We start from the raw sequence: 230,686 nt of genomic DNA, 5'->3' as shown, positions 1-230,686 counted from the left end.
GCAGTCAATTCAAAACGCTTGTCGTTTGTCATTGTTATCGAGAGCCTGACGATAGGATTCGTATTATTTCAGCGCGAAAAGCTGAAAAGCACGAGCGTAAACAATATAAGGGGTTCCGATATGCGTGAACAATATGATTTTTCAGAATCCGTATCTAATCCGTACGCGAAGAAACTTAAAAAACAAATTACTATCCGTTTAGATCAGGATGTTATTGAATACTTCAAGCAACTATCTGAGCAAAATGGTATTCCTTATCAAAATTTGATTAACCTTTATTTAAAAGACTGCGCAAATAGCCATAAAGAGTTAAAACTTGATTGGAAGTAATGTTGTAACTCTAATGAGTTAAGTCTTTAAATATTAAAAGCTCCCTATTTATCAGTAAATAGGGAGCTTTTTTGTATCAATGAAAAAATCTAACCTTTTCCTAATACGCGCCTTTCGCCATTAATACCGCTGGTACTGTTAAAAACAGTAGCTTGATGTCAAGCCATGGGCTTTGCTTGGCAATGTATTGGGTGTCTAACTCAACTTGTTGTTCAAAGTCGATATCGGCGCGGCCTGATACTTGCCATAAGCCGGTTAATCCCGGTTTTGCATGTAAACGAGCTTGTTGCTGGTGGCTGTATTGCTCGACTTCGCTGGTGAGTGCTGGTCTTGGGCCTACTAGGGCCATATCTCCATTTAACACGTTAAATAACTGTGGCAATTCGTCGATTGAGTATTTGCGAATAAACCAGCCGATACAGGTGATGCGCGGGTCTTTTTTAAATTTCTGACATAGGCCCTGACGATTGCTTTTTGCAGGATCTGGTGCTTTGAATCGCGGATCCGTTGGCAAGTACATTGAGCGTAGCTTATACATGGTGAAGCGGCGGCCGTTTTCACCAACACGCAGTTGGGAGAAGAACACTGGGCCACGGCTCTCCAAGCGAATGAGCAAGGCAATAGTCAATAACAGCGGGCTTAGTAACAGTAACATCACTAATGCTAACATCTGACCAATGACGAGTGGTAAACCGCGATGTCCGCATTTCTTCTGCTGCGCTCTTATAGTCGCAAGCGTTTTTGTCATACGTTTTTGCATCAAGGCCATGCGAAGCACGTGAGTCAATGAGTGTTTGTTGGTGCGATCTATTAGTTGAATAGCCATGATTAAGCTCCTTTCTTAGCTAAGCCAAGAACGTAAGTGCGAAATAGAAATAGGGGATTGCCAACGACGTAGCGTTTGAATTTAACGCGGGGCTCTTGCATTAAACGCCACAACCATTCGCCACCTAGGCTGCGTAGCCATAACGGTGCGCGTGGAATGTTGCCGCTGAAAAAGTCGAATAAACCGCCGACAGCTAACACTGTGCGGCATTGCAGTTTATCTTTGTGCTGGTTGATCCAGCGCTCTTGCAGCGGTGAACCCATAGCCACGAGCAACACATCACAATGGCTATCGTTAATTGCGTTAATGACTTGCTGATTATCGCTATCGTTAATGAAACCGTGCTGATAGCCCGCGATGCTAAGTTTGGGAAAATCGCGAATGAGGTTATCACGCATCTCACGTGCCACACCCGGCGCTGCGCCAAGTAGATAAATAGAGCGCTTGTGATTGATACACTGTTGACACAACAGTGGCAGCACGTCTGTGCCATTAACGTTATCTTGCAGCTGATAGTTAGTATGACGTGCTGCCATGCGCATGCCGCTACCATCTGCAAACAGGGCATCGGCTTGGTTTAGCTGGTGATTAAATTCGGCATGTTCAACCGCGAGATTTATGGAATGGGCATTAACGAAAAAGCCAACTTTGGGGCCAAGTGGATTGGCTTTAGTCGTCATCCAATTAACCGCCTGCGTTTTACTGACGTTGCGAATATCAAGTCCAAATAGCTTGACGATATAAGGCGCATTATTCACGCGCGGCTTATTGTGGTTAGCTGGTTTAATTGCTGTAACGCGTTGCCATAAATTTAATAGTGAATTTGTGGCTGACGGTGATTTATTTACGCTTGCAGTTTTCATAAATACACTCCTTGTTAAAGGTTGGTATTGCTGTTTTTGTTTGTTCTATACTGCTGGTTGCTTAGGTTGTGCCAATATTTTAATTTTTATTAAGTTATTGAAATTACGTTGTTTTATGGTTTGTGTTGAGTTTTTAAATAATTAATTTACTCGCAGAATAAAAATCCATTTTCATTTTGCGAGGCGCGAATTAAGTGGTGAATTGGCGGTTTGCGGCGACTCATTAATAGCGCGATGACAAAAGTTGGGAAAGTTGTGTAATGTTTTCTGGGTTTGCTCAAGCAGCAAATCATCGCGGCGAGACTTTTTACGCTGTTTGGTAAACAAGCGTTGTAGTCTAGCTATCTTATTGGCCAACACAAACATCAGGTAATGTGTTGCTCGCTCTATTGAGCCACTGCGCAGTGGGCCGTAGTTGTGGTGTCTAATGAAATCCGTTAGGTAATAGCTGCTCGTGTTATTCCATTCTTGAGGGATTTCTTTAATAAATCGACACCCTTCGCTGTGGCTGATGACATGACTATTTTCCCCCCAACCAACATCGTATTGCGGCTCTACCTTTTCATGGCGGTGGGTAATAATGCGTTTCAACCAACTTCGCGCCTGCGGACAATTGCGAATAATCATTACGCCTGAATTAAATCGATGTGAGTAACCCTTAGCCATGTAAATGGATTTCGCTGGCACAAAAACGGTATTTAGCGGCGGGCAGTTGTCATTAATATAGGCATCGGCATCGACGAACATCACCTGTTGATAGCCGGCGCGCAGTGCGGTGTACATTAAGGTGAGTTTGAGCCAGCAGCACTCGATACCCATTGGCGAGTAAAATGGTTTGGTGACAACTTCGTAGTGATAGTCGTGCCTTTCTGCATAGGCGCGATGTGATGCAAGGTGTTTAAAGTAACGCCATTGATATCCATTTAAGGCAATGCTAAATACCAGCGTGGTATGGCGCGATGTTTTCGCTTCTGCTTGAAAGGGTGCTTCCATCATAGGGCCTCCAGTCAGTTAAAATTAACGTCCTTAAGGCTGATAGCAATTAGTATTCCTGTTCACTATTTTTTGTTAATCCATTGAATTATATTGATTTTCAATTTTGGTCGGAGGTTGTGGTGCTGTGTTGTTTTGCAAAATACGAGCACTAATTAGTGCTACGCATTGCAAGATGCAAAATAATGCGATTTTAAATGTGCAAATTTATCACTTTGTTATTTATAAACAATGGCTTGCTGTAGTGGCACGGATGTCGCTATGTCTTGTTACACCATAAATTGATTTGATATTTGATTCGCTACATTTAGCAAGGACAAAGGTGACTATCATGAACGGTTTAGCTAATAAAACAGTAAAGAAAGCAGTGATCCCAGTTGCGGGTTTAGGTACGAGAATGTTACCTGCGACCAAGGCTATTCCCAAAGAAATGCTGCCGATTGTCGATAAGCCGATGATTCAATACATCGTCAATGAATGTATCGCCGCAGGCATTAAAGAAATTGTGTTGGTGACACATTCATCGAAAAACGCGGTAGAAAACCATTTTGATAAATCTTTTGAGTTGGAAAGCACGTTAGAGCAGCGTTTTAAGCGTCAACTGCTCGATGAAATTCATTCGATTTGTCCTGAAGACGTGACACTTATTCAGGTGCGCCAAGGGGAAGCAAAGGGCTTAGGTCACGCGGTATTAAAAGCACGTCCTATTGTTGGTGATGAGCCATTTGCCGTTGTGCTACCGGATGTGATTTTAGATGACGCTTCGGCGGATCTAAAAACACAAAACTTAGCGGCAATGCTTAATCGCTTCAACGACAATCACATTAGTCAAATTATGGTAGAGCCAGTGCCTGAGGAGTTAGTGAGTCAATATGGCGTAGCTGATTGCAATGGTTGTGTGTTATCTGAAGGGCGCTCAAAACCAATGATTCGCGTCGTTGAAAAACCTGCTATCGATGAAGCGCCATCGAACATGGCGGTGGTTGGCCGTTATGTATTATCAAGCGCCATTTGGGACTTATTAGAGCAGACACCACCCGGCGCTGGCGATGAGATTCAATTGACCGATGCAATTGAGCAGTTGATTCAACTTGAAATGGTCGAAGCCTTTCATATGTCGGGACGCTCTCACGATTGCGGCAGTAAATTAGGCTATATGCGGGCGTTTGTTGAATATGGTTTAAGAGATAATAATTTAGGCGATGCTTTTAAAGCTGAGCTACAGGAGATTCTCGCTTAATAGAATTTTGCCTTTCGTCATTTGCAATTGAAAGCGACAGCCTAGGCTGTCGTTTTTTTAAAGTTTTGTTTTTAGTCACCTTTTAATACATAATCAAAACATACTGCGATTGTTATTTGTATAGCTAGATTTTATTAGAAATGCATGGAGTAGCGCGTTGTTAATAAATTGGTGCAAATAAACCCTACGCAGAGCCCGTTCAAGAGGTGAGATTATGGAAAATATAAACCGTCCCCGTGTTCTTTTTGTCGATGATGAGCCTGATGTTTTGCGCTCGTTATCTCGTATTGCTCGCAAATTAGATGCTGAAATTCTAACGGCCAATGGTGGCCATGAAGCATTAGAAATTATTGAGCAATCTCCCGTTGATGTGTTGGTTACCGACATGCGAATGCCGCAAATGGATGGTAATGAACTCTTGGCGCAGGTGGCCAAGAAAGCGCCGGAAACCGTGCGCATTGTCTTAACTGGTTATGCCGATATGGATATGGTGTTGGGCGCAATTAATAGCGGTCATATTTGGGGTTATTTGCAAAAGCCGTGGGACAACATGGAGTTGATTGTTAAGCTCAAACAAGCGCTGCAACTGCAACAAGTGTTGGCAGAGCGCACCTTGATGCGCCGCACTATCGAGCAATATCAGTATTATCGCAAGGAGCATTTTGAAGGCTTCATTGGTGATTCGGTGGCGATGCAATTTGTGTATTCATCAATTGAGCAATGCGCGCCAAGTCAGGCGTCGGTGTTTATTACCGGCCCAAGTGGATCGGGTAAAGAAGTAGCAGCTGCGGCGATTCACCAGCTGAGTAAGCGCAGCGATAAACCTTTTGTGGCGCTTAATTGTGCGGCGATCCCCAGCGAATTAATGGAATCTGAAATCTTTGGCCATGTAAAAGGTGCGTTCTCTGGTGCGGTGTCTAATCGTGATGGCGCTGCGAGTTTGGCTAACGGCGGTACCTTGTTTCTCGATGAAATAGGCGAGATGGATATCAATTTACAGGCTAAGTTACTGCGTTTTATTCAAGACGGAAAATTTCAAAAGGTCGGTAGCGGTAAAGAAGAGCACGCAGATATTCGATTTGTGTGCGCCACCAATCGCGATCCGCAGCAAGCCATCAAAGAAAATAAACTCAGAGAAGATTTATTTTATCGCTTAAATGTTATTTCGTTATTTATGCCGCCACTTAATCAGCGTGATCGCGATAGTTTGAAGTTAGCAGAACATTTCTTGCAGCATTACAGTGAACTTGAAGATAAAGCGTTTGCGGGATTTGCTAGTGATGCCCAACAACTGATTTTAGATTATGAATGGCCAGGTAACGTGCGGCAGCTGCAAAACGTTATTCACAGTTGTGTGGTCATGTCGCAAGGGCCTATGGTGTCGAGAAAAATTGTCGAAAGTCAGTTAGGACAAGCACAGCAAAGCGTTAGCCGTTCAAGCTCAATTAAAGCGACGCTTAATCAGCCGATTCAGAGTCAGTCAGTGGCCGATGATAGTTCGTCAGCTGATGCGGTTACTATGTCGTTAGCACAAATTGAGCGCCAAGCGATTACGCAAACTATTAAACGTTATGGCGGTAATGTGGTTAAAGCCGCTAATGAATTAGAAGTAAGTCCATCGACCTTGTATCGTAAAATTCAGCAGTGGCAAGATGAAAGTAGTGAGCAAATAAGTTCGTAAATTGATTTAATTGCTCCTTTCCAAATTGCGAAAAAGCCCTATCTACGCGTTGCATTGTGCAATGTCGAGATAGGGCTTTTTATTTTTGCGTTATAAAATCATTACAAATCAATCAATTAAAAACTAAGGCAGAGTGGAACATAAGTTGAAGAGCATAAGTTGAAATTAGCTGAAGAAAGCTGATACCCCATACAAGGATATCGCGTCATGACGACTTATTTGAAACAACTGCTGCGGCCTATGTCGCTGTTATTTTCCAACGCTGCTTGGCTCTTTGGTGCCGAAATTCTCGCTAAGTTATCTCGCATCGTGACCATTATTGTACTGGCGTTTATGCTCGCGCCTGTTTCTTATGGCACGGCGATGTTGGCGCTGGCTTGTCATGACTTATTTTCCTTATTGCTAAAAGCGGGTGCCGGGCCGCAGATTATTCGCTGTAGTGAACAGCAACTGGTGCAATATGTTCAAAATGGCATTGTCATCCAATGGGGGATTTGTGCGCTGCTTATTTTGTTGCAAATGTCGCTTGCAGGCGCAGTGGCCAGTTGGTATGACAATCCTGATATTGCGCAATTACTGTGGGTGATGGCGCTGACTTATCTGTTGTATCCGTGGGTGAGTATTCGTATTTTTCTATTGCAGCGTGACAATAACATGCGCGCTTTTGGTATTCGCCATGGCATTTGTGTGACGGCTGAGAATTTATCGATTGCGCTATTCGCTTGGTATGGCGCAGATATTATGGCGGTTGCTTATGGCAAGCTAGTGTTTTCAACATTGTGGCTCGTGTTATTCATTCATTTACCGTCACCACGATTTGAGTGGCGGGTAGATTGGACTGTGCTAAAAGAATTAGTGACTCGTTCGGGGCAGGTGTTTAGTAGCGAGCTATTGAAAAGCTTGCGTCTGAATCTCGATACTTTTATCGCCGCTAAGGTGATGACGCCAGAACTATTTGGTTTCTATAGTTTTGCTAAAAATGCGGGCATTGGCTTAAGTCAGTCGCTTGGCAACGTCTTTAATGCCGCGCTTTATCCGTTTTTATGCAAACTTCACCGCCAACAAACATTAAGCAATCATCTGCTGCTAATTTACGGCATAAGTGGCGCCGTCGCACTCATTTTTGCGTTGCAAGCTGTGGCTGTTCCGATTTATCTACCGTTGTTATTCGATGCTAAATGGCAATCAGTGACCACTGTTGTGTCTGTAATGTGCTTAGTGGCGATGCCGTCATTACTGATAGATGCACGCTGCACGTTAGCGCGTGCCCAAGCACACTTTCATCAAGAAATCGTTATTCGATTTGCCTGCCTAGTGATCAGCGCGAGTTGTTTGCTGATTGCCAATCCATTGCAACCGTTAGTCTTTGCTCAAACGCTACTAGTCGCAGGCGTTCTCTGCTGTATCACCATTTTCATTGCCCCTGTCATAACTTCTTATGGCACGCGATTATTAAGGAGAGTTAACAATGAATATTAATAATGTCCCAATTGTTTCTGTCGTGGTGCCGATGTATAACGTCGATGCCTACATCGCAACCTGTATTAATTCGGTGCTGGCGCAATCATTTAAGCAATTTGAGCTTATTTTGGTTGATGATGGCTGTAGTGATAATACCGTCGCCATTGCTAAAGGTTATGACGATTGTCGTATTAGAGTGGTGTCGCAGCGTAATCGCGGCTTGTCTGGCGCGCGCAACACGGGGATTGATGTGGCCCGAGGAATGTATATTGCCTTGCTCGATGCCGATGATTATTGGGCGGAAGATAAGCTAAAGCTGCACGTTAAACATCTTAACGCTAATCCACAGGTGGGAATTAGCTATAGTCCGTCATTACTTGTCAATGAGGACGGAGAAAATTTAGGTATTGGTCAGTATCCTAGATTACGTGATATTACGCAGCAACACGTGTTGTGTCGCAATCCGGTAGGCAATGGTTCAAGCCCAGTGATACGCCGCTCTGCGCTAGAAGATATTGCGTTTTATGGCAGTGGCGAAAATAAATATCGCAAAATGTATTTTATTGAGTCGCTCAAGCAATCGGAAGACATTGAATTGTGGGTACGTCTTGCCATTTCAACCTGTTGGCAATTCGAAGGCATTGAGCAACCATTGACGTTTTATCGAGTTAATCAAGGTGGTTTATCCGCCAATATCGAGGCTCAATTTAGTGCCTGGAAGACGGCTATGGCGCTTAATAAAGCCGCTGCGCCTATGCTGTTTAACGGTTATTATCGCTTGGCCAAAGCCTATCAGCTGCGCTATATGGCGCGTCGTGCTATTCAAAGTGATAATAAACTGCTTGGACTTAAACTGGTCGTTAAGGCGCTAATATGTGATGTTAGGATCTTGTCGCAAGAGCCAAAGCGCACAATGATCACTACTGCTGGCGCTTTGGTTAAGCTACTGCCCGCAAAGCTTTACGCCAAACTAGAGCAGGTGGCGATGCAGTATTTTGGCGCCAAGCAGATAAGTTAACTTTGTTCGCTGATAGGCAGATAAATAGTAAAGCTGCTGCCTTCGCCGACTGTTGATTCAACTTCGATACGGCCCCCGTGTTGTTCCATGATGCTGTGGCTTATCGCTAAACCAAGCCCTGTACCTTGACCTGCGGGTTTGGAGGTGTAAAACGGATTAAAGATCTCGCTAAGCTTGTCTGGCGCGATACCTTCGCCAGTATCGGTAATTTGTACAAATATTTCGTTATCTTTAACATCACTAACGATAGTAATGATGCCTTTGTCTTTAATCGCTTGTCCTGCATTGTGTAACAAGTTCATCAATACTTGGTTGATTTTGCTAGGGAACATCAATGTAGGTGGCACATCACCTAATTGAGTCTTTATTTCACAATGATATTTGAGTTCATTTTGCGCCATGACCAAGGTGGCTCTGAGTCCTTCGTTAATATCGCTAAGCACCATTTCTGGCGAATCATTGCGGGCAAAAGTTTTTAGACCTTTAACTATTTCGGTGACGCGGGCGATACCGTCGTTGGTACTGTCGATTAGCGGATTAATATCGTCAATAATAAATTGAGCATCGTGACGCTCAAAGAGTTCATCGAATTGTTGCTGCAGCGTTTCGTCAGTCATTGTCGATTTTAGCTCGTCGATCAGCGCTAAAATATCACTCCAATAGCCTTGTAGCGTATCGATATTACTTTTAACAAAACCGATGGGGTTATTGATTTCGTGGGCGACACCAGCCACTAATATCCCTAGACTTGCCATTTTCTCATTCTGAATACGTTGTGATTCACTTTCTTTGAGATCTTTATGACTTTGTAATAGCTCTTTTTGGCTGGTGAGCAGTGCTTGCTCGCGCTGATAAATGGTGCGGCTCATGCGGTTAAAGCTTTTGGTGAGCCGCGATAGCTCTTTGATTTTTATATCACTGGTGAGTTCAGATAGCTCTTTGCCGTCTTCGAGTGAGGTGGTTGCTAGCGCGAGTTTTTCAACGGGATCGACTAAATAGCGGCGGCCGAAGTAATAAGCGAGGCAGGATATAATCAAGATGGCGATAATAATTAGCACGGTGAGCTGAATAATTAGCTCACTCATTGCCTGATTGATTAGGGTGTCATCATAGATAAATTGTAGTGATAAGCCTGCAATCGGCCAATCGATATCGCGTGTAATGCCTTGGTTAATGTCACCCAACTGAGCTATAAGAGTGCTGCTTTGCATAAACTTAATAGTTAAGCCTGCTGGCGCGCCAATTTTTTTAAGAATGTCTTCAAAGGCAATAGTTGCAGTTATAACACCTTCGATTTCACCTTGATAATCGATGGCTTGGGCGAGTACCCAATAGTAGTTTTCTCCGATTTTTTTCACGCTAATGTGCGAGGGAATGTCACCTGCTAATAGTGGCGGAAGCCACGGCGCGTCGTGATGATAAAAGCCTTCGAGATCATTAGTGGCGTAAATAAACTGCCCTTCAAAATCGAGTAAGCTGAGTTGGTATTTATCACCTAAAAAACGCAGGTGCTGAAAGTATTCGGCGATTTTTAGGCGATTAACCGTTGATTGCATCATCGACTGCACAATGAGCGGGTGCTGGCTTTGTTCCTGTAAAATCAATTGTCGGTTGGTTAGAAACTGACGCAAGCTTTTACTTAAGGTATCCGTCTCTAATTTTACGAACGCTTGTTGTTGTTCGTTCACTGATTTAGCAGCTTGGCTCACCACCACAAAGGTGGTGAGTAGCGCTAGAGCTAAATAGCTGACAAAAATAAATTTAGCGGTAGCAAACGAAATTGAGACTTTATTCATGCAACTGACTACTCATTAGATAGATTGATTAGGCGAACAGCGTTGTTGTTATCATAGAAGCCCATACGATAATCGTCGATAGAGAGCGCCTCGTGCGCATTTGGACTATCGGCTGAATAGCTAGAAAAGGGGTTATTGTAGGATTTTATTAATCCTTGCTGTGGTGTAGTTAGGTTTTCTAGCGCTTGGTGAATGGCAAGCATATCTTTGTTTTTATCACCGCTGAGTGGCACGCTTTTGATTGCACTAATCAATAGTTTAGTTAAATCATATGCGTGAATAAATCCCGTAGCGGCTGGCAATTCTTCAGGTGATTTAATGTTTGAAAGCGAGGTTAAGCGGTTAAATACCTGTTTGCTAAACGCTGTATTGTTTTTCGATAAAAACGAGAAATTGGTTTGGATAAACTGTAAATCTATCGCGCTTCTTTCTGCCATGGTGACTTGATTAGCAAAATCACCGCCAGTAATCCCCCAATGGCTGCGCATTGCAATGCCGCTGTTTAGTGCGGCCAGTTGTTTTGCGAAAATAATACCTTCTGGCGCGTTGCCGACAAACAAGATAACGTCGGGTTTGGCATTAATAACGTCGTGTAAAATAAGTCGTGCTTGGCTGTCATTAATTCCCCAATTAAAGCGCTGTACGCCAATGTGTTTGACACCTTTATCAGTGATGGCTTGCGACATCTTATTGAGGTTTGACTCTCCCCAACCAGTGTTTTCCAACAATAGGTAAGGACGTTTAAAACCTTGGTTTAATGCTCGGCTAACAATGAATTTTCCAGCATTACTGTCATCGATTGACAGTCTAAATATCCAGTTCTCGTCACTATTACTGCGAGTAATCGGGCCCGCAGCAGCCCAAGGTACAAGCGTTAAGATACGATTTTTGTTAATAAAGGATTTGTTGGCCAGTAATGGTGGAGAATGTAAGCCACCAAAAACCGCGATAGCGCTTGGATCTTTTAAGAATGCTTTAAGATGTTTCGCACTGCGCCTTGAGTTGCCGCGATGGTTTTTTCGCACAACAGAGAGCCTGTAGCCTTGTAATTGATGGCTCTCTTCACTTAGCGCTGTATTGATACCTAACTCAATGGCATGGGCTGCTTGCTTTAGCGTTGAAAAATCGGCATCGAGATAGAGTTTTAGTTCTTTGGGAGGTGCTGAATAGGCAAATGAGTTAGCGCAGATAAACAGGCCAGAACAGAGTAATCCAATTAGTATTTTTCTCATTATTTTCAGCTCCTTGCTTCGTATCAATCTCCATCTAATCATACTTTCTACATAAATAAAACCTACACCACCGATATGGTGGTGTAGGGCGACTTACTCATTAGATTTATTGGCTAGGCATGGCTAGCCTGTAATAACCCCAGCAGATAGTTGGTTTGTTGCTGCATTAATGCAACGTCGCCACGGCTTTCGACATTAAGTTTTAATGGTCCGTTTGGCGAAGACTGAAATAGATTGAAACGCCAGTTATTGAAGCTCATTGATAGACCGTCGGTGTGTTTAATTTCTGTGGCGCTGCTGGCTAGTTGATGCTCGATATCATCCAATACAGCGGCGCTATTTTTAATCTTGCTGTCGATTTCTCCTGAGGTTGGAAATGCTAGCATTTGTTGATTAACTAATTCACTTAAGCTCTGATTAGTCTGTGAGATTAACTCGCAAATCATTAACCATGGGATCATGCCACTTTCGCAATAGAAGAAGTCTTTAAAGTAATGATGCGCATCAATAGAACCGGCGTAGACAGCATCTTCTTGGCGCATTCTGTCGGTCATTGGTTGCTGGCCACATTGACACTCGATGGCTTCGCCACCTGCGTTGGCAACGGCGGCTTTGGTATTCCAAATCAGGCGACAATCGTGAACAATTTTTTGCGAAGGTTGTTTTTGAGCAAATTGCTGAGCGAGTAGGGCAATGATGTAGTATTGATCGACAACATTACCCTGCGCATCAAAGAAGAAACAACGACTGAAGTCACCGTCCCATGCTAACCCTAAATCGGCGCTATGGCGTTTTACTGCATCACTTGTTTTACGTTGGTGATGGGATAACTCAGGATCTGGCGCACCGTGGGGAAACTCACCGTTTGGTTGGTTGTTAAGTTTGATGAGTTGAATCGGCACTTGCTGACCTAGAAACGCTGTTTCCAAGGCGTTAATCACATTACCAGCCATGCCATTACCTGCATTAACGACAATCCGTAAAGGCTTGATCGCACTTACGTCAATAAAACTCAGAATTTGTTGAATGTAGGCCTTAGTATAATTTTGGTAGACCAACTTTCCTGCACTTTTAGGCATTGGCGGTTCATGATTGATGATGGCTTGTTGAAGCATCGCAAACTGCTGTTTGCTGCAAAGTAACTGATTTTGCGCATCGATAATTTTAAAACCATTAATAACTTTTGGTTGTGCGCCACCGGTTATCATAACTCCGCCGTCTGATTGGCTGACTGTATTTGCGAAACATAACTCTTCACTGCCACACAAACCAATATCAATCACGTTACAACCAGTGTTTTTAATACCTTTAATTAGCGCCTGTTTTAATGTTGGCGTAGAGAGGCGATTATCACCGCCCACCACTAAGCAATGTGCGTCTAATTGTTCTGCAACGGCAGCGCCGAGACGATAAGCAATCTGTTCGTTAATATCTTTGTTAACTACGCCATTGATTTCTGATTGGTGAAAGCAAGTAAGTGTTTCCATGACTAGTTCTCCTAGTTTAAGTGGCGATTATTGATGACACAGTAAGCTGGCATAAGCGCTTTTAGCTGTTCTTGAGGAACAACAGTTGGCCAGCGACTTTGAAGGGGAATTTCGATTGATTGCTTGGCAAAGGCGAAAATAGCGCTGTCGACTTCACTAATTTGGCACTGACTATAAAAGCCATTATCGAGATTAACGACCTGGCTTTGCGCATTGATGTCGTTTAGGGCAATTGAACGTTGGCAATATTCTAGCAACGGGCTGTGATTATCTTCGACGATGTCTAGTAGCGTATTAGCGCTCATTAACCAAGGGTTAGCTAGTTGATTTGCTGCTAAGGCGATGTTGGCTGTGTTGTCGAGGGTTACTAAATAATCTTCTTGAGCCACTTGTGCTGCTAGATATAGGCTGTGCTCAAAAGCATCGTAATCGTCGATGAATTGTGGATGATGAAACACCGCCAAAGTTGCGTTTGTTTGCTCCAACAGACTAATTAAAGCGGCACTGGTAAGTGCTGGCGTGGTGCCCTTTTCACAAGGTGTCGACAGTATTAGAGCCTTGATATTCGCTTGTGTTAAATACAGTTCGATACTGGCTTGCCATGTTTGAGGACACACGATAACTGGGCGTTGGCATCCTAATGGGCCCACAATATCCATCACATTGGCAATCAGTTTATTGGCATTTGAGGCGTGTAAACTATCGATAACTATGATCGGTGTAAACATAAGCGTTGCTCCATCCATTTAAGCGTAACTTGATAGAGCAGGTTATGTTCCAATGTTTAAATAGCTAGTTAATACAATATGTTACTGAATCTAGTAAAGGATTTTGAGCAATTCTTTAACGCTAATTTTGCAAATTGCAATGAAATATAAAAACGAGAAAAGGATTATGTTTCTTATTTGAGGTATTTATTGGGATGTACCTCGGCGTGAGGGAATTTTTCTTGATGAGATTCGAGGGCTTTTTTGATGTGTTGATAGTTTTCAAAGCTTGGCATTGAGGTTTCAGCACTCTGCACAGAGCTTTCATTAGCCTCATCATCTAAATAATAAATTGTTGATTCATCGTCAGGAGCTTCGATTATCTCTGGTGATTTTGATGCAAACGGTGATTTAGGAAACCAAATATCAATACTTGAATGAGCGACAATTAATACGAACGGTAGCGCTAACCACATTAACTGTTTTTGATACAACAAGCCGAGAGTTAATAACAAGCAGATAAGAGTGATGTAAATAAATATTAGCTGTGTTTTGGGTTGCATCATCCATGTTCCAATTAAGCGGGGTGAAAAATGAACTGCATTGATTCACTCCCTGAATCAATTTCTTACAGTCTAACAATTATTTATAAATTGTATACCTTTTTTGTTACGCGTTTGTTAATTTTTCAATTGCGCGCTTATACATAGGCACTGCTTCTTCTGCATTAGCGATACAAGTATCTAGATCGCGTAGTTTGCCATCGCTTAAGTGATAAACCCAGCCGTGTAGACGAAGCTCTTGGCCACGCGCCCAAGCATCTTGAACGATTGAAGTGTGGGCAACGTTCATAACCTGTTCAATAACGTGTAGTTCAGTCATACGATCTTGCTTGGCACCAGCGTCAGTAAAGGTATTTAGGTGTTCACTGTGCTTGTGTTGTACGTCTTTGATATGGCGTAACCAATTGTCTACCAGACCAAACTTGGCGTTGTTCATGGCTGAGTTAATACCGCCACAGTTGTAATGGCCTGTCACAATAATGTGTTTTACTTTAAGTACTTCAACAGCGTATTGAATCACTGAAAGACAGTTTAGGTCGGTGTGAACAACACAGTTTGCAACATTGCGATGTACGAAGAGTTCCCCCGGTTTTAAACCGACAATTTCATTGGCTGGAACACGTGAGTCTGCACAACCAATCCACAGGTAATCTGGATTTTGTTGTTCGCTGAGTGATTTAAAGAAACCTGGCTCTTGTTCTTCAACTTGTTGAGCCCACTGCACATTGTTGGCAAATAAGTTTGGTAGAAATTTCATGAAACTCTCTTTCTGATCAGTAAACGGGTTTTATTGTTATAACATGACATAAAATGTCAAGGCGGTGGTTATAATAGCGGTAATTGGTAGCTTTTAATAGTAGCTGTTAGCTGGTCGGACGGGAATATTTGAGAATTTTTAGTTGCTGCGGATATCAAAAAGGCAACTTGCGTTGCCTTTTTAAAGGTTAATTATTTTACTTCTTTACCTTGCGCCTGTAGGTCGGCGTGGTAGCTAGAGCGTACCATAGGGCCACACGCTGCATGGGTGAAGCCAAGCTCATTGGCAATTTCACCGAGCTCATCAAATTCAGCTGGTGGCACGTAGCGTACAACAGGAAGGTGATGTTTACTCGGTTGTAGGTATTGACCTAAGGTAAGCATTTCTACATTGTGTTCACGTAGGTCTTTAAGTACTTCAACGATTTCTTCGTTTGTTTCACCCAAGCCCATCATTAAGCCAGACTTAGTAGTCACTTGTGGGTGCATTTCTTTAAAACGTTTCAGAAGCAATAATGAGTTTTTGTAGTGAGCACCTGGACGAACTTCGCGATATAGGCGTGGCGCTGTCTCTAGGTTGTGATTAAGCACATCAGGTGGCTCAGTCGCTAAGATATCGAGTGCTTTGTCCATACGGCCTTTAAAGTCTGGGACGAGAATCTCGATTTTAATGCCTGGTACAGCGGCACGAATTTCACGAACACAGTCGGCGAAATGCTGAGCACCGCCATCACGCAAGTCATCGCGATCTACTGAAGTAATTACTACGTATTTTAACTTCATGTCCTTAATGGTGGCTGCAAGCTTAGTTGGCTCTTCAGCGCTAACTGGCAGCGGACGGCCATGGGCAACGTCACAGAACGGACAACGACGTGTACAAATAGCACCTAAGATCATAAAGGTCGCTGTACCATGGTTAAAACACTCTGACAGGTTAGGACAAGAAGCTTCTTCACATACTGAGTTAAGGTTGTGCTTGCGCATCGCACCTTTAATTTCATCAATACGGGCAGAGCTGCTTGGCAGTTTTACGCGTAACCATTTTGGCTTGCGCAGCACTTCTTTCTTTTCTTGTTCAACGATTTTAACAGGGATGTAAGCGAGCTTGTCTGCATCACGCAGTTTTTCACCTGCAACTAGCGTAGATTGTTTAACCTTCGTCATTAATAAATCCTGTAATTTCTTCAACCTCGCTGTAACCTAACAGCTGGGTAATAATTGGCATGAGGTCACGCTGTACGCGTTCGACATTGTCGATATTGCTATAGTCGCTGACTTGAATCATTTCTAGTCCTGCGTAACCACATGGATTAATTTGTTTAAATGGCGATAAGTCCATATTGACGTTTAGGGCAAGGCCGTGAAAAGAACATCCTTTGCGAATGCGTAGCCCTAATGAGGCAATTTTCTTTTCGTCAACATAAACACCCGGTGCATCTTTTTTCGGATAGGCACTAATATCGTATTTCTCTAGTACTTGTACGAGAGATTGTTCAATACGGGTCACTAACTCTCGAACGCCAATCTTTAAACGTTTGATATCAAGGAGGAAATAAGCCACTAATTGACCAGGTCCGTGATAGGTTACCTGACCGCCGCGGTCGACTTTAACAACGGGGATGTCACCAGCAAACAGCATGTGTTCTTCCTTGCCTGCTTGGCCTTGGGTAAACACAGGCGGATGTTCAACAAACCAAATCTCGTCTTTTGAATTAGCGTGACGATTGTCAGTATAGGCTTGCATGGCATGCCAAACGCGTTCGTAATCGCGCTCGCCTAAATAGCGATAGACAATGGGCTGTTGTGTTTGCGGTGATTGCTCAGTCATAAAACCTCAACAATATTAAAGTACGTAACGTACGATATCGATACCTGATAATGATTTGTAAAGGGTTTCAATGTGCTCTTTACTGGTCACTGTGAGTGAATATGAAATAGAGTGGTACTTGCCTGTACTGCTCTTTCTAACACCAGGTAGACGTTTGTAGGCATTTGGTGTTAGTTCGTCTAATACGACTTCAATTTTAGTCGGCAGTTCATCCACTGCGTCGCCCATGATGCGAAATCCGAACTCACATGGGAAATCTAGGATTTCATCAAATTTAGTGTCCATTGTAATCTCCAACACTGTTTGGCTAACAAGCTGCGCTTGTTTTTATTGATAGGTTAATACACGACGGTCGGCGATGGTAGCTAAGTTTGCTAATGGGCATCTATTCGTCGGTATTTTGGGCAGCGCCCAAAAAATTCGGGCTATCTTAACTGATCATCTATGTTGGGGCTAGCACTATGAGCGAAAACTTGGATACAGTTCGCCTGATCCGATGATTGAAATTGCTATAACATATAGGATTCTATTCCAATAAAAAGGCCGCTAAATGCGGCCTAGATAAGGGTATGTATTAGCGTTTTTTAGCTAAACCAGCCGTTAATCATTTGCTTGAAGTAATCCATAGTGCGCTTAAACCAGCCACCTTGTTCAACTTCGTTTAATGTCACTAGCGGATAGCTAGCGATGTCTTTACCGTCAAGTTGGATAAATACTGTACCCACTTGCTCACCTTTAGCAATCGGCGCTTCTAATTCTTTAGAAAGCTCGAAGCTTGCTTTGAGGTTTTTACTTTGACCACGACGAATAGTTAATGGCGTTGACTCAGTGATACCTAACTTTACTTCATCTGTGGCACCGTACCATACGCGCTGGCTGGCAAATTCATGACCCGCTTGGTATGGGGTGACAGTTTCAAAAAAGCGAAAGCCATAGTTTAAGATTTTCTTGCTTTCACTTGCGCGAGCTCGGGCGCTCTTGGCACCCATAACAACAGCGATCAAACGCATATTGTCTTTAGTAGCTGAAGAAACCAAACTGAAACCAGCTTTTGAGGTGTGGCCTGTTTTCATGCCATCAACGTTCATGCTCTTATCCCACAGCAGGCTGTTGCGGTTAGCTTGTTTGATGTTGTTGTAGGTAAAGAACTTTTCTTTGTAAAGGGCGTATTCTTCTGGTGTTTCGCTAATAATAGCGCGCGCTAATAACGCCATGTCAAAAGCGGTTGTTTTGTGTTGCGTGCTGTCTAAACCATGGCTGTTTTCAAAGAAACTGTTGGTCATGCCAAGTTCTGTCGCCACATTATTCATAATGTCGGCAAAGCCGTCTTCTGTACCAGCAATGTGCTCAGCCATAGCGACACAAGCATCATTACCAGATTGAATTACGATGCCGCGATTTAAATCAGCAACAGAGATTTCTTTGCCAACTTCGATAAACATCTTTGACGAGTCTGGGAAGTTCTTGGCCCATGCATTTTCGCTGATCGTAACTAAATCACTGTTCTTTAAATTACCGCTCTTAAGCTCACGACCGATAATAAAGCTGGTCATTAATTTAGTTAAGCTTGCAGGCGCTAATAGGTCATGCTCATTTTCAGCGGCTAGTACTTTCCCCGTTGTTTGGTCAACTAGGATATAGCTTTTGGCTGCAACTGTCGGTTGATTTGGAATAATGGTCGTTGCTGCCACAGTGTTTGCCGAAATTAGCATAAGAGCCACTGTCGTTGCCTGTTTTAGGCGGCGAGAAAATGTAAACATAAAAATGTAACCGTAATAAATGAAAAAACGCGCAGTTTACGAATAAGCTTGCGAATAAATAAAGCAGCAATACTAACTAATTAAGGCATTTTGATAAATGCTTTTGGGAAATTAATTTGCACTTTTTTTAGGACAGATTCACAGTGAGTTAAGCTCACTATCGGTCCTAATAAAAGTCGATTAATTTTCCCAACGGATTCAATCGTATAAGGCACTTGGTGTGTTTGCGACTCGGCAGTTAATATTTCCGTCGCTCGTTGCTTATCGGAATTGGCTGCTAACTGGATAAAGCATTCTGGATATTGGAACTGTTGTGGCTTTTTCGGTGAAACCACTTCAATGGCCACGCGAGCAGTACCGTGTTTTAAAACTCCAAGTTTATAAGCGGCGCCATAAGATAAATCGATGATTCTGTCGGGATGAAAAGGTCCGCGATCGTTCACTCTAACGATAGTACTTAGGTTATTTTCGAGGTTGGTGACCTTGACAAAGCTTGGGATTGGCAGGGTTTTATGCGCCGCTGATAAACCATACATATTAAACACTTCACCATTAGAGGTGTCGTGGCCATGGAATTTCTGGCCATACCAAGAAGCAATGCCTTGAGCTTTATAGCCAGTGGCGTCTTTGAGAACTTGATAGTGTTTACCGCGCACTTGGTAATCGTTATTTGCCCATCGCGATGGCGGCAAGTATTGCGGCTCAATATCGGCAATTTCTTCGGCGGTTGGTAAACGACTCGGTGCGTGATCTTGCTCGATATCATAGCGCGACTGGCTCGGCATCAGAGTACAAGCTCCCAGTGACAAAATAGTCGCGCCTATTATTAAACGCTTAATGGAATGAACTAGCATAAATTATCGATTAAATTTGCGATGGGTGTGAATGGCCATAATGATGCCAAAACCACTCATCAGGGTAATCATAGAAGTGCCGCCCCAACTAACGAGTGGTAGCGGTACACCAACAACCGGCAGCAGGCCTGAAACCATACCGATGTTTACAAATAAATAAACAAAGAAGGTTAGGGTGATTGCACCAGCAAGAATCTTAGAAAATGGCTCTTGTGCGTTATTAGCAATAAATAAGCAGCGAGCGATTATAAATAGATAGACGCACAATAATCCTGCGACGCCATATAAACCGAACTCTTCACTAAACACCGAGAAAATAAAATCGGTATGACGCTCTGGTAAAAATTCTAACTGCGACTGCGTACCGTTGAGCCAACCTTTACCTTCGAGACCACCAGAGCCAATGGCAATTTTTGATTGAATGATGTGATAGCCGTTGCCTAGTGGGTCGGTTTCGGGATTAAGGAAGGTTAAGACGCGGCGTTTTTGATAGTCGTGTAAGAAAAAGGTCCACATCATAAAGCCAAACGGCACTGCGGCAACGCCAAGAGAACCAATTACGCGCCAGCTCATACCCGCTAAAAACAGTGCAAATACGCCAGAGCTAGCCACCAAAATAGAGGTGCCTAAATCCGGCTGTTTGTAGATTAAAAATACCGGTACTGCGATTAATATAGCCGCGATAAACGCGTGCTTTATGTTAACGGGTAGGGCATAGCGAGTAATGTAGTGAGCAATCATAATCGGCAATATGAGTTTCATTGCTTCAGATGGTTGAAATTTGGCGACCCCAAAATCAATCCACCGCTGTGCACCTTTGCCAACATGACCGAAGAGTAATGTGGCCACAAGAAGACCAACACCCACTAAAAATAGCGGCATAGCCCAACGTCTTAAAAAGGTTGGTGGAAATTGCGCTGCAATGACCATGGCGGTAATTGAAGCGCCCATGTTGATGGCTTGGCGTTTTACCATGGCAATACTTTCACCGCCTGCGCTGTAAATGACCACCAAAGAGATGCAAAACAGCGTTAATATTCCTGCAAGGAGCGGGAAATCAATATGAATTTTATGGCTTAGTGATTCAGGTTTAGCAAAGCCTGCTTTATTATCGTTCATTAATGACTGTGTCCTGCATCATTATTGGCCACTAACGATGGCACTATGCTTTGTTTGGCAAGGTAAACATCAAATAGTTTACGCGCAATTGGCGCTGCACTACTGCCACCACCACCGGCGTTCTCAACTACCACGGTTACCGCAATCTCTGGTTTTTCAAATGGCGCATAGCCAACATACATCGCATTGTCGCGATGGCGCTCAGCGATTTTTTCCGCATCGTATTCTTCATCTTCCGCGATACTAATCAGCTGCGCTGTACCAGTTTTTCCAGCAGAGACATAGGGGGCTCCTTTAAAGACGTTATAAGCGGTGCCACCGATATCATTAACTACTCCCCACATGCCTTTTTGCGCTATCTTCCAGTTGTAATTGTCTTTGAGTGTGATCGGAGGACGTTCGTCGGCTGGCAGTTGTAATAAGCCGTTTTCACCTTGGCTAGCGCCTAGTATTTGTGGCGTAAAGAACTTGCCACTGGCTGCAACAATAGCCGTTGAGTTGGCTAACTGAATTGGTGTCGCTGTCCAATAGCTTTGGCCAATACCTAGAGAAATAGTGTCTCCCGGATACCAAGGTTGGCTGTGACGACCGCGTTTCCATGCCCGCGATGGCATGATTGCGCTTTTCTCCTCATAAATATCTACGCCAGATTTAACACCAAAGCCGAACTTATCCATGAATGGACTTATACGATCGATGCCCAATCGATTTGCAACATCGTAATAGAAGGTATCACAGGATTTTATCATCGCTTTATATACATCTACTTTACCGTGACCCCAGGCTAAATGATCGCGAAAGCGGCGTTCAACATTGGGTAATTTATACCAACCAGGATCGCTAATTGACGTGCGTTCGGTGATGATATTTTCTTCTAATGCAACTAATGACATCAACTGTTTAATAGTTGATGCTGGCGGGTAAGTACCTTGGGTTGCGCGATTGATTAGCGGCTTATCGGCGGAGAGTAATTTACGATACTCTTTACCAGAAATGCCATGTACAAATAAATTGGGGTCGTAACTCGGGCTGCTGACTAAGGCCAATACCGCGCCGTTGTTGGGATCGATAGCAACGACAGAGCCACGGCGTCCTGCTAGCTCTTGATAAGCTTTCTTTTGCAGATTGATATCGATGTTCAGATAAAGATCTTGGCCGTGTTCTGGTGCAGTTTCATTAAGTACTCGGACTACTCGTCCACGATTGTTAACTTCGATTTCTCGATAACCAGGTTGTCCATGTAATAGTTTTTGATAAAACTTTTCAATTCCTAGGCGACCAATATCACGTGTTGCAGCATAGGTAGCTTCTTCGCCGTCGGCAATAATTCGCGCCTGATCTTTTTTATTGAGTTTTGCTACATAACCAAGGGCATGAGTCAGCATTTCACCATAGGGGTAATGACGTTTTAGACGCGCCTCAATTCGCGCTGCGGGAATTTTATGCAGTGCAACACTGAGTCTTGCGACTTGTTTTTGGGTCAGACGGTTTTTAATAGCAACACTTTTGAAACTGTTACGGCGCTGCCTTTTGGCTGATTTTAAAAAACGCTCCCGCTCTTCGTCAGTGATTTCAATGATTGTTGCTAAATCATCGATGGTCTGGGTAAGGTTTTTTGTTAGATCGGGAATGATTTCTAAACTGTGGCTCGGCTTATTTTCGGCGAGGATAACCCCATTCCTGTCGTAAATTAATCCGCGGTTAGGTGCAATGGGAATTACTTTAATGCGGTTGCCATTCGCTTGAGTTTGATATTTGTCGTATGAATTAACTTGAATGTTATAAAGATTTGATAATAAGACGAAAATCAAAACGATAACGCCAGCAAACGCAATAATAGCTCGCCGTGTGAAAAGGGCGTTTTCGAGGGCTTGATTTCTGATTGGAGTACGATTTTTTAAAAACATGAACAATCAATATGGGAAAATATCCGCACATTTGACCACAGATCGGGTAAATACTCTATAGCAAAACAAGGGGATAATATAAAAACACCTGTCTCAGACAGGTGTTTGGGCAAATAGTTCGATTATTCGCGGTGATAAGGGTGGTTGTTATTGATACTCCAAGCGCGATAAAGTGCTTCGGCAACAATTACTCGAACCATTGGGTGCGGCAGTGTCAATGCTGACAGTGACCACTTTTGCTCAGATGCAGCGATACAAGAAGGAGCTAAGCCTTCTGGGCCGCCGATGAGTAAGCTGACATTGCGACCGTCTAACTGCCATTTCTCTAGATTTTTAGCCAAGGTAGGCGTCGACCAAGGTTTACCTTCGACTTCTAGCGTAACAATGCGATTGCCTTTGGGAATAGCAGCTAAGGTGAGTTCACCTTCTTTTTCTAGAATGCGTTTGATATCCGCATTTTTTCCGCGTTTACCCGCTGGAATTTCTAGGATTTCTAAACTGCAATCTTTGGGAAAACGGCGCACATATTCCTGCACACCACTTTCAACCCAAGCTGGCATTTTGGTGCCAACAGCAACTAATTGAATTTTCATTTAGCTGTTAAGGTGCTTAGAGTCGCCGCCCCAAAGTTGCTCTAGGCGGAACAAATCGCGGTGTTCCTGATCCATAACGTGAACAATCACATCATTCATATCAAGTAGCACCCAGCCACCTTCTTTTAGACCTTCAATTCCTAAAGGTGGCATTTCAGCTTTCTTAGCTTCTACTAATAGGTTGTTTGCCACAGCGCGACAGTGACGAGCAGAAGTACCAGTACAAACAATGATGTTGTCAGCCATAGGAGAAAGTTTGGCAACGTCTAAAACTACGATGTCTTTAGCTTTCATATCTTCAAGTTGTTCAGTAATGAACTCTACTAATTGAGTGCCTTGCAAGGGAATACCTATTGTGTGTGTCAAAAATAAAGTGGCGTATTCTACCATTCAATTGTTGGAGCTAACAGCATTGGTTGCAGTTATTTGGCCAACAGAGTCACAAAGTTGGCCGTCGTTTATCAATAACCTGTTGTAATAGACGCCTATTCATTAACTCTAAGCAGTTCTTGCGCATTTGCTAGCGTATTGTCGCTAATGCTATTTCCGCCAAGCAAGCGAGCAAGCTCTTGCACGCGTTCTGATTCTGACAACGGTACCATGGTGGTTTGCGTGGTTCGTCCATCGGTGTGTTTTACGACGCGCATTTGATGGTGGCCACAGCCAGCAACCTGTGGCAAGTGAGTCACACAAGCAATTTGTGTTGATTGACCTAACTCCCTTAGCATTTCGCCAACAGTCGCCGCTGTTGGGCCACTAATACCTACGTCAACTTCATCGAAAATCAGTGTTGGCGTGGCAACCTTATTGGCGGTAATCACCGAAATGGCAAGGCTGATACGCGATAACTCACCGCCGGACACAACTTTATTGAGCGCATCTAGTGGCTGGCCAGGATTCGTTGATACCAAAAACGCAACACTGTCTAAACCATGCTTATTGATGTTGCCGCTTTCATTAAATGTTACATCGATTGCGAACTTGCCGTGCTCCATACTTAATCGTTTCATCGACTTGGTAACGAGTTTTTCTAATTTAGACGCATATTTTTGGCGGCTTTGTGAAAGTTGCTGTGCTTGCTCGTAATATTGTGCTGCTATTTGTTCAAGTTGTATTTCTAGCTCGCCAATACGCGCATCATCGTGATTGATTGCTTGTAATTCACTGTGAATGCTTTGATGCAGTGCTGGTAATTCCTGCGGTGTCACTTGATGTTTACGCGCTAACTGCATCGCTTTGCTCAAGCGTTCATCAAGTTCGGCTAAGCGCTCTGGATTTTGTTCAACACTTTCTTGATAGCTTGTGAGTTCCTGTGCGCTTTCTTGCACTTGAATCAGTGCGCCATTGAGCATTTCAATTAGCGGCTCTACGCTACTGTCTTGTTCAATAAGCTCGTCTAAGGTTGCAAGAGCACTGTTGAGCGCTGATTCTATGTTAAAGCTATCGTCTTCGGTTAGTTGATGAAGCAGTCGGTGACAGCTCATTTGAATCGACTCACTGTTTGATAGGCGCTGATGCTCCTGTTCAATTTCGTCAAATTCGCCTTCTAATAGGGCGAACGCATCTAGCTCTTCGACTTGGTATTCAAGCAATTGCACCTTAGCTTGCGCTTGTTGTTGGGCAACTTGTAACTCTTTTAATTCCGCATTGATTTGGCTGTAATTTTGATGGCTTAAGGCGACTTGAGCGTTGAGCTTTTGATGATTAGCGTATTGATCGAGTAACGATAATTGAAGTGCGCTATCAAGCAATCCTTGGTGGGCATGTTGGCCATGAATATTGAGGAGAAATACGCCAATTTCTTTCAGCTGACTAATCGGCACTGGCTTACCATTGATATAGCCTTTTGAGCGTCCTTCTTTTGAAATAACACGGCGAATAATACATTGCTCATCATTGTCTAATTCGTGGTGACGAAGAAATTTTAATGCGGGTTTATTGCCCTCAACGCTAAAGGTGGCACTAATATCGGCGCGCTTACCACCAGGACGAACCATTGCGCCTTCGCCTCTAGCACCTAAACACAGTGAAATAGCGTCGATAGCTATCGATTTACCGGCACCTGTCTCACCGGTAATAGTGGTCATTCCTTCTCCAAACTCGATATCGAGCGCGTCTACGATGGCAAAATCATTTACAGTTAATTGAGTTAGCATTGTCGTCACCTGTGTAAATTGGCTAAACCGTATATTTCTATACAGTGGTTTTGTACAGATATGTTTATTTATACAGTTGTTTTTTCGGTGATGCAATATTTTTGTTTGTTGAAGTGGTAAAACTATTGGTTACATTATTGCCATTGAATTTGGATGAAAGTGGACTTATTTTATTGACTATCAAATGAAATTCGGAACCTAACTATGAATGGAATATTAAGAGCGCTTTTGATGATTTTTCTAATCGTTATGGCGATAGTTTGTTATCAAATTGGCTTTGCGACAGGCACTTATGCCGTAGTTGCCTTAGGCGTAATTTTAGAAGTAGCCTTTTGGATTGGAATTTTTAAAAAGCCTAAGAAAGTAGCGAGTTAATTCCAATTAAAGGTCGCTAATTGTAATGGAACTAAAGCGTTCTACGTTAGAGAAACCGCAGCGTGCTAGTCATTTCTGGCTAGCTTGGTTATTGATTGCTGTGCTCGCGCTGGCAACGGTTTGGGGGCCGGAGTTAGACAGTGCTCATCCAAAACCTGATCTTAAAGGCAATCCATATGTTAGTCAGTCGATAAATGGCGACACTGCCGAAGAACAAAGTTTAGTTCTCACAACTCTCGCCATATTTGGAATACCAGTAGACATCAATTGGCGATTTAATAGCGTCAGTTTTAATGCCACTGTTGAGATTGCCATATTAACACAACGAGTATCTTTTCAGGCCATTCGTATTCTCTTACGTTGGCTGGAATTTCCAACTATTCATCAGCGTTTTAAACCAACTTTCAAATTCTCTCATTAAAGGCTTCTTTGTCTTTTTCTAAGACGTGTTGGTCTTTTAACTTAACGAGAGAAACTATGAAAAAAATTATTGTCGGCAGCTTAATAACGGCTGCACTATACCTATGCGCGCAAGATAGCTCTTTGTTATCGACTGTAGCTATATCTGATGTATTGTCTTCGCTGTCTCCGAAATCCATTGATGTTTTAAAGTTGCTAATGCCGTGGGCGATATTCATCGGATTTATTGGCTTCGCGTGGAAAATGGTCAGTTGGGCCCGCAAACGTAAAAGCGGCGCTTATGCTTTCGGTGCCTTGGTGCAAATGGTACTGCCGGATCCGTACGTTGAGCGGACCATTAAGTTGATTCAAGAAGAAAAGCAACATAAGAAACAAAGGGAGACTGATGATGCTCCTAAGGATTAGGTGAGCATAAGTAAGTCAATCAAAGCAGCGCCAAGTACTGAACGCATGGTGGCTGCTTTGAATTTGTTTTTTGATTAAAGAAGTTTAGCGCGCCGGATTAATTGTTGTAATTTGGGAAGTTGTTTGAAATATTAACAGGCTAAAGCATGTCTTATTCCTTATCAAAAAATACCAGCGGATTGTGAATAGTGCAGTGGTTTAATCTTTTAATTGAAACCAGTATTGGAACGGCGGACTGGGTGTGGCGCAATGTCACCTTTGATGTGCCGTGGACGCAAAATTATTTTTGGGCACTCACCATTATTTCTCTGTTGGTATGGACTGCTGAAATACTGTTTCCGTGGCGTAAACAGCAACAAACAATGCGCCACGGATTCTGGCTAGATGCATGGTATATGTATTTCAACTTCTTTGTCTTTAGTATCGCGATTAGTGGTTTTTACGCGCTGATGGCACAAGGTTTTTCGTCAGTGGGCGTGACAGCTAACAGCCTCGCAATATTGGATATGAGTCAATGGTCATGGTGGTTACAGCTGTTGGTCTTTTTTATCTTGTTGGATTTTTTACAGTGGTTTACTCATAAAATGCTGCATCGTGTTCCTGTGCTTTGGCGTTTTCATCAGGTGCACCATTCAATAAAAGAAATGGGGTTTGCAGGGCATTTACGCTACCACCCAATGGAAAATATTTTCTACAAGCCGCTAAAGACCTTAGGTGTTATGTTACTTGGTGGTTTTGAACCACAACATGCTTATGCTGTGCATTTCTTAACGATAGTGATTGGTCACCTCAATCATGCCAATATTAAACTCGATTACGGCGTTTTACGTTATGCTATAAACAACCCGGTGATGCACCTTTATCACCACAGCTATCAGTTGCCTAAGTCACATCCGCACGGGGTAAACTTTGGCATCAGCTTAAGCGTTTGGGATTACTTGTTTAACAGCGCTTATGTGCCAGAAACGAGTGGCAATTTAAAACTAGGATATAGTGACGATCACAAGATGCCTGTGGGATTCTGGGGACAACTCAAGCACGGTTTTTATAAATAATAAGGAGATCTAATGAGCGTAGAACAAGCCCGTTATTTTGCACTGCAGGCCCATGATGGACAGATGTATGGCACGCGCCCATATAGTGTGCACTTAGATGCCGTAGCTGATATTGCCAAACCTTATGGCGATGTGGTGCAAGTTATTGCCTACTTACACGATGTGGTAGAAGACACGTCTGTGGTGATTGAGCAGGTTGCCGCGCTTTTTGGCGAGCATATCGCTGCTTGTGTCGGAATAGTGACCGATGAGGCTGGCGCAACAAGAGCACAGCGCAAAGTAAAAACACATCAGAAAATGGCTGACGTTGAATCTGACTTATATGATGCATTGATTGTTAAAGCCGCAGATAGGTTAGCCAATATGCGTGCTAGCGAAGCAGGCAAAAGGGAAGATTTGTTAGCGATGTATGTGCAGGAATATACTGAGTTTAAACAGGCGGTGTATCGCGAAAATTTATGTGATGACATCTGGTTGGCGCTCGATGATATTTATCAGCGTAATCAATAAGTCATTAATTTTTTGAACCTTACAACATCTCCCTAGTCTATTCGCTGTTACTAATTCTGTTTTCACGACATAGCGCAAAGGGATTGAAGTTGTTTAGCCGTATTTCCAACCTAAGGTTTTCTAAGGCCATAGTTCTATCTTTGGTTATTCACGGCGTTTTGCTTGTTGTGATTGCCGCTCAGATAAGTGTTGGCGCAACTAAAAAACATCAAAAATTTGCCAAAGAAATTAAACAACAGCAAGCCATTACTGCTAAGTTAGTTATTACTCCACCTGCACCTATCGTGGTAAAACCACCAGAGCCGCCAAAAGAAAAAATTGAGCAAAAGATAGAGAAAAAGCTCGTTTTACCAAAGATTAGCGCTGATCCAACTCCGCTGCAGAAAGTAGTTAAGCAGCAAGAGCCTAAACCGAAACAAAAGCAAAAGGTCGTTACTGAGAATAAGCCTGCGGTTAAACAGAAAATTAAAGAAAAGCCTAAAGAGAAAATTGAAGAAAAAGCGCCACTTGCAGAGCCAGTAAGAGACCCTGAGCCGTTGACCAATCGCGCTGCCTTGGTGGTAGAGGAGCCTGCGGCAAAATCATCGACTTCATCACTGAGCGTATTAGAGCGCAGCCGTGCTTTTATTCGTCAGCAAACTTCCGCCGCACCGCAATATGAGATCGAAGGTCAAAATGCTGGGATGTCAGAGATGAACAATTCTTTTCCCGTCCACGATTATCAATTTATCGAAGAAAAAACCATTGATGAAAAAAGTGAAATCAAGATAACCTGTGATACAGCGCTTAAGAAGGCATCGGTTATCGTTTCAGCTGGCTTGTTAGGCGGCACATTGAAATGTAAACCTGGGCATGATTTAAGCAAGTTTATTAAAGCCAAAGAAAAGCCGAAGTTTCAGTATAAATTGCCCGAAAAAGACGAGGATAAAAAAAACAATGACTGAATTCGATACCGCTCATCAATACCTACTGGATAAGCCTGAAACTAGCCATGGTTTTCCTTTTGGGGAGGGCGTCTACGTTTATAAAGTTAAAGATAAGATGTTTGCAACCCTTGCGATTGGTAAGGCGGGCAAAGGCGATGGCGATAAGCGCGATTGGTGGTTAAACCTAAAATGTGATCCCGACGAAGCCGTTATGCTGCGGGACATTTTTGAGAGCGTGATTCCGGGTTATCACATGAACAAAAAATTATGGAACACCGTTATTCTAGATGGCTCAATCCCACGAGGTGAAATTGAGCGCATGATCGATAATTCTTATATGTTGGTGGTTAATAAGATGACTAAGAAAGATCAAAAGTCTATCTTGATCCACTTTGAGCAAAGCTAGCTGCGCAACGTTTTCATATCTTCGATTAACTCGTCGAGCTTTTTAAACTGACGACCGTAGACGCTGTTTAAATCAAATTTGTAGAGCGCCTCTGCGAAATAGGCGATTACTGCAGTCATTAGTGCTGTCGCAATGATCAAGTAATACGGCTGACCGAAAATTAAGATATCGGTTGGCATTTTTTCCATTAACACGCTAATCACTTTGCCGCCTGCTTTACTCACCATGCCTTGCGTCGCCATGCCAATGAAAAATAGCGGATAGAAAAACTTGTAGTAAAAGGCATAAGACTTAATCGAGCCCTTGAGCCAGTTGTCGAAGTTGGTTAGATATTCAAAACTGCTCTGTCCTTTGGAAATACGGTGAGACTTTGCGAGCTCTTTTCTTGCCATAAGTACCAAGGGAGTTAATAACAGACAAATATAGAGGCCAAGTAAGGGGGCGCCGATCAGGCTAAATACCACAAGCATAATAAGTGCACCGATAATTATCGCTTTGATATTGATAGCGAACATGCGCTGTAGCTTATCGACCAGGTTTTCAGATTTTCTGTTGTATAAGTCGTTAACTTTAGGGGCTGTTAATTGGCTTTCGTTAACAAAACCCTGTTTCCACATTTCTTCGATTGATTTGGTCATCACTTACTCCTCACTTGCAATAAATTTAGATAATTTAGATTTGATCCGGCTAATACGTACGCCGATGTTGTTGACGTTACTGCCGATAATGTCGCTAATTTCTTGATATGACTTCTCTTCGAGATAAAGCAGTATCACTGCGCGATCGGTTTCTGATAAATGCTTAATGGCGTTGTAGAGCACATTAATATCGTCATTGGCAAAGGCCTTGCTGTCATCGACAGCTTCTTCCGGCAGGGCGTCAGACACTATGGTGTTGTCGCCGTTTTTGCGCTTTTTCAAATAGGTCAAACAGACATTTAACGAAATGCGGTAGATCCACGTAGACCATTCGCTTTGGCCGTTAAAGTTGTCTTTACTACGCCAAATTTGCAGACACACTTCTTGGTAATAATCTTCAAAATCTTCTTGCGTGTTGGTATACGCGCGGCAGATTTTGATGATGATGCCGGCAAAAGGCAGTATCGACAGTTGATAAAAATCGCTGGTCATGAATGTCCTATCAATGAATTTCTCAAAAAAGATACCTAGTTAGTGGCAAGCGAATTGGGTTTATTACAACGAGGTGCAAAAAAATTTTTATACACATGACATTTGTCATATCGAGTCATGACAAATTGCTCTAATTAATCAAATTGCAAGTGGGCATGATAACCCTATCAACTGATAGGAGAAAACAATGTCCTCAATAATCGATATCAAAGCGCTGAGCTTTCAATACGTCAAAAGTGATGTGAAGCAGCGTGTCCTCAATGAACTATCCCTCACTATAAACCGCGGACAGGTGGTGTGTTTGCTCGGCGCTAATGGCGCGGGAAAAAGTACGTTAATCAATCTGATGCTAGGGCGTCTCAAAGCGCAGTGTGGAGATATTGAAATCTTTGGTCAGCTCCACAGCAGCAAAGAAGTGCGTCAGCGTTTAGGTGTTATGTTGCAAGACTCGGCAGCGCCCGAGCGCGCTAAAGTCAGTGAGCTACTTGAGCTTTTTCGCAGTTACTACGATCAGCCATTACCGCTAACGCAGCTTTATAGCGATTTACAGCTCGATGGCATTAAAGATAAATATTTCGGCGCGCTATCAGGCGGTCAAAAACAGCTGGTGCTGCTGGCTATTGCCTTGTGTGGCGATCCAGACCTGTTGTTTTTAGACGAACCAAGCGTTGGCATGGACGTTACAACGCGCCGTGTTTTATGGCAGGTGATCGAGCGTTATAAATCGCTTGGTAAAACAATCTTGTTAACTACTCATTATTTAGAAGAAGCAGACGCGTTAAGCGATCGCATCGTCGTACTCAAAGGCGGTCGTATTATTGCTGATGATACACCGCAGGGCTTAAAAGTGGCGTTTTCTCACAAGCTAATAAAAGCGAAAACATCGATTGCCATGGCGAGCGTTCGCGCGCTGGCTGGTGTGGTTAATGTCGCACAATACGGAAACTACCTTGAAGTGACCACAACAAATGCAGCTGAGACGCTTGCCAAATGGCAGGTGCTCGATGCCGATATCGATGATCTCACCATCAGCAACTGCGATTTAGAGCAAGCATTTATTCAACTAACCCAAGATATGGACTCACAACAGGAGAGTGCGGCATGAATACCTTAATTGAAACGCATAATAGGTCATCATTTGTTCATGAGCTGACATTAGATATTAAAATGGCACTGCGCGAGCCTAGTTTTATTTGGCCGACATTGGCATTTCCTCTGATGTTCTATGTATTTTTCGGCATAGTATTTAGCGACCACGGTGGTCAAAACTCCTCAACATATTTGATGGTGTCTTATGGCGTATTTGGCATTATGGCGCCTGCGCTATTCGGGTTTGGCGCCAGTGTTGCTTCCGAGCGCGACAAAGGTTGGCTCGCAATCAAGCAAATTTCACCAGTATCGGCATGGCAATACATGGCGGCGAAGTTGGTTAATGCCATTGTATTTTCGTTGGTGATTGTCATTGGCTTATTTACCCTTGGCGCTGTATTCGGCGACGTTGTGTTAGCGCGCTCACAGTGGTTAGCCATTGCGGGGTTAATGCTGATTGGTAGCTTGCCATTTTGCGCCATTGGCTTAGCTATCGGTTTTTGGGTCAAAGGCAAAGCGGCAACGGCTGTGCTTAATTTGATTTTTTTGCCGAGCGCCTTTCTATCAGGTCTTGCAATTCCTGTAATTATTTTTCCAACGTGGTTGCAAAAAATGGCAATGGCATTACCGCCATATCATTTATCACAACTGGGGTTATCGCTGGTGGATATGAGCTTAGGGCAATCTATTTGGCTGCATATTGGGTGTTTAATCATCACACTCATTGTCGCAAGTTTTATTGCGGTAAAAGGCTATCACCACTGTCAAACAAAATAGGGCCTGCTGAACTTTCGAGGATGAATTTTGTGCAATTGACAAGGCTTTTTCGCAAGGCATGAGGAGCGACGCCTAGTTTACCTAGGCGAGCGACGAAAAACGTAGTGAAAATGTCTTGTCATTGCATCCGAAGGACAGCGTTTGTTCGTGATTTCTACGGCGTTATCGCCTACTAGCTTAGCCCACTAAGCGTCGTAGGCTCTGCCTTGTATAAACCCCGAACAATTCGCTGCAAAAACCTTCACCAAAGTTCAACAGGCCCTAAGGAAAAAACAATGAAAAATACACTAATTTTTACCGTTATTATTGGCTTGTTGGCGGCGTTTTTTAGCCTATTACCAACGCCTGCGCCTTCAGCTGCTATAGCAAATAAAGAGCAAGTAACTGTGATCACAGGCGCTGAAGTTTTTGATGGACATGAGTGGCGCGGAAAGGTTGATGTCGCCTTTAAATCAGGGATGATTATCGACGTGGGTGAGCAACTGACAGAGAAATATAACGATGCTCAGAAGATAGACGCCACTGGTCAATATTTAATACCGGGCTTAATTGATGCGCACACTCACGCGTGGGATAACGCACTCAAAGATGCCGTAAAATATGGGGTGACGACGGAGCTTGATATGTTTACCAACACCGCGTTTGCATCCACGCAGCGCGCGATGCGTAATAACGCCAGTGACGATGTGCAACAAGCGGATCTATTTTCCGCGGGAACCTTGATTACCGCCCCAGAAGGACATGGCACAGAATATGGTTTTCATATCGATACGATAGAAAATGCTGGGCAAGCGCAAGACTTTGTTAAGGCGCGTATCGATGAGGGAGCTGATTATATAAAAATCGTCTACAGCGCCCATGGCCGTCATATGCCTTCGATTGATAAAGCGACGCTCAAGGCGTTAATAGATGCGGCGCACCGTGAAAACAAACTAGCTGTGGTTCATATTAGTGATTATCAATCGGCGCGTGATGTTATTGATGCTGGCGCTGACGGTTTAGTCCACGGATTTATGGACAATCGAAACGTTGACGAGCTGGCTGGTGATATGGCTAAAAATCAGCAATTTGTCATTCCGACGTTATCAATTCTAGCCTCGATGGTTGGCGTCAATAAAACCAACGAGCTAGTGGATAGCTTTAAAAACGTTACTCATCTCAATGCCGAACAATGGCGCTCTCAACTCGCTAGCTTACGCCGCGCTAAAGCACGGCCGCAACTCTTTGCTAATGCACAACGTCATATCGGTACTATGCATCGTGCTGGCGTGATGATCTTAGCGGGTAGTGATGCGCCAAATCCAGGCACAGTACATGGCATTAGTCTACACAGCGAACTTGCGCTGTTAGTTGAAAGTGGGCTGAGCACCGATGATGCGCTAAAAGCCGCGACGTCCAATGTCGCTAAAGCGTTTAAGTTAACGGATCGCGGAATCATAGCGGTGAACAAGAGAGCGGATTTTTTGCTGCTTAATGGCGATCCACGCCAGTTGATTACCAACACCCGTAAAATCGTGAAGGTGTATAAAAACGGATTTCCCATCGACTATCAAACAAATGACTCTGCAAATAAAAAGCTTTCATCAATGATGTTTAGCACCTTTGATAATGATTTAACTTCAGCGTTAAAAACGCAGTGGTATCCAACGACTGACGAGCAGTTCGGTGGTAATTCAACCGTTAAAATCGAAGCGGCTAATGAAGGAGAAAACGGTTATCTACATATTAAAGGTGACGTTAGACGCAAATTTAATTTTCCTTGGGCGGGGGCATTTATCTCTTTTAGTAAAAACAACAAATCGCCGGTGGATTTACGCAATTTGTCTGGCGTTAAATTGTCGAGCAAAGGGACGGTTGGGCAATACAAATTAATGTTGATGTCGACCAAACAAGCGATGCGTCCTGTCGAAATCCCCTTTAATGTTTCCGATAGTTGGCAAGACCAAACGGTGTCTTTTAAAACGATTAAGCCAGACTTACTGAGCAGTGTAACTGGCATGGTGATTGTGGCGTCAACACCGATCAATGCTTTTGAATTAATGATCGACAACGTTGAGTTTGTTGAATAACTAAACCAGACATAATAGAGTTAGCGCATGAATTTATTAAAGAAAATACACTCAAAGCTAGTGCCAAGTCACATGGGACTCATTCCTTATTTGTCACTGGCGTATTTAGCGATATTCTTCGTTAATCTCTATTTTGATCCCGTCTCTGGCATTGATGTCCTTGTAGTGGCTGTTGGATTGCTTGCATTCCTAGCCTGTTATTTCAGCTCGCTGTGGGTGCACGGGCCGCAGCTTATCGCCTGCATCGCCAGCATCTTTATCATTGGTGTGGTGATGGCACAGTTTAATTTCGGTGCCAGCGTGTTTTTTGTTTACGCAGCAGCGGCGTGTTCTCAGTTTAAGACCTATCGCGTGGCCTTGGGGGCACTGACGTTCATCATATGTAGCATCGGTTTATTTGCCGCGCTCACCCAGCAATCCACCTATTTTTGGATACCTGCAGTGTTGTTCTCGTTCATCATTGGTTTGATGACAGTGCATCAAGCGGAAGTGGAACGTAAAAATAAGGCCTTAAAACTGTCGCAACAGCAAATTGAAGCCTTGGCTAAAACAGCAGAACGGGAACGCATTGGCCGTGACTTACACGACATTCTTGGTCATAGCCTATCGGTGATTACTTTAAAATCTGAATTAGCGAGCAAAATGATCGACAAAGGCATTGAGCTTGAGAAGATCCGTGATGAAATTAAGGCGGTAGAGCAGTTATCACGCGAGACGTTAGCGCAAGTTAGAGGAGCCGTTGTTGGCTACAACCAAGCCACTATTCGCGATGAATTATTGCAAGCACAAGTTGCAACCAAGGCCGCTGATATCGAATTGATTAGTGATATCGAGGCGCTGGAATTAACTGCCGATACAGAGTCTCAACTGGCGTTAATTACCCGCGAAGCGATTACTAACATCGTGCGTCATGCAGAAACAGAAAAAGCATGGGTGACACTACGCGAGAAAGACAATGTTATTGAACTGGCTATTACCGATCAGGGTGAGATGAATGACTACCAAGCAAATAGCGGTATCAACAGCATGCGCCAGCGCATCGCAAAACTCGGTGGTGAAATGCACATTCAAAATGCGCCCACTAAACTGAGCTTTTTACTACCAGTTGCACCCGAAATTGGAAATTAGAGATTAATGATAAAAATACTTATTGCCGAAGATCAATCGATGGTACTTGGCGCACTTTCGGCATTACTTGAAATGGAAGACGATTTAACTGTTGTTGCCAGTGCTGAAAATGGCGTGCAGGCGCTGGAATTAGCACAGCAACATGAGGTGGATGTCGTGCTAACAGATATTGAAATGCCACAGATGACGGGCATTGAATTGGCGCAAGAATTACATCGAACCAAGCACAATGCGAAGGTTATGATCCTTACCACCTTTACGCGAAGTGGTTACTTACGTCGTGCGATGGACGCAGGTGTAAAAGGGTATTTACTCAAAGATGCACCATCAGATTCACTCGCCCAAGCTGTGCGTCAAATTCACGCAGGTAAAGTGATTGTCGCGCCAGAGCTGATTACCTCGGCGTGGGGCGAAGTCGATCCGTTAACTGATAAAGAGCGCAAAGTATTGCGACTGGCGCTTGATGGCAAAACGACCGAGCAAATCAGTAAAGAGATTTTTCTCTCGCAAGGTACTGTGCGCAATTATCTGTCGGAAGCTTCATCCAAACTTGGCGCTGCGAACCGCATTGAAGCGGCGCGCATCGCTAAACAAAAAGGCTGGTTATAAATACCGTTTATTGACGGTGTCTTAATATTGAAACCACAATTTTGTCCCACAGCGGCGTGTTGTAGCTCCTAGCCATATCACGCTTGATGTCGTCTAACCAATTAGTGGCTTCAAGCGGTAAATTAAACGCCGCCATATAATCGCGCGTGACTACCATAAACTGAGTTTTGTAGGGGAGCAGCCATTTATTCTCGCTATCTTGTGCCATTACTTGCTGTGCTTCGTGATAGCTTGCAAACCATTCGTTGGTTAATCCGTGACAGCCTCTTGGGTAAAATAGCGTGCCCATATCCAATTGTTCGGTGGATGATTGACCGGAAAACACATTAACTTGCTGCTGCCAGCTAGTAAAGCCTAGTTCTCGTGCACTAGATAACAGGACGTGCTTGAGTTGCAGTTCGTCACTGCCGCCTAACGCCAGCTTGTGCTTTTTTTGAAATAGCGCAAAATCTTGCTCGTCGGTTTTTAAGTGTTTAAGACGCTTCTTGGCTTGGATTTTTAATTCGTTAACGGCTAATTCCATGACAATTCCCCTGATGTTTGGTGGGAAAGTCTGGATAAAAATTGGTGAGATTGATAAATCATCTTCAATATCCTCTAAGTCGTTGTGGCATTCCGCGGGGCCTACTTAGCTCATACTGAACTGATTCATAGATTGTTGCTTTAGATAAGCTTTTGGTAGAAGAGTGAATTCATCTTTGGCGGAACAGGCGTCTCTCAAGCCTGCCGCCAATGATAGGCGCGAATTAAAAATTGGTCAAGGTTTGCGCTTAGTAACTTTTTGTTCGCTCCAATTAAGTTTGCTGCGCAGTACCTCGTAATAGCTGTAATCTTTTGGATGAATAAGGCGTAAATGATATTGGCACTTACTAATTTTCACCTCATCACCCGGTAAAATCTCGACACTGACTTGACCGTCACAACTCACTTGAATGTTGTCTGATAGATAACTTGGGATCCGCAGGCTGATGTTGCTATTGCCGTCGATAACGATCGGGCGTGAACTCAGGGTATGCGGAAACATCGGCACCAGCGATATTGCATCCATGTTTGGAGTTAAGATCGGGCCGCCACCAGAGAGGGAATAGGCGGTTGAGCCTGTTGGGGTTGAAGTGATCAGGCCATCGCTGCGCTGATGATAGACAAATAAATCGTCGATATAGAGCTCAAACTCAATCATGTTGGCCACTTTGGCGGCGTGCAACACCACCTCATTCATGGCGCTGTTACAGCTTTTTAACTGGCCGTGACGCAGCACTTTCATTTCTAATAAGAAGCGCTTTTCGGTGATGTAATTGCCGTTGAGAATTTCGGTCAGTGGCGTGTCGGTATTATCGGGATCGATATCGGTTAAAAAGCCTAAGTTACCGCGATTAACGCCAACCACTGAAATGTCATAGCGTGCTAAAACACGTGCTGCACCAAGCATATTGCCGTCACCGCCAACCACAATCGCTAAGTCACATTGCTCGCCAATGCCGGTGATTGACGCAAGCTTAGCGGGAGTAATAGCAATATCTTTCGCCGAGTTTTCTTCGACGAAAACGCGATAGCCTTGAGAGGAAAGAAATTCGATAAGGTGGGTGATGGTCTCACAAGTTTCTCTGTGATGACTCTTGCCAATTAAGCCAATGCTCTTAAAGACCGCTTTCATAATGATTTCAAACTGTTGAACATAAGATCAAGTATACGCATGTAGCTTTTGAAAGCTACTTTTTAATGAGGTGGATGATGGCTTTAAAAAATCTCACAAAAATTGTGGTTTCACCCTTGAATCGAAGTCGATGATCCCCATAATAATGAGCAATGAATAGGAACTATTGTTTGGAAGAATGATGAGCGAACAAGATTTAAACGCACAAAACATTGAAAACGAAGAGAGTGTTGAGCAAGTTGAAGCCGAAGAGGTTGAAGCAGAAGAGGTTGAAGCTGCTGAAGGTACGGTTGAGACGGGTGAAGACCGCATCGCCGAGCTAGAAAAAGAATTAAAAGCGACTAAAGAATTAGTAGCTTCACAGCAAGACAGCGTATTACGCGGTAAAGCTGAAGTTGAAAACATGCGTCGCCGTGTTTCTCAAGACGTTGAAAAAGCTCATAAATTTGCACTAAACAAATTCGCTAACGAATTGTTACCAGTAGTAGATAACCTAGAGCGCGCGTTAGCTGCAGCTGATAAAGAGAGTGAGCACACTAAAGCCATGGTTGAAGGTGTTGAAATGACCCTAAACAGCATGCTTTCAGCGCTAGAAAAATCAGGTGTTACGCCAATCAACCCTAAAGGCGAAACATTCAATCCTGAATTGCACCAAGCAATGACGATGATTGAAGTACCGGGCGCAGAGCCAAACAGCGTTATCGACGTTATGCAAAAAGGTTTCGAGCTAAACGGTCGTTTATTACGTCCGGCGATGGTTGTAGTTGCTAAAGGCAACGGTGTAGACACCAACGCTTAATCAGCGAAAAGTTATAAAGTTGAGTTATTTGGCTCAATAAATTGGAAAGCCGTTTCACCGTGTGGAGCGGCTTTTTTAGTTTTTAAGTGGATTAACTCAATAAAATTGTAATTTTCGATTCAAAGATCCTCAAACAAGCTCTATAGTAGCGTCAAAATTTAAAGCCAACAGTTATCCCATGACAAATATTCAATCTCCTTTGCAGCAAGAGCTAAGCGCCAATTTATTGCAACGTCCTAATCAAGTATCGCGTGTATTTCACGGCCGTGGACGTTTTTTCCCGTCACTTGAAGCCATTAATGTTGAGTGGTATCCACCTGTGTTATTTGTGCAGTGCTACGAAGCGGCTATTACCGATGACGTTAAAGCGGATTTAAAAGCGGTATTTGATGAGCATGAGTTTATTGAAACTGTGTTGGTGCAATCGCGCCCGTGGCCTGATGTTGATAACGAAGTGTTATTTACGCGCAGCGAAACAGAAGTTGAGCTGCCATTAAACTTTGAGGCGCAACTATCTGAAGGCCTTAAGTGTTTAGTTAACCTTGGTAAAAACCGCAACACGGGTGTTTTTCCTGATATGCGTACCGGTTGGGCGTGGCTTGAAGAAAATGCTAAAGACAAGCGCGTGTTAAATCTATTTTGTTACACGGGGATTTTCTCGTTGTTCGCCCTAAAAGGTGGCGCTAGCAAGGTCGTGAATATTGATATGAGTGGCAGTGCTATTAAAACTGCACAGCGCAACCATTCATTTAATAATTTAGCGGACGATAAGGCGTCGATTTGGAAGAAAGATATTTTAAAATCTAACGGCCAAATCTCGAAGCAAGCGAAATTCGATATTATCGTGATGGATCCACCGCCGTTCCAAAAAGGCTCGTTTAGAGGTTGGCCGGATTATGAGAAATTACTACGTCGCAGTGTGAACTATTTAAACGAGGGCGGAGTGATTCTAGCTGCGCTTAACAATCAGCAAGTAACTTTCGGTGAATTCGAACAAGATGTTCGCCAAACTATTGAGTCGGTGAAATCTATCACTCAGGTACAAGTGGGTGATGAAATCAAAGAGCTTGAGCCTGAAAAGGGCTTGAAGCTCGCATTGATAGAGTTGTAAAGAACTTATATATGTGAAGCTAATGAAAATAGCTTGAAGATGTACCCTGAGGAACACTGAAATTAATGAAAAATGTAGGTGTATTAGTCCGAGAAGACGGTGAAGAGTTTTTTTATTCATCGTCTTTTGACGATGAGTCTTATTATTACGAAGTCTCTCTTGAGATTGATGAGAAAGATTGTAATTTGTTTATCTCTCGGTGGGGATGCCATATAGAGTTTAGCGATGGTAATTGGCTAGATTTCAACATTTCACCTGACCAATATTTTCCAAATAGAAAGCAATTAAGCAGTGAAAATCTTTTGGCCTATTTATCCATTCTTTCCGAAAGATATGAAGAAGGAATTGAAATATCAAGCGCCACGGTTAACCAACATTATATCAACTACAAAAATAAAATAGACCAATCTTAAGGCCCTTTACGGGACTAATTAACTCAGTGGAATATGAGGTTGTGAATGGAGACCACGACTAAAGTGTGATATGTTGCGCACAATTTTTTCACCATCGGGTTTGTCTATGTCATCGCAAAGTAACATTGCACCTAATCAACAAAACAACGACCAACAAAATAATGGTCTGTTTAATCGATTTCTAGCCACGGTAGAGTTTCTTGGAAACATGCTGCCGCATCCAATTACCTTATTCGCCATTTTCTGTATGGCAATTATCGTTATCAGTGGTATCGCCGATTGGGCGGGACTGAGCGTTATCGACCCGCGTCCTGAGGGAGCAAAAGGTCGTGCACCTGATGGTGTCATTGAAGTGGTTAGCTTGATGAGCGCCGAAGGTTTGCAAAAAATTGTGACTGGCCTTGTTACTAACTTCACGGGCTTTGCCCCATTAGGCACTGTATTAGTGGCTATTTTAGGTGTGAGTGTTGCAGAACATTCAGGGTTATTATCAGCGGCTATGCGCGGCATGGTAATGGGCGCGCCAAAGCGCCTAGTGACTTTTATGGTGGTGTTTGCAGCCATTCTATCTAACACCGCATCTGAGCTAGGTTATGTGGTATTAATTCCATTAGCAGCAATGATATTCCATAGCTTAGGCCGTCATCCTTTAGCTGGTCTTGCTGCGGCATTTGCGGGTGTATCAGGTGGTTACAGTGCTAACTTATTACTCGGTACAATCGACCCACTACTGGCTGGTATCACGACGCCTGCAGCGCAAATGATTGACCCAACCTATGAAGTTGGCCCAGAAGCCAACTACTACTTCATGGCTATTTCGGTACTACTAATCGCCGTAGTTGGTACTTGGGTAACCGAGAAAATTGTTGAGCCGCGTTTGGGTAAATACAACGACGATGATGCTAGTGAAGATTTATCAAACAACAGCATCGAACGCTTAACTGCTACTGAAAAAACAGGCTTAAAAGCCGCTGGTTTAGCCTTCTTATTAACCTGTATCGTATTGGCATTTACTATCGTGCCAGAAGACGGCATTTTACGTCATCCTGAAACGGGCGCTGTTTCAGGTTCACCATTCCTTAAAGGAATCGTTGCCTTTATCTTTGTTACTTTTGCTATTCCAGGTTTCGTCTATGGCCGCGTGGTTGGCACCATGAAAAATGACCGCGATGTGATTGATGCCATGTCCAAGAGTATTAGCTCGATGGGCATGTACATCGTATTAGTATTCTTCGCAGCGCAATTTGTTGCCTTCTTTAAATGGACTAACCTTGGCACCATCTTGGCGGTTAAAGGCGCGGCGTTATTAACAGCGTTAAACCTAACGGGCCCAGAAGTATTCGTATTATTTATCTTCATGTGTGCGCTCGTAAATCTAAGTTTAGGTTCGTCGTCGGCACAGTGGGCGATTACTGCGCCAATCTTCGTGCCTATGTTGATGCTGATTGGTTACGCACCTGAAACTATTCAAGCGGCATATCGTATCGGTGATTCGGTTACCAACTTGATAACCCCAATGATGAGTTACTTCGGTTTAATCTTAGCCGTTGCTACTAAATACAAGAAAGATATGGGGATAGGTACGCTAGTCGCCACCATGCTGCCATATTCGATGTTCTTCTTCGTCGGCTGGGTTGCCTTGTTCTACCTATGGGTATTTGTATTTGGCTTACCAGTTGGCCCTGATTCACCGATTTATTACAAGCCTTAGAATCATTAACTTTATAGATAGCCCGATTAAAGAAATTTAATCGGGCTTTTTTAATCGTCTATGTTCGGCAGCAATGCTTTAGATGCTATTGCTGACACACGTAACACTTCCTCGATCGTCGGCGCTGGATACACTTGTTGCATGCCTAAAAAGTTGGCGTAGGCCATTAATGCCACGTCATCAGCTGTGTTTTGCTCCATGCCTAACTCTACGTAACAGGCGGCGAGATAATCGCGTCGTTGTTGATCGATTTTGGCTAAATGTGGGGCTATTACAGGCTCTTTAAGTGCCCATGCTCGAATGTGCTTTTCCGCTTCGATGTTATTGCTGGCAATAACACTGTCGAGTTTTTGCAGTCGCTCTAAGGGAGAGTCTTGTGTGTTCGCCTGCTCGATAAAGGCGAGCGTCATTGTTTGATACCAATGAGCCATTAAACTTTCGATAAATACCGCGCGGTTTTTAAAGTGATGATAAAAAGAGCCTTTGGTTACTCCTTTAATTTCGCAGAGTGGGGCAATTTTAAGTTTCTCTGGGCCGTGCTTTACTAGGATGTCTAACGCAAAATTAAGCCAATCTTCTCGGCTGGTTTTAGTGGTTTTGTTCATATTCTGTTGGCCTTAATGGCATTGTTGATAACGATGCGTGCGATAAAATAGTGAAAGGGTAGAATAGCGTTGACGTAGATGCGGCCAATTGTGGTTTTCTGGTTAACCAGACTCGACACTATCACATCTTTGCCTTGTTTTTTAACGCTTAGGTAAAAGGTCATGTGTTTATCGTCGGCGTGACTAATTATCTCGTCATCGGTTTTTTCTATAATAGTTAGAAATCCTGCTTTATCACCGACATTAAGCTCATCGCTTACCGGCTGCATATTGTTTACTCCAACTTCAAAGCCGAACCATTTAACGACTTTATTGCGCAGTGACATTAAGCCTTGGACCCAATTTGGCAGATAATTAAAAATCGCGTATTGCAGTTGGCTTGGTGAGAGCTGGTGTTTAGAGACTGAAGTTTGCAACGCATCTCTAAAATAGGGCGCTTGATGTTTGGCCGCTAATGCATCGTCTGTAGGAGGCTTTAACGTCTTTATCGCAGAAAATAATTTGAACATCTTCAATCCTTGTCGTTGAGAAAAACCAAATGGGTTAACCTGTTTAAATTAACATACCATACCGAATGGTATGTATTATTGATCGATTTTTGTTCATAGACAAGTGGAAATACAACAAAGTGCTAAATCAGGGGATAAATGCTGTAAGTGGATTGCAGAAAATAAAAAAGCTACCTCAGATGTGAGGTAGCTTTTCGCGTTGCACTGATATTCTGAAAATGTAAATTACAGCGACAGATTATTCAAAATATCTTCTTCTACCGTATTTGGCAGCGTTACGCGTAGTTTTGGCGTGCGCTCCATTTCACGTTTAATCGCAAAATTCGCTTCTTCGTTACGTGCCCAGCTGCGACGGGCAATACCGTTGTTTACATCAAATAGTAGCATCGACTTTAAGCGGCGCTCGGCATCGCTTGAGCCATCGAGTAACATACCGAAACCGCCGTTGGTTACTTCACCCCAACCGACACCGCCACCGTTGTGGATTGATACCCAAGTTGCGCCGCGAAAGCTATCGCCGATTACGTTGTGAATAGCCATATCTGCAGTAAAGCGGCTGCCATCATAGATGTTCGATGTTTCGCGGAACGGCGAATCGGTGCCACTTACATCGTGGTGATCACGGCCTAATACTACCGGGCCAATTTCGCCGCTGTTGATAGCGTCGTTAAAGGCTTTAGCGATTTCCATACGACCTTGGGCATCGGCGTAAAGAATACGCGCTTGCGAGCCAACAACTAGTTTGTTTTGCTTCGCATCGTTGATCCAAGTGATGTTATCTTGCATCTGCTGCTGAATTTCTTCAGGCGACTCTGCCATGATTTTATTCAGAATTCGTGCCGCAATAGCATCTGTCTTGTCTAAATCATCTGGATTGCCCGACGTACACACCCAGCGGAAAGGACCGAAGCCGTAGTCGAAACACATAGGGCCTAGGATATCTTGTACGTAAGATGGATATTTGAAATCGATACCGTTTTCTGCCATCACATCGCCACCGGCGCGTGATGCTTCGAGTAAGAAGGCGTTGCCGTAATCGAAGAAATAAGTGCCGCGCGCTGTGTGTTTTTTCACGGCATCGGCGTGACGTTTCAGTGTCGCCTGTACCTTTTCTTTAAAGACTTCTGGCTCTTCGCGAATCAAGCGGTTTGATTCTTCGTAGCTAATATCTACAGGGTAGTAACCGCCTGACCATGGATTGTGAAGTGATGTTTGATCTGACCCTAGGTGAACGAAAATATCTTGCTCGAAGAAGGTTTCCCACACATCAACCACGTTACCGATAAAGGCGATAGATACCACTTCATCATTGGCTTGTGCTGTGCGAACGCGAGCAACTAGCTCATCCATGTTGTCGATTAGCTCGTCAACCCAACCTTGCTGGTGGCGCTTAGTTGCAGCCTTCGGGTTAACCTCGGCACATACGGTAATACAGTTAGCGATGTTACCCGCTTTTGGTTGTGCGCCACTCATGCCGCCAAGGCCAGCCGTTAGGAAAATTTTACCTTGTGGGTTCTCGCCTTTGTTTAATACCTTACGGAATGCGTTCATTACCGTGATAGTAGTGCCATGTACAATGCCTTGTGGGCCAATGTACATAAACGAACCAGCAGTCATCTGGCCGTATTGAGTAACACCAAGGGCGTTGAATTTTTCCCAATCATCTGGCTGTGAATAGTTAGGGATCATCATACCGTTAGTCACGACAACGCGCGGTGCGTCTTCTGATGATGGGAATAATCCCATTGGGTGACCCGAGTATAGATGTAACGTTTGATCGCTTTCCATTTCACTCAAGTATTTCATGGCAAGTAGATATTGCGCCCAGTTTTGGAACACTGCGCCGTTACCGCCGTATGTGATTAACTCTTCTGGATGCTGAGCAACTGCTGGATCTAAGTTGTTGTCGATCATCAGCATGATTGCCGCCGCTTGCTGACATTTAGCAGGGTAGTCGCTAATTGGGCGCGCTTTCATGAAGTAGCTTGGCTTAAAGCGATACATGTAAATACGGCCAAAGTCTTTTAGCTCTTGAGCAAACTCAACCGCCAGCTCTTGATGCCATTCTTTTGGGAAGTAGCGTAGGGCGTTGCGCACGGCTAGTTGTTTTTCTTCACTCGTTAGAATGTCTTTGCGCTTTGGCGCGCGGTTCGCGTCTAAAGGATATGGCTTAGCCGCTGGCAATTCGCTTGGAATACCTTGTTTGATTTCTTGTTCAAATGTCATTGTTATTATCCTTATTTAACCGTGAACGCTTGTGATTTAACCAGTGCAATAATAGCGTCGATATCTGGTTTTAGTAGACGATCTTCTTCAAGCTTGGCAACTTTACTACGGATTAACGCGTGGTTTTGTTCAATAATTTCAGAACAGGTATTCGGGCGTCTAAAATCAACCGCTTGTGCGGCATACATTAATTCAATCGCGAAAATCTTCTCTAGGTTACCCAAGATTTGATTGAATTTACGGCTTGAGATACTGCCCATAGACACGTGATCTTCTTGACCCATCGACGTTGGCACACTGTCAGCCGACGGTGGGAAACACAATGATTTGTTTTCAGTCACTAGCGCAGCAGTGGCGTATTGCGGGATCATCATGCCCGAGTTTAAACCGCCAGAAGTGGTTAATAAACGCGGTAAGCCGTGTAGGCCTTCAAGCAGTAAATAACAACGACGATCTGAAATATTACCAAGTTCGGCCGCTGCAATAGAGGCGTAGTCAAGTACCATCGCCAGTGGCTGACCGTGGAAACTACCACCAGAGATCGCTTCTTCACTGCTGATAACGATTGGGTTATCAGTCACCGAGTTCATTTCCATCTCAGTCAGCTCTAACAAGTGATTGTAGGCGTTGCGAGACGCGCCGTGCACCTGTGGAATACAGCGAAGTGAATAAGGATCTTGTACGCGATCACAGTCGGTGTGTGAATTCATGTTTTGCGAGTCTTTAAAGAAACTGCGCATACGAGCTGCCACTTTGATGTTACCCGGGAAAGGACGGGTAGCGTGTAGCTCTTCTCTAAATGGTTGTTGGCTACCTTGCATACCTTCGATGCTCATCGCGCCAGTTAAATCCGCTAAATCAAGTAGGTAGCGCATTTTTGTTAGGCCAGTGATGGCATGCGATAAGATAAATTGCGTACCGTTGATCAGCGCTAAACCTTCTTTGGCGTGCAGCTCCATCGGCTCAAGATTGTGCTCTTTAAGCGCCTGCGCTGCTGGCACAATCTCATCACCTTGCCAGAACTCACCCTCACCAAGTAATGGTAGGAATAGGTGAGATAGCGGTGCTAAATCGCCTGATGCTCCAACAGAACCTTGCTCTGGTACTACAGGAATTAAATCGAGCTCCAAGAATTTGAGCATGCGCTCAACAGTTTCTAAACGAATGCCTGAGAAACCTTGGCTTAGGGCGTGAACCTTGGTGATAAGCATTAATTTAGAAATTGATTTAGCAATCGGCTCACCAACACCAACGGCGTGGGTAATTAATAAGTTTTTTTGTAAAAGATTGGTTTCTTCTGGGGTGATTTGCGTATCACACAGTGGGCCAAAGCCTGTGTTGATACCGTATACGGCTTCGTCCGACGCCGCCATTTTTTCAACGCGGCCGCGACTAATGTTGATTTTTTCGATAGCCTCCGCGCTAAGATGCGCTTCAATTGTGCCATCGGCGATACCATTCACGATATCCAAATTAAGGTGGTCAATACCATAGTTAAACGTCATGTTGATGCTCCTAAACGCTTATTATTTTTATAAATCTCATAAATTATGCGAGTAGTGTAACTTGTGGTTAATGTTTTGTAGTTGCATAATTACCGTCGTTTATTCCTGTTTTACCGAACTAATGTTCTGGTTTTATAAAGAGACGATTAATGCAAGTACATGACGTTGATTTACGCCTATTAAGAGTTTTCGTTGCCATTGTTGAATCTGGCGGTTTGTCGGCAGCAGAATCGCGCCTCAATATTGGGCGCTCAACCATTAGCGCCCATTTATCTGACTTGGAAGTGCGCCTTGGCGTCAAGCTGTGCAAGCGAGGCAGAAGTGGCTTTGAACTCACCGACACTGGTCGCGTGACATATCAAGCATCGCTTGAACTAATGCAGCAGTGTGAGGCTTTTACCGCTACAGTCGCCAGCGCCAAAAACGAATTATCTGGCCGCGCTAGTATTTCCATTATCGATACCTTGGTTAATGACGAGCGCTGCGGACTCTCACGTGCTATTGCTGGCTTAAAAGCGCGAGGCAATAACTTGCAGTTTGATATTAACGTGTGTGAAGCGCGTGAAGTTGAAACCGCCGTCGCCAATGGCCGCTCCTTAGTTGGCATTGGGGTGAGCCGCCACCAATTACGTGGCTTGGACTACACGCCACTTTATAATGAAACCAACTATCTCTACTGCGCCGTCGGTCACCCGCTGTTTGATGCTAAAACAGCTGACATCAATCAATTGCTAGAAAGCTCAGAAGTCATCACTAGTAACTACATGCGCGATAAAGAAGTACGCAACGATGGTCTTAACTATCAAAACAGCGCCACCGCTTACCACGACGAAGGCATCGCTCACTTGATTTTATCGGGCGCCTTTATCGGCTATCTCCCCGAACATTTCGCCAGTTATTGGGTAGACAAAGGATTGATGAAACCGATCTTACCCAAGAAGTATTCGTACGAAATTCCAGTGATGTTGATATCGAGTAAAAACAACGCAGCTTCACCGCTGGCTAATGCGATTATGGAAGAGGTGAGATTGTGTCATGGAGTGGGGGAGGTTGGTTAGTTATTAGTCACGATAAAGCTGATTAAATGTACTGTTATAATGACGTAGCGTGGAAAATTGGAGTTTATGCGTGGAAAGCGTGCATGGGGATGCATGCTTTTAACAGAGAGTTACTTGTATCTAATTGATTTTATATATTAAAAACTTTTGGTCTTGCGTCATACATTACACGCACTTGCAATGTATGACGCAATGCCCGTATTTATACAAAATACCTGAACGAAAAGTGATGTATTAATATAACCTAACCAATTGACAAATATTATATTTATTACTACTGTGACAGCTTATTTTAAATTAATCATCCGGTATTATCACGGATGCTAGTTAATATACTGTTAGCTGCTTCATCAATAAACATTATGCTCAGCGAGAGGAAGTAATGGGGATTCAGAGACAAGATACACTTATACATTGGAATTATTTTCTAGCCATTGAAGAAGAGTTGGAGAAAATTTCAAAGTATGTTGATTTCTCAGGTAATGATGAAGTTTACTCTATAGAAATTGCGAGGTTATTTCTAAGTGCTTGCTCTGAAGTTGATGTGATTTTGAAACAGCTTTGCAAAAGCTTAAATCCTCAATCTAACGCTTCTTCCATTAATGCTTATTTTACAGAAATTTCTAATAGCCTTAATGGATTTAAAGGCTTTGAAGTAACAATTCCAAGGCTAGGCTTAACATTGGCCCCTTGGAAAGATTGGGCTGATAACAGTCCACCATTTTGGTGGCAGCATCACAACAAAGTAAAGCACCATCGTCACGAGCATTTTGAAAAGGCAAATCTGAAAAACTGTCTTAATTCAGTTGCCGGTTTATATATTGCTGTTCTGTACCTATATCAGCAACATGCAGCGAATGGTGAACTATTACAATTGCCGAAGTTGCTGAATGTTGGCGAAGCATATTTTGGTGGCGTTGGCATAGGCAGGCACGGTCACTATTTTAATTACAATTTGTGGTAACCAAAAGCTAACAAGCAAATCCTGATGACGCCTACGGCGCACCTGATTTGGGCGTTAGCTTCACAGATAAACAATGGAGTGTACAAATGAATGGTAATTCACCATTTGGAATCATCCTCTTCACTATTGGGGGATTTGTCGGTGGTATTTTCGCTTTCTTTTACTTCAAATTAAGAAAGCCTGATTATGATAGTGGAAGCCTCCATAGGAAGCTTTTCGTCGAATTATTTCATGCTGTCTGGATAACATTTGCCCTATTTATTGGCTCCTTTGCTGGAGTCATTCTTTATTCGGCCTTGGGTTTTGAGGCATTCCCATTTGATAACGTATTTCCATATGCACTCAATTTTTTCATTGACTCCTATGTTGCTTTGGCATGGCTGGTTATCTCCGATCACTATTTCAAACAGAGGAGCTTTAAATCGAGGCTAATTGCATGGGGGGGACTGTTCGTTTTGTTCTGCTTCCTAAACAGGATCGCGCCAATAATTATTGGTGTTCAACCATATATGGAAGTTAACCCCCTGCACGCATTTTTTCATGCTCTAATAACGACACCTTTCGAAGTTTGGAATGCTGTCATAGGAGCATGTCAAATAGTAATGGAACCAGTCTATTACCTCCGCAGTACATTTTTAAATTGTGGTGGTAACCAATACATTTTAGTAACAGAATTTCCAAAGTGGTCTGTTTTATTTCTTAGTATTGCCACTATTGCTACCTCCGGAAAAATGTTTAGCGATCCTCAGGAAGGTGGCAGATAACAAACGCATCAAGTTGCCCCCTGAAAAGGGGGGGGCTGGGACACTAAAACTACGCGGCGATTAGTTTGGTGCTTCGGCCAAGTTTAACCAATCGTCGCTTAAGTTTTTACTGCCCTTTATGTGGGCGTTATAACACTTTATATATTACCAACACCAAGGAACCCATCTCGTTATGGAAAACAACCAACCTCAAAAATCTCAATTCTTTTTAATCGTTTGTGCAGTCGCGACTTTATTAAGCTTCTTTAGCTTTGGTGCACTGAGCTTATTTGTGCTTTTCATCGCTTTGTTTATTGAACACGGTTACACGCAAAACAAATTAAATAGGGCGGTTAAAGTAGCGATTACTGTTCATTTATTGGTTATCGCATTCTTTGTTTCAAAGCTGTTTATGATTCACAGCAGTGGTGTGCAAGCGGATTCTATTTTCCAGATTATTCTCACACATTGGGTGCTAGATTATTTATCGGAATTAGCAGTGAGTGTGTATTTGTTGTTTCATTTGATTAAATCTGAGCGAGATTCTGCTAAGGCGGTGTCTGCTTCTAGTGCAAGTTAAGGAGGAATGAAAACTCAACATTTCAATTGCGCTAAATACTTACGTCAATAGACCTAACTGTTGATTAGTTTCCGTGTTTTTAGTGTCTTAATTATGTCGCTTTAAGGCACTAAAACTAAAAACCACAAAAAAAGTGAACTTTTTTTAATTTTTCCCCTTGGCATTTAAAAACCTATCCCCATATTAAGTTTTAAGTTACAAACGCAGTGTAAAAATCGGCTTGAAACTTAGTCCGTAACTAGGCAGTTGATATTAGCGTTTTTATTTAATTTTTAGTCATTGTATTGGCATTTTTTTGGAGAATACCCCGATGGGCAAAATTATCGGTATCGATCTAGGTACAACTAACTCTTGTGTTGCAGTATTAGACGGCGAAAAAACTCGCATTATTGAGAACGCAGAAGGCGATCGTACAACCCCTTCGATTATCGCTTACACTGAAGGTGAAGTATTAGTTGGTGCACCAGCTAAGCGTCAAGCGGTAACTAATCCACACAATACTCTTTTTGCTATCAAGCGTTTAATCGGTCGTCGTTTCGAAGACGAAGTTGTACAACGCGATGTTAAAATCATGCCTTACAGCATTGTTAAAGCTGACAATGGTGATGCATGGGTTGAAGCACAAGACAAGAAAATGGCTCCGCCACAAATCTCTGCTGAAATCTTGAAGAAGATGAAGAAGACTGCTGAAGATTACTTAGGCGAAGACGTTACTGAAGCTGTAATCACAGTTCCGGCTTACTTTAACGATGCACAACGTCAAGCAACTAAAGATGCTGGTCGTATCGCAGGTTTAGAAGTTAAGCGTATCATCAATGAGCCAACAGCTGCTGCACTAGCTTACGGTATGGACAAGAAGTCTGGCGACAACGTTGTTGCTGTATATGACCTTGGTGGTGGTACTTTCGATATCTCTATCATCGAAATCGATGAGATGGATGGCGAGCACACATTTGAAGTATTAGCGACTAACGGTGACACGCACTTAGGTGGTGAAGATTTCGATAGCCGTTTAATCAACTACTTAGTAGAAGAGTTCAAGAAAGAGCAAGGTATCGACTTAAACAACGATCCACTAGCACTTCAACGTTTAAAAGAAGCTGCTGAAAAAGCAAAAATCGAGCTTTCTTCTGCACAACAAACTGAAGTTAACCTGCCGTACATCACTGCTGATGCAACAGGTCCTAAGCATTTAGCAATTAAAGTAACTCGCGCTAAATTAGAGTCTTTAGTTGAAGATTTAGTACAACGCACTCTAGAGCCACTAAAAGTTGCACTAGCAGATTCTGACCTAAGCATCTCTGACGTTAACGACGTTATCTTAGTTGGTGGTCAAACGCGTATGCCACTAGTTCAAGAGAAAGTAACAGAGTTCTTCGGTAAAGAGCCACGTAAAGACGTTAACCCTGATGAAGCAGTAGCTATGGGTGCTGCGGTACAAGGTGGTGTTCTTGCGGGTGACGTAACTGACGTTCTTCTACTTGACGTTACTCCATTATCTCTAGGTATCGAGACTATGGGCGGCGTGATGACTTCAGTTATCTCTAAGAACAGCACGATTCCTACTAAGCAATCTCAAACGTTCTCTACAGCTGAAGACAACCAATCTGCTGTAACTGTACACGTAGTACAAGGTGAGCGTAAGCGTGCGGCAGACAACAAATCACTAGGTCAATTCAACCTAGAAGGTATCCGCCCAGCAATGCGCGGTACTCCGCAAATCGAAGTTACTTTCGACATCGATGCTGACGGTATCTTACACGTATCTGCGAAAGATAAAGACACTGGTCAAGAGCAGAAGATCACTATCAAAGCATCTTCTGGTTTAGATGAAGCTGAAATCGAGAAAATGGTAGCAGACGCTGAAGCAAACGCGGCAGAAGATGCGAAGTTTGAAGAGTTAGTTCAAGCTCGTAACCAAGCTGACGGTATGGTTCACGCAACTCGTAAGCAAGTTGAAGAAGCTGGCGATGAGTTACCAGGCGAAGACAAAGAGAAGATCGAAGCAGCGCTTTCTGATTTAGAAACGGCTATCAAAGGCGAAGATAAAGAAGCAATCGAAGCTAAGACTCAGGCATTAATGGAAGCATCTGCTAAGTTAATGGAAATTGCTCAAGCTAAAGCACAAGCTGGTCAAGCAGCTGGTGGCGAAGCGCCAGAGCAACAAGCACAGCCACAAGACGATGTTGTTGACGCTGAGTTTGAAGAAGTTAAAGAAGACGACAAGAAGTAATACCAAATCTAATGAATATGGGGTTAATTTTGTAGTGAGGATAAATGAATTAGAGTAAGGCATTTATTTTGATGTGTAGCAGCGCTACATGAAAAATTAATAACGCAGCTCTGGTTCATTTAGACCATGAAAAATAAGCTAATATTTGTTGGAATTGGTATCCACCTTGTCGATACTCCTCACTAATTTAACAGTGGGGAGTTGATATGACGGGCGTTTTGGGTAACCTAACGCCCGTTATTCATAGAAGAGCAGAATCATTTCTACTGATTTTTACGGCAACTTAAATGCCAGTAGAAATAGTTTTATAAAAATATCATCAGCTAGTGATGACTAGTTGAATGAAGCAATAAGTGGAAAGCAAACAGCCATGTCAAAACGTGATTATTATGAAGTATTAGGCGTTGCTAAATCAGCAACAGACAGAGAGTTAAAGAAAGCCTATAAGCGTCTCGCAATGAAATTCCATCCGGATCGTAATCCAGATGATGAAAGTGCTGCTGAAAAGTTTAAAGAACTGCAAGAAGCTTACGATATTTTAAGTGACGACAATAAGCGTGCTGCTTATGATCAATACGGTCACGCGGGCGTTGATCCAAGTCGCGGTGGCGGCGGTGGCGCACAAGACTTTGGCGACATCTTCGGTGATATGTTTGGCGACATCTTTGGCGGCGGTGGCCGTGGTGGTCGTCAACGCGGTCCTGCACGTGGTGCAGATTTGCGTTACAACATGGAACTTACTCTTGAAGAAGCCGTTAAAGGTGTGACTAAAGACATTCAAGTGCCTTCATTACAAAGCTGTGATGAGTGTAATGGCTCTGGTGCTAAGAAGGGCACGTCTGCAACGACTTGTGGCACTTGTCATGGTCAAGGTCAAGTGCAAATGCGTCAAGGTTTCTTCGCGGTTCAGCAAGCCTGTCCGACGTGTCGTGGTAGCGGTAAAATTATTAAAGATCCTTGTCGTAAGTGTCACGGCGAAGGTCGTTACGAGAAGACTAAGACATTATCAGTTAAGATCCCTGCTGGTGTTGATACAGGCGATCGTATTCGCTTAAGTGGCGAGGGTGAAGCTGGTGAAGCTGGCGCGCCAAAAGGTGATTTATACGTACAGGTTCAAGTACGTGACCACAAGATTTTCGAGCGTGATGGCAACAACCTTTACTGTGAAGTGCCTGTAACATTTGCTGATGCAGCGCTTGGTGGCGAAATTGAAGTACCAACGCTAGATGGCAAAGTAAAACTTAAGGTGAGCGCTGAAACGCAAACTGGCCGTATGTATCGTCTGCGCGGTAAAGGTGTTAAATCAGTACGTAGTAACACTACTGGCGATTTAATGTGTAAAGTTGTTATTGAAACACCAGTGAAACTAACTGAGCATCAACGTAAACTATTAAAAGAATTTGACGCTGCGGTAAATGGCTCTTCACGTGAGCACAAACCAAAAGCCGATGGTTTCTTTGATGGCGTTAAGAAATTCTTTAACGATCTAAATAGTTAATCCAATTATAAAGAGGGATTTGTGATGAAAAAGACACTTCTTGCACTTGCTGCTTTTACGGTAGTAGCTGGTTGTCAGGTGACAAAGAGTCCAACAGGACGCACGCAAGCGTTGATGTATTCAAATGCTGATATGAGTACGCTTGGGGCACAGTCATTTGACGAAATGAAAAAGAAAGAAAAAATCGTCACCGATCCTCGTGTTAATAGCTACGTTGGTTGTATTGCTGATGCTATTACCGCCAATGTAGATGCTTCTTACGGTGTGAAAAGCTGGGAAGTGGTGGTGTTTGATTCACCGCAAATTAATGCATTTGCTTTACCTGGTGGCCACATTGGTGTTTACACCGGTTTGATGAAGGTGGCGACCACTGCTGATCAACTTGCTGCTGTTATGGGGCATGAAGTTGGCCACGTATTAGCAAATCATTCAAATGAGCGATTATCGCGTAATCAGTTAACCAACATGGGAATGCAGATTGCTGGCGGCGCTTTTGATTTGGCGGGGATTAATCCACAAGACAAGCAGCTGTATATGCAAGGCCTAGGATTAGGCGCGCAATACGGTGTTGCTATGCCATTTGGTCGTAAACAAGAAAGCGAGTCTGATGAAATTGGTCTCGATTTAATGGCTAAAGCGGGTTTTGAGCCGCAAGCGAGTGTTACTTTATGGCAAGCAATGGCTAAGGCGTCAGGTGGCAATCAGCCGATGGAATTTTTATCGACCCATCCGTCGAACGAGCGCCGTATTAAAGATTTAACTAAGAATATGAGCGCGGCTAACGCGTTATATAATCAAGCAGTCAGTGCGGGCAAACGTCCAAACTGCAAACTATAAAATAGAGATAAAATATGTCTGAATTTACAACTATTGAACAACGCGCAAGCTACGGCGTTGGCCGCAACATGGGCGAGCAACTAGCTGCTAACCCATTTGAAGGTATCGACATTTCTGCTGTTCAGCAAGGTCTTGCTGATGCTTTCGCTAAAGAAGCAAGCAAAGTAAGCGTTGATGACTTAAACGAAGCGTTTAAAGAAATCAACGAGCGCATGCAAGCCGCTGCTGCTGAGAAAGCAAAAGTTATGGCTGCTGAAGGCGAGAAGTACTTAGAAGAAAACGCTAAGCGCGAAGGCGTAACTGTTTTACCATCAGGCTTACAATTTGAAGTAATCACTGAAGGTGACGGCGAGAAACCAACAGCTGATTCTACTGTTCGTACTCACTACCACGGCACGCTAATCGACGGCACTGTATTTGACAGCTCTTACGATCGCGGTCAACCAGCTGAATTCCCAGTTGGCGGTGTTATCAAAGGTTGGACTGAAGCATTACAACTAATGTCAGTTGGCTCAAAATACAAGCTACACATCCCACACAACCTAGCTTACGGTGAGCAAGGTGCTGGCGGTGCAATCGCTCCATTTAGCGCATTAGTATTCGACGTTGAATTATTAGAAATCATTAGCTAATTTCGATTTTTAAACGTCTAGAAAGGAGCCAGTCGGCTCCTTTTTTTGTGCCCGATTTTAGTGTCTTTCCGCGTAGACTATATCTCTCATTTCGCCAGTAATTGGCGTTGCTAATTAGTAGATTTGCGATGCATGACTCAGTTCTAGTTATTAAAGATTTAAAGGGTTGAGCCTCCCCGCTTTGTGTGACAAATATCACACGCCTTCGTCAAAAAAATGTCACAGTCAAAATCTAATATGGTGAAGGCACAATCCAATGGAACTTGGTAAACAACCAAACGGGGATAATTATGAAGTTAAAATCTTTAGTGATCTTAGGTGGGCTATATAGCTCGCTAGTTCACGCAAATCAATTAACCATTGTCGGCGTTGTAGATGGCCCATTAAGCGGCGGCTTGCCTAAAGCTGTGGAACTACGAGTTGATACGCCTATTGAAAATTTAAGTGACTGCGGTATTGGCTTAGCGGTTAATGGCAAGACTGACGTGTCTCAGTCATTTAAGTTCGGCGAGAAGAGTGCGGACATTGGCACTTACGTTACAGTATCTATGGAATCAGCTGGCTTTGAGGAGTTTTTCGATATTTCGCCTGATTATGTTTATGGCGGGTTATCTATCAATGGCGATGATGGTATCCATGTTTTTTGTAACGGCGAAACAGTAGATACATTCGGTGTGCTCGGTGAAGATGGCTCTGGTACAGCTTGGGAATATAAAGACGGCTGGGCTTCTTTTCATGATGGCGGCCACGACGGGCCTGATTTTGACGTGGCTAACTGGCAATTTAGTGGACCAGGTGCATTAAATGGTGAAACTAAAAACTCTACGGCCGCTAATCCGTATCCAATTCGCAGCACTGGCGGCTCTGGTGGCGGCGGAGGCGGTGGTGAGCCAGCGTGTTTTAACTGTCCATCATTAGATAAAGTAGCCGATGCCGCTAACTTTAACGCCGTTAACTATTACCAAGCTGCGGTCGATGCGATTAATGCTGGTCAAAATAGTGAGCAAGTTAAGAACATTATTAGCGGAATAATTAGCGCCGATCATAAGGTGTTAACCTATTCAGAAGTGTGGACAGCACTGACTCATACGGATGAAGATCCTAATAATTCGGATAATGTCATTTTGTGGTACAAGGGAACATCGCTGGCTAAAAATCGCAATGGCAGTGGTAGTCAAAGCAGTAACCCTGATAATTGGAATCGCGAACACTCTTGGCCGAAAAGCCATGGCTTTAGCAGCCAATCAAATGAAGCTTATACCGATATCCATCATTTGCGTCCAACGGATATCTCGGTCAACGCTTCACGCGGTAATTTAGACTTTGACGACAGTGATAATCCGCTGCCGGAAGCGCCAGAAAATCGTTTAGACAATGATTCTTTTGAGCCACGCGATGACATTAAGGGCGATGTTGCGCGTATGATGTTTTATATGGATACGCGCTATCAAGGTTTAAGTGATACCACGCCAGATTTATCTTTAGTCGATCGCATTACCAGTGTCGGCGAGCCAAGTTTGGGTAAGTTATGTCGCTTAGTTGAATGGCACAACGAAGATCCGGTTGATGCGGCAGAAGAAGCTCGCCACGATGCAATTTATGAGTATCAAGGTAATCGAAACCCGTTCATCGATAATCCACAGTGGGTTGCGACAGTATTCGGCGATGCGTGTGACGGCTCTGGGGGTGGAGGCGGTGGCAACGGCGATACGCCTAAGCTGCTTATTTCTGAATATATTGAAGGTAGTTCGAGTAACAAGGCCATCGAGATTTATAATCTTGGCGATCAAACTGTCGATTTAAGTGCGAGTAACGTGAGCTTAAATCTGTTTTCTAACGGTAGCGATACTATTTCTAGTGCAATAAGCTTAACTGGAACCATTGCTGCCAATAGTACTTTTGTTGTCGTTAACAATAGTGCTGAAGATAGTTTGAAAGCCTTGGCGGATATGACGTCTAATAGCTTGGGCCACAATGGTGATGACGCATATACCCTGTCGGTAGATGGCGTAGTGGTTGATACTTTTGGCCAAGTCGGCGTCGACCCTGGTAACAACTGGGGGACAGATGATACTGCAACGAAAGATCGTTCATTAGTGCGTAAGGCGTCAGTAATTTCTGGCGATACTGTATCGAATGATGAGTTTGAGCCAAGCGCTGAATGGGTGGGTTTTCCAAAGGACACCTTTAGCAATCTAGGCAGTCATGAGATTGATGACGAAGAGCCAAGTGGTTTTGGTCAATGTGGCGATGAACGCACACTAATCAGTGCTATTCAAGGCAGCGGTGCTAGCTCTCCGATGGTTAATGAAACTGTCATTGTAGAGGCTGTGGTTACTCAGGTTACTTCAGGTTTGGGTGGTTTCTTTATTCAGCAAGTTAATGATGATCAAGATAATAACCCGCAAACCTCAGAAGGACTCTTTGTATTTAGTGATCATACTGTTGAAGCGGGTCAAGTGCTACGCATGCAAGGTGAGGTGTCTGAATTTTTCGGCAAGACACAATTACGTGTTTCAGAGGCACCATTACATTGTGGTAGTGATACGGTTGCACCCGTCTCTATTGCGCTGCCGTTTGAATCAACCGAAGCTGCTGAAGCATGGGAAGGCATGTTAGTGACTTTCGATAATGCGTTAACAGTTTCGAGTAACTTTGATTTAGCGCGTTATGGTGAAGTGACGTTATCTAGTAAACGTTTGTTTAATCCAACCAATGTGTTTGCACCTAATTCTGTTCAGGCTTTGGCATTGGCAGATGAAAATGAGCGTAATCAGTTGCTTCTCGATGATGGAATGAACGGGCGTAATCCTAGTGATGTCATCTATCCAACCGGTGGTTTAGATGCACAAAACACACTGCGTAATGGTGATTTAGTAACATCGTTAGTCGGCAGCTTGGACTACTCGTTTGGTAGCTACCGTTTAATTCCATCAGCAGCGCCGCATTTTGAGCACGTCAATCAACGTCCAGTAATGGCTGAGCAAAACGATAATCAAGTTACTGTTGCTAGTTTTAACGTTCTCAACCTGTTTAACGGCGACGGAGAGGGCGGTGGTTTCCCGACTAGCCGCGGTGCCGATAATAGCGAAGAGTATCAACGTCAGCTTGATAAGGTCGTTGCTGCTATTGAATTACTTAACGCCGATATCATCGGTTTGATGGAAATCGAAAATGATGGTGTTGATAGTAATAGCGCGGTGAGCCAATTAGTTGCTGCGTTAAATGCAAATATGGGCGAGGGCACTTATGATTTCGTTAACGCAGGCGGGTTAGTTGGCGATGATGAAATCAGCGTTGCTATGTTATATAAGCCTGCTCGTGTTAGCTTAGTTGGCGATGCTAAGGTTAATAACAATAGCATTTTCGATCGTGCACCTTTAGCACAAGCATTTAGCTTTGGCGACGAGAAGCCGTTTGCCGTTGTTGTGAACCACTTTAAGTCTAAAGGTAGCTGTAGCCGTGCATCTGGTCTCGATGAAGATCAAGGAGATGGCCAAGGCTGTTTTAATGATCGTCGTGTCAAACAAGCTAATGCGTTAAATGCGTGGTTAAACTCACTTGATGGTTTTGCTGATGTCCCTGCACAGCTGATTATTGGTGACCTAAACGCTTATGCGAAAGAAGATCCAATTACAGCACTTGAAAATGCAGGTTTTGCTAATTTAATGGATAACGAAGAGGCCTCAGGTTATTCATTTATGTTTGATGGTAAAGCTGGCTATTTAGACCATGCGATGGCTAGTGAGCTAATGGCTGATGCCGTAACTAGTTCGGTATTTGTGGCGATTAATGCCGATGAGCCACGAGCGTTAGATTACAATCTTGAAGATAAATCTGACACGCAACAAACAACGTTCTATCAAGCGGATGCGTATCGCAGTTCAGATCACGACCCTGTATTAGTGACTCTTGAGTTCGCACCGACGCCTACTAAAGAAGTCGCTATCGATCGTGTTAAGCACCTTATTAAAGATCATCAAAAGGCGCTTAAACAACGACTGGCGTTATGGCGCAAAGATGTAGCGCTATATCAAGAGCGTTTATTGCGTTTGGCAGCTGAGATCCGCAGTTTAGATCCCATTGCTGATGCTGAGTTAATTAGTGAAAAACGCGCTGAAATTGCAATGCTTGAGGTTAAGCATAGCCTTTATAGTAATTATGTTGCCGCGTTAGACGCTGCACTGGGTAATTCTAAGCAACGAGTTGTCAACATTGAACAAGGCGCAAACTTAGCGCTGATTCAAACAACCGTAGAATCACATCTCAAGTCGTTCAAATCCAAGATACGAAATCGCAATAAAGTGGGTAATCGTTTGGAAAAACGTGCGAGAAAAGCAGAGCGCCAAGGAAATAAAAAACGAGCAAGAGAGCAGCGTAAACGAGCTCGCTCTCATAAGGCAACCGCACAAGCGTATAGATATTTATTCAATATAGCTAACGCTTATAAGCTATAAGTCAATCTGTTAATCAAAGGCAAATAATGTAACGTTGTTTGCCTTTTTTTGTTTCAAATGTATGTGCAATAGGGGCGGTGTTGGTATTTGTGTTGCGATTGTATCTAATGTGTTTCATTTGTTTTTGTTATGTAATGATCTTTTTTTGAGCGGTCGAATGGCTTTTTGATGGGTTTTTATGCAGTTAAACTGCATGTTAATTATCTGTTGAAAATTAAGTTGCTGTTTTTACGTTATATCAATGTTTTATGTTTCATTGTTGTTAAAAGTGCTGCATTGCAGCTGCTAGACTGCGGTGATAGTTTCAGCAGCGGGAAAAAAGTAATTACTTTTTCTAACTACAAAAAACTATAAACAGAGAGAGATGTATGAACTCTAATGTATTTAAGCGTTCTCTAACGGCAATGGCTGTTACTGTTTCGCTAGGCATGTCAATGCCAGCATTTGCTGATAACTCAAGTGGTTCGATTTATGGCCGCGCGATGGAAGGCAAAACGGTAACTATCAAGAACCCAGCAACAGGCTTCACGCGTTCAGTAGTGATTGGTGAAAACGGTCGCTTTAACTTTCCAAAGCTTCCTACTGGTAACTACACCGTTTCTAACGGTTCACGCACTAACAATGTCACTGTAACTATCGGTACTGGTAGTTCAGTTGATTTCACTAATGTAGAAGCCATTGAAATCGTTGGCCGTCAACTGGCGACAATCGATACATCATCGGCTGAATCAACGTCTGTATTTACCGCTGAGCAAATCGAACTATTACCTGTTGCTCGTGATTTAACAAGTGTTGCTCTATTAGCACCTGGTACAACTGGCGGTGACTCAGGTTTCGGTAACCTAGCGTCTTTCGGCGGTTCTTCTGTTGCAGAAAACGGTTACTTCATTAACGGTTTCGATGTCACTAACATTCGTAACTTTACCTCTTTCGCTGCTCTACCTTACGATGCTGTTTCTCAACAGCAGGTTAAGACTGGTGGTTACGGCGCTGAGTATGGACGTTCTTTAGGCGGTGTTGTTAACTTAGTAACTAAGCGCGGTACGAACGAATGGACTGGTGGTGGTGCAATTTACATGACGCCTGCTGCGTTACGTGAAGATGGTACTGATGCACTGTCTGTAAATCCAGAATTGACATATAAAGATCGTTATATTCGCTATCGTTCAGCGAACAAATACGACTACATGTCTTACAACGTTTATGCGTCTGGTCCATTAGTTGAAGATAAGCTGTTCTTCTTCGGTTTATTCGAAGGTACAAAAGATAAGGTTGAGACTTTCGGCAGCCAAACGAGCACGAAGCGCGAAAACACTTCGCCGATGTTCTTAGTTAAGTTAGATTGGCACATCAATGACAATCACTTACTTGAAGTGACTCACATCGATAACGAAAAAGAAAACGACTATACACCTTACGCTTATGAAGGTGATGTACGTTACGGTAGTGAGCACGGTGAAGCTGGTGAAGAATACAGCATCAAATCTGGTGGCGATGTTTCAATCGTAAACTACACAGGTTTCTTAACAGACGACTTAACTGCAAGCGTACTTTGGGGCGAAATGAACAGCACACTAGCTGCGCGCAACCCTGATATCGGCCCAGGCGCAGATTGTCCATTAGTATATGACCGTCGTGAAACGCCAACAAGTTCACAACGCATTGGTTGTTGGGGTATTACTGAGAACCAGTACTACCGTCCTGATCCAAACTTTGCGCCAGACGAAGATAAGCGTGAATCACTACGTTTCAGCGTTGAATATGCATTTGATGATCACGCAATCAAGATTGGTTACGACACTGAGAAATTCACTTCAACACGCCGTGGTACTGAATTCTCTGGTGGTGATTACTGGCGCTGGCATCGTGGCACAGGCAAGACTGTAAACGGTGTTGTTGTTCCTGAAGGCCAAGATTACATCCGTCACAGACAGCGTAACACTGTTTCTGGTAGCTTCGAAGTTGAAAACACTGCGTTCTACATTGAAGACAACTGGCAGGTTAACGACGAGTGGATGGTTTACCTAGGTTTACGTGCTGAAGGTTTTGAAAACCGTAACAGCCAAGGTGAAGTATTCGTAAAAGCTGATGATTTAATCGCTCCACGTCTAGGTTTCGCATGGGACATGGGCGGTGAAGGTACTCATAAAGTATTTGGTACTTTAGGTCGTTACTACATTCCTGTTGCATCAAACACTAACATCCGTGCTTCTGGTATCGAATACTCAATCGAAGAGTACTTCTTGGTAGATAGCGCAGATGAGAACCCAACTACTTCTGCACCAGACAAACTAGGTGCACAGTTAGGTGATACATTAGTAAGTGGTTCTAAGAATGCACCTGATTCACGCACTATCGCTGTTACCGATCTTGATCCTATGTACCAAGATGAGTTAATTCTTGGTTACCAACAAGAATTAGAAGATTGGACTGTTGGCGCTAAGATTGTTTACCGTGAAGTAAAAGATGGTATGGATGACTACTGTTCACACCAACCATTCATCGACTTTGCCAAAGACAAAGGTTACGACAACTTCGATTATCATTCACTAGCTGATTGTTTCATCATGAACCCTGGTCGTGATGTGTCACTGGCGATGGATCTTGAAGACAACGGCGAGTACGTAACAACAGTAGTACCAAAAGACTACTTCGGTCTAGAAAGCTACAAGCGTAAATATAAAGCGCTTGAGTTGACTGCTGAGCGTCCAATGAACGATGACTGGTACTTAAAAGCGTCTTACACGCTAGCTAAGAGCGTTGGTAACTCTGAAGGTTACGTAAACTCTACTAACGAGCAAGAAGATGCTGGTTTAACGCAAGACATCGATAACGCATTATTCCAACACGGTGCTTACGGTCCATTACCAAATGATCGTCGTCACACTGTTAAAGTGTTCGGTGCTTACCAGTTAAACGACGAAGTGTCTGTTTCTGCAAACATGACTATTGCTTCTGGTCGTCCAGTTAGCTGTCAAGGTTTTGTACCATTAGAAGCTAACCGCGAAGCACTAGGTGTTGATTACAGCAACCTATCTGGTTACGGCGCATCTTCTTACTACTGTAACGGCGAGTTAACTAACCGTGGTGACGAAGGTCGTACACCTTGGACTAAAAATGTTGATGTTGGCTTAAGCTACAAGCCAGCTGCAATCGAAGGTTTAACACTAAAAGTTGACGTTCGCAACATCTTCAACTTCCAAGAAGTTACTGAGTATGTTGAAACTGCTGAAATTGGTTCAGGTACAGCATCTACGCCAAACCCGAACTTCAAAGCGCCAATCAACTACCAAACGCCACGTCGCGTTAGTTTAACGGCTCGTTACAAGTTCTAAGTTAACCTTGTAACAACTTGATAAAAATAAAGCGGGTATTTCGTATGAAGTACCCGCTTTTTTATTGGTGATCTAAAATGATGGATTAGTACTTAAAGTACATATTTAAAATAAGCGTGTTGGTATCGCTAATTTTAGACTTGTTAAGGCCTAAATTAATTCCAATCATTTCCCCTTCAAGGCCTAATTTTATAGCTTTTGTCTCTGGATAGAGGGTAATAGAGGCTTTGGCTAAGTCGCCAAACACTGGCACTTGAAAACCCGAATACCAGTGATGTGTACTATTGATATAGTCGTTGCCAATAAATGCGCGACCATAATCGGTTTGATAGCCAGCCTGCAGGAATATTTGACTGTCGAACTTTTGTTTGTAGTCGAGATCATTTTCAATTCCACTTAAACTCGGCTCGCTGTTCTTTTTCGCTTCGCCGCGAATGAGTTTCGCTTCCGTGTGGTAAACGCGATCCCAATTTAAAGAGTAGCCGATATCCATCACATCAAGTGACACGTCAAATTCTGGATCGATTTGCCAAAATAATCCGATATCTAGGCTATAACCGTCACCGTACATGGTATCAGGAGTTTCACGGTCAAAAATAGTGTCTTCGTCATAGTAATAATCAAAATCTAACTGGCCAAGGTACAGCTCATTAGTAGCTGTATTGACTTTACCGTGAACTTTTCCGGATAAAACCTGATCGCTCTGCCAATAATTAAGACGAATACGATAATCTAGTGATTGATAGCTGTTGCTATATTCGATGAAAGGACCACTAGCATAAGTGTGCTCTACATCTAATAGAATATCTAAATCTGTGTTGTCAGGTTGAGGTAGCTTGTTTTTATCGAGATAGAAAAAACGTCCTGTGTCTTTGGTAAAGTGGCCAAAATAGTCATAGCGTATAGCACCACCAAATAACCAGTTTCCATAACCAACCCCCATATCTGCACGGTTGGTGGTAAAGAGTGAATCTGCGTCTTGATATTTTCCGTCCCAAGTATCGTCAGCGAGTGCTTTGATGGACATGACTTCACTGTTGCTATAACTCGATAAGCTGGTTTCGAAACGCCATTGGTTATCTGCTAATGCCGACACCGAAAATAGCGCCATACTTACTGCGCTCAATATATATTTTTTTTGCATAGGATACTGCTGGAAAGATGAATGATATTAAACAATAAAGCCAGTGCAAGATGCACTGGCTTGGCGTTGGTTAGTAAAACACTATTTTAGAATAATGTTTCGAAGCTACCGTCGATGTATTTGATTTTATGAACGTTGCCAACTAGCGAAATAGTACCAACAATTTTGGCGCCAATGATAACTTGACCAACGTCGTCGCCATCTTTAACACCTTCAGTTTTAATCGTTACCATAACGCTGCCATCAGCATTAGTTGCTTTGATTTGGCCAGTAGCATCGTCCGTGCTGCCAGAAAGAACAACTTTACGAGCATCGTCACCATCCATCAACATGATTTGGATAGTGCCATCATCAACTGATGTACGCTCTATGGTGATTTCTGCTTTGGCACCGTCAAAATCTTCCATTGCAACGTCAACAGATAAAGTAGCTTTGACATCGACATAGTTTTCTTCAGTTTCGATTACATCGCCGTCTGCTGCTACTTCGTAGTCGCCTGTAGAGGTAATCATTAGCGAAGCGTCAAAAACTTCATCGCCATCGCCAAATGAACCGCCAAAAGATAACGAAGATGGAATTAACGTTCCACCAGTTCCATCTTCAAGTTCCATCCACTTACCCGCAGCACCAACGTGACCAGTAAACATACCTGTGTCAGTTTTTAGGCTGTTCGCTTTTAGCATTGCGTTTAGTTCAACCGTTGCATCAGCAAAGCTTTCTTCGGTATCACCGTCAGCAAGCTGTACGCCTTTAACCATGAATTTACCTTCGCTTAGTTCAAGTGATGCGTCTTCATTGGCTAGCATTGCACTAAACATTAGGCTGCCATTAGATTTGGTTGATTCTGCCACTGGACCAGCGTCAATCTCAATCATCATCTTAACTTTGTCAGTACCAAACATAAGATCTAATTCAACTTTACCCTTCATTGACGTATCAGTTTCAACGATATCTGATACTGTTACAGTGCCGCCTTCAGCTGCGCCGTCAAAATCAGCTAGAGCAAGATCTTCCAAGTTGCCTTCTTCCATTGCATCTTCAACAACCATTAATACTTCGCTGCCAAGCTCCATTAGTTCGTCGACATGGGTATCAATTAGCATTTCTGCTGCATCAGCTTTGTCGGCAAAAGCATTAGCTGGCGCATCAAATCCATCAGCAATAGTTGTACCCCAGTCACGAACGTCAGCAACGAACATTTTAGCATCTTCTACTTCTGGAATTTTTACGTCAACTTTGCCACCGTCTTCAATAACTACAGTTATTTTGTCAGGATCGCCACCCGCCGCTATTGCATCGGTTATCGCCTGCGAGATTGCTTTAAACTCATCGCCTAACTCTGCGATATCTGACGCTAATTGCGCCGCATCTTCAGGAAGCAATTGAACAATACTTCGAGCAATAGCGTGAATCTTTTCTTTAAAGGCGTTATCGGCTTTATCTTCAAGATAATCACCAAGCATTTGTTCATTGGTGGCATCGCCAAGATCAAGTTCTTGAACAACTTCGGCAATAGCAGCATCTAGTGATAACTCTTCTCCTGCCGCTTCTGCAGCAGCTATTTTAGATTGAATAAGCGTTGTAATTGGATTAACAACGGTACTACCAGCTGGCGAACTCAAGGAAAAGTCTTTCGCAACTGCAGCATTGGTATCTTCATCAATAGTATTAGCTTTAGTTGCTATTGCAATAACAGGATAAGTGTTTGGGTTTTCAATACCAGTAGTATCCAATGTTACAACACCACCATCACCTGTGGTACCTGAAGGCTCGCCATCGTCATGTGCTGAGTTTTTATTAACATCTAGAAATACAAAAGCACCTTTTAAATAGCCGTCAGCAACTTTTATACCTTGTTCAGTTGGCGTAGGTGCAGGTGGTGGGGTCGGTGTCGGTGGAGCTGTGCGCGCCTTTTTACCTGAATGACACGCCGCTAGTACCGCGACAGTTACTAAGCTTAAGGCTACGTTTTTAACTACTTTTTTAGATAAAGCCATATCTATTTCCTTGTTGTACCACACTGGTTCCTGTGGTGGTTTATTTACTCAATGTTTATCGATTGTGTGAGAACATTATTAAAGCTCTCATCTAACTGAATTAACCCTAATTCAATTGGCCAGCTGAATACACTTAAATGTAATCAAATGTAAGTTAGTTTTAACATATGAATATTTAAAATCAATGACACTTAAGAGGTAATTTATTGACGTAGATTTCTCTCAAATATTTATTAGTTATATAACAGTTATTTAGATTATATATTTACTTTAAATTAATAATAAATGATTAGTTGTAAATGTAACTTAATGTAACTCATCGCGTTTTCATGAATACGTAAAATTGCATGTTTAAATTGTTGCATTCGTAGTGGTTTCTCGTATTTACTTTTTGTTTTTTAGTGTTTGTTTTGTTTGTTTTATTTGTTTTGTTTGTTTTAATTTGTTGATTTTTTTATAGAAAATGGTTGTTTTTGTGTGAAATGGTGGTTTTTTGGTGTTTTTTATATGTGCTCTTTGTTATTGGTGTTTTTTGTCATTCTCTTAAACATTTTGGGTACCTTTTTGTACAAGAGATAGATAATTTTTTGAGTAACCGTTGAAATTATTAAATTAAAATACGCTAATAAAACTTTTCTTTATGAATATCTCTTCTTTTGCAGGTTTTGTTAGGAAGTTGTCACTAGTGCTAATTTGTATGGAGTCTGCTTTAAGTTGTTGTTATTTATGTCTTTTTTGTGGCTCGTGCTTTCTCTTGTTATCTATTGGAGTGGTTTGTTTGTTGCTATTTTAATGCTTTCATACTGATTATTGAGTTAGTTGGATGTTTTCACGGTTGAGTCTGGACTAGTTATGTCTGCTAGGCTATACTACGCCGAATTTGGTTGAGTAGTAATGCACTCAACGTTTTTTATCAAAAACGAACATTCATCTATGTGAATGTTTTTATTATCTTTTGGAGGTTGTTTTGAGTAATTCCGCCTTATTAGTACTAGAAGATGGCTCTATCTTTAAGGGGACATCAATAGGTGCAGTAGGACATTCTGTCGGAGAAGTTGTTTTCAATACGTCGATGACAGGCTATCAAGAAATTTTGACTGATCCTTCTTATGCACGACAAATCGTTACTCTCACTTACCCTCACATCGGCAATACCGGCACCAATTCCCAAGACGAAGAATCTAATCAAATTCACGCCTGTGGCCTTATCATCCGTGACCTTCCTCTTTTAACTAGCAACTTCCGCAACGAAAAAACACTCACTGACTACTTGTCTGATAACGGCATCGTTGGTATTGCTGATATCGATACGCGTCGTTTGACGCGTGTATTACGTGAAAAGGGTGCACAAGCTGGCTGCATTATGGCAGGCGATGTCGATGAAGCTAAAGCATTAGAAATGGCGAAGGGGTTTGCTGGCCTTAAGGGCATGGACTTAGCGAAAGAAGTAACGACGAAAGAGTCTTACAGCTTTGCTAAGAAAACTTGGTCGTTAGTTGGCGGTTTACCGTCAGAAACGCCAAGCGAAGAATTACCGCACCATGTTGTTGCTTATGATTTCGGTATTAAAGATAACATCATGCGCATGTTAGTTGACCGCGGCTGTCGTTTAACGGTAGTGCCTGCACAAACCAGTGCCGAAGAAGTATTAGCGTTAAATCCTGATGGCATTTTCTTATCAAATGGCCCGGGCGACCCTGAGCCATGTACTTATGCCATCGATGCTATCAAAGCTTTCTTAGAAACGGATATTCCACAGTTTGGTATTTGTTTGGGTCACCAGCTTCTTGCCTTAGCGAGCGGTGCAAAAACCGTAAAAATGAAGTTTGGTCATCACGGTGCCAACCACCCAGTACAAGAGCTAGAGACCGGCCGCGTGATGATTACCGCGCAAAACCACGGTTTCGCAGCTGATGAAGAGACACTACCAAGCAACGTAAAAGCAACCCATAAATCATTATTCGATGGTTCACTGCAAGGTATTCATCTAACAGACAAGCCTGCGTTTAGCTTCCAAGGCCACCCAGAAGCTAGCCCTGGTCCGCACGATGCTGCGCCGCTGTTCGATCATTTCATCGAGCTAATTGAAAGCTATAAAGCAAATAAATAACGCCTGAAACGAGATAGGAATTACAAATTATGCCAAAACGCAACGACATAAAAAGCATTCTAATTTTAGGCGCTGGCCCAATTGTTATTGGTCAGGCTTGTGAGTTTGACTACTCGGGTGCACAAGCGTGTAAAGCGTTAAAAGAAGAAGGTTACCGAGTTATTCTAGTTAACTCTAACCCTGCAACTATTATGACTGACCCAGAGATGGCGGATGCGACATACATCGAGCCAATTCACTGGGAAGTTGTTGAAAAGATTATTGAAAAAGAGCGTCCATGTGCGGTATTGCCGACTATGGGTGGTCAAACAGCCCTTAACTGTGCATTAGAGCTAGAAAGCAAAGGCGTTTTAGAAAAGTACAATGTTGAGATGATTGGTGCGACAGCTGACGCTATCGATAAAGCGGAAGATCGCAAACGCTTTGATATCGCCATGAAATCTATCGGCCTTGAGACGCCAAAAGCTGGTATTGCTCATTCGATGGAAGAAGCGCATAAAGTACAAAAAGAAGTTGGCTTCCCATGTATCATTCGTCCATCGTTCACCATGGGTGGTACAGGTGGCGGTATCGCATATAACATTGAAGAATTCGTAGAAATCTGTACTCGCGGTCTTGATTTATCACCAACTAACGAGCTGCTTATCGATGAGTCGTTAATCGGTTGGAAAGAGTACGAGATGGAAGTGGTTCGCGATAAGAACGACAACTGTATCATCGTGTGTGCGATTGAAAACTTCGACCCTATGGGCATTCACACAGGTGACTCTATTACGGTTGCTCCAGCGCAAACATTGACCGATAAAGAATACCAAATCATGCGTAACGCCTCGATGGCTGTTCTGCGTGAGATTGGCGTAGAAACTGGTGGTTCGAACGTACAGTTCGGTCAATGTCCAAATACTGGCCGCATGGTAATCATCGAAATGAACCCGCGTGTATCTCGCTCTTCTGCATTAGCGTCTAAAGCGACTGGTTTCCCAATTGCGAAAATCGCAGCGAAACTGGCTATCGGTTACACGCTTGATGAGTTATCAAACGATATTACTGGCGGCGCGACTCCAGCATCGTTCGAGCCATCAATCGATTACGTTGTTACTAAGATCCCACGTTTTAACTTCGAGAAATTCGCAGGCTCTGAAGATCGCTTAACCACTCAGATGAAGTCTGTAGGTGAGGTAATGGCGATTGGTCGTAACCAACAAGAGTCAATGCAAAAAGCATTGCGCGGCTTAGAAGTTGGCGTAAGCGGCTTTGACCCTATCGTTGATGGCGATGATACTGAAGCGCTAAACAAAATCAAACACGAGCTAACTAACGCTGGTGCAGATCGCATTTGGTACATCGCCGATGCATTCCGCTTTGGTATGACGCTTGATGAAGTATTTAACATCACTCGTGTTGATCGTTGGTTCTTAGTACAAATTCAAGATATCGTAAACGAAGAGTACAAAGTAGCTGAAGGTGGCATGGCCAACCTAACGGCTGATTACTTACGCTCACTAAAACGCAAAGGTTTCGCCGATGCACGTCTTGCTGATGTATTAGGTGTTGCTGAATCAGAAGTTCGTAAATTGCGTGAGCGCAATGAAATTCACCCGGTTTACAAGCGCGTAGATACCTGTGCGGCGGAATTTAAATCAGATACGGCTTACATGTACTCGACGTATGACGAAGAGTGTGAAGCCAACGTTTCTAATAAAGAAAAAATCATGATTATCGGCGGTGGCCCTAACCGTATCGGTCAAGGTATCGAGTTTGATTACTGTTGTGTACACGCCGCGTTAGCGATGCGTGAAGAAGGTTATGAAACCATCATGGTTAACTGTAATCCTGAGACAGTTTCTACCGATTACGACACCTCAGATCGTCTGTACTTCGAATCTATTACCTTTGAAGATGTTATCGAAATTGTACGCATCGAAAAGCCTAAAGGCGTTATCGTGCAGTACGGTGGTCAAACGCCACTGAAATTGGCACGTGCTTTGGAAGCGGCTGGTGTACCAATCATCGGTACTTCACCAGATGCGATTGACCGCGCTGAAGATCGCGAGCGTTTCCAGCAAATGATTGAGCGTTTAGGCATTCAGCAACCGACTAATAACACGGTAAGCAGCACCGAAGAAGCGATTGCTGAATCAGCTAACATCGGCTTCCCATTGGTTGTTCGTCCATCTTACGTTCTTGGTGGCCGCGCAATGGAAATCGTTTATGACGAGCAAGATTTACGTCGCTACATGAGCGCCGCAGTAAGTGTTTCTAACGACTCACCAATCTTACTTGACCGTTTCCTAGATAACGCAACAGAAGTTGACGTTGACGCAGTTTGTGACGGCACTGACGTTGTTGTTGGTGGCATCATGGAGCACATCGAAGAAGCAGGTGTTCACTCTGGTGACTCAGGTTGTTCTCTGCCGCCATACACGCTGTCGCAAGACATTCAAGACAAGCTACGTGAATACGTTCGCAGCCTAGCCCTTGAATTAGGCGTTATCGGTCTAATGAACACTCAGTTTGCGGTTAAAGATGGCGTTATCTACATGATTGAAGTTAACCCACGCGCTGCACGTACTGTACCTTTCGTATCTAAAGCGACAGGTGTACCACTGGCTAAGATTGCCGCTAAGGTTATGGCTGGTAAAACACTGAAAGAACTTGGCTTTACTAAAGAAGTTGTACCGCCATACTACTCAGTAAAAGAAGTAGTATTGCCGTTTAACAAGTTCCACGGTGCTGACCCAATTTTAGGCCCAGAAATGCGTTCAACGGGTGAGGTTATGGGTGTTGGCGAAACTTTCGCTGAAGCTTACGCGAAAGCACAGCTTGGCGCTAAGTCTAATGTACCTAAGAAAGGCCGCGCGCTTATCTCTGTACGTCAAAGCGACAAAGGCCGCGTAGCTCAGCTAGCACAAAAACTGTTAGATTTAGGCTACGAGTTAGACGCTACTCACGGTACTTGTGTGGTACTCGGTGAAGCAGGCATTAACCCTCGCTTAGTGAATAAAGTAAGCGAAGGTCGTCCGCACATCCTAGACCGCATTACCAACGGTGAATACGAGTACATCGTAAACACTACCGAAGGTCGTCAAGCGATTGAAGATTCACGAAAATTACGTGCTGGCGCACTGCGTTACAAAGTGGCTTACACCACAACCATGAATGCAGCACTGGCAACTTGTGACTCTATCCTAGCCGACGATCGCGCGTCGGTAAGCTCGGTACAAGAACTGCACGCTAAGGTTTAGTTTTACTAAACGATTAAGTGCTTAAATAAAAATCCAGCCAAGGTAACTTGGCTGGATTTTTTTATTCATTTTATAGCGTTAAAAACTCAAAGATTTTATATCTTATCGCTATACTAAATGTGCTGCTCCTCGCCACCATGATGATGAATGGAAGCTTCGTGTAGGACAGCATTATAGAGCTTGTCTTACATCAACCAGTAAATCCCATATCCCACAAGCAGTGCTGGAATAGCTGAGTACAGCGTTGCTACCATCGCCGCTTTTGGTGCTAATGCAATAGCAGGGAAAAGGGCATCGCCATCATTTGATATCGCATTGGCGGCCAAGGCGCTAAAGGGCACAATGCCGTTAATATACAGAGTCGTCACAAGAATTTGTGGGCCACAGCCCGGTAACAAACCAATTACTACACCAACCAATGGCGCTAATACCGCGTAATGAGCAAACCAAGTTTTTAAGTCCAGTCCAAATTGCGCCACTAATACCTCATAAAGCACGAAGGCGGCAATAACCCAAGCCGTTACAAAGTGAGTATCTTGCATGACTTTGTAGATTTTAGAGTAGGGCTTGTTCGGTTCATCTTCACTGGTTACGTCTTGATAGCTTTTACCAGACGACGATAGTGCCCATAGCACTAACACAACTAAAGCACCTACAGCACCTACATAGGTAATGACGGTTTCGCTGCCGGCAACCGCAGCTTCAAAATCGAATTGTCCTGCTAATAATAAGCTGACAATTAAACATGGAACAAAGGCAACTAACCAAAAACGTCGACCGATACGCTGAGTAATTTGAGGTGCTTGCTGGTGGCAACATTGCGCTTGTGATGACACATCAGGTTTTAAATAATTGACATCGTGAATGGCATTGACGATATAACCGCTTATTGTACCTATCACCAAACCCATCGATAAAATAACAAGGCCTTCTAGTGGTTTAGTGGCTAGTAATAAGAATGCTGCATCCCCCATTGTTGCCGTAAGCACAGCAACTACGCTGCCAAAGCTCGCTTGGCCTTTTGTAAATTGAGTGACAACGATAATAGCGCCGCCACAGCCGGGTAATGCACCAAGTAATGCGGCTAGTGGTGTTTCTAGCGTGGGGTAGTGCTGCCGAACGTAACTAAGTTCTAACTGTGGGAAGCGCTCTAGTAGAAAATAGTAGACACAAAGGGTTGCGGCAACGAAAATAGTCACTTGCAAAAACGCATCCGCCAATGAACCAAGAATGATATCGCGTAATGAAGGTACCGTAAGTAAGGCGCAGATAATTGCTGGCAGAAAAAGGCGTTTATATTTGACACTGGCGGAGTACATCGCTGTGTGTAATTGAGTAGAGTTTTCCATTGTGCGATGACCCTTTTACGATCCGCGCATAATCTGCAATCAAGATTATGCAAATAAAAATAATTATCATTAATGTTATTTGCTGTTTTGTAAAAGTGCAATAGTAATTACGCTAGATCGCGTTAAATCCCCCATATTTTTTAAGTCATTAGGGAATCGTAGTGAATCAAGAATCGAAAAGTTATTCAGTTGTCGCAGATTTAGCGTCATTTTTAGTGATCAATAAAGCGGCTAATGTCGATTTTCACAGTAGTGACAATCAGGCTGGAATTGTCGCGCAGGTTAGTCATGATCGAGGAGGTGAATCATTATTTCCCGTGCATCGATTAGATAAAATGACCAGTGGCTTATTGATTTTGGCGAAATCGAGCGAAGTAGCAGCGCAGTTTGGTGAACTCTTTGCAACGCGCCAAATAGAAAAATACTATCTCGCGGTGTCTGATAAAAAACCGAAAAAGAAGCAGGGTCTTATTAAAGGAGATATGAAAAAAGGACGTAATGGCAGCTACTTATTATTAAAGTCGAATGACAACCCAGCAGTGACGCAGTTTTTTAGTTACAGCATTGCGCCGGGTATTCGAGGTTATTTGCTTAAACCTCATACTGGAAAAACCCATCAATTGCGCGTTGCTATGAAAAGCATCGGCGCGCCCATTATTGGTGACGAGCGTTATTATCCTAATAATCAACAACCAATAGGCATGCTGCATGCGTGGCAATTATCGTTTAAGTTAGATGACAAATTTTATCATTTTACGGTTGAGCCGAGTTGGGCAAATGATGGAGTTTCGAACTGGTTGAAAGAAATGGCGTTTATAAAACAGTGGAACTGGCCAAAGTTGTAATAATCTAAGGAAAGTGTTACGTTGAAATAATTATAAAAATTAATAGGTTATTGGATTTTTCTTATAGCTTTTTGAACGGGGGAATTGATTTGAAGAGAATTATGTTGCTCGCCGCACTAATGATGTCAGGCGTTTGTAATGCAAAAGACAATAAGGTGATAAATGCTGTTAAGACCCAACCTGATGTAGCTTCATATATTAAACGGGCTCTTGAAACTCCAACTAATCAAGTGATATTTCATCAAATGCCGCTCGATAGTTTGTGTGGATTTGCTGGCTGTGAAAGTCGGGTATTAGTAAACGTAATGGTCAGTTCTAATTCGAGCAACGCTCCAGTAACTAGTAAACTTGTTATAGTATCCTATATGGATCTCAACGATGATTTAGCCCCTAAAGTACAGCTTACTTTTCTAAAATAATTGATTTAGCCACTCTTTTTAAGGGTGGCTATTATCATTCTTTGATTTATTTAAGCGCCTACCAAAAGACTTCCTTAAGTCTCCTTATCTTATATTTGCCAAAATATCAAACAGCTCACTTTTTTTACATTTTCTTAAATATTTTTGAAAATAAATCGCATTCTCTTTAATACTACTGTTAATCCCGACTACAGCGCTTTTTTATTGTTGTGCATTTTGTATACAATATTGTGTGTGATGGATTTTAACCATCTGAAATATAATAAATTGAACTTAATAAATAGTATTTTATAACTAAATTTTAGATTTATTGGTACTTAAGTGCTGGTTTGTGCTTGTGTTAATCGGAGCAACTACGTATGTTCATCTAGTTTATTTATGATGTTGTGCTATTTATATATTTAATATCAAAAGGTTATATCAATGTTTAATTCATGTAATAAATGTATCATTTTGTTACATAATAACTTGTGTGTACTTGAAAAGGTGATAATTTGTGGCCGTCGCCAAGGGTAATAACAATTATAGCGACAAACTACATTTACTATCTTTTAAAGGACATCTAATGAATAAAGATAAATTTATGGTAAAAACTGCGATTGCGGGGGCATTATTTGCAGCCATGTCAACGACAACTTTCGCAACTGAAACCATTATCACTGAAAGTGAAACTGGCATCGTGCAATTTGCACAGGGTAACTTTGGCAAAGTTGATAAAAAAACAGCAAAACAAGCACTCAAACGCTTTATCAAACAGCAGACCGCCTATCAAGCGCAGGGGAACGAAGAGTTTGTCGTTCGACGTCACTGGAAAGATGCGCTCGGTAAAACTCACACGCAACTATCACAACAGTTAAATAATCTTCCTGTTTATGGTGCGAGTATGACAATTCATTCTGAGGATGATTTCTCAGGTGTCAGACTAACTGGTGAAAATGACGAGGGCACAATTTACGCTGTAAGCGGAAACCTCGCGACTCAAACTGAGTTTGATGATGAGTCATATATTGAAGAAGAGTCTGAATTTAAAACGCTGACTCAAAAACAAGCTAAGAAAGTAAAGCCTCGTGGATTAAAGCGTGCGTTAAAACGCGCTGAGCTCGTAGGTGATATCGTCGGTGAGCCAGAGCTTGCCTATGTTTATTTACCTGAACGTGGAAAAACAAAGCTGGCATGGAAAGTTGAAGTGACATACACACAAGACGATCACTTTGAGCATGATTGGATCTTCTATAACGTGAAGAATGGTCGTGAATTGATTCGTCACCCGCAGGTGATGCATGTTAAAACTATTCATACTTATGACATGGAAAATCGCGATCCTGAGCGCACTAATACCTCTGGACGTTTGTTGTGTACTACCAACCAACAATGTGGTGACGCTTCAGCGCAACGTGCTCATGATGGTGCGTCAACAGTGTATGATTATTTTAAAGCTGTCCACAATCGCAATGGTATTAATAATAATGATATGACTATGGTTTCTAGTGTGCACGCCAATCATAACTGGAACAACGCTGCTTGGTATAAAAACCAAATGTTTTACGGTGATGGTGACGGAAATCAATTTGGTGATTTGACTCAGTCATTGGACATCGTCGGTCACGAGCTAACTCATGGTGTTGTTCAATTCACAGCAAATTTAACCTATTTGAATGAATCTGGTGCACTTAATGAAGCAATGGCTGATATTTTTGGTGTCGCTGCTGATGCATGGCATCGTGGTTCTTCACAGCCTTCGTGGTTGCTAGCGCAAGAAGCTTACACCCCAAATATTGATGGTGATGCAATGCGTTATATGAATAACCCAACGCTAGATAATCAATCTCGCGATTACTATCCTGAACGTTATACAGGTACCGGTGATCGTGGCGGGGTTCACTTGAATTCGGGTATAGGCAATCTTGCATTTGTATTATTGGTTGATGGTGGGACTCACCCTCGTAATAAAACTGCTGTTGTCGTGCCTAAACTTGGTTTAGACAAATCTCAAAAGATTTTCTATCGAGCATTAACGACGTATTTTAATGAATCGACTAACTTCGCACAAGCACGAGTGGGAAGTGCGCAAGCTGCGCAAGACCTCTATGGTGAAGATGCGAAAGTCGCAGTAGAAAAAGCGTGGTGTGCAGTAGGTGTGGGTAGCTGTCCAACTTCGCCATCTGAAATTCCAACCATAACTAAAGGTCAGTCTGTCACAGGTTTATCTGCATCAACGCGCAATACGTTAACGTATAAGATGGAAGTTCCAAGCGGCGCTTCAAACATTAATTTCTCTATCGCTGGCTCAAACGGTGATGCGGATCTTTATGTATCTCGCGGTTCTGTTCCAACCACAACTACTTACGACTGTCGTTCTGAGTCTTCTAGCTCAAACGAGTCTTGTGATATGACTGGAGGCGCAGGAACTTACTATGTCCTAGTGAGTGCCTACTCCACATTTAGTAACCTAAGTTTAACGGGTAACTACGACTTGAGTGGTGGAGGTACGCCATCATTAGAACCAATTAATGAATCGGCTAGTAATATTTCAGTTTCTCGTGGTGGTTGGGCACGGTACACGCGTACATTGCCATCTGGTTATTCGAAAATTACGGTAACGATCGATGGTGGTTCTGGTGATGCTGATCTCTATGTTACGCATGGCAAAGAATCAACTCGAGCAAGCTATGGGTGTCGTTCAAATGGAAGTAACAATATTGAGGTATGTACTTTTGATGCTCCTCAATCAGGCGTTTGGTACCTAGATATTTATGGTTATTCGAGTTCGTCAGGTATTACATTGCGTTTAACCGGGACGCCGTAATATCTTGATGTAAATATTATCTCTCAATAAAGTGATCAACTTCGGTTGATCACTTTTTTATATCTAAAATTATTTTTACTTACATAATTTCCCTTGTTGAATTCAAGTTTTACTTTAATATTCAGGCTATTATCTATATTTATACAAATTTGATTTAGGTTGTTTTATGTTGCTACGAATAGTTGCAGGCGTTTGTGTATTGGCTTTATGCACGTTGGCGTATGGGTTAACGAAAGTGTCTACTGAGGATATTTCCAAATATTCTGATGGACCCTATTTGATTGACGATCATAAGAAAAAGTCATTAATACAACATAATATTGTTGAAGGAACTCATGTTAAAGCGAGCTATCAGGGTTCAATTGCCCCTGATTCAATGTATCCAGTTAATCGAAATGACACGTTTTACAACGTGAGTAAAATCGCTGCTATTAGCGACATTCACGGTCAATTTGATATCTTTAAGCAATTGCTAAATCAAAACGGTGTTATTGACGACAAGCTCAATTGGTCCTTTGGTCAAGGACATCTAGTGATCACTGGCGATATTTTCGACCGTGGTGATACGGTCACTGAGGCGTTATGGCTTGTTTATAACCTTGAGCAACAGGCTAGTGCTGCTGGTGGTAAGGTTCATTATTTATTGGGCAATCATGAATATATGGTGTTGCGTGGTGATGAGCGTTATATCCACGACAAATATAAGCACACGCTTAACGCCATGAATGTTGATTTAAAAACTCTGTTTAACGAGAATACGGTATTGGGTCGTTGGCTACGCAGTAAATCGACGGTCATTAATATTAATGGGCATGTGTTTTTACATGGCGGTATCCACAGCGATTTTACCGATTTAGATATTTCGTTAGAGCAGGCAAATAAAATATTTCGCCAAGCCATTGGTCAATCACGTAATTCGTTAAAAGAGCAGCCATTAACCAAAACACTTTTTGGTCGCACTGGACCGATTTGGTATCGCGGCTATTTTCTCGATCCTTTATTAAGCCAAGATGATGTCGACAAAGTCCTGAATAAACTTCAAGCGACGCGCATTGTGGTGGGGCATACCTCTATGGATAAAGTCGAAACACACCATAATGACAAAGTCATCGCCATTGATACCTCGATTAAAAAGGGCAAGCAAGGCGAAATACTCTTAATTGATTTTCAACAGTCTGCTCCGTCATACACCCGTGGCGACATGAAGGGAAAGCAATATAAGTTGATGGACTAGGGTATTTATTTACCAATCGCTACTTAGCTAATTTGATTTGTCGTCAGTTATCTCACTCTAGCACTAGCTGTTTTTGGTTAGTGCAGGCTATAATGGCGGCAATTTTTTGAAATGCTATTTATACGGTTTATTTTCCTATGTTTGAAAACCTCACCGATCGCCTCTCCGCCACGCTGAAAAATATCAGTGGCCGTGGCCGTTTGACCGAAGACAATATTAAAGAAACGCTGCGCGAAGTGCGCATGGCGTTATTAGAAGCTGACGTTGCATTACCTGTTGTTCGCGAATTTATCAAGAAAGTTAAAGAGCGTGCTGTTGGTGTTGAAGTCTCTAAGAGCCTTAGCCCGGGTCAGATGTTTGTTAAAATTGTACAAACAGAACTTGAAGCGGCAATGGGTGAAGTTAACGAAGCCCTTAATTTAGCGGCGCAGCCACCTGCGGTTATTATGATGGCAGGTTTACAAGGTGCGGGTAAAACCACCTCTGTTGGTAAACTGTCTAAATTCCTTCGCGAGCGCGAAAAGAAATCTGTATTGGTAGTGAGTGCTGACGTTTATCGTCCAGCGGCAATCAAGCAGCTAGAAACGCTAGCGGGCGAAGTGGAAGTTGAATTCTTCCCATCGGATATTTCACAAAAGCCAGTTGATATTGCCAATGCAGCGATTGCGCATGCGAAAAAGAAATTTATCGATGTAGTCATTGTCGATACTGCGGGTCGCCTGCATGTTGATAGTGAGATGATGGATGAAATCATCGACCTACACGGCGCTATCAATCCTGTAGAAACGCTATTCGTGGTTGATGCTATGACGGGTCAAGATGCTGCCAATACTGCAAAGGCTTTCAATGATGCGTTGCCATTAACGGGTGTTATCTTAACTAAGACCGATGGTGATGCACGCGGTGGTGCGGCACTATCTATTCGTCACATTACTGGCAAGCCAATTAAATTCTTAGGTGTTGGTGAGAAAACTGACGCGCTAGAGCCATTCCACCCTGATCGCGTTGCATCGCGTATCTTGGGTATGGGTGATGTTCTATCACTTATTGAAGACATTCAGCACAAAGTTGACGTTGATAAAGCCAAGAAACTTGAGAAGAAAATCAAGAAAGGTAAGGGCTTTGATTTAGAAGACTTCCGCGATCAGCTAGTGCAAATGAAGAACATGGGCGGCATGATGGGCATGATGGATAAATTACCGGGTATGGGTAATGTGCCAGATGCTGTTAAGAACCAAATGAACGACAAGATGACGGATCAAATGGAAGCCATTATCTCGTCAATGACACCTAAAGAGCGCGCGCGTCCCGATATCATCAAGGGTTCTCGCAAGCGTCGTATTGCTGCAGGCTCTGGTACGCAGATTCAAGACGTGAACAAACTATTAAAACAGTTCACGCAAATGCAGAAAATGATGAAGAAGATGTCTGGTAAAGGCGGTATGCAGAAAATGATGCGCGGCATGAAGGGCATGTTACCACCTGGTATGGGTGGTGGTTTTGGCGGTATGCCACCAAGATAGCTAAAAATGCGTTATTAATTATAAAAGCCGCTGATTTAAGCGGCTTTTTTATGTCTTTATGTGATCAATACAACTTGCGCTAACGCTTCATTCGCGTATAATTTGCGAGCTTTCTAATCTGGGGTGCGTTCTATTTAGCCTTATTTTTATGCAAAACGCTTTTGCGTAGCGCTTTGAGAGTGAGGTTGAGAAAACATTCAGATTAACACTTTTGATGTTAAATCAACTTATTAACGGTTTAATATCAAACACTTTAGAGGAATATTTACCTATGGTAACCATTCGTTTAGCACGTGGTGGCGCTAAGAAGCGTCCTTTCTACCAGGTAGTAGTAGCTGACAGTCGTTGTTCACGTGACGGCCGTTACATTGAGAAAGTAGGTTTCTTCAACCCAATGGCTCGTGGCCAAGAAGAGACTTTACGTTTAGATCTAGACCGTGTAGAGCACTGGGTAGGTCAAGGCGCTCAAACTACTGATCGCGTAGCAAAATTAATTAAAGACGCGCGTAAAGCTGCGTAAGGGTAACTAGTGAGTAGTCAAACCGACAAAGTATTATTGGGTTGCGTTGGTGCACCTTATGGTATTAAAGGTTGGGTGAAAATTACTACCTATACTGAATCGGTCGAGAGTATTTTCGACTATTCGCCTTGGCAACTTGTTGTCAATGGCAAGTCACAAGAAGTAGAAGTAGCGCAATGGCGCTTACATGGTAAAGGCGTAATTGCACGCTTTAAACATGTCGAAGACCGCGATGACGCAGCGCGTTTAACCGGTCAGGAAATTTACGTTAACGAAGATCAGCTTGCTGAACTTGGTGACGATGACTTCTACTGGCGTGAGCTGATTGGCATGGAAGTGAAGAACATTAAAGGTTACCACTTTGGGCATGTAGATGCCTTAATGGAAACTGGTTCGAACGACGTGCTACAAGTTAAAGCGAACGCACGTGATGGATTTGGTAAAAAAGAAAGATTAATCCCTTTAGTAGACGGTGATGTGATCAAGAATATTGATCGAGAAAATCGCCTTATTGAAGTGGACTGGGATCCTGATTTCTAAGACGGTGGGACAATAATATGTGGATAGGCGTTGTTACGTTATTTCCCGACATGTTTAAAGCCATTACCGAGCAAGGAGTTTCAGGACGCGCTGTTAAAAACGGCTTAATACAAGTGCAATGTTGGAATCCTCGTGATTTCACCCATGATAAACATCGCACCGTGGATGACCGACCTTATGGTGGTGGCCCGGGCATGTTAATGATGGTTCAACCATTGCGCGATGCCATTTTAGCTGCAAAAGAAGCAGCTGGTGGCGACGCTAAAGTCATTTATATGTCACCGCAGGGACGTCGTTTAGACCAAACTGGGGCTAGCGAATTAAGCATAAATGAGAAGATTATTCTGATTTGTGGTCGCTATGAAGGCATTGACGAACGCATCATTACATCACTTGTTGATGAAGAATGGTCGATTGGCGATTACGTATTAAGCGGCGGTGAACTACCAGCAATGACATTGATTGATGCAGTGTCACGCTTAGTTCCCGGTGTATTGGGCAAGCAGGCTTCGGCCGAGCAAGACTCCTTTAGCGATGGCTTGTTAGATTGTCCGCATTACACCAGGCCGGAATGTTTAGATGGCGAGTCAGTACCTTCAGTACTACTTAGCGGTAATCATGAAAAGATAAAACGTTGGCGCGCCGAGCAGTCGTTAATTCGCACTTGGCAACGTCGACCCGATTTAATTGAAAACCTAGCTCTGACTGACCAGCAAGAGAATATCCTTGCAAGCTTTGTTGAAAAAAACAAAGGTTAGAAGAGTACAGTTTATTCTAGGAATGAGAAAGATATGAAAAATCCAATTATTCAAGCAATCGAAGATGCACAGTTAAAAACTGATCTTCCAAGCTTTGCACCTGGCGACACTGTAGTTGTTCAGGTTCGTGTTGTAGAAGGTAACCGTACCCGTCTACAAGCCTATGAAGGTGTTGTAATCGCAGTTCGTAACCGCGGTTTACACTCAGCATTCACAGTTCGTAAGATCTCTAACGGTGAAGGTGTTGAGCGTGTTTTCCAAACTCACAGCCCATTAGTTGATAGCATCGAAGTTAAGCGTCGCGGTCTTGTTCGTCAAGCCAAGCTTTACTACTTACGCGAGCTATCAGGTCGTGCAGCACGTATCAAAGAGAAATTGGCCAAGCGATAAGCACCAATTTTTTCCTCAGATTAGAAAAGCATTTGAAAGGCCCGTCGATAAGACGGGCTTTTTGCATTTGGGATTTAATTCTTGTTACGTGTTTAAGGGAATAACCAAGCTTTACACTCTCAGTTACGCGAGCTATCAAGTCGTGCAGCATCTAGTCATAAGTATGGCAAAGAGAAATTGGCCAAGCGATAAGCACCAATTTTTCCCTCAGATTAGAAAAGCATTTGAAGAGCCCGTCATTACGACGGGCTTTTTGCGTTTTGGGCATTAGGAAATGTGTAAGAGCACCAGGCTTTGCACTCTCAGTTACGCGAGCTATCAGGTCATGCAGCAGCTAGAAAAAAGACATGGCAAAGAGAAATTGGCCAATCGATAAGCACCAATTTTTCCCTCAGATTAGAAAAGCATTTGAATTGCCCGTCATTACGACGGGCTTTTTGCGTTTAGGGCATTAGGAAGTGTATAAGAGCATCAAGTTATACATTCTCAGTTGCTTGATTTACCAGAGCTGTCATTACCGTGGTAATTTACGTTTATTGTTTACGGGAGATTATGCGCTAATGTAAATAAAAAATTACAAGAAAATAGCCTTGTAAAGTTATTGATTGATTGTGCTTTATTTCAATTCTATCTAACCTGACTTAGGCTCTTTAAATTAAGCCTGCTAAATAATAACAATAAAGAAAGAGAAATCTTGATGGACAAGTCTTTACACTTTAATACCCAGCTAGTGCATGCTGGCGCAAATCCTGACAATGAATACGGCGCACTTTCAACGCCTTTATATCAAACATCAACCTTTGCCTTTGACAATTGCGAGCAGGGCGGTCGCCGCTTTGCAGGCGAAGAACAAGGGTACATTTATACTCGCTTGGCAAATCCTACCGTCACTCAATTAGAGCAGCGAATGGCGGCATTAGAGAAAATGGAAGCGGCGGCAGCAACATCCACTGGCATGGCGGCAGTTTCTGGTGTATTGATGGCTATGTTGTCGCAAGGCGATCATTTAATTGCATCTAACGCTGTTTACGGCTGTACGTTCGCATTACTTAGCGAGCAGTTTCCCCGCTATGGAATTGAAGTGACCTTTGTCGATATGGCAAATCACGATGAAATTGAAGCGGCCAAACGCGATAACACCAAGGCGATATTTTTAGAGACGCCAGTTAATCCTAACCTAGCGGTTTACGACCTTACCTTTATCGGAAACTTTGCCAAGCAACATGCAATTTTATCCATTGTTGACAATACTTTCCTGACGCCATACTTACAGCAGCCACAGGAGTTTGGTATCGATATCGTGCTCCATAGTGCGACAAAATATCTCAACGGTCACGGTGATGTTGTTGCTGGTATTATTTGTGGCAGTGAAGAACACATCACGCAAATTAAGCACACCACGTTAAAAGATATCGGTGGCACTATGTCGCCGTTCGACGCATGGCTTATTTTACGAGGCTTAAAGACACTAGCAGTGCGCATGGAGCGTCACTGTGACAATGCTGAGCAAGTCGCGCAATGGTTAGAGGCTCATGAAGGCGTAAAAACCGTTTATTATCCGGGGCTAGTGTCTCATGCGGGACATCGGTTTATCGGCTCTCAGATGCGCGGTGCGGGTGGCGTGATTGCATTTGAGCTAAACGGTGACTTAGACACTGCTAAATCATTTGCAGATTCCCTTAAATTGTTCAAAGTAGCAGTGAGCTTGGGCGATGCAGAATCATTAATTCAACACCCTGCGTCTATGACTCATTCTACTTATTCACCTGAAGCGCGAAATGATGCAGGAATTTCTGACAATCTACTGCGTATTTCAGTGGGATTAGAGCAGGTAGAAGATCTAATAAATGATCTAGATCAGGCTATGATTCGAACAATGGATTAGTAGAAACTAATATTGATCTTAATCAGCTTTTGCTGTCGTTAAATCCATAAAATGAAGTCAATAAGAAAACTTCAGGAGAGTAATTATGGATTGGTATGAGTTCATCATGAATAACGACGCAGCAGTTGGTTCTATCATCGGTTTGTTAATTTTATTCGGTATTGCTGGCTACATGGCATACTACTTTATTAGCAATATCGTCAATGCAGATCCAGACGCCAAGTAATCTTCTTTAATTAGCAAAAACGGCCTAGTTTTAAGGCGTATACATTCAGTGTACGCCTGTCATTACATCTTTACACCTTGATATCATCCTCTGATATTGGACTCTGTTTACAACTTTGTGATTAATTGAATTTACCGATTCAATAACGATAGGTTGTCCAATGGGTAAAACAACAAAATATAAAGCAAAGCTGCCCAATGAACACGGAGTGATTGACTATACAGAGAGTGAAAACGATATCTGGCGTCAACTCATTACCCGTCAATTAAAGTGGATTGATGATACGGCGTGTCAAGAATTTTTAGACGGTCTCAAGCTGTTAGATTTACCGCTCGATCGCGTTCCACAACTGAGTGAAATTAACCAAGTTCTACAAAAAGCTACGGGCTGGTCGACAGAGCCGGTTCCGGCGTTAATTGGTTTTGAGCAATTTTTCCGTCTGTTATCAGAAAAGAAATTTCCAGTAGCGACTTTCATTCGCACCCAAGAAGAGCTTGATTACTTGCAAGAGCCTGATATTTTCCACGAAATATTCGGTCATTGCGCCATGCTAACCAATCCTCATTTTGCTAACTTTACTGAGCATTATGGCAAACTGGGTTTGGCGGCGAGTAAAGAAGAGCGTGTATATTTAGCGAGACTTTACTGGTTTACTGTTGAGTTTGGTCTAGTGCGCAGCCATGATGGTTTACGAATTATTGGTGGCGGCATTTTATCATCACCGGGCGAAACGCAATATGCGTATCGCAAAGAGGCAGAAATTACGCCGCTTGATCCGCTAACAGTATTTAGAACACCTTATCGCATTGATATTATGCAGCCGCAGTATTTCGTAATTGAAGATCTGGCGCATCTTACTGAGTTAACTAACCTAGATTTGATGGGATTAGTTAAACAAGCGATGGAAATGGGCTTATTGCCACCTAAATTTGAACCTAAGAAAAATACCGCTTAAGCGGCACAATTGTTTTAAGGAAAGATTATGAAATTAAGTGAATCAAACTGTGAAGCTTGTCGTGCAGATGCGCCGAAAGTAAGCGATGAAGAATTAGCGCAACTGATTAAAATGATCCCTGATTGGACGCCGATTGTCGTCGATGACATCATGCAACTAGAGCGCGTTTATAAGTTTAAGAACTTTAAAGACGCACTAGCTTTTACCAATAAGCTTGGCGCTATTTCAGAGGAAGAAGGTCATCACCCTGGTATTTTAACAGAGTGGGGTAAAGTGACAGTGACTTGGTGGAGCCATTCAATTAAAGGTCTGCATAAGAACGACTTTATTATGGCGGCTAAAACCGATGAGTTGTTAGCCGACTAATCACTGCTGACAGTGTAAATATCAAAGGCAACCCTTCGCGGTTGCCTTTGTCATTTGTGTCCTCTACAATTGCCTTCATTATTTTGTGGCGTGAAATAACGCCTTTCAAAGAGTTAAGTAAGAGATATTATGAGTTTAGTACCAATGACTGAGCGCGGCGCTGCGGCACTTCGCGAAGAATTAGAGCATTTAAAAACGGTAGAGCGTCCGCGAATTGTAAACGATATAGCGGAAGCTCGTGAGCACGGCGATTTAAAAGAAAACGCGGAATATCACGCAGCTCGTGAAGAGCAGGGTTTCTGTGAAGGCCGAATTCAAGAGATTGAAGGTAAATTATCAAATGCTCAAGTCATTGATGTAACTAAGATGACAAATAATGGCAAGGTTATTTTCGGCTCAACGGTAACGGCACTTGATTTAGATACTGATGCTGAAGTGACTTATCACATCGTTGGTGATGATGAAGCCGATATTAAAAACAACCGTATTTCAGTTAGCTCGCCAATTGCTCGCGCTTTCATTGGTAAATCGCTTGATGATGAAGTTCAAGTCGAAACGCCAGGTGGCCTGAAAGAATTTGAAATTACTCAAGTAGAATACATCTAATTTCATTTTACTGAGTTAAAATGCCAGCATCGCTGGCATTTTTTTTATCCGCAACATGTAACCGTATTTATGAATAACCTTGATTTATCCGATCCTAATAGTTTCCTCGCACCGACCGAGTTTCTAAATTACGACGCGCAAGGCGTTGTCGATTTTGTCGCTAAATATCGCGGCGAAGGCGATGTGTTCGAGCAAGCGCTCAATTTGTATTATGCGGTGCGGGATAAGATTTCTTATAACCCCCATCATATCGATTTATCAGTTGCTGGCTTGTGCGCTAGCAGGTGTATTGAATCACGCCGTGGTTGGTGCGTTAACAAAGCCGTTGTTTATACCGCTTGTTGCCGCGCTATTGGCGTGCCTGCAGTGCTTGGTTATGCCGATGTCAAGAATCATATCACCACACCTAAGCTGCAGGCGAAAATGGGTAGCGATATCTTTTACTGGCACAGTTATGCCATGGTTTATTTAAAAGGGCACTGGGTAAAAGCAACACCAGCCTTTAATCAGCGGTTATGTAATAAATTTGGCATTTATGCGGCGGAGTTTAATGGTGTTGATGATTCGATATTTTTGCCGTTTAACAAGGCAGGGGATAAACACATGGAGTATTTGAACTTTCGCGGTGAATATTCAGATTTGCCACTCGCTAGCATTTTAGATACCTATCAAACCCTATATCCAAATCTAATCGACAAATAAAAAGAGAGGCGATTAAATCGCCTCTCTTTTAGTCTTATTCACGTCGTTAATTAACGCGGTAAAACGATACTTGGCTCTTCGCTTGGCTTGTAAATTACTAATACATGGCCAATGGTTTGAACTTTAACAGACTCAGTCTCACGAACAATTGCTTCAATAATCAGTTTTTTCATTTCGCGATCACTGGTAGCAACTTTAACTTTAATTAGCTCATGATGCGCAAGTGCGTTATCAATTTCCGCTAAAACACCTTCAGTTAGACCGTTAGCACCTAATTGAACAATAGGTTTTAGGCTATGGGCTAGGCCTTTTAGATGTTGTTTTTGCTTGTTGGTTAAATTCATTAGTAGATATTTCACTTTATTAGGGTTGAAAAGGTGTATTTTACCCCCATAAACGTCTTAATACTATTAGCTAGATCTAATTTGGATAAGTTAAATTGAAGCACGAAAAGAAAAATCGCACTAAGAGTAGTAATCGTTGGATGGAAGAACATTTTAACGATCACTATGTTCAAAAAGCACAGAAAATGGGCCTTCGCTCACGTGCTGTATTTAAACTCGAAGAAATTCAAACCAAAGACAAACTAATGAAACCCGGAATGACGGTGGTGGATTTAGGCGCTGCGCCTGGCGGTTGGTCACAATATGCCGCTAAGGTGGTCGGTGACGCAGGGCAAGTTATCGCTTGTGATATTTTGCCGATGGACGCATTGCCAGGTGTTGCCTTTTTGCAAGGTGATTTTCGCGAAGAGAAAGTGCTCGAAGCATTATTAGAGCGCGTGGGTGATGAAAAGGTCGATGTTGTGCTGTCCGATATGGCGCCTAACTTTAGCGGCAACGCTGCTATCGACCAACCAAGCTCTATGTATTTAGTCGAATTAGCGCTAGATATGTGTCGCGAGGTGTTAGCCCCTAATGGCAGCTTCGCAGTGAAGGTATTTATGGGCGAGGGCTATGAAGCGTATTTAAAAGAAATTCGGTCTATGTTTAAAGTGGTTAAAACGCGTAAACCGGACTCATCTCGAGATCGCTCTCGTGAAGTCTATATAGTAGCGACAGGCTATAAAGTATAGTAACCTGTTATCAGTTCTTATTTTTTAATTTTTTAAAGGGGTCATTACATTGAGTGATATGGCTAAAAATCTAATACTGTGGCTTGTTATTGCTGTAGTTTTAATGTCTGTTTTTAACGGGTTTAGTCCCGATAGTAGCAGCGCTAACAAGCTTGATTATTCAGCGTTTGTCAAAGAAGTTGATCGCGGCAGTATTAGTCAAGTCACTGTTGACCAAAACAGTAAGGTGATTACCGGTAAACGTCGCGATGGCTCGCAGTTTACTACTGTTGTACCTATGTACGACAAAGATTTAATGAACCAACTTATTACCAAAGACGTTAAGGTACAAGGTCAAGCACCTGAAGAATCGAGCATGCTAACTTCGATCTTTATCTCTTGGTTCCCAATGATCTTATTGATTGGTGTATGGATTTTCTTCATGCGTCAAATGCAAGGCGGCGCTGGTGGCAAGGGCGCGATGTCGTTTGGTAAGTCTAAAGCTAAATTAATGGGCGAAGATCAAGTTAACACCACTTTTGCTGATGTTGCTGGTTGTGATGAAGCCAAAGAAGAAGTTACAGAGCTTGTTGATTACTTGCGTGAACCGACAAAATTCCAAAAACTTGGTGGCCGTATCCCAACAGGCGTCTTGATGGTAGGTCCTCCAGGTACTGGTAAAACCTTGCTTGCTAAAGCCATTGCTGGTGAAGCTAAAGTACCATTCTTTACGATTTCAGGTTCAGATTTTGTTGAAATGTTTGTGGGGGTCGGTGCATCTCGTGTACGCGACATGTTCGAGCAGGCGAAGAAATCAGCCCCTTGTATTATCTTTATCGATGAGATCGATGCGGTAGGTCGTAAACGTGGCGCTGGCATGGGCGGCGGTAACGATGAGCGCGAACAAACACTTAACCAAATGCTAGTTGAGATGGATGGTTTTGAGGGTAACGAAGGCATTATCGTTATCGCAGCGACTAACCGCCCTGACGTATTAGATGATGCATTATTACGTCCGGGTCGTTTTGACCGTCAAGTAACTGTAGGTTTACCTGACATTCGCGGTCGCGAACAAATCTTAAACGTTCACATGCGCAAAGTACCTTTAGGTGATGATGTTAAGGCAAGCGTTATCGCGCGTGGTACGCCAGGTTTCTCTGGCGCAGATTTAGCCAACCTTGTTAACGAAGCGGCACTATTTGCTGCACGTGGCACTAAACGTATCGTTAACATGGAAGAGTTTGAAAAAGCCAAAGATAAAATCCTTATGGGTGCAGAGCGCCGCTCAATGGTAATGGATGACGCCGAGAAAGAAATGACGGCGTATCACGAAGCGGGTCACGCTATTGTTGGTCGCATGGTGCCAGATCACGATCCTGTTTATAAAGTAAGTATCATTCCACGTGGCCGCGCGCTAGGTGTGACTATGTATTTACCTGAGCAAGACAGATTTAGTCAGTCGAAACAGCATCTTGAAAGTAACATTTCATCGCTATACGGTGGTCGTATTGCTGAAGAAATTATTTACGGCAGCGATAAGGTATCAACTGGTGCGTCAAATGATATCGAGCGTGCGTCGGCGATTGCACGTCGCATGGTAACGCAATGGGGTCTATCTGAAAAAATGGGTCCATTACTTTACGCCGAAGAAGAGAGCGATCCGTATCAGCGTGAGCAAAAGATTTCTGCGCAAACACGTGTTGAAATCGATGCAGAAGTTCGTGAACTAATCAATCGTAATTACGAACGAGCAGAGCAAATTCTTCGCGACAACATGGATATTCTACATGCCATGAAAGACGCGTTAATGAAGTACGAAACTATCGACGCTGGTCAAATCGATGACTTGATGGATCGCGTAGCGGTACGTGAACCAGCTGATTGGTCGAACAACGATTCTGACAAGCCAACGGGCAGCACTGGCGACAAAGGTGAAAAGTCTGAAGAGAAATCAGATAAAGAGCCTAGTGTTGAACCTAGCAACCCATCAACAGATACGCCGTCTTAATTAATGACGGTTGTTAAAAAGCCCCAAGCGGGGCTTTTTTTATGTTCAGGACGAACGGTATGCAGTGATGCCATGGACGGCAAGGAGCTGCGATGTTCAGGACAAATGTTATCGAGCAAGTCAGGGACGGCGTGGAGCCGACGAGTGTGTAAAAGTATGAAAATTAGTAATAACGATAAGACGCTAGATTTGAGCGAGCCGCAAATCATGGGGATATTAAATGTTACTCCCGATTCTTTCTCAGATGGCGGTAAGTTTAACCAGCAAGACGCTGCAGTTAAGCAAGCGCTGCAATTGATTGATGATGGCGCAACCATTATTGATATCGGCGGCGAGTCAACTCGTCCAGGGGCCGCGTTAGTATCGCTTGATGAAGAACTCAAGCGCGTGATTCCTGTTATCAAAGCTATTCGTCAAGTGTCAAATGTGTGGATTTCTATCGACACCAGTAAAGCCGAAGTGATGAAACAAGCGGTTGCTGCAGGGGCAGACTTAATTAATGACGTTCGGGCATTGAGTGAAGAAGGCGCACTAGAGGTTGCGGTTAAAGCCGATGTTCCCGTGTGTATTATGCATATGCAGGGACAGCCTAAAAACATGCAAGATAATCCAAACTATGTCGATGTGATTGATGAAGTATGCGAGTTTCTCGATACTCGCATCACTGAATGTATCAATGCTGGTATTAAACGGGAAAATATCATTTTAGATCCGGGCTTTGGTTTTGGTAAAACCATGGAGCATAACTTTCGGCTTGTTAACAAATTTTCACAGTTTTTAAAATTTGAACTGCCATTATTAGCAGGGCTGTCGCGAAAGAGTATGTTTGATCATCTTTTGGGCTTAAAAGTTGATGAACGTCTAGCATCAAGTCTCACGGGTGCGTTATTATGCGCACAACAAGGTGCGCACATACTTCGGGTGCATGATGTCAAAGAAACATCGCATATGCTCCAAGTCATGCAAGCGGCTAATACCTATTAAATGACAATATATAAGAATTAATAAAAAGATAAGGATGACTATGTCACAACGTAAATATTTTGGTACCGACGGCATTCGCGGCAAAGTAGGTGAAGGAAAAATCACACCAGAATTTGCAATGAAACTCGGTTACGCTGCCGGTAAGGTTTTTTCGCAGGTAGGTACCAAAAAAGTCATTATTGGCAAGGATACTCGTATCTCGGGTTACATGCTCGAATCGGCACTAGAAGCAGGTTTGTCAGCAGCAGGTATTAATGTAGCATTACTTGGCCCAATGCCAACACCGGCAATTGCCTATCTAACCCGCACCTTCCGCGCCGAAGCGGGCATTGTTATTAGTGCCTCTCACAATCCATATTATGACAATGGCATTAAGTTTTTCTCGGCAAACGGTACTAAGTTAGATGATGATTTGGAATTAGCCATCGAAGCGGAAATTGACAATGGTATGGGCTGTGTACCTTCTGAACAATTAGGTAAAGCGAGTCGTATTAACGATGCTGCTGGTCGTTATATCGAGTTTTGTAAGAGTAACTTCCCAAATCACCTATCTCTTGAAGGTAAGAAAATTGTAGTTGACTGTGCTCACGGCGCGACTTACCACATTGCACCTGCGGTATTTAGCGAGTTAGGGGCTGAAGTCGTTTCTATTGGTTGTAAGCCAGATGGCTTAAATATCAATGATGGTTACGGCGCAACAGATTTAGCCAACCTGCAAAAAGCAGTAGTTGAGCATCAAGCCGATATGGGGATTGCCCTTGATGGCGACGGTGATCGCCTGATGATGGTTGATAGCGACGGTAGTGCATTAGACGGTGATGAAACACTATTTATTATCGTGCGTGAAGCATTGAAAAACGGTGAACTTGGAGGCGGTGTTGTTGGCACCAAGATGAGTAACCTAGGTCTAGAGTTGGCATTACGTGATTTAGGCGTTCCTTTTGTTCGTGCTGATGTTGGTGATCGTCATGTGCTTGAAGGGCTTACTAGCAACGGCTGGAAAATTGGTGGTGAGAACTCTGGCCATATTATTTCACTCGATCACAACACCACTGGTGACGGCGTCGTTGCAGCCTTACTAATATTACAAGCGGTATGTCAGTCGGGCCTATCGGTTAAAGAACTACGTAACGGCATGAAGTTGCTACCACAAAAACTCATTAATGTGCGTTTTGGTGGCAGTGAAGATCCATTAACGAATAGTGAAGTGATGTCGGCGGTTGAAAATGCAGAAACCGCATTGGCCGATCAAGGTCGCGTACTGCTGAGGAAGTCCGGTACCGAGCCGCTTATTCGCGTTATGGTTGAAGGCGTAGTAGAAGAAGACGTGCTAAAACACGCCAATGATATCAGCGATGTCGTCAAGCGTGTTTGCGCTTAATTTTCTAAGCTAAACAATGACTAATCACGGCGTTTGGGTTAAAAATAAAGCGAACGACGACAAAAGTTAAGTTTTTTGACAATCAGACTTGTAACGCCGTGAAAGAATAGTTACTATCTCCTCCGCTTTTTAAGGGGGACTAAATGAGTCAATTAAAACCGCTAATTGCTGGCAACTGGAAAATGAACGGCAACAAATCACTAATTAGTGAATTTGCCCAGGAATTTAATTCGCAAGCGATTAATGAGATTGACGTATTAATTTGTCCACCGAGTATTTACGTTGACGAACTTGCAAAGCAGGTTGACGCTCACGAAAGTGTGCTCAATGTAGGTGCACAGAATGTTAGCGAACAAGCTTCTGGTGCATTCACTGGTGAAATATCCGTTGATATGCTTAAAGAAGTAAAGGCTTCATTTGCTATTGTTGGTCACTCTGAGCGACGTGCAATTTTCGGTGAATCACCGCAGTTGGTCGCACAAAAGTACAAACAAGCTCTGGTGAACGATATTACGCCAATTCTTTGTACTGGTGAAACCGAGCAAGAGCGCGAAGATGATAAAACCTTTGATGTTATCGCAAAAGATATCAATGCAGTTGTAGAGCTTGCTGGTATCGAATCATTTAAGAATGGTGTTATTGCTTATGAACCAGTATGGGCAATAGGCACGGGTAAAAGCGCAACCCCTGAGCAAGCACAAGCTGTTCATCGTTTCATTCGCGGTCATTTAGCGAAATATGATGCAGAAGTTGCTCAAGGTGTAAGAATTTTATATGGCGGCAGTGTCAATGAAAACAATGCTGCTGAACTATTTAAGCAAAACGATATAAACGGTGCCTTAGTCGGCGGAGCTAGTTTAGTTAGCGACAAGTTTATGACAATTTGCAACAACGCACAGAGTAGCAAGTAATGTACGAAGTACTTATTGTAATTTATTTAATCGTTGCCTTAGCAATCATTGGTTTAGTATTGATTCAACAAGGTAAAGGTGCCGATATGGGCGCATCATTCGGAAGTGGTGCATCAGGCTCAGTATTCGGTTCATCAGGTGCTGGCAGCTTTTTAACGCGTAGTACTGGTGTATTAGCAACGTTATTCTTCATCATTAGCCTACTATTAGGTACTTTGACTTCAGAACGTTCTAACAAAACAAGTGAGTTTGAAAATCTTGCTACTGAGCAAGTAGATGCTGCTAAACCACCTGTTGCTGAGAAAGATCCTGCATCAGAAAATGGTTCAGTACCTAAGTAGCATTTAGTAAAAATTTGCGGATGTGGTGGAATTGGTAGACACGCCATCTTGAGGGGGTGGTGCCTAACAGCGTGCGGGTTCAAGTCCCGCCATCCGCACCAAATACGAAGAGCGGGAAACCTTAGCGGTTTCCCGTTTTTTTATGTCTAAAATTTACTAGCAATTTACTATTCCAGTTGCCTTTCATAATTTCATCTTATATCGTAATGCACATTAGGAATATAGATTGATCTAAATCAACTTAAGCAATAGTACAAGATAAAGGGAATTACGTAATGACGTCTAAATCATCGACCCTCAATTTCAATATTTTAACCCGTCTGGCAGCCGTTGCAGTAGTCGCCTGTGTTGGTTTAGCTGCGATTCTTATTACCAGTTTTCGCAGCGATACCATTAAACAAGTTGAACAACTCAGTAACGAGAATATCCAGCGTGCCGCGCAGATGTTTATGGTATCGACCATTCGTTTTAATGATGAATTTACCCAAGAAACTGATCCGGTTAAGAAAGCTGAAATCCATCAAGATTGGATAAAAACCATAGAGGCGGTTGATCTCGCCGTAACTCACGACTTTGGCAGTGATGTCGCGCAAATTAGATTATTTACCGATGAGCAAAAATTAAATCTTACGTCATTTGGCAAAGACATTACGGCAACTAAAACGCCGTTTGAGGCGAATGCTATTACTACTTTCGCCAAGGGTAATCTCAATCCAATCGTTATCCAAGATAGTGAATTTTACAAAATAGCCGTACCGCTAATGAGTAATATGCATCCGGGCTGTGCTAACTGTCATAGTATTCCTGTGTCTGGTGCCAAGGTGCTTGGTGGCCTGTCTGTCATTACACCTATTGCTGCTAAAATGGCGGCGTCAAATGAGTTGGCTGTGAAACTGAGTTTAGCTACTTTTGTGGTGTTTGTGTTAGTTAGCGCCTTTATTTATTTCTTTCTTTACAAAAATGTATCGAACCCTATTAGTCGTTTAACCCGTAGTACCACCTCTTTGGCGTCCGATTTACAAGGTGGAACACTGAGCAGTTGGCAGACTAAAACGGAAAAATATGAAATTAATCAATTATCAAGTGGAATTTCTACGCTGCATTCTGCGTTAGAGTCGCTGTTGAATGATGTGCGTAATCAGGCGGCAATTGTTGAGCAACATTCGGCGTCAACATCGACCATTGCGAAAGAAGCGGAATCCAATATTTTTAGTCAGCAAGCGAACCTAGACGGCATTTCTCAAGCGGTAACGGAGCTGATGAACGTTAGCGAAGATGTATCACAACGGGCAAACCACACCGCGACAATCACCAGCGAAGTTACCCAAGGCATTACTGATAGCGGTGCAAACATGCAGCAAACACTACAACAAATTAATGCGCTTGCGGAAAATATTACTCGCGCCAATGACGTTGTTAATCAGCTGTCTGCACAAAGTGATAGTATCGGCGGTATTATTAGCACCATCGACGGCATCGCTGAGCAAACAAACTTGTTGGCGTTAAATGCGGCGATTGAAGCGGCACGCGCAGGTGAACAGGGTCGTGGTTTTGCGGTTGTTGCCGATGAAGTTCGCACACTGGCGCAGCGCACGCAAGAAGCCACAAGTGAAATTAACGATTTAGTGCAAGGGCTGCAAAAAGGTGCAACTCAAGCCAGTGAAGTGATGAACGAAAGTCGTGAACAAGCAATGCTGACGGTAGATAATGCGGCGAGTGCGTCGGAGCTGCTTAATAATGTGACTGACCAAGTTGAAACCATCAATGGTCTTAACTCAGACAATGCGACAGCGGCTACCCAACAGTCGTCAACTATCGGACAACTGCGCGAGAATATTGATGAAATTACCGGTAAGAGCCATGCGATTTTAGAAGGGGCGCAAACCACGGTACAACAGTCGCAACATTTAAGTGAGATTTCATCTAAGCTTGGTAATTTGATTAAAATTAAATAACGTACCTATGTGCAATTTTAGTGAAATAACTCACTGATGGCAGGTGATTTCGGGTTGATATTTTACTCATCAAGCGTATAATCACCGCCATCTACTTTATGTATAGATTTTAGTTATTTTCTGGAGCGGCTGCTCGAAGGTAACGGCAACAATTAAAATCACTGCATAACCCAAAGTCCGCTATCAAATGGTGAACATTTGACAGTGGCTACCAAGGCAACTTGGTATACAGGGTCCAGTTTTAAGCCCCGCTATTTAGTCGGGGTTTTTTATTACCTGTAACGACATCAAACAAGTATGGTTCTGATGAGAACACTACTTGTTATTAAACTGGGCCAATTGGCCCTTTTTTGTTTTTTAGAGATTTATTTTAGGAGTGAGTGTTGTCTACTATTGATAATCGCTTAACAGAAATGCTTGAGCCTGCAGTAGAAGCTGCGGGTTATGAACTCATTGGTATTGAATTTATTCGCGCTGGTAAACATTCGACATTGCGTTTATTCATCGATCACGAAAATGGTATCGACGTTGATGCCTGTGCCGAAGTTAGCCATCAGGTTAGCGCGGTATTAGATGTTGAAGATCCAATTAGCACAGAATACAACCTAGAAGTTTCTTCACCAGGTTTAGACCGTCCATTATTTAAAGCAAAGCACTACAGCGAGCGCATCGGTGAAATCGTTACCGTGCAAACTGTAATGCCAACTGATGGTCGCCGTAAATTTAAAGGTGAAATCGTAAGCGTTGACGGTGAAATGGTTATCGTAAACGTTGACGGACAAGAATATACGATTGCATTAGCTAACGTTAAAAAAGCTAACATCGTTCCGCAATTTTAAAAATTAAAAATAGAAGGACTGCAGAAATGAGCAAAGAGATATTGTTAGTTGCAGAGGCCGTGTCTAACGAGAAAGGCGTACCTCGCGAGAAGATTTTTGAAGCATTAGAGATTGCACTAGCGAGTGCGACTAAAAAGAAAGCTGAAAAAGAAATTGAAGTACGCATCGATATTGACCGCAAAACCGGTGAATTCGATACGTTCCGTCGTTGGTTAGTTGTTGCTGACGAAGAAATGGAAAACCCATTGGCGGAAATCACTTTATCTGCGGCACAGTTTGATGACGAGAACCTACAACTAGGTGATTACATCGAAGAGCAAATCGATTCAATCGAATTTGACCGTATTACTACCCAAACTGCTAAGCAAGTTATCGTACAAAAAGTACGTGAAGCTGAGCGCGCAATGGTTGTTGACGAATACCGTGACCAAGTTGGTGAGTTAGTAACTGGTGTTGTTAAGAAGAGCACTCGTGACAGCGTAATCATCGACCTAGGTAACAACGCTGAAGCAATCATCTTTAAAGATGACCGTCTTCCACGTGAATCTTTCCGTCCAGGCGATCGCGTACGCGGTCTTCTTTACACCATCAAAGAAGACAACCGTGGCCCATCACTATGTGTAAGCCGTACTCACCCTGACATGCTAGTTGAACTATTCCGCATCGAAGTACCGGAAATTGGCGAGCAAATGTTAGACATCATGGGCGCAGCTCGTGATCCAGGTTCACGCGCTAAGATTGCGGTGAAGAGTAATGACAAGCGTATTGACCCTGTTGGTGCTTGTGTTGGTATGCGTGGTTCTCGTGTACAAGCCGTATCTGGCGAGTTAGGCGGCGAGCGTGTTGACATCGTACTGTGGGACGAAAACGTAGCTCAGTTCGTTATCAATGCAATGGCGCCAGCTGAAGTTGTTAGCGTTATCGTTGACGAAGACGAAAACTCAATGGACTTAGCTGTTGAAGATGACAACCTAGCACAAGCGATTGGCCGTAACGGTCAAAACATTCGTTTAGCAAGCCAACTAACAGGTTGGAACTTAAACGTAATGACAGTGAGCGAGCTAAAAGAGAAGCACTCAGCTGAAGACAACAAGATTGTTAGCGTTTTCACTAAAGATTTAGATATCGACGAAGATTTCGCGCAAGTACTGGTTGAAGAAGGTTTCACTTCACTAGAAGAAATTGCTTACGTGCCTGTTAGCGAATTACTAGAAATCGACGGTTTCGACGAAGATCTAGTAAACGAGCTACGTGACCGTGCTAAGAACGCATTAACAACTCAAGCGTTAAAAGTTGAAGAGTCACTAGAAGGTGCTGAACCAGCAGAAGACCTACTTGCACTTGAAGGTATGGAGCGTCACCTAGCGTTCGTATTAGCGAGCAAAGGTGTTGTGACATTAGAAGATTTAGCGGAGCAAGGCGTTGACGATTTAGAGTCAATCGAAGAGTTAAGCGCTGAGCACGCAGGCGAGCTTATCATGGCTGCGCGTAACATTTGTTGGTTTAGCGACGAGCAAGAATAAGTAAGGCAAGGGGAATTATTACTATGTCAGAATTAACAGTCAAAAGCTTGGCTAAAGAGATCGATGCACCGGTTGAGCGTGTTATCGAACAATTAGCTCAAGCTGGCTTTAAGAAAAGCCAAAATGACAATGTGTCATTACAAGAAAAACAAGCCTTACTTGAAATGCTTGCACAGCAGCACGGCGGCGAAGCGACACCAAAGAAAATGACGCTACAACGCAAAACTAAATCAACGCTAAAAGTTGGTTCAGGTGAAAAAGGTCGTACCGTTAACGTTGAAACGCGTAAAAAACGCACTTACGTTAAACGCGATCCAGCTGAATTAGCCGCAGCGGCGAAAGCGGAAGAAGAAGCGGCAGCGGCAGAAGCGGCTAAAGCTGAAGAAGAAGCGCGTATTGCTCGTGAAGCGGCTCAACAAAAAGCTGCTGAAGAAAAAGCGAAGTTAGAAGAAGCTAAGCGTCTTGAAAAAGAAGCGGCAGAAAAAGCGAAAGCAGAAGCACTTGCTAAAGCTGAAGCTGCGAAAGCTGAACTTGATCCTGAAGAAGCAGCTAAGGCTGAAGAAATCGCTAAAGAAGAAGAAGCGCTGAAACAACGTCAAGCTGAATTACTTGCGGCAAACGTTAAAGCAGCGGCCGAGCAAGAAGCTGCGGCAGCGAAAAAACTTGCTGAAGAAAACGCAGCGCGTTGGGCAGCAGAAGAAAAAGCGCGTAAAGAAGCTGAAAAGAACGCTGATTACCACACAACTTCTTCTGAGTACGCTCGTGAAGCGGAAGACAAGCAAGATCGTCAAGAAGAAACTCGTGGTCGTAAGAAGAAAGCGAAGAAAGGTAAGAAGGAATCTTCTAACCCATTTGCTAACAAAAACCGTGGTAAGAAAGGCACGCTTAGCGCACCAACGTCTATCAAACAAGGTTTTGATAAATCAGCGGTTGTTGCTAAATCTGATATCCGTCTAGGCGAAACTATTGCCGTTTCTGAGCTGGCGTCTAAGATGTCAGTTAAAGCGACTGAAGTTATCAAAAACTTAATGAAAATGGGCGTTATGGCGACCATTAACCAAGTACTTGATCAAGAAACGGCTGAGCTTGTTTGTGAAGAAATGGGCTACAAAGTAGTACTAGTTCGCGAAAACGAATTAGAGCACTCAGTACTATCTGAGCGCGGTGAGCAAGGTGAGCAGAAAACACGTGCTCCTGTTGTTACCATCATGGGTCACGTTGACCACGGTAAAACGTCACTACTTGATTACATCCGTAAAGCGAAAGTTGCTGCTGGCGAAGCCGGTGGTATTACGCAGCACATCGGTGCATACCACGTAGATGTTGATGGTTCAATGATCACCTTCTTAGATACTCCGGGACACGCCGCGTTTACCGCGATGCGTTCACGTGGTGCTAAAGCAACCGACGTTGTAATCATCGTAGTTGCGGCTGATGATGGTGTGATGCCACAAACTAAAGAAGCGATTGAGCATGCTAAAGCTGCTGGCGCTCCTATTATCATCGCTGTAAACAAGATGGATAAAGAAGGCGCAGATCCAGATCGCGTTAAGAACGAACTATCTGCATTAGACGTTATTCCAGAAGAGTGGGGCGGTGACGTTCAATTCTGTCACGTGTCTGCAAAAGCAGGTACAGGTATCGACGAGCTTCTAGAAGCTATCTTAATGCAAGCTGAGATCTTAGAGCTTAAAGCAACTGATCAAGGTCACGCTGCTGGTGTTGTAATCGAGTCTCGCCTAGATAAAGGTCGCGGTCCTGTTGCTACCGTTCTTGTACAAGAAGGTATGCTAAACCACGGTGACATCATTCTTTGTGGTCTTGAATATGGCCGTGTTCGTGCAATGCGTGATGAAAACGGTAAAGAAATCAAATCTGCTGGTCCATCTATCCCAGTAGAGATCCTAGGTCTATCAGCTGTGCCTAAAGCCGGTGATGAAGCAACTGTAGTATCTGACGAGCGTAAAGCGCGTGAAGTTGCACTTTACCGTCAAGGTAAGTTCCGCGATCTGAAACTAGCGCGTCAGCAAAAAGCTAAGTTAGAAAACATGTTCTCTAACATGACAGCGGGTGAGTTCTCAGAACTTAACGTTATTCTTAAGACTGACGTTGAAGGTTCACTAGCGGCCATCGCTGATTCACTAGAGAAGCTATCGACTGACGAAGTTAAAGTTAACATCATCAGTCGCGGCGTAGGTGGTATCACAGAAACTGATGCAACACTTGCTGCAGCGTCTAACGCTATCATGCTTGGCTTTAACGTACGTGCCGATGCAACTGCTCGTAAAGTTATCTCTAACGAAAACTTAGACATGCGCTACTACAGCGTAATTTACGACTTGATTAACGAAATCAAGGCGGCGATGAGCGGTCTATTAGCACCAGAATTCAAGCAAGAAATCATTGGTCTTGCAGAAGTTCGTGACGTGTTCCGTTCACCTAAGTTTGGCGCTATCGCTGGTTGTATGGTTACTGAAGGTACGGTTAAACGTACTAACCCAATCCGCGTTCTACGTGACAACGTTGTAATCTTCGAAGGTGAGTTAGAATCACTACGTCGCTTTAAAGATGACGTACAAGAAGTTCGCAACAACATGGAATGTGGTATCGGCGTTAAGAACTACAACGATGTTAAAGTTGGCGACCAAATCGAAGTATTTGAAGTAGTTGAAGTTAAACGTTCACTATAAGCGTTAATTAAACTAAATAATTGAGATGGGGGCGTATGCCCCCATCTGTGTTTCTTGTAAAGAGACACTGGAGGAGAAATTATGGCTAAAGAATTTAGTCGTGCGCGCCGAGTGGCGCAGCAAATTCAAAAAGAATTAGCACAAATCGTATCGCGTGAAGTTAAAGCTAACGAGCTTGGCATGATCACCCTAAACGAAGTTGATTTGTCATCTGACTTATCATACGCCAAGGTGTATTTCACAATTTTAAATGACGAAGGCGACAACATTAAAAATGCCGTTGCTAAGTTAAATGAACAAGCACCATTACTGCGCAGCATGATGGGCAGTGCGATGCGTTTACGTATTGTTCCTGATTTAAAATTCTACTACGACAAGTCATTAAGCGAAGGTATTCGCATGACAAGCCTAGTAAACCAAGCGGTACGTAAAGATCGCCAAAACAATCCAGATATCGATTCTGAGGAAGGCTAATGGCGCGCAAACGTAAGGGACGCCCGATTAATGGCGTGTTATTACTAGATAAAGCCACTGGCCATAGCTCTAACGATATGGTGCAAAAGGTTAAGCGTTTGTTTGGCGCGCAAAAAGCGGGTCATACTGGCGCGCTTGATCCTTTGGCCACTGGTATGCTGCCAATTTGTTTGGGGGAAGCGACTAAGTTTTCACAATACTTACTCGATTCAGACAAGCGTTATCGCGTGATTGCCAAGCTTGGCGAACGCACTGACACGTCAGATAGCGATGGCGAAGTAGTGGAAACGCGTCCGATTGAGTTTTCTCATGACACCTTGCTTGAGAAAATCGATTTCTTTCGCGGTAAAACCAAGCAAGTACCGTCGATGTTTTCAGCTTTAAAACATCAAGGCAAGCCGTTGTATCATTACGCGCGTCAGGGTATTACCGTTGAGCGTGAAGCCCGTGATATCGAGGTATTTGAGCTGCTGTTTATTCGTCACGAAGGTGATGAGTTAGAGCTTGAGCTGCACGTTTCTAAAGGGACGTACATTCGCACCATTATCGATGATTTAGGTGAAATGCTCGGTTGTGGCGCGCACATTACTATGTTGCGCCGTCTTGAGGTGGCCACTTATCCAACGGATAAGATGATTAGTCTTGATGACTTACAAGCGCTACATGACAAAGCTATCGCAGAAGAGGTGATGCCGTCGGTATATCTCGACGAGCTATTACTTGAGATGGATAGTCCAGTGGATAATTTCCCTGTTGCCACCATCACCGAAGATGACTATCGCTTAGCGTCACACGGTAATCCGGTGAAAGTCGATGGTTTTAATGAAGGCGAATTAGTGCGCATTAAAGTCGGTACTGAGCAGCGTTTTATCGGTGTAGGAATTATCGATAGTCAGGGACGCGTACAGCCCAAACGCATGGTCGTTGAATCACAAGCGTGATTTAAACCACGCGATAAAAACCTTGCGGTAATAATCACTTGTATATCTTAGCGATACTGGTATTATACCGCGCTCGATGTGTAGCTGAATTAGTGATCGGCTACATGAAGTTAAACCTTATAAACATTTGGAGTTTATTATGTCACTAAGCGCAGCGCAAACAGCTGAAATCATCAAAGAATTCGGCCGCACTGAAAACGATACTGGTTCTTCTGAAGTACAAATTGCTTTGTTAACAGCACAAATCAATCACCTACAAGGTCACTTCAAGAAGCACATCCACGATCACCACTCACGTCGTGGTCTATTACGCATGGTTTCTAGCCGTCGTAAATTACTTGACTACTTAAAGCGTAAAGACGTTACTAAGTACCAAGCAACTATCGAAAAATTAGGTCTACGTCGTTAATCGACCGCCATCTATTTTTTAAAAAGGAGCCGCAAGGCTCCTTTTTTTATGTTCAGGACGAACGGTATCGAGCGGAGCCAAGGATGGCGTTGAGCCGATGTTCAGGATGAACGGTATCGGGCGATTCTTGGATCGCAATGAGCCGATGTATGTCTGAGCATCAGTATTTAGTTACAAATTGGTGAAGTACATTGAAAATTCCCGTCTACACTTAGTCTACTTTTTAGCACGTGTAGGATTTAGGGATGCCTTGTAACTATTCAACCATTGGTTTGTCAGCAGAATCGAGTGAAGAAATTGATGCTTTAATGGAAAGTGTCTATCAGCAAGCTCAAACCATTGAATGTAATAAAGTCAGTTACCGTAAATGGCACGCTAATGGCGCAGAAGTTTGGTTACACATAGGTGATAACGGTGAAATAAAAGGAATGACGCCGTCTTTTTTTGGTAAGTCCAAAGTCGATGTCGGAATTACTGGCTTGGTTGCTGGTGATAGTAATAGTGAGTTTGAAGTATCGCTACATTGCTGGGCCGAACCAAATTCAAATGCCGATCATGGTGCTTATCCTTTCATCTTCGAACTCGTTAACAAAGCACAGTATCGCAATCTCGAGTTCCCGTTTTTCACTACCGCAACGATATCTGCGTTTGCTCACCATATTGAAGTGTATCAGGACGAGCGAGATTTCGAGCAAAGTCAAATTCAAAATATTCCCTTTGCTGCTAAATCATTTATACCATCCGGTTTGTTTATGGGGGAAGATCAGGGCATACCACCGCTTGCTGTCGCTACATTTTCGGGAGAAGTCATCGAGCATCAGGTGATCACTAACGAATTATCTGGCAAATCATTCCAATGGATTTTAGTTGATACACTCGGCGGTATTTTTGATGTGGTTGCTGATGAAGAGCTCATTTCAAGAGATATTGAGGTTGGCAATATAATATCTGGAACCTTCGGCCTTATTGGTCAAATAGCGCTTGAACCACAACAACGACCCTCACTAAAAAAAGGATTTTTAAGTCGACTATTTAATCGCTAAACTCAACACATTGAATAATGCTTTTAGAATTCAGTTTTATGAATTGTTGAATTAATACCTAAGGTCACTTTTAAGTTATTAACGCTGTGATATGATAATTTTATCGAATCACCTACTTTTCAATGATATGGATATCTCCAGTTCTTCTCGCCTAGTATTGATTATTTTTCTGCTTGCTTCGCTACAGTCGGTATTGGCTAAAGATGTGGTGCGTTTCAATAAAGGAACTAATACCAAAAATCAAACCGCAGATAAACTAATTGAGAGTCGCTATCCGCTCCGATTACTTGAAATTGCATTGCAGCAAACCGAGCAAGAGTTTGGTGATTATAAGCTGGTTCCCTCGGTTGCTGGATATCAACGATTTCGAGCCATGAATTTTATGGACAAGGGGCAAAAAATCGATGTGATGTGGGGAAAAGAGAGCGGCTTTTCAAAGACTAAATTGGTGGCGATAAAAATACCCATTTATCGCAAGTCTGCTAATTATCGTTTGTTTGTGATTCGTAAGGCTGATGTCTCTAAGTTCGCGAAAATTAGTACGGAAAAGCAACTAAAGGCGATGCGGCTTGGAACTACTCGTCATAGTCCACTTGGGAAAGAGTTGAAAAAGTTAGACTACACCGTAGTAAATACGGCGCAGTCGACGCAACATTTACGAAAAATGCTTAAACACAACAGGTTTGATTATTTCTCTATTCCTGTCAGTGCAGCCAAGGAAGTTACGCAGTCAAATCCTGAATTAATGGTGGTTGAGCATCTGGCATGGCAGTGGTCGCAAACCAAGTACTTTTTTGTCCATCCTGATAATCAACGTTTACGAGACCGAATTACGCTTGGCTTGCAAAAAGCAGAGCAGACGGGAGTATTTCAAACCTTCTTTAATAATCACCCCGCAACCGCAGAATATCGCTTAGATAACGATAACAAGCAGCGCCACATTATTAAGCTAGATATTAATTTATAGCCGTGAGTCCTTGCTGCTTACACGCGGAGATTATGAATTTTTTGCAACAAAGCTAATCGCTGCTTTGCTTTCCCAATCAAGCCCCGTATACTATGCCCAGAAATTTAAAGACGACTAAAAGATAAAGGAAATTCAATCAGTGAATCCTACAATTAAAACTTTTAAATATGGTCAACACAATGTGACCATTGAAACTGGCGCTATCGCGCGTCAAGCGGACGGTGCAGTATTAGTAAACATGGACGACACTGTCGTTATGGTTACCTGTGTTGCGAAGAAAAAAGCTGAAGAAGGCCGTGACTTTTTCCCGCTTACAGTTAACTACCAAGAGCGTACTTACGCTGCTGGTAAAATCCCTGGTGGTTTCTTCAAGCGCGAAGGCCGTCCAAGCGAAAACGAAACATTAACAGCACGTTTAATCGATCGTCCAATCCGCCCACTTTTCCCTGAAGGTTTCGTTAACGAAGTGCAAATTATTGCTACTGTAGTTTCTGTAAACCCAGAAGTTAACCCAGACATCGTTGCGATGATCGGTACTTCTGCTGCTATCTCACTAGCTGGTTGTCCGTTCAACGGTCCAATCGGTTGTGCGCGCGTTGGTTACATCGACGGTCAATACGTACTTAACCCAACAACAACTGAACTAACAACGAGTCAGTTAGACCTTGTTGTTTCTGGTACAGACAACGCTGTACTAATGGTTGAATCAGAAGCTGAAATGCTATCTGAAGAAGTCATGCTAGGCGCTGTTACTTTCGGTCACGACGCACAACAAGTTGTTATCGAAGCAATCAAAGAATTAAAAGCTGAAGCTGGCAAGCCTGCATGGGATTGGACAGCACCAGTAACTGACGAAGAGTTACTAGGTAAAATTAAAGCATTATCTGAAGAGCGTTACGTTGCTGCGTACCAAGTATCAGACAAGATGGAGCGTAAAGCGCAAATCGATGTGATCACCGCTGACGTTATTGACGCACTAGTTGCTGAAAACGCTGAAGTAAACACTAAGCTTGTTGCTGAAATGGCGCACGACGTAGAAAAAGAAGTTGTACGTTCACGCATTATCTCTGGCCAGCCACGTATCGATGGTCGCGATCCAGAAATGATTCGCGCACTAGACGTAATGACTGGTGTTCTTCCACGTACTCACGGTTCAGCCGTATTTACACGTGGTGAGACTCAAGCATTAGTAACAGCGACACTAGGTACAGAGCGCGACGCACAACGCATCGACAGCCTAACTGGTGAAATCACTGATACGTTCATGATGCACTACAACTTCCCACCATCATGTGTTGGTGAGACAGGTATGGTTGGTTCACCTAAGCGTCGCGAAATCGGTCACGGCCGTTTAGCTAAGCGTGGTGTTCTAGCAGTTATGCCAACTAAAGAAGAATTCCCATACGCAGTACGTGTTGTATCTGAAATCACTGAATCTAACGGTTCAAGCTCGATGGCTTCTGTATGTGGTACGTCTCTAGCACTTATGGATGCTGGTGTTCCAATTAAAGCGTCTGTTGCTGGTATCGCAATGGGTCTTGTAAAAGAAGGCGACGACTTTGTTGTTCTTTCTGACATTTTAGGCGACGAAGATCACCTAGGTGACATGGACTTTAAAGTAGCGGGTTCTACCGAAGGTATTACTGCACTACAAATGGATATCAAAATCGAAGGTATCACTAAGAACATCATGGATATCGCGTTAAACCAAGCGAAAGCTGCGCGTTTACACATTCTAAACGTGATGGACGAAGCGATTTCTGGCGCACGTGAAGACGTATCTGAGTTTGCACCACGCATCACTACGATGAAGGTTCCAACTGACAAGATCCGTGACATCATCGGTAAAGGCGGCGCAACTATCCGTCAACTTACTGAAGAAACTGGCTGTGTTATCGAAATTGAAGACGACGGTACAGTTAAGATTGCTTCTACAGACAGCGCTAAGTCTAAAGACGCTATCTCACGCATCGAAGCAATCACTGCTGAAGTTGAAGTGGGCAAAATCTACCACGGCGCAGTTAAGCGCATCGTAGACTTTGGTGCTTTCGTTGAAGTATTACCAGGTAAAGATGGCCTAGTACACATTTCTCAAATCACTGAAGAGCGTGTTGAGAAAGTAACTGACTTCCTAAAAGAAGGTCAAATGGTAGACGTGAAGGTTCTAGAAATCGACCGTCAAGGCCGTGTACGTTTAAGCATGAAAGATGCTAAGCCAGCTGAAGAAGCTCCAGCTGCTGAATAATTAACGTAAGTTAATACTTAAAATAAAAAGCCCGCGCAATGAAAGTTGCGCGGGCTTTTTTGATCTTGTGAATAAGAAGGATCTATTCATGTACTCGCAATCGCCAAGGCCGTGTACGACTGCGTTTAAAGCCAAGGCATGAAAGATGCTAAGCCTGCTGCCGAAGCACCAGCTGCTGAGTAATTAAGTACGTTAACGCAAGTTAATACTTAAAATAAAAGCCCGCACAATGAAAGTTGCGCGGGCTTTTTTACGTCAAGTTGCTTGCATATATATCTATTAACTATTAATTTAACGTCACTTTTTGAGCGGAGTTATCATTAACTCGCAACAGCAATCAACAATTAAAATAAAAAGGGATTGTATTGTGACTGAGAAAAAAGCAGTTTTTAGCGCAGATAGACTAAATTTAATCATCGCCTTGTGTGCGATTTTTATCTCTCTCGCTTCGTTTTATGCCACATATTTACAAGCTAGTGCAGCTGAAAAGCAGGTAAAGGCCATGACGCTTCCGCTTATGGTATTTGAGCATGGTAATTACAACTCGAATACAAAAACCAAAGTAATAAATTTTTCAATGGGCAACTCCGGCTCAGGAGCAGCAATCATTCACAATACTAGCTTGATGTATCAAGATAATCGCTATAACAATATTGGTGACTTTCTAAATGCATGTTGTTCTTCTGAATATAAACAATATCGAGAGTTCTTTGCGAAAGATAAGAAATTGACCCTAGAGGATGGCGGTTTTGTAACTAAAGAAATAAATGGCGTTGTGCTACCAGCACAATCGGATCGTAATTTCTTTACCTTATTTGAACATCCCAATAGTCAGGCGTTATGGAAAAAAATCAATAACGAGCGCTGGAAGCTAGATGTTGAATTTTGTTATTGCACCTTGTTAGATGACTGTTTTGTTTCGACGGGAAATGGCATCGCAACATCAGTTAAAAGTTGTCCAGTTAAGTAGAGCCCTTATACCAAAAGAGAACAGATGAAACAAAGCATTGTTCATATTGCGTTAGTGGTCAAAGATTACGATGAAGCAATAGACTTTTACGTCAACAAACTTAAATTTGAGTTAATTGAAGATTCCTATCAGCCAGAGCAAGACAAACGTTGGGTTGTAGTATCGCCACCGAATTCAAATGGAGTGACCTTATTACTAGCGCGTGCTTCAAATCAAGAGCAAGAGAACTTTATTGGCAACCAAAGCGGCGGACGAGTCTTTTTATTTTTGAGCACTGATGATTTCTGGCGAGATTACAACCGTATGATTGCATTAGGCATCAATTTTGTACGCGAACCAAAAGAGCAAGACTATGGAACAGTTGCCGTTTTCGAAGATTTGTACGGCAACTTGTGGGACTTATTAGAGCTTAATGACGATCACCCAATGGCCAAGCGCTAGTCAGCTGATGAAGAAAGTTAGTCATAAATCCATTGAAATATCGTGAGTTTTTACACTATCTGACAATTCTCCATTAGCCTTACCCAGAGGGCTATGGCATAGTAGAGCGATATTTTGTTCTGGGATTTTTCACCATGTTTTCTCGTTTTTCTAAATCCATTATCGTCATTGCCTTATTTGGGCTGGCTGGTTGTCAGTCGACATCGTCATCAAAGCCTACAACTGCCTCACCGCAAACTAATAGTCCATTCGGGCAACTCATTATTAGCGAACCACTGGCTGTTGATTTTAAAAAGGAAGTTGCACTCGCACGTATTTCTGATTTTCTAACCAAAGAAGACATCTCAAACGAACAACGTGCAAAGGCGTTTTATGATCGGGGATTACTCTACGATAGCTTTGGCCTGCCGAGTTTAGCGCGTATTGATTACAACCGCGCTCTGCGTGTGAATCCACAAATGGCTGAGGCCTATAATCACGTTGGCATTCATTTTACCTTGGTAGGGCAGTTTGATAAGGCGTATGAAGCTTTTGATGCCACCATTGAGTTAGCACCAGAGCATCAATACGTTTATTTAAATCGTGGTATTTCACAATATTACGGTGGCCGCGAGAAATTGGCAGTGAGAGATTTAACCAAGTTCCATAATTTTGATGTTACCGATCCTTATCGTGCCATTTGGCGCTACCTTGCAGAGCATAAAATCGATAAGGCGCAGGCGTTAAAAAACTTGCGTCAAAACCGTGAAAAAATAGCAGCTGATGCATGGGGACGACAAATCGTAGATTTATTTCTAATGAACATGTCGCAAGCTCAATTCATCAATGGCTTAACGCAAAATATTGAGAGTCCAAATCACATGGCAGAGCGTCTATGTGAAGCCTATTTCTATTTGGGGATTTTTGCCCGAATGTACAATCAACCAGAGCTCGCACTGAATTACTTTAAGCTAGCACTGGCAACTAACGTTTATGAATTTGTCGAGCACCGTTACGCCCGTCGTGAATTGTTGGAAACGCGTTTACAAATTCACAAACAAAAACAAGTTGCTCACGAGCAAAAATTAGCAGCAGGTAGTAAGTAAGCTTTATGTTTGATGCAGTATTTTTCAGCCAGTTTTTCATTCTGGCTGCCGCCCACTTTTTTGCCGTTGCCAGCCCAGGCCCTGACTTGGCCATTGTGGTTAAACAAAGTATTCGCTACGGTAAACGCAATGCCATTATCACCAGTATTGGCATCGGCAGCGCAATCTTAGTTCACGTTGGCTACAGCGCAGTCGGTATTGGGATTCTTATTAAAAACTCACCGCTGTTATTCGATATTCTCAAGTACGCCTGTGCCGCTTATCTAGCCTATATTGGTTATAAATCATTGCGCGTAAAACCGAGCGCGCCGGAGCAGTTTAATCAAAAAGAGCGGGAAGATATTCAAACTGGCGCAGCAGCATTTCGCTTAGGTTTTATCACCAACGTACTTAACCCTAAAGCAACGTTGTTTTTTCTGTCGATTTTCTCAGTAATCGTGTCCCACGAAACACCAAACTTATGGCTTGGTACTTATGCGATTTACTTATCACTCGCTACAATGACTTGGTTTTGTTTCGTGTCTTTGGTGCTCAGTAAAGAGAAAGTACGCAATAAATTCTTAACCATGGGCCATTACTTTGATTGGTTAATGGGTGTGATATTGATTGGTCTGGCGGTGAAGGTGGCGTTTAGTTCGTTGTAATCTCACCTTAAATCACTTCTTTTTCGTTTCTTATGTTATACATCACATCGCTTTGTGGTGTATGACGTATTTCATTATTTTCGAGTAGTTTAGGAGAGCTTCCTTTGGTGGATATTTAGGCTAAACTTCGGCATTATGTGTCAGTTTTTTAAAGCGTGTGAAATAAAAGGACTGCACCTTGTATCAACTCTATTACTACCCCCTTAACGCCAGTATGGCACCGCATTTTATCCTTGAAGAATTAAACGTCGAATTCGAATTGATAAAAGTTGATCGCAAAGAAAATGCGCAAAAGTCAAAAGAGTACTTAGCCTTAAACCCTGTAGGGAGAATTCCAACGTTAGTTGATAATGGCGCTGCTATTTTTGAAAGCCCTGCTATTTGTATTCATTTGGCGGAAAGTAACCAAACTGCCAATCTAATTCCCGCAATCGGTTCGCCTGACAGAGCGTTATTTTTCCAGTGGCTGATGTATCTTACTAATACCATTCAAGCGGAATTGATGATCTATTTTTATCCTGATAGGCACACATCGGCAGAAGGGGATAAAAAGAGTATCGTTGATGCGCAAGAAGTTCGAATCACTGAGATGTTTGCACTGCTTGATAAAGAATTGACCGACAGAGACTACTTGGTTGGTGACTCAGTGACTGCCTGTGATTTCTTCTTGTTTATGTTAGCGGTATGGGCAGATGAGTTTAAACAGCCACCACTGGCATTTGACAATTTAGCGCGTTATCTAAAGCGATTAGCAAAACGTGAGTCTGTGATTCGAGTTTGTGAGAAAGAAGGACTGAGCCTCGCAGATTACGAGTAATTACCTATGAACGACGCGCAAGAGATAAAACAATAATGAGAAATATTACAGCCCATTTAGTTAATTCATTTACCAAAAATGGTGCTGGTGGCAATCCCGCTGGTGTGGTGTTAAATGCTGATAACCTGTCAAATGATGAAAAGTTAGCTATTGCAAAAATCGTCGGTTTTTCTGAAACCGCTTTTGTTTCGCAAGATGAGGAGGTTGACTTTGCCGTATCCTTTTTCACGATGACAGACGAAGTAGACTTTTGTGGTCATGCAACCTTAGCCGCATTTGCTACTTTATACAATGAAGGCATAGTGCAAGCGGGACAATATACCCAACGGACCAAAGCTGGCTTATTAGCTGTGACCATCGCAGTGGATGGTAAAATAACTATGGAGCAGGCGCTGCCACAGTATCTTGGTGAACTAAGCTATCAATCAGTGGCACCATTAATCGGTGTGGATGCAGCACGGCTGGAATCAACACAATTATCCATCGAGATTATATCTACCGGATTGCCGGATATTATCGTCGCCGTGCCAAATGGTACGCTAGATAAATTAGTACTCAATGAATCCTTAACCAGAGAGTTTTGTAGACAACACAACGTGGTTGGTATTCATGCTTTCGAATTGCCACAACAATCAGGTGAAGTCACCGCGAATTGTCGCAACTTCGCACCGTTATTTGGTATTGCTGAAGAATCGGCAACCGGTAGTGCTAGCGGTGCATTAGCCTGTTACTTAACGAAGCACATTCACAATAATCGCGCCGGCGATTTTGTATTCGAGCAGGGCAGAGCTATGGGCTGCACTTCACGCATAACCGCATCAATTGAATCTAATGAACAAAACATTACAAAAGTGTTGGTTGGTGGATATGCGCAATTAATAAAGTTGCAAGAAATCTCACTATAGCCAACCATTATAGTTTGTATGGAGCGCAAAGGTTGAAGCACATATTTAGTAAAAGGGAGTTTTAGTTGAAATTAGTATATTTAGGTATTGGTTCGGCGTTGATTATCGCTATTGGCGGTCACTTTGCCCTTCGAGATGAACCATTAAACCCCGCTGTAAAAGTCTGGTTAGACAACCCCTTACCGCAACTTGATATGCAACAAAGTGTATTGCCTGATTTGATGGCGATGACGGCTGAGGGAGTGGAAGAGCGAGATAAGGCTGTGCTTGAATTGGTAAATGATGCAGAAAAAGCACCCATGCTTAGATTCCATATTATCGATTGGCCAAGGATTGATGAACTAGATAACTACGTTGATAAAAAGTGGATTTGCTCGTTAGATGTCGAACGCTGTATGGAGTTTTATCAGACCGTACATAAAAAATTTACCTATCAGCTAAGACAGTTACAATATCTGACATTTGACTACCTAGATATGGCTGAAAGAACAAATTTTTACACGCCAATTTCAACTTTTGTCAATATAGAGTCTGAGCCCTTACGCGTTCTCAATCGGTTAATTGGTTATGAAATTCTTTATGATTTCATGGAGGGAAAAGTACAGGATGCTCATTACAAATTAGCCATGCTAGTGAAGCTTGACAGAAAGATTATTACACAAAGTCAATTCATTCTATGGCGAAGGCGAAGTGAGGATAATATCCATGAAATCTATTTGCCCCTAATCAAGTATCTCGCAGTTCATGAACATCAAGAATTGCCGAAAGTTAGGGCCTTATTTTCTTTTCTAAATGCAAGTGAGTTAAATCAAAATCACCATTATCGACGCAGCTTTGAGGATCACGTTAAAAACTTGGAGTATTACGTTGGTGAACCAGTAAATTCCTCCCCCCTAACAAATTACAGTACTCATTTTATGTACAAACAAAATGAAACACTTAATAGGATTTATCAGGTTTACAGTGACCGGATGGTGCCAGCAGGTATAAGTAAAAAGGAATATGCCGCTTTTGCAGAAGAAACAAGAGAGTTTTGGCATTCGAACCCAACAGAAAACTATTGGGTAAGTCTATTAAAAAATGTTAGAAACCTTCATGGATTCAGTACGATTAATAAAGCGGAGCTTGAATATACTGCCAACTTAGGGACGACTATGGATTTGGATGTGAAATACGCTTTGTTAAGGCATCGTATCGATAAATTGATAGCAGAAACTAACGATGAAGAGTTTGACGACACATTGTATGCTCATCCTTACGATGGTAGCCCTATTTACAGAGCTGAAGACGTTTATTGTTTAAAAATGCAAACTGAAGCTTGTATCTAGAACAGAGATTTTGATGAATTCCGACACACAACCAAGCGACAAAGGATGACACAATCCTTTATCGTTTGGTTTTATCAATTTCATTACTTTTCTTTCACCGGCACAGTCACACCACAAATATCTACATAATTCGGGCGCTCGATGAAAAATTCATTGGGGCGGTTCATGCGTGATGCGATTAAGTCCTTAAAGCTTTGCGAAGCGGTATCCATTTTTAGTAACGGTGTACGCTTATCAGCGGGTAGCTCGCTCGCAAGCGTGATGGTTTTTATTGGGTTATCAAGCTGGCCTGTTTTGGTGTCGGTGACTGGGCGACGTTTTAGCGTATTGATGTGTTCAATGCCTTTGCGTACTTGACCAAAAACAGTTAAGTTTTTATCGAGATAGCGCGGGGCTTGGCCGATGACAATATAAAATTCGGTGCCGCCGCTGTGGGGATCGTTACTACGCGCCATGGCAAAAGCACCGGGACAATGCGTTTGCCAATATTGATTACTGGCTTTATCAGCGCCAATGGCAAAGCCATTAATAAAACCAACGTCTTTTGCGTAACCATCACCTGATACGAGGTAAGTAACATCAAGCGCTTTACTGGCCTGATGAATTCGCTCGGATTTTATAGTGGCTTGAGCCTTTTTCACTTTGCGCTTTTCTAGCATATCGCCACCTTGGGCAACAAAGTTTTCGACAAAGCGGTAAAAATTCAATCCTTTATAAAAGTCTTCCTTGGCGAGTTTACGAAACTGTTCGCTATGGTTTGGTGCTAAAAGTGGGTTAAGCTCAACTATTACACGTCCGCTTTCTAATTCGATATAAAGGGTGTTATTTGGATCGATTTCTTGCCAGTGGTTTGCTGGCGCTTGTTTTACAATTTCGCCAGGGCTAAGGCTTTTTCCATTGTCTTTAGCGAATGTCGGTGCTGCTAGTAATGCACTGCATAGCAGGCTGGTAGTGAGCATGTGTTTTTTGATTGTTGTTTTCATGCGATTTTCTTCTTTTAATTTTATTAATCCGTTTTAAATAGTACTTAAATCGTTGTCGAGGCTTTGATTAATTGGGTAAAATCAGCCCATAGATTAACTAATCTCGACAATAAATCAATGAGTGATAAACAAAACTCGACTATTGACATCAATGAGTTACTTCGTGCATTAGCCATTCAAAAGAAAGTGGCTCAAGCTGGTTTTGATTGGCCTAGCTGGCACGGCGCGTTAGAAAAGGTGCGGGAAGAAGTCGATGAGGTAGAGCAAGAGTTAGCCAAATGCGTGCATGAGCCGGACAAGATTAATGAAGAGCTCGGCGATTTGTTATTTGCTGTGATTAATGTGGTGCGGCATCAAGGAGCTTGCCCTAATGAACTACTTAAAGCGGCCACGGATAAATTTGAAGGTCGTTATAGTGATGTCGAGGCGTATATCACATCAATTGGTTTAACTATGGAAGCGGCTAGTGATGAACAAATGGAAGCGGGTTGGCAATATGCAAAACAGCGCGCCAAATTAAAAGCCATTAGTAATCCTAAGCAAAATAAAGCTCACTAAAAAATTTGCGCCTCAAGGGCAGATTTAAATTGTGACGTAATGCTTATTTTGATAGACTACCGTCCCGTCCAGTTAACAACCCCAGCTTGGTTTTTCTTACGTTATTTTTCAAATAAGGTAAGCCTTTGGCGTTGTTAAAATTTCAATTCCATTAATTCAGGTTCAGCATGACAACGAAATATATTTTTGTGACGGGTGGGGTAGTATCTTCGCTTGGTAAAGGCATTGCGGCAGCTTCACTGGCAGCCATTTTAGAAGCACGCGGTCTAAAAGTAACAATGATGAAACTAGACCCTTATATCAATGTTGACCCAGGCACAATGAGCCCAATTCAGCACGGTGAAGTATTCGTGACTGAAGATGGTGCTGAAACTGATTTAGATTTAGGTCACTACGAGCGTTTCATTCGCACCAAGATGACCAAGCGCAACAACTTTACTACCGGCCGTGTATACGAAGAAGTATTACGCAAAGAGCGTCGTGGTGATTACTTAGGCGCGACTATTCAAGTTATTCCTCATATCACTAACGCGATGAAAGATCGCATTATTGCAGGTGCTAAAGGCGCTGACATTGCGATTGTTGAGCTTGGCGGTACTGTGGGTGATATTGAGTCGCAACCATTTATCGAAGCTATTCGTCAGCTAGGTGTTGAAGTGGGTCGCGATCACGCGATGTTCATGCACTTAACGCTAGTTCCGTACCTTAAAGCGTCTGGTGAAGTTAAAACAAAACCAACACAGCATTCTGTAAAAGAGCTACGCTCAATTGGTGTTCAGCCTGATATTCTAGTTTGTCGTTCTGAAGTTCAAATTCCAGCAGGTGAGCGCGCGAAGATTTCTCTATTTACTAATGTAGACGAAAAAGCTGTTATCTCACTGCCTGATATGGACAGCATTTACAAAATCCCTGCACTACTTAAAGCACAAGGCTTAGACGCCTATGTTGCTGAGCGTTTCGGTTTAGAGTGTCCTGAAGCAGATCTAAAAGAGTGGGAACAAGTTGTATACGAAGAAGCCAATGCCACTGGTATGGTGAACATCGCGATGGTTGGTAAATACACTCAGCTGCCAGATGCTTACAAATCAGTTAACGAAGCATTAAAACACGCTGGCCTTAAAAATGGCGTGAACGTGAACATTGTTTACGTTGATTCACAAGACATCGAGTCTAAAGGCACCAGCATGCTTGACGAAATGGACGGCATTTTAGTACCAGGTGGTTTTGGTGAGCGCGGTGTCGAAGGTAAAATCTTAGCGGCGAAATACGCTCGTGAAAACGATGTACCGTATTTTGGTATCTGTTTAGGTATGCAAGTAGCACTGATTGAATATGCACGTAATGTGGCTGGTCTTGAAAACGCACACTCAACAGAGTTCGACGCCGAAACTGCCCATCCTGTGGTTGGTTTGATTACCGAATGGTTAGATGAAGCGGGCAATGTTGAACAGCGTTCTGAAAGCTCTGATCTTGGTGGCACTATGCGCGTAGGCGCTCAATTGTCGCATTTAGAAGAAGGCTCGAAAGTTGCCGAGTTATATAACTCAACAACTTGTATGGAGCGTCATCGTCATCGTTATGAAGTGAACAACAATTACGTTGAGCAACTGAAAGGCGCTGGTCTATCATTCACTGGTTTGTCGCAAGATAAGAAGCTGGTGGAAATTATTGAGATCAAAGATCACCGCTGGTTCGTTGCAGGTCAGTTCCACCCTGAGTTTACGTCGACACCTCGCGACGGTCATCCGTTGTTTGAAGGTTTCGTTGCTGCGTCTATGCAGCCAAAAGCTGACGCCTAAGCAATTTGTAAAAGCCGCCGTTTGAGCGGCTTTTTCTTTGGAATTTAAGCCGGAGAAATGACAATTAATGAAAGGTGTAAAGTAACTTTTTCAGCTTGTATTTCAACGGACTTTCGCCTCTAATAAAGGCAACAAAAAACACTTTATTTTTATATCTTTAAAGAGAATGGAAAATGTCAAAAATAGTTAAAGTCATTGGTCGTGAAATCATGGATTCACGTGGTAACCCAACTGTTGAAGCTGAGGTTCACCTAGAATCTGGCGCTATGGGTATGTGTTGTGCGCCTTCAGGTGCATCTACAGGTTCACGTGAAGCATTAGAGCTTCGCGATGGCGACAAGAGCCGTTACCTAGGTAAAGGCGTACTTAAAGCCGTTGCTGCGGTAAATGGTCCAATTCAAGAAGCGCTACTTGGTTTAGACGCTGCTGATCAAGCTAACCTAGATAAAGTAATGATTGACCTAGACGGCACAGAAAACAAAGCAAACTTTGGTGCTAACGCTATCTTGGCAGTTTCTCTAGCAGCGGCTCGCGCAGCAGCTAGCGACAAACGCATTCCTCTTTACCAACACATCAGTGAGCTAAACGGCACAGCGGGTCAATACTCAATGCCGTTACCAATGATGAACATCATCAATGGTGGTGAGCACGCTGACAATAACGTTGATATTCAAGAATTCATGGTTCAACCTGTTGGTGCTGCTACTTTCACTGAAGGTCTACGCATGGGCGCTGAAGTATTCCACAGCCTTAAGAAAGTACTTTCTGGTAAAGGTTACAACACGGCAGTTGGTGATGAAGGTGGTTTCGCGCCTAACTTAGGTTCAAATGCGGAAGCACTAGCAGTAATCAAAGAAGCTGTTGCAAACGCTGGTTACGAGTTAGGTAAAGACATTACATTAGCGCTAGACTGTGCTGCTTCTGAGTTTTACGAAGACGGCAAATACAACCTAAAAGGCGACGATAAAGTATTCGACGCTGACGGTTTCGGTGATTACCTAAAAGACTTAACTGAGCAATACCCAATCGTATCTATCGAAGACGGTCTAGACGAGAGTGACTGGGACGGCTGGGCAAGCTTAACGGCGAAACTTGGCGATAAAGTTCAGCTAGTAGGTGACGATTTATTCGTAACTAACACTAAGATCTTAGCGCGCGGTATCGAAAACTCGATCGGTAACTCTATCTTAATTAAGTACAACCAAATCGGTAGCTTAACTGAGACACTAGAAGCGATTAAGATGGCGAAAGACGCTGGCTTCACGGTAGTTATCTCTCACCGCTCTGGCGAGACTGAAGATGCGTTCATCGCTGATTTAGCCGTTGGTACTGCTGCTGGTCAAATCAAAACAGGTTCACTAAGTCGTAGTGACCGTATTGCTAAATACAACCAGCTGCTACGTATCGAAGAAGCTTTAGGTAGCAACGCACCTTACAACGGTTTATCAGAAGTTAAAGGTCAGTAATTCGCATCTAAAGCGGTATTTCTGATAGTTAAAAGGCGCTCATTGAGCGCCTTTTTTGATTGCAAATTTCTACGTCGAATTAAGCTAATTATTCATTGCCAGTTGCTGTTTTAATAACTTATAAGTTTCTTGGCTTTGTGGACTTAAGAAGCTCAAATAACGCTTCTCATAGACTTTTGGTGAGGTATTTTCAATTAGTTTGTTAACCTGAGCAATTACCGATTTACCCATTGGTGACTTAGAACAACCAACGTAAGCTTTGTACATTAATTGGGTATCTTTGATTGGAATGTACAATAGCTCATCGGCGTCGCGTTCAAATTGATTTGAATAATAATGGGTCTCAGCAGCGTAACCTAATACGGCGTCAAATCGTTTGCGTTTGATAAATAAATGCAGCAAGTTGTGCATTTTCGTTGATCCGGTTAGTGTAAAGATACGATCAGTATGGCGATAGTCACCTAGCGTTTCGTCAATTGGTTGACCGTAAGGGCGCCCGTTGAGGATCCCAAGCTTAATGTCGGTATCTGCTAACAGCTTTTTTAAATTTATCTTGCCATTTTCAATCGCTGGTAAAAAACGATTTAACTCGCTGTAACGAATGTTTAATCCTATCGCAAGTACTTCAAACCATGGCTCCGAAAAATGCATGAATTTTTCATAAGCTGGTGTTTTAAGCAAAGATGTTGCGCAAACATTATTTTTATTTTCGATTTCTTTAAGGCCGCGAATAAAGTTACCGCGTTGAGTTTGATGCTTGTGCTGAGGAAGTTGACGCATTATTTCGGCTTGGAATAGTTGCGCTGTTCCTTTGTTGGCTTTTACTCCTTGGAAAATATAATAGGGCGGGGCATCGAACTCAAACCACGAAATTTTGGAGGTTTGATAGTCGTCCTGATTCGCTTGGCTTGCTGGGCTAATGGCGATTAGTAGGCTAACCGCTAATGCTTTCATAAAATTCATTTTGGTGACTTAATTAAATGTACAGCCTATTCCTTGTCCATAATATGAACTTATTTTTCTCCACGATCAAACTAAATTACTATCGTAAATGAATTTTTAACTGTTAAGTCTTATTTTTCGCTAGCGTAAATAGCTAAAATCGGAAAATTATTTTCACCAAAGTTAAGTGTCATCGATTGAACTTCGTCGCCAGAAAAATTGAGTTTGTATTCCAATGGCGAGCGACGGCTCCCATCGGCAAATAACGCCATCAGATGCTCTTGCTCAAAACTACGACTGCCAGAAGCGGTATTATGAAGTGTTACTACCGCCCAGCGTTCGCCTTCTTCATTACTCATTAGCACATAATTGACGACGTCAAAATCACTGGCTTTGGGTTTAATATTATTATCATTTGGAAATGACAGTTGCAGGTTTTTAGTTACTGCTCGATCAATAGTTAATGCGGTCTCTTGAGCGGTAACTGATGCTGTCATTAGCAGCAGCGATGGTAAAACGAGAGATTTCATGGTAATTCCTTTTTAACGATGTCAGCCGAGGAAATTCGGCTGACGGAGAGTACTTATTCGTAGCTGAGCGGATCCTGAACGCCATTCTTTTCAAAGGCTTCTAAACGCTCTTCACATGAACCACATTTACCACAGGCGTTTTCGCGGCCGTTGTAACAGGTCCAAGTTTCGCCGTAGTCCAATCCCATACGTAATCCGTCAGTTAAGATGCCGATTTTATCGACGTCGATATACGGTGATACGATATCCACTGGTTCGTAGTTGGCGATTTGTGATACATCATTCATCTTCTCAACAAACTCGGGGCGACAATCTGGATAGATGGCGTGATCGCCACTATGAGCGCCGTAATACACAGCACGCGCATCGAGAGACACTGCGTAGGCAATTGCCATAGACAGCAGCACCATATTACGATTGGGCACTACAGTAGATTTCATGCTTTCTTCTTCGTAATGACCTTCAGGGATCTCGATGTCACTACTAGTGAGGGAGCTACCTGCCATCAGCTGATTAATTGCTGATATATCAACAATTTTGTGAGGTACATTAAGTTTTTCACACACCGCTGCAGCGTATTCAATTTCTTTACTGTGGCGCTGACCGTAGTTAAACGTCAGTGGATACACGTCTTTGCCTTCTTCTATCGCTTTGTGCAGTACGGTGTAAGAGTCCATACCACCAGAGTAGATAACGACGACTTTTTCTTTCATTGTTGCTTGTCCGTTGGGGTTATACGTATAATACGCGCCCAGTATACCAACCTTGAAGTAAATAAAAATGAGCCAGCTGCCACTTAATGAAATTTTTGAGTCGATTCAGGGTGAAGGATCCTTCACTGGCGCGCCATCTATTTTTGTACGGCTGCAAGGTTGTCCTGTCGGATGTGCATGGTGCGATACCAAGCACAGTTGGTATCTAGACGAAAAGTATCAAACAACGTTCAATGAGGTTGTTGCCAAAGGCGGTGATGGTGAAAGTTGGTGTAACACAACCGTTGATGAAATGGTTGAGCATTTACTCGGTTATAAAGCGCGTCACGTGGTAATTAGCGGTGGTGAGCCTTGCTTGTATGACCTTCGTGATTTTTGCGCTGCGTTAGAAGCTAATGGTTTTACAGTACAACTTGAAACATCAGGTACCTTTGAAGTGAAGGTCAGTGACAACACCCATGTTACTGTATCGCCTAAAGTTGCGATGAAAGGCGGTTATGAAATTTTAGATAGCGCCCTTATTCGCGCCGATGAAATTAAACATCCAGTGGCCATGACTCGTCATATTGAAGAGCTTGATGCGTTATTGGCACGTTTAACACCACAGCAAGTTGCTGCAAAGAAGATTTACCTACAGCCAATCAGTCAACAAAAAAGAGCCACTCAATTGGCTATCGATACCTGTATCGAACGCAATTGGTGGCTCTCGATTCAAACCCATAAGTATTTAGCTATTCAGTAGTTTGCCATTGACCTGTTGCCCAAAACTGCTCGATCTGTTTTAGATATGGCGCTACATCAATGCCGTTATCTATGCGCCATTGCTCGCTGTAGTATGTATTGGTATAGCGATTCCCATCGTCGCAAATTAAAGTCACAATCGCGCCGCTTTGGCGCTCTTCGATCATTTGGCGCATTAACGTAATCACGCCGTAAAAATTAGTGCCAGTTGAGCCGCCGCAGCGTCTGCCAAGGAGTTTTTCTAAAAACAGCATACTTGCGATAGATGCAGCATCAGGCACTTTTTGCATCGAGTCGATAATATCGGGAATAAACGACAGCTCAACGCAGGGGCGACCAATACCTTCGATACGTGAGCCTTTAGCACTTTTTAGCTGTTCGTCACGTTGATGATAGTAGTCGTAAAACACCGAGTTTTCTGGGTCAACAACATGAAGTTGAGTATTTAGTTGATTATAACGAATGTAGCGACCTATGGTGGCACTGGTGCCGCCCGTACCACCGCCAACGACAACGTGGGCGGGCTCTGGGTAAGGCTCTTTGGCCAACTGATTAAATACGCTTTCTGCAATATTGTTGTTACCACGCCAGTCTGTTGCGCGCTCAGCGTATTTAAACTGATCCATAAAATGACCATTAGTTTCTTTAGCCAATGCAATTGACGCTTCGTGAATCTTTCCTGGGTCATCAACTAAGTGACACTGTCCGCCGTAAAACTCAATAAGTTTAATTTTCTCACAAGAAGTGGAGCGGGGCATCACGGCGATAAAAGGTAAACCAAGCAGCCTTGCAAAATATGCTTCTGACACGGCAGTGCTGCCTGAAGATGCTTCAACAATGGTCGTGTGCTCTTTAATCCAGCCGTTACAAAGCCCGTAAAGAAATAACGAGCGTGCAAGTCTGTGTTTTAAACTACCTGTCGGGTGCGTTGATTCGTCTTTGAGATAAAGGGAAATCGTTGGAAATTGGGGCATTGGTACTTGCAGTAGATGTGTGTCGGCACTGCGTTGAAAGTCTGCTTCAATCTTGGCGATCGCTTGGTTGACCCAATGTCTAGGCATGATGTTATCTCCATGATTTTCATCAAGTAATGATGAATATGATTCGGCTACTTCTTAATGAGGGCGTCGTACTCATGACGCAACTTGTCATAACGCTTTTGGTGAGATTTTGACAGTTTCATTCCGCCAAGCACGCGGAAAGACTCTTTACACTCTGCTGCAAGCAGCTTGACGTACTTGCGTTTCTCTTGCATTAATTTGATTTGCGATTGCGCCACATTAAGCACTGCGCCTGAATTAACCGGTGACAATTTTAGCGCTTGTTTAAACAACTGTAGTGCTTCTAGATCGTCATTAGCGCTATAGGCCTCAATACCTTGGCGAGTGATTTTGCTAAACTCAGCCTTCACCATGGTAACGCTGTCATCGTTTAAGCGAGCATTGAGCTCTGCCGCGATATCACTGTTTTCGTCTAGTTGCTTGGCAAATTCAGACGCCAATTCAAAATCGTGAAGATTGATCAGCGTAATGCAAGCATCCGGTGCCAATTCATCCGGCAAGTCCCATTCATCGTCCTCGCCACAAAACTGATAAATCGCCTCCATCAATGTTTTCTTTGATGCAAGGCTTTCACCTTTTGCCGACTGGAGCTGGGCTTGAACCACCCCTTCAAGGGCGCTGAAAGCGAAATTTAAGTTTCTTCCTTCTTCCGCTTTGGCGCGATGGAGCGTAGACGATAACTCATTTTGCAGTTTAAAAACTTCTTTTTGTTCTTCACTGTTTGCAACATTGTCGATAATGGCGCGAGTGTAATTAAACAAATGATTGGTGCCTGCATGGACTGAGCGGCGCGATAAATTAAGCAAATGACCGTAGCTGTCTTTCACTAACGAGTAATCGTCATTGGCTTGTGCCACCTCAACCATGAATTGATGGCGCTTCATCGAATAAGGCGATAGTTCCACGCTACGCTCAAGTGTTGTTCGTGCAGCTTCGTTGTGTTGGTTGGCCAATTGCACCTTGGCCAATAAGTCGATGGCCTCAACGTTGGTCGATTGCGCTTTAATTAACTTCTTGAGAATAATTTCAGCTTCTTCTAGCTCACCCAATCCTAACTTAGCACGAGCGAGATTGAGGTTAGCCCATGGCAGATCTCGTTCTTTTAATAGCGGTTCTAGATACTTGATTGCGTCCTCATGCTGGCCGACATCGCACATAAAGCCAGTCATCATTTGCAGCACAACAGCGCTGTAGCGACTTTTTTCTTTTATTAGATTTTGGCAAGCGAGGATAGCGCGGGGAAGATCGTGTTTATCTAGACATTGATACACCGATGATAAAGCTTGGCGTTTATTCCACGCTTTTTGTAATCGGCTATCTAACAGACGCTGGGAAAAGGGTTTAATGATGTAATCATCCGGTGCCATTTCCATGGTACCTAAGACCACTGCGCGATCGGTTTCGGCAGATACAATAACGAAGAGCGCCGTTGGTTTGATTAAACGCAGCGTTCTTAGCTCTTCTAATAACTGAGTACCATTTTTGTTGCCAAGGTTATATTCAACCATTAGCAATTGATAGTCTTTAGCGCGACACGAACGCAAAGCGGCTTCGCCACTCTCAGCGAAATCGACATTTTTTACGCCGAAATTGGTCAAAATCCCTTTCATCATAATTTGGAAGGGGCGCTGGGGATCGACTAAAAGTACTTTTAACTTGTTGTAAGGTATTTTTTGCAACGTCGACAAAGACTTATCCTATAACTTTAAGCGTTATTGTTATTTTCACTATCATATAAGAAGTGATAGGGAAAAATAAAGACTTGAGTGATAAAACAATAGGACTTTAAACGGATTTATGTTGTAAAAATAGATTTATGAATTAAGAAGATATTTAGATATAAAAAGAAGAGGCTTGATGGTGGAGGGAGGTGGATTCGAACCACCGAAGGCGGAGCCGGCAGATTTACAGTCTGCTCCCTTTGGCCACTCGGGAACCCCTCCAATCAAGTGGTGCGAATAATAGAGATTTTATTGCGGGAGGTAAAGGGATTTTTTCAAAAAAATCGCTAAAGTTTTCATATTTTTAGCCGATAGCATACATAGTGTTCAAAGTGGTGAAATTAAATGCAAATCGGCGATTTACTTATTGGTGAATTACAACTTGGTCAGCGCCTTAACGAGTGTGTACAGCAGGGCAATAAAAGCGAATTTGCTTTATTGCTTTCAATGTTGTCACAAGATGTTCGTGATCAAGACCAGTTTGCGTTAGAACAGACGACTAATGAGAAGAGTGATATTACGCTTGCTGAGCAATTCGAAATTCCGACAACACAGACGCTAAAAACCAGAGCGATGGCCGATCAACATTACTCTATCGCTTTAGCTGATATCTCTCGTGAGCAAGGATTAACCGCAGGTCGTTTACAGCACTGCTTAAAACCAGATGCCTTGAGTTTTGATTTAGATCGCGTTGAGGGCTTTTCTGACGAAATCGTTGATAACTTATCACCGACGATTGCAGCAAGACTTGAAGGTAGAACTATTAGTGCGCCTAAGCCTCCAGTCGACATTAATAAAGCGATAGCCGCGCAACAAAGCTATGAAGCGCAATTATTTGTCGCTTAGCTTGTTTGTGGTTTAGCGCAGAGCGCTAGCTCCCACAGCACTTTTTAAACTTCTTTCCACTATTGCAAATACATTTATCGTTGCGAGATGGCATTTTAATTGCGCTATCGGGATAAGTTGCATCTAGATAATACCAACACTTTTCTGTTTCGGCAGTGATGCGTTTCGCTAGTTCATCATCGATGAATTCTGTCGCAAATCGCGATACTTCATGATGATGTTGCAGCGCATTATCTTGTTTATACCACGCGACAAACTCGACTTTGTTTTCTCGGAATTGGTTATTTTGGACTTGGTTATCTTGAGGCCCCTCAATAATTTGCAGTCCTAACCAATCACATTGCTGATTCCAATCTTTGATAGCTGCTAGCGATACAGTGTGACGGGTCTGCGGGCTATGAGTTGCATAAATATAATCACAATCATTTATGACAAAAGCGCAATAACGGCTCCGCATCAATTGCTGAGCAGTTTTAGGCAGGCTATGGCCTTTGTGAAATGGCTGGCAGCAATCTGAGTATGGTTGATTACTGCCACATGGACATTGCGAAGAATTCATTGCTTTGCGAATTATCGCTGAGCGACGTAGTTTTCAATAGGGTAGTATTCATCAAAGTGCAGTCCTTCGACCTTTTTAGCTTTGATGTAGTTTTTGATCTTCGATTTTGAATTGGCTTCCGACCAGATGCCCCAAGTGCCGTCTTCTTGTTTACTGAATGTGATAGTGAACTTGCCGGCGTGTTGTTTTGGCGGTTGTTTACTCTCTTGCGGTGGAATAACAGTAACTACGTAATAGCCGACATCGTGGATTGTTTTAGTATCAACAATGCGATCGGTAACACGAAATTGTAAGTCTAACGATGAGTTATGTTTCTTAACGCGAGAGAAGTATTTGCCGTAAAGCTTATTGAGACTTTCATGGCCGCTGATGATAGGCGCCGAGCCACCTGTTGAAATGTAAATGCCGTTGGGGGCATAGACATTGGTCATCTTTTGCGGATCAAGCGAGGTATAAGCTTGAGTCAATGATTGATAGCATTCGTTAACATTGTCTTTCTTTGTTTGAGCTTTTGGCGCATCAGATTGCGCATAGCCGTGACAGGCCATAAGAACTAAACAACTTGAGAAAATTAATCGACGAAGCATAACTATTTACTTTACTTGAGAAAACACTGACTATTTTGCGGCAAGGCTATGTCAATTAACAGCGAACTTTTGCCACAAAATGTTTCAGCGCGCATCATACATCAAATGGCTGTTTAAATATAAAGATAAATCAATAAGAAGTGACAAATTGCTGCCAATAGTACAAAAATGTGCCAAATGGCGTGATTATATGGAATCTTGTGGTTGAGATAGAAATAGACGCCAGACGAATAAACTAACCCGCCGCCCGCCAATAGTGCTAACGCCATAGTTGGCAGCGCTTGAATAAGCTCATAAATAACAAACAATGACAGCCAGCCCATCACTAAATATGTCATCACAGAGAATTTTTTGTATTGACTGCCAAACTTGAGCTTTATGCCAATGCCAATAATGGCGCACAGCCATACTAAACCAAGCACACCATAACCTAGGCTGCTTGGAACTTTATGGATCACCAATGGGGTGTATGTGCCTGCGATAAGCAAATAAATCGCGCAGTGATCAAAAAGTTTATAAGCCTGTTTTTTCACAGGATTTGTCGCGGCGTGATAAAGCGTCGATGCCAACATTAATACAGTAAGGCTCAAGCTGTAGATGCTTGTTGTTACTAATTGAGAGAGTTGTTTGTGCTCGAAATAGCCAATAATAAAGGCAATGGTTGCACAGCCGCCGAATAGAGCGCCAATACCGTGTGTCAGCGTATTTAGACGCTCTTCTGCCTGACTGTAAGGCAATGAAGAAGTTGGTTGTTGAGTCGTAGATTGAGACATGAATATATTTCAGCGAACAAGTGTACGCTAAATACTATCTCAATCTACTGTATCAACACAAGCTACATTTTAGGGGTGAATAATGAATGATATAACTTACCGGCAAATTCATCTGTCATGCCCGAGATATAGTCACAGATAATACGCATTTGCACATCGTCTTTTTTGTCTTGCGCTAAGCGCCAGCGCTCCTTGGTGTTTTCAGGTAATAAACGGTAAGGATCAGATGCAAAGGCTTCAAATAACTCCATCACGATTTGTTGGCCCTTATATTCCATCGCTTGAAATTCAGGCTTGCGAATGACTCGCTTAAAGACAAAACCTTTAAGAATTTCTAACAGTTGTGAATATTCACTATTTAGTTTGGCGTTATAAGCTAAGAGTGGTTCATCAAACGCTGGATTGTGTTCAATCTTTATCGCGGTAACAAAGCTATTAACCATTTCACCGATCGCATCTTTGCGTAAATAGGCTTCATCGCTAAATAAGAACAAGGTTAGCTGATCGATGTCGAAGTTAAGGGCGTTGGGGTTTAGCGATTTTACCGGCGTCACCACATCGCGCATCCATAGATTGTAGTTGACGGTGCCCATCACGATAGCATCTTCTAAATCATGAACAGAGTATGCGATATCATCGGCAAGCTCCATTACCGAACAATCAAATGACTTGTGTAAGCTGCGCTTGTGGATACTAGTGATGCCGTTATGCTCGGTGTGTTTAGCCATGCGAATAAGCGCTTTATCGTTGTCCGTCAATGGCTCTAATACCCAGTCAAGTGCGCTAGAATCAACATCAAATATCGCCTTTGGTGGCAACCAATTATGCGCTTTTAGTTGTCTAAAGCTGTCAGTTGGTTTATCTGGATAGTCACCAACCACTTCACTAAAGGTAACCGGATATTTTAAGGTGCCGAGTAAACTGCGACGTGATAGGTTCATGCCAAAGTCTTTGGTGTAAGGCTCTAGACGGGTCAAAATACGAAAGGTTTGACCATTGCCTTCAAATCCGCCGTGATCGCGCATCATATAATTAAGGGCAATTTCACCGCCGTGTCCAAAAGGCGGATGGCCGATATCATGAGCAAGACCAAGCGTTTCAATAAGCGTTTCGTCGAACTCAAAGTGGCTAAAATCAGGATATTGGCTTTTGAGCTGACTAATGATCCCCGAGCCAATTTGCGCAACTTCAAGTGAATGCGTTAAGCGCGTGCGATAAAAATCACTTTGGCCAATGCCAACCACCTGAGTTTTAGCTTGCAGGCGACGAAACGCAGCACTGTGAAATAAACGGGCGCGATCTCGCTGGTGGAGCGAGCGATGATCTGGTGGTCTTGCAATATGGCTTGGACCTTTGCGTGTTAACCACAACGCGGGATCGTGTTTGTTCATCGCTTATTCCTTGTTATTGACGATAATTTTCTAAGAAATTACCAAAGCGCAGCATTGCGGCGGTGAGGTCTTGTACATAGGGTAGGGTCACAATGCGAATGTGATCTGGCTCTGGCCAGTTAAACGCTGTGCCGTGAACTAATAAGATTTTTTCTTTTCGCAACAAATCAAATACCAATTGTTGATCGTCTTGCAAATTAAACTTCTTAACATCGAGTTTCGGGAACATGTACATAGCGCCTTTGGGTTTAACACAGCTCACGCCATCAATATTATTGAGAATTTCGTAACATGCATCGCGCTGCTCTAACAAACGACCGCCTGGCAAGATAAGCTCATTAATACTCTGATAGCCACCAAGCGCTGTTTGAATGGCGTGTTGACAGGGAACATTGGCACATAAACGCATTGACGCTAACATGTTTAGACCAGTGATGTAACCAGCTGCTAGCTCTTTGTTGCCGGAAATTACCATCCAGCCAGCGCGGAATCCTGCAATGCGGTAGGCTTTTGATAAACCGTTAAAAGTGACTATGACTAAGTCTTCAGCCAAAGACGCCGTGTGAATGTGCTGCGCTTCATCAAATAGAATTTTGTCGTAGATTTCATCGGAAAAGACCATCAGGTTATTTTCACGCGCGACTTGCAACAGCGCTAAGATGATTTCTTTTGAATAAACCGCACCGGTCGGGTTGTTCGGGTTGATAAGCACTATGGCTTTGGTATTTTTGTTAACCTTAGCGCGAATGTCATCGATATCAGGAAACCAATCAGCTTCTTCATCACAACGATAGTGGACAGCTTTACCACCGGCTAAGTTCACCGACGCCGTCCACAGTGGATAATCAGGCGCAGGGACTAATACTTCATCGCCATTGTTTAGTAGCGCCATCGTGGCCATTTGAATCAATTCAGATACGCCGTTACCAATGTAAATGTCTTCAACATCGATGTTGGGAATGATTTCTTGATAATGATGGAATACCGCTTTTCTCGCTGAGAACAATCCTTTTGAATCACAATATCCTTGCGCCTGTGGCAGGTTGTGAATGACATCGCGAACGATTTCATCAGGCGCTTCAAAACCAAATGGGGCAGGGTTACCAATGTTGAGTTTTAAGATCCGGTGACCATCTTCTTCAAGGCGCTGTGCTTCATCGTGCACTGGCCCGCGAATGTCATAACAGACATTGTGTAGTTTATTTGATTTTTGAAACACGACTTTATTTCCATTATCTATAGAGAGCTTTGAGCCACAACATAACCTATTGCTGGCATACAAAAAAGTGTAATAGGACTAATGGATAAAAAAAACCTCGCTAGGCGAGGTTTTTAGTGTATTTCGAACTAAATTAGCGCGTTTGCGCCTTAGCTGACGATGACTTAAGCAAGCTCTGCTAAACACATTTCTTCTTGGATTTGGGCAACCCAAGCTGTAACGCGTTCTTCAGTTAATTCTGGTTGGCGATCTTCGTCGATACCTAAACCAACGAACTGGCCATCTTCAGTTAGTGCTTGAGATGCTTCAAACTCGTAACCGTCAGTCGATGTGTGACCAACGATGATTGCACCACGTGGTTCGATAATGTCTTTTAACGTACCCATGGCGTCTAGGAAGTACTCAGCGTAGTCTTCTTGGTCACCACAACCAAAGATAGCTACTAACTTGTCGTTGAAATCAATGTTTTCTAGCTCAGGGAAGAAGTCGTCCCAGTCACATTGTGCTTCACCGTAGTACCAAGTTGGGATGCCTAATAGCAGTAAATCAAATGCAGCAATTTGCTCTGGAGTTGATTTTGCGATGTCGTGAACTTCAACTAAGTTTTTACCTAGTTGTTTTTGGATCATTTTAGCAACCGCTTCAGTATTACCGGTGTCGCTACCAAAAAACATGCCTACACTAGCCATAACGTTTCCTATGTATTTTCTAATTCGTTGGTTGTTAATGCCATTTTATCATCCAGCGATGATAAATTGTTGATTTGTGTCATTAACATTGATTCTATTAATTGACCGCGACTCACGTTGTGAGAGAGGGCCAATGCGTTTAATGTGTCGAACAATTGCTCATCGACTTTAAGCTCAACACGCTTGAGTCCTTTAGCCTTATCGCGTTTGATCTGGTTGCGCTTGTTAACCAGCAATTGATCTTTGCGAGATAAGGGATTGGTTTTAGGACGTCCACGACTTTTTTCGTTAGCAAAAAGATCAATGGTTGTTCTATCGTTAGATGCTTTTGCCATAACTTAATTATTATTTCTTACTACAAACAGCTAGTTACTAGTCGCTCACTAAAGACTAAACTAACCTAGGCCCTGAGTATTCCAAAATGCTTGAATAATACCCTTGGCAATAAAACCGAGACAGCCGAAGGTCAGAACGCCCCAAACAACTAATTTTCCAGCGAAAGGAACTTCTCCTTTCTTTAGAACATCGTGAATTGCCATACCAATTAGGAAGAAGATTAGGGCAAACATGAGGTTTAAGCCTAGGGCTTCAAATTGTTGATATTGTTGAGGTGTCATCGCTTGTCTAACTTGACCATGAAAATAGTGACGCGCAATATAGCACAATCATTTTGTCACTGCTATGGCTTACATCACTATATTTGAAGACTTTTAATACTCTTGTTTAAACGCTATTCGCGTCACTGTTTTTAGCAATAAAGTCACTGACGATTTTGTTAAAACTCGCAGGTTTTTCAGCGTGTAACCAATGGCCTGTGCCTTGAATAATTTTCGCTTGCGCCGTTGGGAAATACTGCATAATAGCTGGGCGATGATCACTGGTAATGTAATCTGAATTTTCACCTTTAATAAATAAGGTAGCGCCATTAAAGCACGCATCACCGCTTTCGTCGGTTAAGCCACTAATAATACGCTCATAATTATTGGCTAAATTATCGATGTTACAACGCCAGAAAAATCCCTCATCTCCTTTGGCAAGATTTTTAAGTAAGAACTGCGCTGTGCCTGCGTCGATGCCGTGTTCTGTTACAACTTTCGTTGCTTGTGCTCTATTGGTTAAAGAGGCTAGGTCGATGGCATTAAGGGCATCAAAAATATGAGTGTGGCGATGTGTGTAAGTCACTGGTGCAATATCAGCGACAACCAATGATTTGATGAGATGCGGATAATCTAATGCCAATTGCATAGCAACTTTTCCACCCATTGAATGACCGACAAAATGACAAGGCGCGATATTGAGTGATTCAATGTGCGCTGCAATCATTGTTGCCAATACAGGATAGTCGAATGATGCAACATGGCTAGAGAGCCCGTGGTTAGGTAAATCGAGACTGATGACTTCATAGTCTTCGCTGAGGTGGCGAGCCAAGCGACCTAAATTATCAAGGTTACCAAATAAGCCGTGGATCAATACAACAGCTTCGCCTTCACCAATACGTTTATCGTTAATTGTCATTGTTAAACATCGTCAAAAAATATTTGGCGCTATTTTGACGTTGCAGGTTAGCAAAAGCAAATTTAACTGCTTTACATCTGAATTTAAACGCATGTTTAATTCTATATGCGTTACCACAGGCGAAAATATCGCTGATTTAAACGGCAAACGTTGAATTAGTTCAACATTTTACGCCTAAAATATGGACTAAAGTCTTAGTCTTGTTACCATAGTTAAAACAGCCGAAATGATCGCAGTAACTTGCATTGTTTTGAGTGATAAAAAATTACAATAATAAGGTTTACACCATTATGCCAACCGCCAAAAAATCCCCGCTTTATATTCCATATTCGGGACATGCTCTACTTGATACTTCATTGCTAAATAAAGGCAGTGCGTTTAGTGAAAAAGAGCGCGAAGCATTCAATTTAAGTGGATTACTGCCACCACTGATTGAAACTATCGAAGAGCAAGTTGAGCGTGCCTACGGTCAATTTAGCTCATTTAACAACAGTCTTGATAAACACGTTTACTTGCGCCGCATTCAAGATATGAACGAAACGCTTTACTATGCGCTGATTCAAGAGCATCTAGAAGAAATGATGCCAATTATCTACACGCCGACAGTTGGTGAAGCTTGTGAAAAATTCTCTGATATCTATCGCTGTGCGCGTGGCTTATTTATTTCTTACGATCAACGCCACGACATGGATGATATTTTGCGCAATGCTATCAAGCCGAACGTAAAAGTTATCGTAGTCACTGACGGTGAGCGAATCTTGGGTCTTGGCGACCAAGGTATGGGCGGCATGGGTATTCCAATTGGTAAGTTATCGCTCTACACCGCGTGTGGTGGTATTAGCCCTGCTTATACATTGCCAGTAATGCTGGATGTTGGTACTAACAACCAATCACTAATCGACAACCCAATGTACATGGGTGTTAAAAAGCCGCGTATCAATGATGAAGAATATTTCGAGTTTGTTGATATGTTTATTCAAGCGGTTAAACGTCGCTGGCCAAAAGTATTACTGCAATTTGAAGATTTTGCGCAGCCAAAAGCGATGCCATTACTTGAGCGTTACCGCGATGAACTTTGTTGTTTTAACGATGATATTCAAGGCACTGCAGCGGTTACTGTTGGTTCACTCCTTGCTGCGTGTAAAGCCAAAGGCGAGAAGCTATCACAGCAAACTGTAAGTTTCTTAGGCGCTGGCTCGGCGGGTTGTGGTATTGCCGAAGCTATTATTATGCAAATGGTCGCCGAAGGCATTAGCGATGAAGAAGCCCGTAAACGCGTATTAATGGTAGATCGCTTTGGTCTTGTTACTCAAGGCATGGCTGATTTACGTGATTTCCAAGAGCGTTTAGCAGTTAACCCAGCGATGACTAACGATTGGCAAATTACTGGTGATTACCCAAGCTTACTCGAAGTGATGCAACATGCTAAACCGACGATTCTCATTGGTGTATCTGGCCAGCCGGGCTTATTTACCCACGCGGTTATTAAAACAATGGCTGAGCACTGTCAGCGTCCGATTATTTTTCCGTTGAGTAATCCTTCGAAGCAAGTTGAAGCGACGCCGATGCAAGTTATTGAATGGACTGATGGTAAGGCGATTGTTGCCACTGGTAGTCCGTTTGCACCATTTGAATACAATGGTGATACTTATGAAATTCCGCAATGTAACAATAGCTATATCTTCCCTGGTTTAGGCCTTGGCGTTATTGCCTGTGGTGCAAAACGCGTAACGGATGAAATGCTAATGGCAACTAGTCTGTGTTTAGCCAAGGTATCACCGATGGTGCAATCAGGTGAGGGCAGTTTATTACCGCCACTCACTGAAATTGCCAACATCAGTAAACAGATGGCATTTGACGTGGCTAAAGTCGCTATTGAACAAGGTCATGCATTAGCTATCGATGACGATATGCTGCGCGCTAAAATCGAGAAAAACTTCTGGATGCCGCAATATCGCGATTATCGCCGCGTGTCAAAATAGTCTCAAAATAAGCAATTTTCAAAAGTAATGGAGCTTTGTCGCTCGTTATGTATAATCGCAGGACTGTTATAAAAATCATCCTGCGATTTTGAAGAAATTATTTTGATTTATAAGGGGTTAAAATGAAATCCATCGAGGTAGAAAACGACCTATACCGTTACATTGCAAGCCAAACAGAGTCTATTGGCGAAGATGCGTCTAGCATCCTCCGTCGTTTGCTTGGTTTACCTGCAGTAGGTGAAATTGTCGTAGATGGCCCATTAAAAGATCCTGCACAGGTAAAAGCTGCCGCAAAAGTGACGGCAAGTGTACCTGAGCAAAGTGAGCCTGCGAAGACAATGGAAGCAAGCAGTGTCTCTGGTGATTTTTCTTCACTATTAGCGTTAACTGATATTAGTGAGCACAAAGCTGCAGTAGGTCGTTTCCTGTTTCTACTTGAGCAAAGCTATCACGTGATGCCTTCAAGTTTTGATGCTGTGTTATCAATTAGCGGTCGCGATCGTGTTTATTTTGCCAAAGATGAAGCAACATTATTAGCGTCAAATGCCAGCACTAAACCGAAGCAAATTGGTCAAACGCCATATTGGGTAATTACCAATTCAAATACTGGCAAGAAGCGCTCTATGTTAACGCAAGCTTTAGTGGTGATGGGATGTGATAAGGCAATGGCAAAACAGATTGCCGAGCAAATTTAACGATTCCTAAATTCCAAAAATGAAAATGCCGCGCATTGATATGAGCGGCATTTTTTTGTCTGGCGTTTTTGTGTGATGTTGCTTGTGGAATTAGAGCAGGCATAAAAAAAGAGCTTCCAAGAGCTCTTTTTTCTATTAACAGATTAGTTATCTGCAATTTATATTAGCTTTCGCCGTCTTCGTCGATTGGCACACCATATAGGTATAAGCTGTGGTTAGTAAGCTTAATGCCGTGCTCTTTTGCAATATCACGCTGACGTTGTTCAATCACTTCGTCGTGGAACTCAATAACGCGGCCAGATGTTAAACAAACTAGGTGATCGTGGTGCTCTTTACTGCTTAGCTCGAACACTGACTTACCACTGTCGAAGTGATGACGAGTCACGATACCTGCATCGTCGAATTGGTTTAATACGCGGTAAACCGTCGCTAAACCAATTTCTTCACCTTGCTCTAACAAGATTTTGTAGAGATCTTCTGCACTGATGTGTTGATTAGCAGGCAATTGCAGGATTTCTAAAATTTTAATACGCGGAAGGGTAACTTTTAGACCCGCTTTTTTTAATGCTAAATTTTCGTCAGCCATTGTTGTCTCTTTTCAGAAGTTGAATTGAAATTAATAATAACAGTGTAAATCTAAGATTTCATTATAAAAGATCCTCACTGTTAAATTATTTATAGCAAATGGTTAAATTTTTTACCACATTTGCCGATAAAACTGACAAGCCTAAATGTATGAAGAGAGATAACAATGATTGCTCATGGCAATGTGGAATTTGAATGGGTTGGAAACATTTTAATTTATAAATTGCAGGGAGCATTTAATGAAGAAGGAATTTTACGTCTAGTAAAAGAACGCAAGAAAGTATCAGCTCAAAAAGATTACCAGCAATGGTTTCGAATAATTTATATGTCGGATGATGCCCTAAGTTCTCCCGAAGTAATAAAAATGGGAGCGGCGATGGAGCAAAAGTCAAAAAGCGACGGATGTGTTGATAGTATTTACGTGATACCAAATGAGTGTTTACGCAGAATTCGGCAACATCAAGAAAAGGCTTTTGGTGGTGAGAGCAATTACTGCGACACCATTGAACAAGCTATCGCAGTATTTTCCAAGCGAGCTGAGTTTATTTTAAAATAGGGCCTGTTGGTCTTTAGAGAAGGTTTTTGCAGCGAATTGTTCGGATGCAATGACAAGACATTTTCGCTACGTTTCTCGTCGCTCGCCTAGGTAAACTAGGCGTCGCTCCTCATGCCTTGCGAAAAGCCTTGTCAATTGCACAAAATTCATTCTAAAAAGTTCAACAGGCCCTGGTAATCACCTTATAAATGCCGTTGCACAAGGTTTCTAATTCATCATCAGAAATAATGTATTGCGGCATGATATACACTAATTTGCCAAATGGTCGAACCCAAATGCCTTGCTCAACGAACGCGGCTTGAATTGTTGCCATATTAACAGGTTCAACTAATTCGATAACGCCAATGGCGCCAAGCACGCGGACGTCTTGAACATGAGGGAGCTGCTCAAATTTGGAAAAGTGATGTTTTAGTTGCGATTCAATGTGCGGCACCTGAGTTTGCCAATCGCCTTCTTGCAACATCGTTAAGCTTTCAGTAGCAACTGCACAAGCTAATGGATTACCCATGAAGGTAGGACCGTGCATAAATACACCTGCTTTGGTTTTACAAATCATTTCCCCAATCGCAGCCGTAGTTATAGTTGCTGCAAGGCTCATATAGCCACCTGTGAGCGCTTTGCCCAAGCATAGAATATCTGGCACAACTTCACTGTGCTCATAGGCAAATAACTTACCAGTTCGGCCAAAGCCAGTGGCAATTTCGTCGCAAATTAGCAGTACATCATATTCGTCACATAACTCACGCACTGCTTTAAGATAGTTGGGATGATACATCCGCATGCCGCCAGCGCCTTGTACTATTGGCTCTAGAATTATTGCCGCCGCGTGCTGATGATGTGCTTCAAAAAGCGCTTTAAGTGGGGCAATATCACTGTCGCGCCATTCATCGTCAAAGCCAATTTGTGGCGCCGTTGCAAAGCGCTGTTTTGCAAGCACTCCCGTAAACAAATCATGCATCCCATTGACAGGATCGCACACCGACATCGCCGCGAAGGTGTCGCCGTGATAGCCATGCTCAATAGTGAGCATCTGTGATTTCTCAGGTTGGCCTTTGGCCACCCAATATTGAATAGCCATTTTTAACGCGACTTCTACTGCCACAGAGCCCGAATCAGAAATAAAAACGCGATCGAGTGGCTTAGCTGTCATTTCAACTAACTTACGACACATGCTCACCGCACTTGGATGCGTAATGCCACCAAACATCACATGTGACATCTTGTCGATTTGATTTTTAGCCGCCTCGTTAAGTCGAGGGTGGTTATAGCCGTGAATTGTCGACCACCAACTGCTCATACCATCAATAAGTCTGCGGCCATCGTCAAGCACTAGCTCAACGCCGTGCGCTTCAACGACTCCAATACAGGGAAGCGGTGCTATCAGTGACGTGTAGGGGTGCCAGATGTGTTCTTTGTCAAAACTAAAATCAGATGGGGTCATACTAAAACTCAAATATTTAAATTACAATCGTACAAAGTATCGCCAGATGTAAATCTGTTAAGTTGCATTTGGTTGACAGGTTAGCGCAATAACGTATCCTAGCCAAATAATTTAATAGCAATAATAGAGTTAGCAATGAGCACAACACCAATCCGTCACGACTGGACGTTAAAAGAAGTTGAGGCATTATTTAATCAGCCGTTTAATGATCTTATGTTTCAAGCACAAATGGTTCACCGTGAGCACTTCAATCCAAATGAAGTGCAAGTTTCTACTTTATTATCAATTAAAACAGGTGCTTGCCCAGAAGATTGTAAATACTGTCCGCAATCGGCGCGCAATAAAACTGGCCTTGAAAAAGAACAACTATTGGAAGTTGAAAAGGTTATTAAAGCGGCGAAACATGCAAAATCTGTCGGCTCAACCCGCTTTTGTATGGGGGCTGCTTGGTCAAACCCACGCGATCGCGATATGCCTATCGTATTAGATATGGTGCGTCAGGTACGTGATATGGGTATGGAAACCTGTATGACACTGGGGATGTTAACGGCTGAGCAGGCACAGCAACTTAGTGATGCAGGTCTTGATTACTACAATCACAACTTAGATACCTCGCCGGAGTTTTACGACCAAATTATTACAACCCGTACTTATCAAGATCGCTTAGATACGCTTTCATATGTGCGTAACGCAGGCATGAAAGTTTGTAGTGGCGGCATCTTAGGCATGGGTGAAAAAGAGCACGACCGTTACGGTTTATTAATGGCGCTTGCAAATCTTGAGCAACATCCAGACAGTGTGCCAATTAACATGCTGGTTAAAGTAAAAGGTACGCCACTTGAAAATGTTGATGATTTAGAGCATTTCGAATTTATCCGTACCATTGCAGTGGCGCGTATTATGATGCCTAAATCTCACGTTCGTTTATCGGCGGGACGCGAGAAAATGAACGAGCAAATGCAAGCGATGTGTTTCATGGCGGGCGCTAATTCGATTTTCTACGGTTGTAAGCTATTAACGACATCAAACCCAGAAGAATCGACCGACGTTAACTTGTTTAAAAAGCTAGGTATCAATACCGAGCGCACTCGTCAATATTCAGATGAAGCTTATGAAGCATCGATTATGGATGCGGTGCAAATGAGCGAAAAAGACAATCTGTTTTACGACGCTGCTAACTAAGACTACTATCAATGAGTTTTAAAGGGCTAGCGTTGTCACTGGCGGCGCTTCAATCACAGCACTTGCATCGTCAAGTGACGAGTGTTGAAGGTGGTAATGGCATCTTGTTGCGCCGACAAGGTCGTGATTACGTTAATTTTTCAAGCAATGATTACTTGGGATTGGCGAGAGATCCATTAGTCAAAACTGCGGCGATTAACGCAATAAATGACTATGGCATCGGCAGTGGCGGCTCGAGTCTTGTGACTGGATATAGCGTGCTGCATCAACGTCTCGAAGATCTAATCTGTGAGATTACTGGTTGCGAGCGGGCAATGTTGTTTAGCTCTGGCTTTGCCGCCAATAGTGGCGTGATTTCAGCACTGCTGAGCGATGGTGATTTACTATTGCAAGATAAGCTAAATCACGCCTCTCTCATGGAAGCAGGAATGCAATCTCCCGCTACCATGCAACGCTTTGTTCACAATGATATGACCCGTCTTCATACACTGTTAGACAAAAGCAATCACGACAATAAATTAGTGGTAAGCGAAGGCGTGTTTTCGATGGATGGCGATCAAGGTGATTTAGCTAAATTATCAAGCTTAGCTAAAGAGCATGACAGTTGGCTAATGGTAGACGATGCCCACGGCTTTGGCATTAATGGCGATGGACGCGGAACCTGCGCAGAAGCCAAGATTACGCCTGATATTTTAATGGCAACCTTTGGTAAGGCTATTGGCACTTGTGGTGCTTTCGTTGCGGCAAGCAGTGATGTTATCGATTATCTCACCAATACCTGTCGTCATTATATTTACTCGACGGCATTGCCAATGCCTGTGGTTGCGGCAACCATCAAAAGCATTGAATTAGCACAACAGACGGGCAGACGTGAAAAGCTGGCAGCGCGAATCGACTATTTTAGACAACAATGTCAACGCTACGGCTTAGCATTGATGCCATCGCATAGCGCAATTCAGCCGATAATAATCGGAAAAAGCGATAAAGCGATAGCGATGAGCGATCACCTAAAATCCCAAGGTATTTGGGTTAGTGCTATCAGACCACCAACAGTGCCGCCTAATACTGCGAGACTGCGCATAACCTTATCGGCGAATCATGAGTTTTCGCATATTGATGCGTTAGTAAAGGCATTGATTGAGGCAAGAGAGGTAGCAAATGACCAATGAGCAATTTCTATTGAATGAAAATAACAATAGCGCACCCGCCAGTGCAATCGATAAGGATAAAATCAGCAGTGCCTTTTCCAATAGTGCTAGTAGTTATGACAGCGGTGCGGCACTGCAACGTCGTGTTGGCAACAAGCTATTAGAGCGCCAACAACGCGTTAATCAGCTGGTGGATCTAGGTACTGGCCCCGGCTATTTTACGAGTGCGTTGGCTGATAAATCATCTGGCCTAATTGGCGTTGATATTGCGCCGCAAATGCTGGAGTTTGCTAAAGCGCGCAATCATCATATTGATGTTAACTGGCTGCTTGGCGATGCTGAATCGCTGCCACTTGACACTGAAAGTGTCGATGGCATCTTCTCAAGCTTGATGCTGCAATGGGTGCACGATCTATCAAAGGCGCTCTCAGAGGCTTATCGCGTGCTAACACCGGGCAGTGAATTTCACTTTTCAACCTTACTCGATGGCACGCTTTATGAGCTAGCGAGTGCGTGGCGTCAGGTGGACGACTTACAACACATCAATAGCTTCCTAACTGAACTTGCCCTAAAAGAAGTTATTGAGCAAAGTCAGTTTGAACTGACCTCATACACTAATCAGGCTGAAGTACTTTACTACGATAGTGCGCTTGAACTGATGCGAGATTTAAAGGCTATTGGCGCAAATAACACCGCCGCTAAATCTCAAGGACTGATGGGGCGCAGCACCTTGCGCAAAATTCAGCAGGGCTATGAAGTATTTAGAACTGAGCGCGGATTAAGCGCAACTTATCAAGTGGCTTATTGCAGCTTGAAAAAGCCTGTTTAAGCGAAAAACATGAACTTAAAGAAGTAACTATGAATCAACAACGCGTATATTTCGTGACAGGCACAGATACCGATGTCGGCAAAACCTTCGTATCAGCTTTATTGCTGCAACACCTTGCCAAACAAGGCAGTGCGATTGGCTACAAGCCTATTGCAGCAGGTGCAGAGTTAATTGACGGCGAGTTAAAAAACGATGATGCATTAACGCTAATTGATGCTAGCTCCGAGCAATTTGATTATCAGCGCATTAATCCAATTTGCTTTGCGCCGCCGATTGCACCGCATATTGCGGCGGTGAAAGAGGGCGCTGCGCTTAATATCGACACGTTAAATAATTGGTGGCAGCATGAACGTGGTCATAGTGATATTGCTTTGATTGAAGGGGCTGGTGGCTGGCGACTACCTCTCAATGATAAAGAGCTGTTAAGCCAGTTTGTGCAAGCGCAGCAGTGTGAAGTGATTGTAGTGATAGGTATGAAGTTAGGTTGCCTTAACCATGCGCTGTTAACGATTGAGGCGATTAAAGCCGATGGCTTAACAATTAAAGGCTGGGTGGCGAATCAGCTGATTGATAGAATGCCATATTACGATGACAATCTAGCCTATTTGCAGCAAGCGATAGACGCCCCATTACTAGGTGAAGTTGTCGCACACCAGCAATATCACGATGGGCTTTTTAAATATATTTAGACTTACTTTGTGAGTTTCTCAATCGACATTATCGCTTGCGTAAATTCGTTTAAACTCACCTCAATGACGTCATCGGTTTTGCCCCAATCAATGCCGATGACGATATCAGCGCTATTTAAATCATCCATCCAGAATTCCAACCAATCATCAACAGTAATCTCAGAAACACTAAAGTCCTGCCATTCGCCGCTTAGTTGCGCAGCTGCAGTCTCTGGCGTTGAAAACAGCGGTAGTGCATCAAATCCCTCGCTGCCATTAGCATCAACGATCAGCCATTCTTGAGCGTTGTCGTCGAATAAACCATAGAATGATTGTGGTTCAACGACATTGTTTTTAAATTCGGTGATTATATTTTGTGTTGTCATGGGCATCAGTACCTGAAAAGTAATGGTCAAACAGAGTTTTATCGATTTAATGGCAGAGATTAAATAATACTATCCGATGGTTGTCTAATTTAATTAGTGTTATTTTATTACTAGGATAAGAAATATCGTTTATTGGTATTGAGTTTTATATGAGGATGAAATAGGTGCCTATCAGGTCATTTGCATTTCCCGTTATTGTTGTCGGCTTGCTCATTGGGCTACGCGTCTTTGACGGCGTATTACTATTTCACACCTTAGCCGAACTAATGTCTGTGTTTGTCGGGCTATTGATGATTGTGGTTGTAGCCAACACTCGTAGCTTTATCAAAAACGACTTACTCTTGTTCCTCGCTATTTCTTATTGCGGGGTTTCCGTTATTGACTTGATGCATGCATTCACAGTGACAGGAATGCCATTTGATTATGCCAAAACGCCAGAAACCACCGTTAAATTATGGATGTTTGCACGATTTTTCGAAGCTTCTGCATTGCTGTTTGCACCCTTACTGATTAGGCGCCGTTTAAACCAGCCCCTCGCGATAATTGCAGCTGTCGCCATGATAATCGCCAGTGCCAAAGCTAGTTTCTTTGTCGAATATCCGAAGATGTTTGCAGACGGTGGTTTATCGATATATAAAGTAGCAGGTGAATACGTCATTATGACGATGATGGCGCTGGCGATGATTTTATTAGCCAGAAAACGCGCGTTAATAGCGCCGCGTGTGTATCAAAACTTACAGGCGGCAATCGCGCTGAAAATCATTGCTGAATTCTGTTTCACCTTGTATAGCGATTTCCACGGCGCCGCCTTTGTATTTGGGCATCTGCTAAAGTTCGTTTCATTTTGGCTCATCTACATTGCCATTATCAAAACCGCATTAAAACAGCCAATACAACTGCTTTCTCAACAGTCCAATAGTTATGATGCTATTCCTACTTCTGCGATAAAAATTGATAGCGAAGGTGTTATTTCACAGGTCAACCGCGCAGTGCTTAAGGAGTTTTCATTTAGTCGTGATGTCCTTATGTATAAGCACGTTCATCAATTCTTTCACCCCAAAAGTACAGACGGTAAGTGCAAGTACTGTGAGGCCATAAAAACGCATCAAAAAGTATCAAACGAAGAGGTCTTTTTAGAGCAATATCAAAACTGGTATTTAGTGTCATTAGCGAGTGTCGATAAAAACAATAAACACGGTGGCATGATTTTGTCATTGACCAATATTTCTAAGCAAAAATCCCATGAACAACAACTCGAGCGCCATCAGCGTGACCTCGAACAAACGGTTAAATCTCGAACCAAAGAATTACAAGAATCCTTTGATACCCTAACAACAACGCAAGAGAAGTTATTAGAGTCCAAAAAAATGGCAGCGCTTGGTGGCTTAGTGGCTGGTGTTGCGCATGAGATCAACACGCCAATTGGTGTCAGTTTAACTGCCGCTTCCTATTTGGATTTGCGAACGAAGGAACTTGATGAGAAAAGCAAAGCGCAGAAAATGACCCGCAAGGAATTCGACGGCTATATGACACAAGCCGTAGAAAGCTCAGAGCTCATTATGAACAACCTGCAACGAGCGGCAGGTCTTATTGGTAGTTTCAAGCAGGTGGCTGTTGATCAATCTAGCGAGGCTGCGCGATTATTTAAGATGAAGGCTTATGTGCAAGAGGTGTTAACGAGTCTGCAGCCGACCATGCGCAAGCGTCCTATCGACATTGAATTCTTCACCGAAGATGATTTTGACGTCTTGAGTTCGCCAAGTGCCGTGTCGCAAATCGTGACCAATTTAGTGATGAACAGTTTGAATCACGCCTTTGAGCCTCAACAATCCGGCAAGATTAGTTTAGTTATCAAATTAGACAATGACACTGTGCACTTCAAATTCCGCGATACCGGTAAAGGAATCAACAAGCAACATTTGTCAAAAATCTATGATCCTTTCTTTACCACCACCCGTGGTAAAGGTGGCAGCGGCTTAGGCATGCATATTATTTTCAACTTAGTAAACCACACCCTCTGTGGCCATATTGAGTGTCAAAGTACAGTGGGTGAGGGAACATCCTTTGATATCAGCTTTCCTCGTTATTTGGACTCGAAAACTTGACCATGACTCTGTATTGATTATCGGTCACTTGTTTGTCAAATTTCCAGCCAAAACGGTTGATTAGATTTTGAATAAGTTGATTACCTAATCCAAATCCTAGTTCACTGACAAATTGTTGATGTGTGCCTGCGGTTTCAACATTGGTGATAATAATTTTATCATTAGCTTGATGGATAGCGACAGTCCCTTGTTGCGTGTGTTGTAAGGCGTTTCGAATCAAGTTGTTGACTACCAAGGTTACTGGCGTGGTCGCTAAATTAATCACTGAATCATCTCGCTCAATGGCAACTTCAATCGATTTACCTGCAGTAAGATAATTTAATTCATCGAAAGACTGCTCAATGAGCTGCCCAAGCTCGATATCGTCGGTTGGCATCTCCTCAGCTTCATCGCGACTTAGCCACAATAGCGTTTCAGTCATCGACTTCATGGTGAGGCTAGCGCGATTAATACGTTCTCTGATTAAGCGCTCCTTGTCACTAGGGCTAGCATTGACTTTTTCCAGTAACGAACAATTGCTACGTAGCACGGCAATAGGCGTGCGCAATTCATGACTGGCGTAGCTCAAGAACTTGCGTTCTCGCTCAACGGATGCTGTTAGTGAGCTGTAGTTATGGTGAATAAGTGTTGCTAGCTCATTGAGCTCTTTAAAGCGAAACGCAGGCAAAGGTTCGTTAATATTATCGATTGTTAAATTACTCGCCCAGTCCCTTAACGACTCCATCGGGCGAGCCACTTTTTTAAACACAAACCAAAGAGTTACTAAAAATAATATGAAAAATCCGCTGCCGATTAGAATAATCATCACCATAGGATCGATAAAGAACTCATCCGGATGTTCCTTAGCTATCTCATCGCGCAAATTTTCCTTATAACGGCTGATATAAACCGCAGAGCCTTCTTTTTTTACAACGACCAATGAATAGATATGATTAGGTGGCGATATATAGTTCCAGTCAATAAATCGCGTATGCAGCGTAAACGGCTTTAGCTCTGGTGATGGGAAGTGACGTTTGATTTGGCTCGGCACCTGTTGCCAATCAGAGGTGATGTAATAATCGAGCACTTGCGGCTCGGTAATCTTACCGCTGTGATAGTCCAAACCCAGCTCTATCATGATATCTTCGCTGGCCATTTGAAAGGCGCCGATAAAAATCTTGGCACTTTGAAACGACAAAAATGCTGAGATCAAGAGAACTAATCCAGCGAGTGAAGCAAATAAATAGGTGCGAATACTCATTTGAGTCCTCTAAAACTACAGCTGTTTGGTGCCGTGTAAGATAAAACCTAGGCCCGGCTTATTGGTTATAGCGGCATGCACATCACAACGTTCGAATTGTTTACGCAGGTGATGAATATGCACTTTCAAACTATTACTATCGGGCTGAAAATCTCCCCAAATACCTCGCATTAACGACTCACGTGATATTGGTTCGTTGGTGTCTTGCATAAACATTTTTAATAGCTTGAACGTTATCGGCGTGAGCTTAAGCTCCTTAACATCGCTGCGTGCACTCTTTGTTTGCAAGTCTAAGGTTAAGTTTTCAATGGCAAGCGTGGTAATTTGTTTACTGCGCCGTTTTGATAAGGCGATTATACGGATGACTAACTCGTCCATCTCAAATGGCTTAACGAGATAATCATCCGTTCCCGCATTAAAACCAGCAATTTTATCCGCCAAGGTATCTTTGGCGGTTAACATCAACACTGGCGTTTCATTGCTGGCGTTGCGTGCCTGCTGGCAAACACTCAGGCCATCGAGTCGTGGCAGATTGATATCGAGCAAAATAACATCGTAGTTATTTTGCTCAATCAGTGTTAAACCGAGCACGCCATTGGCGGCGTGATCGCAGGTGATATCTTCAATTTCGAGATAATCAACGATGGTTGAGGCCAAATCGATATCGTCCTCAACCAATAGCACACTAATGCTCATGCATCACTTCCTCATTCTTTGTAAAAAGCGCCTTGATTTTTGCAATGAGATTTAAGGCATCTTGATGAATCATCAGTAATGATGGCACTAAAATCAATGTGATAACAGTGGCAAATAAGATCCCATAGCCCAATGATGCGGCTGCTGGAATAATAAATTGTGCCTGTGCCGACGTTTCACTAAGCAGCGGCATTAAGCCAGCGTAGGTTGTAATTGACGTTAATAGCACGGCACGCAGACGGCTTGTACACGCCATGGTAATAGCTTTTTCTATTACATTGTCTTTTTTCAGGGCATTAAAACGAGACACCAATAACAAGCTATCGTTAACCACAACCCCACTGAGCGCGACTATACCATTGAACGATAAAATGCTTAGCACCATGTCATTTAACCAGTGACCTAAAATCGCTCCGACTAGTCCAAACGGAATCGCCATCATAATAATCACAGGTTGAACATAAGAGCGCAGTGGGATCGCGAGCAGGATATAAATGGCGCCCATTGCAATGATGAATAAACGCGTCATCGACCCTTGAGTTTCTGCTTGCTCTTCCGCTTCGCCAGCAAAATGAATTTTCAAGTCAGGGTAGGTTGCCAATAATTGTGGCACGACAGACTTTTCTAACTGCTGCACTAGCTCATTTGAAGAAATGACATCTTTATCGACTCGCGCGCTGACATACACCGCTGGTAATCCTGAGATACGAGTGATTTCGTTTTGTTGATATTCTTCATGTACCGCCGCCACAGCTGTTAATGGTACTGTTTGACCATTGCTCAATCTCACCATGGCGTTCATCACATCATTAACCGTTTGGCGCTGAGATTGTGGATAACGAATACGCACTTTCACCTCGTCTTTACCGCGCTGATAACGTTGGACGATTTCGCCACCAAAGGCTTGTAAAACCTGACGTGATAAACTTTGCGTCGTTAGTCCTAACGCCATTCCTTGTTCGGTAAGCGTGAACTTTAATTGCGCCTGTCCCGAATCGAAGTTGTCATCAATAGAGCTTACGCCGGCGATTTCGCTCACCGCAGATTTAATCGTTTTACCAGCAGCGCGGATGGTTTCGTCATTCCATGCTTTTAATTCAACTCTGAAATTATCACCGCCACCCCAGCCGCTGCGAATATCGAGTTTACGCACACCTTCAGGTTGTTTTGCCAATTCCTTCCACATGCGCGTGAAGTCATTGAGCGAATAAGGCGCGCCTTTATCAAGCTCAACGCTGATAGCGCCTGATAAATCACTTTCGCCAATAACTTCGATGGTATCGATCCCAGTACCTTGCTTATCAAACTGCGCCATTAGTTTTGCATCAGCAGCTTGAGCTTGTTGCTCTAGAGCGAGCAGGTTCTTGTGAGTTTGTCCAAAGCTGACATCATTTTGCATAGAAAGACTTGCGCGAATGGTACTGCCCGGAATATCAGGGAAAAACGCCAATCGAACGCTACCGTGCTGCGTCATGCCCATCACTAAAATAAAGATAGTAATAAAGCCAGCTAAAACGCCATATCGATAATTTACCGCAAGCTCAATTGCAGGTGTGTATAGGCGCTCGTTGACCCAATTCAAACCATTATCTGCACCCGCTTGGATCCGCGGCCATAGATTACGCCAACCTGTGCTTGGTTTACGGTGAGTATTTAAATGCGCTAAATGCGCAGGCAAAATAAGTTTTGATTCCACCACAGACAGCAGTAAACAAATCGTCACTATCACAGCAAACTGCGAATAAACCTGACCCATACCGCCTTCAACATTTGCTAAGGCAGCAAAGGTGGCAACTGTTGTTAAGACGCCAAAAATGGTCGGCACGGCGACTTTATTTGTACCTGCAATCGTCGACTGTAAGGTATCGCCTTGTGCTTTACGGGTGGCATAAATACTTTCGCCAACCACAACCGCATCATCCACCACAATCCCGAGGGCGAGAATAAAGCCAAAGGTGGTCATTTCGTTAATCGACATGCCTGTGAAATTCCCCGTCATAAAGAACAAGGTGCCACAGAAAATGAACGGCAAGCCCGCTGTTACCCAAAAGGCAACGCGTAAATTTAAGAATATCGCTAAAACGATGAACACCAATGCGATACCAGAAAGCGCATTTTTAATTAACAGTGCTAAGCGATCGCGGATCAAAGCGCCGCCGTCATTCCACGTTTCAATGCTGACGCCTTGTGGCAGCAGGGCGCTTTCCTGCCATGAAGCAACCACCTTATCGGCTTGTTCGATAATTTTTAAGACATCGCCGCTTTCATCGACATTAATTTCTACGCCAATACCCGGCATACCGTTGTAGCGGCCCACAACAAAGGTGCTATCAGAGAATTCATCACTCACAGTCGCCACATCACCTAAACGTACGATTGAGCCGTCGCTAAGTGTTTGCAGTGGTAAGTTAGCAAATTCTTGTTGCAAGTAAGCTTGCTCAGCAACTTTTAAGCGTACCACCTTATCTTGGTTACGCAGGCTGGTAGAAATACCAGTGCTCGATTCGTTATTAACGATATTAGCGACATCAGAAAATGACAAACCATAAGCCTGCAGCTTTTGTTCATCGAGCTCAATCGACATCATTGGCTCAGCCTTGCCTTTAATCGACACATTAGAAATGGATGATTCTGCTAATAAATCAACTTTTAGGCGTTCGGCAATTGCTTGCAACGAACGGCGATCGCTATTGCCATAAATCTTGATTGAATAGGCATGCTCAAGCGATGTTTGCTTAGCGATGACAGGTTTTTCAGCATCACCAGGAAAGCTATAGATTGCATCAACTTTCGCTTTTACATCGCGCAGAAGAATATCTAAGTCGTAGCTAGATTTCGATTCAACGGTTACATTAGCGCCGCCAGCATTCGACGTTGAAGTAACGCGTTTTATGCCTTGTACAGTCGCTAGCGCCTCTTCTATTTTTATGGCTATGCCTTCTTCAGACAGCTTGGCGTCGCCGCTGTCGTAGGTCATCGAGATAGATATTGAATCCGTTGCCCACGGTGGAAATGCTTCTTTACGCAGCTGATTAAACGAGAGTAACCCGAGTACTATCACGGAAATCATCAATAGGTTGGCTGCGACACTATTGCCCGCAAACCACGCGATAATGCCGCGTTGAGGTGAATGAGACTCCATTATAGAACCTCCTCTAATTGTGGGACGACTTTCATGTTGGTTAAGTAGCTTGCCAACGGACGGTTGACGATTTTCGCCTGACTGATCTGCGCTTTAGGTCTCACGTAAACCGCATTGTCTTGTGAGAAAACAACGTCAATTGCTAAGGGCCTTAATAAATCCTCATCGCTAATTTGCCACACTGTATGATTGTCAATTAAGGCCGATGCTGGCAGTTTCCATAAGTTGTCGACGGTTGTTCCCTCGACAGTAGCCTTTACAAAGGTACCTGGAAACAGCGGTGTCGCCAGCGCTAATGGGTTGCTGACATTAACAATTAAAGAGCGCTGTCTGCTGTTGGCATTAATGTGTTGTTCGACCCGATTAAACGTTGCTGGCCACTGAAGGTTATTAGCATCATCGCTCAAGGTAATTGCCGAATGAGCATAGGCTGATTTGTCGCCTTGATTAAGTGACTGCCATTGTGCAGTTGATAATGGTAGGGCAACTTCAAATAGTGAAATGTCATAAATGACCGCAATTTCACTGCCTGCTTGCACATTGCTGCCAACTTGAATAGCTTTGCTGACAACAAGCGCGTCAAATGGCGCGGTGATTTTCGTTTGCGATAAATCGTACTCCGCCTTCTCTAACGATTGCTTCGCCAGCTCGAACTTGGCCTTTGCCGCAGCCAACTGCGGTTTTCTTAACACGAGATCAGAGGCTTGATGATCAGCTAATCCTGATTGTTGCCATTCAGCTTCCGCTTGTTTGGCGTTGAGCTCTTCTTGAGCTAATGCAAGCTCTGCATCAGCCAGAGACGCGATAGCATTGGCGACTGCTTGTTGATATTCAATGGTTTCGAGACTAGCAATGACTTCACCTTGCTTAAATACTTTGCCGCTTAGAAAATTCGGCGCTAACGTCACAACCTTGCCACTGACTTGAGAGGTAAGTGATAGTTTGTTGCGTGAAGTCACTTCACCATAAGCACTAACGGTTGCTCGGTGTGACGTTGATTGCACCGTTGACACCGAGACTTGTGGATATTGCACGGGGGCTTTCGGTGGCGGCGTACGTTCTTGGTTGGCAGAAAGCGCACCATTGATGCTAATCGCCAGAAAAATGCTTGCCACGCAAGCCGAGGTAATTACCGTTTTTTTGTTAATAATAGTCATAGCGTTAAGCTCCTAATCCCAATGCAAGGCCAAGTGATACGCGATTGGTCAATTGTTGATAGGTCAGCTGTGTAACCTGTGCTTGAAGTGAAAATGTTTGTTGTTGGATCTGTAGTAAATCGACTAAGGTCACTGTGCCTTGGCGATAGCGGTTGATATAACTGGCTTCGCTGCGCTTAGCATTTGCCAGTGCGTCTTTCGTCAGTGCCAACTGCTCACTCAAACTCTTTTCGTTAGCAATGGCATTGTCAGCTTCATTGATTGCGGTGAGCAATTGTTGTTGGAATCCCCAATAACGTTGCTGAGTGGTGAGTTTGGCAATTTCTGCTTCGCTGGTGAGTTTACCAGCATTGAAAATTGGCGCAGACAGGCGACCTAACAATTGCCACGTCGATGAGCCAAATAGCGCATCATGCAGACTAGTATTATTTCCATTGAGCGAACCTGTTATAGACAACGATGGCAGCAGAGATTTATAAGCGACTTTATGCTGGAATTGCGATGCAATAATCTGTTGGTACGCCTGTTGCAGATCGGGCCTGCGACCAATATTCTCGGTGGTAATTTCTGCTTGCGGTAATTCAACTTGAGGGAAGTCTCGACGATAACTCAATTCCTGTGACGCAACGCCAGTTAACAAACTCAAATTACGCAGCGCTTGTTGATATTGCGCCTGATAGTTAACCAAAGTAGCGCGGCTGGTTTGAGTATTCGATTTAGCCGTATCTAACTCTTTGAGATCCATTAATCCTTGCTGGTAACGATTAATAATGATTTGCTCATTAGTCGCGAGTTTTTCAACACGTGCCGTTTCAATATCAATTAATTGTGCTGATTGCACTAAACCGAGATAGGCGTTAATAACGTTAGCCACCAACAAATCTTTAGCACCTTGATAAGCGTGACCAGACGCCAGCATACTCGCTGACGAGGCATCACTGGCATTGCTCAGCTGTTGCCAAATATCGAGAGTCCAGTTTATTTCTAAGCTAGTGTTGTAACTTGTGCTGCTGTTTTCAGATTTATTCGCGTTAATGTTGCCTGATACGCTTGGCCATAAATTGGCATCGCTGATCCCAGATTGCTGCTGCGCAATTTTAAAACTTAGTAGCGTTTGTTGCAGATTAGGATTGTTTTTAAGCGCGATGGCAATGAGTTCATCAACTTCATCAATGGCAATAACCTGCGCTAATGTCACGCTAGACTGTTGCTCAACTAATGAGCTTTTGGCAAAGGTCGCTAAGTTTTCGTTGGCACGATTGGCATAATCTACGTCTTCAAACGTAGAGCACGCCTGAATCGACAGTAAACCAATAACAATGGCTAAGGGAGATAATCTTTTCACTGGAACCTCACAAATTACAATGTGAAGTGAGTGTAAGAAATATGGAGTTAAGAGAGGGTTAAGAAAATTAACTCATGCTTTCTATTGAATTTTCGGCATAAAAAAAGCCAGATTGCATCACAATCTGGCTTTCTAAATAACTTGAGACTATAGACCTGCGTCAGCTTTTAATGCTTCAGCTTTGTCTGTGCGCTCCCAAGGGAACTCGTCGCGACCAAAGTGACCGTATGCCGCAGTAGGCTGGTAGATTGGACGGTTTAAATCTAGCATTTCGATTAGGCCATATGGACGTAGATCGAAGTGATCGCGTACTAGGCGAATCAATGTTGCTTCGTCAACTTTCGCTGTGCCGAATGTCTCGATGCTGATTGAGGTTGGATCAGCAACACCAATAGCGTATGACAATTGGATCTCACAACGATCAGCAAGACCAGCTGCAACGATGTTCTTAGCTACATAACGCGCTGCGTATGCTGCACTGCGGTCAACTTTTGATGGATCTTTACCAGAGAAAGCACCACCACCGTGACGAGCCATGCCGCCGTAGGTATCAACAATAATCTTACGACCAGTTAAACCACAATCGCCCATTGGACCACCGATAACGAAACGGCCAGTTGGATTAATGAAGTACTTAGTATCTTTAGTTAGCCACTTCTCAGGCAGAGTAGGCTTGATGATAGTTTCCATTACCGCTTCAACTAAATCATCTTGACCAATAGTGTCACAATGCTGTGTTGATAAAACAACGGCATCGATGCCAGTGATAATGCCATTTTCATAAGCAAAAGTGACTTGTGATTTTGCATCAGGGCGTAACCACGGCAATGTACCGTCTTTACGAACTTGTGCTTGGCGTTTTACTAACTTGTGAGAGTAGGTGATTGGCGCAGGCATTAATACATCAGTTTCATTGCTTGCGTAACCAAACATTAGGCCTTGGTCACCCGCACCTAAATCTTTAGGATCTTCACGGTCAACACCTTGGTTAATGTCAGGCGATTGCTTACCGATAGCATTTAAGATTGCACAAGAGTCAGCATCAAAGCCCATGTCTGAATGAACATAGCCAATATCGCGAACTGTGCGACGAGTGATCTCTTCGATGTCTACCCAAGCTGAAGTAGTGATTTCACCACCAACCATTACCATGCCAGTTTTTACGTAGGTTTCACACGCTACACGTGCTTTAGGGTCTTGTGCTAAAATTGCATCAAGAACGGCATCAGAAATTTGATCGGCAATTTTATCTGGGTGACCTTCAGAAACTGATTCTGAAGTGAAAAGGTGTTGTGCCATAGCAGAAAGCCTTCCGTTAAAATTTAAAAAGGTGTTTTTACGTCTAGACGTCTATTGTAATGAAATAAATAAAAGATGCCATAGCAATTTATTAATTAGTGGGACACAGTACTCATTTAGTCGAGTTGTTGAATAAAATAAAGACAATCGAATTTCGGCCGATAACAAGGTATTAACATCAAAGAGTTACTAGCTACGTTTAACTGAGTCTAACCAGAGTGGATTAAGAAAGGAGCAGCACATGTCACAAGATCTGTTGTATTCAATTTTGCCACGCCCTATGAGCAATAGCGTTACGCCAGCGAAAGAGGGCATAAAGAAAATCGACAAAACCAATAAAAAGGGCATTGTCGAAGAAGAGAAGACCACCTTAACTGGCGAAGAGCCAACTTACACCGTGGACAAGCAGCAAGAAAAACAACCATCGTCGAAAAAGGATGATGGCGGTTTAGATACTTATGCGTAATCTCGCAAGGATGCGGATTTGGTGATTAACTTTTTATAGTTTTCGCTTTTCGTTCGACTATGCTGTCGTTAGATAGTTATGGTTCTTTCATTTCTAAGCAATATCTATAGTTGCTTTTCCGCTATTTCCTTCTTAACAAACTAATTCTACTTATTATCTGGATTCTTTCCGCCTTTCACGCATTTCTTTGTTTTATACTAATTTAAATGATTGTAATTATTAGATATTTAATTTATCTTTCGTTTTTACCATGAATTTGGTGCGAACATTTATCGCGCCAGCTTCCGCATATTAAGCTGTTAGTAGGCATATGAGATTTATCGATAACTATAAATTTGTCATATTAATGACCGTAGGGAGTTTAGCACTTTGGGGGCATATGTTCGTTTTGAGCTACATCGACGATCCAAGGTTCTTCGATCACTCATTAACTTCCGATGAAATGTATTGGTGGGAAGTAATCATACTTTATCAAGGTTTGTTCTTTACTTTCGCGATTTGGCTGACTTCGTCTTATCATTGTTTTAAGCGCACAAGTAAACTCTTAGCAATTTTAATTTGGATGATTTGGCCATTGGTTTACCTTTATAGTTGGAGTGTTGTGATAATCGCATTTGTTCGACGTGAACCTACTAACAAGCCTCTAAATTAAGATTTACTAAAACTTTCACGCCATTTGCTGAGCGAATCGCCCGCCAGCCATGGTTCACTTATTAGAGAGGCGTTAAGCACAAGTAACTATGAAATTGAGCGAATTCGAACAATCCGTTTTGGATACTCTTATAGAAGGAGATCTTGAAGAAGATATCATTAAGCAGCAGTTAGTTGATGCTAGTGTGATTGATCGAGATTATACAGGCGTGGGCCTTTTTACAAATATTATGGTATCTGTTGATACTCCACTACTTAGTAAAACTAATAGACCATTTGAGGAAATTCCTAAAATACATCTGGAGCACCCTGAATTAGAGGCTGGCGCTGGTGTTTTGCTCTGGTTTAAAGAGGGGCGAGTATCAACGCTAGAGTGTTATACATATGAAGGAGAGTGGCCTGATAATGAATCTCTCTTTACCATTTGTGCTTAACAAGCGCATGTAACCTGACCTCAGGCCGTTAAAATTTCAGAAAATTTGTGTGACACTCATAAATTGGAAATTAGTGATTTCATGGAGTATTTACGTCAAATCTTTCAAAAGGAAGCTATAACGAGCCTGAAAAAATACGTAAACTAGCTGCCGATATTTTTAGCGATTACTATCGCTAGCTTTCAAAAGGAGTTTGGTATTCTTCTCAATACTTATATCGCAAAAATCGAGAATTTCTCTGAAGTTGAAAGATGTGATTTTTTTCGAGTTTTAGCTCACTCATTGACCGTATCTATAAGAATGTATCTTTGTGACGACGAATTAGATGATGCAGAAAAATTAAATAGAGTTAAATGGCTAAATGAGATATTGCATCGAGTAATAACGAAAGTTCACGTCAGACCATATGACAAAAACAATATCGAGGGTTTCTTCGAAATGATGGCCGATTATATCGAAAAGAACCCCAATATATCTCAGCAGTTGGAACATTGTTTCAATAAATCATACCACCGTGTATGCAGTTGAGAAAAAGCCATTAAGCTAGAGTGATAACTGATTTTATACATACTTAGTCATTTTCTCTTATCAAGGTAATCAGCTTTACAAATCATGACCGTCAATTGCAGCATTTGCCACAGAATATTAAACCAAGAACATGACCCGCTATCGGTCGATTGTGGTGGTAATTGTTGGGGCTGTATTGGCGAAATTGAAGCCGAAATGGGTGATGAATATGCGACAAGGCAATTAATAAAAGAGTTTAAAGCTGGATTACGCAATGATTGGTTACCATCGCCAAAAATTAAATTTGATAAAATCTCTGCCACGATAGAAGTGTATCTAGAAACACCACTCGGATTACCTTGTACTGAAGAATCAATGGAATTATTGATGTATTCAGAGCTTATGTTTAAGCGCACAAAGATTTATTTTGATGAATTAGTTATGACAGATTCTAAAGGCTTTGCTGTTATTCAGATAGATAAGAAACGAAAATTCGAAAATGATTGGTGCAAGATTACTCGTGGCAATAGATCTTGGACTTATCCAGTTGGAAAACTCTACTCAAAGACTTGTTTCGTTAAGTGATTTTTTTGCTTGATTTATATGATAATTTTCTTAGTATGTGCGTTTTATTCAGGACAAAAATTAACAGGGAAATATAGTGAAGCTTATTTACTCTCTTATTCTTACCTTCTTATTAGCATCAAATTCATGGGCGTCTAAAACTGACTTCGTTCAAATTGGTTATCAACAGGTTGATGTCAATTGGATCGCTTCACTCCAACCCAAAGGAGTTAAAGTAGTTGCTAATAAAGAGATTGGTGATTTTTATTTAGAAGCAAGCTATTTCTCAAGCAGCGGTGACAAAGAAACACAATACGAAAATTTTGCTACGGTAGAGGCGGGGAATTTTGATGTCGACTATTCTGTGATTCGACTTAAAGTTGGCAAAATTTTCGAATTAACAGAACTTTCAAATATTGATATTTCTATTGCATATTCAAGTGCTAATTTTGATGGTCAGTATAAAGGCTCTCGTATTATTACTAATCCAAATAATGGCAATCGAGAAGAGCATTCTTTCGAATATATTAAGGATGAAAATTCAAAGAATATTTCGCTAGACTTAACATATAACGTTGTGATGTATGATAGTTTTTATTTTGATTTTTCAATAGGTGGTGAACATGTGCAAGAAGTTGAAAATAAAACTAATTTTACATACGGCGCAGAGTTTGGTTATTGGTTTTCTAAAGAGGTACAAGCTAATGTTGAATACCGCGACACTAAATCAATAGATTCTTTATCTTTAAACCTCCTGTACAAATTTTAGTACTTTAATTTCTTACTCTGCGATCAGAAGAGGAATTAGTTAATTTAATACTAATAGCGCTGCATCAACTTATCGGTTGTTGCAGCGCTTTTTGTTGGCTTGAATTTCTATATACATAACAAGCGTCTTTCCACTCCATTCTTTAGATTTATAACCCTATAAGAAAATAGTATACAATTCTCATTGATATTGTTGTTGGTAATCATTATCATTTGCGTCCTTGTTGAATTTATTTATCAAAGCACATTTGAATCTCATGAAAAAAAGCTTAATCTACAGCGCAGTGATGCTATCACTTGCCTCATCTTATACCGCTACTGCAACTGAAAAATCTCAAGAAGCTACTGAAGTTATTGAAGTTAAAGGACGCGCGCAAACCTTCTATCTCGATCAGCAAACCACCGTTGGTACTAAAGTTGACGCTGATTTACTCGATATTCCACTGTCGGCACAGGTGCTTAGTAAGCAGCTTATTATTGACCAAGCAGCGCGTGATATTACTGATTTATATCGCTCAATCGCTGGTGTGAGTGAGTTTAGTTATTCTGGCGTTACCTTCCGTGGTTTCCGCGATGACGGCAATGTATTTTACGACGGTGTGCGCGGTGACCCATTCTCTGGTTTTAGCGTTCCTCAACTGTTTAACGTTGAGCGCGTTGAAGTGTTAAAAGGTCCTGCTGCAGCTATTTATGGCGGCGGTGAGCCGGGTGGAATGATTAACTATGTGACTAAGAAACCTAAGTTCTCTTCTGAGAAGAATCTTAATTTAACCCTTGGCAACTTCGCGCTAAAAGGTATTTCTGCTGATATTACCGATGGCATTACCGAAGATTTAGCCTATCGTTTTGGTGCTTTCTACGAAGCACAGGACAGTTTTAGAAACAACGCCGATCAAGAGAATATTGAAGTTGCCGGTGGTCTGCTATATCACATTGATGAAGCGACCACTGTAGATTTCACCTTCGATTACATAGTGCAAAATCTAGGTGGTAACCGTTTACGCGGTGTACCAGTTGATGACAATGGTAATTTCCTTGTTGATCCGTCTTATAACGCCAATGAGAAATTTGATTTTCAAGACATGAAAGCCTTGGTATTGCAGTCAAATCTCAAGCACGATTTTAGCGACCAATTATCGTCGAATGTTACTGTGCGTTATATGGATAACGAACGCGAGCAGGCGTATCACGAATCTCGCTCTTGGGTGGACGTGAATGGTGATGACAAAGCGGATATTAATGACCGTACTATTCGCCGTGAATATCGCGATCAATACCGCGCTAACACCGAACTTAGTTTAACTGTCGATTTTGTTTATGAAACAACATTGGCGGATATGGAGCATCAGATTTTATTTGGTGGTGATTTCCACGACATTGAAACCGACTACGATTATTTCCGCGCCCGTTATGAAAAAGACGGCGTTAAAAACCTTAATATCTTTGATTTAAACTACGGGCTAACTGATCCAAGCACCTATAAACTCAAAGATATGAACCGTGACGGACTAGAGCGCACTCGCAGCAGTTTGTACGTTCAAGATATGGTAGAGCTAACTGAGCAATGGATGCTGATGGTAGGTGCACGTTTCGATAAATTTGAAGAAACCGACAGCGATAAGGGAAGCACGAGTTATGACGATAGTGACGTAAGCTATCGCGCTGGATTAACCTATAAGCCAGCGGCTGATACTTCGCTTTATGTTAACTACTCGCAAAGTTTCAAACCGGTTAGTGCCGATGATTTTGAAGAGAGCTTAGGGCGCATCGAACCTACAACGGGTAATCAAATAGAAATCGGTGCCAAGAAAGAGTGGTTCGATGGTCGTATTTTAACAACGATTGCTTTCTATCAAATTGAAAAAGAAAACCTAGTTCAATCGAACCCTGATTTTATCGACAGTGACGAAACACCGAATATTTCGCCTATTCGCAACTTTGGTTTAGTAGAAAGTGACGGTGCAGAAATTGTTGTGGTTGGTGATATTTTCGAAGACCTAAGTGTTACAGCAAACTACGCCTACAACGATACCAAAATTGTTGAAGGGGTTGATCGCAACTCTCTTGATAGCAATAAATTTGTGAATGCACCAAAGCACCAAGCGGGCTTGTGGTTTAGATACAACATCGAGCAGTTTGACTCATCATTTGCCTTTGGCGCTGATTACGTCAGTGAGCAAATTAGCTTTGATGAACAACGTGTAAAACCATACACGGTGTTTGATGTTAGCTGGACAACGCAGTTTGATGATGTGTTATTAAGCATTAACGTTAACAACGTGTTTGATAAGGAATACGCAGTAAGTGGATTTAGCAAGCGCAATGGCCATTTCCCAGGTGCACCACGTGAGGTTGTGGCGCAGCTAGCGTACAGTTTCTAACAGTTCTTCATCTAAGCCCCAATAAGGACATTGGGGTTTCTCATCTTAAAAGCTAATTTGAAAAATGTAAGGAAGTGTAAGCGCCAATTACAAATTAGCATCATTTCTTCAGTCGCCTCAATTAGTCACATCAGTATAATTTATACAAAATAATCTAATGAGAGGTATTCATGAATAAATCTAAAAAAATTGCGGTAGCGTTGGTGCTATCGGGCTTAATTCAAGCCTGTGGTGGTAGTTCAAGCAGCGACGCTAAAAAGGAGGCCACGGAGCAAATATCAACGGCGGTGGTTCACCATATCGCGCCAGCTAAAGTTGCAGAGTATATCGAGAAATACAAACAACAAATCGCTGATGTGGAGTTTCAGTTTGAAGGCAAGAAATATGAGTTGACGTTTTGGGATTTTGGCCCAGAGCAAAAGTCAATCATTGCCCGTTATGACGCAGGTGCTGGCTTTGTCACATTTGGGTTTGATATGGATAAAGAGTCGCCAATCGCAAACATTTCTGTGCGTCACCCTTCAATCGCTCAGGAGCTAGTTAGCGCAACAGATGCTATTAAAATATCGTCAGCAGGTGATAATTATGTCTATGACGGTCAAGTCGAAAATAAATCCACTGGCGGATTGCACAATGTTCGCTTAGTTATCAACGAATCGTTTTTGTCTGCGGGTAATAGCACGCTGGAAATTGGCGGCTCCGAAGCAGTATTAAATGGCACCTTGGGCACTAAAACCTATGTCCAGATTTCTGAGATGATCGCGAATAATCCGGAAGTTAAAAAACTATTTTTACTGAATATTGATGGTTCGATTAACGATGCCATCAATATGCATACCGGCCGTCTTATTCGACAGGCGCAGCTAACGACGAATATCGGTGAAAATGGCGATGTGAACTCTGGCGGCGTTGATTTATTTGCGGCAGGTTTCAAACGTGAATATACAACAGGCGGTAAAGTCGGCGTACATGCGTGGTGTTGTGAAAATGGAAAATCTGCGCACTTGCTGAAAAAGTCAGATCCCGCGCATGGTGCACAGCTAACGTACTTTAGAGAGATGCTAGGTAACGAGTTAGGCCCAGACTTTTATTTCTTTACCATCAATGCTGCACCAGCTGAGTCTATTCATGTAATGACACAGGCTGAGTTAGATAAATATTTATTGGTTAAAAACTAGTGGATGAGGTCGTGGCTAACTTAAATTAGTTCACGACCTGACTCGGATGTAATAGGGTTTTTAGCTCATATGCTGCTGTTGGCGTTGCATCAACTTATTCGTTGTTGCAGCGCCTTTTTCTTGCCCTAAATAAAGATTCAATTGGTTAAATTGTCCTTTGAGTTTCGACGCGGCGTGATCCTTTTCTAGCTCTGCTAGCAGTGCTTCATGTTTGTCGCTAAACAATGATTGCGTTGCTTGCGATAGCATTTCAAATAATCGCTTGAGATTGATTTGATGAGTTTGTCCTGTTTGTTCGAATATCCAATCGGCGATAGCGAAGAAATTATCAAACGGATTGTCGTCTAATAGCACTGGCATCGCATTCTTAAAGCGGCCTGAGTTCGCCAACATATCCCAATAACGGGCAAAACGATTCACCAGTTGCATGGTGGCAAAGTCGACGCGGTCAGTACTCAAAATGTTAAATGGTGGCAGCGGATTAAACCGTAAATCAAAGGCTTCGGTATGCCTAATAATAGGGCTGCCTTTAAGACGCTTTAAAATACCAAGCTGGATCTCGTGAGGGCGACATTTGTAAAGCTCGTTAAAGCTCTCTCTAAAGGTTTCAAAGGTTTCGCCCGGTAAGCCAAAGATTAAATCGGCGTGAATATGAGCGTGGGTGTTTTCACGGAGCCACAATAGATTTTCTTTCGATTTAGGGTTGTTCTGTTTACGGTTAATGTTGGCTTGTACTTCAACATTAAACGATTGAATACCAACTTCAAATTGCAAACTACCCGGTGGAAATAGGGTGAGCATTTCTTTGAGTTTACGGGGTAGATGATCTGGCACTACTTCAAAATGTAAAAACAAGTCATCACTCATTTTATCGAGGAAGAACTGCATAATTTGCATGGTGGTTTTTATATTGAGGTTAAAGGTGCGATCGATGAACTTAAAATTACGTGCGCCGCGTTGGTATAGAGTTTCCATTTCACCGAGAAAGCTCTCTAGCTCGAACGGATTCGATGAAGTATCGAGCGATGATAAACAAAACTCACATTTAAATGGACAACCGCGTGATGCTTCAACATAAAGGAGACGATTCTTAATATCGTCATCGCTGTAATATTCATACGGCATTGCTAAATCATTGAGTTGCACGGGCTTAGACTGCAAAATCTTTTGCTCGGGCGCGTTGTCATCAAGAATATCACGACACAGCTGATAGAAACTGTTATCGGCAGGGCCAGTTAGCACGTAATCTGCCGTTTCAACAATAGGTTGGCCTTGTGATTCATAACTCACCTCAGGGCCGCCCAGCACAATAGTAATTTCTGGGGCAATGACTTTAAGCAAACTCACCACATTAGTGGTTTCAACGATATTCCAAATGTATACCCCAAAACCAACAATCCGCGGTTTAGCCGCTAAGATTTTTTCGACGATATCAATCGGGCGAGTTTGGATCACAAACTCTTGAATTTCACACTGCGCCTGCAACTCGTTCAAGTTGGCATAAAGGTAGCGCAAACCGAGACTAGCGTGAATGTATTTGGCATTGATGGTGGATAAGACAATCGAATCGCTGGTGTCACCAGCAAATATAGGCTTTGCAGAGGACTTAGTGGCTTTTGGATCGATGTGTTTTAAGTCAAGTTGAATCGAAGATGGTTGCATGCGTTAGGGCGTTAAATTTCGTGAGTTTATCTGCGGCTAATGATACAGCAGTTCTGTGTGACAACAAACTGGGAGTCATTTGAATTTGCGCACAAAGCCGTACATCTCTCGAAAATACAAGACAATTGCTATTTACTGTAATGTTATAATGTATCATTATTGGGTTTTGTGACGATGCATCAAATACGCATCTTTATTTAAACCGTAAAGGAAACTCCTATGAGGTTACGTAAATCATTGGCGATAGCTGGTTGTGTGAGTGCAATTGTGCTCGGCGCTTGTACTACGCTCCAGTCAACACCTGACTCACCCGCAGCAATCAAAAAATCACCGAAGAATGTCATCTTGATGGTATCAGACGGCATCGGTTTTAACGGCTGGCTGGCAACTGATTATTATCAAGGTCTTGCGGGAAAGCAGGCGTATCAAGTTGTTAGGCCTGATGGCACTATGCCGAGGGTCTACGGATTATCGCACAGTGCGCTTAATCTGATTGATAAGGATGGTAAACCTCTGGCGAGAAACTCTGATGTTTCACTGGCTGCCGGTGCTATCGAGCAAGGGTATAACCCAAATACCCGTTGGAATAAGTTCGAAAATGCGATGCTTAATGACTTTGATCCTGTCGCTAAAAGTTACACCTCATACACAGATAGCGCCGCTGCGGGGACTGCGTTAATGAGTGGTCGCAAAACCTCTGTTGGTCGCATTAATAAAGATTGGACAGGTCAGAACTCGTTTAAAACTATTGCTCAGTTAGCGATGGAGAGCGGTCGCTCAGCCGGTGTCGTAACATCGGTGATGATTTCTCATGCTACGCCAGCGGCGGCCATTGCTCACAATGCTAGCCGTAATAATTACGCCGATATTTTTAACGAGATGGTTCAAAGTGATTTAAGTGTGTTAATGGGCGCTGGGCATCCGCTTTATAACGGCAGTGATGCTTTGGTGAGTGATGACAAACGCAGTTATAAATATCTCGGCGGTGAACAAACCTATCGCAGCTTAACCCAGCAAAACAACGCCAACGGCTTTCGTTATATTGATGACAAGGCAAGTTTTAAGGCATTAGCTAACGGTGATCATTTGCCACTGCGTGTGGTGGGTATTGCTCGCTCTGGCTCAACCCTGCAAGCATCACGCGAAGGATTATCATCAGCGAATACACCGTCGGGAATGGCGTATAACCAAGATGTTCCGACATTAGCGACCATGAGTCAGGGCGCACTTAATGTGTTGGCGCAAAAAGATAGTGGCTTCTTCTTAATGATTGAAGGCGGCGCCGTCGACTGGATGGGGCACGCCAATGACATGCCACGCTTTATTGAAGAGCATATGGCCTTTAATCAAGCGGTGGCGTCGGTGATTGATTGGGTAGAGAAAAATTCGAGTTGGGATGATACCTTGTTAATCATTACCTCTGATCACGAATGTGGTGGTATTTGGGGACAGGGAACATGGACCAACCATCAAGGCGGCGGGGTCGCAGCAGATCGCAGTAAAGCTGCTATTGCGTCTGCGCGATTTAATCCACAGCAAGATACCTTTAATGACTTTATTGCAGTGCAAGACCATGGCGCAGGTAATATGCCGGGTTATCAATTTGCATCAGGTAATCACACGAATGAGTTAGTCCCGTTGTGGGCGATTGGTGCGGGTAGTGAATATTTTGAGCAGTTCACTCGCACTGATCTCAAGGCGCGTAAATTGTGGGGCAAGCCCTATCAATGGAATGGCAATTACGTTGATAACACAACGGTGTTTGATGCGATGAATGCTGCAATTTCTACATCCCGCTAATTGCAATAGAAGCTAAAATGCCGAACTGTTGTTCGGCATTTTAGCTAGTGTATTAATTAACGCAGGTATCTTTAATAATACTGTTTTGACGCTTGATATCTGCAGTGTCGTTATTCTCTTGTGCCACGATCAGCGCCGTTCTGGCTTGTTCACATTTATCCGCTAGTTCTTTGTTCATTAAATAAACTTTGTCCTTTTGCGCCTGTGCTAATCCTTCTGCGCCGTTATATTCAGTACGGTGCTCTGGCTTTCTGTCTTTTTGATACGGCTCAGGCTGTGTCATTTCACAGGCGGGTAATAAGAGAACGAGTGATAAAATTGATAGTGCTTTGTACAAAGGATACTCCTTTTCGAGACTGAATAAGTGGTTTCTTATTGAAAAAATACCGCTATGTGACAATTGCTTATGCCTAAAAGTTCAGGGATTTATCGCGAAAACTTCATGACAATATGATGACAATTCAAAAAATCTTCACGAGCAAATTTGTCGAATATATCCGCAAAGTGAAGCCTGCCGTGCCTGTCATATTGGCGTCATAAAAACCACATATTACTGAAAATTTTGTGTCTTCTTACTGTCATCTTTGCGCATTAGATTCCTGTGCAACTTAATTCGAACTACTTATATTCGTCCTCGGAGAAGACAATGCAAATTCAAACTGTCCAAATTAAAAGAATGTTTAAGTTAGGCGCTTTAGCAACGGCGCTTGCACTTGCTGGTTGTGGTGGTGATATTAATATAGATACCAAAGATCAAACGACAACACCTGCACCAACCCCAACAACTCCTACACCAACGCCAACGCAATCTGCACAACAGCTCGCATATAGCGGTTTTGCAACTCGCAATACCAGCATCTCAATTGATGGCAAAGAAGTGTGGACGCTTAAAGGTACACTAGCACCAGCAACTGGCGATTCAACAATTGGTACAGGCGACACCGGTGGCCAAAATGGCTCAACTATCGTTCTAGGTAACGATGTTGTCTGGGAACTTGAAGGCGCAGTTGTTGCGGGTGGCGACAAAGAAAATTCAGTCACGCTTGAAGTTCGCGCAGGTACCAAAGTAGTTGGCGCCGATGGCTCTTACTTAGTAGTAAGCCGTAGCTCAGAGATTAACGCTCAGGGTACTCAAGCAAATCCAATCGTCTTCACATCAAAAGAAAGCGCACTAGGTCAAGCTGGCGCTGGTGGTCAATGGGGCGGTTTAGTATTACTTGGTAACGCGCCAGTAAATACTTGTCCTGATTTAGCAGCATGTGATGCAGCTTTTGAAGTAGGTAATCACAACTACGGCGGTAACGACAAAGAAGATAGCTCAGGTACATTAAAATATGTTCGCGTTGAGTTTGGCGGTTTCAAAATCAATGACACCCAAGAAATGAACGGCGTGAGCTTCGGCGGTGTTGGTTCTGGTACCACAGTTGACCACTTACAAGTTCACATGAACAACGATGACGGCATCGAGTTCTGGGGCGGTAACGTATCAGTATCAAATGTGGTGCTTACTGAAAACTTCGACGACAGTCTAGATTGGACTAACGGCTGGCAAGGTAGCGCGCAGCACGTTTACATTCGCCAAGCGGATAATGGTTCAAACCGCGGTATTGAAGCAGATAGCAATAGTGATGCGTCAGCAACACCACAATCTATGCCGGCAATTGCTAACGTAACTATTGAAGTTGCCGATGGCACCAACAGCGGTGGTGATGATGCCGAAGGTATCTTACTTCGCAAAGGTACAGGTGCACACATCTTCAATACACTAATCAAAGGCGGCGCAGCGTCTGGCGAGTGTTTAGAAGTTAACGACGACAACACGGTAACTAGTGTAAATGATGGCAACCTAACGATTGAAAACAGCTTAATCGATTGTGTTGAGCCGTTTAAAGATGCCAAAGTTGACGCAGAAAAAGGCCGCACTTTAAGCCTTGATGTTAAAGATTGGTATGAAGGTCAAGACGGCAACCTAGTTGGCGCATCAGATCTAAACGGTTACATGCCAAACGCGAGCTCTATCGCGCTAACAGGCGGAAATAACGACCTAGCCGCTGAAGATGCGCGCTTAAAAGATGCTGACTACATCGGTGCATTCGACGGCACTAACGATTGGACAACAGGCTGGACGACGGCGGTTAGCACGGCTCCTGCGCCAGCTGAATTACCAACATTAACATCTTGTCCGGTAGGCACTACGAGCGAGGCTGTAACAGCGGGTATCTACAAAGACAGCAACGTAAACCTTGTATGTAGCGTCTCTGGCAACATCACATCTAACACAACGCTATTAGCGGGTAAAAACGTGATGTACAAAATTGACGGCGGTGCGGTGATTGTTGGTGGCGATAACATCAACTCTGCAACGTTATCTATTCAAGCGGGTACGCAATTATTTGCAACTGATGAGAGTTACATTGCGGTAAGCCGTGGCTCAAAAATCATGGCGATGGGTACCCAAGAGCACCCAATTACCATGACATCACAACAAGACGTGATTAACGGCGCATCTGGTGAGCGTGGTCAGTGGGGCGGTTTAGTACTACTGGGTAATGGTTTAACGAACAAATGTGATGATCACACTAACTGTGATGTGTCATTTGAAGTAGGGGACCACAAATACGGCGGTAACGACAACACGGATAACAGCGGTCAATTGAGTTATGTGGTTGTGAAATACGCTGGCTTTAAAGTGAATGATACACAAGAAATGAACGGTATTTCGTTTGCAGCAGTAGGAAGCGGCACACAAGTTGACCACATTCAAGTTCACGCTAATGGCGATGACGGTGTTGAGTTCTGGGGCGGCGCTGTAAACCTGAAATATGTTTACCTATCAGACAACTTCGATGACAGCCTAGACTGGACTAACGGTTGGACAGGTAAGGCACAATTCGTTTACATCACGCATGAAGACGGCAGCGCAAATCGCGGTTTCGAAGGCGATAGCCACAAAGGTGACGGTGACACGCCAGTATCTAAGCCAGTGATTTCTAACGTAACCATCCTACCTGGTGTTGATGTTGAAAACGCAAGCGGCGACAAAGGTGAAGGTATCTTACTTCGCGTTGCTACAGCTGCATCACTTAACAACATCTTAGTGCAAGGTCGTAAAGGCGATACGTCAGCGACTGAATCGGGTGAGTGTTTAGAGCTAGACGGTACTTACGCTGACTTAGTTACTAACGTTAACGACGGCGAATTAACTATCGAGCACTCAGTGATTGATTGTAACGAACCATTCAAATACAGCTCTGAAAATGCAGCGACAACAGATGCGGTTAACGTTCAAACATGGTTTGAAGGTCAAGCGGGCAACGCGGCAGCAGCAGTAAATCTAACAAACGGTATGCCAGCAGCGGGTGACACTGTGTTACTTGGTAAAGGTAAAGACATGAGCACGGTAGATAGCTTCTTTATCTCAACTGATTTCATCGGTGCATTCGATGCAACCAATGACTGGACTAAAGGCTGGGTTTTCATCGCTCAGTAATCCAACCAAGCCCTTAGCACCTACACGGTGCTAAGGCGTTTCAATGCCGTGCTAGCCACGGCTTTGTTGAATCGATTTCTATTTTCAATGTGTTTTCAAGACAGGACACCAAGGTATGAAAACCACGCCATTATTTACATTAAACAAACTTAGCTTAGCTGTGGCTAGTGCAGTGTTACTCAGCGGCGTTGCTAGCGCTAACACTGTTAATACGGCGAACACTCAAAAAGAAAAAGACCCTGAATATTTCCCAGTAGAGCGCATTCAAATTACCGGACGTTTACGTACTTCGGCTTCTGCTGCGACGGAAGAGCGCCGCGAGCAAGTGCAAGTAGGGGATATTTTAGGTCTAGAACAATTATCACGCACGGGCGACTCAAGTGCTGCGGCAGCGCTACGCCGTGTTACAGGTTTAACGCTTAAAGACGGCAAGTTTATTTACGTACGCGGTTTAGGTGAGCGTTACTCAAGCACCTCGCTAAATAGCGCTGTAGTGCCATCGCCAGATCCAACCCGTAACGTTGTGCCGCTGGATATGTTCCCAGCATCAATTATTGAATCGTTATCGGTACAAAAAAGTGCGTCAGCAGACAGACCTGCCGCTTTTGGTGGCGGTCATGTAGATATTCGCACCTTATCAACGCCAGTAGAGCCTTTTGTGAAACTGTCAATTGGTACGTCATTTAACACCAACGATAGCAACGATGCCTTTAGTTATAACGGTGGCGGTGATGAATGGAAAGGTAAAGACGATGGCACGCGCGCACTAGCCAGCGCTATTACCAATACCACAAATCAATATGGCGGTTTAAGCCCAATTGATATCATTACAGGCAGTAACGGCAGCATTAACTTTGCCGATGCTGCAAAGCTTAACCGAGATCTTGCGCTTGATTTACATCGCGATATGAATGTGACGACTGAAAGCACCGACCAGCCATTAAATGGCAATCTTGCTTTTGGTACTAACTGGGATATCGGTGACGAAGGTTTATTAGGTGTCGTGGCGGCATTTGCTTATAAAAATGAGCAAAGCAATTATGAAAAAACAGACATCGAGCTTGATGGTGATGCCAACCAAACGCAAGTCGAAAACGACAAGCGCGTAAAAGGCACTGATACTAAGGTTAAATTCTCAGCCATGTTTAACATGGGCTTTGAGCTTGATGACAACCACAAGATTGAGAGTTTTACCACTTACCTAAGCGATAGTTCAGACGATGTATCTGTAGCAATCGAAGAAACTATCGATACCTTGGGCGAGCCTAATGCGCTGCAAGTTTACGACATTGATTTTCAGCAGCGTACACTACTTAGTAATCAGCTAAAAGGGACTCACTATTTCGAAGATTGGTGGGAGCTAGAGTTAAAGTGGCAATACAGCGACTCGAAATCATCGCGCCGCGCACCAAGTGAACTTTCTTACACTTACAACGTGGTACTTGACGATGCGAATGCCATCACTAGCCGTCATCTTAATACCCAAGATGCGCCGAAATATGTCTACAGTCAGCTTGATGACGACATGGAAAACTTCGGTTTTGATCTTGGTTTACCAGTGGCATTTGATACGACAGTTGTTACGTTTAAAGCGGGTTATCAATTTGTCGAGCGCTCCCGTACGAGTTACGCCACGCGTCTTGGTTTAGATGTTGGTCTGCGTCCGACTGATGCCAATGGTGACATTTTAAGCAAGGAATTTAGTGACATCTTTAGTGATGAGAACATTAATAGCAACGTGCTAGATGTTGAACTAAAAGATGCGTCAACTGACACCGAAGATTACATCGCCGCTGAGCAAAACGATGCAGTTTATATCTCTGCTGAGCTTGATTTTGACGACGAGCTAATTTTCTACGCTGGCCTGCGTTATGAAGATTTCCGCCGCGTGACATTGCCACTTGAGCCAGATGGTAATATCTCAGATGAAGGCGGTCGTTATGAAATTAGCGATTACATCGTGCAGGAAGACGGTTTCTTCCCATCGCTTTCTATGACATACAAAGAAGACGATTTAAGCCAATGGCGTGTTGCACTGAGTAAAACTATGGTGCGTCCAGATTTACGTGAAGTATCGCCAGTTCGCTTCCAAGATCCGGTGACAGGTTTTGACTTCTTTGGTAATCCAGAGCTTAAGAGTTCGGCAATTTACAACCTAGATGCGCGCTGGGAATATTACAGCGAAACAGGTGATAACTACTCAATCGGTGCGTTCTATAAAGACATCGATGCGCCAATCGAGCCAATCCAACGGATCAGTGAAGCAGGGCGTCAGCTTAAGTTCTATAACGCTAACTCTGGCTTTATTTATGGTATTGAAGCTGAAGCACTACAAGGCCTAGCGTTTTTAGGTGATGCGAAAAGTATTTGGCAGCAATTCTTTATTGCCGCCAACGTGACGCTAAGTGATTCGGAAATTGAAATTGCACAAAGTGGCGAAATCGACCCAACTAATACCAAGCGCCGTATGACTGGACATTCTGAATGGGTAACTAACTTCCAAATTAGTTTCGATTCAAAAGACGAAGCTCATAACGCAACCTTGGTATACAACGTGTTTGGCGACCGCGTCGCTTACGGTGGTCGTGGCGGCTTAGATGACGTTTACGAACAGCCATTCCACAGTTTGGATTTTACTTACAAGTATTATCCAGTTGAGGATATGTCTATTTCGTTTAAAGCGAAAAACCTACTCGATGAGCAAACAACTTACGAACAACAAGGCATCGAGGTATACGCCAAAGAGCCGGGTTCTAAGTACAGCATCCAGTTGAGTTACAAATTTTAACGATTTTAACGACTCAAAAAATCAACAAAAGGTCACTTTGCTCTCCCAAAGTGGCCTTTTTTGGTTTAACCTCCTCTTTGAGCGATAGAGAAACTAGATTAACTAGTTCGAAAAAATAAGAATTTAAAACAAGAATAAAGGAAGTTTTATGTCTGCAATGAAAAAAGTTGTGTTGGGAGTTACCGCCGCACTATTAACCTCAACGGCTGCAATGAGCACAGCGACAGCTGCTGAAGCGCGCTCTGAAAAGCACGCTAAACAAGCTACTGAGTTACGTCAGTCGGTTTTCAAGCTATTAGCAAGCAACATCGGTCCTATGGGCGCTATGGCACGTGGCAAGATGCCAATGGATAAAGCGGTAGTTGAAAAAAATGCAACGCGCATTAATCAACTATCGATGATGATTACTGATTACATGGCAACAGATACTCGTAAATTTAACGTATCGACTGAAGCACTAGCGTCGAACTGGACTAAGCCAGAGCTACTTGCAGAAAAAGCAAACGCGTTAACGATGGCTTCTGCTAACTTAATGAAAGTGGTTAAGTCTGGTGATGAGAAAGCAATCAAAAAAGCTATCGGCGGTATCGGCCGTACTTGTGGTGGTTGTCACGATGATTTCAAGAAAGACTAATAATTAATCTTTCGTGAAACTAAAAAGCCTTATTCATTTGAATAAGGCTTTTTTAATGGGCGCGATTTAGCAAGGTATAAGTTTAGTAATACATCTCAGGCTCAGGCACGTTAAGTACGACAAGCCAATAAACAAAGGCGGCGGTGGCTGCTGCAATAATTAACGCCAGAATTAGCTTAGAGCTGATAATGGTATTATCGTCATTAAGGTGTTCACCGCTTTTCTTACCGTGGATCATCGGCGGTACCAAGCTGTGTTTTTTACCAAACTGGTAAAACAGCACGGCGGCAATATGCAATGCGATAGCGGCAATTATGAAATCAAACAGGTTGTGATGAATAAAGGCCATTACTTTATCAACGTCCCCACCTAGCGCATTGTAGTATGGGCCACTAGAAAACACATCATCATCAACAAAAAGACCGCTTACCGCCTGAGCAAGTACTAGCGCCAGCATGGCAAACACCATCAAGCTACCTAGTGGATTATGGCCAATGGCTGGTGGCGCGTCCTTGGGCAGGCTTAAATAGGCTTTAATGCTATTTGGCGTTGGAAAGAAACTGGCGAATCGTGCGTGTTTAGTGCCGACAATTCCCCAGATAACGCGGAAGATGACTAATCCTAGGGCAACGTAGCCTAGTTGCATATGCAAGTCGATGTAATCGTTGCCTAACTCGTTGGTAATCCAACAGCCGATAATGGTGGCAGCAAAGCTCCAGTGGAATAGTCGTAGTGGTAGATCCCACACTAATTTTGATTGCGACATAAATTGCTCGTGATTATTGTTTTTGATTTTGAGGACATTTTAGTGCGTCAGTCTAATGGAATCAATTTGTTACGCTTGTTCATTGCAACCTAGAGGCAAATTGTTCAATATAGGCCTTTTGTTGTTGGGATCTCATTTCTTGTCAGAGCTTGGTAAAGTTAACCAGTTGAAAATTGGTTTCATTTCATTATTTTTTATTGTCGGATTGATGTTAAGCGCAGGCGTCGTGTCAGGTGATGAGCTGGGGCGAGTCAATCTGTTGCATTTTATTGCGCTGTTCGTACTGTGGCCTTTTGTTTCTTGTATCTTATTGATTGTCTCAAAAGTGTTACCTAAAGCGCAATCCCTCAAGATTCTACCGCTATTGTTAAAACTCCCGATCATTCCCGCTAGTCAGAAATCGGCGCTAACACAATTAAAGCGCGAGCAACGGTTCGCTCCTTGGCTAATGATGTGCTCACAGCAATCAGTATTGGCTTTTAGTCTTGGTTGTCTGGTGTCTTTTTTAATGGTGTTGCTATTTAGTGATGTTGCCTTTGTGTGGCGCTCAACGCTGCTCTCGGCCAGTCATATCGAGCCAGTGCTTCGATTTATTGCGCTGCCATGGCAATTTTTTGATGCGGGATTACCTAATATCGCGCTAATTGAAGCGACGCAGGAAAATCGATTTACGCAATCAAACACCTCATCGAACACTGATTTTGGTGCTTGGTGGTTGTATTTATTAATGGCGCAATTGGTGTACGCGATTGTGCCTCGTATACTCAGCAGCATGTTTGCCACATGGCGCTTTAACCGTTTGCCGAGCTATCAACCAACAGAAGTTGTAATTAAAGCACCTGTTAATCCGCAGCCTGAGCAAACGCCGCTTGCGAAGGTCAATTATCAGCGCCCTAATCTAAAAGATTATAACCTGTGTTGCTGGCTTGCTATGCCACCAGCATTATTGGAAAAGATTAAAACGTCTTACCAAACGCTTCCTGCCAATGTTTATCAAGTGGGTTTTCATGGCAAAGATGAACAAGTGGCGCTTGACGATAAGCGGCCGCAAATTCTAGTGGTTGCTGCATGGGAGCCGCCAATGGGGGAGCTCAAAGACTATTTAACACAGTCCCACGGCGTGATTGAACTGATTGATCATAAAGAAGGTGATCTGCAACCCATTGCATCTCACTATGTCGATGAGTGGCGCCGCTTTTGTCTAACCCTTGATGATTGGAGCTTATTTATAGATAGAGACTATATCGATGAGGAGTCACAGCATGACTAACTCAACAGTGCCTAGTTTTGCAGTTGTTGGCCATCCCAATAAAGGCAAGTCGTCAGTCGTGTCGACATTAGCCCGCAATGATCAAATTGCTATTTCCATGCAAAGTGGCACCACGGTTGTTTCGGAAACTTTTGATATAAACATTGGCCAAGCGCATTATCGCTTGGTGGATACACCGGGCTTTCAGCGTCCGCGTAAGGTATTGGCGTGGTTAAAGGCTCATAATCCGACGGCGGATAAGCGCCGAGAGTGTGTGATAGCGTTTTTAAACGATGAAAGCTGCCAGCAACAATTTGTCGATGAAATTGAGTTACTTAAACCCATTATCGATGGCGCGGCAATTTTATATGTTGTGGATGGCTCTCGTCCGTACAGTCCAGAATACGAAGCTGAAATGGAAATACTACGCTGGACTGGGCAACCGACTATGGCGCTGATTAATCCCATTCAAAACGATGATTATGTCGCCAACTGGCAAGCTGCATTAGGGCAATATTTTAGCGTGGTGCGGGTGTTTGATGCAGTTAAAGCCGATATTGAGCAGCATATAGAATTACTGCAAGCCTTTGCGGCGATTCATCAACCGTGGCAGGCGCAGTTAAGAGCAATCATCTCTGCCTTTGAAAATGAGACAACCCATCAAGTCTTTCAAAGCTGCTTTGTTGCCGCGCAGTTGCTGGAAGAAATGACGCAGTATAAAACGCGGAAAAAAGCGCTGTCGAAAACTCAAGCACAAACGCTAAAACCGGTGCTTGAGAAACAGTTTTATGATTGGATGCGCCGCCGTGAGAAAAATGCGCTGGATGAATTACAACTTATTTACCGTCATCAACGTTTAGAGCGCAGTGATAGCGAATTGTCATTGCCGGATGATCTCTTTGATACCGAAAAGTGGTATGGCTGGGGATTAAGTAAGAAACAACTGACCAGTGTTGCTGCTGTGACTGGCGCTGCTGCTGGTGGCGCGTTAGATTTAGCCGTCGCTGGCCATTCATTTATGCTGGGGGCGATTGGCGGCGGTGTGGTTGGCTCGACCGCAGCTTGGTTTGGCGCTGATAAACTCGCATCATCAAAAATTAAAGGACTACCGATGGGAGGCTATGAAGCGCGCTTGGGACCTGTGGCCAGTAAGAACTTTCCTTATGTAATCTTAGCGCGTTTTGTGTTTATGTTTAGTCAGCTTAAAGGTCGAAATCATGCGCAGCGCGATGGTATTGTGCTAGATGAAATAGGACTGGAGCCGTTATTAGATAACCTTAATAGCGATGATAAAAAGAAGATTTTTGTGGCGCTTGATAGGCTATCACGTCAAAAGTCGGTGGATGACTTGCCTGATTTGTTAGCGCCACTCTTTGCTTTGGTTGATTAAGCTCTTTGGCTTGGTTGACTAAGTAGGCCTAGATATCAAAATCCAACATTGGTGGATTCTTTTTAGAATCTGCCAATTCTTTTTCAAGATTCTGGCACATATCTAGTGCTGGCATAATACTCTCTGGTGAACCGATTTGTTTAGCAGGCACACCAGCCACTGTTGTATGAGGCTTAACGGCTTTTAGTACGACGCTACCTGCGCCGATTTTTGCACCTGAACCTATCTCTATATTACCCAAGATTTTAGCCCCTGCGCCAATAAGCACACCGGCACGTACTTTCGGGTGACGATCGCCGCTTTCTTTACCCGTACCGCCAAGGGTTACGCCTTGCAAAATTGATACGTTATCTTCAATAACACTGGTTTCACCAACAACGATGCCACAAGCGTGATCGAGCATCACGCCTTTACCCACGGTCGCAGCGGGATGAATATCCACATCGAAGGTCGCCGAAACACGGCTTTGAATAAAGCTCGCTAGTGCTTTGCGGTCGCGATTCCATAAGCAATGGGCAACGCGATAAGCCTGCAACGCTTGAAATCCTTTGAGGTATAAAATGACATCGGGATAAGTTTCGATAGCCGGATCACGCTCGCGCACAGCTTTAATGTCATAAATGCTGTTTTCGACTAAGCAGGGCATCTCTTCAAACGCATCGTTAAACAAGCGCTCTAGTTCACAGGCAGGCATATAGGTATCATAGAGCTTGCTTGCCAGAATGTTACTCATGGCAGCAGGTAAAGAAGGTTGATCGATAATATGGCTGCGGTAAAGATTCGTTAAAAGCGGCTCATGGGCAACGGCGGCTTTGGCTTCTTTTAAAATATCTTCCCAAAGTGAAGCTATGGTCATTTCTATTGTAATAAGCAGTGGTAAAGAGTGTTAATGTGCCATGCTCCAAGGGATGGAGCAAGGTGTTTTTATTCATAAGATAGAGCGAATTGGCGCTAAGTTGGTGATGGATTACTCAACTTTGGCAATCATTAATGGTTGTTTTGCCAAATCAAAGGTTAACCCCGAAAGACGAACGTCAAACCATTGCTCAAAGGTTGCTTGGCTTATATCGCTTGGCGCGTTATCGAGATATTCATCCCATACAGCGAGTTCATTGCGCCAAATTTGCTGGAAATTGGCTTGAATTAGAGCCTGTGTAAGCTCGTTTAGCTCTGTTTCGTACTCTGGCTCATCTAATAAATAGCAGCTCGATTCGCTTGTCATTTCTTCTAACGTTGGAGCTTCGTCTTGTGCAACGGCGCTTACCCATTGATGCATTGGTGATTTTGGTGTGACAATCAGTGAGATACGATTAATAAAATTCATAATTTAGTGTTTGACAGATAAGGTAATTAAACGCGTATTATACTTATTAAAACAATGAATAACATGGAATTGTTCAAGGGGGAGTGGATATGACAAAAGCGGTCGCGTGCATAAGCGCTGTAATTTTGCTAATCGGTTGCCAATCGATGAATCAAACTCGTCCCTGCAAGTCATATCAAGTTCCTAACAGCGTTAACCAACAATTAATCACTGATCTAAAGGTGTTGGCATCACCTAAAATGGCAGGGCGGCGCACAGGAAGTGATGGTCATCGTCTAAGCTATCAATACATCATCAAACGCTTTAATGAAATTGGCCTCTTGCCATGGCAGGGGAGTCATATGCAACGCTTCGCTCATCCTAAGCTTGGCAAACGAGTTGGCACTAATGTGCTTGGGATGATTCAAGGTCAATCTAACAGCGAGCAATATATAGTCGTTACGGCGCATTATGATCATTTAGGTGGCCGTGGGCATCATACTTATCATGGTGCTGACGATAATGCCTCTGGTGTCGCCATGATGCTAGCCCTAGCAACTTATCTTAAGACGCACCACCCGCAGGTCACTGTGCTATTTGTCGCAACTGATGCTGAAGAAAAAGGGCTATTGGGCAGCGAGCAATTGATTGCGTCAAATACTATTGATTTGGATAAGGTATTATTAAATATTAACTTGGACATGGTGGGGCGTGCTAAGCGTCTGTATTACCTTGCTAGTTGGTCTAAACGTGACCCTGTCCACCAACAGGTTAAAATGATTGAGCAAAGTTGTTTAATAAGCCGTCGCACCCATCGCAGTTTTTCAAATACTAAGATTATCGACTATAAAAAGGCTAGCGATCACTATTCGTTTGCGAAACAAGGCGTTGATTTTGTGTTTGTGGGAGGCGGGCAACATGCCGATTATCATACGCCACGAGACACTGCGGCGAGTATATCGCCAACGCGATTTAGTAATCGCGTCAGCGTGGTTGAGCAGCTTTATTTGATTTTTGAACAGCGGGCGTTAAAAGGTATTACCCCATAGATTCAAAGACAACGCCTTGATTTCGACCTTGTTTCTTTGCTTGATATAACGCTTGGTCGGCGGCTGCCATCCAGGCTTTATTATCGCCATTCTTAGTAGAGATTTGAGCAATTCCGAAACTTATGGTGACTTTGATAACCGTGTCTTCAAAGGTAAATTTCGTGTTTTCGACGAGCTTACGCAGGCGTTCAACAAAATGACTCGCATTGTCGCTACTAGTATTGTGCAAAATGATTGCAAATTCTTCACCGCCGTAACGGGCTACACTGTCATGCTCGCGCATCGTCTCTTTAATGAGCTTAGCCAACTGTTTTAAAATGGCATCGCCAGCAGGATGGCCGTGGGTATCATTGATCTTTTTGAAATGATCAATGTCGAGCATGACTAATGAGCTAATAGTTTGTTGTAGCTTGTAGTGCTTGTTAGCGAGATTAACACTCACTTCTAAGCCACTGCGATTATCAATTTGCGTCAGCGGATCTGTCTTATTGAGCTTTTCAAGCTGAGCATTTGCTTTTTGTAATTCCATGCGGTTTGCTGCGATATCAGTCACGTCATAGATAATTAAGCAAATCTGGTCGATGCTGCCAGTTAGCGACGGTAGCGGTAAAATCGTCACGTTTTGGTACATGTGCTCAACAGTACCAGTAATAGGGCGGTAATTCTTAAACGGGAAGATGTAAGGTTTTTGTTCCCAGGTAATAAACGACTGATTTTGAATTGTTTTAACAGCTTCAACTTTTCGCATAAACCAGGATTTGTCTAAGCTCGGGAAAATTTCAAATATATTTCTGCCTTTAGCATCTACTGCATCGATATTACTGTGGTGATACATAAAGCCATTCCATGACTCCACTATATAATCGTTGTCTAACACGACTAAACCCGCGTCGATGCTATTGATCATCGACACCATCCAATGAAATTCTTTGTAATCTATTTGGTTCATGCGCGTTGCTCGTCTAGCAGGTAAATCAGCTTGTTATTCAATATCGGTAAGGAGTCTTGGGTAATCAAGATAATGAGATCACACTCGATGTTGTAATCTTCAATCACGTAATTGATTTCTATCGCAACAATTTCTTGCCAGTTGCGTGTATTGGAATTTATGAGTTCATCAATATTGCGATGCAGTCCTAATAGCTCAGGGTGTGATTGACTAAATGACAAATCAAGTTGATCTGAGAAGCCTTTCAAGAAGGCGCCAATAAGTAGATTGGACAGCTCAACTAGCATTTCTCGTTCTACCGCTTCGGTGATTTCACCATCGTGATTCATCAGCTTAGCAAGCTCTTTATAGCAAGAGTCGTAGAATAAGATCAGCGCTTCACCCGCGATACCTGAACCGACATAGCCCTGACATACCGCCGAAATCGAATCAACTTCGTCAGTGGCTTTTAGCATCATGTGTAACTCACTTGAGGCAAGTGCGTTTACCTTCGGGATCGGCAAGCGTACTTTTACATTAAGTACGCGTGCTAATAGATCTGCTGCTCGCCCCATCGCGACATTTGATACTTCTTGGTAAGGATCGAGGTTGATGCCTGATTCGGTAATAGAGTGTTTGTCTTGCTCTTTTTCTGTTGACGCTAGCTGAGATTGATTGTCGGCAATAAGTTCGGCAGCGAGACAGTCTTCTTCTCGCATAATACCGTAGTTAGTTAATAGCTCGCTAACCTTGTCTTTATCTGTCGGTTTCTTAATAAAATCTAGCGCGCCTAAAGCTTTTACACGGGCATGAGCACAAGGCTGAATGTCGCCCGATACAACAATAGTAAGCGTTGGTAAGTCTTCTTTTTGAATGACTTCTAAGGTGCCGTAACCGTCGAGAACTGGCATGTTCAAATCGAGAAAGAGCACATCGCCTAGTCCCGCCTTGATGGCTTCGATGGCTTGTTCGCCATTTTCTGCATACGAAATACTCACGTCCCAATTGTCGGGGAGGGCGCGGGTCATTTGCTTGCGAGCAAAGCTTGAATCATCACAAATTAAAACGGGAATTGTCATATGATTTCGTCGATATTGAAAGTTGATTTTTAATAGACTCTTATGAATAACATATCGAAAATCTTAAGAGTTTCAAGGGATATTTAGTGGTATAAACAGTTAGAAAACACGGACTACCAGCTAGAACGTTTTTTCTTTCTAGAGAATAGTGAACAGACGATAACGCCTACTAAAAAGCTGGCAAAGACCATAATACCGCCACGGGTAAACCACTGAATTTTAATTTCTTCATCTTCGCCTTTGAGTTTATCTTGCGCGGCTGTGACATCCGATTTCGCTTGTGCTAATTCACCGGTTAATGAATCTATGCGAGATTGCAGCGCACTTACTTGTTTTTTCACTGAGCTAGATTCACGGCTTAGATCTTCGTTAGAAGCTAACTGTGAATTTAGGCGAGACTCTAATGCATCATAGCGGTGCTTTAGACTTTCTTGCGTCGATACAAATTCCGACATAATCCAGCCTTCACGGCCTTTACTATCAATAATCTTTGTGTATTTCTTGTCTTCAGATTGTTCTACGATGGTGATCTTAGAACCCGCATTAATACTGCCGAGTATGCGAAACTTTGCACTAGGGCCTGTGTGAAGGTAGGTATAAACACTGTCGGAGACGTAACCCTCTTGGGCAAATGAAAATGCAGAGAATAAAGCAACGCTACTAGCGAGAAAAAGGCGTTTAATTGGTGACATAGGGGATCTCAGAATTCTTATTAATATTTATAGCGTTATCCTAGTGTTTTGTTAGGTCTAGTGCAAGCCACTTTTAGTCGCAAACCGCCTGTTTTTAAGGCATCTTAGCCAAGAAAAGAATAATAATCGTGTTACGGTTAATGGAGTGGTCGGCGAAATATCTCAAACCTCTTGTGCGAGATCTCTCACAAAGATGTAAGCGGCGATTGCAAATTTGACCATCTATCTCTTACTGGTTTTATTAAGTTGTTGATATATTGGGTTTTAGTATGTGACTCTGATTGTGGCAATAAAATAACCAAGACAATTTTGTCAATTGGGTGCCTTGTGTCCGGTGAATATTGATTTACTATTAACTCATCGGATGGAGCTGATAACAACACACAGGAAGTGAGTTGTTAACACATTTAAATATCAGTCATTCAGGATGAATGAATTAACATAATTTGATTGACCCCAAAGCAAGTTAAAGTGATATAAAAACAGGATGTTCAAGCCGATTAGGAAAATCGCAATGGATTAAAAATGGCAAGGAGCTATTTGACAAGGATTGTGGCCTAAGGATGGAAGTTATAGGAAATAACTCGTTAGGATAACGAAAGGACACATCAATTGTGGACTGTTAAGGAAAATGGTCAAAGGATTAACAAGGACACTGCTAGGTTGCAGCTCAGAATAACAGGATTGGTTATTCACATGGATGAAGCGACAAGGAAGTAAAGGACACTACCGAGAACGGTAGCAGGGACACGAGTAGGACAGCTCAAGTGGATAGCTCAGGATGAGTAAGGGGATGGTTCTAGGGAGTGACCTTATGAAGGAGAACGTGCAAAACATGTTCACATAAAAGGGTATAACGTTAATCGCGCTATACCCTTTTTCTTTGCCTGTAAAAAAGTAACCGGCGTAAGGTTATTACTTACCTTTCGTTACAATCCACCATGAGTATCAGTCGGCTGGCGATAGGCCGGGGTTTCAATTGATATGACTCGGTTGCCATTAATCATAATATGTCCAATGTAATAGCTTTCACCGTCACTACTAAATTCAAATTGATAGCTTGCTTTCCAACAAAATCTACCATGTTCATTACGTGATGCTTTTAAATTAGTACGGGCAAGGGCGAGAATTTGTAGACCGTGTTTTTCGCCGTAACGCTCTGTTTCGCTTTTAGCGAGCTCTGCCATAACGCGCGTTTGCCAAAATAACCAAAAGACACAAGCCAATATCAGTAAGCCAATAATGTTGAGTAATTCCATATTGTAAGTCCTAGGCGCCAATAAATTTAGCGATGTAGCTCGCCAAGTGATTAGTGCGATTTGGATTTCTGAGGGCACTTAACATAGCAACACGACAATTTGGGATAAACACCAGATCGCTAAACAGTTGCCCAAAAATATCTTGGCTTACATTGGCAGCAGCAACCTTTTCTAGATAATCAAGCGCGCTTTGCTCATTGCTGATTTGCGACCAGTATCGTCCGCTAATGGTAGCAAGTAAATCAAGTTGCTTATCACCAAGTTCGCTTTGTAGTAGTTGCTGATAGGCTTGTTTGACAAAACCTTCACCTTTGGCATTTGATAGAGCGCGGGCTGTGTGAATGGCTTTGATGGCATTATTTTCTAAAAGCGCTTGCTCTAGAATAGTTAATAATTTGTCTGCCATGGTTGTGTTGACGCTGCTATTTTCTAATGCACAGCATAGTGCGCAGAAACTTTCTTGCGGCAGCTTGTCTAGCACACGCTCAATTGCACTGGCAATCATAGGATCGTCAAGCCTTACTGATAAATCAGCTAGTCCTTGATAGCCGACATTTTGCCAATTATCTAATTGGCTTTCATCTTGAAGATAAGACAATGCTGGGCTCATATATTGGCTTGGTGGTAGTTTCATCAGGTGACGCATGTGGCTGGTGAAGGCCGCAAGCTTTTGCTCAGATGGCTTAAAGATAATTGGGTTGTGATCGAGAGCCGATTGCTCTTCTTTTGACGGCGTTTTGTCTAACGCTTTGCCTAGCGCCGTGATGACAAGTTCTAAAAACTGACTGCGAGCAGCTTGTTCTAGCAAGCCACGTTCATCCAATGGTAGTTTTAAAAACCATACGTAGTGCTCTTTGCTTTGCTGCTTGTTCCAAAATGCAATGGCGACGAATGCATGTTGCTGAATAGGGTATGGGTAGGGAGTTATGGCGTGTTCAAAATCACTAAATAAGTCGGTGCTAATTTTCGTTACGCGACGTCCCATATCAAAAACGCGATATTGCGAGCCAGATTGGAGTAAAAATTCACTAAGCGTGTTGATGGTATCCACAAAAAACTACCTTTAAAAAAATTTGCGCTATTGTAGCAATCATTAATAAGCATCGCTATTGGTATTGCGTAGACTTGCGCGTATGATAGCGCCAGTTTTTTAGAGATTATTAAGAGAGCAGTATCATGGTACAAAATGACAAAGTTAAAGCGTTATTGGAGCAAATCAACGAGGAGATGGTGCGATTAGATCTATGGCAATCAACATTGCCAAGCGAAGAGGCATTAGCGAGTACAGAGCCGTTTTGTTGTGATACGTTAACTTTTTGCCAATGGTTAGAATTTGTTTTACTGCCAAAAATGACCATGCTTATTGATTCTGGCCTACCATTGCCTCAAGAATTCGAGATCTACCCAATGGCTGAAGAATCATGGCAAGGCGCTGTGAAGGATGTGAGTCATCTGCTAACGCTAATTAAAGAGCTAGATAGCCAATTTAACTAATGTCTAATTTAGAGTTTACCGAGCCACTAGAAATCATCTATCGCGATGAGCATATGGTGGCCATAAACAAACCAGCAGGTTTACTGGTTCATAAATCGTATTTGGCTCGCAAAGAAACGTATTTTGCGATGACGATGTTACGCGACCAGCTTGGCCAATATGTTTATCCTATACACCGTTTAGATAGACCAACGTCTGGCGTATTGTTGTTTGCCTTATCGAGTGAAGTCGCTAGACTGCTAAGCGAACAATTTAGTGAACGCAGTGTTGAAAAAGGCTACCTTGCCATGGTGCGCGGCTATTTATTGGGTAATGACACGCTTGATTATCCGCTGAAAGAAGAACTTGATAAAATCGCTGATAAAGATGCTCAGCAAGATAAAGAAGCGCAGGAGGCTGTAACTCGTTGGCATCATTTATTAAGCGGAGAGTTTGACGCCCCTATTGGTAAGTACGAAAAGGCGCGATTTAGTTTAGTTGCTTTAAAGCCATTAACTGGGCGCAAGCATCAATTGCGTCGTCACTTAGCGCATTTGCGCCATCCGATAATGGGGGATACTACGCATGGCGATGGTAAACAGAATAAATATTTTAAAGCGCATTTAGGTGAGCAGCGACTAATGCTGCACGCAGCACAACTACGATTTAACCATCCTGTTTCAGGTGAAGGAATTGAATTATTAGCGCCGATCCCTGAGTCGTTTACAAATATTTGTGACGCTGTCGGCTGGAGCGATATTCTAACTTCACCGTTGGCCTATTTTGAAGAATAAAAAGCACAGCCTTTGCTGTGCTTTGATACTATTTAGTACTTATTTTAGCTTTAGTGTAGACCACACTAAGCGGTGATCTGACGATGCATTGCGATCTTTCACCAAACGGTATAGCTCGCTATCGGTATGAGGCCAGAACACCCCATTATCAATAACGTCCCAACCATAGGTTGATGGCAGCACGTAGTCGGCGCGCATTCCCCAATAAGCAGTATGATGTTTAGAGAGCTTGTTGTCGGTTTTATGTAAATCACCACCACGACTCATTGGTATTGATACGTCATTGGTCAGCGGGCTTGAAAGTAAGGCTCCAATGGCTTCTTTACGCGAATTACCTTCAGTTGATGATGAGTTTTGATCACCCATGACAACAAAGCGGGCGTTTGCAGCAATGCCGCCAAATACACCGTTATCGTCATAAATGTAGTCGGCCTTGTTAGGCGTCAGATAGTCATGCCAAAAGCGCACTTCATCGTGATTCTTTTTGCCATTTCTATCTTCTGGACCATCGAAAACAGGTGGTGTTGGGTGTGATGCTAACACGTGGATAGTTTGTCCATTGACCGTGACTGGTACATCCCAATGCGACTTAGACGATAACGGAAACTCATTCCACGCTGCGTCACTATAAAATGATTTTCCGGTACTTGGCACAATAGGGCGCATAGCGCCTGGCATGTCTTTCCATTTAAAGTGCTGGAAGGTGCGGACATTGGTTTTATCGATAGGGTATTTCGATAGTAATACCATGCCGTATTGGCCTTCAAAAAAACCGAAACCCCAAGCATCGCCTTGCGTGCCTGTCGCTTTACCATCACCCGTTAAATCATAAGGGCTTGGTTTGCCGGTATTGACGGTGGAATAGTAGTAATAAGGGTAGTCAATGGCGCTAACATCACTGTGCTGCGCAACATTTAAGTATTCTTTGATAAAGCGCTCAACGCCTTGCTTGGGATCGGTGATGTAATCAAATTCGTTTAACAGAATGATATCAGGGCGAGTACGCTGAATTATTTCAGCGATATTTTTAATTTGCTGATTACCATTTTTAAGCTCAGTTAAAAGTACTTTGTTAGTCGCCCGCTTTGCATCGCGGCCAACGTAATTGGTCGCGTCCATACTGACGTTAAACGACGCTATTTTTACTGTTGAATCTTTTGGGTTTCGGGAGTGTTGTGGCTGGCTATTACAACCAATAAGCGATAGAGCAACCGCTGTACTAATGAGAATCTTGCGCATAATTATCTCGATAGATGAAAGTCACACTATCATACGGCAGTAGCGAGAATTGATAAACTTATCCTGCATTTAGAGTGTGATTTCCTTAACAAATGTTTTTCCATAGACAAAAAAATACCAACCCGAAGGTTGGTATTTTATTAGATTACATTAGCTGATATTAGAATGAGTAACGAACACCCATTTTAATACGCCATGTAGAAGCTTCTGGGTAGAATTCGTTGTAGTTACGAACATCTGTACCACGGAAGCGCTCACCGTATTGGTATTGACCTTCATCGTTAACACCGCGTAGATCCCATAGCGCTTGTTGTGGGAAGCGCATGCGGTATACCTGACCCCAATCGTCGTTTAATAGGTTCGCTAGGTTCTTAATAGAAACGTAGAATAAACCTTTGTGATCTTCAGTGAAACCTGGGATCTCTTGACGAATGTTTAGATCAAGCGTTGTAGTCCACGGTTGAGTATGGCTGTTCTTAGGCGCATAACCACCAGCGTACTTACTCAGACCTGCTTCATCCATAATAGCTTTCATTTCGTCGTAAGTTAGACGGCTATTCTCGAAATCAACGTTTGGATCATCTGCGCCACTTGGTAGGTAAACTTGGTATACAGTGTTGCTGTATGCTGCTGTTTGGTCACCAAAGTCATCATCTTGGTATAGGCCAAGTGTGTAAGTATATGGGCGACCTGAACGGCGAGAGAAGAATAGGTCAAACGTCGTATCGTAACCATCTACGAACTGAGTTTTGTAGCCTAGGTTTAATACGAAACGGTGTTCGATTTCGAAGTTCGACGTACCTACTAATGCTTCGTTACGGTTTAGAGCAACGTTGTATTGGTAGTTAGAGATCGCACGTGAACTTGTACCTGGGTTACCTTCAGTAATGTCTTGGTGTGTGTAAGACATGTTCATGCGGATACCATTGTCCCACTCTTTTTGTAAGCTAGTGGTCAAGATAACGCTGCGGCCGTTATCGTCAGCATTCGTTAGCATGATGTCGAAGTTATCTTCTAAAGACTTGTCACCGGCGTAGCGGCTTTCGTAAATTTTACGTTGACCGTCAGCTGTTGTCTTACCAGTTTCCAAGCGAGAGGTATCGACCCAGAATGATGCGTTTTCTTGCTTAACGTAGTTAGCTTCAACGTTCCATTTGTAGTCTTCACCAAGGTATGGAATATCTAGGTCAATTTCAGCACCTAATTGGAAGCGCCAGTCAGTTGGCATCTTGTAGTTAGGATCTACGTAGTTCGTGCTACCAGTTCCAGATACAAGAGCGTCTTGTGCAACTTGAGGAACTCGAGTGAAGTCAACGTTTGCTGGGTCACGTACTAAGTCGCTAGAAACATCACTGTCTAGCTCAACGAAAGTAATACCATCGTTAGTGAATGAGTTAGCAATCCATACATTTGGTTTACCACCGCTGTAACGACCAACACCACCACGGATAGTTACTTCATCGCTTAGGTAGTATTTAAAGCCAAAGCGTGGAAGTACTACGTCTAATCCGTCTAGGTTTTCAGTGTTTGCGTAGCCGTATTCTTTAGCAAAACCTTCATTTAATTTAGGTGCATCAGAAGTTGTTAGACGCTCGTAACGTAAGCCGTAAGTTACATCTAATACATCGTTAACTGTCCAGTTATCTTCTACGTATAAAACGTGAGTAGAACGAGTTAGGTCGTATGCAGTGTCGTTTGCATCGTTAGTGTATGCATTTTTGTAACGGAAACCACCGCCGTTGAAAGTTTCTGGGCGCTTAGCTTCTAAACGATCTAAACCATCAACGCCGAAGCGGTCGTGATCGGAACCAAATGTCCACACACCTAGTGAGCTTTCAGCAAATAGGTTGTAGTTGTTTAAACGCTCGTAGTGGTAACCGAAGTTAATTTCGTGATCGCCTACTAGGTAGTTAGCGTCGAAGTTAAACTTAAGGGTTTTAGTTTCAGCAACGTTAGCGTGACGGAATGCATCTGTACCGAAAACGATAGTGCTACCTGAAACACCTTCAATACCTGCATCTTCGTCTTCACGAATGTAACCAACACCGTTTACGTTCACTTGACCAATGTCGCTGTTTGTTAGCGAGTTGATTTCAGTGTTTTTGTGGCTAAGAGTGATCTCAGTCGAGAAGTCATCACTCCAGTTAGAGTATAAGTGAGCTGCAAAGTTGTTATTTACGGTGTTTAGTGTGTAAGTGTTAGATTTTAATACTAACTCGTCAGCACGGTCACTGTGGTTGCGGTCAGAAGAGTTATCTTGCCACTGGTAAGTGAAATCAGCACGGTGATCGTCGTTGATGTTCCAGTCAAGTTTGAAGATAGCTTTCTTATCTTTATTCTCTGGATCACCAGCAAGCTCATCAGTTAAGCCGTATTCTTTATCGATGATAGATAGGAAACGATCGTACTGCTCTTGAGTAACGTCAGATTTATTTGAACCTTCGCCTAAACCGAATGCTGCTGGTTCAGTTTTCTTGAACTGCTCGTAGTTCACGAAGAAGTGTAGTTTGTCTTCGATTAATGGACCACTGAACGTTGCACCCCAAGTGCTTTCTTCACCTAGCTCGAACGTTTCGTTATCGCCATTTCGGTTTACAACGCGGTTTAGTTTAGGGTCACCTGCTAGCGAATCGTTTTGGAACTCATAAAATACAGTGCCTTTGAATTCGTTCGTACCAGATTTAGTTACTGCGTTTACAACACCACCAGAGAATCCACCAACTTTAGTGTTGAAAGGAGAAGTGTTTACAGAGATCTGCTCAACAGCATCTAAAGAGATAGGAGAACTTTGTGTTGGGTAACCACCACTGTTTAGACCGAAGTCGTCATTTTGGCCGATGCCGTCAACTGTGATTGAGTTGAATTTCGGGTTTTGACCACCGATGCTTAGAGCACCATCTGAATCAACAACTGCTAGTGGGTTGTTACGAACTAAGTCTTTTAAATCACGGTTGAAAGCTGGAGCGCGCGCGATGTCTTCTGTACCGTATGAAGAGCTGCCACCAGTGCTATCAAAACCGACGTAAGAACCTGTAACGCTAATAGTCTCAGCTGCTTGGCCAACAGGCGAAAGCTGCATGTTCAAGCGGTAAACTTCACCAAGGTTTAGTACAACGCCTTCTTCAGTCTTGTCTTGGAAAACGTCTGAATCAACAACAATCATGTAAGGGCCACCAACACGTAGACCTTTAAGGCTGTAGATACCATTTTCGTTAGTTACTGTTTCTTTTACAGAACCAGAAGGAGTATGGATTACTGTTATTTTTGTATTGGCAGCAACGTTGCCTTCAGGGCCAACGATTTTACCACGGATGCCAGACGAAGTGTCATTGGCGAATGCAGCTGTAGACAGCGATAGAGCTGCTGCTACTGCACTTGCTGCAGCGGTTTTTTTAAGTAATTTATTCATTTTTGAATATTTCCTAAATGCTAAAATTAGCGGTTACGAGTTTTAATAAACGAGTGAATTATAAATATTTCGCACAAAATATCGAACCTTTATGACAGTTTGATGTCAGGATATTTTGAGCAATTGAAAGTGTTTCTTGAATGGATGTTGTGAATGTAATTTTAGTAGAAATCGCTACAACGCTATGATTACAATGCTTTGCCGCCATTATGTTAATGAGATGTTGTTATTTTGAGTGGGTTTTTAGTCACTATAAATGATTAAACGTTGCATATTTTAATTGTTCAATATGTGAGTTTAATCACGTAAAAGTGCGGTTAAATGTCGGCTATCTATCGCGAAATGTTAGTTTGATCGATAAATCGATTTCAGGTGTAATAATTTTGCAATCATTAAACCTGTCACTTATGTCAACTAAATGTTGCTAAATTTCAGATGCCAACAAAAAGGCCAGCTTAATGCTGGCCTTTTAGTAACTAGGTTACAAATATTAGAATTTGTATCTTACGCCTAGCTTCATTTCCCATAGTGATGGGTCGGTTACACGGCTTTGTGGGCTCGGGTTGTTAAACTCGTTATACGAGTACTTGTTGTCATCAGTTACCGTTGCGGTTAGTGCACCTTGTAGGAAACTACCTTGCTTGAGTACGCCCCAATCGTCGTTAAGCAAGTTGCCTATGTTCTTGATTGTAAGGTAAGCACTAGCTTTGTGATCTGGTGAGAACCCTGCAAATTCTTGCTCGATTTTCAGATCAAACTTAACCCACCAATCGCTTTGTAGTGTGTTACGACCCATAATCTCGCCACGTTTTAACCCTTCAGATTCGATGAAGTTATTAAATGCTGCTAAATCAAAGTCTTCTCCATAAACCACTAACGGATCGTTCTCCAATGGAACGTACAGTAGCTGACGGCTTGAATCGTTGAAACCAAGGCCTCGTGTGTCACTGTCGAAACTATATGTATACGGGCGACCTTCGTTTGCTTGGCCAAATACACTGAATTTAGTTTGGTAACCGTCGATAAACTCATGACTGTAACTAACACTTAATGTAAAGCGATGCGGGATCTCATAGTTAGAAGTCGACAATACTGGATTTTCTGGATCAACCACTGCGATGTTGTGGTAGTTAGAGAATGCCACTGAACTAGTCATTGGATGAACGTCTTTAACATCACTATATGCATAAGATGCAGACACTTTCACACCATTGTCGTAGCTCTTATTCATAGATAATGAAACGATTGTTGATTTAGCATCATTACCATCGACATTTGTTAACAATAAGTCAGAGTTACGTGAGTGGTTAACGCTGTCGTAAACAGGACGTCCATCTGGTGCCGTAGACACTTTTTCATCGGCTAAGTTACGTATGATTGCAGAGTCTTGCTTGCGGCTGATGAGAAGATCTGCCATTAGCACGTATTCATCTTCGGTCGTGTAGGTTGCACCTAAAGCGTATTTCCATTCTGAAGGAATTTCAAAGTTTGGATCTGTGACATTAGTTGACGCATCCGCTGTGCCACTACCTACCGCATCATATAATGATTGTGGTACGTCGTATCCAGGACGGCCCGAACCGTTAAAATCAATGGCATCTGGACCCAGAATTTGAAGGCCTTTAGTATTAAACTGGATATTTCTAATACCGTCATTAGAATAACTATTAGAAATCCATACATTTGGGTTACCGCCAGAATATAAGCCAAAGCCACCGCGAACTTCTAATTGGTCTGTTGCTTCCCAGTTGAAACCAAAGCGAGGTTGTAATAGATCGACACCATCTAAGTTTTGCTGATTTGAGAAACCGTAGCGATCTTCAAAATTTTGGTTATGAGTTGGAACATCGTCACTGGTGTACCAATCGTAGCGAAGACCATAAGTTAATGTTAGATCGTAATCCGATAGCGTATAAGTATCTTGCACGTATAACGTGTTTAATGCGTACTCAAATTCACCAGCAGCGTCATTAGGGTTGTGTGATGAAGCATTGCCGTAATAAACACGCGCGTTGGTACCAGTTTCAAAATCGTCGATGCTACCAAAACGGGTTTCAGTTTGTGAATGTTGAACAAATAAGTTAAACACGTCTAACGATTCATATTCATAACCGAAGTAGATTTCGTGATCTTCTAAATAGTAAGTACCGGCTAATTTTAATGATAGATTGTCATATTCTAATTTGTTCGACTGACGTGAATCATCTGGGCCGATATAGACATCAACATCACCAGCATCGATACGAATCTCGCCAAAGCCACTTTCTTGATCTAGCGAAATTTGACGATTATCTAATTTAGAGTAACCGACGCGCATTTCAGTTGAAAACTCGTCGCTCCACTCAGAGTATAGAGAGGCTACATATGACTGCAGCTCTGCACCGCGCTCATAAAAATGGTTTGATAGTGACAAACGAGAAGAGCCGCCATCAGATTGTGATAATTCGAAACCATCGTTGTAGTTGTAAACGAAGTTTGCACGGTGGTTTTCGTTGATGTTCCAGTCGATTTTAACTAATAACTTTTCATCTTCTACCGGCATGCTAGGCACTATTGTGCCAGGATTATAATCGTAGTTGTTGATAGAGATATCACGAATACGGTCGATAGTTGCTTGATCAATTCGGCCGTTGTCTAATGGAGCATAGTTAAAGATTTGTGCACCATCTAGCTTTTCATACGATGTAAAGAAGAACAGTTTGTCTTCGATTAAAGCGCCGCCAACGTTAAAGCCATAGGTCTTTTTGTCAAAATCACCAGTGCTAATATCATCGCCTTCTAGTGAATCACCTTTGAAAGAATCGCTAGTGTAATCATAGAAGAAACCACCTGAAATCTCGTTGTCGCCAGATTTAGTAACAGCATTGATGTTACAAGATGTAAAGCCACCGTATTGAACGTCAAATGGCGCTAGTTCCACAGAAATCTCGCCGATTGAATCGAACGAGAATGGCATACGAGTTGTTGGGTAGCCGTTGCTGTTAAGACCGAAGTTATCGTTCATACGAGCACCGTCAACGGTTAGGCTGTTGAAACGTGGGTTACCACCGGCACATTGAATTGCATTACCGCCTGACTCGTTAACAGATATACGCGGATCTACGCGCACAACGTCTTTGATGTCGCGGTTGATAGACGGTGCGTCTTCGATGTCAGTTAGAGTGAAGTTATTCCCAGGCCCTGTGCTACCAGATAGCGCATTGATTACACGACCAGTAACTGAAATTCGTTCAACACTTTGTGCAGAACGCAAGGTTACATCCAACGGATAGACATCACCCAATGACAGGTACACGTCATTAATTTGCGTGTCTTCTAAGGTATCTGAGTCAAGGGTAATTCTGTATGGACCACCAACGCGTAGACCTTTGGTGCTAAAAACGCCAGAGCTGTTTACTGTTGTTGTCTTTTTAGTGCCAGAAGGTACGTGAGTGATAGTTACGACGGTACCAGTGGCGGCATTTCCTGAAGGATCGGTAATTGTTCCTCGAATTGCTGATGAGGTGTCATTTGCCATTGCCGGTGCTGAAAGACCGATGGCTAATGCGACAGCTGTTGCCGTTGCAGTTTTCAACAATAATTTATTCATTGGGTCATATTTCCTTGTGCAAAAAGCATATAGTGAATAACTTCGTTTAAATGTTGCTGGTGAATTATAAGGTTTTTGTACAAAATATCGAACTTATATGACGTTTTTATGTCGCGAGTTATAGAATAACTTACTGATTACATTTGACTATTTTGTCAGTTTTATGCTTTTCTATTGTTAAGCTATTGAATTTAATAGGTTAAAAACTGACCTTTGTGTCATGAATGGTGTGATGTGTAACTGTCACAAATTTATTAAAAACTACTGATTTGTGATTTGGATCACCTTTGTTTGTGTGATTGCGTTCGAACTTTTACTATTTTTCTTTTGATATTGTTATGAATTTATACATCGCCGAAAAACCTAGCCTTGCCCGTGCAATTGCTAATGGCCTCTCTTCTTCACAAACGAAACACGATGGTTATATCAGTTTGCCTAACGGTGACGTTGTCTCGTGGTGTATAGGCCATTTATTAGAACAAGCGACACCTGAACATTATGACGAGTGTTATAAAAAGTGGTCGCTAGACTATTTGCCTATTTCGCCACAGCAGTGGCAACTTATTCCAAAGCCTAAAACCAAAAAACAGATTGGTGTGCTGCGCAAGTTAATTAAGCAAGCTAGCGTGTTGGTTAATGCAGGAGATCCAGACCGCGAAGGCCAGTTATTAGTGGATGAAGTTATCCATTACTGCGGCGTAAAGGGCACAAAGCTGGCGCAGACCAAGCGATTGTTAGTTAGTGATCTCAACTTAACAGCTGTTAAGAAATCTCTAGCCAATTTGCGCGTAAACGAAGAATTTAAGCCCTTATCAGCTTCGGCGTTAGCACGCTCAAGAGCAGATTGGTTATATGGTATGAATATGACTCGTGCTTATACGGTACTTGGTCAGCGCGCAGGCTATCAGGGGGTATTATCTGTTGGTCGCGTGCAAACGCCAGTACTTGGTTTGGTAGTAGCACGTGATGAAGAAATTGAACATTTTGTCGCTAAGCCTTTTTATGAAGTAGTGGCAACGCTAACCACACAAGCTAATGAATCTTTTGATGCCAAGTGGATCCCTAGCGACGCTTGTGAAAAGTATCAGGATGATGAGGGGCGAGTTATTTATCGCAAGCTTGCAGAAAATGTGGTGGCGCGAACAAGCGGTCAACCCGCTGTTGTAAAAAGTGTCGATAAGCAAAAGAAACGTTTAAATCAGCCGTTGCCTTATAATTTATCGGCGCTACAAATTGACGCCGCTAAGCGTTTTAATTTGTCAGCGAAACAGGTGTTAGATTGTTGTCAGGTACTGTACGAAAAGCACAAGTTAATTACCTATCCGCGATCTGATAATCGATATCTTCCAAAGGAGCACTTTCGTGAAGGTGCTAAGGTAGTCGCCGCTATAGCTAATAACGATAGTTCATTAGCAGATGCAGTCAATGGCTGTGATACATCGATAAAATCCAAGGCCTGGAATGACAGTAAAGTCGATGCTCATCACGCTATTATTCCAACGATGAAGCAGCTAAAGTCAGCGAGCTTGTCTGGCACCGAGGCAAATGTATATTCATTAATTGCCCGCCAATATTTAGCGCAGTTTTATCCAGTTCATCATTATAGTGAAATGAAGGTGGAGATTGATATTGCGGGTGGTGAGTTTAGAGCGAAAGCGAAGTCGATTGATAATATAGGCTGGAAAACGCTTTTTAAGCACAAGAGTGAAGATGTAATCTTGCCAGCGTTAAGCGTTGGTCAGCCACTTAATTGTCAGTCGTCGCAAGTCATTGATAAGATGACTCAGCCACCTAAGCCTTTTTCTGATGCAACTTTGTTAGCCGCTATGACGGGGATTGCCAGATACGTTAAAGATCCTGCGATTAAAAAAGTACTTAAAGAAACCGATGGTTTAGGCACAGAAGCCACAAGAGCCAGCATTATTGAATTGTTATTTAAACGCGGATTTTTAACGCGTAATAATAAATCAATTCACGCTACTAATAATGGCAAAGCGTTAATTAAAGCATTGCCGCAATCTGCAACAACTCCTGATATGACGGCGTTATGGGAAGCTAAACTCAATGATATCTCTCAAAAGCAGCTTGGTTATAACGGGTTTATGCAGCCACTCTTGGCGGACTTAGATCAGTTAATGAACCAAGCTAAGCACACACCGCTTGATGCTTTTACTGGCTTAGATAAAGGATCGCCAGCTAAGCAATTTAAGAAGCGGCGTAGTTATCGAGGGAAAGCTTCTAATACCCGAAAAACAGGCACACGGAAAACTAGTTCGCGAAAAACCTAAGTTTATTCAACGACAGGCTCTAATCAAATGAAAATTGATAGAGTAAATCCAATGCTTGGTCAGTGTTATTGATAAATTCAACGAACAGCCTGCGATTAACTTGATAGCGCAGGCCAACTTCCGGCAGGGCATCGAATACGCCGACGCCATAGCGTAATTGCAGTTTCGGGCCGATAAAACCACTAAATTCTAATCGCGTTTGATCGCCACTGCCTGAGGTAGTGACATTGAGGTTATCGATGCCCACAGCATCACCGATGGCGTTCACTGCTTTACTAGCGCCACCGAGTCCACTATTTACTAACATGGCAATGGCCAAATTCTGACCATAATTGCTGTCACTCCCGAGGCCATATCCACGTAATAAATAGGAAATCGCCTGTTGTTGCTCTAGGGCTGGCTCTGAAAAGATGGTTAATGCAGGCTGATTAACATCGCCGTTAACATAGACTCCGGCAATAACACCATCGTTCGTATCAACAGGATCGCGGATTGCTTTAATATTGATAACTGGATTGTTGACTGAGCCGGTAAATATAATTTGCCCTTGCTCAATTAGCAGCCGCTGGCCAAACGCTTGGTAAGTCGCATTAGATAAACCGAGCTCTCCATAGGCACTCAAGGGAAGTTGAGCGTCTTGTTTTAGAGTGAGCTCTCCGCCAACCAAAGAATCGAGACCAAAGGCGTTAAGATGTAATTTATCGCCCAATTGGGTTTTTACATCTAGGTCAATCAGCATCGCTGAACTTTGCTTTTCTTGCGAGACAACTGTGACATCCGGTGAAATGGCAACCGCTGATTCAGGCAGTGATTCTAGCACTATATTCGCTTCATCAATGGCAAGATCACCACGAATTTTGGCGAGTGTCGGTGTCAGTTCAACATTAATCGATGGGCTAAAAGTAATATCAACGCCATTTTGCGGCATCACATTAAGGGCTTGGCCATTAATGGTGAGATCTGCTTTAGGTGTTTGGCTCCAATCTAACAAGCCACTAATATCGCCATGACCTTGTACCAGTTTAAACTGACTAGTTAGCGAGGCTTTAGTGCCGTTAAAAACTATATTGGTATTTAAATCATCGATGGTGTTTGGCAATTTGTCACTGGCAATTTTAATGTCATTAGACGAGAGGCTACCGAAAATTTGTTGTGCTTTGCTATCTATAGTGAAACCAGCACTAACGCTTAATTCACCTTCTAATTCTGACACATAGCGTAAGAAAGGTTTGTAGGGAGCGAGTTGTAAGCCTTGGCTATTTAAGTGGCCACTGATAAAGGGGGAGTCCTCAAAAACGTTACTTAGCATACTGGCGTCGACTTTACCTAGGGTTGGCGAAGACAACCGTAAAATAACGTTGGCTAAGGTCCGGTTAACCGCGCTGTTAATATGCAAAGAGTCAATGTGGTGGGTGACTAAGTTGTTATTGACGTCACTTGTTACAGTGCCATCTTGCCAGACTAGCTGAGTTGCCAAACTAAGTGCTTGGGGGTTAAAAGATTGAAAGGTCAGGTTGCCAGTAATAGGTCCTGTAACTTGATGCTGCTTTGGCAGGTATGCCTGAAAATCTTGCATATCTAACCCCGTCACATTCACCGTAGCGAGGTTTGAGCGCATGCTCGTGGTATTGATTTCAAAAGGCGATGCCAAGCAAAGTTCGCTAAATCGCATTTGATTATGATTTAGCTTTGTGCGCCAGCAGTGCTCACTCAAGTCAATGTCTTTGTTTTTTAGATCAATGGCAACTTTGGCTGGTGAGGCTAAGGCAATGGTTGATTGCTGGTAGTTGAGTACTGTTGAGGTCAACTCGCTGATCCAGTTTGTGTTTTCAATACTACCCGACAATCCCAGTGCTCCTGAGATGAAATTTGATGTTATATCGGCCCTGAGCTGATGTTGTTTAGCATCCCCCGCGAGAGATAACGACACCGCTGCATCGGTTAATACATCGCTATAAGTTGCTTGGTTAATGCTCACGTCAATGTGTGAATTGGTACTTTCACTAATGCCCTGCGGTGAAATCTTGGTCTTAGCATTTATCGATATTGCGCCTAAATCTATGGCATATTCGGGGTAGCTAATATGATTACCGGATAAGTTAGCGATGACATCTATAGCATCAATAGGACCAGTAGCATTTATAGTTCCAGTGATACTGGTGGGTTTGGCTCCGCGCATAAATGGCAAAGATTGCCCAAGATCTGCAATGGCAATTTTGGCATCAAGAGCCGATTTAGTATTGATTTGACCATTTAACGTCAGCTCATTTATGCCGTGTTGCAGCGACAATGTCTCGATGAACCACTGCCCAAATGGATTCCTTTGATCTTTTGCGTTGTATCTAGCGTCCACAACGCCTTGAAGATTGAAAGGTCGCTCTAGCGCATTACCGTTTAATGCGAGCTGTGACATAGTAAGCTGCCATTGTTCGTTTTTTAGCTCAACGTCATAGCTAATGTCACCATTGATAGTCGCAGGTAATTTGTCGATTAGCGATGAAAGTTTTAGTGAATCAAATGTCAATTTACCGCGGCTTTGAATGCGAGCCCCATTTGGATCTCGCCAGCGAAAGTCGCCAGAGCTATGCACTTTTCCTAGATCGTTTTTTAGCGCCAAATCGATGTTAGAAAACGCATTTAAATCACCATGTGCTACTAGGTCGATGCTTGATATTGGTAAATGCTCATTTTTAAGTTGGGTATTTAAGCGCAGTTGATAGTCATTTAACGTACCATCAAACTTAAGTGATCCCTCTGCAATTTCTTGCTGATAAATATCAATCGGCTGCCACGTCAGACCGAGACTGATAGGTAGATTGTCATTAAGCGGTGAAGCGGTGCCTGATAATGTCGCGTTAAGCTTACCTTGTGTTGTTAATTTAATAGCGATTGAACTGCTGTCGCCAGTTAAGGTAAGTGCTGTTGCTTGAGCGCCTAGTGGCGAAAAGTTGTGAGCACCACTAAGGGATAAATCGATAGAAAAATTTGGCGTTAATTGGCCTTTCATCGCAAGCTTGAGCGGGAAATTATCGATAAGTGCTGAGACAGTGAGGCTGTTTATCGCTTGATTGTTAAGGCTAGCGCTAACAAGGATATCTTTTGCGTTATGGGTTAGCTTACCATCTTGTGAGCGCAGCTCTGCAGTGGCCACAGTAAAGGACTTTATTTGTGTTTGGCTGAGAATTATTGGCCACGCAATGGTGCGCCACTTACTCTGTAGCTTAGCAATAGAGTCAGCAGAGAAATATGACTCTTCATTATTTTGAACTTGCCGATTAGTAATCTGTGCATCAGCACTTAGTATTACCTTGGCATCAGCTACAGCGAGATAATTTATCGCGATGCCTCTAGCTTGCCAACTGCCACTAAACCTTGTTTGTTGCACCTCGATTATTGCTTGTTTTGAAGAAACGCTTAGTTGATCAACCGCAAATTGCTCAATGGTGATAGGCCAAGGCGTATGGGTATCAATAGTGATGGAATTTTTGCTGGCGGTTTCAAGTGCTACTGCGTCATCATCGCCCTCATTTTTTATGTCCAATTTGAGCTTGGCAATAGTGGCGTTGGTTACACATAACTCAGAATGCCAAAAGCAGCGCCATTGCCAATCAATCGCTAAGTTATCTGCAGCGATGCTAATTTGAGCGTTCTCGAATGACAGGCGTTTTATGCGAGGCGAAAATAGTAAACTGCCGGAACTTAACTCCACTTTCAAATTCGGCACTAGCTGCTGTGTGATTTGCAACGCGACGCGATTTCCCCACGGCGTCAATAGAACAAATAGCACTAGCAAAATCGCAACGGCTAATCCAAAAGACGATTTTTTGGTAATTGATGATGACTTCAGGCTTTTCATTACAAATCGAGCCCTATTGCAAAGCTAATGTTGAATGGGCGGTCGAATCGTTTAATGTCACTGCCTTGTAATCCTTTAGCAAAATCCAAACGAACCAATCCTACGGGAGTTTCCCAACGAACACCTATGCCGGCGTCGCTATAGTTTTCTTCAAAGAATTTATCACCAATGGTACCAGCATCGTGAAATACAGCCAGACGCCACTTTTCCTTAATGGGATAACTGTATTCTATAGTACTTAAAAGCTGAGTGAGGGCACCACGAGCTTTATCGTCACTATCTAGTGGCGACACACTGTTAAATTTATACGCACGCAGGTTATTATCGCCACCGGCGAAATAACGCATCGAAATGGGCACTTCACTAATCTCATCGGCGTTAATGTAACCAGCTTCGACTTTTAGCAGGAGCTGGTGGGTTTCGTTGTATTGTCTAAGCCAGTTTGAACGCAACGACAGTTTATAAAAACTCGATTGTGAGCCCCATGCTTTATCGGAAACTTCAACGGAAACAAATTGACGATCGCCCCAGTGCGGCGTGATCCCGCCTTCGCGACGCTCACGAATGTAACTGATGCCAGGAATTAGGTGGGTGCGTGTTTGGGTTTGTGTATTATCTTTCTCACGCTCATATTTTAACAGCAAGATACGCTTCCAATCTTCATTGATTTGCTGATGTCGTTGCCATTGCAGCGAGTATTTGCGATAGCGATTATTGGTGTCGTTAAAATTACTGGTATGGCGCCAACCTAGCACGTAATTGGTATAGTCTAAATTGGGATCACCATGGGGCACTTTATAGTTGTTAGTGACAGATTGCTCTTGTTGATTGAGCTTGATTTCGCTTTCTAGGCTATGCCCGTAACGATTTATCCAAGGCTTGACCCATTTCAATCGACCACGCTCACCAAGCTCAGAAGTGACACCCGCACTTACTTCGACAATATTCCGTGGTCGATGCATGGCTGTTACTTTGATATCTATCGACTTATCCAAACCATTAGGCAGGGCAGGGATAGCCTGAACACTAGTAAAGTAACGGCTTTGATTTAATGAAATATTATAGTTGGCAATGGCTGCGCTGGTATAGGCATCGCCTTGTTTAAATGATGCCATCGCGCGCACGATATCATTGCTGGCATGATTTCCTTCAATCACTATAGCGCCAAAGTGATAACGCTCACCAGTATCAAAGACTAAATCAATCAATGCCGTTTGCGATTTTATGTCAACCTTGACGCTGTGCTTGATCCATTTGGCATCGAAAAAACCGTAAGCGCGAGCGATGTCCATCATGGAAGATTTTGTGGTTTGATAACTGCCGTGATCGAGTTTAGAGCCGACAACTAGTGGGTAGCTATTTCGCTGCGCAACAAAGGGCTCAAAGCTTGCGCCACTGCCACTAACGCGATAATTAGAATGGGTAATGACGACTGGATAGCCCATTGCAATATCGACGGTGATGGTTGGGGAATTGCTATTCTTGTCGAAAGATAAATTAATTTTACTATTGTAATAACCCAAGGCCTGCAGCGCTTGATTCACTTGGCGGTGTAATTGTTTTTTCCAGTAGGCTAGATTGTCGCGATTTGGCGATGAAAAATCTTCAAGGTAAAGCGCAACGTTTTTCTTAACTTCGCTGCGCAGTGAGTCGTCACTTGAGATTATGTTGTATTTTACTGTTTGCGCGTGAGCTATTGTATGGAATAGCAATCCCAATCCCACAAAAAAAGCGCAATAAAAAACTCTCAATCTCGACCTACCTAAATTAATTCCATTACAGCAATTCAAGGTTGCTACCATGTTAACGACCATTAATTCATGGCGTTGTTCCGTAAACGCTAATTATCACCCGTTATTGACATCGATGCATCTTTTTCGAGTCTTTAATTTTATAAATTTACGATTGTTACCTAAAGATTATCTGGGTAAACTAACAACTGGTTTTATATACAGTTCACTTGTTAGTGGAGAGTTTGGTAGATAGTTTGGTACAGAGGTTAGTAGAGAGTGACTCAGCGCAAAATTATTCACGTTGATATGGATTGCTTTTTCGCAGCTGTCGAAATGCGTGATAATCCCGCATTGGCCAATCAAGCGGTGGCTGTGGGAGGTTTGCGCGACCATCGGGGGGTGATTTCAACCTGTAACTACAAAGCGCGAGAGTTCGGTGTGCGCAGCGCGATGTCTACGGCAATGGCGTTGAAATTGTGTCCATCGTTGGTACTAATGCCAAGTCGTTTTGATGTTTACAGTGAAGTATCTGCTCAGATCAAAGCAATTTTTCGTCGTTATACCGATTTAGTCGAGCCATTATCACTTGATGAAGCATTTTTAGATGTTTCAAACGCCAGTGCTTGTCAAGGCAGTGCTAGTTTGATTGCTGAGCAAATACGACAAGAGATTTTTGACACTACAGGATTAACGGCGTCTGCTGGTATTGCTCCCAACAAATTTTTGGCAAAGATTGCATCAGATCTCAATAAACCAAATGGACAATATGTTATTCCGCCGAGTGATGTTGACGCCTTTACCGCGCAATTGGCGCTGAGAAAGATCAGCGGCATTGGCAAGGTCACCGCTGCAAAACTCGAAAATTTCGGTCTGATTTATGGTGAGGATATTCGTCGCGCCGAGCCTGAGTTTCTTCAGCGGTATTTTGGTAAACTCGCCGATGTATTAGTAGCGCGCTGTTATGGCATCGACGACAGTGTGGTTAAACCAAATAGAGTCAGAAAGTCGGTTGGTGTTGAACGCACACTATCCCATGATGTGACAACATTAGCGCAATGCCTTGATGAATTAGCTCGTCTAAAATCCATGTTAAAAGAACGCTATCGACACACCGAGCAGCTCGCTATTCACAAGCAGGGTGTGAAGTTAAAATTTAGCGATTTTCAATCGACAACGGTAGAACAAGCCGTCGATGAATTTGATGAGTCATTGTATGTAACGCTATTAAAAGAAGCTTTCGAGCGTGGCGAAGGAAGACCTATTCGCTTAGTGGGTATCAATGTTGGTGTGCGAAATAACCAAAATTCACAGCCTGATAGCAACTCCGATTTAAATCAATTAACACTGTTTTCTTCTTGAATACTAATAATGGGGTTAATGTTGGGTGAAATCGTGGAGAATAATCGCTGTGTTGAGATCAAAACGGCGATAAGGGCTCATCATAATGTGCGTATTGAAATGCTTCGCAAACCGGCCATTGCTTTCTAAGATTTCAAGACCTCTGGTTATTCTCACATGTAATCTTTTGTTGTCCTTGTGAACGAAATAGGTGGACTGCATGTGATTCTTAAAGGCCAGATTTGGTAGCTCAACGATATCTGGATGTGATTTTCTAATTAAATCGCTGCCATATAACTCAACGGGTAATACATCATATCGTCCCATTAGTAGGTTTTTAACGACACTTCCAGCATTATGAGAAAATAGGACATTAAGGTTTATCTTTTTAAATAGTTCTTTTTTAGCTGACTTTGCGTTTCTACCTAATTTAAAAGGCGCTAATTGTTGAAGCGATGTAATGTGTCTAAATTCGTCAATCCGATCTTTGTGGACGAGTAAAACGATAATTCCTCCATGGCCGCGCAGTAAATCAATGTTAATTTTTCTAAATGCACTTGCATATTTTGGATGTGGATTGCCCCATAATACGTCCAAACCTGCCTTATTCGCTAATGACCACTGTAGTCGCTCTCCTTTGGCCGGTACTTTTTTCGGGAGTAATAGATAATCACCATATTCTGGTTTAGTGGCGTCCAAAACCATTCGTAACAAACCAAGGAAATAGGAGTTTCGCTCATATTCGGCAGCGTTGAAATTTTCTTTACGGCCGCGTTTGTAATAAATCACATCCTGTGCCCAAGCAGGAGCGCTCAATAGCAAAGATAAAACGAAAACGATAAACGAGGAATAAACTCTGTCCATAAGCTCACAACATTCTTCATTAGGCGGTGCTTTTTAAGTTACCAGCAAAAAAAAACGCTGTCAGCAAATTCTGCTAACAGCGCTTTCTAATAGGTATTTTATTTGACTTTATTTCTTTGGAATATTCTTCAAAATCGCAAGGGTTAGTTGCCAGAAGCGCTCAACGGTGTCGATGAGTACTTTTTCATCTGGCGAATGTGGGAAGCGGATCGTTGGTCCATAAGAAACCATATCCCAATGTGGGTAAGCATCTTTAAATAAACCACATTCTAAGCCAGCGTGAATAACCATAATCTTTGGAATTTCGCCAAATAACTCGTTATAGGTATCACGTACCACACCCATAATTTGCGAAGAAGTGTCAGGTTTCCAGCCAGGGTAAGCGCCAGTGAATTCTACTGAAGCACCAGCAAGTGAAAATATACTGCCAATAGTATTCTGCGCGTCGATGCGACGTGAATCCATCAATGAGCGGATCAAACACTGTACGTGAATTTTATTACCGCGGGTTTTAATTACACCCAAATTATTTGAGGTCTCTACCACGCCTTCAATCTCATCACTCATACGGAATACACCATGTGGAATGCTGTAGAGTGCTGCAAGTAAACGGCGTTGTAAATCTAGCGCCAATACCGTATCACTCTCTTCACCTGGATCGACAAAAATAGCTAAATCAGGCTCAACGGCGGCTAGCTCTTGCTTAAAGGTTTCAGTTAATGTTGCAACGTCAGCTTTAAAGTCAGTCACATTATTCGTTGGTACTAAAACTTCAGCCACAGCTTCGCGAGGCAGGGCGTTACGTAGGCTACCGCCTTCAATGCTCGCTAGGCGCACTTGGTATTTGTCTGCTAGTTCAAACAAAACACGCGTTAACACCTTATTGGCATTGCCGCGTCCTAGGTGAATATCAACGCCAGAATGACCACCTTTTAGTCCTTCGATGACAATACTTAGCGCTGTATGGTCTGCTGGCGCGGCTTCAGTCTCAAGGGCGAAAGTCGCATTGGCATCAACGCCGCCGGCACAGCCCATGTAAACTTCGCCTTCATCTTCAGAATCGGTATTAAGCAGAATTTCACCGTCAAGGTAACCAGACTCAAGACCAAAAGCGCCAGTCATTCCTGCTTCTTCATCAACAGTCAGCAGCGCTTCTAGTGGACCGTGCTCAATGGTGTCATCGCCAAATACTGCCAGAATTGCACATAAACCAATGCCATTATCAGCACCCAGTGTAGTTCCTTCGGCAGTCACCCAATCTCCATCGATGTATGGTTTTATTGGATCAGTAAGAAAATCATGGTCAGTGTCATTATTTTTTTGCGGCACCATATCAAGGTGTGCTTGCATCACTACGCCTTTGCGATCTTCATAGCCCGGCGTGGCGTCTTTTTTAATGATTACGTTGCCAATTTTATCACGGGTTACACTTAGACCTTTGTTTGTCGCCCAATCGACAATATGTTGAGCGATTGCTTCTTCGTGCTTTGATGGGTGAGGAATGGCACACAACTGAGAAAACCACTGCCATAACGGCTGTGGCGTTAATGTAGATAGAGGCATGTTATAAATCCTAAACTTAAAATCGCGGCGTATCATAGCACAAGTTTATTAGGAATAATTATCAACTACGACTTTAGTGGATCATTATCTGCTCGCATTCGACGAAATAACATTGATAATCAAGCGCCTTAGTCCCATAATCGGCGGTTATCAAATTGTAATGGCTCAACAAATAACGCAATGCTCGAACGATTATTTCAATTAGTGCAGCACCAAACCGATGTCAAAAAAGAAGTCACCGGTGGCTTAGCTAGTTTTTTAACCATGGCTTATATCCTGTGTATCAATCCGTTGATTCTCTCGCAGGCTGGCATGGATAAAGGAGCTGTGTTCGTAGCAACTTGTTTAGCGGCGAGTTTTGGCTGTATTTTAATGGGGCTAATTGCCAATTACCCCATCGCATTAGCCCCGAGCATGGGCCTCAACGTATTTTTTACTTACGGTGTTGTTATACAGCTTGGACATAGCTGGCAAGTTGCGCTTGGCGCTGTCTTCCTCTCTGGAGTTGCTTTTCTCGTCATTAGTTTGTTTCGGATCCGTGAGCTCATTGTCGAAAAAATTCCGCTATCGTTACGCCAAGGAATAGCCACCGGAATCGGTTTGTTTTTAACACTTATCTCGTTAAAAATCGCTGGAATAGTCGTAGTTGACGACAATACGCAACTTACACTGGGTAATGTTTTTTCTTTTGAAGCCGCTATGTGGGTGATAGGCCTGTTAGTGATGATTGGATTTGCTGCACGAAGTTGGCGTGGTGGCATGTTGGTGGCTATTGCAGTCATTACAATTATTAGTCTGTTATATGGCAAAAGTGATGTTGATGGCATAATCAGCGCGCCGCCTGACGCAGCAGCCACCTATATGGCGATGGATCTTAGTGGCGCGTTAGATATTGGTTTATTAGCAGTTGTCTTTGCATTTCTTTTTGTCGATCTCTTTGATTCAGCTACCAGTTTAGTCGCGGTGGCGCAGCGAGGTGGGTTACTAAATACTGCGGGGCGTTTTGCGCGATTTGGCAAGGCGTTATTTGCTGATGCGTCGGCAACATTATTTGGCGCGAGTTTGGGGACGTCTACAGTGACCACCTACGTTGAAAGTACGGCAGGTGTCGCCGCTGGTGGTCGCACAGGACTGACTTCTGTTGTCGTTGGCCTGCTATTTTTAGTAGCAATATTTTTCTATCCGTTGATTGACGCTGTTCCTTTAGCTGCTGCTTCACCAGTGATTTTTTATGTTGCTACCTTGATGCTAGCTGGTCTCATTAACGTTGAATGGGAAGACTTAACTGAAGCTATTCCCGTAGTTATTACCGCGATTGTTATGCCGCTCACAATGTCGATAGCTAATGGTATTGCCCTTGGTTTTATTAGCTATACCTTAATTAAACTCGTCGCTGGACGTTATAAGCAGCTAAATGCATTAGTCATCGTCTTAAGTATATTTTTTACTGCAGAATTGTTGTTACGAGCACACAATTAATAATATTTTATTACTTGATTTGTATTAGTGCTATGATAGTTTCTCAATCCAATCTTAGTTAGTAGGCGCCGTGATGCGCTTTGGGATCTATCATGAATACTTCGTCAGGCGGAAACGAACGTTCTTTTTCAGCGGATCAACAATTGGTGTCAGTCACCGATCCACGTGGTGTGATACTTTATGCCAATCCGGCATTCTGTGATATCGCAGGTTATTCTCTTGAAGAATTAACAGGGCAGCACCATAACATTGTCCGGCATGATGATATGCCAAAGGCAGCCTTTGCCGATTTGTGGCAAAAGCTTAAAAATGGCCGTTCTTGGCGAGGCATCGTTAAAAATCGTTGTAAAAATGGCGATTATTATTGGGTAGATGCTTATGTAACACCGCTGTATGAAGGCAATAAGGTTGTTGCTTATCAATCGGTGCGGGTGAAGCCGCAACAAGCGCACGTTAACAAGGCCGCTGCATTATACAAGGCGATCAACAGTGGTAAAAATCCTGCACGCGGATTGTTATCACCGCTGATGAAAATGCTTATTTGCGGCGCTTCAGCCGTCGGCATTATGGCAGCCAGTGTCATGATTGAATCACCGATTACAACATTATTCACCGTTGGCGGTCTGCTAGGTGTTGCTATTGCAGCGCTTAATCAAGAGCTCTTTGTCGTTCCCAATTATATCAAGCGTGTTAAAGCGGATATCGATTCGCCATCGCGTCATATATTTTCTGGTGGCGGCCCAATCGGCGTCTTGGATTACCCCAACCAATTAGCACAAGCCAAAATAAGAACTATCTTAGGTCGAAGTCGTGACTTAGGCAGTAATCTTGTTGATGTGTCATCCAAGCTAGATAATGCTTCAAGCACCAGTTTAAAAGGATTGTTGTCGCAAAAAGATCAATTGTCACAGCTTGCTGCTGCTATTACTCAAATGAGTGGGGCGATTAGTGAAGTGAGTCATAATACCGTGGACTCTCGCGATCGCGTTGATAGTGTTAACGCGCAATGTGATGAGGCTATCGGTGCGTTGGAGCGTTCTCAAGAGCGCATAAGTGTGCTTGGCAGTGCAATTGGTGAATCAGCACATACAGCCACCGAATTAATTCAAGATGCCGATGAAATTGCGACTATTATGTCTGAAATTCAAGGTATTGCCGACCAAACCAATCTATTAGCACTCAATGCAGCAATTGAAGCTGCCCGCGCTGGTGAACAAGGGCGAGGTTTTGCGGTTGTAGCAGACGAAGTAAGGACTTTGGCTAGCCGTACACAGGTTGCGGCGGAGCAAATTCAAAAATCAGTAGAAGCGCTTCAGCAAACATTAAGCGATTGGGGAGCGTCGATGCTCAGTAGCCAGCAAACTGCTGGGGAGTGTAACGATAAGAGTGAACAAGCACTTGAGGTTATGCGCAGTGTAGTAAGTGCGATGCATCAAGTTAATCAATTAGGTGAGCAAATCGCGGCGGCAGCCGAAGAGCAAAGTACCGTGGCGCAAGAAATTTCCAACAACATTATTCATGTTGATTCTATCGCGCAAGAAAACACGCAAATGAGCGAACAAGTTCAGGTGCAATCAGAAGCTGTCAAATCTTGCAGCAAAGATATTCACAAACTCAGTGCCACCTTTAAATAGCGTGCATCTATAGGCTAAAGGGTAGCGGCAAGTGCTGCCCTTTAGCGTTTTTCAGACACCGTCGACACTAATTCACCGTAGTGTAACTTGGTAACTAGCGCATCGCCAACGTTGACCTGTGATGCATCCGTTATCACGTTTTCACTTTCATCTAACGCGATGCTATAGCCCCTTGCTAACGTTGCCAGTGGGCTGACCGAGTTTAACTCTCTAATTAACCCTTCATAACGTGCTTGTTGACTTGCGAGCTGTTGATTCATTGCTTGTTTCAAGCGCGCAGTCAGCTGCTGGTTATAATTATTGTGTTCTTTAATTTTATACGCTGGTGATTGGCATAATAAGCGTTGAAATAAATGAGATAAACGCTGTTCGTTGTGGTGTAGACGTTGCCTAATAGCAGACGTCATCTGATGATTTAATTCATCAATATATTGAGCTTGTTGTGCCAATTTAAACTTAGGATCTTGGGCCTTTAAACGGGAGCTTAGCTCAGTTAGTACTTGATAATACTGGTGTAGCTTGGCACTCATTGCATGAGACAAGCGCTGAGTTAGCATTGCATTTTTCTGACGTTGCTCTTCGTTACTGACACTGGCGATTTCTGCAGCTGCCGACGGTGTTGGTGCACGAAAATCACTGACGAAATCACTAATGGTGACATCGACTTCATGGCCAACAGCGCTAATGATTGGTAGCTGTGAATTAAATATGGCATAGGCGAGCTGGGGATCATTAAAACACCATAAATCTTCCATTGAACCGCCGCCTCGAGTAAGTAATAGCACATCGACTTCATTACGTAGATTGGCTAGGTTAATGGCTTGACATAGCTCTCCAGCAGCCTGTTGCCCCTGAACTTGAGCAGGGTATATGACTACTTCTAACAAAGGGTTACGTCGCTTTAACACTGTCAGCACATCGTGCACTGCCGCGCCAGTTGGACTGGTTATAATACCTATTTTTTGAATTGATTCTGGCAGTGGCTTTTTGTGCTCGCTACTAAAAAGTCCTTGCGCAGCTAAATCACATTTTAATTGCTCAAATTGCTGTTGCAGCAAACCATCGCCAGCTTGATCCATCACATCAACTAACAATTGATAGTCGCCACGCGGTTCATACACGCTAATGTTGGCTTTCACCATTACTTGTTGACCGTTTTGCGGTCTGAAACGTACAGCGCGGTTACGGCCTTTAAACATGGCGCATTTTATTTGTGAACGTGCGTCTTTAAGGGTGAAATACCAGTGTCCTGACGAAGCCGCGACAAAGTTTGAAATCTCAGCGTTGACCCAAACGCGGCCAAAGTTTCCTTCGAGTAAACGTTTTATTTCGCTGTTAAGGCGTGAGATGTTGTAGATGTTATCGCTTGGCGTGTTGTACATGAGGCAATGACGTTATGTGAGTTGGCCTCAAGTGTATAGTGGCTTAAGGACTGAAACAAGCCTATCCAAGTAAACATAATACTGCTTTGGGGAAAATTTATGCGCTGCTAATCTAAGTATTTTTTTAGCAGCGCATAAGGGAAGGCTAATTAGTCGTCCATTTGCGCGATGCGATCGCGAAGGAAGTCCATGCCTGGTTTGTCGTTTAATAGCTCTTCTTTTGTTAAACCTGATAATTCATGTGGGAATACTAACCATTCATCAGTTTCATAGAGGTAAAAATCAGGCGTTCGATCTGTTTTGTTATTTTGCGGCTTAAAATAAGGCGTTGCAATCTTCATATCAGGCGTATTTTTACGACATTTCTTCGTTAAGTCTTCGATGATTTGCGCAACGCTTAAGCCAGTGTCATATACATCGTCAACAATCAGCAGCGTATCTTCACTATTCACATTGCGGATAATGTAGTCCAAACCGTGAACACGTACATTAGATACGCGCTCTTCAATCCCAGTATAAGAAGAGGTGCGAATTGAGATGTGATCTGATTTTACACCAAAGAAATCCAGCAATTCTTGCACTGCAATGCCCACTGGGGTGCCGCCACGCCATACGCCGATAATGTAGTTGGGCTTACAACCACTATCGAGTACTTTTAGGCCTAATTTGTATGAATCGTCTAGTAGGGTTTGGGCGTCTATATATTTTTTTGTCATGGTGTTTTCCAGTAGGGTGATAGCAACATCGCCATATTGGGAGGAAAGTATAGCAAAGCTAAACGAGAAAAATTAGATTTTTGTCAATTCTTGGCGCGAATGACAACAAAAAGGCTGTTTTTTACAATTTTATAACGAGATATTGTGTTTAAAACTAAAATTAATCGCAAATATTGATTGTAGCCTGACGGATAATTCCCTATAATACGTCGGCAATATTTAATCCCTTTTATATTCATTTAGGTGAGATGTTGCAATGCTAAGAATCGCTCAAGAAGCTTTAACTTTCGACGATGTTCTACTGGTTCCAGGACATTCTACTGTACTGCCGCACACGGCAGACCTTCGCACAAAACTAACAGAAAAAATTCACCTTAATATTCCAATGCTTTCAGCGTCTATGGACACTGTAACTGAAGCGCGTTTGGCGATTGCCTTAGCGCAAGAAGGCGGTATTGGCTTTATCCACAAAAACATGACGGTTGAAGAGCAAGCGCACGAAGTGGAGCTTGTTAAAAAGTACGAGTCTGGTGTGGTCACTAAACCTGTAACCGTTGGCCCAGATGTCACCATTCGTGAAATTAACGAGATGCGCGACCGTCTAGGTTTTTCAGGTTTCCCTGTTGTAGATGCTCAAAACAACGTATTGGGTATCATTACGTCACGTGATGTGCGTTTTGCAACAAATCTCGACAAGCCTTGTAGCGCGTTAATGACGCCGAAAGAAAAGCTAATTACCGTTACCAATGCGACTGACTCTGAAAATGTATTGCACTTAATGCACGAAAACCGCATCGAGAAAATCGTTGTTGTTGATGCGGCATTTAAACTGCAAGGTATGATTACCGTTAAAGATTTCCAAAAAGCCGAAGAAAAGCCAAATGCGTGTAAAGACGAAATGGGTCGCTTGCGCGTGGGTGCAGCTGTTGGTTGTGGCGCTGGTACGGATGAGCGTATTGCTGCACTAGTCGAAGCTGGCGTTGACGTATTACTTATCGATACATCTCACGGTCATTCACAAGGCGTATTAGATCGTATCAAGCAAACGCGTCAAGAATACCCAGATTTACAAATCATCGGTGGTAACGTTGCTACCGCTGCTGGTGCATTAGCCATTGCTGACGCTGGCGCTAATGCGGTTAAAGTAGGTATCGGCCCTGGCTCTATCTGTACAACGCGTATCGTGACTGGTGTTGGTGTTCCGCAAATTACTGCGGTATCTGATGCGGCTGACGCACTGGCCGAGCGCGGCATTCCAGTTATCGCTGACGGTGGTATTCGTTTCTCTGGTGACATCGCAAAAGCATTAGTGGCTGGTGCAAGCTGTGTAATGATGGGCTCAATGTTCGCAGGTACTGAAGAAGCACCGGGTGAAGTTGAGTTGTATCAAGGTCGTTACTACAAATCGTACCGCGGTATGGGTTCTATCGGTGCGATGGATCAGCGCGATGGTTCATCGGATCGCTATTTCCAAACCAGTAAAGAAGCCTCGAAATTAGTGCCTGAAGGTATCGAAGGTCGCGTTGCTTACAAAGGCCCGATTAGCAATATTATTCATCAGCAATTAGGCGGTATCCGCAGTGCAATGGGCTTAACTGGTTGTGGCACCATTGAAGAGTTAGGCTCAAAAGCACAATTTGTGAAAATTACATCAGCTGGTATGGGTGAGTCTCACGTGCATGATGTAACCATCACTAAAGAAGCACCGAATTACCGCATGGGTTAATCCCCATCCTCATTTAAGACAGGGCGCCTAATGGGCGCCTTTCTACAATCATTTTATAAAGGGTTATTCATGAGCAACATACATGATCATCGCATTCTAATTTTAGATTTCGGCTCGCAATACACACAGTTAATCGCGCGTCGTATTCGTGAAATTGGTGTTTATTGTGAACTTTGGGGTTGGGACGTTTCAGAAGAAAAAATCCGCGAGTTTAATCCAAACGGTATTATCTTATCGGGCGGTCCAGAGTCTGTAACTGAAGAAAACTCACCTGTGGCACCTGATTACGTATTTAACGCCGGTGTACCAGTATTAGGCGTGTGTTACGGTATGCAAACCATGTCGGCACAACTTGGCGGCAGCGTTGAAGTATCGATGGAGCGTGAATTTGGTTATGCCAAAGTTGAGCGCGTTGGCGATTGTAAGCTGTTTGATAACATCGAAGATGAAATCAAAGATGGCAGTGCATTTTTAGATGTGTGGATGAGTCACGGTGACAAAGTTGCTACTATCCCGTCATCATTCAAAACAGTTGCAAAAACAGATAGCTGTCCTTATGCAGCGATGGCTGATGAAGAGCGTCAGTTCTACGGCGTACAATTCCACCCAGAAGTAACTCACACTCGCCAAGGCGGTCGCATCTTAGAGCGTTTCGTGGTTGATATTTGTCAATGTGATAAAAACTGGACCTCGGCGTCTATTATCGATGACGCTGTTGCGCGTATTAAAGAACAAGTGGGTGATGATGAAGTTATCCTTGGTTTATCTGGCGGTGTCGATAGCTCAGTTGCTGCGCTACTTATTCAAAAGGCGATAGGCGATAAGCTAACTTGTGTATTTGTTGATAACGGCTTACTGCGCTTAAACGAAGCAGATCAAGTGATGGAAATGTTTGGCGACCATTTCGGTTTAAACATTGTTCACGTTGATGCGGAAAACCGCTTCTTAGACGCACTGGCTGGTATCGATGAGCCAGAAGCCAAGCGTAAGAAAATTGGTCACGTATTCGTTGAGATCTTCGATGAAGAGTCTAAAAAATGTGTTAATGCACGTTGGTTAGGTCAGGGTACTATCTACCCAGACGTAATCGAATCTGCTGCAGCTGGCACCGGTAAAGCACATGTGATTAAATCGCACCACAATGTAGGCGGTTTGCCAGATGATATGGAAATGGGCTTGGTTGAGCCACTACGCGAGCTATTTAAAGATGAAGTGCGCCGCGTTGGTTTAGAACTTGGTCTGCCGTATGACATGTTATATCGTCATCCATTCCCAGGACCGGGTTTAGGTGTACGTGTACTTGGCGAAGTGAAGAAAGAGTACTGTGATTTACTACGCCGTGCCGACGCTATCTTCATAGAAGAGTTACACAACGCCGATCTTTACCATAAAGTGAGCCAAGCATTTACTGTATTCTTACCAGTTAAATCAGTAGGCGTGATGGGCGATGGTCGTAAATACGATTGGGTTGTATCACTGCGCTGTGTTGAAACAATCGACTTTATGACGGCGATTTGGTCTCAACTGCCATACGAGCTACTAGGTAAGGTATCAAACCGTATTATTAATGAAATCGATGGCATTTCACGTGTGGTTTACGATATTTCTGGTAAGCCACCTGCGACTATCGAATGGGAATAAGCTCCTCTTAAAGATACTGGCTTTTACTTTGATAAAGTAAAAAGCAGTTAATTGTTGATAAAACGCCGAACATAGCGATAATGTTCGGCGTTTTTTATTTTTAGCCAGCGATAAGCACCTATGAACTCACAACTAACCAGCGATGAGCTTAACAAACTGTCCGTTGAACAATGCGATCAGTATTGGATGAGCTATGCACTGACCTTGGCTGATAAGGCGCAGCAGGTCAATGAAGTGCCGGTTGGCGCAGTGTTAGTGCTAGATAATCAGGTGATTGGCGAAGGCTATAATCTGGTCATTAACAACCACGATCCTTGCGCACATGCCGAAGTGATGGCGCTGCGCGCTGGCGGGCAGCAAATAGAGAATTACCGTTTGTTAGACGCTACCTTGTACGTCACCTTAGAGCCCTGTTGCATGTGCGCGGGGGCGATAGTGCACAGCCGTATCAAACGCGTCGTGTATGGTGCAGACGATTTAAAAACTGGTGCGGCAGGCTCTGCCTTTGCGCTCATTAATGATGCTAAACATAACCATCAGGTGGAAGTGACCTCAGGGGTGATGGCATCAGAATGTGGCACTATTATTAGCGACTTTTTTAGCCGTCGCCGCGCTGAGAAAAAAGCGCTAAAGGCAAAAAATAAGAAAAATTCATGAGTTAGTGCATTATATTACTTGGCGCATGGACTAATTAGCGCTACGCTGAATATATAGTCAGTGACAGTGAGAGCCAATGTAATGAATAACGCTTATTCGAACATAATGCTAAAAGCGCTGGTGTTTATTGCTTGTTCACTGTTTATCAATATTAGCCATGCCAAACAGCAACTTGTTACCATAGTGGCGGATGATAGCTATCCACCGTATTCCTATATTGAAGACGGCCAAGTAAAAGGTATTTACGTCGATTTAATATCTTTGGCGGCGCAGCGTTTAGCCAAAGATTATCAAGTGACTTTCGTAGCAATGCCATGGAAGCGTGCGTTACAAGAAGTGAAACTTGGCAATGCGTTTGCGATTATTCCTCCTTATATTCACACCCACAAACGAGATTATATTTGGCCGTACTCGGCTGCCTTAGCTTATGAGCGGGTTGTTGCTCACTGCCACGATTCTGTCGACATTAGGTCTCATTTAGTAGGTAATGACGATGCGCGTAAAACACCACTAAATGTCGGTATTAATGCAGGGTACTTAATTCTTAATGAGCGCTTGAGTCAGGCACAAGGACAAGGGCTGATCCGAATTTGGGAAAACCGCAGTACCAAAGCAAATGTGATGAAGTTGATTAATCAGCGCATCGACTGTTATCTCAATGATCCTTTATCAACGAAGTGGGTGTTAAAACAATTAAGCGCGCAAGATGACTCACTCAACTTTGATCATATTCATCAGACCATAGAAGTGATGGTGCAATCTGCTCATATTGGTTATAGCAGTGATGAACACGGCCGTTTCAAATACAAAAAAGATTTCGTCAAGCGATTCGATAAGGCATTAGCCGCTGTTAAACGAGAAAATGCCTTAGAAAAGATTATTGCCAAATATGTCCCTTAGCTACCATTGACGGTAAACAGGGTAGCGGCCATGGGCCTTATCATAGAATGGTGATTGACGATAAAACCATGCAAGACGAGCCCGTGGATTGTCAGCAAAAGCTTTATCCGTTTTCATTTTCTCTTCAAATGCTGTCTTTAGCTCTGGTGATTGCGCCAACATTTGCTGAGCCATTGGCACCACGGCATAACCTTCAATATATTCCGTTCGTTGAAAAATGGTGTTAAAAAATCCCCATTGAAAAAGAGAATCAGGTGATTGTGGCTCTAGCAAAGCGAAGGCCAGCTTACCTAAAGACTGGTCGAGGGATACTTCCACACTTCCAGCAGGAAGTTCAATATCACTCGTATGGCTATTAAAGGTCGCTTTAACGCGCATTTCACCTTCATAAGGGGCTTTGGCAAAGTCAGAGTTTGTAACACTTAAGCCTTCTAGCTTAATGGTGCGCGGCGCAGTTAAGGTCTTTGTTTTAATGCCATGTTGCTTAAGTCTCGAAATAGCATCGGTATATTGCGGTAAAACCCAATAAGACTTTGGCAATCTGGTGATTAATTTCGGCACATTACGATCAAACCATGGCATTTGATATGTTTTCGCTTTCCCCGTCCATTTGACTTGCTGTGTCCCTGAAATTTCATCGTCAAAATGTTGGTAGGTTATGCCTTTAAAGACTACGGTTCTTGGTTTGTTGTAGCCCCAAGTCAGAGGTAACTCATCGGGTCTTGAGCTTTTATCACTTGCGATGGCTTTGGATAAGTGTTTTTGATGGGCAGCAACAGCTTTTAACGATGACTCAATTAATACATATGTTCCCAGAACACGCTGTTTATACGGCTTTAACGAGTGATTTTCCACTAATACGGTTGGAATATGGCGGGCAGCACCATAACCGTCACTGTAGCGCTGACCAGGACTCCAGCCGGCGATCCCTTTTTCGATATTGCGGTTATCCATTGCAAATACTAAATCACCGGGAATATGTCCCATGGTTGATAAAGCCGTGTCTACTGTTGGGCGGTAGAAATTATCAAACCATTTAGCTATTTCAGGTGAATAGCTATGGCTTTTAATGGTTCCGTAGGTAATATCGTACTGGTAATCTACGCCGTCAGTAACGTGTAAATCAAGGTAGAGACTTGGCTGATACTTATTTAATAGTTTGATCATTGCCGCCATTTCGACGCTTTTTATTTTGGCGTAATCGCGGTTCAGATTGAGGTTTTGTGAGGTTGCACGCCAGCCCATATTACTCGGGCCACGTTGATTCACGCGATGATATTTGGATTTATTTTCGTGACCGTCGGCATTAAAAATCGGCACAAAGAGTAAGTCGACATCCTCAACTAAATTCGCTTGTTTACCCAATACAATGTCACGCACCAGCATTAAACCTGCGTCTTTACCGTCGATTTCGCCAGAGTGTATGCCTGCCTGCGCTAACACTTTAGGGCGTGACTTAGCGTTAAAGTCAGATGATACATGTACTAACATCAGCGGCTTACCCAGCGTGCTTTTGCCAAAGTAAGACAGCTTAATTAAATCAGACTTTTCAGCTAGCTTTTCTAAATAGTCGATGGTTTCGCTATAAGATGGCGTGTTAACAAAATTATTGCGCTCGGCGGGTGTTTGCCATTTGGGATCGTGATTGATTAGTGCTTCGCTGGCACCACGCCATTTTAGCGTGGGTGGTAATAAGGTGGCCGGATCGTTGAAAACGATTTCTTTAGCTGATGCTATCTGCGTTGATAGCACGGCGCTTGAAGTTAATAGACTAAGACATAGTGCGCGGTAAGGCCATTGCAGCGAAGATCGCATAATCAAAACTCATCAATAAAAAGAGGGTATTATTATTGAAAGTTGGATGGGTGAAAAGCGTTAATACGCAACAAATTGTTTAGCACTTGTTAGATTAACAATGGATTAGATACCGAATGCGGCATTCTTGCCTGCACGCTTACTTTGGTAAAGGTAATCATCAGCAATCTTTAATAATTCGTCGAGGTTGAAACTCTCATCATGAGAATGTAGTGCATAACCAATGGAAATTGTCGGACGAATTTCACTATTACCATAATTGACCGCTAAATTACTCACCGCTTTGTTGATGCGGCTAGAAATCTCTTTAAGTTGCGTTTTGGATACCGATTGACACATTAATACAAATTCATCGCCACCCCACCTAAATAAGGTGTCCTGATTGCGAATTTCCCTATTAATGGTTGTTACTATGGCTTTAAGCGCAGCATCGCCACCGCCATGGCCGAATTTGTCATTAATGAGTTTAAAGTCGTCGCAGTCGATGAGCATAATGCCGAAAGAACTATTGAAATCGCGCTCTTTAGCCAAGGTGTTTTTTACCAAGGGTAAAAAGTGTTTAAGATAGCTTCTGGCATAAGCACCGGTTAATGCATCTTTCATTGATATCGCTACTTTCATCGACATCATGCGATGGCGAATAAACAGTGAAACAGACAGGCTTATAAACACAAATAATGCCGCCATTAACCAGATAACCGTTGTATGACGTTCGTTATAGGCTTTTTGTGCCGCGAGATCTGTAGACAGTAGGTTATTTTCTAACTCAACCATTTTGTTTTGCTGTCGTAGACTGTTTATGCGTTTATCCATTAACGTCAGTAGGCTTATTGCATTGCGGTTACTGTCAGAGCGCAGAAAGTCAGTGTAGGCAGACAAGTTTGCATATGCTTGAGAGCTATCTTGTTGTCGGTGATAAATTTGACTGAGCAGATAGTGAAGTTTGGCAATGCCAGCTTGATGATTGAGGCGTTTAGCATACATCAAACTGCTTTGCGCGTGACTTAATGCAAGCTCTTCTTGATGTTGTATGAAGTAAAATTGCGCTAAGTCATAGTTAATTAAACGCAGGAGTCTTACGTCATGTTCACTGGTGGCAAAAGCGAGTGATTTTTGCAGCCATTGTTGGGCAATATCGTGCTGTGGCACTTTTTGATAAGTGAGGCCGCGTAAGCGATCGATATAACCTTCGCCATAGTTCATGCGCTTGGTGATTAACGTCGCTTGGTCAACTATTGCAAGAATTTCTTGTGGTGTCATTTTATCGCTAGTGAGCGCTGCATTAGCTAGATAGAGCAGGGCGAGCAGCTCAGTATTTTCAAATTCGTATTGTTTGGAAATGCTAAGTGCTGTTTCTAGTGGCGGGAACGCCAACGAGCTAAGACCTAGCTCAATATAACATTGACCAAGGCGATTAAGTGCTATTGCTTGGCCGCGCATGTGTTTGTGCTCGTAGGCGTAATCGGCCATTCGCTGCAAGTAGTATATAGCTGACGCATAATCACCACGGTTGATGTAGACCCAACTGATGTGATTTAACGCATCGATTTGATAGCTGTGACTAACGGTTTTATTGAGGGCTGAAATAGCTCGCTCTAACGCGATTTTTGCTTTATCGACATTACCGTTATTTGTCTCTAGCTTGGCAATTAGGCCGTACATCGGCGCGCGAATACCCTTGTAATTATCTGAATCTAATTCATTAAATAGGTTATTAACAAATTGACTATTGGCGCTGTCGTTGAGATGAACGACGTCGATGAGTTGCTTGTATTTAACTACAGCATTTGAATTAACACTTGTGCCAGCCACAACAATATTAGCCAAGAACAACAAGGATAGTAGGCAGAATGTGAGTAAGGATCTGACGAGCATTGTTATTATGGTTATTGCGCGAAAATGACTAAACACTCGCATAATATCACTAACAGCCCATATTGGTAGTGGAATGTTGAGTTTTGGAGATCTTAGTCTGAAAAATTCAGCGTCGTTATTATCGACGCTGAATTGTCAATGAGATTCTAGTTGGCTTATTTGTGGCGGCTACGGAGGTTGTCCATTATCTCAGCGAGAGAAACATCTTTACCACGCAGTAAAACGAGCAGGTGATAAAGTAGATCTGAAGACTCGTTAATTAGCTCTTCGCGATCATCAGTTGCTGCAGCGAGCGCGACTTCAACACCTTCTTCACCCACTTTTTGCGCCATGCGTTTAACGCCGCGATTAAATAGCGATGCGGTGTAACTCGACTCGTCGCGATCTTCATAACGCGCGCCGATAACACTGTTAAGTTGGCTAATGAAATCAAGATCAAAGCCTTTGCTATCGTTAAAGCAGCTTTGATTACCTAAATGACAGGTTGGCCCAGCAGGGTTTGCCATAATCAATAACGTATCGTTGTCACAGTCAACGCTAATATCTTTGACGTGTAAGTAATCTTGCGAGGTTTCGCCCTTGGTCCACAAGCGGTTTTTAGTGCGTGAGAAAAAGGTCACTTTTCCGGTTTCAAGTGTTTTTGCTAAGGCGTCTTGATTCATATACCCGAGCATCAAAACAACGCCGCTAAAACTATCCTGTACGATGGCAGGCATCATGCCATCGACTTTATCCCAATCTAATTGCTCGATGTTGTCTAGCATAATCTGATCTCAATATTATCTTGTTTTAATGAACGCTTAAGCGTTTCAATTTCAATGATTTGTTTGTGAAAAACGCTCGCGGCTAGTGCGCCGTCTACATTAGCGTTTAAAAACACATCGCGAAAATGCTCAATGGCGCCAGCGCCACCAGAGGCAATTAGCGGAATGTTACATACATCGCGCACCATAGCCAGCTGTTCAATATCATAACCGTCGCGCACGCCATCTTTGTTCATTACGTTTAACACGATTTCGCCAGCACCACGTGCTTGCACTTCTTTAACCCAATCGAGAGTTTGCCATTGCGTGGTTCGGGTTTTTGATTCATCGCCAGTAAACTGTTTGACCTGATATTGTCCAGTCTCACTATCAAAGTAGCTGTCGATTCCCACAACAATGCACTGCTGCCCAAACTCATGAGTGAGATCGGTAATTAACTGAGGGTTGGCAAGTGCAGGGGAGTTAATGGAAATTTTATCGGCGCCAAAGGCTAAAATTTTCGCAGCGTCATCGATGGTTTTTATGCCACCTGCGACACAAAATGGAATATCAACTTGTTCGCTAATGCGCTCAACCCAGCTTTTATCGACGATGCGATCATCACTTGATGCGGTAATATCGTAAAACACAAGTTCGTCGGCGCCTTCTTCAGCATAGCGTTTTGCCAGCGGCACAATATCACCAATAATTTCGTGATTGCGAAATTGAACCCCTTTAACCACTAAACCGTCTTTGACATCAAGGCAGGGAATTATCCGTTTTGCGAGCATGCGATAGCCTCCTCAACGCTAAATTTACCTTCGAGTAGGGCGCGACCAACAATCACTCCGGCAACCTTACACGGGTTAAGGGCTTTAATGTCGTCTAAATCGCCGATGCCGCCAGATGACTGCCAATCAATTTGTGGCCAGTCTTTAACGAGCTCACTGTATAGATCGGTATTGGAGCCTGCTAGCGTACCGTCTTTGCTGATGTCGGTACATAACACGTGTTTAAGCCCAAGCGGAATAAAACGATTAAGTAGTTCTTCGATACTCACGCCAGAGTTTTCTTGCCAGCCGTGAGTAGCCACGTGCTTATTACCGTCTTCGTCAATGTTGATATCTAGCGCAAGCACGATTTTTTCGCTGCCATAGGTTTCAAACCACTGTGCTACGAGCTCTGGTTGTTTTACTGCTAATGAGCCAATGACCACGCGTGATGCGCCTGCATCGAGTAAATCGATAATGTCTTGCTCGCTGCGGATACCGCCGCCAACTTGTAGGCCAACATCGCTCACGCTGTTCATCATTTGTGAAATAAGGCTTAGTTGACGTTTTTCAGGATCTTTGGCGCCGGTTAAATCCACTAAGTGTAACCATTTTGCCCCTTGCGCAGCGTAGTGCTGGAGCTGCTCAACAGGTGAGAACTGATAGGTAGTTTGCTTGGCGTAATCACCTTGATACAGGCGAACCACTTCGCCGTCTATTAAATCTAATGCTGGAATAATCATGGTTAACCTTGTTGTGAAATAGCTAAGAAATTACGCAAAATTTGCGCGCCGATTTTACCTGAGCGCTCAGGATGAAATTGCACGCCGTAAAAGTTATCGCGGTTAATCGATGCCGAGAAAGCCTGACCATAATCACTTTGCGCTAGGGTGTAATCACCGACAGGAACGGCAAAACTATGCACAAAATAGACATAACTGCCAGCTGGAATATCGTTAAATAGTGGCGCTTTGAGATCGGTAAGTTGATTCCAGCCCATGTGTGGTAAGGGTAGATTATGGCTGTTTTTCATCGCCGAGACCTTGGCATCAACAATCCCTAAACAGTCGACATTGCGCTCCTCTGATGCGTTGGTTAGCAGTTGCATGCCAAGACAAATGCCCAGCACAGGTTGAGTGAGCGACTGAATAAACTCAATTAGCTCAAAGCTCGTTAGTTTTCCCATCGCAGCGCCAGCGGTGCCAACGCCCGGTAATACCACGTGAGAGGCATTGCGGATCAACTGGGTATCTCGGGTTACCACCACATCATCGCAAATGCGCTCAAAGGCGCAGCGTACCGAGGTGATGTTGGCGCAGCCTGTATCGATAATAGCAACTTGACTCATTACAACACACCCTTACTGCTTGGTAGTTCGTTACCTTCAATCTTTATTGCTTGGCGCAGCGTGCGGCCAAAGGCTTTAAAAATCCCTTCCACAAGGTGATGGGTATTTTTACCTTCACCTTTGATGTGTAAAGTCGCCGCCATGGCACTCGATAGCGAATGGAAGAAATGTGGCACCATTTCAGTGGCGAGTTCACCAACGCGCTCGTTGGCAAAATTGGCGTTAAATTCAAGCCAGCCGCGACCCGATAAATCAAGGGCACAAGTACACAAACACTCATCCATTGGTAGGGTAAAACCAAAGCGGCCAATACCACGTTTATCGCCAAGGGCTTTAGCTAGCGCATTGCCAAGGGCAATGGCGGTATCTTCAACGGTGTGGTGATCATCGATGTGTAAATCGCCTGTCACTTGCGCGTTTAACTCAAAGCCGCCGTGAGTGGCAATTTGATCGAGCATGTGATCGAAAAAACCAATACCGGTGCTGATTTGGCTGCCACCTTGTTTATCAAGATTAACGGCCACGCTAATTTGCGTTTCATTGGTGTTGCGTACCACCTCAGCCTTACGCTCTTTGACGGTAAGGGCGCGGGCAATCATGTCCCAATTGAGGGTTTGACGATCGTATTTAAATGATTGAATACCCATGTTATTGGCAAGCTCAACATCTGTGTCGCGATCGCCAATAACATAGCTGTTTTCAAAATCGACACGGCCTTGTTGTAATAAATCTTTAACCAGCCCCAAACGCGGTTTACGGCAACTACAATCTTCGTGATCAAAGTGCGGGCAAATCAATACTTCGCTAAAAGTAATTCCTTGTGAGCTAAAGATATCCATCATTTTATCGTGGGGTAGATCGAAATCAGCTTGCGGAAAACTATCTGTCCCTAAGCCATCTTGATTCGATACCATAATTAGCTCATAACCAGAGGCTTGTAATTGGAGTAACACCGGAATGACATCAGGCTCAAAGACCAGCTTTTCTAGGGTATCTAATTGCTTATCAATTGGCGGCTCTTCAACAAGGGTGCCGTCGCGATCGATAAATAAAATCTTGCTTCTCATTGACTATTCTCTTTGTTATATCTGCGGCGCTAATTGCTTTGCCGTTTCGGTTAATACTTGAGTAAGGCGCTTCATTTCTTCGCTGTCGCCAATGCTAAAACGCAAGCAGCGCTCCAGTGTTGGCACTTTTGATTGGTTGCGTACCACAATGCCTTGTTTGGCCAGCGCGTTAAACCAGCTATCGTCATTAAAACGCACTAACACGAAGTTGGCGCCAGTGGGATAAACAGCTTCTACGCCTTCTAATTTTTCAACGCTCTGTGTAAATTCGTTGGCTAAGGTGTTTAATGTCGCAACTTGATTGCGCATCAGACTGATGCCATCAGGCGAGAGTGCTTTGGCGGCAATATCTCCGACAGGTGCAGGAATTGGATAAGGCGCAATGACTTTTTTCACAAGGTTAATGAGATACTCGTTACTGAGCATAAAGCCACAGCGCAATCCTGCTAAACCAAAGGCTTTTGACAAGGTACGCAATACCACAAGGTTGGTGTATTGATTAATGAGTTTGGCGCTGGTAAGTTGTGGCGAAAACTCAATATAAGCTTCATCTACCACCACGATGCATCTTTCGCTACAGGCTTGAATAATCGCTTCAATGGTATCAACGCTAATTGTCGAGCCTGTTGGGTTGTTAGGGTTACAGATAAATAATAGCGATGAATCACCGAGCTTATTGGCTAAATCTTCGTCTAGCTGCCAGTCACTAGTTAATTGCACTTCATTGACCGCGACATTACAGGTAGCAGCGCTAATGGCGTACATGCCGTAAGTTGGCGTACAAATGGTGATTTTATCTTTACCCGGTACACAGAAGGTACGAATTAGCAGCTCGATAGCTTCATCGGCGCCGCGAGAGGCTAACACTTGCGCAGTATCTAATTGGCTATATGCAGCGTAGTTGTCAATGAGCGCTTGTGGCTGAAATTCCGGGTAGCGATTATACGCAGGCTCGGTATTACAAAACGGTGATTCATTGGCATTAAGCCAAATATCACCACTACCACCAATGCGGCGCGCCGACTGATAGGGTGTCATGGTTAATAATTCTGGGCGAGCCAGTCGATTAATCAGTGAATACATCTTAGGCTCCTTGTTGCAAGCGTATAGTCACGGCGTTGGCGTGAGCATCTAAGCCTTCGGCCATCGCCAATGGTACAATAGAGCGCTCTAATGAATTAAGTCCGTCGAAGCTTAGCTCTTGTACCGTAAAGCGGCGTGAGAAATCTGCCAAACTTAGGCTGGAATAGCTGCTACACATGCCATAAGTTGGCAGTACGTGGTTAGTACCGCTGGCGTAATCACCAGCAGACTCTGGGCTCCATTTTCCTAAGAATACCGAGCCAGCTGCGTAGATATTATTTAGAACATCACGCGGATTTTCCGTTTGAATAATCAAATGTTCTGGCGCATAGCTATTTGAAACTTCAATAGCCTTAGCAATAGATTCACAAACAATGATTTTGCTGTGCTCTAGGGCTGCTTTGGCGATATCGTTACGCGATAATTTTGCCAGTTGCTCATCAATAGCGATAGCAACACGTTTTGCTAAATTGTCACTTTCGGTGAGTAGAATAGTTTGCGAATCGACACCGTGCTCTGCTTGTGATAATAAATCAGCGGCAACAAAATCGGCATTGGCATTATCATCGGCAATGACTAACACTTCCGATGGGCCTGCTGGCATATCAATGCCAGCGCCGCCAACAGCGTTTGATACTTGCTTTTTGGCTTCAGTAACAAACTTATTGCCAGGGCCGTAAATTTTATCGACGCTAGGTACGGTTTGGGTGCCAAAGGCCATTGCTGCAACGGCCTGCGCACCGCCAATTTGATAAATGGTATCGACGCCGCACAACTGCGCTGTATATAAAATGACATCAGAAATTGGCGGCGGGCTACACAGTACAATTTGCTGACAGCCAGCGATTTTCGCTGGCACCGCAGTCATTAATACCGTTGACGGTAAAGGCGCAGTGCCGCCGGGGGCGTAAAGGCCAACGTTACGTAGTGGCTGCGTGCGTAGTTCACATTGCACACCGGGCATAGTTTCCAGGCTGACGTCATTTTGCTTTTGCGCTGTGTGGAAGGTTTCGATGTTGTTTTTGGCAAGTTCGATTGCTTGCTTGAGCTCATCGTCAATATTGGCAGCTGCTGTGGCCAGTTGCTCTTGTGTAATCGCAATGGCTTCAAGTGTAATATTGTCAAAGCGAGCGGCGTATTCACGCAGTGCGTCATCGCCATTGGCGCGCACATTATCGATAATATTGCTCACTTGAGTTTGCAGCATTGCCGAGTCTTCGAGCGCTGGGCGTGATAGCTGCCTCGCTTGCTCGTCACTCGATAATGAAGACCAGTTTAAAATCTGCATAATCTATCCCAACATCTTCTCGATTGGCATCACTAAAATGGAGCTTGCGCCCAATGCTTTAAGCTGTTCCATGGTTTCCCAAAATAGCGTTTCACTGCTTACGGCGTGCACGGCAACCATGCTGTCATCGCTGGTTGGCAAAATGGTTGGATTTTCAGCACAAGGGAGCAACGCAACAATTTTATCGATGTTATCCTTTGGCGCGTGCAACATGATGTATTTTGATTCGCGTGCTTGAATGACTCCATTAAAGCGGGTCATGAGCTTATCCAGCAGTGCTTGTTTTTCATCGCATAAAACGGTTTTTGATTTTATAAGTACCGCTTGGCTTTCAAAGAATATTTGCGCTTCTTTAAGGCCATTGGCTTCAAGTGTCGCCCCCGTTGATACTAAGTCACAGATCGCATCGGCGATACCAGCACGGGGTGCTACTTCTACTGAACCTTTTAATGCGACTGGTGTGAAGCTAACGTTTTGGCTATCAAGATAGCGTTTTAATAGGTGAGGGTATGAGGTAGCAATACGTTGACCTTCAAACGATTGCACGCCGCTATATTCAATCTCTGTTGGAATGGCGAGCGACAGGCGGCAGCCGCCGAAATCGAGACGCTTTAACACATCGTATTCACTTGGTGCATTAGCAGCAATACGCTCTAGTTCTGTTTCTTCCAGCTCGTTTTCACCAATGATCCCTAAATCAACCACGCCATCCATTACTAATGTCGGAATGTCATCATCGCGAACAAGCAATAGGTCGATTGGCTCGTTAGTACAGTGAGCAATCAGGCGCTGTGAATTGGTATTAAATTTAATGCCGCTGCCTTTAAGCAGTTTTTTCGCTTCGTCTGATAAGCGGCCTTTCTTTTGAATCGCGATGCGTAATCTATTGCTCGTTGGCATATTTCGTTGCTCCATAAATAAAAAAACCTCTGGTGAGCCAGAGGTTTTTTCTTAACGTTATAACCGCTGGCGGAATCATCATCTCTCCAGCAGAAAATCTCCTGAAAAGTTACCGGATAATATGATGGTGGCGATGAAGATTCAGCAGATTGGTCATAAGTAAATTAATCGTTAAATTTTGTCTTGTTAAGATGGCTTTAACATTAGGGGAGCAGGTGGCTAATTGCAATGCTTAATTTGATTTATTTATTAGACAAAAGGCTATTAATTATCACTTTTCATTCTTTCATAAAATATGCCACTAATTATTTGATTAAATTTAACTGTTTTAATCTTTTTTATAACTAAGTTGACTATACATGTATCACCTAATTGTAATTTCTTGCTAGTAATCTATTCGTAATTACTTACTATTAGATGTGATGTAGCTATTTGAATATATTAGACAACAATAGCGATTTGTTAATATTTCGTTAAGTTTAATCCGCCGAGTATAGCTGCCGTTCATATAACTAATAAGGAACCATTATGGATAACTTATCTACTGAAAATTTACAGGCGTTAATGAATCAAGGGCTCGAACTAGCAATGCTGTATTTGCCTAAGTTGCTGCTGGCCATTGTGACGTTAATAGCTGGTTTTTGGATTATTGGCAAAATCGTCAAAGGTACAGAAAAAGTACTGCAAGCTCGAAAAGTAGAAGCGACCTTAGAGCGCTTTTTATCAAGCTTAATTAGTGTTGGTTTAAAAGTGATGCTAATTATTAGTGTCGCTTCTATGGTGGGCATTGAAACAACGTCATTTGTGGCCGTCCTTGGTGCAGCTGGTTTAGCTATTGGTTTAGCATTGCAGGGCTCATTATCGAATTTTGCAGGTGGCGTTCTGATTTTATTCTTCAAGCCTTTCAAAGTTGGCGATGTGGTCGACGCACAAGGTTATGTTGGTGTCATCAAAGAAATTCAAATTTTCAATACCATTGTCACTACCCTTGATAACGAGCGGGTGATTATTCCTAATGGTGTGTTATCGAATGGCCCAATTAAGAACTTATTTGCTGAGCCAACACGTCGTGTGGATATGACTTACGGCATTAGCTATGAAGATAATGTTCAGACAGCAAAAGAGGTTATTCGTAATCTCATTCTTGCTGACAAGCGATTATTGGAAGAAGAATACGGCCATGAGATTTATGTTAGTGAGCATGCAGATAGCTCCGTGAACCTACTTGTTCGCGTATGGTGTAATTCACCGGATTATTGGGGCGTATACTTTGATATGCATGAACAAGTGAAGCTAGCGTTCGATGAGCAAGGCATTACCATTCCTTACCCACAACGCGATGTGCATATGAAATCTGCATAAAAAGAACTAACAGAAATCAAAATGCCGCAGAGAATGCGGCATTTTTATTATGAGGAAGTAACAACTTAGTCAAAATGCAGCCAGCTTAATTGGAGGTCTGCTTGCTCTTGACCGTCTTTAAATTGGGTCATCTTAACGACACTGTAATTAAGTGATGGTGCAATCCAAATTAGCGTATTACGGCTAGAGTTTTCACGAACTCTGCGCAGTTTAATTGCTTCAAAACGACCGATAGGTGTTTTCACTGTTTCTTTGCCCACGCGTTCGAAAACATAATTGGTTTCTTTGCCGCGTCTTACCATGTGGTAAGAAAGGACTTTTTTGTTATCAATTAAATCTTTGCGCAATGCTAATTGATAAATTAGTGGATCGAAGGTTAATTGAATAGGGCGGAATGTCTTTTCATTGTTTTTGTAAACAGAAGTCACTGTTTCTTTAGCAAAGTCGATTGACTCTTGGCGATCTCGGCCTGTGCCTGTTCGCTCATAACGATAGGATTGAGGTGTAAAGATACCGTCTTTAATTGAGAACTGACTATTTTCTTTACGAGTATCAGATAATAATAACCATTTGATAGCACTGCTAGATGACAGTTCGTATCCGGCATCGCTTTTGCTAAGTTTGCGATGACCTTTACCAAGTTCACTGCCTTTTCTAAAGAGAGCATAGCTTGCTTGATAAGGTGCTAGGGCATCTGCTTTCTCAGGAATATTCATTTCTTCTGTGGCGGCAAATGTTGGCAGCGAAAATATAAAGGCCGCTAAAAATGCTGAGCGTTTTATTATTTTTATCATAAATTTGTTGTTCCTAATTGGCGGTATGCAATATAAAAGCGTTACAATACCGATATCTAGTAAAGGTATAATGGTTTGTATTAGCGATGCAACAGTGGCAAGCTGATTTTTTTAAGAATTCGCCTCTTTTTAATGATTTAGATCGTCTTTTAGGTCACATGGGCTGGCAACAGTGGCCAAGTTGTGACGAACTCAACAAACTCCTCCCCGATGATTTGGCCAATTATCAAGGCCAACCCTTAACCTTGGTTGAACAAACTGATGAACTGCTTAGTGACGGTATTTACTATGAGCAACGAATCTATCAACAGGGATTAGTGCCTACGCGCAGTGCTAATTGGCATGATTTCTTCAATGCACTTATTTTTTTGCTATTTCCACAGACAAAACGAGAAATGAATCGCTTGCATGTGGAACATATGGCGCAATATGGCAGTCGAAAGCGTTCGCCTTGTCGCGATGCCATCACGCTATTTGACGAGTGCGGTGTGATCATTGCTTACAGCAATGATGAAATAATGCAGCAGCTAAGCAATCATCAGTGGTATAAGAGCTTTGTTGAGAATCGCGATTGCTGGCAAAAATCAATCAGCGCGACGATGATCGGTCATGCCAATTATGAAAAGGCGCTTGATCCCTATATTGGCTTTACGGGCAAAGCGCTGTATCTCAAAGTTAGTGAGGAATTTTTTGAGTTGCAGTTCTGGGATCGTTATCAATATTTAGATACACTATTGGCCCAAAATTTGGCTTTATTGCTACAAGATAATAGCAATTTATATCCGTTACCTATTTTAGGGGTGCCGGGATGGTGGCCAGCAAACGAAAATGCTGAGTTTTATGATAATCAGCACTACTTTCGAGCAAAACGTAAAAAATAATAAAGAATTAATGGATTTTTAATGAGTAGTTTGGACAAATACCTCTATCACGTTCCGTTCCAGTGGAGTTTTTTACATCCGAAGTATTGGGGAACTTGGTTGATGATCTTATTTTTGGTGATTTGCGCCTATACCCCCGTCAGGATCCGCGATTGGATTGCAATTCGCTTAACGCCGCTGGTTTACCGTATTGCCAAGAAGCCGGTTCATATTATTGATTGTAATCTCCAAGCCTGTTTTAGCGACATGACAGAACAAGATCGTAAGCAGCTTATTTACAAGAATATTGAGATGTTTCTATTGTCTGTTCTAGGCCAAGCCGAATTGGCGTTTCGCTCTAAATGCCACATTATGAGCCGCTACAACGTACAAGGTTTAGAGCATTTTAAAAAGTTGGTTGATAACGGTGAACAAGCCATTTTCGTGGCGGGACACACTTGGGGCCTAGAATACGCGGGCACCTATTTTATGGCTGGTGGCATGCCGATGGTGACGTTCATTAATCAACATAAAAAACCGATCTATAATTGGCTTTCGGTAAAACAGCGCACCCGTTTTTGTGACAGCGTTTATGTCCGAGAAGGTGGCATTCGCGTGATGCTTAAAGGCATGAAAGAAGGCAAACATTTATTCTTTTTGCCCGATCAAGACCACGGCGCCGACAAATGTGAATTTGCGCCATTTTTCGACACGGAAAAAGCCTCACTTCCTATCTTAAGTCGTCTATGTAAAGCAACAAACGGCCGTATTATGCCGATTCATATTGCTTATGATGTGGAGTACCACCGTTTCAACCTCACTATTGAAGAGCCGTTTGATTGTTCTGGCGGTGAAGAATGTAAAGAATCAGAAGCCCAATTTTTAAATCATTTGTTAGAAGATTTAATTATGCGAGATTTAACGCAATACATGTGGATATTGCGTATATTAAAGACCCGTCCTGAAGGGCAGGAATCAATTTATAAAAAGAAGCGTAAAAGTAATAGCTAACTGAAGCTAAACACAGTAGCCAAGCGTTTCAATAACAATGACAGAGATAGTCGCGTTACTTTAATTTATCGTTCGCCACATAAGGTGAACTCTTTATTTTTAACTGGAAAATCAATGAAAACAGCATTATCGCTAATTAGCCTCGCCATTCTTTCATCACCTGCTTTTGCTAACACGCAAGCTAATGGTAATCAAACCGACAAAGCGATGGAAGTGATCGAGGTAACGTCTAACTTCCGTCAGGCTAATCTGATGAAAACATCGGGCAGCATTTCTGTTGTTGATGCCGACAAAATTATTGAAAACAGTGCGATGCACACTCAAGATTTGTTAGGTAATTTCGCTAACGTTAATTTCTCAAGCGGCGCCAGTCGCGGTAACTTCGTACAAATTCGTGGTATCGGCTTACGCAGCCAATTTGTTGATCCTATCAATCCGTCTGTGGGCTTATTAATCGACGGTATTAACTATTCTGGTCTTGGTGGTGCGGGCGCGTTATTCGATGTTGAATCAGTTAACTTATATCGCGGCCCACAAGGCACGCAATTTGGCAACGATGCGATGGCGGGAATTATTACCATTGATTCGACAGCCGCAACAAGCGAGCAAACCAACCGCGTAATGCTAACGGGTGGTAATTACGGCACTTTTGGTGCTGGCGTAGCTGTTGGTGGCGCTGTGACGGATAACTTTAACGCGAGACTTTCTGCGCAAAGTCAAAAGAGCGATGGTTATGTAACCAACGACCACCTAAAGCGTGAAGACACTAATAATGTAGACGAAAGTAACGTTAAACTAAAAACTAATTGGCAGGTGACTGACGATTTGGTGATTAACTCGACGTTGCATTATATCGATGTTGATAATGGTTATGACGCGTGGTCGCTTGATGAAAATGGCCGTACGCTATCTGATGAACCCGGTGAAGATAAACAGCGCACTAAAGCGATTGGTGTGAGCGCATATTACACTGGCTTTGAGTCGGTTGAAGTGCAAGTATTAGCCTCTAGCCTAGATAGTGATTTACTTTACAGTTATGACGAAGATTGGTCATACAAAGGGATCCACGATTGGGAATACAGCTCGTTTGATGCTTATGCTCGCAGTCGCAAGCAATCAAATCTAGATGTTCGTTTCCTATCTAAAGGACAAACCTTATTTAACAATACGACGTCATGGGTTGCCGGTGTTTATGCAAGCGAACGCGACAGTGGTTTAACGCGCACCTATACCTATGCTGATAACGATTTTAGCAGTGACAATGAGCACAGCGATTTAGCGGTATATGGCGAGCTAAAGTATGCGTTATCTGAAAAAACGAGCATGACTTTTGGTGCTCGTGTTGGTCAATATGACATTGATTATATGGACAACAATGGCGTTGCTCGCAAAGTCGATGACAATTTATATGGTCTACACTTTAATGTGACGAATCAAGTGAATGAACAAGCTATGACTTATGTATCGCTATCGCGCAGTGATAAAGCGGGTGGTGTAAATGGCGATGCATTAGCTAAAGCGGGTGATTTAACCGACCCAACGTTAAAGGCGCAGTTAGCTGATAACGCGACTTTCGATCCTGAAACACTCTACAGCGCAGAATTTGGTGTTAAAGGACGCAGCCTTGATAATGCATTAAATGTACGTTTAGCAGCGTTTTATAACTACCGTAAAGATCCTCAACTCAAAGGCTGGGTAACAGATAAAATTGGCGATGATAGCGCCGAAACCTTTATCGGTTATAACGATAACGCAGGTTCAGGTCGCGGATATGGTATCGAGTTAGAAACACGCTATAGCTATAACGACAATCTTGATCTGTATTACAACGTTGGCTATTTGATCACCCGCATTAAAGACTATGTGGTGGTCAATAAACACGGTAGTAATCTTGATATGCACAACCGTAATTTTGCCCACGCGCCAGAATATCAATTTAGCGCTGGTGGTAAATACCACGCAGATAACGGCTTCTACGCCAGCGTCGAAGTGCAGGGTAAAGACTCGTTCTACTACTCAGATGGCCACAATCAGCAATCTGATTTTTACGCGGTGACTAACCTTGCAATTGGCTATCAAGCACAAGGATGGAAGCTTAACCTTGCGGCCAATAATGTATTTGATCGCGAATACGCTGTTCGAGGTTTCTATTTCGAAAACGACCCACGAGATTTGTACGCAGAAAAACACAACTACGTACAATTGGGCAGCCCAGCAACCGTAAATCTTAGCTTGGAGATCAACTGGTAATGATGTTATCGGTAGAAATTAGCAACTATCCTCTCAATGAAGAGTACATCGAGCCGATTAAAGACTTTATTAATCGATTGTTAGCTAACGATAAATTGCGAGTTAGCTGCAATACCATGAGCACACAAATCTTTGGTGAGCATGATGAAGTTATGCAGGTGCTTAGTGCTGAAATGAAAGATTCATTCGAGCGTTTTGGCAAGATGATTTTCGTGTGTAAGTTCATCAACAGTGATTTAGATCCTGCCTTAAAGCCACATGATGATTGATTTTGTGTCTGGTGCCGTTGAAGGCATACTCACTTATTCTAAGTGGGAGTTAGTGGCAGTCGTGCTGGCTGTCGCTTACTTGCTGTTGGCAATGAAACAGAGCCAATGGTGTTGGCCAGCGGCTTTTGTTTCGACAACGATTTATACCGTGCTGTTTTGGGAAAGCGCGTTATTAATGGAATCGATACTTAGCGCCTATTATCTCATTATGGCAGTGTACGGCTGGTGGTCGTGGCATAAAAAGGATAGCGCTGGTAATGAGCCTGCTATTACTTCATGGTCAATGATGTTGCATATAAAGGTAATTATCGGTTTGTCTGTGCTTAGCGTTGGCTTGGCTTATGTAATGGATAATTATACCCATCAAGATTATGCGTATTTGGATACATTTACCACAGTATTTGCGGTATTTACGACTTGGATGGTTACCCAAAAAGTCCTCGAGAATTGGGTTTATTGGTTGGTAATCGACGCTGCCTCTATATATCTGTATATAGCGAAAGGCTTTGATCCAACTGCATTGCTCTATATGTTCTATTGCGTGATGGTCGTTTTTGGTTACATGAAATGGCGCGGGGAATATCAAAAGCAGTGCATTGCGATGCAGCCGCAGGGTGCTTAAATGCCAGAGCTAAGTATTCAATTACTATGTAATAGCCGCTATTTTAGCGGCTTTTCTGTTATTAGTGTTACACCTTTACACGGTGGATTGAGCCAGCGTCTTTATCAGGTTCAATATCGCAATGATGATGAGCTTAAATCTGTCGTGGTTCGTTGTATCCAAGACGCGCAATTAGCTCGCGAGGAGTACGAGTTAATGCAACATGCAATGGATTTAGCGCCAAGGCTAAGAACTATTGAGGATGTTGATATTGATGACGGGGCATTTTCAATCATTGTAATGGATTTTATTGAAGGTGACCTCGCCAAAGACTGCGAACTCAGCACCTTACAATTGACAACAATCGCCACACAGTTGACCCGCTTGCATCAAAGCTTACCGAGCTGTCCCATCAAACGCCCGTCAGTGAATAAGCTTCGCTTAATCGATGATTATTGGCAGCTGATAGAACAACCTTCGCTACAGGACGTAACCCGCTTTAATAGTGCAGTAGCACTTGTAAATAGCCTTACCTTTGATAATGACGCGCTAATTCATGGCGATCTTAATTTAAGCAATTTGATTGTTGGTAGCGATAGTATTATCTGGCTAGACTGGGAATACGCCAGTGTGGGGGATGCTTATTTTGACTATGCAACGTTGGTGGTTGAGGCGCCAAATCGCCTAGAACAAGCGATAATTACGGCTTTACAAAAAGCAGGAAATACAGTTATTGATAGTAAGCGTTTAACACGCTTTAAGCTCTATTATGCGTTGGTAAGCTGGCTGTGGTGTTTGGGCTGTATGCAGCGTGCTAAAACACAAACGCCGCAATTAACTGCGGCGTTTTGTAAATATCAACAAGCCGTTGATCAATTAACCGCCGACATTTGCGCTAGCGATAATTCGTTGTAAACATCAATTAGGGCAGCTTTTAATTTTTCTCTGTCGTGATAAGGCGAGGTTTTACTCGCGATATCGCGATAGTAGTATTCTCCCTTAACTTTAGCGCATGCCGAATTTATCAAAATAGCATCTGGCGCAGCCTGTTGCGTGATATCTGTAGACCATTTGAGGAGGGCGCTTTTAGAGATATGACCGGCAGGACTGTTTTCTGCAATTAAATTTGTAATAAATATCTTTTTCGCTGTGCTTTGGGTAATCGCTTGCTGGATCTCAGGCATAATAAGCGGTGGCATAATACTGGTGAGTAGGCTACCTGGGCCGATAATCAATAGTTGTGCTTTTTTGATAGCTTCTATGGCTTCTGGTGTTGCGTTAACCTTTGGCTCTAACAACAAACTTTGTGGCATGGTTGCCATTTCATCGATATGAGTTTCACCAAAAACTCGTTGTCTAGTTTGACTAACGGCCACTAAATGTGTCGGTTGCTCAGACATTGGAATGATGTGGCTTTTTACATCGAGCATTTCTCGAATCAGATTAATGGCATCAAGCGGTCTAACACTCATTTGATCCATCGCTAGCAGCATTAGGTTGCCGAGATTGTGTTCCGCTAAATCGCCGTTACCTTTAAAGCGATATTCAAACAGCTGCCGCGCAATAGTAGGGCGTCTGGTGAGCTGATTAATACAGTTGCGCAAATCACCCCACGCAATACAGTTTTCTGCTTCTCGCAAACGACCTGTCGAGCCGCCGTTGTCAGTGGTTGTTACTATGCCAGTGAGCTTATCTTCAAGGTGAGATAGTGACGATAACACGCGACCTAAACCATGACCGCCGCCAATAGCGACGATGTGTTCGAGTTTATCAAAAGGAGAAGTGGTTGAGAGTTTGGATGTAATTGGGCTAGAAATGTGAGAAGTAGCCATAAAGAAAAACCAATAATTACCGTAAGCTTCATTCTAAAGAAAGTTTGTAAATGTTACAACTTTATGGCAATTCGAAGAATTTTCAGTCTGTTTTGTTAATTTTAAAACTTACAGGTAATGTCGATATCTGAAGTTGGCGTGGTGCAACAGGTAAGAATTTCGCCGTCTCGAATATAAGCTAGAGGCTCGGTCGTATAAGCTACCGAGCCGCGATTTAACGTGCAACGACACGCACCACAGGTACCATCACGACAGTGATAGTTTACCTTGAGCCCTTGTGACTCAAGGTATTCTAACGTAGTGAGTTTGCTATCGGCAGCGATAACATCTTCACATTGTACGTTGTTATAGGTAACTGTTTTCATAACTTGCTTAGTTTAACTCGCTTGCTTTAGAGATCAAAGTCGTCAAATTCGTCGCAATCGAGTTCACTATC

The 230,686-nt window shown here is 43.0% G+C and carries 203 protein-coding genes and 2 tRNA genes (2 of these 205 running past the window's edge); 116 read left to right on the top strand and 89 right to left on the bottom strand.

Translation table 11 applies throughout. From position 1 onward, the window contains the following. On the top strand, positions 1-128 hold the 3' portion of the coding sequence (locus MHM98_RS11915) for a BrnT family toxin (protein ID WP_239439535.1). Its footprint begins 169 nt before the window's first position; 128 of the gene's 297 nt are visible here — the last part of the coding sequence; its start codon lies beyond the left edge, outside the window; its stop codon occupies positions 126-128. Beyond that, the gene (locus MHM98_RS11910; protein ID WP_239439534.1) at positions 121-330 is read left to right on the top strand and encodes a BrnA antitoxin family protein; all 210 of its coding nucleotides are present in this window, start codon (positions 121-123) and stop codon (positions 328-330) included. The genes MHM98_RS11915 and MHM98_RS11910 overlap by 8 nt, the downstream gene beginning before the upstream one ends. Before the next feature lie 100 nt (positions 331-430). Here the strand turns inward: MHM98_RS11910 and MHM98_RS11905 are convergent, their stop codons facing one another. From MHM98_RS11905 to MHM98_RS11895, 3 genes are all read right to left on the bottom strand, one after another. After that, entirely contained in the window at positions 431-1,156 is a 726-nt protein-coding gene (locus MHM98_RS11905) for a sugar transferase (RefSeq protein ID WP_239439532.1), read from the bottom strand. A gap of 2 nt (positions 1,157-1,158) precedes the next feature. Continuing rightward, complete coding sequence (locus MHM98_RS11900; protein ID WP_239439530.1) at positions 1,159-2,019, bottom strand: WecB/TagA/CpsF family glycosyltransferase; 861 nt, start codon at positions 2,017-2,019, stop codon at positions 1,159-1,161. A gap of 171 nt (positions 2,020-2,190) precedes the next feature. Further along, entirely contained in the window at positions 2,191-3,015 is an 825-nt protein-coding gene (locus tag MHM98_RS11895) for a putative nucleotide-diphospho-sugar transferase (RefSeq protein WP_239439528.1), read from the bottom strand. 328 nt (positions 3,016-3,343) lie between these two features. Here MHM98_RS11895 and galU point away from each other — a divergent pair, with 328 nt between their 5' ends. From galU to MHM98_RS11875, 4 genes are all read left to right on the top strand, one after another. Continuing rightward, complete coding sequence (gene galU / locus MHM98_RS11890; protein ID WP_239439527.1) at positions 3,344-4,252, top strand: UTP--glucose-1-phosphate uridylyltransferase GalU; 909 nt, start codon at positions 3,344-3,346, stop codon at positions 4,250-4,252. Between the two features lie 214 nt (positions 4,253-4,466). Then, positions 4,467-5,933 carry a sigma-54 dependent transcriptional regulator gene (locus MHM98_RS11885; protein WP_239439526.1) on the top strand — a complete coding sequence of 489 codons (1,467 nt, stop codon included), beginning with the start codon at positions 4,467-4,469 and terminating at the stop codon, positions 5,931-5,933. 207 nt (positions 5,934-6,140) lie between these two features. Then, positions 6,141-7,412: an oligosaccharide flippase family protein gene (locus MHM98_RS11880; RefSeq protein ID WP_239439525.1), complete on the top strand. Its 1,272-nt coding sequence runs from the start codon at positions 6,141-6,143 to the stop codon at positions 7,410-7,412. Next, positions 7,402-8,412, top strand: a complete 1,011-nt coding sequence (locus tag MHM98_RS11875) for a glycosyltransferase family 2 protein (protein ID WP_239439523.1) — start codon at positions 7,402-7,404, stop codon at positions 8,410-8,412. The genes MHM98_RS11880 and MHM98_RS11875 overlap by 11 nt, the downstream gene beginning before the upstream one ends. Here MHM98_RS11875 and MHM98_RS11870 read toward each other — a convergent pair. The 16 genes from MHM98_RS11870 to recN all read right to left on the bottom strand — a co-directional run bounded on the left by MHM98_RS11870 (position 8,409) and on the right by recN (position 25,170). Further along, a complete protein-coding gene (locus MHM98_RS11870; RefSeq protein WP_239439522.1) occupies positions 8,409-10,208 on the bottom strand; it encodes an ATP-binding protein in 1,800 nt (599 codons plus the stop codon). The two genes, MHM98_RS11875 and MHM98_RS11870, sit on opposite strands and share 4 nt — an antisense overlap. A gap of 8 nt (positions 10,209-10,216) precedes the next feature. Beyond that, positions 10,217-11,440, bottom strand: coding sequence for an ABC transporter substrate-binding protein (locus tag MHM98_RS11865; protein ID WP_239439520.1), 1,224 nt, complete (start codon positions 11,438-11,440; stop codon positions 10,217-10,219). Positions 11,441-11,553: 113 nt separating this feature from the next. Continuing rightward, on the bottom strand, positions 11,554-12,927 hold the full coding sequence (locus MHM98_RS11860; RefSeq protein ID WP_239439519.1) for a phosphomannomutase: 1,374 nt from the start codon (positions 12,925-12,927) through the stop codon (positions 11,554-11,556). A gap of 11 nt (positions 12,928-12,938) precedes the next feature. Then, positions 12,939-13,655, bottom strand: coding sequence for a hypothetical protein (locus MHM98_RS11855; RefSeq protein ID WP_239439518.1), 717 nt, complete (start codon positions 13,653-13,655; stop codon positions 12,939-12,941). Between the two features lie 173 nt (positions 13,656-13,828). Beyond that, a complete protein-coding gene (locus tag MHM98_RS11850) occupies positions 13,829-14,200 on the bottom strand; it encodes a hypothetical protein (protein WP_239439516.1) in 372 nt (123 codons plus the stop codon). A gap of 103 nt (positions 14,201-14,303) precedes the next feature. Continuing rightward, positions 14,304-14,954 carry a carbonate dehydratase gene (gene can / locus MHM98_RS11845; RefSeq protein WP_239439514.1) on the bottom strand — a complete coding sequence of 217 codons (651 nt, stop codon included), beginning with the start codon at positions 14,952-14,954 and terminating at the stop codon, positions 14,304-14,306. Between the two features lie 191 nt (positions 14,955-15,145). Beyond that, entirely contained in the window at positions 15,146-16,117 is a 972-nt protein-coding gene (gene lipA, locus MHM98_RS11840) for a lipoyl synthase (RefSeq protein ID WP_239439512.1), read from the bottom strand. Then, positions 16,104-16,781 carry a lipoyl(octanoyl) transferase LipB gene (lipB, locus tag MHM98_RS11835; RefSeq protein WP_239439510.1) on the bottom strand — a complete coding sequence of 226 codons (678 nt, stop codon included), beginning with the start codon at positions 16,779-16,781 and terminating at the stop codon, positions 16,104-16,106. Before lipB ends, lipA begins: the two co-directional genes overlap by 14 nt. A 15-nt stretch (positions 16,782-16,796) precedes the next feature. Then, positions 16,797-17,066, bottom strand: a complete 270-nt coding sequence (gene ybeD / locus MHM98_RS11830) for a DUF493 family protein YbeD (RefSeq protein WP_239439508.1) — start codon at positions 17,064-17,066, stop codon at positions 16,797-16,799. 299 nt (positions 17,067-17,365) lie between these two features. Then, positions 17,366-18,541, bottom strand: coding sequence for a serine hydrolase (locus MHM98_RS11825; protein ID WP_239439507.1), 1,176 nt, complete (start codon positions 18,539-18,541; stop codon positions 17,366-17,368). Positions 18,542-18,621: 80 nt separating this feature from the next. Beyond that, positions 18,622-19,395, bottom strand: a complete 774-nt coding sequence (locus tag MHM98_RS11820; protein WP_275441534.1) for a septal ring lytic transglycosylase RlpA family protein — start codon at positions 19,393-19,395, stop codon at positions 18,622-18,624. Positions 19,396-19,398: 3 nt separating this feature from the next. Beyond that, the gene (gene rodA / locus MHM98_RS11815) at positions 19,399-20,514 is read right to left on the bottom strand and encodes a rod shape-determining protein RodA (protein WP_239439506.1); all 1,116 of its coding nucleotides are present in this window, start codon (positions 20,512-20,514) and stop codon (positions 19,399-19,401) included. Continuing rightward, on the bottom strand, positions 20,514-22,421 hold the full coding sequence (gene mrdA, locus MHM98_RS11810; protein ID WP_239439505.1) for a penicillin-binding protein 2: 1,908 nt from the start codon (positions 22,419-22,421) through the stop codon (positions 20,514-20,516). The genes rodA and mrdA overlap by 1 nt, the downstream gene beginning before the upstream one ends. 122 nt (positions 22,422-22,543) lie before the next feature. Further along, on the bottom strand, positions 22,544-23,014 hold the full coding sequence (gene rlmH, locus MHM98_RS11805) for a 23S rRNA (pseudouridine(1915)-N(3))-methyltransferase RlmH (protein WP_239439503.1): 471 nt from the start codon (positions 23,012-23,014) through the stop codon (positions 22,544-22,546). After that, positions 23,015-23,356 (bottom strand): ribosome silencing factor, encoded by a 342-nt coding sequence (gene rsfS, locus MHM98_RS11800; RefSeq protein ID WP_239439501.1) that lies wholly within the window; start codon positions 23,354-23,356, stop codon positions 23,015-23,017. It abuts the gene before it with no gap. Between the two features lie 143 nt (positions 23,357-23,499). Beyond that, the gene (recN, locus tag MHM98_RS11795) at positions 23,500-25,170 is read right to left on the bottom strand and encodes a DNA repair protein RecN (protein WP_239439499.1); all 1,671 of its coding nucleotides are present in this window, start codon (positions 25,168-25,170) and stop codon (positions 23,500-23,502) included. Between the two features lie 204 nt (positions 25,171-25,374). Between recN and MHM98_RS11790 the strand changes: the two genes are divergently transcribed. From MHM98_RS11790 to MHM98_RS11760, 7 genes are all read left to right on the top strand, one after another. Further along, positions 25,375-25,545: a hypothetical protein gene (locus MHM98_RS11790; RefSeq protein ID WP_239439498.1), complete on the top strand. Its 171-nt coding sequence runs from the start codon at positions 25,375-25,377 to the stop codon at positions 25,543-25,545. A 25-nt stretch (positions 25,546-25,570) separates the two neighbouring features. Further along, complete coding sequence (locus tag MHM98_RS11785; RefSeq protein WP_239439497.1) at positions 25,571-25,966, top strand: hypothetical protein; 396 nt, start codon at positions 25,571-25,573, stop codon at positions 25,964-25,966. 56 nt (positions 25,967-26,022) lie between these two features. Continuing rightward, positions 26,023-26,370, top strand: coding sequence for a hypothetical protein (locus MHM98_RS11780; RefSeq protein ID WP_239439496.1), 348 nt, complete (start codon positions 26,023-26,025; stop codon positions 26,368-26,370). Positions 26,371-26,558: 188 nt separating this feature from the next. Beyond that, positions 26,559-27,425, top strand: coding sequence for a sterol desaturase family protein (locus MHM98_RS18940; protein ID WP_239439494.1), 867 nt, complete (start codon positions 26,559-26,561; stop codon positions 27,423-27,425). Positions 27,426-27,437: 12 nt separating this feature from the next. Beyond that, positions 27,438-27,935: an HD domain-containing protein gene (locus MHM98_RS11770; RefSeq protein ID WP_239439492.1), complete on the top strand. Its 498-nt coding sequence runs from the start codon at positions 27,438-27,440 to the stop codon at positions 27,933-27,935. 89 nt (positions 27,936-28,024) lie between these two features. Continuing rightward, positions 28,025-28,879: a hypothetical protein gene (locus MHM98_RS11765; RefSeq protein WP_239439491.1), complete on the top strand. Its 855-nt coding sequence runs from the start codon at positions 28,025-28,027 to the stop codon at positions 28,877-28,879. Continuing rightward, positions 28,872-29,267, top strand: coding sequence for an MmcQ/YjbR family DNA-binding protein (locus MHM98_RS11760; RefSeq protein WP_239439489.1), 396 nt, complete (start codon positions 28,872-28,874; stop codon positions 29,265-29,267). The genes MHM98_RS11765 and MHM98_RS11760 overlap by 8 nt, the downstream gene beginning before the upstream one ends. Here the strand turns inward: MHM98_RS11760 and MHM98_RS11755 are convergent. Next, entirely contained in the window at positions 29,264-29,905 is a 642-nt protein-coding gene (locus tag MHM98_RS11755; RefSeq protein WP_239439488.1) for a hypothetical protein, read from the bottom strand. The two genes, MHM98_RS11760 and MHM98_RS11755, sit on opposite strands and share 4 nt — an antisense overlap. A gap of 3 nt (positions 29,906-29,908) precedes the next feature. Next, the gene (locus tag MHM98_RS11750) at positions 29,909-30,397 is read right to left on the bottom strand and encodes an RNA polymerase sigma factor (protein ID WP_239439486.1); all 489 of its coding nucleotides are present in this window, start codon (positions 30,395-30,397) and stop codon (positions 29,909-29,911) included. 187 nt (positions 30,398-30,584) lie between these two features. On the opposite strand from MHM98_RS11750, the gene MHM98_RS11745 reads away from it, so the two are divergent. The 5 genes from MHM98_RS11745 to MHM98_RS11725 all read left to right on the top strand — a co-directional run bounded on the left by MHM98_RS11745 (position 30,585) and on the right by MHM98_RS11725 (position 36,069). Next, positions 30,585-31,502 carry an ABC transporter ATP-binding protein gene (locus tag MHM98_RS11745; protein WP_239439484.1) on the top strand — a complete coding sequence of 306 codons (918 nt, stop codon included), beginning with the start codon at positions 30,585-30,587 and terminating at the stop codon, positions 31,500-31,502. Continuing rightward, positions 31,499-32,263 (top strand): ABC transporter permease, encoded by a 765-nt coding sequence (locus MHM98_RS11740; RefSeq protein WP_239439483.1) that lies wholly within the window; start codon positions 31,499-31,501, stop codon positions 32,261-32,263. The genes MHM98_RS11745 and MHM98_RS11740 overlap by 4 nt, the downstream gene beginning before the upstream one ends. A 275-nt stretch (positions 32,264-32,538) precedes the next feature. Next, positions 32,539-34,332, top strand: coding sequence for a CIA30 family protein (locus MHM98_RS11735; protein ID WP_239439481.1), 1,794 nt, complete (start codon positions 32,539-32,541; stop codon positions 34,330-34,332). Between the two features lie 27 nt (positions 34,333-34,359). After that, positions 34,360-35,460, top strand: a complete 1,101-nt coding sequence (locus MHM98_RS11730) for a sensor histidine kinase (RefSeq protein WP_239439479.1) — start codon at positions 34,360-34,362, stop codon at positions 35,458-35,460. A 6-nt stretch (positions 35,461-35,466) separates the two neighbouring features. Further along, on the top strand, positions 35,467-36,069 hold the full coding sequence (locus MHM98_RS11725; protein WP_239439477.1) for a response regulator transcription factor: 603 nt from the start codon (positions 35,467-35,469) through the stop codon (positions 36,067-36,069). A gap of 7 nt (positions 36,070-36,076) precedes the next feature. Here MHM98_RS11725 and MHM98_RS11720 read toward each other — a convergent pair whose 3' ends face one another. Together MHM98_RS11720 and nadK are read right to left on the bottom strand one after the other, a co-directional pair. After that, positions 36,077-36,592, bottom strand: a complete 516-nt coding sequence (locus MHM98_RS11720) for a hypothetical protein (RefSeq protein WP_239439475.1) — start codon at positions 36,590-36,592, stop codon at positions 36,077-36,079. A 234-nt stretch (positions 36,593-36,826) separates the two neighbouring features. After that, entirely contained in the window at positions 36,827-37,723 is an 897-nt protein-coding gene (gene nadK / locus MHM98_RS11715; protein WP_239439473.1) for an NAD(+) kinase, read from the bottom strand. A gap of 181 nt (positions 37,724-37,904) precedes the next feature. Between nadK and grpE the strand changes: the two genes are divergently transcribed. The 4 genes from grpE (at position 37,905) to MHM98_RS11695 (ending at position 41,757) form a co-directional block, all read left to right on the top strand. After that, positions 37,905-38,522, top strand: coding sequence for a nucleotide exchange factor GrpE (gene grpE / locus MHM98_RS11710; RefSeq protein WP_239439472.1), 618 nt, complete (start codon positions 37,905-37,907; stop codon positions 38,520-38,522). A gap of 178 nt (positions 38,523-38,700) precedes the next feature. Beyond that, positions 38,701-39,633, top strand: a complete 933-nt coding sequence (locus tag MHM98_RS11705; protein WP_239439470.1) for a class I SAM-dependent methyltransferase — start codon at positions 38,701-38,703, stop codon at positions 39,631-39,633. A 65-nt stretch (positions 39,634-39,698) separates the two neighbouring features. Beyond that, entirely contained in the window at positions 39,699-40,046 is a 348-nt protein-coding gene (locus MHM98_RS11700) for a hypothetical protein (protein WP_239439469.1), read from the top strand. A gap of 106 nt (positions 40,047-40,152) precedes the next feature. Further along, positions 40,153-41,757, top strand: a complete 1,605-nt coding sequence (locus MHM98_RS11695) for an AbgT family transporter (protein ID WP_239439467.1) — start codon at positions 40,153-40,155, stop codon at positions 41,755-41,757. Positions 41,758-41,807: 50 nt separating this feature from the next. On the opposite strand, the gene MHM98_RS11690 is transcribed toward MHM98_RS11695, so the two are convergent. From MHM98_RS11690 to hutH, 4 genes are all read right to left on the bottom strand, one after another. After that, positions 41,808-42,362, bottom strand: a complete 555-nt coding sequence (locus MHM98_RS11690) for a TetR/AcrR family transcriptional regulator (RefSeq protein ID WP_239439465.1) — start codon at positions 42,360-42,362, stop codon at positions 41,808-41,810. Then, positions 42,359-42,871: a DUF2867 domain-containing protein gene (locus MHM98_RS11685; protein ID WP_239439463.1), complete on the bottom strand. Its 513-nt coding sequence runs from the start codon at positions 42,869-42,871 to the stop codon at positions 42,359-42,361. Before MHM98_RS11685 ends, MHM98_RS11690 begins: the two co-directional genes overlap by 4 nt. 225 nt (positions 42,872-43,096) lie before the next feature. Continuing rightward, a complete protein-coding gene (locus MHM98_RS11680; RefSeq protein WP_239439462.1) occupies positions 43,097-45,097 on the bottom strand; it encodes a urocanate hydratase in 2,001 nt (666 codons plus the stop codon). 11 nt (positions 45,098-45,108) lie between these two features. After that, positions 45,109-46,602, bottom strand: a complete 1,494-nt coding sequence (hutH, locus tag MHM98_RS11675; RefSeq protein WP_239439460.1) for a histidine ammonia-lyase — start codon at positions 46,600-46,602, stop codon at positions 45,109-45,111. Positions 46,603-46,751: 149 nt separating this feature from the next. On the opposite strand from hutH, the gene MHM98_RS11670 reads away from it, so the two are divergent. The 10 genes from MHM98_RS11670 to MHM98_RS11625 all read left to right on the top strand — a co-directional run bounded on the left by MHM98_RS11670 (position 46,752) and on the right by MHM98_RS11625 (position 62,939). Further along, positions 46,752-47,660, top strand: coding sequence for a LysR family transcriptional regulator (locus tag MHM98_RS11670; RefSeq protein ID WP_239439459.1), 909 nt, complete (start codon positions 46,752-46,754; stop codon positions 47,658-47,660). A 382-nt stretch (positions 47,661-48,042) separates the two neighbouring features. Beyond that, positions 48,043-48,624 carry a hypothetical protein gene (locus MHM98_RS11665; protein WP_239439458.1) on the top strand — a complete coding sequence of 194 codons (582 nt, stop codon included), beginning with the start codon at positions 48,043-48,045 and terminating at the stop codon, positions 48,622-48,624. A gap of 86 nt (positions 48,625-48,710) precedes the next feature. Then, positions 48,711-49,388, top strand: a complete 678-nt coding sequence (locus MHM98_RS11660; protein ID WP_239439456.1) for a hypothetical protein — start codon at positions 48,711-48,713, stop codon at positions 49,386-49,388. 172 nt (positions 49,389-49,560) lie between these two features. Continuing rightward, positions 49,561-49,947 (top strand): hypothetical protein, encoded by a 387-nt coding sequence (locus MHM98_RS11655; RefSeq protein ID WP_239439454.1) that lies wholly within the window; start codon positions 49,561-49,563, stop codon positions 49,945-49,947. A 310-nt stretch (positions 49,948-50,257) separates the two neighbouring features. Then, on the top strand, positions 50,258-52,180 hold the full coding sequence (gene dnaK, locus MHM98_RS11650) for a molecular chaperone DnaK (RefSeq protein WP_239439452.1): 1,923 nt from the start codon (positions 50,258-50,260) through the stop codon (positions 52,178-52,180). Between the two features lie 370 nt (positions 52,181-52,550). Continuing rightward, positions 52,551-53,678, top strand: a complete 1,128-nt coding sequence (gene dnaJ / locus MHM98_RS11645; protein ID WP_239439451.1) for a molecular chaperone DnaJ — start codon at positions 52,551-52,553, stop codon at positions 53,676-53,678. A gap of 24 nt (positions 53,679-53,702) precedes the next feature. Continuing rightward, positions 53,703-54,515 (top strand): M48 family metallopeptidase, encoded by an 813-nt coding sequence (locus MHM98_RS11640; RefSeq protein WP_239439450.1) that lies wholly within the window; start codon positions 53,703-53,705, stop codon positions 54,513-54,515. A 14-nt stretch (positions 54,516-54,529) separates the two neighbouring features. Next, a complete protein-coding gene (locus MHM98_RS11635) occupies positions 54,530-55,147 on the top strand; it encodes an FKBP-type peptidyl-prolyl cis-trans isomerase (protein WP_239439449.1) in 618 nt (205 codons plus the stop codon). Positions 55,148-55,437: 290 nt separating this feature from the next. Continuing rightward, positions 55,438-59,604, top strand: coding sequence for an ExeM/NucH family extracellular endonuclease (locus tag MHM98_RS11630; protein WP_239439448.1), 4,167 nt, complete (start codon positions 55,438-55,440; stop codon positions 59,602-59,604). Between the two features lie 368 nt (positions 59,605-59,972). Beyond that, positions 59,973-62,939: a TonB-dependent receptor gene (locus MHM98_RS11625; RefSeq protein ID WP_239439447.1), complete on the top strand. Its 2,967-nt coding sequence runs from the start codon at positions 59,973-59,975 to the stop codon at positions 62,937-62,939. 85 nt (positions 62,940-63,024) lie between these two features. Here the strand turns inward: MHM98_RS11625 and MHM98_RS11620 are convergent, their stop codons facing one another. Then, the gene (locus MHM98_RS11620) at positions 63,025-64,083 is read right to left on the bottom strand and encodes a hypothetical protein (protein WP_239439446.1); all 1,059 of its coding nucleotides are present in this window, start codon (positions 64,081-64,083) and stop codon (positions 63,025-63,027) included. Positions 64,084-64,169: 86 nt separating this feature from the next. Next, a complete protein-coding gene (locus MHM98_RS11615; RefSeq protein ID WP_239439445.1) occupies positions 64,170-66,080 on the bottom strand; it encodes a hypothetical protein in 1,911 nt (636 codons plus the stop codon). A 955-nt stretch (positions 66,081-67,035) separates the two neighbouring features. On the opposite strand from MHM98_RS11615, the gene carA reads away from it, so the two are divergent. After that, positions 67,036-68,190 carry a glutamine-hydrolyzing carbamoyl-phosphate synthase small subunit gene (gene carA / locus MHM98_RS11610; protein ID WP_239439444.1) on the top strand — a complete coding sequence of 385 codons (1,155 nt, stop codon included), beginning with the start codon at positions 67,036-67,038 and terminating at the stop codon, positions 68,188-68,190. 29 nt (positions 68,191-68,219) lie between these two features. Beyond that, on the top strand, positions 68,220-71,435 hold the full coding sequence (gene carB / locus MHM98_RS11605) for a carbamoyl-phosphate synthase large subunit (protein WP_239439443.1): 3,216 nt from the start codon (positions 68,220-68,222) through the stop codon (positions 71,433-71,435). A 185-nt stretch (positions 71,436-71,620) separates the two neighbouring features. Here the strand turns inward: carB and MHM98_RS11600 are convergent, their stop codons facing one another. Further along, positions 71,621-72,784, bottom strand: coding sequence for a putative manganese transporter (locus MHM98_RS11600; RefSeq protein ID WP_239439442.1), 1,164 nt, complete (start codon positions 72,782-72,784; stop codon positions 71,621-71,623). 161 nt (positions 72,785-72,945) lie between these two features. Between MHM98_RS11600 and MHM98_RS11595 the strand changes: the two genes are divergently transcribed. The 15 genes from MHM98_RS11595 to MHM98_RS11525 all read left to right on the top strand — a co-directional run bounded on the left by MHM98_RS11595 (position 72,946) and on the right by MHM98_RS11525 (position 86,559). Continuing rightward, positions 72,946-73,629, top strand: a complete 684-nt coding sequence (locus MHM98_RS11595; RefSeq protein WP_239439440.1) for a TIGR01621 family pseudouridine synthase — start codon at positions 72,946-72,948, stop codon at positions 73,627-73,629. A gap of 89 nt (positions 73,630-73,718) precedes the next feature. Then, on the top strand, positions 73,719-74,048 hold the full coding sequence (locus tag MHM98_RS11590) for a hypothetical protein (RefSeq protein WP_239439438.1): 330 nt from the start codon (positions 73,719-73,721) through the stop codon (positions 74,046-74,048). A gap of 565 nt (positions 74,049-74,613) precedes the next feature. Further along, positions 74,614-76,854, top strand: a complete 2,241-nt coding sequence (locus tag MHM98_RS11585; protein ID WP_239439436.1) for a M4 family metallopeptidase — start codon at positions 74,614-74,616, stop codon at positions 76,852-76,854. A gap of 277 nt (positions 76,855-77,131) precedes the next feature. Next, a complete protein-coding gene (locus MHM98_RS11580) occupies positions 77,132-78,088 on the top strand; it encodes a metallophosphoesterase (protein ID WP_239439434.1) in 957 nt (318 codons plus the stop codon). 137 nt (positions 78,089-78,225) lie between these two features. Next, positions 78,226-79,611: a signal recognition particle protein gene (ffh, locus tag MHM98_RS11575; protein ID WP_239439433.1), complete on the top strand. Its 1,386-nt coding sequence runs from the start codon at positions 78,226-78,228 to the stop codon at positions 79,609-79,611. Between the two features lie 271 nt (positions 79,612-79,882). Further along, positions 79,883-80,131: a 30S ribosomal protein S16 gene (rpsP, locus tag MHM98_RS11570; RefSeq protein WP_239439432.1), complete on the top strand. Its 249-nt coding sequence runs from the start codon at positions 79,883-79,885 to the stop codon at positions 80,129-80,131. Between the two features lie 9 nt (positions 80,132-80,140). Continuing rightward, on the top strand, positions 80,141-80,671 hold the full coding sequence (rimM, locus tag MHM98_RS11565) for a ribosome maturation factor RimM (protein ID WP_239439431.1): 531 nt from the start codon (positions 80,141-80,143) through the stop codon (positions 80,669-80,671). Between the two features lie 17 nt (positions 80,672-80,688). Next, positions 80,689-81,429 carry a tRNA (guanosine(37)-N1)-methyltransferase TrmD gene (gene trmD, locus MHM98_RS11560; protein ID WP_239439430.1) on the top strand — a complete coding sequence of 247 codons (741 nt, stop codon included), beginning with the start codon at positions 80,689-80,691 and terminating at the stop codon, positions 81,427-81,429. A gap of 33 nt (positions 81,430-81,462) precedes the next feature. Next, on the top strand, positions 81,463-81,819 hold the full coding sequence (rplS, locus tag MHM98_RS11555) for a 50S ribosomal protein L19 (protein ID WP_239439429.1): 357 nt from the start codon (positions 81,463-81,465) through the stop codon (positions 81,817-81,819). Between the two features lie 697 nt (positions 81,820-82,516). Continuing rightward, a complete protein-coding gene (gene megL / locus MHM98_RS11550; RefSeq protein ID WP_239439428.1) occupies positions 82,517-83,704 on the top strand; it encodes a methionine gamma-lyase in 1,188 nt (395 codons plus the stop codon). Between the two features lie 85 nt (positions 83,705-83,789). Continuing rightward, positions 83,790-83,930 carry a hypothetical protein gene (locus tag MHM98_RS11545; protein WP_239439427.1) on the top strand — a complete coding sequence of 47 codons (141 nt, stop codon included), beginning with the start codon at positions 83,790-83,792 and terminating at the stop codon, positions 83,928-83,930. A 160-nt stretch (positions 83,931-84,090) separates the two neighbouring features. After that, positions 84,091-84,885: a phenylalanine 4-monooxygenase gene (phhA, locus tag MHM98_RS11540; protein WP_239439426.1), complete on the top strand. Its 795-nt coding sequence runs from the start codon at positions 84,091-84,093 to the stop codon at positions 84,883-84,885. Positions 84,886-84,912: 27 nt separating this feature from the next. Then, the gene (locus MHM98_RS11535) at positions 84,913-85,251 is read left to right on the top strand and encodes a 4a-hydroxytetrahydrobiopterin dehydratase (protein ID WP_239439424.1); all 339 of its coding nucleotides are present in this window, start codon (positions 84,913-84,915) and stop codon (positions 85,249-85,251) included. A gap of 129 nt (positions 85,252-85,380) precedes the next feature. After that, a complete protein-coding gene (gene greA, locus MHM98_RS11530; protein ID WP_239439423.1) occupies positions 85,381-85,857 on the top strand; it encodes a transcription elongation factor GreA in 477 nt (158 codons plus the stop codon). 69 nt (positions 85,858-85,926) lie between these two features. After that, entirely contained in the window at positions 85,927-86,559 is a 633-nt protein-coding gene (locus MHM98_RS11525) for a transglutaminase family protein (RefSeq protein ID WP_239439421.1), read from the top strand. A 50-nt stretch (positions 86,560-86,609) separates the two neighbouring features. On the opposite strand, the gene yhbY is transcribed toward MHM98_RS11525, so the two are convergent. Further along, the gene (gene yhbY, locus MHM98_RS11520) at positions 86,610-86,903 is read right to left on the bottom strand and encodes a ribosome assembly RNA-binding protein YhbY (RefSeq protein WP_239439420.1); all 294 of its coding nucleotides are present in this window, start codon (positions 86,901-86,903) and stop codon (positions 86,610-86,612) included. Between the two features lie 95 nt (positions 86,904-86,998). Between yhbY and rlmE the strand changes: the two genes are divergently transcribed. The 24 genes from rlmE to MHM98_RS11400 all read left to right on the top strand — a co-directional run bounded on the left by rlmE (position 86,999) and on the right by MHM98_RS11400 (position 112,514). After that, complete coding sequence (gene rlmE, locus MHM98_RS11515; RefSeq protein WP_275441532.1) at positions 86,999-87,634, top strand: 23S rRNA (uridine(2552)-2'-O)-methyltransferase RlmE; 636 nt, start codon at positions 86,999-87,001, stop codon at positions 87,632-87,634. A 49-nt stretch (positions 87,635-87,683) separates the two neighbouring features. Beyond that, positions 87,684-89,621: an ATP-dependent zinc metalloprotease FtsH gene (gene ftsH / locus MHM98_RS11510; RefSeq protein WP_239439418.1), complete on the top strand. Its 1,938-nt coding sequence runs from the start codon at positions 87,684-87,686 to the stop codon at positions 89,619-89,621. Between the two features lie 156 nt (positions 89,622-89,777). Continuing rightward, positions 89,778-90,605, top strand: coding sequence for a dihydropteroate synthase (folP, locus tag MHM98_RS11505; RefSeq protein WP_239439416.1), 828 nt, complete (start codon positions 89,778-89,780; stop codon positions 90,603-90,605). Positions 90,606-90,645: 40 nt separating this feature from the next. Then, complete coding sequence (glmM, locus tag MHM98_RS11500; protein ID WP_239439414.1) at positions 90,646-91,986, top strand: phosphoglucosamine mutase; 1,341 nt, start codon at positions 90,646-90,648, stop codon at positions 91,984-91,986. 143 nt (positions 91,987-92,129) lie between these two features. Continuing rightward, a complete protein-coding gene (gene tpiA / locus MHM98_RS11495) occupies positions 92,130-92,897 on the top strand; it encodes a triose-phosphate isomerase (RefSeq protein WP_239439412.1) in 768 nt (255 codons plus the stop codon). Further along, positions 92,897-93,238: a preprotein translocase subunit SecG gene (gene secG / locus MHM98_RS11490; RefSeq protein ID WP_343229212.1), complete on the top strand. Its 342-nt coding sequence runs from the start codon at positions 92,897-92,899 to the stop codon at positions 93,236-93,238. The genes tpiA and secG overlap by 1 nt, the downstream gene beginning before the upstream one ends. Positions 93,239-93,254: 16 nt before the next feature. Continuing rightward, positions 93,255-93,339: transfer RNA gene (locus tag MHM98_RS11485), tRNA-Leu, on the top strand. A gap of 174 nt (positions 93,340-93,513) precedes the next feature. After that, a complete protein-coding gene (locus tag MHM98_RS11480) occupies positions 93,514-95,193 on the top strand; it encodes a methyl-accepting chemotaxis protein (protein ID WP_239439411.1) in 1,680 nt (559 codons plus the stop codon). 383 nt (positions 95,194-95,576) lie between these two features. Further along, a complete protein-coding gene (rimP, locus tag MHM98_RS11475; RefSeq protein ID WP_239439410.1) occupies positions 95,577-96,032 on the top strand; it encodes a ribosome maturation factor RimP in 456 nt (151 codons plus the stop codon). A 26-nt stretch (positions 96,033-96,058) separates the two neighbouring features. After that, positions 96,059-97,555, top strand: coding sequence for a transcription termination factor NusA (gene nusA, locus MHM98_RS11470; RefSeq protein ID WP_239439409.1), 1,497 nt, complete (start codon positions 96,059-96,061; stop codon positions 97,553-97,555). 23 nt (positions 97,556-97,578) lie between these two features. Continuing rightward, positions 97,579-100,245, top strand: a complete 2,667-nt coding sequence (gene infB / locus MHM98_RS11465; protein WP_239439408.1) for a translation initiation factor IF-2 — start codon at positions 97,579-97,581, stop codon at positions 100,243-100,245. Between the two features lie 81 nt (positions 100,246-100,326). Next, positions 100,327-100,719, top strand: a complete 393-nt coding sequence (rbfA, locus tag MHM98_RS11460) for a 30S ribosome-binding factor RbfA (RefSeq protein WP_239439407.1) — start codon at positions 100,327-100,329, stop codon at positions 100,717-100,719. Then, positions 100,719-101,660 (top strand): tRNA pseudouridine(55) synthase TruB, encoded by a 942-nt coding sequence (truB, locus tag MHM98_RS11455; RefSeq protein WP_239439406.1) that lies wholly within the window; start codon positions 100,719-100,721, stop codon positions 101,658-101,660. Before rbfA ends, truB begins: the two co-directional genes overlap by 1 nt. 139 nt (positions 101,661-101,799) lie before the next feature. Further along, a complete protein-coding gene (rpsO, locus tag MHM98_RS11450; RefSeq protein WP_239439405.1) occupies positions 101,800-102,069 on the top strand; it encodes a 30S ribosomal protein S15 in 270 nt (89 codons plus the stop codon). 245 nt (positions 102,070-102,314) lie between these two features. After that, positions 102,315-103,112: a hypothetical protein gene (locus tag MHM98_RS11445; RefSeq protein ID WP_239439404.1), complete on the top strand. Its 798-nt coding sequence runs from the start codon at positions 102,315-102,317 to the stop codon at positions 103,110-103,112. A 91-nt stretch (positions 103,113-103,203) separates the two neighbouring features. Next, positions 103,204-104,079 (top strand): transporter substrate-binding domain-containing protein, encoded by an 876-nt coding sequence (locus MHM98_RS11440; RefSeq protein ID WP_239439403.1) that lies wholly within the window; start codon positions 103,204-103,206, stop codon positions 104,077-104,079. Between the two features lie 139 nt (positions 104,080-104,218). After that, entirely contained in the window at positions 104,219-106,324 is a 2,106-nt protein-coding gene (pnp, locus tag MHM98_RS11435; RefSeq protein WP_239439402.1) for a polyribonucleotide nucleotidyltransferase, read from the top strand. A gap of 367 nt (positions 106,325-106,691) precedes the next feature. After that, positions 106,692-107,294, top strand: coding sequence for a hypothetical protein (locus tag MHM98_RS11430; protein WP_239439401.1), 603 nt, complete (start codon positions 106,692-106,694; stop codon positions 107,292-107,294). Between the two features lie 24 nt (positions 107,295-107,318). Further along, a complete protein-coding gene (locus MHM98_RS11425; RefSeq protein WP_239439400.1) occupies positions 107,319-107,735 on the top strand; it encodes a VOC family protein in 417 nt (138 codons plus the stop codon). Between the two features lie 134 nt (positions 107,736-107,869). Beyond that, positions 107,870-108,820, top strand: a complete 951-nt coding sequence (nlpI, locus tag MHM98_RS11420; protein ID WP_239439399.1) for a lipoprotein NlpI — start codon at positions 107,870-107,872, stop codon at positions 108,818-108,820. A gap of 5 nt (positions 108,821-108,825) precedes the next feature. Then, positions 108,826-109,464: a LysE family translocator gene (locus MHM98_RS11415; RefSeq protein WP_239439398.1), complete on the top strand. Its 639-nt coding sequence runs from the start codon at positions 108,826-108,828 to the stop codon at positions 109,462-109,464. Between the two features lie 178 nt (positions 109,465-109,642). Then, positions 109,643-110,281 carry a glutathione S-transferase family protein gene (locus MHM98_RS11410; RefSeq protein ID WP_239439397.1) on the top strand — a complete coding sequence of 213 codons (639 nt, stop codon included), beginning with the start codon at positions 109,643-109,645 and terminating at the stop codon, positions 110,279-110,281. 35 nt (positions 110,282-110,316) lie between these two features. Continuing rightward, positions 110,317-111,186, top strand: coding sequence for a PhzF family phenazine biosynthesis protein (locus MHM98_RS11405; protein WP_239439396.1), 870 nt, complete (start codon positions 110,317-110,319; stop codon positions 111,184-111,186). Between the two features lie 65 nt (positions 111,187-111,251). Continuing rightward, on the top strand, positions 111,252-112,514 hold the full coding sequence (locus tag MHM98_RS11400) for a hypothetical protein (RefSeq protein WP_239439395.1): 1,263 nt from the start codon (positions 111,252-111,254) through the stop codon (positions 112,512-112,514). Between the two features lie 83 nt (positions 112,515-112,597). Here MHM98_RS11400 and MHM98_RS11395 read toward each other — a convergent pair whose 3' ends face one another. Continuing rightward, entirely contained in the window at positions 112,598-113,497 is a 900-nt protein-coding gene (locus MHM98_RS11395; RefSeq protein ID WP_239439394.1) for a peptidylprolyl isomerase, read from the bottom strand. Between the two features lie 117 nt (positions 113,498-113,614). Between MHM98_RS11395 and MHM98_RS11390 the strand changes: the two genes are divergently transcribed. From MHM98_RS11390 to eno, 3 genes are all read left to right on the top strand, one after another. After that, positions 113,615-114,055 carry a MazG nucleotide pyrophosphohydrolase domain-containing protein gene (locus tag MHM98_RS11390; protein WP_239439393.1) on the top strand — a complete coding sequence of 147 codons (441 nt, stop codon included), beginning with the start codon at positions 113,615-113,617 and terminating at the stop codon, positions 114,053-114,055. Between the two features lie 167 nt (positions 114,056-114,222). Beyond that, on the top strand, positions 114,223-115,854 hold the full coding sequence (locus tag MHM98_RS11385; RefSeq protein ID WP_239439392.1) for a CTP synthase: 1,632 nt from the start codon (positions 114,223-114,225) through the stop codon (positions 115,852-115,854). A 173-nt stretch (positions 115,855-116,027) separates the two neighbouring features. Continuing rightward, positions 116,028-117,320: a phosphopyruvate hydratase gene (gene eno, locus MHM98_RS11380; protein WP_239439391.1), complete on the top strand. Its 1,293-nt coding sequence runs from the start codon at positions 116,028-116,030 to the stop codon at positions 117,318-117,320. Between the two features lie 84 nt (positions 117,321-117,404). Here eno and MHM98_RS11375 read toward each other — a convergent pair whose 3' ends face one another. From MHM98_RS11375 to queC, 3 genes are all read right to left on the bottom strand, one after another. Beyond that, positions 117,405-118,283, bottom strand: a complete 879-nt coding sequence (locus tag MHM98_RS11375) for a TIGR02285 family protein (RefSeq protein ID WP_239439390.1) — start codon at positions 118,281-118,283, stop codon at positions 117,405-117,407. Between the two features lie 110 nt (positions 118,284-118,393). Next, positions 118,394-118,792 carry a hypothetical protein gene (locus tag MHM98_RS11370; RefSeq protein WP_239439389.1) on the bottom strand — a complete coding sequence of 133 codons (399 nt, stop codon included), beginning with the start codon at positions 118,790-118,792 and terminating at the stop codon, positions 118,394-118,396. Between the two features lie 53 nt (positions 118,793-118,845). Next, entirely contained in the window at positions 118,846-119,505 is a 660-nt protein-coding gene (gene queC / locus MHM98_RS11365; RefSeq protein ID WP_239439388.1) for a 7-cyano-7-deazaguanine synthase QueC, read from the bottom strand. Between the two features lie 67 nt (positions 119,506-119,572). Between queC and queE the strand changes: the two genes are divergently transcribed. Beyond that, entirely contained in the window at positions 119,573-120,247 is a 675-nt protein-coding gene (gene queE, locus MHM98_RS11360) for a 7-carboxy-7-deazaguanine synthase QueE (protein ID WP_239439387.1), read from the top strand. Here the strand turns inward: queE and MHM98_RS11355 are convergent. From MHM98_RS11355 to MHM98_RS11345, 3 genes are all read right to left on the bottom strand, one after another. Continuing rightward, positions 120,237-121,307, bottom strand: a complete 1,071-nt coding sequence (locus MHM98_RS11355; protein ID WP_275441531.1) for a PLP-dependent cysteine synthase family protein — start codon at positions 121,305-121,307, stop codon at positions 120,237-120,239. The two genes, queE and MHM98_RS11355, sit on opposite strands and share 11 nt — an antisense overlap. Before the next feature lie 47 nt (positions 121,308-121,354). Further along, positions 121,355-122,995 (bottom strand): response regulator, encoded by a 1,641-nt coding sequence (locus MHM98_RS11350; RefSeq protein WP_239439386.1) that lies wholly within the window; start codon positions 122,993-122,995, stop codon positions 121,355-121,357. 170 nt (positions 122,996-123,165) lie between these two features. Then, positions 123,166-123,250 (bottom strand) — tRNA-Tyr (locus MHM98_RS11345). Positions 123,251-123,373: 123 nt separating this feature from the next. On the opposite strand from MHM98_RS11345, the gene MHM98_RS11340 reads away from it, so the two are divergent. Further along, positions 123,374-123,874, top strand: a complete 501-nt coding sequence (locus MHM98_RS11340) for a VC2046/SO_2500 family protein (RefSeq protein ID WP_239439385.1) — start codon at positions 123,374-123,376, stop codon at positions 123,872-123,874. A gap of 25 nt (positions 123,875-123,899) precedes the next feature. On the opposite strand, the gene MHM98_RS11335 is transcribed toward MHM98_RS11340, so the two are convergent. From MHM98_RS11335 to MHM98_RS11295, 9 genes are all read right to left on the bottom strand, one after another. After that, positions 123,900-124,433, bottom strand: coding sequence for a YchJ family protein (locus MHM98_RS11335; protein ID WP_239439384.1), 534 nt, complete (start codon positions 124,431-124,433; stop codon positions 123,900-123,902). A gap of 11 nt (positions 124,434-124,444) precedes the next feature. Next, positions 124,445-125,020, bottom strand: a complete 576-nt coding sequence (locus tag MHM98_RS11330; RefSeq protein WP_239439383.1) for a nuclear transport factor 2 family protein — start codon at positions 125,018-125,020, stop codon at positions 124,445-124,447. Positions 125,021-125,133: 113 nt separating this feature from the next. Next, positions 125,134-125,793, bottom strand: a complete 660-nt coding sequence (locus tag MHM98_RS11325) for a hemolysin III family protein (protein ID WP_239439382.1) — start codon at positions 125,791-125,793, stop codon at positions 125,134-125,136. A gap of 62 nt (positions 125,794-125,855) precedes the next feature. Further along, positions 125,856-127,184 carry an anti-phage deoxyguanosine triphosphatase gene (locus tag MHM98_RS11320; protein ID WP_239439381.1) on the bottom strand — a complete coding sequence of 443 codons (1,329 nt, stop codon included), beginning with the start codon at positions 127,182-127,184 and terminating at the stop codon, positions 125,856-125,858. A gap of 13 nt (positions 127,185-127,197) precedes the next feature. Beyond that, entirely contained in the window at positions 127,198-128,403 is a 1,206-nt protein-coding gene (locus tag MHM98_RS11315; protein ID WP_239439380.1) for a pyridoxal phosphate-dependent aminotransferase, read from the bottom strand. Between the two features lie 164 nt (positions 128,404-128,567). Beyond that, positions 128,568-129,092, bottom strand: coding sequence for a flavodoxin FldA (gene fldA, locus MHM98_RS11310; protein WP_239439379.1), 525 nt, complete (start codon positions 129,090-129,092; stop codon positions 128,568-128,570). Positions 129,093-129,100: 8 nt separating this feature from the next. Further along, entirely contained in the window at positions 129,101-129,427 is a 327-nt protein-coding gene (ybfE, locus tag MHM98_RS11305; protein ID WP_239439378.1) for a LexA regulated protein, read from the bottom strand. A 60-nt stretch (positions 129,428-129,487) separates the two neighbouring features. After that, complete coding sequence (locus tag MHM98_RS11300; protein WP_239439377.1) at positions 129,488-129,709, bottom strand: DUF2788 domain-containing protein; 222 nt, start codon at positions 129,707-129,709, stop codon at positions 129,488-129,490. Between the two features lie 106 nt (positions 129,710-129,815). Beyond that, on the bottom strand, positions 129,816-130,607 hold the full coding sequence (locus MHM98_RS11295; protein ID WP_239439376.1) for an alpha/beta fold hydrolase: 792 nt from the start codon (positions 130,605-130,607) through the stop codon (positions 129,816-129,818). Between the two features lie 290 nt (positions 130,608-130,897). Between MHM98_RS11295 and MHM98_RS11290 the strand changes: the two genes are divergently transcribed. Continuing rightward, on the top strand, positions 130,898-132,589 hold the full coding sequence (locus MHM98_RS11290; protein WP_275441530.1) for an NAD-dependent malic enzyme: 1,692 nt from the start codon (positions 130,898-130,900) through the stop codon (positions 132,587-132,589). Positions 132,590-132,711: 122 nt separating this feature from the next. Then, positions 132,712-133,284, top strand: a complete 573-nt coding sequence (gene seqA / locus MHM98_RS11285) for a replication initiation negative regulator SeqA (RefSeq protein ID WP_239439375.1) — start codon at positions 132,712-132,714, stop codon at positions 133,282-133,284. A gap of 163 nt (positions 133,285-133,447) precedes the next feature. On the opposite strand, the gene fur is transcribed toward seqA, so the two are convergent. Further along, complete coding sequence (fur, locus tag MHM98_RS11280) at positions 133,448-133,870, bottom strand: ferric iron uptake transcriptional regulator (RefSeq protein WP_239439374.1); 423 nt, start codon at positions 133,868-133,870, stop codon at positions 133,448-133,450. 165 nt (positions 133,871-134,035) lie between these two features. Between fur and MHM98_RS11275 the strand changes: the two genes are divergently transcribed. Then, positions 134,036-134,425 (top strand): hypothetical protein, encoded by a 390-nt coding sequence (locus MHM98_RS11275; protein WP_239439373.1) that lies wholly within the window; start codon positions 134,036-134,038, stop codon positions 134,423-134,425. Positions 134,426-134,585: 160 nt separating this feature from the next. On the opposite strand, the gene bioA is transcribed toward MHM98_RS11275, so the two are convergent. Further along, on the bottom strand, positions 134,586-135,866 hold the full coding sequence (bioA, locus tag MHM98_RS11270; RefSeq protein WP_239439372.1) for an adenosylmethionine--8-amino-7-oxononanoate transaminase: 1,281 nt from the start codon (positions 135,864-135,866) through the stop codon (positions 134,586-134,588). Between the two features lie 135 nt (positions 135,867-136,001). Here bioA and bioB point away from each other — a divergent pair, with 135 nt between their 5' ends. Genes bioB through bioD form a run of 4 tightly spaced genes read left to right on the top strand, consistent with a single transcriptional unit; the run spans position 136,002 to position 139,714 of the window. Further along, complete coding sequence (gene bioB, locus MHM98_RS11265) at positions 136,002-137,048, top strand: biotin synthase BioB (RefSeq protein ID WP_239439371.1); 1,047 nt, start codon at positions 136,002-136,004, stop codon at positions 137,046-137,048. 11 nt (positions 137,049-137,059) lie between these two features. Next, positions 137,060-138,217 (top strand): 8-amino-7-oxononanoate synthase, encoded by a 1,158-nt coding sequence (gene bioF / locus MHM98_RS11260; RefSeq protein WP_239439370.1) that lies wholly within the window; start codon positions 137,060-137,062, stop codon positions 138,215-138,217. After that, positions 138,207-139,025: a malonyl-ACP O-methyltransferase BioC gene (gene bioC, locus MHM98_RS11255; protein WP_239439369.1), complete on the top strand. Its 819-nt coding sequence runs from the start codon at positions 138,207-138,209 to the stop codon at positions 139,023-139,025. The genes bioF and bioC overlap by 11 nt, the downstream gene beginning before the upstream one ends. 29 nt (positions 139,026-139,054) lie before the next feature. Beyond that, on the top strand, positions 139,055-139,714 hold the full coding sequence (gene bioD / locus MHM98_RS11250) for a dethiobiotin synthase (RefSeq protein ID WP_239439368.1): 660 nt from the start codon (positions 139,055-139,057) through the stop codon (positions 139,712-139,714). Positions 139,715-139,716: 2 nt separating this feature from the next. Here bioD and MHM98_RS11245 read toward each other — a convergent pair whose 3' ends face one another. Beyond that, positions 139,717-140,079: a DUF2750 domain-containing protein gene (locus tag MHM98_RS11245; protein ID WP_239439367.1), complete on the bottom strand. Its 363-nt coding sequence runs from the start codon at positions 140,077-140,079 to the stop codon at positions 139,717-139,719. A gap of 164 nt (positions 140,080-140,243) precedes the next feature. Between MHM98_RS11245 and MHM98_RS11240 the strand changes: the two genes are divergently transcribed. After that, complete coding sequence (locus MHM98_RS11240) at positions 140,244-142,184, top strand: MASE3 domain-containing protein (RefSeq protein ID WP_239439366.1); 1,941 nt, start codon at positions 140,244-140,246, stop codon at positions 142,182-142,184. On the opposite strand, the gene MHM98_RS11235 is transcribed toward MHM98_RS11240, so the two are convergent. The 6 genes from MHM98_RS11235 to metK all read right to left on the bottom strand — a co-directional run bounded on the left by MHM98_RS11235 (position 142,150) and on the right by metK (position 151,063). After that, the gene (locus MHM98_RS11235; RefSeq protein ID WP_239439365.1) at positions 142,150-143,424 is read right to left on the bottom strand and encodes a sensor histidine kinase; all 1,275 of its coding nucleotides are present in this window, start codon (positions 143,422-143,424) and stop codon (positions 142,150-142,152) included. The two genes, MHM98_RS11240 and MHM98_RS11235, sit on opposite strands and share 35 nt — an antisense overlap. Positions 143,425-143,439: 15 nt before the next feature. Then, positions 143,440-144,120, bottom strand: a complete 681-nt coding sequence (locus MHM98_RS11230; RefSeq protein ID WP_239439364.1) for a response regulator transcription factor — start codon at positions 144,118-144,120, stop codon at positions 143,440-143,442. Further along, a complete protein-coding gene (locus MHM98_RS11225) occupies positions 144,110-147,262 on the bottom strand; it encodes an efflux RND transporter permease subunit (RefSeq protein ID WP_239439363.1) in 3,153 nt (1,050 codons plus the stop codon). Before MHM98_RS11225 ends, MHM98_RS11230 begins: the two co-directional genes overlap by 11 nt. Further along, positions 147,262-148,419 carry an efflux RND transporter periplasmic adaptor subunit gene (locus tag MHM98_RS11220; protein ID WP_239439362.1) on the bottom strand — a complete coding sequence of 386 codons (1,158 nt, stop codon included), beginning with the start codon at positions 148,417-148,419 and terminating at the stop codon, positions 147,262-147,264. The genes MHM98_RS11225 and MHM98_RS11220 overlap by 1 nt, the downstream gene beginning before the upstream one ends. 4 nt (positions 148,420-148,423) lie before the next feature. Next, positions 148,424-149,764 carry a TolC family protein gene (locus MHM98_RS11215; protein ID WP_239439361.1) on the bottom strand — a complete coding sequence of 447 codons (1,341 nt, stop codon included), beginning with the start codon at positions 149,762-149,764 and terminating at the stop codon, positions 148,424-148,426. A 147-nt stretch (positions 149,765-149,911) separates the two neighbouring features. After that, positions 149,912-151,063 (bottom strand): methionine adenosyltransferase, encoded by a 1,152-nt coding sequence (gene metK, locus MHM98_RS11210; protein ID WP_239439360.1) that lies wholly within the window; start codon positions 151,061-151,063, stop codon positions 149,912-149,914. 241 nt (positions 151,064-151,304) lie between these two features. On the opposite strand from metK, the gene MHM98_RS11205 reads away from it, so the two are divergent. From MHM98_RS11205 to MHM98_RS11180, 6 genes are all read left to right on the top strand, one after another. After that, a complete protein-coding gene (locus MHM98_RS11205) occupies positions 151,305-151,529 on the top strand; it encodes a hypothetical protein (RefSeq protein ID WP_239439359.1) in 225 nt (74 codons plus the stop codon). Positions 151,530-152,269: 740 nt separating this feature from the next. Beyond that, positions 152,270-152,614 (top strand): hypothetical protein, encoded by a 345-nt coding sequence (locus MHM98_RS11200; protein WP_239439358.1) that lies wholly within the window; start codon positions 152,270-152,272, stop codon positions 152,612-152,614. Between the two features lie 612 nt (positions 152,615-153,226). Next, a complete protein-coding gene (locus MHM98_RS11195; protein ID WP_239439357.1) occupies positions 153,227-153,706 on the top strand; it encodes a hypothetical protein in 480 nt (159 codons plus the stop codon). A gap of 76 nt (positions 153,707-153,782) precedes the next feature. After that, the gene (locus MHM98_RS11190) at positions 153,783-154,454 is read left to right on the top strand and encodes a hypothetical protein (RefSeq protein WP_239439356.1); all 672 of its coding nucleotides are present in this window, start codon (positions 153,783-153,785) and stop codon (positions 154,452-154,454) included. 256 nt (positions 154,455-154,710) lie between these two features. Then, positions 154,711-156,834, top strand: coding sequence for a TonB-dependent siderophore receptor (locus MHM98_RS11185; protein WP_239439355.1), 2,124 nt, complete (start codon positions 154,711-154,713; stop codon positions 156,832-156,834). A gap of 170 nt (positions 156,835-157,004) precedes the next feature. Further along, positions 157,005-158,012, top strand: a complete 1,008-nt coding sequence (locus MHM98_RS11180) for a hypothetical protein (protein ID WP_239439354.1) — start codon at positions 157,005-157,007, stop codon at positions 158,010-158,012. A gap of 60 nt (positions 158,013-158,072) precedes the next feature. Here MHM98_RS11180 and MHM98_RS11175 read toward each other — a convergent pair whose 3' ends face one another. Then, positions 158,073-159,674, bottom strand: a complete 1,602-nt coding sequence (locus tag MHM98_RS11175; protein ID WP_239439353.1) for a radical SAM protein — start codon at positions 159,672-159,674, stop codon at positions 158,073-158,075. Between the two features lie 219 nt (positions 159,675-159,893). On the opposite strand from MHM98_RS11175, the gene MHM98_RS11170 reads away from it, so the two are divergent. Beyond that, positions 159,894-161,474 (top strand): alkaline phosphatase, encoded by a 1,581-nt coding sequence (locus MHM98_RS11170; protein WP_239439352.1) that lies wholly within the window; start codon positions 159,894-159,896, stop codon positions 161,472-161,474. 52 nt (positions 161,475-161,526) lie between these two features. Here the strand turns inward: MHM98_RS11170 and MHM98_RS11165 are convergent, their stop codons facing one another. Beyond that, on the bottom strand, positions 161,527-161,811 hold the full coding sequence (locus MHM98_RS11165; RefSeq protein ID WP_239439351.1) for a hypothetical protein: 285 nt from the start codon (positions 161,809-161,811) through the stop codon (positions 161,527-161,529). A gap of 309 nt (positions 161,812-162,120) precedes the next feature. On the opposite strand from MHM98_RS11165, the gene MHM98_RS11160 reads away from it, so the two are divergent. From MHM98_RS11160 to MHM98_RS11150, 3 genes are all read left to right on the top strand, one after another. Next, positions 162,121-164,964: a hypothetical protein gene (locus MHM98_RS11160; protein ID WP_239439350.1), complete on the top strand. Its 2,844-nt coding sequence runs from the start codon at positions 162,121-162,123 to the stop codon at positions 164,962-164,964. A 115-nt stretch (positions 164,965-165,079) separates the two neighbouring features. Then, complete coding sequence (locus tag MHM98_RS11155; protein ID WP_239439349.1) at positions 165,080-167,752, top strand: TonB-dependent receptor plug domain-containing protein; 2,673 nt, start codon at positions 165,080-165,082, stop codon at positions 167,750-167,752. A 148-nt stretch (positions 167,753-167,900) separates the two neighbouring features. Continuing rightward, a complete protein-coding gene (locus tag MHM98_RS11150) occupies positions 167,901-168,386 on the top strand; it encodes a cytochrome c (protein WP_239439348.1) in 486 nt (161 codons plus the stop codon). Between the two features lie 82 nt (positions 168,387-168,468). Here the strand turns inward: MHM98_RS11150 and MHM98_RS11145 are convergent, their stop codons facing one another. Then, positions 168,469-169,152: a cytochrome b/b6 domain-containing protein gene (locus MHM98_RS11145; protein ID WP_239439347.1), complete on the bottom strand. Its 684-nt coding sequence runs from the start codon at positions 169,150-169,152 to the stop codon at positions 168,469-168,471. A gap of 139 nt (positions 169,153-169,291) precedes the next feature. Between MHM98_RS11145 and MHM98_RS11140 the strand changes: the two genes are divergently transcribed. Together MHM98_RS11140 and MHM98_RS11135 are read left to right on the top strand one after the other, a co-directional pair. Next, positions 169,292-170,422 (top strand): DUF2868 domain-containing protein, encoded by a 1,131-nt coding sequence (locus tag MHM98_RS11140; protein ID WP_239439346.1) that lies wholly within the window; start codon positions 169,292-169,294, stop codon positions 170,420-170,422. Next, positions 170,415-171,791 carry a GTPase/DUF3482 domain-containing protein gene (locus MHM98_RS11135; RefSeq protein ID WP_239439345.1) on the top strand — a complete coding sequence of 459 codons (1,377 nt, stop codon included), beginning with the start codon at positions 170,415-170,417 and terminating at the stop codon, positions 171,789-171,791. The genes MHM98_RS11140 and MHM98_RS11135 overlap by 8 nt, the downstream gene beginning before the upstream one ends. A 28-nt stretch (positions 171,792-171,819) precedes the next feature. Here MHM98_RS11135 and cysE read toward each other — a convergent pair whose 3' ends face one another. Together cysE and MHM98_RS11125 are read right to left on the bottom strand one after the other, a co-directional pair. Beyond that, positions 171,820-172,647: a serine O-acetyltransferase gene (gene cysE / locus MHM98_RS11130; protein ID WP_239439344.1), complete on the bottom strand. Its 828-nt coding sequence runs from the start codon at positions 172,645-172,647 to the stop codon at positions 171,820-171,822. Between the two features lie 111 nt (positions 172,648-172,758). Then, the gene (locus MHM98_RS11125) at positions 172,759-173,115 is read right to left on the bottom strand and encodes a hypothetical protein (RefSeq protein WP_239439343.1); all 357 of its coding nucleotides are present in this window, start codon (positions 173,113-173,115) and stop codon (positions 172,759-172,761) included. Positions 173,116-173,204: 89 nt separating this feature from the next. On the opposite strand from MHM98_RS11125, the gene MHM98_RS11120 reads away from it, so the two are divergent. Next, the gene (locus MHM98_RS11120; RefSeq protein ID WP_239439342.1) at positions 173,205-174,143 is read left to right on the top strand and encodes a M20/M25/M40 family metallo-hydrolase; all 939 of its coding nucleotides are present in this window, start codon (positions 173,205-173,207) and stop codon (positions 174,141-174,143) included. Here MHM98_RS11120 and MHM98_RS11115 read toward each other — a convergent pair. The 5 genes from MHM98_RS11115 to MHM98_RS11095 all read right to left on the bottom strand — a co-directional run bounded on the left by MHM98_RS11115 (position 174,133) and on the right by MHM98_RS11095 (position 179,152). Then, the gene (locus MHM98_RS11115; protein ID WP_239439341.1) at positions 174,133-175,092 is read right to left on the bottom strand and encodes a sensor domain-containing diguanylate cyclase; all 960 of its coding nucleotides are present in this window, start codon (positions 175,090-175,092) and stop codon (positions 174,133-174,135) included. The two genes, MHM98_RS11120 and MHM98_RS11115, sit on opposite strands and share 11 nt — an antisense overlap. Beyond that, a complete protein-coding gene (locus MHM98_RS11110; RefSeq protein WP_239439340.1) occupies positions 175,089-176,150 on the bottom strand; it encodes a response regulator in 1,062 nt (353 codons plus the stop codon). The genes MHM98_RS11115 and MHM98_RS11110 overlap by 4 nt, the downstream gene beginning before the upstream one ends. 113 nt (positions 176,151-176,263) lie before the next feature. Further along, positions 176,264-176,842: a TIGR04211 family SH3 domain-containing protein gene (locus MHM98_RS11105; protein ID WP_239439339.1), complete on the bottom strand. Its 579-nt coding sequence runs from the start codon at positions 176,840-176,842 to the stop codon at positions 176,264-176,266. 929 nt (positions 176,843-177,771) lie between these two features. Continuing rightward, positions 177,772-178,101, bottom strand: coding sequence for a DUF3301 domain-containing protein (locus MHM98_RS11100; RefSeq protein ID WP_239439338.1), 330 nt, complete (start codon positions 178,099-178,101; stop codon positions 177,772-177,774). Between the two features lie 10 nt (positions 178,102-178,111). Next, a complete protein-coding gene (locus tag MHM98_RS11095) occupies positions 178,112-179,152 on the bottom strand; it encodes a DUF3549 family protein (RefSeq protein WP_239439337.1) in 1,041 nt (346 codons plus the stop codon). 125 nt (positions 179,153-179,277) lie between these two features. Between MHM98_RS11095 and MHM98_RS11090 the strand changes: the two genes are divergently transcribed. Both MHM98_RS11090 and truC read left to right on the top strand, forming a co-directional pair. Continuing rightward, positions 179,278-179,595, top strand: a complete 318-nt coding sequence (locus MHM98_RS11090) for a YqcC family protein (protein ID WP_239439336.1) — start codon at positions 179,278-179,280, stop codon at positions 179,593-179,595. Beyond that, on the top strand, positions 179,595-180,368 hold the full coding sequence (gene truC / locus MHM98_RS11085; RefSeq protein WP_239439335.1) for a tRNA pseudouridine(65) synthase TruC: 774 nt from the start codon (positions 179,595-179,597) through the stop codon (positions 180,366-180,368). The genes MHM98_RS11090 and truC overlap by 1 nt, the downstream gene beginning before the upstream one ends. Before the next feature lie 39 nt (positions 180,369-180,407). Here the strand turns inward: truC and MHM98_RS11080 are convergent, their stop codons facing one another. From MHM98_RS11080 to MHM98_RS11070, 3 genes are all read right to left on the bottom strand, one after another. Then, positions 180,408-181,607 carry an endonuclease/exonuclease/phosphatase family protein gene (locus tag MHM98_RS11080; protein WP_239439334.1) on the bottom strand — a complete coding sequence of 400 codons (1,200 nt, stop codon included), beginning with the start codon at positions 181,605-181,607 and terminating at the stop codon, positions 180,408-180,410. A gap of 160 nt (positions 181,608-181,767) precedes the next feature. Then, a complete protein-coding gene (locus MHM98_RS11075) occupies positions 181,768-185,016 on the bottom strand; it encodes a TonB-dependent receptor (protein WP_239439333.1) in 3,249 nt (1,082 codons plus the stop codon). Between the two features lie 490 nt (positions 185,017-185,506). Beyond that, the gene (locus tag MHM98_RS11070; protein ID WP_239439332.1) at positions 185,507-188,605 is read right to left on the bottom strand and encodes a TonB-dependent receptor; all 3,099 of its coding nucleotides are present in this window, start codon (positions 188,603-188,605) and stop codon (positions 185,507-185,509) included. Between the two features lie 338 nt (positions 188,606-188,943). On the opposite strand from MHM98_RS11070, the gene MHM98_RS11065 reads away from it, so the two are divergent. Next, complete coding sequence (locus tag MHM98_RS11065) at positions 188,944-190,893, top strand: DNA topoisomerase III (protein WP_239439331.1); 1,950 nt, start codon at positions 188,944-188,946, stop codon at positions 190,891-190,893. A gap of 19 nt (positions 190,894-190,912) precedes the next feature. On the opposite strand, the gene MHM98_RS11060 is transcribed toward MHM98_RS11065, so the two are convergent. Then, a complete protein-coding gene (locus MHM98_RS11060; RefSeq protein WP_239439330.1) occupies positions 190,913-194,749 on the bottom strand; it encodes a translocation/assembly module TamB domain-containing protein in 3,837 nt (1,278 codons plus the stop codon). After that, positions 194,749-196,461: an autotransporter assembly complex family protein gene (locus MHM98_RS11055; RefSeq protein WP_239439329.1), complete on the bottom strand. Its 1,713-nt coding sequence runs from the start codon at positions 196,459-196,461 to the stop codon at positions 194,749-194,751. The genes MHM98_RS11060 and MHM98_RS11055 overlap by 1 nt, the downstream gene beginning before the upstream one ends. 297 nt (positions 196,462-196,758) lie before the next feature. On the opposite strand from MHM98_RS11055, the gene dinB reads away from it, so the two are divergent. Beyond that, positions 196,759-197,841, top strand: a complete 1,083-nt coding sequence (gene dinB / locus MHM98_RS11050) for a DNA polymerase IV (RefSeq protein WP_343229211.1) — start codon at positions 196,759-196,761, stop codon at positions 197,839-197,841. A 15-nt stretch (positions 197,842-197,856) separates the two neighbouring features. Here the strand turns inward: dinB and MHM98_RS11045 are convergent, their stop codons facing one another. Together MHM98_RS11045 and MHM98_RS11040 are read right to left on the bottom strand one after the other, a co-directional pair. Beyond that, positions 197,857-198,684: a hypothetical protein gene (locus MHM98_RS11045; protein ID WP_239439328.1), complete on the bottom strand. Its 828-nt coding sequence runs from the start codon at positions 198,682-198,684 to the stop codon at positions 197,857-197,859. Positions 198,685-198,792: 108 nt separating this feature from the next. Beyond that, the gene (locus MHM98_RS11040; RefSeq protein ID WP_239439327.1) at positions 198,793-200,247 is read right to left on the bottom strand and encodes an aminoacyl-histidine dipeptidase; all 1,455 of its coding nucleotides are present in this window, start codon (positions 200,245-200,247) and stop codon (positions 198,793-198,795) included. Between the two features lie 180 nt (positions 200,248-200,427). Here MHM98_RS11040 and MHM98_RS11035 point away from each other — a divergent pair, with 180 nt between their 5' ends. After that, on the top strand, positions 200,428-201,726 hold the full coding sequence (locus tag MHM98_RS11035) for an NCS2 family permease (RefSeq protein ID WP_239439326.1): 1,299 nt from the start codon (positions 200,428-200,430) through the stop codon (positions 201,724-201,726). A gap of 92 nt (positions 201,727-201,818) precedes the next feature. Further along, the gene (locus tag MHM98_RS11030; RefSeq protein WP_239439325.1) at positions 201,819-203,360 is read left to right on the top strand and encodes a methyl-accepting chemotaxis protein; all 1,542 of its coding nucleotides are present in this window, start codon (positions 201,819-201,821) and stop codon (positions 203,358-203,360) included. A gap of 41 nt (positions 203,361-203,401) precedes the next feature. Here the strand turns inward: MHM98_RS11030 and xseA are convergent, their stop codons facing one another. Both xseA and MHM98_RS11020 read right to left on the bottom strand, forming a co-directional pair. Beyond that, positions 203,402-204,742 carry an exodeoxyribonuclease VII large subunit gene (gene xseA, locus MHM98_RS11025; RefSeq protein ID WP_239439324.1) on the bottom strand — a complete coding sequence of 447 codons (1,341 nt, stop codon included), beginning with the start codon at positions 204,740-204,742 and terminating at the stop codon, positions 203,402-203,404. A gap of 149 nt (positions 204,743-204,891) precedes the next feature. Next, positions 204,892-205,458, bottom strand: a complete 567-nt coding sequence (locus MHM98_RS11020) for a phosphoribosyltransferase family protein (RefSeq protein WP_239439323.1) — start codon at positions 205,456-205,458, stop codon at positions 204,892-204,894. 256 nt (positions 205,459-205,714) lie between these two features. Here MHM98_RS11020 and guaB point away from each other — a divergent pair, with 256 nt between their 5' ends. The 4 genes from guaB (at position 205,715) to MHM98_RS11000 (ending at position 210,382) form a co-directional block, all read left to right on the top strand. Then, positions 205,715-207,184, top strand: coding sequence for an IMP dehydrogenase (guaB, locus tag MHM98_RS11015; protein ID WP_239439322.1), 1,470 nt, complete (start codon positions 205,715-205,717; stop codon positions 207,182-207,184). A gap of 69 nt (positions 207,185-207,253) precedes the next feature. Next, complete coding sequence (guaA, locus tag MHM98_RS11010; protein WP_239439321.1) at positions 207,254-208,825, top strand: glutamine-hydrolyzing GMP synthase; 1,572 nt, start codon at positions 207,254-207,256, stop codon at positions 208,823-208,825. Positions 208,826-208,945: 120 nt separating this feature from the next. Next, positions 208,946-209,482 (top strand): tRNA adenosine(34) deaminase TadA, encoded by a 537-nt coding sequence (gene tadA / locus MHM98_RS11005; RefSeq protein WP_239439320.1) that lies wholly within the window; start codon positions 208,946-208,948, stop codon positions 209,480-209,482. Positions 209,483-209,563: 81 nt separating this feature from the next. Beyond that, a complete protein-coding gene (locus MHM98_RS11000; RefSeq protein ID WP_239439319.1) occupies positions 209,564-210,382 on the top strand; it encodes a transporter substrate-binding domain-containing protein in 819 nt (272 codons plus the stop codon). Here MHM98_RS11000 and MHM98_RS10995 read toward each other — a convergent pair whose 3' ends face one another. The 10 genes from MHM98_RS10995 to hisG all read right to left on the bottom strand — a co-directional run bounded on the left by MHM98_RS10995 (position 210,383) and on the right by hisG (position 221,271). After that, complete coding sequence (locus MHM98_RS10995) at positions 210,383-212,197, bottom strand: M14 family metallopeptidase (protein ID WP_239439318.1); 1,815 nt, start codon at positions 212,195-212,197, stop codon at positions 210,383-210,385. Between the two features lie 105 nt (positions 212,198-212,302). Continuing rightward, positions 212,303-214,009, bottom strand: coding sequence for a GGDEF domain-containing protein (locus MHM98_RS18935; protein ID WP_239439317.1), 1,707 nt, complete (start codon positions 214,007-214,009; stop codon positions 212,303-212,305). Between the two features lie 218 nt (positions 214,010-214,227). Then, positions 214,228-214,836 (bottom strand): bifunctional phosphoribosyl-AMP cyclohydrolase/phosphoribosyl-ATP diphosphatase HisIE, encoded by a 609-nt coding sequence (hisIE, locus tag MHM98_RS10985; RefSeq protein ID WP_239439316.1) that lies wholly within the window; start codon positions 214,834-214,836, stop codon positions 214,228-214,230. Next, positions 214,830-215,606: an imidazole glycerol phosphate synthase subunit HisF gene (gene hisF / locus MHM98_RS10980; protein WP_239439315.1), complete on the bottom strand. Its 777-nt coding sequence runs from the start codon at positions 215,604-215,606 to the stop codon at positions 214,830-214,832. The genes hisIE and hisF overlap by 7 nt, the downstream gene beginning before the upstream one ends. Next, positions 215,588-216,328 (bottom strand): 1-(5-phosphoribosyl)-5-[(5-phosphoribosylamino)methylideneamino]imidazole-4-carboxamide isomerase, encoded by a 741-nt coding sequence (hisA, locus tag MHM98_RS10975; protein WP_239439314.1) that lies wholly within the window; start codon positions 216,326-216,328, stop codon positions 215,588-215,590. Before hisA ends, hisF begins: the two co-directional genes overlap by 19 nt. Before the next feature lie 2 nt (positions 216,329-216,330). Further along, positions 216,331-216,933, bottom strand: coding sequence for an imidazole glycerol phosphate synthase subunit HisH (hisH, locus tag MHM98_RS10970; protein WP_239439313.1), 603 nt, complete (start codon positions 216,931-216,933; stop codon positions 216,331-216,333). Then, entirely contained in the window at positions 216,933-218,000 is a 1,068-nt protein-coding gene (gene hisB, locus MHM98_RS10965) for a bifunctional histidinol-phosphatase/imidazoleglycerol-phosphate dehydratase HisB (RefSeq protein ID WP_239439312.1), read from the bottom strand. Before hisB ends, hisH begins: the two co-directional genes overlap by 1 nt. A gap of 15 nt (positions 218,001-218,015) precedes the next feature. Further along, the gene (hisC, locus tag MHM98_RS10960) at positions 218,016-219,083 is read right to left on the bottom strand and encodes a histidinol-phosphate transaminase (RefSeq protein WP_239439311.1); all 1,068 of its coding nucleotides are present in this window, start codon (positions 219,081-219,083) and stop codon (positions 218,016-218,018) included. A gap of 1 nt (position 219,084) precedes the next feature. After that, complete coding sequence (hisD, locus tag MHM98_RS10955) at positions 219,085-220,371, bottom strand: histidinol dehydrogenase (protein ID WP_239439310.1); 1,287 nt, start codon at positions 220,369-220,371, stop codon at positions 219,085-219,087. A gap of 3 nt (positions 220,372-220,374) precedes the next feature. Then, on the bottom strand, positions 220,375-221,271 hold the full coding sequence (gene hisG, locus MHM98_RS10950) for an ATP phosphoribosyltransferase (RefSeq protein ID WP_239439309.1): 897 nt from the start codon (positions 221,269-221,271) through the stop codon (positions 220,375-220,377). 528 nt (positions 221,272-221,799) lie between these two features. Between hisG and MHM98_RS10945 the strand changes: the two genes are divergently transcribed. Next, the gene (locus MHM98_RS10945; RefSeq protein ID WP_239439308.1) at positions 221,800-222,633 is read left to right on the top strand and encodes a mechanosensitive ion channel domain-containing protein; all 834 of its coding nucleotides are present in this window, start codon (positions 221,800-221,802) and stop codon (positions 222,631-222,633) included. 65 nt (positions 222,634-222,698) lie between these two features. On the opposite strand, the gene MHM98_RS10940 is transcribed toward MHM98_RS10945, so the two are convergent. Next, positions 222,699-223,427, bottom strand: coding sequence for a DUF3108 domain-containing protein (locus MHM98_RS10940; protein WP_239439307.1), 729 nt, complete (start codon positions 223,425-223,427; stop codon positions 222,699-222,701). An 86-nt stretch (positions 223,428-223,513) separates the two neighbouring features. Here MHM98_RS10940 and MHM98_RS10935 point away from each other — a divergent pair, with 86 nt between their 5' ends. The 6 genes from MHM98_RS10935 (at position 223,514) to MHM98_RS10910 (ending at position 229,333) form a co-directional block, all read left to right on the top strand. Beyond that, positions 223,514-224,308, top strand: a complete 795-nt coding sequence (locus MHM98_RS10935; RefSeq protein ID WP_239439306.1) for a DUF3025 domain-containing protein — start codon at positions 223,514-223,516, stop codon at positions 224,306-224,308. A 21-nt stretch (positions 224,309-224,329) separates the two neighbouring features. Further along, positions 224,330-225,298 carry a lauroyl-Kdo(2)-lipid IV(A) myristoyltransferase gene (locus MHM98_RS10930; RefSeq protein WP_239439305.1) on the top strand — a complete coding sequence of 323 codons (969 nt, stop codon included), beginning with the start codon at positions 224,330-224,332 and terminating at the stop codon, positions 225,296-225,298. Positions 225,299-225,412: 114 nt separating this feature from the next. Then, positions 225,413-227,548, top strand: coding sequence for a TonB-dependent receptor (locus MHM98_RS10925; RefSeq protein ID WP_239439304.1), 2,136 nt, complete (start codon positions 225,413-225,415; stop codon positions 227,546-227,548). Beyond that, a complete protein-coding gene (locus MHM98_RS10920) occupies positions 227,548-227,817 on the top strand; it encodes a hypothetical protein (protein WP_239439303.1) in 270 nt (89 codons plus the stop codon). The genes MHM98_RS10925 and MHM98_RS10920 overlap by 1 nt, the downstream gene beginning before the upstream one ends. Further along, positions 227,810-228,439 carry a nicotinamide riboside transporter PnuC gene (gene pnuC, locus MHM98_RS10915; RefSeq protein ID WP_239439302.1) on the top strand — a complete coding sequence of 210 codons (630 nt, stop codon included), beginning with the start codon at positions 227,810-227,812 and terminating at the stop codon, positions 228,437-228,439. The genes MHM98_RS10920 and pnuC overlap by 8 nt, the downstream gene beginning before the upstream one ends. Further along, complete coding sequence (locus MHM98_RS10910; RefSeq protein ID WP_239439301.1) at positions 228,440-229,333, top strand: phosphotransferase; 894 nt, start codon at positions 228,440-228,442, stop codon at positions 229,331-229,333. Here the strand turns inward: MHM98_RS10910 and yvcK are convergent. The 3 genes from yvcK to nrdB form a co-directional block, all read right to left on the bottom strand. Further along, positions 229,291-230,250, bottom strand: coding sequence for a uridine diphosphate-N-acetylglucosamine-binding protein YvcK (gene yvcK, locus MHM98_RS10905; RefSeq protein WP_239439300.1), 960 nt, complete (start codon positions 230,248-230,250; stop codon positions 229,291-229,293). The two genes, MHM98_RS10910 and yvcK, sit on opposite strands and share 43 nt — an antisense overlap. A gap of 101 nt (positions 230,251-230,351) precedes the next feature. Then, entirely contained in the window at positions 230,352-230,615 is a 264-nt protein-coding gene (gene yfaE / locus MHM98_RS10900) for a class I ribonucleotide reductase maintenance protein YfaE (RefSeq protein ID WP_239439299.1), read from the bottom strand. 26 nt (positions 230,616-230,641) lie between these two features. Further along, positions 230,642-230,686 carry the 3' end of a class Ia ribonucleoside-diphosphate reductase subunit beta gene (gene nrdB / locus MHM98_RS10895; RefSeq protein ID WP_239439298.1) on the bottom strand. Its footprint extends 1,086 nt past the window's final position, so only the last 45 of its 1,131 coding nucleotides appear in the window; the start codon falls outside the window, past its right edge; its stop codon occupies positions 230,642-230,644.

Origin of the sequence: Psychrobium sp. MM17-31 (genome assembly GCF_022347785.1) — a bacterium.
GTDB lineage: Bacteria > Pseudomonadota > Gammaproteobacteria > Enterobacterales > Psychrobiaceae > Psychrobium.
Note: the sequence above shows the minus strand (reverse complement) of the source record. Positions and strands in the feature narration are given on the sequence as shown.

Coding starts and splice junctions, on each gene's coding strand:
- MHM98_RS11910 (WP_239439534.1), top strand. CDS start 121: ATGCGTGAACAATATGATTTTTCAGAATCCGTATCTAATCCGTACGCG.
- MHM98_RS11905 (WP_239439532.1), bottom strand. CDS start 1,156: ATGGCTATTCAACTAATAGATCGCACCAACAAACACTCATTGACTCAC.
- MHM98_RS11900 (WP_239439530.1), bottom strand. CDS start 2,019: ATGAAAACTGCAAGCGTAAATAAATCACCGTCAGCCACAAATTCACTA.
- MHM98_RS11895 (WP_239439528.1), bottom strand. CDS start 3,015: ATGATGGAAGCACCCTTTCAAGCAGAAGCGAAAACATCGCGCCATACC.
- galU (WP_239439527.1), top strand. CDS start 3,344: ATGAACGGTTTAGCTAATAAAACAGTAAAGAAAGCAGTGATCCCAGTT.
- MHM98_RS11885 (WP_239439526.1), top strand. CDS start 4,467: ATGGAAAATATAAACCGTCCCCGTGTTCTTTTTGTCGATGATGAGCCT.
- MHM98_RS11880 (WP_239439525.1), top strand. CDS start 6,141: ATGACGACTTATTTGAAACAACTGCTGCGGCCTATGTCGCTGTTATTT.
- MHM98_RS11875 (WP_239439523.1), top strand. CDS start 7,402: ATGAATATTAATAATGTCCCAATTGTTTCTGTCGTGGTGCCGATGTAT.
- MHM98_RS11870 (WP_239439522.1), bottom strand. CDS start 10,208: ATGAATAAAGTCTCAATTTCGTTTGCTACCGCTAAATTTATTTTTGTC.
- MHM98_RS11865 (WP_239439520.1), bottom strand. CDS start 11,440: ATGAGAAAAATACTAATTGGATTACTCTGTTCTGGCCTGTTTATCTGC.
- MHM98_RS11860 (WP_239439519.1), bottom strand. CDS start 12,927: ATGGAAACACTTACTTGCTTTCACCAATCAGAAATCAATGGCGTAGTT.
- MHM98_RS11855 (WP_239439518.1), bottom strand. CDS start 13,655: ATGTTTACACCGATCATAGTTATCGATAGTTTACACGCCTCAAATGCC.
- MHM98_RS11850 (WP_239439516.1), bottom strand. CDS start 14,200: ATGATGCAACCCAAAACACAGCTAATATTTATTTACATCACTCTTATC.
- can (WP_239439514.1), bottom strand. CDS start 14,954: ATGAAATTTCTACCAAACTTATTTGCCAACAATGTGCAGTGGGCTCAA.
- lipA (WP_239439512.1), bottom strand. CDS start 16,117: ATGACGAAGGTTAAACAATCTACGCTAGTTGCAGGTGAAAAACTGCGT.
- lipB (WP_239439510.1), bottom strand. CDS start 16,781: ATGACTGAGCAATCACCGCAAACACAACAGCCCATTGTCTATCGCTAT.
- ybeD (WP_239439508.1), bottom strand. CDS start 17,066: ATGGACACTAAATTTGATGAAATCCTAGATTTCCCATGTGAGTTCGGA.
- MHM98_RS11825 (WP_239439507.1), bottom strand. CDS start 18,541: ATGTTTACATTTTCTCGCCGCCTAAAACAGGCAACGACAGTGGCTCTT.
- MHM98_RS11820 (WP_275441534.1), bottom strand. CDS start 19,395: ATGCTAGTTCATTCCATTAAGCGTTTAATAATAGGCGCGACTATTTTG.
- rodA (WP_239439506.1), bottom strand. CDS start 20,514: ATGAACGATAATAAAGCAGGCTTTGCTAAACCTGAATCACTAAGCCAT.
- mrdA (WP_239439505.1), bottom strand. CDS start 22,421: ATGTTTTTAAAAAATCGTACTCCAATCAGAAATCAAGCCCTCGAAAAC.
- rlmH (WP_239439503.1), bottom strand. CDS start 23,014: ATGAAAATTCAATTAGTTGCTGTTGGCACCAAAATGCCAGCTTGGGTT.
- recN (WP_239439499.1), bottom strand. CDS start 25,170: ATGCTAACTCAATTAACTGTAAATGATTTTGCCATCGTAGACGCGCTC.
- MHM98_RS11790 (WP_239439498.1), top strand. CDS start 25,375: ATGAATGGAATATTAAGAGCGCTTTTGATGATTTTTCTAATCGTTATG.
- MHM98_RS11785 (WP_239439497.1), top strand. CDS start 25,571: ATGGAACTAAAGCGTTCTACGTTAGAGAAACCGCAGCGTGCTAGTCAT.
- MHM98_RS11780 (WP_239439496.1), top strand. CDS start 26,023: ATGAAAAAAATTATTGTCGGCAGCTTAATAACGGCTGCACTATACCTA.
- MHM98_RS11770 (WP_239439492.1), top strand. CDS start 27,438: ATGAGCGTAGAACAAGCCCGTTATTTTGCACTGCAGGCCCATGATGGA.
- MHM98_RS11760 (WP_239439489.1), top strand. CDS start 28,872: ATGACTGAATTCGATACCGCTCATCAATACCTACTGGATAAGCCTGAA.
- MHM98_RS11755 (WP_239439488.1), bottom strand. CDS start 29,905: ATGACCAAATCAATCGAAGAAATGTGGAAACAGGGTTTTGTTAACGAA.
- MHM98_RS11750 (WP_239439486.1), bottom strand. CDS start 30,397: ATGACCAGCGATTTTTATCAACTGTCGATACTGCCTTTTGCCGGCATC.
- MHM98_RS11745 (WP_239439484.1), top strand. CDS start 30,585: ATGTCCTCAATAATCGATATCAAAGCGCTGAGCTTTCAATACGTCAAA.
- MHM98_RS11740 (WP_239439483.1), top strand. CDS start 31,499: ATGAATACCTTAATTGAAACGCATAATAGGTCATCATTTGTTCATGAG.
- MHM98_RS11735 (WP_239439481.1), top strand. CDS start 32,539: ATGAAAAATACACTAATTTTTACCGTTATTATTGGCTTGTTGGCGGCG.
- MHM98_RS11730 (WP_239439479.1), top strand. CDS start 34,360: ATGAATTTATTAAAGAAAATACACTCAAAGCTAGTGCCAAGTCACATG.
- MHM98_RS11725 (WP_239439477.1), top strand. CDS start 35,467: ATGATAAAAATACTTATTGCCGAAGATCAATCGATGGTACTTGGCGCA.
- MHM98_RS11720 (WP_239439475.1), bottom strand. CDS start 36,592: ATGGAATTAGCCGTTAACGAATTAAAAATCCAAGCCAAGAAGCGTCTT.
- nadK (WP_239439473.1), bottom strand. CDS start 37,723: ATGAAAGCGGTCTTTAAGAGCATTGGCTTAATTGGCAAGAGTCATCAC.
- grpE (WP_239439472.1), top strand. CDS start 37,905: ATGAGCGAACAAGATTTAAACGCACAAAACATTGAAAACGAAGAGAGT.
- MHM98_RS11705 (WP_239439470.1), top strand. CDS start 38,701: ATGACAAATATTCAATCTCCTTTGCAGCAAGAGCTAAGCGCCAATTTA.
- MHM98_RS11700 (WP_239439469.1), top strand. CDS start 39,699: ATGAAAAATGTAGGTGTATTAGTCCGAGAAGACGGTGAAGAGTTTTTT.
- MHM98_RS11695 (WP_239439467.1), top strand. CDS start 40,153: ATGTCATCGCAAAGTAACATTGCACCTAATCAACAAAACAACGACCAA.
- MHM98_RS11690 (WP_239439465.1), bottom strand. CDS start 42,362: ATGAACAAAACCACTAAAACCAGCCGAGAAGATTGGCTTAATTTTGCG.
- MHM98_RS11685 (WP_239439463.1), bottom strand. CDS start 42,871: ATGTTCAAATTATTTTCTGCGATAAAGACGTTAAAGCCTCCTACAGAC.
- MHM98_RS11680 (WP_239439462.1), bottom strand. CDS start 45,097: ATGACATTTGAACAAGAAATCAAACAAGGTATTCCAAGCGAATTGCCA.
- hutH (WP_239439460.1), bottom strand. CDS start 46,602: ATGACGTTTAACTATGGTATTGACCACCTTAATTTGGATATCGTGAAT.
- MHM98_RS11670 (WP_239439459.1), top strand. CDS start 46,752: ATGCAAGTACATGACGTTGATTTACGCCTATTAAGAGTTTTCGTTGCC.
- MHM98_RS11665 (WP_239439458.1), top strand. CDS start 48,043: ATGGGGATTCAGAGACAAGATACACTTATACATTGGAATTATTTTCTA.
- MHM98_RS11660 (WP_239439456.1), top strand. CDS start 48,711: ATGAATGGTAATTCACCATTTGGAATCATCCTCTTCACTATTGGGGGA.
- MHM98_RS11655 (WP_239439454.1), top strand. CDS start 49,561: ATGGAAAACAACCAACCTCAAAAATCTCAATTCTTTTTAATCGTTTGT.
- dnaK (WP_239439452.1), top strand. CDS start 50,258: ATGGGCAAAATTATCGGTATCGATCTAGGTACAACTAACTCTTGTGTT.
- dnaJ (WP_239439451.1), top strand. CDS start 52,551: ATGTCAAAACGTGATTATTATGAAGTATTAGGCGTTGCTAAATCAGCA.
- MHM98_RS11640 (WP_239439450.1), top strand. CDS start 53,703: ATGAAAAAGACACTTCTTGCACTTGCTGCTTTTACGGTAGTAGCTGGT.
- MHM98_RS11635 (WP_239439449.1), top strand. CDS start 54,530: ATGTCTGAATTTACAACTATTGAACAACGCGCAAGCTACGGCGTTGGC.
- MHM98_RS11630 (WP_239439448.1), top strand. CDS start 55,438: ATGAAGTTAAAATCTTTAGTGATCTTAGGTGGGCTATATAGCTCGCTA.
- MHM98_RS11625 (WP_239439447.1), top strand. CDS start 59,973: ATGAACTCTAATGTATTTAAGCGTTCTCTAACGGCAATGGCTGTTACT.
- MHM98_RS11620 (WP_239439446.1), bottom strand. CDS start 64,083: ATGCAAAAAAAATATATATTGAGCGCAGTAAGTATGGCGCTATTTTCG.
- MHM98_RS11615 (WP_239439445.1), bottom strand. CDS start 66,080: ATGGCTTTATCTAAAAAAGTAGTTAAAAACGTAGCCTTAAGCTTAGTA.
- carB (WP_239439443.1), top strand. CDS start 68,220: ATGCCAAAACGCAACGACATAAAAAGCATTCTAATTTTAGGCGCTGGC.
- MHM98_RS11600 (WP_239439442.1), bottom strand. CDS start 72,784: ATGGAAAACTCTACTCAATTACACACAGCGATGTACTCCGCCAGTGTC.
- MHM98_RS11585 (WP_239439436.1), top strand. CDS start 74,614: ATGAATAAAGATAAATTTATGGTAAAAACTGCGATTGCGGGGGCATTA.
- ffh (WP_239439433.1), top strand. CDS start 78,226: ATGTTTGAAAACCTCACCGATCGCCTCTCCGCCACGCTGAAAAATATC.
- rpsP (WP_239439432.1), top strand. CDS start 79,883: ATGGTAACCATTCGTTTAGCACGTGGTGGCGCTAAGAAGCGTCCTTTC.
- trmD (WP_239439430.1), top strand. CDS start 80,689: ATGTGGATAGGCGTTGTTACGTTATTTCCCGACATGTTTAAAGCCATT.
- rplS (WP_239439429.1), top strand. CDS start 81,463: ATGAAAAATCCAATTATTCAAGCAATCGAAGATGCACAGTTAAAAACT.
- megL (WP_239439428.1), top strand. CDS start 82,517: ATGGACAAGTCTTTACACTTTAATACCCAGCTAGTGCATGCTGGCGCA.
- MHM98_RS11545 (WP_239439427.1), top strand. CDS start 83,790: ATGGATTGGTATGAGTTCATCATGAATAACGACGCAGCAGTTGGTTCT.
- phhA (WP_239439426.1), top strand. CDS start 84,091: ATGGGTAAAACAACAAAATATAAAGCAAAGCTGCCCAATGAACACGGA.
- MHM98_RS11535 (WP_239439424.1), top strand. CDS start 84,913: ATGAAATTAAGTGAATCAAACTGTGAAGCTTGTCGTGCAGATGCGCCG.
- greA (WP_239439423.1), top strand. CDS start 85,381: ATGAGTTTAGTACCAATGACTGAGCGCGGCGCTGCGGCACTTCGCGAA.
- MHM98_RS11525 (WP_239439421.1), top strand. CDS start 85,927: ATGAATAACCTTGATTTATCCGATCCTAATAGTTTCCTCGCACCGACC.
- yhbY (WP_239439420.1), bottom strand. CDS start 86,903: ATGAATTTAACCAACAAGCAAAAACAACATCTAAAAGGCCTAGCCCAT.
- folP (WP_239439416.1), top strand. CDS start 89,778: ATGAAAATTAGTAATAACGATAAGACGCTAGATTTGAGCGAGCCGCAA.
- glmM (WP_239439414.1), top strand. CDS start 90,646: ATGTCACAACGTAAATATTTTGGTACCGACGGCATTCGCGGCAAAGTA.
- tpiA (WP_239439412.1), top strand. CDS start 92,130: ATGAGTCAATTAAAACCGCTAATTGCTGGCAACTGGAAAATGAACGGC.
- secG (WP_343229212.1), top strand. CDS start 92,897: ATGTACGAAGTACTTATTGTAATTTATTTAATCGTTGCCTTAGCAATC.
- MHM98_RS11480 (WP_239439411.1), top strand. CDS start 93,514: ATGACGTCTAAATCATCGACCCTCAATTTCAATATTTTAACCCGTCTG.
- nusA (WP_239439409.1), top strand. CDS start 96,059: ATGAGCAAAGAGATATTGTTAGTTGCAGAGGCCGTGTCTAACGAGAAA.
- infB (WP_239439408.1), top strand. CDS start 97,579: ATGTCAGAATTAACAGTCAAAAGCTTGGCTAAAGAGATCGATGCACCG.
- rbfA (WP_239439407.1), top strand. CDS start 100,327: ATGGCTAAAGAATTTAGTCGTGCGCGCCGAGTGGCGCAGCAAATTCAA.
- truB (WP_239439406.1), top strand. CDS start 100,719: ATGGCGCGCAAACGTAAGGGACGCCCGATTAATGGCGTGTTATTACTA.
- rpsO (WP_239439405.1), top strand. CDS start 101,800: ATGTCACTAAGCGCAGCGCAAACAGCTGAAATCATCAAAGAATTCGGC.
- MHM98_RS11445 (WP_239439404.1), top strand. CDS start 102,315: ATGCCTTGTAACTATTCAACCATTGGTTTGTCAGCAGAATCGAGTGAA.
- MHM98_RS11440 (WP_239439403.1), top strand. CDS start 103,204: ATGATAATTTTATCGAATCACCTACTTTTCAATGATATGGATATCTCC.
- MHM98_RS11425 (WP_239439400.1), top strand. CDS start 107,319: ATGAAACAAAGCATTGTTCATATTGCGTTAGTGGTCAAAGATTACGAT.
- nlpI (WP_239439399.1), top strand. CDS start 107,870: ATGTTTTCTCGTTTTTCTAAATCCATTATCGTCATTGCCTTATTTGGG.
- MHM98_RS11415 (WP_239439398.1), top strand. CDS start 108,826: ATGTTTGATGCAGTATTTTTCAGCCAGTTTTTCATTCTGGCTGCCGCC.
- MHM98_RS11405 (WP_239439396.1), top strand. CDS start 110,317: ATGAGAAATATTACAGCCCATTTAGTTAATTCATTTACCAAAAATGGT.
- MHM98_RS11395 (WP_239439394.1), bottom strand. CDS start 113,497: ATGAAAACAACAATCAAAAAACACATGCTCACTACCAGCCTGCTATGC.
- MHM98_RS11390 (WP_239439393.1), top strand. CDS start 113,615: ATGAGTGATAAACAAAACTCGACTATTGACATCAATGAGTTACTTCGT.
- MHM98_RS11385 (WP_239439392.1), top strand. CDS start 114,223: ATGACAACGAAATATATTTTTGTGACGGGTGGGGTAGTATCTTCGCTT.
- eno (WP_239439391.1), top strand. CDS start 116,028: ATGTCAAAAATAGTTAAAGTCATTGGTCGTGAAATCATGGATTCACGT.
- MHM98_RS11375 (WP_239439390.1), bottom strand. CDS start 118,283: ATGAATTTTATGAAAGCATTAGCGGTTAGCCTACTAATCGCCATTAGC.
- MHM98_RS11370 (WP_239439389.1), bottom strand. CDS start 118,792: ATGAAATCTCTCGTTTTACCATCGCTGCTGCTAATGACAGCATCAGTT.
- queC (WP_239439388.1), bottom strand. CDS start 119,505: ATGAAAGAAAAAGTCGTCGTTATCTACTCTGGTGGTATGGACTCTTAC.
- queE (WP_239439387.1), top strand. CDS start 119,573: ATGAGCCAGCTGCCACTTAATGAAATTTTTGAGTCGATTCAGGGTGAA.
- MHM98_RS11355 (WP_275441531.1), bottom strand. CDS start 121,307: ATGCCTAGACATTGGGTCAACCAAGCGATCGCCAAGATTGAAGCAGAC.
- MHM98_RS11340 (WP_239439385.1), top strand. CDS start 123,374: ATGCAAATCGGCGATTTACTTATTGGTGAATTACAACTTGGTCAGCGC.
- MHM98_RS11335 (WP_239439384.1), bottom strand. CDS start 124,433: ATGAATTCTTCGCAATGTCCATGTGGCAGTAATCAACCATACTCAGAT.
- MHM98_RS11330 (WP_239439383.1), bottom strand. CDS start 125,020: ATGCTTCGTCGATTAATTTTCTCAAGTTGTTTAGTTCTTATGGCCTGT.
- MHM98_RS11325 (WP_239439382.1), bottom strand. CDS start 125,793: ATGTCTCAATCTACGACTCAACAACCAACTTCTTCATTGCCTTACAGT.
- MHM98_RS11320 (WP_239439381.1), bottom strand. CDS start 127,184: ATGAACAAACACGATCCCGCGTTGTGGTTAACACGCAAAGGTCCAAGC.
- fldA (WP_239439379.1), bottom strand. CDS start 129,092: ATGGCTAGTGTAGGCATGTTTTTTGGTAGCGACACCGGTAATACTGAA.
- ybfE (WP_239439378.1), bottom strand. CDS start 129,427: ATGGCAAAAGCATCTAACGATAGAACAACCATTGATCTTTTTGCTAAC.
- MHM98_RS11300 (WP_239439377.1), bottom strand. CDS start 129,709: ATGACACCTCAACAATATCAACAATTTGAAGCCCTAGGCTTAAACCTC.
- MHM98_RS11295 (WP_239439376.1), bottom strand. CDS start 130,607: ATGACAATTAACGATAAACGTATTGGTGAAGGCGAAGCTGTTGTATTG.
- MHM98_RS11290 (WP_275441530.1), top strand. CDS start 130,898: ATGCCAACCGCCAAAAAATCCCCGCTTTATATTCCATATTCGGGACAT.
- seqA (WP_239439375.1), top strand. CDS start 132,712: ATGAAATCCATCGAGGTAGAAAACGACCTATACCGTTACATTGCAAGC.
- fur (WP_239439374.1), bottom strand. CDS start 133,870: ATGGCTGACGAAAATTTAGCATTAAAAAAAGCGGGTCTAAAAGTTACC.
- MHM98_RS11275 (WP_239439373.1), top strand. CDS start 134,036: ATGATTGCTCATGGCAATGTGGAATTTGAATGGGTTGGAAACATTTTA.
- bioA (WP_239439372.1), bottom strand. CDS start 135,866: ATGACCCCATCTGATTTTAGTTTTGACAAAGAACACATCTGGCACCCC.
- bioB (WP_239439371.1), top strand. CDS start 136,002: ATGAGCACAACACCAATCCGTCACGACTGGACGTTAAAAGAAGTTGAG.
- bioF (WP_239439370.1), top strand. CDS start 137,060: ATGAGTTTTAAAGGGCTAGCGTTGTCACTGGCGGCGCTTCAATCACAG.
- bioC (WP_239439369.1), top strand. CDS start 138,207: ATGACCAATGAGCAATTTCTATTGAATGAAAATAACAATAGCGCACCC.
- bioD (WP_239439368.1), top strand. CDS start 139,055: ATGAATCAACAACGCGTATATTTCGTGACAGGCACAGATACCGATGTC.
- MHM98_RS11245 (WP_239439367.1), bottom strand. CDS start 140,079: ATGACAACACAAAATATAATCACCGAATTTAAAAACAATGTCGTTGAA.
- MHM98_RS11235 (WP_239439365.1), bottom strand. CDS start 143,424: ATGAGTATTCGCACCTATTTATTTGCTTCACTCGCTGGATTAGTTCTC.
- MHM98_RS11230 (WP_239439364.1), bottom strand. CDS start 144,120: ATGAGCATTAGTGTGCTATTGGTTGAGGACGATATCGATTTGGCCTCA.
- MHM98_RS11225 (WP_239439363.1), bottom strand. CDS start 147,262: ATGGAGTCTCATTCACCTCAACGCGGCATTATCGCGTGGTTTGCGGGC.
- MHM98_RS11220 (WP_239439362.1), bottom strand. CDS start 148,419: ATGACTATTATTAACAAAAAAACGGTAATTACCTCGGCTTGCGTGGCA.
- metK (WP_239439360.1), bottom strand. CDS start 151,063: ATGGCACAACACCTTTTCACTTCAGAATCAGTTTCTGAAGGTCACCCA.
- MHM98_RS11205 (WP_239439359.1), top strand. CDS start 151,305: ATGTCACAAGATCTGTTGTATTCAATTTTGCCACGCCCTATGAGCAAT.
- MHM98_RS11200 (WP_239439358.1), top strand. CDS start 152,270: ATGAAATTGAGCGAATTCGAACAATCCGTTTTGGATACTCTTATAGAA.
- MHM98_RS11195 (WP_239439357.1), top strand. CDS start 153,227: ATGACCGTCAATTGCAGCATTTGCCACAGAATATTAAACCAAGAACAT.
- MHM98_RS11185 (WP_239439355.1), top strand. CDS start 154,711: ATGAAAAAAAGCTTAATCTACAGCGCAGTGATGCTATCACTTGCCTCA.
- MHM98_RS11180 (WP_239439354.1), top strand. CDS start 157,005: ATGAATAAATCTAAAAAAATTGCGGTAGCGTTGGTGCTATCGGGCTTA.
- MHM98_RS11175 (WP_239439353.1), bottom strand. CDS start 159,674: ATGCAACCATCTTCGATTCAACTTGACTTAAAACACATCGATCCAAAA.
- MHM98_RS11170 (WP_239439352.1), top strand. CDS start 159,894: ATGAGGTTACGTAAATCATTGGCGATAGCTGGTTGTGTGAGTGCAATT.
- MHM98_RS11160 (WP_239439350.1), top strand. CDS start 162,121: ATGCAAATTCAAACTGTCCAAATTAAAAGAATGTTTAAGTTAGGCGCT.
- MHM98_RS11155 (WP_239439349.1), top strand. CDS start 165,080: ATGAAAACCACGCCATTATTTACATTAAACAAACTTAGCTTAGCTGTG.
- MHM98_RS11150 (WP_239439348.1), top strand. CDS start 167,901: ATGTCTGCAATGAAAAAAGTTGTGTTGGGAGTTACCGCCGCACTATTA.
- MHM98_RS11145 (WP_239439347.1), bottom strand. CDS start 169,152: ATGTCGCAATCAAAATTAGTGTGGGATCTACCACTACGACTATTCCAC.
- MHM98_RS11135 (WP_239439345.1), top strand. CDS start 170,415: ATGACTAACTCAACAGTGCCTAGTTTTGCAGTTGTTGGCCATCCCAAT.
- cysE (WP_239439344.1), bottom strand. CDS start 172,647: ATGACCATAGCTTCACTTTGGGAAGATATTTTAAAAGAAGCCAAAGCC.
- MHM98_RS11125 (WP_239439343.1), bottom strand. CDS start 173,115: ATGAATTTTATTAATCGTATCTCACTGATTGTCACACCAAAATCACCA.
- MHM98_RS11120 (WP_239439342.1), top strand. CDS start 173,205: ATGACAAAAGCGGTCGCGTGCATAAGCGCTGTAATTTTGCTAATCGGT.
- MHM98_RS11115 (WP_239439341.1), bottom strand. CDS start 175,092: ATGAACCAAATAGATTACAAAGAATTTCATTGGATGGTGTCGATGATC.
- MHM98_RS11110 (WP_239439340.1), bottom strand. CDS start 176,150: ATGACAATTCCCGTTTTAATTTGTGATGATTCAAGCTTTGCTCGCAAG.
- MHM98_RS11105 (WP_239439339.1), bottom strand. CDS start 176,842: ATGTCACCAATTAAACGCCTTTTTCTCGCTAGTAGCGTTGCTTTATTC.
- MHM98_RS11100 (WP_239439338.1), bottom strand. CDS start 178,101: ATGGAATTACTCAACATTATTGGCTTACTGATATTGGCTTGTGTCTTT.
- MHM98_RS11090 (WP_239439336.1), top strand. CDS start 179,278: ATGGTACAAAATGACAAAGTTAAAGCGTTATTGGAGCAAATCAACGAG.
- truC (WP_239439335.1), top strand. CDS start 179,595: ATGTCTAATTTAGAGTTTACCGAGCCACTAGAAATCATCTATCGCGAT.
- MHM98_RS11080 (WP_239439334.1), bottom strand. CDS start 181,607: ATGCGCAAGATTCTCATTAGTACAGCGGTTGCTCTATCGCTTATTGGT.
- MHM98_RS11075 (WP_239439333.1), bottom strand. CDS start 185,016: ATGAATAAATTACTTAAAAAAACCGCTGCAGCAAGTGCAGTAGCAGCA.
- MHM98_RS11070 (WP_239439332.1), bottom strand. CDS start 188,605: ATGAATAAATTATTGTTGAAAACTGCAACGGCAACAGCTGTCGCATTA.
- MHM98_RS11065 (WP_239439331.1), top strand. CDS start 188,944: ATGAATTTATACATCGCCGAAAAACCTAGCCTTGCCCGTGCAATTGCT.
- MHM98_RS11060 (WP_239439330.1), bottom strand. CDS start 194,749: ATGAAAAGCCTGAAGTCATCATCAATTACCAAAAAATCGTCTTTTGGA.
- MHM98_RS11045 (WP_239439328.1), bottom strand. CDS start 198,684: ATGGACAGAGTTTATTCCTCGTTTATCGTTTTCGTTTTATCTTTGCTA.
- MHM98_RS11040 (WP_239439327.1), bottom strand. CDS start 200,247: ATGCCTCTATCTACATTAACGCCACAGCCGTTATGGCAGTGGTTTTCT.
- MHM98_RS11035 (WP_239439326.1), top strand. CDS start 200,428: ATGCTCGAACGATTATTTCAATTAGTGCAGCACCAAACCGATGTCAAA.
- MHM98_RS11030 (WP_239439325.1), top strand. CDS start 201,819: ATGAATACTTCGTCAGGCGGAAACGAACGTTCTTTTTCAGCGGATCAA.
- xseA (WP_239439324.1), bottom strand. CDS start 204,742: ATGTACAACACGCCAAGCGATAACATCTACAACATCTCACGCCTTAAC.
- MHM98_RS11020 (WP_239439323.1), bottom strand. CDS start 205,458: ATGACAAAAAAATATATAGACGCCCAAACCCTACTAGACGATTCATAC.
- guaB (WP_239439322.1), top strand. CDS start 205,715: ATGCTAAGAATCGCTCAAGAAGCTTTAACTTTCGACGATGTTCTACTG.
- guaA (WP_239439321.1), top strand. CDS start 207,254: ATGAGCAACATACATGATCATCGCATTCTAATTTTAGATTTCGGCTCG.
- tadA (WP_239439320.1), top strand. CDS start 208,946: ATGAACTCACAACTAACCAGCGATGAGCTTAACAAACTGTCCGTTGAA.
- MHM98_RS11000 (WP_239439319.1), top strand. CDS start 209,564: ATGAATAACGCTTATTCGAACATAATGCTAAAAGCGCTGGTGTTTATT.
- MHM98_RS10995 (WP_239439318.1), bottom strand. CDS start 212,197: ATGCGATCTTCGCTGCAATGGCCTTACCGCGCACTATGTCTTAGTCTA.
- hisIE (WP_239439316.1), bottom strand. CDS start 214,836: ATGCTAGACAACATCGAGCAATTAGATTGGGATAAAGTCGATGGCATG.
- hisF (WP_239439315.1), bottom strand. CDS start 215,606: ATGCTCGCAAAACGGATAATTCCCTGCCTTGATGTCAAAGACGGTTTA.
- hisA (WP_239439314.1), bottom strand. CDS start 216,328: ATGATTATTCCAGCATTAGATTTAATAGACGGCGAAGTGGTTCGCCTG.
- hisH (WP_239439313.1), bottom strand. CDS start 216,933: ATGAGTCAAGTTGCTATTATCGATACAGGCTGCGCCAACATCACCTCG.
- hisB (WP_239439312.1), bottom strand. CDS start 218,000: ATGAGAAGCAAGATTTTATTTATCGATCGCGACGGCACCCTTGTTGAA.
- hisC (WP_239439311.1), bottom strand. CDS start 219,083: ATGTATTCACTGATTAATCGACTGGCTCGCCCAGAATTATTAACCATG.
- hisD (WP_239439310.1), bottom strand. CDS start 220,371: ATGCAGATTTTAAACTGGTCTTCATTATCGAGTGACGAGCAAGCGAGG.
- hisG (WP_239439309.1), bottom strand. CDS start 221,271: ATGCCAACGAGCAATAGATTACGCATCGCGATTCAAAAGAAAGGCCGC.
- MHM98_RS10945 (WP_239439308.1), top strand. CDS start 221,800: ATGGATAACTTATCTACTGAAAATTTACAGGCGTTAATGAATCAAGGG.
- MHM98_RS10940 (WP_239439307.1), bottom strand. CDS start 223,427: ATGATAAAAATAATAAAACGCTCAGCATTTTTAGCGGCCTTTATATTT.
- MHM98_RS10935 (WP_239439306.1), top strand. CDS start 223,514: ATGCAACAGTGGCAAGCTGATTTTTTTAAGAATTCGCCTCTTTTTAAT.
- MHM98_RS10930 (WP_239439305.1), top strand. CDS start 224,330: ATGAGTAGTTTGGACAAATACCTCTATCACGTTCCGTTCCAGTGGAGT.
- MHM98_RS10925 (WP_239439304.1), top strand. CDS start 225,413: ATGAAAACAGCATTATCGCTAATTAGCCTCGCCATTCTTTCATCACCT.
- MHM98_RS10920 (WP_239439303.1), top strand. CDS start 227,548: ATGATGTTATCGGTAGAAATTAGCAACTATCCTCTCAATGAAGAGTAC.
- pnuC (WP_239439302.1), top strand. CDS start 227,810: ATGATTGATTTTGTGTCTGGTGCCGTTGAAGGCATACTCACTTATTCT.
- MHM98_RS10910 (WP_239439301.1), top strand. CDS start 228,440: ATGCCAGAGCTAAGTATTCAATTACTATGTAATAGCCGCTATTTTAGC.
- yvcK (WP_239439300.1), bottom strand. CDS start 230,250: ATGGCTACTTCTCACATTTCTAGCCCAATTACATCCAAACTCTCAACC.
- yfaE (WP_239439299.1), bottom strand. CDS start 230,615: ATGAAAACAGTTACCTATAACAACGTACAATGTGAAGATGTTATCGCT.